This is a genomic window from Pseudooceanicola sp., assembly GCF_041987405.1.
GTDB lineage: Bacteria > Pseudomonadota > Alphaproteobacteria > Rhodobacterales > Rhodobacteraceae > Pseudooceanicola.
Genome location: NZ_JBHIWR010000001.1, coordinates 279678 through 505054, shown reverse-complemented (window position 1 = coordinate 505054; position 225377 = coordinate 279678). Strand labels below are relative to the sequence as shown.

Genomic DNA, 225377 nt, shown 5'->3' with positions numbered 1-225377 from the left:
TCTGCAACGGGTGCTGTGGGGCTATGCCACCCATCCCAACACCGGGGCCGCGATCTTTGTCGGGCTGGGCTGCGAGGTCATGCAGATCGCGCAGATGAAGGCCCGTTTCGGCGCGGGCGGCACACATCAGTTCCACGGGCTGACCATTCAGGACACCGGCGGCACCACGGCCACGGTCGAGGCGATCCTCGACAAGCTGGCGACCCTGCTGCCGCAAGTCAACGACGTGCAGCGCGAGCCCTGCCGGACCTCGGAGCTGATCATCGCCCTGCAATGCGGCGGCTCGGACGGCCTGTCGGGTGTCACCGCCAACCCCGCGCTTGGCCTGGCCATGGATCGGTTGGTGGCCGAGGGGGGCACCGCCGTGCTGTCCGAAACGCCCGAGATCTATGGCGCCGAAAGCCTGCTGCTGTCCCGCGCCGTGACGCAGGAGGTGGGGGAGAAGCTGCTCTCCCGCATCGCCTGGTGGGAGAAGTACACCGCACTGAACGGCGCGACGATGGACAACAACCCCTCGCCGGGGAACAAGGCCGGGGGGCTGACCACGATCCTGGAGAAATCCCTGGGTGCGGTGGCCAAGGCGGGCAGTGCGCCGCTGAGCGATGTGCTGGCCTATGGGGAGGCCGTCACGACCCGGGGCCTGATCTTCATGGACACGCCGGGGTTCGATCCGGTCTCCGCCACCGGTCAGATCGCGGGCGGTGCGCATATGGTCCTCTTCACCACCGGGCGCGGATCGGCCTTCGGCTCCAAACCCGCGCCGACGCTGAAGCTGGCCACGAACGACCGCCTTTTCCGCGCCATGCCGGACGACATGGACATCAACTGCGGCGATATCCTGAGCGGCGGCAGCACCTTGCAAGGGAAGGGCGAGGAGATCTATCGCGCCATTCTCGACACCGCCTCTGGCCAGGCGACCAAAAGCGAGGGCCTCGGGCTGGGCGATCATGAATGCGTGCCCTGGCAGATCGGCGCGGTGATGTGAGTCGCGCCTCTCAGGGTTCCCAGGACTCGCGGTAACGCTCCCAGATCTTCTCGCCGATGAAGCAGTCGGTGGAGGGGTCCGCCTGCACCTGGTCAACACGCGCGCTGCCGGGCATGTCCCAGTGTTCCGCCTGCCGCCTGTCGGGCATTTCGCCCGCGATCTCCAGCACCAGCTTCTTGCGCACTGCCGCGGCGAATTCCGACCAGTCGAGCACCGGCACCACGAAGGCGCCGACCCCGCCCACCACGCAGTCGCGGTAGTAGAGGTCCAGCCGGTCGATGGTCCACATGCCGCCCATCCCCTCGCGCGTCATCAGTGGGAGGCCGTTGATCGTGATCCCCTGGGCCACGACCGCATCCCGCGCGCGCAACACCGGCATCCCGTCATTGTTCGGCCCGTCGCCCGATATGTCGATGACGCGCCGCAGCCCGGTGAATTTGTTGGCGCGGAAATACTCCGCCCCGAGGGTCAGGGCCGAGGAGATCGAGGTGCGCCGCATCCCCGCCGTGTGATGCAGGGCGATGGCATCGGCAAAGGCCTGGGCATCCTCGCGGGTGCGTACGATGGCCCAGTCCTGCACGATCCTCTGGGAATAGCTGCCCGCCCATTCGACATAGGCGATGGCGACGCTGCCCAGCATGCCGCCGTTGATCGCGGTCAGCACCTCGGGCGAGACCAGCGCCTCGGCGTAGCCGCGCCGCTGGATCTCCAACTCGTTGATGGTCATGGAGCGCGAGACATCGACCAGGAGCAGCAACTCCACATCCACCTCGATGGCGTCGGGATCGTAGGGTTCGCCCTGCGCGACTGCAGGCGGGGTGAGGGCCATCGCGGCCAGAAGGGCAAGCGGGCGAAGCATGGGGAAGTGTCGCGCCATGCGCCGCGTTCTGTCCAGACAAACTGCCGCCTGCACGAAAAGGTGAAGCGGAATGCCGCCTTGCTCAGCGCAGATCGAATTCCGCGAACTTGGCCTGTCTGGGGGGTGGACTGAGGGTCCAGTGAAAGGTCAGGAAGGTGGCGCTTTCGAGGTAGCCCCTTAAATCGCAGAGATCGCCATCACCGAGAGGTGACCTCCATTGATGCGGTCGTCGAACACATCCTCCGCGATACGTTCCAGAAGGTGGAGAGTATCGGGGGTGATGCGTTCGACTGTCGCCATCAGTACCCGTCTTCGCCCTGTTGCCAAGGTTTCACGAGGTTGCCGAACTTGGTGAAGCGCCCTTCGAAGCTCAACTCCACGGTGCCGATCGGCCCGTGACGCTGTTTGCCGATGACGACCTCTGCCTTGCCGTGCAGCTTTTCCATCCGTTCCTGCCAGGCGGCCATTTCATCGAGCTTGTCATCCGAAGGTTTCTCGCGTTCCACGTAGTATTCCTCGCGGAAGACGAACATCACAACGTCGGCGTCCTGCTCGATGGAGCCTGATTCCCGAAGATCGGAAAGTTGGGGCCGCTTGTCTTCGCGGCTTTCCACTTGCCGTGACAGCTGCGACAGCGCGATCACGGGTACGTTCAGTTCCTTGGCGATGGCCTTGAGACCCATGGAGATCTCGGCGATCTCGTTCACACGGTTCTCGGCCGTCCCGCGCACCAGCTGAAGGTAGTCGACGATCAGCAGGTCCAGGCCATGCGTCCGCTTCAGCCGCCGCGCCCGCGCGGCCAGCTGCGCGATCGGCAGGGCGGGGGTGTCGTCGATGAAGAGCGGGCAGGCCTCCAGATCCTTGGCCGCCTGGACAAAACGACGGAACTCGCCCTCGGTCATGTCGCCGCGTCGGATGTTTTCGGACGGGATCTCAGCCGCTTCGGACAGAACCCGCGCGGCCAGCTGTTCGGCGCTCATCTCCAGCGAGTAGAAGCCCACGACGCCGCCCTCGACAGCCCCTTCGGTGCCGTCGGGCAGCATGCCGCGCTTGTAGGATTTGGCGACGTTGAAGGCGATGTTGGTCGCCAGAGAGGTCTTCCCCATGGAGGGACGGCCGGCAAGGATCAGAAGGTCGGACTTGTGCAGCCCGCCCAGCTTCTTGTCCATGTCGATCAGCCCGGTGGAGACGCCCGCCAGCCCGCCTTCGCGCTGATAGGCGGCGTTGGCCACGTTCACGGCAGAGGTCACGGCAGACAGGAACGACTGGAACCCGCTTTCGGCGGAGCCCTGTTCCGACAGCTTGTAGAGTTTCTGTTCCGCCTTGACGATCTGTTCCTTGGGCTCGTTCGCGACGTCGATCCGCATCGCCTCGGCGGCGATATCCTGGCCGAGGTTGATCAGCTCGCGCCGGATGGCGAGGTCATAGATGATCTGCGCGTAATCCCGCACGGCGTAGGCCGCGATGGCCGCGCCGGCAAGGCGGGCCAGGTATCCCGGCCCGCCCAGTTCTTTCAGTCCCTCGTCATCCTCCAGAAAGGCCTTGAGCGTCACCGGGGTCGCCAGCGCGTTCTTTGCAATGCGCGCTGCTGCAACCTCGAAGATGCGGCCGTGGACCGGTTCATAGAAATGTTCAGCCCCGATCAGCTGAGCGATTCTGTCATAGACGTCATTGTTGGTGAGAAGCGCACCAAGCAGCTGCTGCTCCGCTTCGATAGAATGCGGAACGGTGTCTGCCTGAGCCACTTCGGGTGCCGGGGCGCCCGATGCATTGAAGACCGCAACATCGTTCATGAACTGCTCTTCCTCACGCCTGTTGACACGACCACACCCCCGGCGTCACATGCCGAAGTCGCGTCTTCCCCGATTTTCTGCTCGTACTGGTCAAATGTGTTTCCGCGCCCCCAAGTCGTTAACCGCGCGGTAACCATCCTATGGAAGATGGAGATAGCGGACTGTCCCCGAAAGTAGCAATCTGGATATCCTGTGGATAACCGGGTATTTCCTGACCCTACCATATATGGTCAGCCATTGCGAAATTTTCTCCGCATATGGTGGGTGCGTCAACCGAGCGTTGCTGAAATCCTGCACAGGGCCGAAAATCCCGCGACGCGCGCAAACTGTACTTTCGCATAGGAGCGATTGGATATTCCCGGACCTGCCGCAATGCGGCACAGGCGCCGGGCCCGTCCGCGATTCGTCAGCCCTTCTGCCGGGCCTCCTGCCAGGCGCGCGGCGCCTTGAGGAAGGCCTCGACCTCGTTCAGCGTCTCGGCGTCGAAACTGTCGCGCCGCCGCGCCTCCGCCAGCACGTCCCACCACGTGCAGAGGTAATGCAGCGCCACCCCGTGATCGCCAAGCGTCTTCTCCGTCTCCGGGAAGATGCCGTAGTAGAAGATGACCGCGGTGTGCCCACAGGTGGCGCCTGTGTCGCGGATCGCGTCGACGAAGGAGATCTTGGAGCCGCCGTCGGTCGTCAGGTCCTCCACCAGCAGCACCCGCTGCGCTTCGCTCATCGCGCCTTCGATGCGGGCGTTGCGGCCGTACCCCTTGGGCTTCTTGCGCACATAGGTCATCGGCAGCGCCATGCGTTCGGCCACCAGCGCGGCAAAGGGGATACCGGCCGTCTCGCCACCGGCGATGTTGTCAAAGCTCTCCAGCCCCGCGTTGCGCATCACCGTGCAGGTCAGGAAATCCATCAGCGTCGCGCGGATGCGCGGGAAGGAGATCAGCTTGCGGCAGTCGATATAGGTGGGCGAGGGCAGGCCGGAGGCCAGGGTGAAGGGCTCGGTCGAGTTGAAATGCACCGCCTCGATGTCCAGCAGCATCCCGGCGGTCAGGCGGGCGATGTCTTCCTGGGCGGGGTAGGAGCTGGGGATCATGGTCGGGCCTTTCTGCGAATGGAGAGGGCGGATGCCTCCGGCGGGAGTATTTCCGGAAAGATGAAGATCAGGACCAGTAGACCGGAAATCCGGGGTCGAAGACGGTGACGGGGCCGACCTCGCAATCGATCTTCGCGGGGAAGGTCGTGGGCTGGTCGGATTTGGTGAGGGTGAGTGTCTCCTCGTTCGCGGGCAGGCCATAGAAGGCCGGGCCGTGAAGCGAGGCGAACCCTTCGAGCCGGTCGAGCGCGCCTTCGGCTTCGAATACATGGGCGAGGAGCGGCATGGTGTTGGTGGCGGTGAAACAGCCCGCGCAGCCGCAGGGATGTTCCTTGAGGTGATCGGGATGCGGGGCAGAATCGGTGCCCAGGAAGAACCGCGCATCGCCCGAGGTCGCGGCGGCAACCAGCGCCCTGCGGTGTTCCTCGCGCTTGGCGACGGGCAGGCAGTAGTAATGCGGTTTGATCCCGCCCACGAGGATGTGGTTGCGGTTGATGATCAGGTGGTGCGTCGTGATCGTCGCGCCGAGGCCCCTGTCGTTCGCGCGGACGTAATCGGCGGCGTGGGAGGTGGTGATATGTTCCATCACCACGCGCAGGCCGGGCGTCGCGCGGCGGATCGGGTCGAGCACGGTGTCGATGAAGACGGCCTCACGGTCGAAAATGTCGACCTCTGGCGAGGTCACCTCGCCATGCGTGCAAAGCGGCATGCCGATCTCGGCCATCTTTTCCAGCACCGCGCGCACCTTGTCGAAGTCGCGCACGCCGGAGGCGGAATTGGTGGTGGCGCCGGCCGGGTATAGCTTGACCGCCGTCGCGATCCCCTCCGCATGGGCGCGGGCCACATCCGCAGGATCGGTGTCCTCGGTCAGGTAGAGGGTCATCAGCGGCTGAAAGCTCATCCCCTCGGGCAGGGCGGCGCGGATGCGGTCGCGATAGGCGGCGGCATCGGCCCCGGTCACCACGGGCGGGACGAGGTTGGGCATGATGATGGCCCGGGCAAAGGTGCGGGCGGTTTCCGGCAAAACGGCTTCCATCATCGCGCCATCGCGCAGATGCAGGTGCCAGTCATCGGGGCGGCGGATCGTGAGGCTTTCGGTCATGCGAGGCGATTACCCCGTTCAGCCGGTCTTGGAAAGGGTGGGCGTCACTCTTCGCTCTGGCGCAGTGCCCGCAGGCGGCGTGCGAAACGCGGCGCCGTGTAGCGGGCGGTCACATGGCGGCAGAGCACCTCGATCAACCCGCTGCGGTCATGCGCTTCCAGCCGGGTCAGCAGACGCCGCAGATAGGGCAAGTGGTTACGGCGCGCCCGGAAGAGACCGGCGAAAAAGCGATCCGTCAGCCGGTCTTCGGCGGCCGCCTGGATCAGCGGAAACAGCCGTTTCATGAACAGCAGGTGCGATTGCAGCGCCTCGCCCATGTAGGGCATCCGGAATTTCGTGACATTGGGCCGGGTGAAAAGCGCCGCATGCATCGCGTCCAGCGGTTCTGCCGGGTCGTAGATCACGAAGGCCCGCGCCGCGCCGTCGATCATGTCGGGGGCAAAGCCGAAGCGGTCGGTGAAATCGGTCCGGCGCATATGGGTGAAGCGGTCGTCCCATTCGGTGACGCGGGGGTCCAGTGTCGCCTGCGGTTGGATCGCCACCACGGTGCTGCCCGGCGCCGCCACCGAAAAGGCCGCCGCCGCATAGCCGCAGGGGCCCGCGCCGTAAAAGACCACGTTGTCGAATTCGTCGAAGAAGCCCTCGTCGATCAGTTGGTCGAAATAGCCGTAGACCTCCGGCGCGCGGAACCAGGTGTCGCCGTCACAGGCCAGCAGCAGATGCGACCAGCCCTGGCGCTGCGCCAGGTTCCAGCCAAGGGGCTGGGCGGACTCGGTCAGCCCGCGCATCCCCTGCACGGTTTCGAAGGTCACCAGAAGGGTGCTGCCCGATTTGAGGAACGCCGCGAAATGCGACCGGCCCAGCCTGTCCGCCGCGCCCTCCATTTCGGCCCGGGCCATGACACGCCGCGTCCATTCCGGTTTGTCCAGGCCCGAAAGATCGGTGCGGGGAGGGGTGCCGTCCATCAAATGTCCTTGTGCGAATCGGATGTGGTATTAGGAAACCTTAACAAGTCTTGCCATCGGTTTCTGCTGCCGAAAAGGAGGGGGGTCGTGTCAGGCGCAAATCGGTGCCTGATCAAGCCGGGGTCCGGGCGCGGTAGCTATGTCTCCGGCGTCTCAAGCCGCGCCAGATTGGCGTAGTTGACCAGGAACCGCGCCTCCCGCAGGGGCAGGGCGCGGGTTGGTGGTGTCATCAGCAACCGGCCAAAGAGTGCGCGGAAGGGTTCCTGTTTCATCAGCTCTTCGAACTGGTTGTGACGCCAGGCCACCGATCGGTCATGAAGCCCGGCCAGCACCGGGTCCGCTTTCAGCGCCTCCAGCTCCGCCTGCATCCGGGGGGCCAGGGCCTGAATCGACAGGTCCTCCTCCTGGTTGAAGTTCCGCTCCACCCAGTAATCGACACCCAGCATGTGATCGGAATGCACCGCGCGGCCCCGGGCAGCTTTGAGCACATAACTCTCCATCGCGCCGAGCGGGTAATGGTTCAACTGGACATATCTGTAATTCGATCGCCCGTAGTTGGAGAAGATCCGCGTGGTGTGAAACTTCTCATCCAACTCGCGCCCCTCGCCATCGGCCCATCTGACTTGTGCCAGCCTGCCCTTGTCGGGCGCCCGGGGACGATGCACGCCGAGTTTCCCGTAGGTGCCGTCATTGCGGTAGAGCGTCTTGAACATGGCCGAGCGCCAGGGCCAGTACATCACCACCGGCGCGGCCTTGGTGAAAGTCTGGGTCACCGGCCGGTCGTGATAGCGAGCCTGCCCGCTGCAGCCGAACAGCCGCCAGGTCAGGGTGATCGCCGACGCCCAGTCCAGCGTCTCGATCAGTGCGCCTATGCTGCGGTCGCCGACATGGATGTTGACGAATTCATCAATATCCAGCGTGGCGATCCAGTCGGCCTGGCGTACGATCTCCATCCGGTCGGCGATCTTGTAGGCGGTGAACTGGATGCCGCCCTGATCATAGGGGCCGTCGTTGCGGACATGGGTCAGCAGGCCCATCTCCTCCAGCCGGTCCAGCATCTTGTCGCTGCCGTCCTGGCAATCGTTGGAAAAGACAAGGAAATCGGTGAAGCCACAGGCGCGGTGATGGGCCAGCCATTCCAGCAGGAAGGCGCCTTCGTTGCGCAGGGTCAGGACGGCAAGGACACGCATCAGCCGGGCCTCGAAAAGGTGACGACCTTGCCGTTGGAGCGGCGCGGATTGTAGGTGAGCCCGCCCTGGCGCATCGCGTCAAAGACCCGCTGTACGCCCTGCAACCCGATGTATTGCGGGTGCAGCTCGACAATCGCCGCGCGCAGGGTCGTCAGATCGAGCAGCGGCAGAACCATCTCCTCCGCCCCTTCGATGTCGCAAATCAGCACATCGGGCCGAAGCGCCGCGATGGTGTCGCGGGCGGGGCGGACGGGCACCTCATGGGTGCTGATTACATCCTCCACCGGGTCGGGCAGCATGGAGGAGGCGACAAACTCTCGCCGCACATAGAAGGTCGCCACGCCCTCTTCTCGCCCCAGAAGCGCGTGGTGCACGGTTGCGTTGGTGATGCCGTTTTCCGAATGAACCCGGCGGATACAGGGGATCAGTGCGGGGTTGGCCTCGAAGGCGTGAACTTCCGCCGGGGCGCAGTTCCTGGCCACGACCGAGGACATGTAGCCCATGCCGGCCCCCAGTTCGACCACCCGGTCGCCCTTTTGTACGACGCGCAGTGCGGCGGCGGTTTCCTTGTCCTCATAGCCGTTCTGGTCCAGCAGCCGCCGGGTCTTGTGCAGCATCGGCGGCAGGTCGGTCGGAAAGATCACGCCATGGCTGGTGATATGCGCGAGTTTGCCGTTGCTGGCCAGCCTCTCCCGCATCGCGGGGTCGGAGGAGCCGGGGAAGCGGTCGGAATGATCGACGGGGTCCATCAGCTCTCCAGATCCTGGGCAAGGGCATAGGCCACCCGCTCCGCCTCGTTCAGCCGGATTTTCAGCGCCTGCTCGTATAGCTCCTGAAACTCCGGTTTGTCATGCAGTTCCGCCGCCTTGGCCTGGTGCCAGGCAAAGCCCGTGTCATGCAGGCGACGCAGTTCCGGATCGGCCAGCAAGCGGTCCATCTCTGCCCGCAGGCGGGGCAGGTTTCGCTGGATCGTCACGTCGGTATAGTCGCACCAGTCCATCCGGATCCAGTAATTCAGCCCGATGGAGCGGTCGACATGCAGCGCCCGCCCGCGCTGCCGTTTGATCAGATAACTGTCGGCGGAGCGCAGGGCGTAATGGTTCAGTTGCAGCAGGTCATAGCCGATGGAGCTTTTGGAGCTGCGCCAGCCGTTCTTGAGCATCTCTTTCGTGGTGACGCTGCCATTGCCGTTCACCCACATGACCTTGCCCGCCATCTCTTCGTTCAGCTTGTTGGGCCGATGGCAGGACATTTTGGAATAGGCACCGATATTGCGGAAGAGCGTCTTGAAGCCCCAGACCGTATGCGGTTTGGGGCAGAATTTCGGGGCGCAGGCGGTGAACTGTTCGATCACCGGGCGATCGGCCAAGTCGGTCACCCCGCCATGCCCGAAGAGCCGCCAGGTCATCGCGACATTCGTCGCCTCCGGCACGGCGGCAAGGAAATCGTCCAGCGTGCCGTTGCCGCAGCGCACGTTGACGAATTCATCCACGTCGATATGGGCGATCCACTCGGCCTGCTGCAGCACCGGCTCCTCCAGCGCGGCATCCAGGGCGCACTGTTGCGGCGACTGGCCGGACCAATTGTCGTTATTGCGGTGCTGCACGATCCCCATCTGGTCGAGCCGCTGGAGGATTGTATCGGTCCCGTCGGTGCAGTCGTTGGTGTAGATCAGGAAATTGTCGAACCCGATGGCGCGGTGATAGGCGACCCATTCGACGATATAGGGCGCCTCGTTCTTCATGCAGCCGACGATCACCCGCCCGGTCGAGCCGGGGGGCAGGGCGCGCGGCGCGGCGGGCGCATAGGGGGCGGCGCGGTCCTCCTCGTTCACCCGGCCAAGGCGGTTGTGCGGCTTGAAGGAGGAGCGTTGGAGCGAGGCGTATTTCTCGACGGCCAGGGGCGACATGATCGCCCGGGCCTCTTTCGACAGGCCTGCCACGGCGTCCTCTGCCGCGCTCTCGGCCTCGCTGGCGTGATGATCGGCCTTCGCGGCCTCGGTCGTCGCGCGCTCCACCCGCCAGAGCCAGGCCAGCAGGTATTGCGAGGCGCGGAACCCCCGGTGAGGTGCGGGCTCGCCCCAGCCATGACGGCCCGGCGGGACCTCCGGCACCGGCAGGTCCAGATCCGGATGCCGGTCGTTCAGCGCCTGGATCCCCGCGCTGAACCGACCCGCGACGAAAGCCAGGCTCGCCGGGTCGATCGGCGCACCGCCGACACGGATTTCCTCCAGAAACTTCCGCCAGAGGGGGCGGGGCAACACATGATCGCCAAGCGCGAGTAATCGGATCAGCAGGTCGTTCATCTCGCGCGAGCGGGCCAGCCATTCGGCGGAGGGGGGCTGTGGCGGCGTCCAGGGCTCGGCCTTGCCGATCTGGTCACGGATATCAAAGGCGGCGCGAAGCTCCTCCGTCACCTCCGGCGCGGACCAGCGGGCTGGGTCATAGCGGCGGAAGCGAACGGCGCCTGCGCCGAAGGTCCCCTCCCAGAACGCCTCAAGCGCCTGATAGTCCAGCCAGAAGGCCGGGCCCTGCACCTGCGAAAACACACCCCTGTCGGGATCGGAGCGTGGCGTCGCCGCCATGCAGGCCTGCCACCAATCCCGCTCCTTCATGAGCCCGATTTCCAGGTCCAGCCCTCGCGCGCGCCCCTCGAAAACCTGCGCCGCGTAATTCCAGGCCAGCAGCCGCGCCGGATCGTCCAGATGGGCCGTCACCGTGATGTCGTCCGAAAGCGGCGTCAGCATGTCCCGCAGCCGCTCCAGCTCCGCCCGCGCGGTCAGGCCAACCCCAAGCTGCGCGGCCGAGAGGATAAGCACATCCGGCTTCGCCCGCGCCACATCCCGGGCCAGCCCCTCGGCGATCTGGCTGCGCAACTCTTCCTGACGGTCCGGGTCGCCGAACCCCCGCGCCATGCGCAGCGGCTCCGGCCGGTCCGGATCGGTCACTGCCATGAACAGCCGGGTATGGTTCTTGGGGCCCGGGCCGCGCGGAAACAGCACGCCCTTGCCCTCCAGTTGCGCGCGCTTGTCGGCCAGCACCTCCTGCAGGCGCAGCACGCCGCAGCCCTCCAGCCCGATATGCAGATGGATCTTCACGCCCCGCCCGACGCCGTACCGGACGCCCCGGGCGCATCCTTGGCCTTCGTGTTCGCATTCGCCGTGCCCCACCACGAAATCGGATGACCGATATGGCCGCCCAGCAATTCCGCCGCCTCCGGATCGGCCACGTTGAGCCGCAGGTAGATATCATCCCCGCCAAAGAACCGGTCGAGAAAGGCGTAATGCCCCTCGATCCAGGCCAGCCGCTCATGCTCCTTACCGCCATAGCCCACGGGCAACCCGGGCAGGCTGTTCCGCTCCAGCCGCTTCACCAGGTTGTTCCATTTCACCATGGAGGCGCTCAGCGCCGCTGGATCCCGCCATGAGGCGACAAAGCGGACCCCGGGATGATGCCGCGCGATGGCCTCGATCACCTTGGCATCCATCTGCGGATAGGCCGGGTTGCCGTCGTGCAGGGCAGAGATTTCGCCGAAACCGTCGAACTCCTCCAGCCGTGCCAGCGGATCGCCGCAGCGGAAGAAATCCTCATACATAACATGGGCCGTGAACAGCCCCTTCAACTCCGGCTTGGCGGTCAGCTTGCCATGCAACCGGTGATCCACGGTATGCAACCCACTTTCGCTCAGCGCCTTGCCAAGGGTGGTGGTGCCCGATTTCGGCAGGCCCAGGTTGACGACGCGCAGCCTCTCCATCAGCGGGCCTCCGACAGGGGCGCAAAGGGCGAGGGCGGCGGCGTCAGGCCGAGTGAGACCAGCAGCGCCTCCTCCGCCGGACAGAGCGTGCCCGCCTGTTTCAACTGATCCCGCATCGCCCGATACTCCGGCTGCGCCAGCAGCGCATTGCGTTTGGCGCGGTGCAGGTCGCAGGCCTCCTCATGGAGCGCGCTCACCCCCGGCAGGGCCTTCAGCGCCGCGATTTCCCGTTCCAATGCAGGCAGATAGCGCAGGATCGACCGATCCTCGTAGGCCACATCATTGCGCTCGCGCCAATAGCTGTCGTCAAAGGCCCGGTTCTCGCGGTTCACGTCCCCGCGGTCGTTCTTGACCAGGTAACTGTCCAGCGACCGCAGCGCATAGTGATTGAGCGTCGCCAGACGTCGTGCCCCTGCCGCCGGGAACTTGCGGATGCGGCGCGCATTGGCGGCGACCAGAAACCGCGGCGGTACGGGGCGGCCCGACCCATCGGTCCAGGTCGGCTTGGCCCGCACCTTCTTGACCGGAAAGAACGGCCGATGTGCCCCGTAATACTGCAAGGGAAAATCTCGTCGAACCAGTGTCTTGACCTCGATCGCGAACTCGCCGCACCAGATGTCGGGGTTATGGCTGCGGTGGAACTGCGCGATCACCGGGCGATCCTCGAACGCCTCGACCCCGCCATTGGCCATCATCTGGAAATGCACCGAGATCGCTTGCGGGTTGCCGCAGGCCTCGATCAGCGCCGGGATCGTGTAATCGCTCACATGAATGTTCAGAAACTCGTCCACATCGGCGATCCAGACCCAGTCCGCCTCCGCCACCAGCGCCTGTTCGCGCGCGTCCTTCAGCGCCTCCATCTGGTAATTGCGACCTTCCGCCGGATTGGGCAGATGCGTCACCACGCCGGCATCAGCCAGAGCATCCAGCATCCGATCCGTCGCGTCGGTGCAATCGTTTGAATAGAATAGGAAATCCGTCACGCCGATCAGGCGGTTGAAGGCGATCCATTCGATCAGGAACGGACCCTCGTTTTTCACGCATGTCACGGCGGTAACGCGCATGACCCCACCCTTGCCCGTTCGGGCCCCACATCATCATCTGTCCCGGAACCTGCTCTCGGGCCCTAGGTGTGCCCCGTGACCCAGGCCCGGAACATCCTTGTTTGCTTGCGCGGAGTTTCGCACTTGCCCGTCGCTGCGTCAACGTTTCGTCGGCCCGCAACCCGCCCCCGCTACATCTCGTAGACTTGACCCCGCCGCGCCCGCATGCAGTTCTTTCCCGAACCGGAGGACACCATGACCGCGCCAAGTTCCATCGACGACGTCCAGACCATGCTTGCCGGGCAGGATTACGTGGCGGGCCGCGCCCTTGCGACCGTTGTCTATCTCGCCCTGCGCCTGGGAAAACCCCTCTTCCTCGAAGGCGAGCCCGGCACCGGCAAGACCGAGATCGCCAAGGCCATCGCCACCGGCCTCGGTCGTCGCCTGATCCGCCTGCAATGCTACGAAGGGCTGGATGCGGCCTCCGCCGTCTATGAATGGAACTTTCCGGCGCAGATGGTCGCCATCCGCACGGCCGAGGCCGCGGGCAGCGCTGACCGCGACCTCCTCCAGACGGAGCTCTTCTCCGCCGACTATCTGACCGAACGCCCCCTCCTGCAGGCCATGCGCTCGCAGCCCGAGGGGCCGCCCGTCCTGCTAATCGACGAGTTGGACCGCACCGACGAACCCTTCGAGGCCTTCCTGCTGGAGGCGCTGTCGGATTTTCAGGTCACGATCCCGGAACTCGGCACCATCAAGGCGCCAGAGCCGCCCATTGTCATCGTCACCTCCAACCGCACGCGCGAGGTGCATGATGCCCTCAAGCGCCGCTGTCTCTACCACTGGGTCGACTACCCCGACTTCGCCCGTGAGATGGAAATCCTCACCGCCCGCGCGCCCGAGGCCTCCGAGACCCTTTCGCGCGAGATTGTCGCCTTCGTCCAGCGCCTGCGCACCGAGGATATCTTCAAGAAACCGGGCGTCGCCGAAACCATCGACTGGGCGAAATGCCTGCTCGCCCTTGATGTGATCGAACTGTCGCCCCAGACCATCGCCGACACCCTCGGCGCGATCCTCAAGTATCAGGACGACATCGCAAAACTCGAAGGGTCGGAGGCCAAGCGCCTGCTGGACGAGGCCCGCGCCACGCTCGCCCCGGCATGACGGGCCTGCTTTCTTTTTGCCGAAAATATCCCGGGGTCGGGGGCAGCGCCCCCGTCGACGGTAACCGCCATGCCTGAGATTCCCGATCTCGCCCTCCCCGATCACCCGCGACTGGCCGAAAACATCACCCATTTCGCCCGCGCCCTGCGCAAGGCGGGTCTGCCGATTGGACCAGGCCGCACCCTCGACGCCATCCGCGCGGTCGAGGCGGCAGGCTTTACCGACAAGCGCGACTTCTACTGGACGCTCCACGCCTGCTTCGTCTCGCACCCCCAGCATCGCCAGACCTTTGCCCAGCTCTTCCGCCTCTACTGGCGCGACCCGCAGTACATGGAACATATGATGTCCATGATGCTGCCCGCCATCCGTGGTGTGCAGGAGGAGCGCGTCGCCGAAGCGGCGGAGAAACGCGCCGCCGAGGCGTTGCTGGACGGGGCCGACCAACCCGCGCCGGAGCGGGAGGAGGAGCAGGGCGAGGAGACCAAGATCGAGGTCGACGCCTCGCTCACTATGTCCGAAGAGGAACGCCTCCGCTCGCTCGATTTCGAGCAGATGTCGACGGAGGAGATCGCCCGCGCCAAGCGGATGCTGGCCAAGCTGACCCTGCCGGTGAAACCCATGCCAACCCGCCGCCGTCAGGCTTCGCCCCGCGGCGCGCGCATCGACGCCGCCCGCACCCTGCGCGCGGCCATGCGCAACGGCGGGGAAATCCGCGACCTCGCACGGCATGTCCCGCGCACGCGCTGGCCTGCTCTGGTCGCGCTCTGCGACATCTCCGGGTCGATGTCGCAATACAGCCGTATGGTGCTGCACTTCCTGCACGCGGTGGCCAATGAAAAGGGCGCGGGCTGGGCAAAAGTCCACGCCTTCACCTTTGGCACCCGGCTGACCAATATTTCCCGCCACCTCGCCAACCGCGACGTCGATCAGGCGCTGGCCGCCGCCGGGGCAGAGGCCCGGGACTGGGAAGGCGGCACGCGGATCGGCGATTGCCTGCACGACTTCAACCGCGACTGGTCCAGGCGGGTCATGGGGCAGGGGGCGGTGGTCCTGCTGATCACCGACGGGCTGGACCGGGGCGATCCGGCGGCTCTGGAACATGAGGTGCAGCGCCTGCACCTCTCCGCCCGCCGCCTGATCTGGCTGAACCCGCTGCTCAGATGGCAGGGCTTTGCGCCCAGGGCGCGCGGCATCGCCGCGATGCTGCCCCATGTCGACAGCTTCCGCGCCGGCCATTCCATCGCCACGATCGAGGATCTCGCCCAGGCGCTCTCCCGGCCCGAGGATCAGGGTGAGAAATCACGGTTAATGGCCATGCTAAATGCCTGAAAACACGGTTGCTATTGGATAACAGTGAACCAATTCGGGTGATCCGGCGTTTTTTTCACAGGTCCGCGATGTGCGGAGAAGGAAAGGAACACGACCATGACCTCCACGTTTCTGAAATCCACCACGGCGATCGTGCTGAGCCTCAGCCTTGCCGTCCCGACAATTCCCATGGCCCAGACCGCCGCCGAACTCGAAGCCGCGCTTGGCGTCGATACGACCGGCATGACGGAGGCGGAGCTCGAGGCTCTGCGCCAGCAACTCGCCGAAGAGCAGGCGCAGGCAGAGGCCGAAGCCGCAGCAGAGGCAGAGGCCAACGCCGCAAATGACACCGCTGCAGCCAGCGATGAGGCCACCGAACAGGCTCAGACGGCTGAGGAAGAGGAGTCGCTGATCGACCGCGCCGTCGGGGCCGTCACCGAAGGCGTCGAGGCGTTGACCGGCGACGATGAAGCCGAAGCGACTGCCGAGGCGGAAGCCGAAGCCGCGCCCGAAGCGCAGGCGGCAACAGAAGAACCCGCCGCAACCGAAGACCCGGCCGCAGACGCCGCCTCTGAAACCACGGCCGAGGCCGCGGCAGACACAAACACCGAAGCCGAGGCAGACGCCACCGCGGATGCAGATGCCACAGCGAACGCCGAAGGTGAGGCCGACACGACGGCGCAGGCCGCGGACGAACCCGCGGCAACGGATACGCCCGAAACGGCCCCTGAAACGACGGCTGACGCAACCACCGATAGCGAGGCCACGGCGACCGCGGAGGCCGGGGGTAGCGCCAATGCGACCACCGATGCGGAGGCCAGCACCGACGCGACTGCGGATGCGCAGACCGACGAGACCCCGACCGAACCCACGGAAGAGCAAAACCCGGTGGCCGAAGCGGTCGATGAGGGCCAGCAGCAACTGCAGGCCGAGGTCGACGAGCTGAAAACCCAGCTCGACGCGTTGACCAACGAAAGCGCCGAAGAACAGGCCACGCGCCAGGCCGCGACCGAAGCCGAAGCAGCCCAGGAACAGGCGACGTCTATGGCTGCCACCGCTGATGCGGATGCCGAGGCTGCCGAGGTCATCGAACAGACCGTGACCGAGGAAACGGCGCGCTCCTCCTCCGAGGAGTTCGAAACCAGCGCCACCGCCGCCGCCCCGGCAGCCGAGGCGGAGGACAACAGAAGCGGGCTCGACACCATTGGCAAGATCGCCCTCTTCGGACTGGGCGCGCTGGCCGTCGGCCAGATCCTGAACAACGGGTCCGAGGTAGTCTCGAACTCCGGCGACCGCGTGGTCGTGCAGCAGCCGGATGGCAGCTACAGGGTCTACAAGAACGATGACGTTCTGATGTTCCAGCCGGGCACCGACGTGAAGACCTACGCCTATGACGACGGCTCCACCCGTACGGTGGCCACGCGCGAGGACGGCACGCAGATCGAAACCGTTCGCGCCGCTGACGGCACGGTTCTGCGCCGCACCCGTATCCTGGCCAATGGCAACCGTGTCGTCCTGTTCGACGACACCCAGGTGGCGCAGCAGGTCGAGGTGAACCAACTGCCGCAGACCGACCGCGCCGACCGATCGATCAATTTCCAGCAGGCGCAGGAAGAGGAACTTCGCGCCGCGCTGCAGGCCCGCCTGCCGCAGGAAATCGACCGTCGCTTCTCGCTCAGCCAGGTGCGCAACATCACCGCGGTGCGTGATCTGGTGCCCGAAATCGACGTCGACAATATCAACTTCGAAACCGGCTCCGCAACCATCCGGCCCGACGAGGCGGAGGAACTGGCCCAACTCGGCACCCTGATGCGCCAGACGATTGAGGAGAACCCGGGCGAGGTCTTCCTGATCGAAGGTCACACGGACGCCGTTGGCGCAGCCAGCTACAACCTCGCTCTGTCAGACCGCCGGGCGGAAAGCGTGGCGCTGGCGCTGACCGAGTTCTTCGACGTCCCGCCGGAAAACATGGTGGTGCAAGGCTATGGTGAGTCGGACCTCAAGATCCGCACCGCCGGAGCCGAACGCGAAAACCGCCGCGCCTCCGTCCGCCGGATCACGCCGCTTCTGACCGGCAGCTGATAAAGGGCGGAAAGACTAAGGAAAGAAGGCCGGGCAGGGTATCCTGTCCGGCCTCTTTCGGCCCAATCTGGGGATAGGGTGCCTCGAACGAAGTGAAGCCTGGGCCGATGCCCGCATCATTACAGTTTTCGGTGAAGGATTCCTTGATCCCAATCATGTGAGCGCCGATATTGGCCATCTGTTGCCGATGCCTTCGGGTACGCGGGCAGGCGCATGCCGATGGAGGAGGCCGCGATGGACAGGACACCGGAACAGGCGCTGGACTGGCACCGCGCAGGCAAGGGTGCCGCGCTGGCCACGGTGGTCGAGACCTGGGGCAGCGCCCCGCGTCGCGTCGGCGCCATGCTGGCGGTCTCGGGCGAGGGGGATCTGGCGGGCTCCGTCTCGGGCGGCTGCGTCGAGGGGGCGGTGGTGACCGAAGCCTTCGAGGCGCTGGAAACCGGCAAGAGCGTGGTGCTGACCTATGGCGTCTCCGATGACGATGCCTTTGCCGTGGGCCTGGCCTGCGGCGGCACGATCCGCATCCTGCTGCAACCCGTCGGCTTTGACGGCGGTCTGCCCGTAGCGACGCTGGAGGCGCTCTGCCAGGCGCGGGAGCGGCGCGGGCCCGTCGCCCATGTCATCGACACCGAGAACTGGACGAGCAAGATTGCCGGTGCAGAGGACTATCCCGACCGGTTCCGCGCCGACCGCTCCGGGTTCGAGGAGGACGCGAAAACCTTCGTCGCCATCCACAACCCGCCCCTGCGCATGACCATCGTCGGGGCCGTCCATATCGCCCAGGCGCTGGTCCCCATGGCCCGCATCGCCGGATATGATCCGCTGATCATTGACCCGCGCCCCGCCTTCGCCGCCGAAAGCCGCTTTCCCGGCGAGACGATCATCGACGACTATCCCGACGAGGCGCTGAAACAACGTCCGCTGGATACCCGCACGGCCCTCGTCCTGCTGACCCATGACCCCAAGATCGACGATCCAGCGCTGGAGCTTGGCCTGCGCTCCGGTGCGTTCTACATCGGGGCGCTCGGCTCCACCCGGACCCATGCGAAACGGGTCGAACGTCTGACGGCCAAAGGATTTACCGAAGCGGAGATCGCCCGGATCCACGCCCCCGTCGGCCTCGACATTGGCGCGGCGGGACCGGAGGAGATTGCCGTGTCGGTCATCGCCGAGGTCACGCGCGTCTTGAGGAAGGGCGCCTGAGGTGAAATTCGGCCCCGTTCCCCTGGATGAGGCGGAGGGCGCGATCCTTGCCCATTCCGTCGGCACCGCCTCCGGCCGTCTCCGCAAGGGTCAACGGCTGACCGCCACGCAGCTGGACCAGATGCGGGCGGAGGGACTGGCGGAGGTGATCTGCGCCCGCCTCGACCCCGGCGATGTGGGAGAGGACGAGGCCGCCGCCCGTCTGGCCAGGGCGCTGGTCCCCGATCCCGCGGCCGCGCATCTGCGACTGACCGATCCCTTCACCGGCCGCGTCAACCTGATTGCTGACGTTGCCGGCGTGGTCGACCTGGACGTGGCGGCGATCACCGCGCTCAACCGGATCGACCCGATGCTGACCGTCGCCACCGTGCCGCAGATGCAGCAGATGACGTCGGGCGGCATGGTCGCCACGATCAAGGTGATTTCCTACGCCGTCCCTGGCGCGGCGGTGGCGGAGGCCGAGGCCCTGCTGCGGGATCGTACCGCCCTGCGCCTGCGCCCCGTCTGTCTGCAAAGCGCGCGCCTGATCGTGACGACCATCCCCGGCGGGGCGGGTGAGAAGGGCGTGAAGGCCATCGCCGCACGGCTGGAGGCGCTTGGCATGACGCTGACCGATACCGTGACCGTGCCGCATCGGGAGGATGACCTTTCCGCCGCCCTGACCGCCGCATCCGACGCGGACATGACGCTAATCCTCACCGGCTCGGCCACCTCCGATGCGCAGGATGTTGCCCCGGCCGCGCTACGCCATGCGGGAGGGCAGGTGGAACGCTTCGGCATGCCGGTCGATCCGGGCAATCTGCTGTTCGTTGGTGATCTGGCGGGGCAGCCGGTGATCGGCTTGCCCGGCTGTGCCCGGTCGCCCGCGCTGAACGGGGCGGACTGGGTGCTGTCGCGTATCGCCTGCGGCGTGCCGGTGACGGATTCGGACATCGCGGGGATGGGGGTCGGCGGGCTGCTCAAGGAAATCCCGACGCGTCCGCAACCGAGGGCGGGCCGTAAGTCGGGGTGACCGGGCCTGCAGGACTGCTGACCGACAGGACCGAACAAAAGAAAAGCGGCCCCGCAGGGCCGCCCGTTCGTACCGTCATGCGGCGAAGCTTACTTCACCGGACCGATCATCATGACCATCTGGCGGCCTTCCATCTTCGGCATGTTCTCGACCTTGCCGATTTCCTGGACATCTTCCGCCACGCGCTCCAGCAGTTCCCGCCCGAGGTTCTGGTGCGCCATCTCGCGTCCGCGGAACCGGAGCGTGACCTTCACCTTGTCGCCTTTTTCGAGGAATTTCACCACGTTGCGCATCTTGACGTCATAGTCATGCGTGTCGGTGTTGGGGCGGAATTTCACCTCCTTCACCTCGATGACCTTCTGGTTCTTCCGAGCTTCGGCCTCGCGTTTCTGCGTCTCGTATTTGAACTTGCCGAAGTCCATGATCTTGCAGACCGGCGGATTGGCGTTCGGAGAGATTTCGACAAGGTCCAGATCGGCCTGCTCGGCCAGCTCAAGGCCCCGTTCGGGCGTCACCACGCCGAGGTTTTCACCTTCTGCGCCGATGAGGCGGATTTCGGGGCAACGGATGCGATCGTTCACGCGGGGGCCGGTATCACGGGTCGGCGGCGCGTTGTGAGGTCTGCGAGCTATTTTTCTGGTCCTTTTGTGGCCGGTGTTCGTGAGCGCGTAAACTAGTGTCGCAAGGGTGGCCTTTCAAGCGACAAATGGACGAAACCGCCGCCCCGGCCCAATTCGGGGCTGCCCGAACGCGCCTGGCGTCGGGCGGTCCGACGTCGCGCGGCGCAGCCTAGAGGGGCAGGGCAGTCGTGGATTTGATCTGTTCCATCGAGAGCAGGGCGGTCACGTTGTGGATCTTCACCTCTGTGATCAGCGCCTGATAAAACACGTCATAGGCCTTTGCGTTCGGGACCCGGACCTTCAGGATATAGTCGATGTCCCCGGCCAGCCGGTGCGCCTCCTGCACTTCGGCACGTTCGCGCAGCGCCTTGAGAAAGGCCGCCTGCCAGGCCGCATCATGCTCCGAGGTGCGGATCAGCACGAAAAAACAGGCCTCAAACCCCAGGGCATCGGCATCCAGGATCGCCACCTCCCGGGTGATGATTCCCCGCTCGCGCATCTTGCGGATGCGGTTCCAGACAGGGGTCTTCGACGACCCGACGGTCCGGGCGATATCTTCGATCGACGGGGTGGTGTCCTGCTGCAATTGCAAAAGGATTTTCCTGTCGAGTTCGTCTAACTGGTCCGCCATTCCGATATTCCTCTCGTTCGCGGGATTCCTGTCTTCGACCTGCTTTGGCAGGGAAAATCGTTCTTATTTGGGCCGCGCACTGGTGTGACACAGGGAATATTTCCTATTCTAGAGGGGTGTCAATCCAGACCGAAAGGCCGAGCCAATGCAGCACTTCCCGATCTTCCTCGCCATGGCGGACGCCCGTGTCCTGCTGTCGGGCGGCGGGGCGGCGGCGCTGGCCAAGCTGCGTCTGCTGATGAAGACACCGGCGCGGATCGAGGTCTACGCCGCCAATCCCGCGCCCGAGATCACCACCTGGGCCCGCCAGCACCGTCTTCGCCTGTACCAGCGCGACCTGCAGCGCGGGGATCTGAACGGCGCGACCCTTGTTTATGCCGCAGATGAAGATGATGCCATGGATGCCCGGACGGAATCCTTCGCCCGCGCCGACGGTGTGCTGGTCAATGTGGTCGATAACCTGGGCGCCTCCGACTTCATCACCCCCGCCATGGTCGACCGCGCACCGGTCACCGTCGCTATCGGCACCGAAGGCACCGCGCCGGTCCTGGCCCGCAAGATCAAGGCCGCGCTCGAAGCGGACCTGCCGGTCGCCACTGGCCCCCTGGCCCGGGCCGCAGCGGAGTTCCGCACCCGGGCGGAGGCGCTGCCCCATGGCGAGGCCCGCCGCCTGTTCTGGTCGGACTGGTTCGATCATGCAGGCCCCGCCGCCCATGCCGATGCGGCCGACCTCGACGCGGCGCTGACCGCGCTGCTCGACCAACATCTGTCAGGTCATGGCACAGCCCCGCGCGTCACCCTGGCTTGGACCGGATCCGACGATCCCGACCTGCTGGTGATGAAGACCCGCCGCGCCCTCGATAGTGTCGATGTGGTCATTTATGATGCAGATATCGCTCCCGAAATCCTGGAATTGGCCCGGCGCGAGGCGGATTTCTTGACGCTGCATTATGCCCCGTCTATCCCGCCCCTGCCGCAACTGCTCGCGCAGCACGCCAAGGGGGGACGTCATGTCCTCTACCTCTCGTGTCGTCCGATCGGCGAGGCCCTGGCAGCCGCGACCCGCGCGGCCGGTGCTGATGTCACAATGATCCCCGGCCTTGCCGCCGAAACCGTTACTCAGAGACAGGAGCAGGCCTGATGCCCCGCGCCTTTACGCCCAAAGTGATCACCGCCAACGCCCTTCTCGAAGGTGATGTCGTCTACCTGACCGAGGATGACCGCTGGAGCCGCGACCTCTCCGAAGCGGAACTGCTGACGGACGAAGCCGTGGCCGAAGCCCGGTTGATCGACGCCTCGCGCCGTCAGTCGGAAATCGTCGGTGCCTACCTGGCCGACATGGTGGGCGGCGATGGCGGTCCTGAACCTACGCATTTCCGCGAGGACTTCCGCCGCACCGGCCCCTCCAACTACCACCACGGCAAGCAGGCGGAGGACCTGTCCCGGACCTGATCCGGGACCCCGCCACACGCCATTCCCCCGAACGACCCACCCAACCCCGAAGAGGCCCCGGCATCGAAAGGGGCACGGAAGGACCCGCACCATGTATCGCTACAACGACTTCGACACCGCCTTTCTGGCAGAGCGGAACGCCCAGTTCCGCCAGCAGGTCGAACGCCGCATCGACGGATCGCTGACGGAGGATGAATTCCGCCCACTGCGCCTGATGAACGGCCTCTACCTGCAACTGCACGCCTACATGCTGCGTGTCGCCATCCCCTATGGCACCCTGCGGTCGGCCCAGATGCGGCAGCTGGCGATGATCGCGGACAAGTGGGACAAGGGCTATGGGCACTTCACCACCCGTCAGAACATTCAGTACAATTGGCCCAAACTGCCGGATGTGCCCGATATCCTCGATGCCTTGGCCGAGGTGCAGCTGCACGCGATCCAGACCTCCGGCAACACGATCCGCAACGTCACCGCCGACCATTTCGCCGGCGCCGCCGCGGACGAGATCGCCGATCCGCGTCCTGTGGCCGAACTGCTGCGCCAATGGTCCACCGATCACCCGGAATTCCAGTTCCTGCCGCGCAAGTTCAAGTTCGCCGTCACCGGCTCGCCGAACGACCGTGCCGTGACCAAGGCGCATGACATCGGCGTGCGGATGATCCGCAATGACAAGGGCGAGCCGGGCTATGAGGTTCTTGTCGGTGGTGGCCTGGGTCGGACCCCGATGATTGGCAAGGTCATCCGCGACTTCCTGCCGCCTGAAGACCTGCTGCCCTATATGGAGGCGATCGTCAGCGTCTATAACCTGATCGGTCGCCGCGACAACAAGTACAAGGCGCGGATCAAGATCACCGTGCATGAAACCGGTCTGGACACCTTCCGCGAGAAGGTCGAGACCCGCTTTGCCGAGATCAGGCCTGCCTTCAGCGGCGTCGATCAGGAGATGCTGCGCGAGATCGAAGGGCATTTCGCCCCGCCGGCCTTCCGCAACGCCCCGACCGATGCCTATGAGGCCGCGCGCGACGCCAACCCCGCCTTCCGCGCCTGGGCCGATACCAACCTCGCCGCGCACCGGGCCGAGGGCTATGCCATCGTGACCGTCTCGCTCAAGAAGCACGGCGCGACGCCGGGGGATGCCTCGTCTGATCAGATGCGCGTGCTGGCCGACCTGGCCGAGCAATTCGGCCATGACGAGTTGCGCATCAGCCACGAACAGAACGTGATCCTGCCGCATGTCCACAAATCCGACCTGCCGGCCCTCTATGCCGGCCTGCGCGAGGCGGACCTCGCGACGGCCAACATCGGCCTGATCTCCGATATCATCGCCTGCCCGGGCATGGACTATTGCGCCCTGGCGACCGCCCGGTCGATCCCGGTGGCCCAGGAAATCGCCGAACGCTTCGAAGAGCTGAAGCTGGAACATGACGTTGGCCCGCTGAAGCTGAAGATCTCCGGCTGCATCAACGCCTGCGGGCATCACCATGTCGGGCATATCGGCATCCTCGGCCTCGACCGGGCAGGGGTGGAGAATTACCAGATCACCCTGGGCGGCGACGGCACCGAAGAGGCCGCCATTGGCCAGCGCACCGGCCCCGGTTTCGCCTATGACGAGATCACCGACGCAATCGAGCGGATCGTGCGGGCCTATCTTGAGCATCGCGAAGGCCCGGACGAGACCTTCCTGATGGCCTACCGCCGACTCGGGCTCGACCCGTTCAAGGCCGCGCTCTACGACGACGCGAAGGCCAAAGCTCATGCCGCCTGAAGCCGCGATAGATTTCAGCGCCCCCGTCCTGCCCGAACAGGCGGAACGGGTGGCCGCGCTCAACGACCGATACCGCCACCACGGCGCGACATCGGTGCTGGAGGGCGCGCTGAACGATCCGGAGGCCGGGCGCATCTCGCTCGTTTCCTCCTTCGGGGCGGAATCGGTGGTCCTGCTGCACCTCGTGGCCATGGTCGACCCTGCGACGCCGGTTCTGTTCATCGACACCCAGATGCTGTTTCCGGAAACGCTGGACTATCAGGCCGAACTGGCCGAACGCCTGCATCTCCAGGATATCCGCGTCATCCGCGCCAACCCGCTGGAGCTGACCCGCGAAGATCCGGACAGCGACCTGCATCAGTTCAACACCGATGCCTGCTGCGACCTGCGCAAAACCCGGCCACTGCAGAAGGCCCTGGGCGATTTCGACGGCTGGATCACCGGGCGCAAGCGGTTCCAGGGTGCCACGCGTGCCGCGTTGGAGTTTTTCGAGGCCGACGGTCCACACCGGATCAAGGTCAACCCGCTGGCCCATTGGGAACCGGACGATGTCCGCGCTTACATGGAGGAAAACCGCCTGCCGCGTCACCCGCTGGTGGCCCGGGGCTATCCCTCCATCGGCTGCGCGCCCTGCACCTCGCCGGTGGCCCCGGGCGAAGACCCCCGCGCCGGACGCTGGCGCGGCGAAGACAAGACGGAATGCGGCATCCATTTCGTGGATGGCAAGATGGTGAGAGGAGGCGGCGCATGAGCGTGCTGGTCACTGACAAGGGATTCTCCCGCGATGCGGATGCCCTGACGATATCCGGAACGGTGCTGGACCTCGCGTCCGACACGGACCCCGAAACGGTCGATTTCGACGGCGCGGATGCGATCCGCGTGGACTTCCCCAGCTTTGCGGACGGGCGCGGATTCACCATCGCCTCCGTCCTGCGTCGTCGGGGCTTCTCCGGCCGCCTGCGGGCTGCCGGGCATGTCATCGCCGATCAATACACCATGGCCCGCCGGTCGGGGTTCGACGAGGTGGAAATCTCCGACGATCTCGCCGCCCGCCAGCCGGAAGAGCAATGGGCCTTCCGCGCCAGCTGGCAGGCCCATGACTATCAGTCGCGGCTGCGCGCGGGCTGACACACTTTCACTTTCTCGCATGAGACGATAGAGGGAGCGGCATGAGCCGAGACCATATGACCGAGACACTTGTGACCGAAACTGCGACCCCCCGGGTTCCGACCCTTCCCGACGCCCAGACCGTGACCTTCGTTAAGCACTGGACAGATCGGCTCTTTTCCTTCCGCTGCACGCGCCCAGCCTCGCTGCGGTTCCGCTCCGGCGAATTCGTGATGATCGGGCTCATGGGCGAGAACGGCCGCCCGCTGCTGCGCGCCTATTCCATCGCCTCGCCCTCCTGGGACGAGGAGCTGGAGTTCTATTCGATCAAGGTCCAGGACGGCCCGCTGACCTCCCGACTGCAACACCTTCAGGTCGGCGACGAGATCATCCTGCGGCCCAAACCCGTCGGCACGCTGGTCCACGACGCGCTGCTGCCCGGCAAACGCATCTGGTTCTTTGCCACCGGCACCGGGTTTGCCCCCTTCGCCTCGCTCCTGCGAGATCCGCAGACCTATGAGGATTATGACGAGGTCATCATTACCCACACCTGCCGCGAAGTGGGCGAACTGCAGTATGGCGCCGAGCTGATCGAGAGCATTCGCAACGACGAAATGCTGCAGGAACTGATCGGCGAGGAAAACCTGGCCAAGCTGCGCTACTACCCCACCACCACCCGCGAAGAGAGCCCCAAGATGGGCCGCATCACCGACCTGATGCGCTCGGGCGAGGTTTTTGCCGATCTCGGCATCGACCCGATCGCCCCGGAGACCGACCGGGCAATGGTCTGCGGCAACCTGGCCTTCAACCTCGAGATCAAGGAACTACTCGAAGGCTACGGGCTGCGCGAGGGCGCCAACTCCGATCCCAAGGAATACGTGGTCGAAAAGGCCTTCGTCGACTGAGGCCTGGCGTCGGCAACGCCCCGGGGCCTGTCCGGGTCCACATCGGCCTTCCTAACCCTGTCGTCCTCGGGTCAATCCCGAGGACGACGCCCCGCATCTGACGGTCCGACGCCCGCCGCCCCGCGGATCCCATCCCCTCTCCCCTCGGGGGAGAGGGTTAGGGAGAGGGGGCGTGAGAATGGAAGAGCGAGTGCACAGCGACCAAACGCCACCCAGCATCTCAATCCTCATAATCCCGTCCCGACCACCCATCCGCCGCGCCAAACATTTCGGCCACCATCTGACGGTCGACCCGTCGCCATTCGGCAGTCCCGCGCGCCATTGGCGGAAAGGCGCTCAAATCAGTCCGCTGGACACAGGGCGGCGGACCGCGAAGCCGACGGGGCTATCATTCCCCGGCCAGCGATGAGTCGCGGAGCAGGTTGAAATGTGGGGCAAATCCGACATCCGACCGTCGACGACGACTCATCCCCATTTTCCGGTAACAAGGAACAAGGTCATGATGCGCAATCTTCCAGCAATGGTCTGTGCCGCTGTCCTCGGCGTCACCGCAGCCCATGCCTCCAGCAATCCGAACCAGCCCGCGATCGACGCCTGCATCGACGCCCTGATGTCCTCCGGCAAGGCCAGCGCACCCGGGGGCACCGTGCTTGGTTCGTCCTTTTCCGAGGCCGGAACGCAGGTGATCCTGCAGGACGGCGGCGGCGCGACCTGGAACTGCATCGCCTACAAGGACGGGGCGGTCGGTGTTCTGGAACCGGCGACGCAGGATATGGTCGATGCGGCCCAATCCGCGCCCTCGCCATCGGATTATCAGGAACAGGTGCACTTCGCCTCTGGCACCTCCAGCGCCACGCTGACCCGGACCATGGAGCCGGGCGGCGCCTTCCAGTTCGTGCTGGGCGCCCGGAACGAGCAGTTTCTGAAGGTGATGGTCAGCCCCCATTCGGGCGAGATATACTACACCATCCGCAACCCCGATGGCTCGATGCTGTTGGATGGGACCGATACGGACACCCCCTACGAAGGTCAGCTCTGGCAAAGCGGCGATCACATCGTCGAGGTGGTCAGCAAATCTTCCGATCCGATCACTTACGACATCACATTCGAGATCAACTGATCACCGGTGTCGGTCCGCCGTGTGGCGGGCCGGCGCTCGTTTTTGACATGTATCTGGCAATCCGGTTCAGGTGCCGTAGGCCTTGATGTTCCCCATGACATCCTCCGCCGCCGCGACCAGCGCATCGGCCACCACCGCGCATTGCGCCTGTGTCAGGCGGGCGGGCAGGCGGGTGTCGCAGGCCCGCATCAGCATGGCGCGCGTCTTGGGCAACTCCGGCAGATCGCCCAGGAACTGCCAGTTCCAGAAGGCCCGCGCATTGTCCGTCGACATGCCGAAGACCTGAACCTTTACGCCCCGCGCCGCCGCCGCATCCTGAAAGGCGCGGGTTTCGTCATCCGTGAGGCCCACGAGGTTGAACTGCAGCGAATCCGGTGCGCGCAGCTCTGCCTCCAGCTTTTCTGGCACGGTGATCCAGGGCGAGCCCTCGATGATCGCTGCCACTTGATCATGGTTGCGCCGCCCGTCGCGCACCCGGCGGGACAGTTCCGGCAGTTGCGACCGGGCAATCGCCGCGCTCATGTTCGACAGGCGCAGGTTGTAGAGCGGCAGCTTGTTCTGCCAGCGTTCCAGCGCCTCGACCAGGTCGTTGGAGTTCTCGCCATGCCGCGCCTTGTGCTTCTTCCACATATGTTCATAGGCGCCCGACATGATGATCGCCCGGGCCACCGCATCGGCGTCATTGGCGATCAGGATGCCGCCCTCGCCGGAATTGACCATCTTGTAGGACTGGAAGGAAAAACAGCCGATCTGCCCGATCGTGCCGATCTTGCGCCCGTTCCACAGCGTGCCAAGCGAATGCGCCGCATCTTCGATCACCGGGATACCGGCGGCGTCGCAGGCCTCCATGATCGCATCCATATCCGAGGTATGGCCGCGCATGTGGCTGATGAGGACCGCCTGAACGGTCGGCAGCTTCGTCAGGAAATCTTCAAGGTCGATGCGGTAGTTCTCGCCGCATTCACAGAGCACCGGTTCGCAATCCGCATGCACGATCGACGAGGGGACAGCGGCAAAGGTAAAGGCCGGAATCATCACCCGCGCGCCGCGCGGCAGGCCAAGCGCCTTGAGAGACAGGAAAAGCGCCGCCGAACAGGACGAAACGGCCAGCGCGTACTTCGTACCCATCATCTCGGCAAAGTCGGTTTCCAGCAGGGTGACCGGGGCATTCTCCGGCGCCGTGTAGCGGAACAGATCCCCGGAGCTCAGCAGGCGCTCGATCTCAACGCGCGCGGTTTCAGGGATGGGCTCTGCATCGTACACATTCGGCGGGAGAGTCATCTTTTCGGCTTTCCTGAAGTCTCTTTTCGGGAAATCTAAACGAAGAGCCGGACACAGTCGAATGAAAACTGCATGACGGGTGCACGGGGCCGGTCCTTCTTTTTGCCGGAAATATCCCAGGGGTGAGCGGCGCAGCCGCGAGGGGGCAGCGCCCCCTTGTTCAACGGACAGTGAAAAGACCGACCCCGGCTCAGACGCCCAACCGGTCCCGCAGGGCGAACCAGCTCATCGCGGCATAAAGGAAGGGCACCCGCAGCGCCGGGCCGCCGGGGAAGGGCACATTGGGCAGCTGCGCCATGGCGTCGAACCCTTCGGCCAGCCCGCCGACGGCCCGTGCCATGAGGTATCCCGCATGGGTCGCCGTGCCCAACCCATGGCCGGAATAGCCCGAGGCCGACAGCACATTCGGCGCCAGCCGGGCGAAATAGGGCAGGCGTTTCATGGTGATGGCCAGGGTGCCGCCCCAGGCGTAGTCGATCTTCACGTCGCGCAGATGCGGATAGATCTCCGTCATCGGCCGCCGCACCTTGGCGGCAATATCGGACGGGAAGCGATAGCCATAGCTCTCCCCCCCGCCGAACAGCAGCCGCCCGTCGGACGACAGCCGGTAGTAGTTCACGACGAACTTGTCGTCCGCCACGGCGATATCCTGACCCAGTACCCGGGCGGCCTCCGGGCCGAGCGGCTCGGTCGCGGCAATGAAATTGTTGATCGGCATGACCCGCGCCGCCACCTTGCGATCCAGAGTGCCGAGGTAGCCGTTGCAGGCGATCACGACGTGATCGGCCTCCACATGGCCCGCGCCGGTTCGGACCACGGCCGGACTGCCCTGGTCCAGGTGATGCACTTCGGAGCGCTCAAAAATCCGCACCCCCGCCGCCTCGGCCGCCCGCGCCAGGCCAAGCGCGTATTTCAGCGGATGCAGATGCGCCGCGCCGCGGTCGATGATCCCGCCCTTGTAGGCAGGCGAGGGGATGATCCGGGCAAACTCCGCATCATCCGGGACCTCGATCTTGGGATAGTCATAGCGCGCATTCAGATGGGCGGCATAGTCGTGCAGGTGATGCACCCCCGCGCGGGTGGAGGCCGTCCAGGCCACGCCGGGCTTGATCTCCGTCTCGATAGCGTGCCGCGCGATCAGGGCCTTGGTGAACTCCTTGGCCTCCTCACCCAGGGCCCAGTAGCGCCGGGCGTCCTCCAGCCCCACCATCTTTTCCAGCACCATCTGATCCTGCCGCTGGCCAGAGCCAAGCTGCCCGCCATTGCGTCCCGAGGCCCCGAACCCGACGCGCTGCGCTTCCAGCAGGATCACCGACAGCCCCGCCTCCGCCGCATGCAGCGCGGTCGAGAGCCCGGTATACCCCGCTCCGATCACGCAGAGATCCGCCCGCGCCGCCCCCTTAAGCACTGGGAAGGGGGGCAGCGGCGTCGCGGTGGCGGCATAGTAGCTGGGTGGGTACTGACCGGGGCGGTCGTTGGAATGCAGCAGGTTCATGGCAAGGGGGTCGCCCTGCGGGCGATGCCGTCGGCGAGAGTATTTTCGGAAAGATGAAGCATCGCGTCAGACGTTCAGCAGCAGGTGCTCCCGCTCCCAGGGGCTGATGACGCCCAGGAACTCCTCGTATTCCGTGCGTTTCACAATGGAATAGACGCGGCAGAACTCCTCTCCCAGGACCTCCGCGATCCCCGCGGCCTCGTCCATTGCGTCCAGCGCCTCGCCAAGGGTGCGGGGGAAGTCGCCGTCGCCGTCGTATGCATCGCCGCGGAACTGTTTCTCCGCCCGTTCTTCGCGCATGAGGCCCAGATAGCCCGCCGCCAGCGAAGCGGCAATCCCGAGGTAGGGGTTGCAATCCATGCCTGCCACCCGGTTTTCCACCCGCCGCGCTTCGGGCGAGGAGATCGGCACGCGGATGCCTGTGGTCCGGTTGTCGCGCGCCCATTCCAGGTTGATCGGCGCGGCGTGGTCCTTCACGTAGCGGCGGTAGCTGTTCACGTAAGGCGCCAGAAGCGGGATCACCTGCGGCAGGTGGTGCTGCAGCCCGCCTATGAAGCTGTAGAAGGCATCCGTTTCGCCCCCCTGCGGTCCGGTGAAGATATTCTTGCCGGTCTCCATGTCGAGGATCGAATGGTGCACATGCATTGCACTGCCGGGCGCATCGCCGATCGGCTTGGCCATGAAGGTGGCGAAACAGTCGTGGCGCAGCGCGGCCTCGCGGATCAGCCGTTTGAAGTAGAAGACCTCATCCGCCAGCTTCACCGGGTTGCCGTGGCGCAGGTTGATTTCCAGCTGCCCGGCGCCGCCTTCCTGGGTGATGCCGTCGATCTCGAACCCCTGTGCCTCGGCGAAATCGTAGATGTCGTCGATCACCGGGCCGAACTCGTCCACCGCGGTCATGGAATAGGCCTGACGCGCCGCGGCCGGGCGGCCGGAGCGGCCCATCATCGGCTCGATCGGTTTGGCCGGGTCGAGGTTGCGGGCGACGAGGTAGAACTCCATCTCCGGCGCGACCACCGGCTTCCAGCCCTGGTCCTCGTAGAGCTTCACCACCCGTTTCAACACGTTGCGCGGCGAATAGGGGATCGGATTGCCCTTGCGGTCAAAGGCGTCATGGATCACCTGAAGCGTCCAGTCCCCGGTCCAGGGCGCCGCCGTCGCGGTGGAGAAATCCGGCCGCAGCGTCATGTCAGGCTCGATGAAGCCTTCCTCGCCTGCCGCTTCGCCCCAGTCGCCGGTGATGGTCTGAAAGAAGATCGAATTGGGCAGGTGGAAGAACTGCTGCCGGGCGAATTTCGTCGCCGGAACCGCCTTGCCCCGGGCAATGCCCGGAAGGTCGGAGATAATGCACTCCACCTCGTCCAGGCGTCGCCCTTCCAGATAGGCGCGTGCGGGCTCGGGCAGTTTCTCGGTCCAGTCCTCGCTCATGCCATCGCCCCCTCGAACAGCGCGGCGATCCGATTGGCCTCGCTCCGGTTGTCGACGGGCAGATCCAGCGCCGCCTGCGCCGCCTCGCGGGTCGGGGTATCCAGCAGATCCCCGCGCACCCGCAGCAGGCCTGCGACCTCGCGCCGGTCGAACTCCGGATGGGGCTGGATCGTGTAGATCCGGTCGCCATAGGCCAGCGCCGCATAGGCGCAGCGATCGGAGGCGGCCAGCACCCGCGCCCCCTCGGGCAGGGCGGTGATCTGGTCCTGGTGCCAGGCGTTCAGCGCGCGCTCGCCGTCGGCGAAGCGATAGATCGTGCGCCCGACGGACCAGCCGCCATCGAATTTCTCCACCCGCCCGCCAAGGGCCTGGGCGATGATCTGATGACCGAAGCAGATGCCGACCAGTGGGCGGCCCGCGTCGCGGATCTCGCGGATCAGCGTCTCCAGCGGCGGGATCCAGTCGTGATCCTCGTAAGCCCCGTGCTTGGAGCCGGAGATCAGCCAGCCGTCGCAGGTCGTCGCCCCGGCGGGAAAGACGCCGTCGCAGACGGGGAAGACCTTGAACTCAAAGCCGTAGCCGGAGAGGAAATTTTCATAAAGCGCGCCATAATCGCCGGTTTCCCCCTGAAGCTCGTCGGGGAAATGGCCGCATTGCAGGATGCCGATCAGCATAAGTCACCAGTTGGTTGGGTCGCCCCGAAAGTAGTGGAGCCGTCAGAGGGCGGCAAGGGGGGCGCCGTCCATTCCGGGACAAAGACTGTGGCACGCGTGCGAAGCCATGGTAACATCGCCCCGCGCCATGTCGGCGCCGGAGGGCCGGGCATGGAGCGCGATCACGTCAGCACGAACCGTCAGATCTGGGACGAGGATGCCGTCAACTGGATCGAGGCGGGCGAACGGCTCTGGGCGCTGGAGACACCGGAATGGGGCAACTGGGGCGTGCCGGAGGCCAACGTGCCGCTGTTGCCTGCGGACATGACCGGCCAGCAGGCGATCGAACTGGGCTGCGGCACGGGCTATGTCTCGGGCTGGATGGCGCGGCGCGGGGCGCAGGTGACGGCCATCGACGTCTCGCCCCGTCAGTTGGAGACCGCCCGCCGCCTGGCGGCCCACCACGGCGCCGAGATCACCTTTATCGAAGGAAATGCCGAAGACACGGGTCTGCCGGACGGCGCCTTCGACTTTGCCATTTCCGAATATGGCGCCGCGATCTGGTGCCCGCCCGAGACATGGCTGCGCGAGGCCTGGCGCGTGCTGCGTCCCGGCGGGCAGCTGGTGTTTCTTGGCAATCACCCGATCTCGCTGATCTGTTCGCCCCTGAACGGCGCGCCCTGCGACAGGGCCCTGCACCGCCCCTACCGGGACATGTGGGGGGCAGATTGGACCCAGGTCGAGATCGAGCCGAGCGGGATCTGCTTCAACCTCACGACCTCCGACTGGATGCGCCTGTTCGCCGAGATCGGTTTTGCCGTCACCGGATATCAGGAGGTCTATGCGCCGGACTGGGCGCAGGGCACCCGCGCGGCGGTGCCTGCGGACTGGGCGCGCGATTTTCCGGTGGAACAGGTCTGGCATCTGGCCAAGTCCGGGTAAGCCGGACAGCGGGGCGTCAGACGGTTTCCAGGTAGGTCTTCCAGTGCTGTTCGGCGGGCATGCCTGCCAGGCGCGCCATCTCCTGCCGTTTTGTCAGCACATAGTTCTTGATCAGCGTCTCCGGGAAAATCCGCGCTATCAGCTCGTCGTCCTCGAATGTGTCGATGGCCGTGGCCCAATCGGCCTTGAGGCGCGGCAGGTCCAGCTCATAGGCGTTTCCGGCAATCGGGGGCGGGGCGATCAGGTTGTCCTCTATCCCCGACAGCGCCGCCCCGAGGATCGCCGCCAGCGCCAGATAGGGGTTGTTGTCCCCCCCGGCCACACGATGTTCGATCCGCCGCGCGGCGGGATGGCCGCCGGGGATACGCAGGGCCGCGGTCCGGTTGTCATAGGCCCAACAGGCCCCGGTCGGCGCATGGCTGTCCTCGACAAAGCGGTCGTAGGAGGGGCCGTGCGGCGCAAACACCAGGGTCGAGGCGGGCAGGGCGGCAAGGCAGCCCGCCACGGCATTGTGCAAAAAGGCCGTCCCCTCCGGCCCGCCATTGTCGAAGATGTTCTTCCCCTGGCGGTCCAGGACCGAGAAATGCACATGCATGCCCGATCCGGCCTCATCCAGCAGCGGTTTCGCCATGAAGGTCCCGGCCATGTCGAACTTGCGTGCCATCCCCTTGATCAGCGCCTTGAACAGCCAGGCGTCATCCGCGGCGCGCAGGGCCTCGCGGTGGTCCAGGTCGATCTCGAACTGGCCCAGCCCCGCTTCGGAAATCGTGGATTGCGCCGGGATATCCATATCCTCGCAGGCGTCATAGACCGCCGAGAGGAACCCGTCGAAGGCATCCAGCTGCCGCAGCGACAGGATCGCATTGCCCTGCAGCGGGCGGCCCGATTGCGGGTTTTCCGGCGGATGCAACGCCGCGCCGCTGTCATCGACCAGATAGAACTCCATCTCGATCCCGGCCTGCACGGTCCAGCCCATTTCGGCATAGCGTTCCAGCACCGCGCGCAGCGCATGGCGCGGATCGCCCAGGTAGGGGAAGCCGGTGTCGTGATACATCTCCATCGGCACCAGGGCGGAGGGCGTGTCGAGCCAGGGCATCGGCACCGGGCCGCGCGCCGTGGGCATCATCACCCCGTCCGCATCGCCGGTGTCGAAGACCAGCGGGCTGTCCTTGATGTCCGCCCCCCAGATGTCGACGTTCAGCACCGACAGCGGCATCCGGACGGAGCCCTCGCTCAGCTTGTCATAGGCCGACCGGGGCAGGCGCTTGCCGCGCATCTGGCCGTTCAGATCGGCGGCGGCGACACGGAAGGTGCGGATATTTCCAAGGGGCATGTGTCAACGAACCATCTGGGGCCGCGCGCGCAGGCGGGGCCGTTTGTCCTGTGGCAGGTGCCGGTTGAGATGCCGGTAGACCCGCCCGTAGGCAAGAATGATCCCGAGGCTCAGCAGGATGAAATAGAAGGCCAGGATCGGATAGGGGATGAACGGGTTGAAGGTCTTGTCCGCGAGGTAATTCGCATAGTACAGCGCGTCGCCCTTCTGCTGCCACGCCGGGAAGGACGAGAAAAAGACCAGTGTGGTCGCATGGGTCAGGAAGATGGATTCATTCGTATAGGCGGGCCAGCCAAGGCGCAGCATCGTCGGAAAGGTGATCCGCCGGAATTTGGTCCAGCCGGAGAAGCCATAGGCCTCCGCCGCCTCCAGATCACCCTTGGGCACGGACCGCAGCGCGCCGTAGAAGATCTCTCCGGTATAGGCGGAGGTATTCAGGAACAGCACGATCAGCGCCCCCGCCGCCGCGCGGGTCAGCCAGCGGGTCTCGGCGGTCAGGATCGTGAAGCCGAGGTTCAGCTCGATCCCGTTCTTGGGCAGCAGGGTGAAGGCCTCGTAGAAGAGGAAGAACTGGATGAAGAGCGGCGAGCCGCGGAAGACGAAGATGAACCAAGCTGCCGGTTTGCTGATCCAGACGATGGCGGAATTGCGCGCCAGCGCCAGCCCGACCGCCAGGCCGAAGCCCAGAAGCAGGGCGAAGAGGGCGAAGTAGATGTTCCAGATCAGCCCCGACCCAATCAGGGTGAACTGCTGGCACAGGGTGAAATCGGTCTTCGGCAGCAGCCGCTCGCCGATCCCGACGGAGCGCAGCCCGTAGTCCGCGATGGTCTGGAGACAGCTCATGCCCGCGCCTCCTCCATCCCCGCCGCGGTGGCCTGCCCGCGCGACAGCCGACGGGTGAGCCGGGCAAAGCCGACCTCCGACACCTTGGTCAACAGCAGGTAGAAGACCAGCAGCGCCAGGAAATACCACAGCCGCCAGTCCGGATGCGGATAGTCATAGGCAGAGGTCTTGCGCCCGCCCAGCTCCCGCGCCCAGAAGACGACATCCTCGATCCCCAGAAGGAACAGGAGCGGCGTCGCCTTGATCAGGATGAGCCAGAGGTTCGACAGGCCGGGCAGGGCATAGATCCACATCTGCGGGATCAAGACGCGCCAGGTGGCCTGGCGCCGGGTCATGCCATAGGCCTCGGCGGTTTCCATCTGCGCCCGGGGCACCGCATCCATTGCACCGCGCAGCACAAAGGCCGCGAAAGCCCCGAAGACAAAGGCAAAGGCCGCCATGCCAAGCGCCACACCATAATATTCATGCACCCACTGCGGCGATGAGGAGAGCGGCAGTTTCGCCTGCGCACAGACGACAAAATCGCTGCCCTGCCGGATCGGATCGCTCCAGTCCGGACATTTTACCTTGTGGCGCAGCCATTCCAGCCCCTGATCCAGCGCCAGCGGCATGAAGAGGAAAAACGCGATGTCCGGCACCCCGCGCACGAGGGAGGTATAGCCAACCCCGATCCAGCGCACCGGCGCCACATGCGACCGCGCGGCCAAGGCGCCCGCAAAACCGACCGCCAGCGCGATCGGCGCGGTGATCAGCATCAGCGCGATGACGAAAAAGAAGCTCTCATAGAAAAGGAGATGCTTGCCCGTGGTCAGGTAGCAGGAGAGCCATTGCAGCCCTTCGAGCGTTTTCGGATCGGTGCAGTAACTGAACATCGGCGGGCATGCAGATCGGGCGGCACCAGTGGCGCCGCCCGAAAGGACTTAGTAGGTCAGGGCGTCTTCGCCGAACCACTTCACGATCATCGGGTTCAGCGTGCCGTCGTCCTTCATCGACTGGATCGCCGCGTCGAACTTGTCACGCAGTTCCGTGTCGCTTTCCCGCAGGCCCATGCCGACACCGCCGCCAAGCGGGACGAAATCGCCGACAAAGACGAAATCGCCGCCGGATTCCTCGACGAAGGGCTTGAGATAGTCGTGATCCGCCATGACCGCATCGGCCTCGCCGTTCTGGACGGCGGCGATGGTTTCATCCGGCGTGGCGAATTCCACCAGCGTCGCGCCGGTCTCGGCCACATGAGCGGCCTGGATCGTGCCGGTCTGCGCGGCAACGACACCGCCCATGATGTCCACATCATCGCTCAGCGCCATATAGGCGGAGTTCGAGGGCGGCGTGTAGTTCTGGGTGAAGTCGATGACCTCGTCACGCTCGTCGGTGATGGACATGCCTGCGATGATCACATCGTAGTTGCCCGACACCAGGTTCGGAATGATCGAGTCCCAGTCGTTGGTGACCCATTCGCAGGTCAGTTCGGCGCGCTTGCACAGCTCGTCACCCAGTTCGCGTTCGAACCCGTCAACCTCGCCCGCATCGTTGATGAAGTTGAACGGCGCATAGGCGCCTTCAGTCCCCAGGCGGATCGTCTTGCCATGGCTCTCGGCCATCACCATCCCGGCGGACAGGGCAAGGGCTGCAGTCAGCATCAATGTCTTCATACTATTGGCTCCCTATTGGGCGGCATCCTACGTGCCGCTTCTGGTCAGACAGCCTTGGCAACAATTGCTGCCAAGACAAGAGGCTTTCGCCCGAAAATTGCGCATCCGCCCCGCTGACGAAGCGTCAGGATGCATGGCTAGGCAGCCGTCGTCAGGCCGAAGCCGTCGCGGAAAGGAACTGTCGCAGCCGTTCCGATTTGGGCGCGCCAAACACCTCCTGCGGGGTTCCGGCCTCCTCGATCCGGCCCTGATGCAGAAAGACGACCCGGTCCGAGACATCCGCCGCCAGGCGCATGTCGTGCGTCACCATCAGCATCGTTCGCCCCTCTTGGGCGAGGTCCTTGATGACCTTGACCACCTCCTGCTCAAGCTCCGGATCAAGCGCCGAGGTCGGCTCGTCAAACAGCAGCGCCTCCGGCTCCATGCAGAGCGCGCGGGCGATGGCGGCCCGCTGCTGCTGCCCGCCGGACAGCTGCGCGGGCCAGGCATCGGCCTTGTCCCCGATGCCGACCTTGGCCAGATATTCCCGCGCCTTGCCCTCCACCTCCGCCCGGTCACGGCCCAGGACTGTCACCGGCGCCTCCATCACGTTCTGCAGGATCGTCATATGGGCCCACAGGTTGAACTGCTGGAACACCATCGACAGGTTCGTCCGGATGCGCAGAACCTGCTTGGGGTCGGCGGGACGGCGGGCCAGGCCATGTCCCTTCCAGGTCACGGCCTCCCCCTTGAACAGGATTTCCCCCTGCTGGCTGTCTTCCAGCAGGTTGGCGCAGCGCAGCAGGGTCGACTTGCCCGATCCCGATGACCCGATGAGCGAGACCACGTCGCCCCGGTTGGCCGTGATGGCCACCCCTTTCAGCACTTCCAACGCGCCAAAGCTCTTGTGAAGGTCGTGGATTTCGATCACGGGGGGCTGCTGCAATGTCGGGCCTTTCCTTTTGAGTGGCCCGAGTAGGACGCAAACCGGACCCGAATGCAACAATCGCGGTGCTTGCCCTGTCGGAAACTGCCCGATTTTCGGGCGCTTGTCGCTGTTCAGACCTGTTCAGACCCGGGGCGTCGGCACGGCGAGGTAGAGCGCCTCGTCCACATCCACCACATCGCGCAGGTGAAGCTGCGCGCGATCCTGCGCTGACACCTCCGCCACGGCCTGACGCAACGCGTGCCGCAGCACCCTGACCGTTTCGGCATCGCGATGCCCCGCGGTGATAAAGGGTGTGGCCGGTGTCGGCTCCGTCTGGCCGATCACCTGCAGATCCCCGGCCCAGGGATCATGGGCCTGAACCAGACGCCAGCTTTGCGCGTCGATTGCCGTGATGTCGGCCTCGCCCTGCGCCACCATCCGGGCGGACTGGCGATGCGACCCCGATGCCACCTCGGATTTGAACCCGACCCCCAATTGCGCCGCGTGGTTGAGGATGGAGGCCCATCCCGATTGCGAGCGTCGTTCATTATAGGCAAGCCGTTTGCCATGCCATTCGGTCGGCGCGGTGGCGCGGTCCCGCGCGCGGACAACGATCTTAGACGCATAGAACCCCGGGGGGCACCCCTCCAGCCCGTAGTCCGGTGACCCCAGGATCCGGACCTTGCCAACCAGCCTCGCGCGATAGGGCAGGCCGCAGGTTTGTGACAGGATCAGATCCGGCGCTTCCCACTGCGCCCACAGGTCCCCGTCCCGTGTCAGCCTCTCGGGCAGGCGCAACCCGGCCGCCCGGGCATGGTCCGCGATCGACGCCCAGAAGCGATCATTGGCAGGCCGGACCTCCGGCCAGTCGTACATCGGAAGGCTGGCGATCACCCGTTCGTCACGCGCAGCCGCGCGGCGTTGCTGTCGCGATCCGCGACGCCCAGAAGCGACGCGGTGAGGCGCAGGAGGGCGTCCTCCTCGGGATCCCGTTCACCATCGGCCAGCACCACGGACCAGAGCGCCTCGACAACGCCAAGGCGATCTTCATAGGCCACCGCATCCTTGATCGCGCGGGTAAAACGCACGGTATCCGGGGCGCGTGCCTCGATCTCTTCGGCCTCGCGGACCAACTCTTCCGCCGCTTCATGGCCAATGCAAAACCGGGTTTGCGCAATCTCAAGAATGGTTTTCTTTTCACGCCGATCATAGTCGCCATCGCTGCGCGCAATGCGTACAAGCAGCGAAACGAGCGCCAGTCGCGCGTCATTTTCGGTCAATGGATCGGGCTCGGGGCGGACCAGCCGCGTTAACAAATCGGCAAACATACTTGGGATATAGTGGTTCCAAACCGGTCCGCCAATCCAATTGCGGGCGTCGCGTCACCAGAATGGTGGGGTGGAATTGAATATCTGTCTGGGGATGGCGAAATTTCGCTTCAATTTTCGACATACCGCATTGCGGAATTCTCCCTTTGGTTGCATGGCCAAAGTTTTGCCCCAATTAGATGCAACGGTCAGACCAACGACAAAACGTCGTCGGCACAAACGAACTACAACCCCCCGAAGAGGGAAGGCGGACAAATGCTGGCCATCGTGCAGAAAGATTGGACTACTCTGGCTCCGGAGCGCCAGATTGCCATGCTTAAGAAACTCAAACCGGACATGCTGTGTAGCTTTGTCCGGCGTCTGGACCCGACCGAACTGGATCTCTCGGTTCTACGCTGGGTCGCGGCGCGGCAGGAACTGGATCTCGGCACGGCGCTGACCCTGTTCTTCGCCTTCAACCCACGGCGCTACAACCTGCTCCCGCGTGAGGCGATGGATGATGATGTCCGGGCCCGTTGCTCGGTGATCGACGTGCTGTGCCAGCGGATCAACTGCGGCTTCTACGTGCCGATCGCCTCCCGCCGGATGGACAACCCCGCGCTGGTCGCGGAATGGATCAAACGGCAAAGCGAGAATATCGAGGCCGGGCGCCGCAGCCGTTGGGTCTTCGATGCCTCGATCCTGTCGCCGATGCTGGTGGACAAACCCAAGGCGGGGCAACGTGCGGGTCGCGGATCGGCCCGGCCGGGCCTGATCCAGGGGCTTTTCACACCGCTTTTCGTGTCGAACAAATCCTGACGCTTAGTATTTCGACGGAACATACAGCTCGGGCGGCAGCACATGCCGCTCGTAATCGCTGTTGTAGACCCTATCCGGCAGGGTGATCTCCTCGCCCGGCACTTCCTCATAGGGAAAGAGCGAGAGCAGGTGGTCGATGCAGTTCAACCGCGCCCGCTTCTTGTCATTGCCCGGCACGATGTACCACGGTGCTTCGGGGATGTTGGTGCGTTCGAACATCTCCTCCTTGGCGCGGGTGTAGTCCTCCCATCTGATGCGTGACTGCAGATCCATGGGCGACAGCTTCCACTGTTTCAGCGGATCGTGAATGCGGATCAGGAAGCGCAGCTGCTGCTCCTCATCCGTGACCGAGAACCAGTATTTCACCAGTCGGATCCCCGACCGCACCAGCATCCGCTCGAACTCCGGAACGTCCTGAAAGAACTGTTCCACCTGGTCCTCATCGGCAAAGCCCATGACACGTTCCACTCCAGCCCGGTTGTACCAGGACCGGTCGAACAGCACGATTTCCCCGCCCGCAGGCAGATGCGGCACATAGCGCTGGAAGTACCACTGCGATTTTTCGCGCTCGGTCGGGGCGGGCAGGGCCACGGTGCGCACCACACGCGGGTTGAGCCGCTGCGTGATCCGCTTGATCACGCCGCCCTTGCCCGCACTGTCGCGCCCCTCAAAGATCACGACGACCTTCTCGTTGTTCGCGACGACCCAGTCCTGCAGATTGATCAGCTCTGACTGAAGCCGCAGCAGATCGCGGAAATACTGCGGCCGCGGGATCGAGGGGCCGTGAGCCTTCTGATAGATCTCGCGGATCTTGAGCGAGAGGACGGCATCCTCCATCTCAAGCTCGACCTCCTCATCCAGCGAGTCCCGCAATTCGGATTCGAGCCAATCTTCGGCATTCTTGAAATTATCCGCAGACATCGGGGCTCCTTCTCGCAGGCTGACAGGCCCGGCGCGTCCACCGCACCGGGGTTCCCGCGCATTTAACCAATCTTGTGTGACAGTCACATAGCAGCTTTTCGCGCGGGCCGGTTTGTTTCCTCCACACCCAGAACGGAGAAGGAGCCATCGCTCTCCAGAATGATCGCGGCCGCCTCTTCGGGGTGCGCGCTATGTCCATTTGCGCGCAGCACGGTCATCAACTCGTCCTCGGTCACGCGTGCGCGGCGCATGGCATCGTGGCACAAAATACCATCGCGCAGCAGCAGGGTGGGTTCGGACCGCATCATCCCCGCGAACCGCTCCGATCGCACGGACAGAAAGGTGACAACAAACTGCAGCACGACCAGCAGCGTAAGCGCGGTAAGTCCCTCGGCCAGCGCCACCGTGTTGGACAGCAGGATGGTCGCGAGGGTGGAGCCGAGCGCCACCGTCACCACCAGGTCAAAGGCGTTCAGCTTGGACAGGGTGCGTTTACCGGAAACGCGGACGAGCAGGATCAGGTATACGTAGGCGAGGACCCCGACGATCAGCACCCGCGCCACGCCGGACCATCCCTGGAAAAAGACATCTTGCATCATGCGGGACCAATGGTCCGGGACGCCCGCAGGTTCCAAGGGTGTCGCTTAGCCCGCGGATCACACCAGCCGCGACACCTCTTTCGCGGCGCGCACGAAATCGGCGAACAGCGGGTGCGGATCGAAGGGTTTCGACTTCAGCTCCGGATGGAACTGGACGCCGATGAACCAGGGGTGATCCTTGACCTCGACGATCTCGGGCAGACGCCCGTCGGGAGACATGCCCGAGAACCACAGCCCGCAGTCCTCCAGCTTGTCGCGGTACTTCACGTCCACCTCATAACGGTGGCGGTGACGTTCCTCGATCGTGGTGTCGCCATAGACCTCCGCCACCTTCGATCCCTCGGCCAGGGCGGCCGTGTAGGACCCCAGGCGCATGGTCCCGCCCTTGTCGTCATCCACCTTGCGCTTCACGTTCTGGTTGCCCTGCACCCATTCCTTGAGGTGATAGACAACCGGCTCGAACCGCTTGCCGCCAGCCTCATGGTCGAACTCCTCCGACCCGGCCTTGGTCAGCCCGGCCAGGTTGCGTGCGGCCTCGATGACGGCCATCTGCATCCCCAGACATATCCCCAGGTAGGGGATTTTCCGTTCCCGTGCGAACTGGGCCGCCTTGATCTTGCCTTCGGTGCCGCGCTCGCCAAAGCCGCCGGGCACCAGGATCGCGTGATAGCCTTCGAGATAGGGGGCGGCGTCCTTCTTGTCGAAGACCTCCGCATCGACCCATTCGACATTCACCTTGATCCGGTTGGCCATCCCGCCGTGGATCAGTGCCTCCTTGATCGACTTGTAGGCGTCTTCCAGCTGCGTGTATTTGCCCACAACGGCCACGGTGACCTCGCCATCGGTATTGTGGATGCGGTCATAGACATCCTGCCAGACCCGCAGATCGGGCTTGGGCGCGGGGGCGATCTGGAAGGCGTCCAGAACCGCCTGATCCAGCCCCTCGCGGTGATAGGCCAGCGGCGCCTCGTAGATCGACTTGAGGTCATAGGCGGCGATCACGCTCTCGGGCCGGACATTGCAGAAGAGCGCCAGCTTGCCGCGCTCCTTTTCCGGGATCGGCTGTTCGGAACGGCAGACCAGGATATCCGGCTGCAACCCGATCGACCGCAACTCCTTGACCGAGTGCTGCGTCGGCTTGGTCTTCAGCTCGCCCGACGCCGCCAGCCAGGGCAGCAGCGTCAGATGCATGAAGATGCACTGGCCGCGTGGTTTGTCCTGGGCGAACTGGCGGATCGCCTCGAAGAAGGGCAGGCCTTCGATATCGCCGACGGTGCCGCCGATTTCGCAGAGCATGAAGTCCACCTCATCATCACCGATGCTGATGAAGTCCTTGATTTCATTGGTCACATGCGGGATCACCTGGATCGTTTTGCCCAGGTAGTCGCCCCGCCGCTCGTTCTCCAGCACGTTGGAATAGATCCGGCCGGAGGACACGGAGTCGGTCATCCGCGCCGCCACCCCGGTGAACCGTTCATAATGGCCCAGGTCGAGATCGGTTTCCGCGCCATCGTCGGTCACGAAGACCTCGCCATGTTCGAACGGCGACATCGTGCCCGGATCGACGTTGAGGTAGGGATCGAGCTTGCGCAGACGGACCGAATATCCGCGGGCCTGCAGGAGAGCGCCAAGAGCCGCGGATGCCAGACCTTTCCCAAGGGACGACACAACGCCGCCCGTGATGAATATGTACCGCGCCATGGTCGAAGGCTCCCGTGAAAGTCTTGTGCGGAAGATCGCAAATCTTAACGAAACGGGTCCTTTCGGACCCTGTCTCACGGGATTTGAGATCTAACAGATTCGCGGAGGACTGTCCATCCATGCCGCAAGATGATGTTGGGGCAGGAGGCCCGCCCGCAAGGGATGGTGGATCAGTCGGCCGAGGGCGTCAGCGATCCGCCACCGGTCGGGGACGGCGGCAGAAGCGATCCGCCCCCCGGTGCCTCGGGGGTTTCCGGCGTCTCTTCCTGAACAGCCGCGGGGCTGAGCCGGTCGAGAACCGATGCGCCTGCGGATTTCTCCGCCGCGATGATCGTGAGGGCGATGGAAGTGCCGATGAAGGCCGCCGCCAGGATCCAGGTCACCTTGGACAGCGCCGTCGCAGCCGCCCGGCCCGACATCGCGCCGCCACCGCCGCCACCCATGCCCAGCCCGCCGCCTTCGGAGCGCTGAAGCAGCACGACGCCGATCAGCGAAAGCGCGAGAAGCAGGTGGATGATGAGGACAACGTTTTCCATGTAGTCGGGCCTGTCGGTCAAAGCGTCATTGCGCCCCGGCGATCACCGCGGCGCGTTTCGCGGCTAGATAGGATGTTCGGGGCAGGGCTGCAAGGGCTTTGGCCCTGATCGCCCGTCAATCCTCCACATCGTCCACATCCGCCTGTCCCGAGACCCGGCGCCGCACGATCGACCAGCTCAGCCCGATGCCCAGAACCAGCGACAGCGCGACGATCCCGATCCAGGTGTTGATCCCGGGATTATCCAGCCGCACCAGCCCGAAATCGACCAGCACCCAGATCAGCGCTGCGACGATGGCGACCACCAGCGCCATCCCGAACGGCCCGATGGAGCGTAGGGTCGCCCGCAGGTAGATGATATAACCGACCAGCAGGACCAGCCCGGACAGCACGATGATCGGCATCTGCTCCGGCCAGCTGCGCCCGACCCAGGCGGAAAAGTTCCACGGCGTCGGGTTATAGGTCAGCGCGATCAATACGAAGGCGATCAGCCAGCGGATGATGAATCCCATGTCTACCTCGTCTCGGTTTTCCCAAGGCTTGGCCAATCTTTGGCCGCCTGTCCAGTCTCACGGTCCCGAGGTGCAGGGGTAGGCCGATGATCCTCGCCCGCGGTTCCACACTCAAAATCCCGCAGAAATCCCCGTCACGGCTTGCCACCGAAATTCCGGTTTCCGTTCCCCTTGGCTTTAGCTACAAGGGCGCCGTTTGGACCGAGCCGGAGGAATGCGCCATGGCCAATGTTGTCGTCGTCGGGGCCCAGTGGGGTGACGAGGGAAAAGGCAAGATCGTTGACTGGCTGTCGGAACGCGCCGATGTCGTCGTCCGGTTCCAGGGTGGGCACAACGCGGGCCATACGCTGGTGATCGACGGCAAGGTCTACAAGCTGCACGCTCTGCCCTCCGGCGTGGTTCGGGGCGGCAAGCTGTCGGTGATCGGCAATGGCGTGGTCCTCGACCCCTGGCATTTGGTGTCGGAAATCGCCACCGTTCGCGAACAAGGCGTCGAGATCAGCCCCGAGACACTGATGATCGCGGAAAACACGCCGCTGATCCTGCCGATCCACGGCGAACTGGACCGTGGCCGCGAAAACCAGAACTCCGTCGCCAAGATCGGCACGACCGGCCGTGGTATTGGCCCGGCCTATGAGGACAAGGTCGGCCGCCGCGCCATCCGCGTCGCCGACCTGGCCGATGATGCAACGCTCGTGGCGAGGGTGGACCGCCTTTTGGTGCATCACAACGCCCTGCGCTCCGGCCTGGGTCTGCCGCCGGTCGACACGGATGCACTTTTGGAACAACTGCGCGCCATCGCGCCGCAGATCCTGCCCTATGCCGCCCCGGTCTGGAAAGTGCTGAGCGAAAAGCGCAAAGCGGGCAAGCGCATCCTGTTCGAGGGCGCTCAGGGCGCGCTTCTGGATATTGATTTCGGAACCTATCCCTTCGTGACCTCCTCCAACGTGATTGCCGGGCAGGCGGCCACCGGAACCGGGATCGGCCCGGGCGCCGTCAACTTCGTCCTCGGCATCGTGAAGGCCTATACGACCCGCGTGGGCGAGGGGCCCTTTCCGACAGAACTGCTGGACGAGGACGGCCAGCGTCTGGGCGAACGCGGCCATGAATTCGGCACCACCACGGGCCGCAAGCGCCGCTGCGGCTGGTTCGATGCCGCCCTGCTGCGCCAGACCTGCGCGACCTCCGGCATGAACGGCATCGCGCTGACCAAGTTGGACGTGCTGGACGGGTTCGAGACACTGCGCATTTGCGTCGGCTACGACCTGGACGGCGAACGGCTGGACTATCTGCCGACCGCTGCCGATCAACAGGCCCGCTGCAAACCGATCTACGAGGACATGCCCGGCTGGTCCGAATCCACCGAGGGCGCGCGCAGCTGGGCCGACCTGCCCGCCAATGCGATCAAATACGTCCGCCGGGTCGAGGAGCTGATCGACTGCCCCGTCGCGCTGCTTTCCACCAGCCCCGAGCGGGACGATACCATCCTCGTGACAGACCCTTTCTCGGACTGAGGTGGGGGCAGTCAGACAGAATATTCGGTCCGCAATCCTTGCGGGCCGAGCCAATGTATCGACCGCGCCGCCGTTATCACACTGACTTGACAGGACAAGTTGCCAGATCATTCGGTCTGCGTCGGCGCTGCGCCCCAACCCGACCGCCCCTTGCCGGTCTCCGATCGGCAGGCTAAATCCCCCCGATACCGGAAGGAGAGCCCATGGCCCTGAGTTACAAAGCCCGCCGTCGCTGGTCGCTGATCATCCTCGTCATCGGCCTGCCGCTCTACATCGTGCTGGCGGTGAACCTCGTGGCGCTCTTCGACCGGCCCGGCATCCTGGCCGAACTGGCGATTTACATCGTCCTCGGCGTCATCTGGGCCATCCCGTTCAAGTTCGTCTTCAAGGGCGTCGGCAAGGAAGACCCCGACGCGCCGCGCGACGACTGATCCACTGCCGCGCCACGCGGCATCCCACCCTGAAAGCCCCCTGCAGCCCCGGTTTTTCACCGAAGGCCAATTGCCATTCCCCGGCAAAATGGGTCAGATACGCGCATCATTTTGGAAACGTTTCCTATGCGCCCGGCCAAGACGCCACCCCACCTCTGGACCCTGATCCTGCTGACCGCAAATTCGGTCCTGACCCTCAACATGTTCCTGCCCTCCCTGCCAAATATGGCAGAGGATTTCGCGGTCACCTATGGCGTGATGAGCCTCGCCGTCGGGGCCTATCTGTTGATGACCGCCGTGACGCAGTTATTGATCGGGGCCCTCTCGGATCGCTATGGGCGTCGCCCTGTCATTCTGATCGGCATGGCGATTTTTGTCGCTGCATCAGCGGTCTGCGCCCTGACGGAAAGCTTCACCATCTTCCTGATCGCCCGACTGTGCCAAAGCGCCTCGGCCACGGGGATGGCCCTGTCGCGCGCGATCATCCGTGATCTCTTCGATGAACGGGAATCCGCGTCGAAGATGGCGACTGTCGCAATGATCATGGCCATCGCCCCGATGCTCGGCCCGACCCTGGGCGGTGTGATGGACAGCCTGTTCGGCTGGCGTGCGAATTTCGTCTTCTACACGGGCACCGGCGCGGCCCTCTTCATCCTGGCCTGGTTCGATTTGGGCGAAACGCATCGGCACAAATCCGAAACCTTTGGCGCCCAGTTCCGCGAATATCCCGAACTGGTGCGGTCCCGGCGTTTCTGGGGCTATGTGATCTGCGCGTCCTTCTCCGTCGCGACCTTCCACATCTTCGTCTCCGGCGCACCGTTGGTCGTCTCTGCCGCCTTTGGCATGGGCACGGCGCAACTGGGCGCCTACATGGGGACGATCACCCTTGGCTTCATCCTCGGCTCGGCCATCTCCAGCCGCATCTCCGCGCGCTACCAGCTTTCCACGATGATGATCGCGGGCCGTCTGGTTGCGGCCATCGGCCTTGGCTTGGCAGCATTGCTGATCCTGGGGGGCTACCTGTCGATCCCGCTCTTCTTCGGGGCTATGGTCCTCTCCGGCGCCGGCAACGGCATGACCACGCCGAACGCCAATGCGGGGGCCATGTCCGTCCGCCCCCATATCGCGGGGAGCGCCTCCGGCCTGTCGGCGGCGATGATCGTCTTTGTCGGGGCGATTGCCACCACCGTCACCGGCGCGCTGGTCACCGAAGCGAACGGGGCAGTGCTCCTCCCGGCGCTGATGTGCTGCGCCAGCGTGATCGGCCTCGTGGCCGCGCTCTATGTGCGCAGCATCGACCTGGCCGAGGCGCGGGGCCTGCGGGCCTGAGCGCCGGGCCTCAGACCGCGACCGCGCCCTCTCCGTCGCCCTGCCGGGCCTTTGTCGCCCCGCGTTTGATCGCCTGGACGACCAGCCCCTCGATCGCAGTGCCCCGGTCCATCCGCAGTCGGTCGCGGGTCATCCAGACAACGAACCCCGCCGTCTCCAGCAGCTCCGCCAACGCTTGCTCCGAATGCGCGTAGCGGCGGCTTTCGCGCAGGACATAGGCCTCCGGCCCGTCGTGGCGCTCCACCGTAAAGGCAAAGCGGCCGCCCGGCGCCAGCGCACCGGCAACCCAGCCCGTGATCCGTTCGAGCGCGCCGAGATAGGCAAAGACATCCGCCGCGGCGATCAGGTCCCAGCCTGCCGGAGCAGGGGCCAGGGCCGAAAGGTCGCGTTTCTCCAGCCGGTCGTAGAGCCCCTTCGCCGCCGCCTCCCGCAGCATCTCGCCAGAGATGTCCCAGCCTTCGAGGTAGCCCGCCGTCCCGCGCAGCTCCGCCCCCATGAGGCCGGTCCCGCAGCCAAGGTCGAGAACCCGGTCGAACCGGCCCGACAGCCCCGCACGCAGCAGCTGCGGGGCCCGGTAGTCGAGGCGATCCATTAGCGCCGCGTCAAAGCCCGCCGCATACTGGTCGAAGAGCGTCTCCACAAAGGCCGGAGGCATGCTGTCGGCCAGCGACCGCGCCCGCAGGGTGTCGACCATGAGCGCGGCGCCGAGCCTGTCTTCGGGGTCGAGCGACACCGCCATGGCAAAGGCCTCCGCTGCGGCCTCCGCATCAGCGCCGGTCAGGATCTCGCCCAGTCGGAACCACCCGGCGACCCAGTACGGCGCGAGGTCGAGCGCCTGCCGGAAGAGGTCCGCGGCAGCCCGGGGGTCATCGGGTAATAGCGCCTCGGCATAGGCGGCGCGGCGGTCGGCGATCAGGTCGCCGGAGGTCATCTGGAGCGGAATCATGGGAACCACGAAAAAGGCCGGGCATGATCGCCCGGCCCGCGCCATTTACGCCTGCCGCCGGATTAGTCAAGCGGCGTTGCAGCGCACCATGCCCCGGCGCGAGGCTGGAGGCGTCCCGGCAGCCGGGTTCGCAAGGCGGTGCAGTAGAACACTATGCCCCGGCCCCGCGCCGGGGCCTCGCCAGAAACCGCCACGCGGCCCTGGTCACTGATCAAACGCAGGCGACTGCATCCGCGAGGCCCCGGCGCAGGGCCGGGGCACGACGTGGGATCACCCCAGTTCCGCCATCCGGTCCAGCGCTGCCTGCAGCTTGGCCTGTTCGTCCTGCCGGGCGGCCAGATTGGCGCGCGCTTCCGCGACGACCTCCTCGGGGGCGCTGTCGACAAAGGCCGGGTTGTTCAACCTGCCCTCAAGCCCGCCGATCTCCTTGCCGAGCTTGGCCAGCGACTTCTCCAGCCGCGCGGTCTCTGCCGAGACGTCGATCACATCCGCCAGCGGCAGGCCAAAGGTCGCGCCCTCCGCGGCGATGGTGACGGTGCCCTTGGGGAACGCCTCAACCCAGGTCAGGCTGTCGACGCGGGCCAGCCGCTTGATCAGCGGCTCGTTCCGTGCCCAGGCGCCCTGCTGCGGCTCGCCCCAGTCCGACACGACCAGCGGCACATGCAGACCGGCGGGCACATGCATCTGCGCGCGGACCGACCGGATGTCTTCGATCAGCCCGACGACCCAGTTCATCTCGCGATCCGCCTCGGCGTCGATCAGATCGGCGCCATAGGTCGGCCAGTCCGCATGGACCAGCATCTTCGGTCGCGACCCGGTAGCGGACCACAGTTCCTCGGTGATGAAAGGCATGATCGGATGCAGCAGGATCATGCATTGATCCAGAACCCAGCCCATGACCTTCTGCGTCTCCATCCGCTCCGGCGCATCTTCGGCCAGCAGGGGCTTGGCAAATTCGACATACCAGTCGCAAACCTTGCCCCAGACAAACCGATAAAGCGCGGTTGCCGCGTCGTCGAACCGATAGGCCGCCAGCGCCGCATCCACGGTTTCACGCACCCGGGCGGTTTCGCCAATGATCCACTTGTTCACCGTCGCCACGGCCTCCGGCACATCCACAGCAGGCGCGCCGTGGTCGTAGACGCCGTTCATCTCCGCGAACCGCGTGGCATTCCACAGCTTGGTGCCGAAATTCCGATACCCAGCGATCCGCTGCGTATCGAGCTTCAGCACACCGCCGAGCGAGGCCATCGCCGCATTGGCAAAGCGCAGAGCATCGGCGCCGTATTCGTCGATGATCTCCAGCGGGTCGATGACGTTGCCGACCGTCTTGGACATCTTCTTGCCCTTCGCGTCGCGCACCAGACCATGCAGGTAGACGTCCGAGAACGGTTTCTCGCCCACCACGGCCAGCTGCATCATCATCATCCGCGCGACCCAGAAGAACAGGATGTCCTGCCCGGTGACCAGCACGGAGGTCGGGAAGTATTTCGCCAGCTCCGGCGTCTCCTCCGGCCAGCCGAGCGTACCGATCGGCCAGAGCCCGGAGGAGAACCATGTGTCCAGCACATCGCTGTCCCGCCAGACGGGGTAGAGCAGATGCGTCGGGTCCTGGCTGGCCGTGTAATCGGCCAGGGACTGCGCCAGCGTCTCCCGCGCGGTGGCGCGATCCGCCACTTCGACCACCCTGGCATGCGACAGGGGCGTGGGCAGCCGGTCGAGCACGTCATGGAATTGCGCTTTCACCGCGTCGAAATCATGGGCGCAATGCAAATGCTCCTCGCCGCGCAGCAGGTGCTGATCCGAGAGCAGGCGGGTGATCTCCACCATGTCCAGCGCGCCGTCGGCCTCGTCGTCCGTGAACCCCTCGCGGGCCAGATCGAAGCCATACCAGACCGGGATCTGATGGCCCCACCACAGCTGGCGCGAGATGCACCAGGGCTCGATATTCTCCAGCCAGTGGTAATAGGTCTTCTCGCCCGACTCCGGCATGATCCGCACGTCGCCGTTGCGCACGGCGTCCAGCGCCGGGCCGACGATTTTCTCGGCGTCCACGAACCACTGGTCCGTCAGCATCGGCTCGATGACGACCTTGGAGCGGTCGCCGAAGGGCTGCATGATCGACTTCGCCTCGACCAGCGGCACCATATCCTGGCCCTGCGCCGGGACCTCGCCACTCTCGCCACCGTCAGGCCCCGGCTCGGGGGCCGGGGCACGTGCCGCCTTGCCCAGACGCGGATCGTCGGCCACCGTCATCACCGCCAGCCCCTCGGCGGTGATCTCCTCCACCACCTTGGCGCGCGCCTCGAAACGGTCCAGCCCGCGCAGGTGATCGGGGACGAGGTTCAGCGTATCGACCTCCGCGCCGGAGAACTCCGCGCCATTGGCGATCTCCTGCGCCCGGGTGGCACAGGTGGCATAATCCTCGCCGTCGTCGCGCATCTGCGCGCGGCTGTCCATCAACCGGTACATCGGGATGCCGCCGCGCTGCGCCACAGCGTAGTCGTTGAAATCATGCGCGCCGGTGATCTTCACCGCGCCGGAGCCGAAGTTCTTGTCCGGGTATTCGTCAGTGATGATCGGGATCAGGCGGCGATGCTCCTTCGGCCCCACGGGGATCTCGCAAAGCTTGCCGACGATCGGCGCATAGCGTTCGTCCGAGGGATGCACGGCCACGGCGCCGTCGCCCAGCATCGTCTCGGGCCGGGTCGTGGCGATGGAGATGTAGTCGCGGGTCTCGCGCAGCACGACGTTCCCGTCTTCATCTTTCTCCAAATACTCATAGGTCTCGCCACCCGCCAACGGGTACTTGAAGTGCCACATGTGCCCCGCGACATCGAGGTTCTCGACCTCCAGATCGGAGATCGCCGTCTCGAAATGCGGGTCCCAGTTAACCAGCCGTTTGCCGCGATAGATCAGCCCCTTGTCGAACATGTCGACAAAGACCTTGATCACCGCGTCATGGAAATTCGCCACCACGGTCTCGCGGTCCGGGTCGCCCTCGGCCCCACCCATGGTAAACGCCTCGCGCGACCAGTCGCAGGAGGCGCCAAGTCGCTTGAGCTGCCCGATGATCGTGCCGCGCGTCTTGACCTTCTGCTGCCAGACCCGCTCGATAAACGCCTCACGCCCCATCTCGGTCCGCGAGGGCTCCTGGTTGGCGGCCATCTCGCGTTCGGTCACCAGCTGCGTGGCGATGCCCGCATGGTCCGTGCCCGGCTGCCACAGCGTGTCAAAGCCCTGCATTCGCTTCCACCGGATCAGGATGTCCTGCAGCGTGTTGTTGAAGGCATGGCCCACATGCAGCGATCCCGTCACGTTCGGCGGCGGGATCATGATGGAGAAGGCGTCACTGCGCGAGGCATTCGCCCCGGCCTTGAAAGCCCCGCTCTCTTCCCAGGCCTTGTAGATACGGTCTTCGGCTTCGCTGGCGTTGAAGGTCTTTTCCATCGTCATGACGGCACATTCCCTGATCTTTTCGCAACGGGGCATACCCAATCGCTCTCCGAAGGGAAAGAGCGGATACCGTATGGCGCGGCCTCTGGACACGGGCGGTTCCTGCGTTAGGGTCGCCCCAAACGAATGAGGAACCGCAGTATGGAAAAATTCGGCAAGAGTCAGTCCGTGACCCGGGTGGAAGATATCCGCTTCCTGACAGGTGATGGCCGCTACGTTGATGATATCACGCCGGAAAACGCGCTTCATCTTTATGTCTTCAGGTCCTCCGTGGCCCATGCGCGGATCACCACCCTGGACCTGACCGCCGCGCGCGAGGCCGATGGCGTCTATCTTGTCGCCGCGTCCGAGGATCTGCATGAATTCGGCATTACCGGCGGGCTGGGCTCGGTCACGGTGAAGAACCGCGACGGATCGCCCGCGGCCAAGCCCAAGCACCCTATCCTGGCGGAGGACCGCGTGCTCTGGGTCGGTCAGCCGATCGCGCTTGTGGTGGCCGAAACCCCCGAGGCGGCCAAGGACGCGGCCGAACTGATCGAGTTCGATTACGAGGAGCTGCCCGCCCAGATGGCCCTGGCCCACGGCGACACCGATCTGCACGCGGAGGCCCCGGGCAACCTGGCCATCGACTATCTGCTGGGCCGCGAGGCGGAAACCAAGGCCGCTTTTGCCGAGGCCGAACATGTCGTGCGGGCGGATGTGGTGGACAACCGCGTCATGGTCGCCTCGCTCGAACCTCGGGGGTGTTACGCCGAATGGGCCGACAACCGCATTCACCTGTCCTTCAACGGCCAGGGGGTCTGGGGACCGAAGAGCGAACTGGCCAAGCTCATGGGACTGGAGCAAGACCAGGTCCGCGTCACCACGCCCGATGTCGGCGGCGGGTTCGGCATGAAGGCCAAGCTATATCCCGAATATGTCATGGCCGCCTATGCCGCCCGTTTCCTCGACCGCCCCGTGCGCTGGATGTCCGACCGGACCGAGGCGATGCTGTCGGACAACGGTGCCCGCGACCTGAGGCATGAGGTCGCCCTGGCCTTGGACGCCGACCACAAGCTGACCGGCTATCATGTGAAGACCAAATCCAACCTCGGCGCCTTCAACTCCAACTTCGGCCAGCTGATCCAGACCTACCTTTTCGGCCGAGTCCTCATGGGGGTCTACGACTGTCAGAACGCCCTGTTGGAGGTCGAGAGCTACTACACCAACACCACCCCCACGGATGCCTATCGCGGCGCCGGGCGGCCCGAGGCGATCTATCTGCTGGAACGCGCGATGGATTATGCCGCGCGCGAATTGGGCGTCGATGGATGGGAGTTGCGGCGCAAGAATTTCATCAAACCGAAGGACTTTCCCTATAAGTCCGTCACCGACGAGCTCTACGATGTGGGGGATTTCGAACGCCTGCTTGACCGCGCGTCGGAACTGGCGGACCGCCCGGGCTTTGCCGCCCGCCAGGCGGAGGCGGCCGAACGGGGTCGCCTGCGCGGTCTGGGGCTGTGCTACTATATCGAAAGCATCCTCGGCGATCCCTCCGAGGGGGCGAAGGTCGAATTCCTCGAGGACGGCACGGTGAACATCTACGTCGGCACACAATCGAACGGGCAGGGGCATGAAACCGTCTATGCCAAGTTCCTGTCCGATCAGTCCGGCATCCCGATGGAGGATATCCGCGTCATCCAGGGCGACAGCGACCTGATCGCCCAGGGCGGCGGGACCGGTGGCTCGCGCTCCGTCACGACGCAGTCCAACGCGACCCTCGCTGTCGTCGGCTCCATGGTCGAGAAATTCACCGGCTTCCTGTCGGACAAGATGAATGTCGACGCCGCGGATGTCAGCTTTGATGACGAAAGCTTCCGCATCAAAGGATCGAACGCCGCGCCCACCATGCAGGATGTCGCCGAAATGGCGCGCGAGGCCGGGCGCGACGATCTGCTGGTGCATGAGGAACGCGCGCAGCTTCCGGGCCGTTCCTACCCGAACGGTGCCCATGTGGCCGAGGTCGAGGTTGACCCAGACACCGGCAATGTCGAAGTCATCGCCTATACGGTCGTCGACGATTTCGGCAATCTCATCAATCCGATGCTGGCCCAGGGCCAGGTGCACGGCGGGGTGGCCCAGGGCCTGGGCCAAGCGCTGATCGAAAACGTCACCTACGACGAGGACGGCCAGCTTCTGACCGCCAGCTTCATGGACTATGCCATGCCCCGGGCCCGGTCGATGCCTTTCGTCGGCTTTGCCACCGAACCCGTGCCCTCCACCGCCAACCCCATGGGCATGAAGGGCTGCGGCGAGGCGGGGACGGTCGGCTCCATGGCGGCGGTGTCGAATGCGGTGATGGATGCGCTGGCCCAGGCCGGTGTGACCCGGGGCGACATGCCCTTCACGCCGCACCGTGTGTGGGAGATGCTGGGTGAAGCTCAACCGGCTGAGTGACGGACTTCTCAGGGTCATCCGCCCGCGCTGGTTGTTCCGCGCGCGGCGGAATGTTCCCGCTGTCCGGCGCGGGCCGGTTTCGCATGTCATCATCCTCGACGGCACCATGTCCTCCATCCAGCCGGGGGAGGAGACGAACGCCGGCCTGATCTACAAGCTGCTGTCGGAGCTGAGCGGGCCGGAAATCTCCGTCTATTACGAGGGCGGCGTGCAATGGACCAGCTGGAAGAACACCCATGAGGTGTTGATGGGGCGCGGCATCAATCGCCAGATCCGCCGCGCCTATGGATACCTCGCCTCGCGCTACCGCCCCGGCGACCGGATCTACCTCTTCGGCTATTCCCGCGGCGCCTACGCCGTCCGCTCGCTCGCCGGTGTTCTGGACCGCGTCGGCCTGCTGCGAACCGACGCCGCGACGGAACGCAACGTGCAACTGGCCTACCGCCACTACCAGGCCGAGAACGAAAGCGAGGCCTCCCGCGCCTTTGCGGCGGCCAATTGCCACCCCGGTGTGCAGATCGAGATGATCGGCGCCTTCGACACGGTCAAATCCCTTGGCCTGCGCCTGCCAATGCTGTGGAAATTATCGGAACCCAACCACTCCTTCCACAACCACGCCCTGTCGCATTGCGTGAAGGCGGGCTTCCATGCCCTGGCGCTGGAGGAAACCCGCGCCGTCTATGCCCCGGTCATGTGGAGCAGCGATCCCGACTGGTCCGGTCGGCTGGAACAGGTCTGGTTCGCCGGGGCCCATGGCGATGTCGGCGGCCAGCTCGGCGGGTTCGAGGAGGCGCGGGGCCTGTCGAACCTGCCGCTGGTCTGGATGCTGCTGCAATCGGAACTGCGCGGGTTGCCGCTGCCAGACGGCTGGCGCCGCCGCTTTCCGACCGATCCGGACGCGCCCTCGGTCGGCATGTGGCGGAGCTGGGGCAAGCTTTTCCTGATCCGCGAGAAACGCGTGATGGGGCAGGACCCCTCCGAACGCATCCACGAAAGCGCTATCGCCCGCGGGCTGCAATTCCCCGTGTCCGGTCAACGGCAGCGCAACGCCTGAAGGCGGCCCCGTACTTCCCTAGGGCAGCTTCATCACGATACAGGTGGTCGAGCCGGTGGCGTAAAGCTTGCCATCTTCCACACCCCGGATCTCGCCATTCGCGATCCCGGTTGAGCGGCCGACATGCTGGGCCCAGCCGGTGGCATGGACCTCCATCCCCGGCGGGATCGGGCGGATGATATTCACCTTGTATTCCAGCGTGGTATAGGCCGATCCCTCCGGCACTCGAGTGGCGACCGCGCAGGCCATGCAGCTGTCCAGCAACACCCCGTACCAGCCACCATGCACGCCGCCCATGGGGTTGGTGTAGGCCTCGGTCGGTGTGCCGGTAAAGGTCACCCGACCATCCTCCGCCTCCGTCAGACGATAGTTCATCACATCGGCAATCGGCGGGCCGCGGCGGACCCCGGTCAGCATGCCCCGGATGGCCTCAAGCCCGGATTGATTTCGGCTGGCGGTCTTGGTCATGGCGGTTCCTCCCGCCGGGCAGGCTATTGCCGCCCTGCGGAAGGTTCAACCGCATTGCAAAGAATGCCGCTCAGGCGACGTTTTCCAGACGCACCGAAGGAGTCACGCCCAGGGCATGGCAGACATCGCGCGTCAGCTCCGGCCGGTTCAGCGTGTAGAAGTGCAGCTTGTCCACGCCTTCAGCGATCAGATCCGTGCACATCTCGGTGCAGAGCGCCGTGGCGAAGAGATCCTGCCGGTCATCACGTTCCGCCTTGTCAAAGGCCTCGTCCAGCCAGGCCGGGACCGAGGTGCCGGTGTTCAGCGCGAACCGGCGGATGCCCTTCCAGTTCTCGATCGGCATGATCCCCGGCACGATCGGCTTGTCGATCCCCGCCTTGGCGCAGGCGTCGCGGAAGCGCAGGAAATGCTCCGTATCGAAAAAGAACTGGGTGATCGCCTCATCCGCGCCCGCGTCGAACTTGCGCTTCAGGTACGCCACATCTGCGGCTTCCGACGCTGCCTCGGGATGTTTCTCGGGATAGGCGCCGACACGGATGGTGAATTTCCCCGTCTCCTTCAGCGCGGCGATCAACTCAACCGAGCTGGCGAAGCCGCCGGGGTGTACGGTGAACTTGCCGTCCTCCTGCGGCGGATCCCCGCGCAGCGCGACGATCTCGGTCACGCCCGCCTCGGCAAAGGCATTGGCGATCTCCAGCGTCTCTTCCCTGGTGGCCTTCACGCAGGTCAAATGCGCGGCGACGTTCAGCCCTGAATTCTTGTGCAGCGTCGCCACCGCGTCCCGCGTCAGGTCACGGGTCGTGCCACCGGCCCCGTAGGTCACGGACACGAAACGCGGATTCAGCGGCGCCAGAACCTGCACAGTATCCCACAGACGGAACGAGGCTTCGAGGTTTTTGGGCGGAAAGAATTCGAACGAAACGGCAGGCGTGGTCATAACGGTCCCCTTGGATTTGAGCCCTTGTCGCAAAATCGGCTTTGTGAGACAAGCTCATAACTTTCACGAACATCATGAACGCGGCTCACATATGCATATCGAGTTCCGGCACCTCCGCACGATCAAGGCGATCCATGACACCGGGGGCCTGCAGCGTGCCGCCGATGTTCTTCATATCACCCAGTCTGCCTTGTCTCATCAGATCAAGGGCTTGGAGGAGCAGGCCGGGGTGGAGCTTTTCGTTCGCCGCTCCAAACCGCTGAAACTCTCCGCCGCCGGGCAGCGCATGCTCCGACTGGCCGAACGGATCCTGCCACAGATCGACGCGCTGGAGGCGGAGTTCGAAGCGCTGGAGGAGGGCAGCGCCGGGCGGCTGCATATCGCGCTGGAATGCCACGCCTGCTACGACTGGCTCTTCCCGGTTCTGGAGCAGTTCCGCCGCGCCTGGCCCGATGTGGACATCGACATCCGCGCGGGCCGCGCCTTCGACGCCCTGGCCGCCCTGCGCCGCGAAGAGGTGGATGTCGTGATCTCTTCGGACCCGGACGAAGAGGGCGAGGCCGAATATGCGCCGCTCTTCGACTATTCCCCGGTCTTCATCGGCGCGGCAAACCATCCGCTGGCGGCGAAACCCTATATCGAGGCCTCGGATCTGGAGCCCGAAACCCTGCTCTGTTACCCGGTCGAGAAATCCCGCCTCGATGTCTACAAGATGCTGCTCCATCCGGCGGGGGTGGAGCCCGCAGGGCTGCGCCCAGTGGAACTGACCCAGATGATCCTGATGCTCGTCGCGTCCGGACGCGGCGTGGCGGTTCTGCCCGACTGGGTGATGAACAGCCAGCGCAACCGGTCCGATTTCGCCGTCCGCCCACTGACCGACGGCGGGTTGACCCGCCGCATGTACGCCGCCTCCCGCCGGGAGGATATCGGCAAGCCTTACATGGCCCATTTCGTCCGCCTGGCCCGGACCGAGGCGGTGAAGCTGCAGCGCGGCTGACTGCACGACCCCGCCTTGAAAGGCCCCGCGACGCGGCCCCCTTCGGCTTCATCTTGCCCCAAATACTCCCGCTGGAGGCATCCACTGGCAGGCGCCATCCGCGCCCCCCTTGGCAACTCCGCGCCCCCGGTCTATACGCGCGACCTGTCTGACAGGAGTCCGCCATGACGCTCAGCGCCAATATCAACATCATGAAGAAAGCCGCCCGCAAGGCCGGCCGATCCCTCGTCAAGGATTTCCGCGAGGTCGAGAACCTTCAGGTGTCGATGAAAGGCGCGGGCGATTTCGTCTCCCGCGCGGACATCGCCGCAGAGGAGATCATCAAGGCCGAACTGATGGAGGCACGTCCCTCCTACGGCTGGGTCGGCGAAGAGGGCGGCGAGGAGCAAGGACAGGACCCGACGCGCCGCTGGATTGTCGATCCGCTGGACGGCACAACGAACTTCCTGCACGGCCTGCCGCATTGGGCCGTCTCCATCGCGCTGGAGCACAAGGGCCAGATCATCGCCGGGGTCGTCTATGACGCCGCCAAGGACGAACTATTCTTTGCCGAGAAGGGCGAGGGCGCCTGGATGAACGAAAGCCGCATCCGTGTCTCCGGCCGCTCGCGGATGATCGAGTCGATCTTTGCCACCGGCGTGCCCTTCGGAGGCCGTTCCGACCTGCCCAAGACGCTGCAGGACCTGGCGCGGCTGATGCCCGCCTGTGCCGGTGTGCGTCGTTGGGGCTCTGCCGCGCTGGACCTCGCCTATGTGGCGGCGGGCCGCTACGATGGTTTCTGGGAGCGTCGGTTGAATGCCTGGGACATGGCGGCCGGTCTGATCATCCTGCGCGAGGCCGGCGGGCTGGTCGATGCGATCGTGCCGGGGGAGGACATCCTCTCCAGCGGCGAGATCATCGGCGCCAACGAGGCCATCTTCGAGCAATTCGCCAAGGTCATCCGCGACGCCTGAGTGCCGCGCTCGGGGCTGTCGGAGGACGCCTCCGGCGGGATTATTTGTGGAAAGATGAAGCGGATGGGCCCGGCACGGGACGTTCCGCCCGTCAGCGCCGCCGACGCACCACGGGCACGTTGGACCGGCTGAACCTGTACTGCGCCGCGGGATGGTCCGGGTGGCCATGCGTCCGGTTCCAGAACGCGATTCCACCCAGGCGACGGAAGGTCGGCAGGGCCAGCAGGAGCCCGGCGATGAACCCGCCCGCATGGGCCCAGTAGGCCACGCCCCCGGCGTTCAGATCGGCCCCAATCCCGTTGAAGAACTGCAGGCCGAACCAGATCCCCAGCATGACCCAGGCGGGCACCGGGAAGATCCGGAAGAAGACGATGAAGATGAACAGGATGTCGACCCGCGCCTTGGGAAAGAGCAGCAGATAGCCCCCCATCACCCCGGCAATCGCGCCGGAGGCCCCGACCATCGGCACCATCGACCCCGGTGCCGCGGCGAATTGCGCCAGCGCCGCGCCGATCCCCGACAGAAGGTAGAAGAGCAGGAAGCCGCCATGGCCCATCTCGTCTTCCATATTGTCCCCGAAGATCCACAGGAACAGCATGTTGCCGCCCAGATGCATGATCCCGCCATGCAGGAACATCGACGTCAGCACGGTCAGGTAACCATCGCCCGCGGACAGTCGCGCCGGGATCAGGGCGTAGCGCGCGAAAAAGCTGTTGAGCGCCGCCGGATCGGTGAAAAGTTGCGAATAGGACAGGAAGACCGCCACATTGACCGCGATCAGCGCCCAGGTGACATAGGGTGTTCGCCCTGACGGGTTGTGGTCGCGCAACGGAAACATGCGCGCAGGCTGGCGGCGGCACGGCGAAAGGTCAAGCCGAACAATAGCCAAGCGCTTTGCCATCGGGCCTTTTCCCGGCCCGCCCCTGCCGTTAAGGTCGCGCGGATCACGTCAGCCCGCGTGGTGGAATGGTAGACACAGGGGACTTAAAATCCCTAGGCCGAGAGGCCGTGCCGGTTCGAGTCCGGCCGCGGGTACCATCGAACGATCCCTCCCAGTGGTGGCGCGTCTTGAGGTGCCCTTCGCCCGGCGACGCCCCGTTTTTCTGGCGTTTGCGCCGAAGGCGGAAAATTTCCGGCGGACGTTAAGCGGACCGAAAGCGTTCCTTGTCATGGTGCCGCCGGAAACCGTTTTGGAGGATACCATGAAACCACTCTGTCTCGCGGCCATGCTGGCCGCGACGGCGACGATGTCTCAGGCCGACCAGTATGCGGAGGTGATGACGGAATACGCCCGCGATCACATCCTGACCTGGCTGCAGGACCCGACGCTGATCTCCGCCATCCGCCTGCAGAACCTGCGTACCGGGCATCTCGCCCAGTCCGAGATCGAGGATCTGGACCGACGCTGGCAGCAGGAGGTCGGGCAACCCGTACGCCCGACCGTCGATCCGGTCGTCGGCAACGCCGCCGCCGATTTCCTGCGCGCCCGCATCGCCGGATCCAGTGGCACGATGACGGAAATTTTCATCATGGACGGCCGCGGGCTGAACGTCGCCGCCTCCGATCCGACTTCCGACTACTGGCAGGGGGACGAGGCGAAGTTCACCGAAACCTACGGCCAGGGCCCCCAGGCGATGCATATCGGCGATATCGAGTATGACGAGTCGACGCAGACGTATCAGGGCCAGGTTTCCGTTGCCATTGCCGACCCGGATACCGGCGCGGTGATCGGGGCCGTGACCGTCGGTCTGGATGCCGAGCAGCTCTTTTGAACCACGGGTGCCGGGCCGGACACGGCCCCGCCGAAATCCAGCAGAAAGCCCTCATGATGACTGACCGGTCCCTGGTGAACTCCGTGATGAAAACCTTCAGATCGACTTTCGCTGTCGGGACGCTGATGGTTGCGATCTGCGTTCTCATTGTCGTCTCGACAACCGAAACCATTTCGCAGCGCCGTCTGTCCGATCAGATTGGTCAGAACATCGCCGACCTGGCCGAGACGAGCGCTCAGTTCCTGTCCGAACAGCTTGGCGGAATGGTCAAATTCGGCAAGGTCGAGCAGATCGAACAGACTTTCGGTACCCTCGTCAGCAAATCCGGCGGATCGGTCATCGGCGGGGCTGCGGTCAATCTCGAAGGTCGCGTCCTTTTTCGGTCCGAAGGGCAGGCTCCGGAGGCGGAGGAGGCCCTGGACCAGGCGCGCGACCTTGCCATTCAGGCCACCAATCAGGATCGCCTGATCACCAGTGCCGACGGCTTCACCGTGGCCGTGCCGGTGCGTTTCGGCAAGGACCGGACGATCGTGGGCGGGCTGGCCGTAAGCCTGACGCCGGCCCGCCAGCTTCAGGATCTGGCCGAAAAGCGGGTTCAGACGATCATCGTGGCCGGCATCGTCTTTGTCACGGCCTTGCTGGGCGCGGGGGTGTTTCAATGGGTCTGGCTGTCCCGCCCGCTACGCGCAACGGAAAGTGCCATGCGACGCATCGCCGATGGCGATCTGGCGGCAGAGATTTCCACGACCGGAAGAGCCGACGAAATCAGCAGCATCGCCCGGTCGCTGTCCAGTTTCCGCGACAAGCTCGAGACCGCCCGCGCGGCGGAGGAGGAAAACGCCTTCCGCAGCGCAGCCGTGGCCTCCGCGGGCTCCGCGCTCATGTTACTGGGGCCTGATCTCAAGGTGCGCTACGTCAACGCGGCCTGGTCCACGCTCCTTTCGGAGTTTGCCAAGGGCGCGGGCGGCGATTGGGCAGGTTTCGACGCGGCGCGCGTGACCGCCGGGTCCGCCAGCGACATCCCTGGGCTGAGCGATATAGAAGCCGCGATCCGGGGGGCGGATCTGCCGCTCGATCTGTCCCGCAGATGGGACCGGCACCGCCTCAAGGTCCGGGTGCAGGGGGTCACTTCCAGCGAGGGCAGAACGATCGGCTATGTCATGGAATTCGCTGACGTATCTGATGCGACACTGAATGCCGCGGTGTTGGGCGCGATCGAGGAGCACCAGCTGCGGATCGACATCGCCGAGGATCGTCGCATCGCCACCGTCAACGAGGCCGTCCTGAACCTGACGGGGCTGGACGCTGAGCGCGTTAAAAAGATGACCGGCAACGACGTGCTGACCCCGATCGACATGAGTGAGGACGACAAGGCGCAGGCAACACAGAATATCCAGGCGGGCGTGGTCATCAGCGGCCGGTTCGCCCTGCCGGGATCGACGGATCGCAAGCCCGTGGCCGAGGGGACGCTGACACCCGTCCTCGGCCCTGACGGGACGGTGGAACGCGTCGTCTTCATCGGCTCCGACATCACCGACAGCCACTACGCCATGCAGACCGCGGAACAGGATCGCCGCCAGCGCGCCGAAGAACAGGCGACGGTGGTCAATGCGCTCAAGACCGGGTTGGGTAAGCTCGCCGGTGGCGACCTGACGGTCAGCATCGCCGACACCTTCAGCGCCGATTACGATCAGTTGCGACTGAACTTCAATCAGGCCGTGCGCGCGTTGCACGAAGCGATGGATGCCGTGGTCAACAATGCCGGATCCATCCGGACCGAAGCCGGGGAGATCACCAATGCCGCCGATGATTTGGCGCGGCGAACCGAACGCCAGGCCGCCACGCTGGAGGAAACCGCCACCGCTCTGGACGAACTGACGGCCTCCGTCGGATCAGCGGCCGAGGGGGCGGACCATGCAGCGACCATCGCCAGCACCGCCCTCGGCCAGGCCCAGACCGGTGGCGACGTGGCGCGCCGCGCTGTCGAGGCGATGGATGGGATCAAAGCCTCCAGCAAGGAAATCTCCAAGATTACCAGCGTGATCGACGATATCGCCTTCCAGACAAACTTGCTGGCCCTCAACGCCGGCGTGGAAGCCGCCCGCGCCGGCGAGGCCGGGCGTGGTTTCGCTGTCGTCGCGACCGAAGTGCGGGCCCTCGCGCAGCGTTCCTCCGACGCCGCGCGCGAGATCAATGATCTCATCTCCGCCTCGGGTCAGCAGGTCGGGTCAGGGGTCGAACTGGTCAACGAAACCGGCGCGGCCCTGGCCAAGATCGTCGACGCGGTGTCCGATATCTCCACGCGAGTCGCCGCCATCGCCACCTCCGCCCGGCAGCAGTCCTCGGGCCTGACCGAGATCAACCTGGCGATCACCGACCTCGACCAGGTGACGCAGCAGAACGCCGCCATGTTCGAGGAAACCAATGCCGCCAGCCATGCCCTGACGAGCGAGGCTGCGGCCCTGGTTTCGGCCTCCGAAAGGTTCCACCTGGGCGAGCGGCCGTTGGCCGCACGGCACGGACAGCTGGCGTTCGGGACGGCGCCCAAACCGAAAGCCGTGAAATCTGCCGCAGAACCGCGCCAACGCGTCAATGCGGCAGCGGAGCCTGCGTCCGCTGGCCTCGACAAGGGATGGGAGGAATTCTGATCCGACAGTCCACGCAGCACGGGTTGATCGCCAAGCCAGGCACGAGGGCCGTTGCGCTCCTCAGACACATGGCCAGGCGATGGACGCCCCGGAAGGCAGGCTCAGCTGCGCACTCCCGCGTAGCGTGCCTTCCAGTTGTCCACGTCCTCATCCGTCAGCTTGCGGAACAAGTTGTCCGGCACCTGCATCGCGGCCCCTCCTGTCGGCGCGGACAGGGCGGTTGCCACATCCTCCGGCCAGCCAACCGGCGCATCGGGCAGGGCGGCCGCCATGGCTTCCGCCGCATCAGGGATGAAGGGCGAGGACAGCGCCGCGTAGAAGGGGATCAGGTTGAGCGAGAATCGCACGATGGCCGCCGCGCGCTCCGGGTCTTCCTTGAAGGCAGCCCAAGGCGCGGAGGCCTGCAGGTATTCGTTCCCCGCAACCCAGATCGCCCGCAGCTCCTGCGCTGCCTTGCGTACCTCGATCGCTTCCATCTGCGCCTCGTAGGTCCGCAACCGCTCTGCCAGTTCCGCGATCAGCGCCTCTTCCTGAGGGCCATAGCTGCCCCCCTCCGGCACGATCTCACCGAACTTCGAGCGGCAGAACTTGGTCACCCGGCTGACGAAATTGCCCAGAACATCCGCCAGGTCCTTGTTCACCGAGGCCTGGAAATTCTCCCAGGTGAATTCGGAATCCGAGGATTCCGGGGCATGGCTCAGCAACCACCAGCGCCAGTAATCCGCCGGCAGGATCTCCAGCGCCTGATCCATAAAGACCCCGCGCCCGCGGGAGGTGGAGAATTGCCCCCCCTCATAGTTCAGGTAGTTGAACGATTTGATGAAATCGACCAGCTTCCAGGGCTCGCCCGAGCCCAGGATCGTCGCCGGAAAGCCGAGCGTGTGGAAGGGCACGTTATCCTTGCCCATGAACTGCGTATAGGTCACGTCGTCCGCGCCCTTGTCGGTCCGCCACCAGCGTTCCCAATCCGGCCCCTTGCCCGCATCGACCCATTCCTGCGCGCAGGCGATATATTCGATCGGGGCGTCGAACCAGACATAGAAGACCTTGCCCTCCATCCCCGGCCAATCCGCATCGCCCCGCTTGACCGGGATCCCCCAGTCGAGGTCGCGGGTGATCCCCCGATCCTGCAGCCCGTCGCCATCCGTCAGCCATTTCTTCGCGATGGAGGTGGTCAGCACCGGCCAGCCGACGCGCGTGTCGATCCACTCCTCCAGCTGATCCTTCATCTTGCTCTGGCAGAGGTAGAGATGCTTGGTCTCGCGCATCTCCAGATCGGTGGAGCCGGAGATGGTCGAATGCGGGTTGATCAGGTCGACCGGGTCCAGCTGCTTGGTGCAGTTGTCGCACTGATCGCCCCGCGCGCTGTCAAAGCCGCAGTTCGGGCAGGTGCCCTCGATATAACGGTCGGGCAGGAAGCGGCCGTCGGCCTTGGAATACATCTGCGTTTCGGAGACTTCGCGGATCAGCCCCGCCTCTGCCAGGCGCCCGGCGAAATGCTGTGTCAGGGCGTGGTTCTGCGGCGAGGAGGAGCGGCCGAAGTGATCGAAGGAGAGGCGGAACCCCTCGGCGATCCGCGACTGCACCTGATGCATTTCGGCACAATACTCCGCCACCGGTTGGCCGGCCTTGGCCGCCGCCAGTTCCGCCGGGGTGCCATGTTCATCCGTCGCGCAGAGGAACAGAACTTCGTTGCCGCGCGCCCGCTGGTAGCGTGCGAACAGATCGGCCGGAAGCTGGGACCCGACGAGGTTCCCCAGGTGCTTGATCCCGTTGATATAGGGGATCGCCGAAGTGATCAGATGCCGTGCCATGTCGCGCCTCTTGTCCCGTGGTTCGCCCCGTTTATCGCGGGACGTGCCGCAGGGCCAGAGGCTCTTGTCGCTGGCAGGCTCGTTACCCGGCCATCTCCTCCATCGGGGTTCGTTCGAGGGCCAGGGCGGCGTCCACCCGCCAGCTTTGCGGCGGGTCCATCCGGGCGCGCAGCCGGGTCAGGCGCCAGGCGGTGCGCCCCGGCCCGTGGTCACTGTCCATCCGCCAGCGGCTCTCCACCCCCTGTGCCCCGCCGGACCCCGGTGTCAGGATCAGGCCAAGCGGGGCCTGCCCACCGGTTTCGGCCCCGGTTTCCGCCGCCAGATGCAGCCGCCGCACTGCCGTCAGCCCGGGCAGTCCGGGGATATCCGCCACCGCCAGCGCCGCCGTCCCGCTGCGCAGGATTTCCTCCAGGGTCCAGAGCACATCCTCCGCCCGTTTCGGCCGCACGAAGATCAGCCGCTCCGGCGCGAAGATCGGGGCCACCCCCTCGGCATGCAGCTGATCGGCCTCCCAGGCGGGGGATATCCACCAAAGCGGCCCCCGTTCGCCCGCCGCCGCCAGCCGCGCGGCAATCATCAGGGCAAAGCTGCGCCGCGCCGCGCCGCAGCCCTCGTGTAGCCGCGCCCGGGGCAGCCGTGCACCGGCGCCAAGCTCCAGCATGGGGCCGGTCCGGTGCGGGCGGCGGGACAGCAGGGGGGTGGGGGCAGACATGGGATTCTCCTGTACCTCCGATCCTGACATGTTCCCCAAATGTTCTCAACCGGGCCGAGGCCCCTCCGGGTCAGACATTCGGTAACTTCTCTGCGCTATGACGAGGCCGACATCGAGGGGACCCCATGAAGACAACGCGCCTGGGCCACACCGAACTGCAAGTGACGACCTTCTGTCTCGGCACGATGACCTGGGGGTCGCAGACCGGCACGCGCCGCGCCCATGCGCAGCTGGATGCGGCGCGGGATCGCGGCATCAACTTCCTCGATACAGCGGAAATCTACCCGTTGGACCCGGTGAGACCCGAAACCATCGGCCGGACCGAACGGATCATCGGCCTCTGGCTGGATGGCGCGGCGGCGCGGCGGGCCGACATGATCATCGCCACCAAACATGCGGGGCAGGGGATGCGGATGATCCGTGGCGGCGCCCCGATCTCCGCCGCCACCATTCCCGAGGCGGTCGAGGGCTCGCTCAGGCGGATGAAGACCGACTACATCGACCTTTATCAGCTCCACTGGCCCAATCGCGGCTCCTACCATTTCCGCCGCAACTGGGATCGGCAGGCGGCGACCCTCGATCCGCATCGCGTGACCGACAACATGATCGACTGCCTCGATGCGCTGGAAAAGGAACGGCGACGGGGCACGATCCGCGCCTTCGGCCTGTGCAACGAAACCGCCTGGGGGCTGGCCAGATGGGGCACCCTGGCCACCGCACGTCAGGCCCCGTTTCCCGCCACCATCCAGAACGACTATTCGCTGCTGCACCGCATGTTCGACACGGACCTGGCGGAGGTCAGCCTGCATGACGGGATCGGCCTGCTGGCCAGTGCGCCCCTGGCCGCGGGTCTGCTGACCGGGAAATACCAGGGCGGCGCCGTGCCCAAGGGGTCGCGGATGGAGCGGATCCCCGACCTCAACAACCGCGCCACCCCCCGCAGTTTTGCCGCGGTGGAGGACTACATGGACCTTGCCTTCAAACACGATCTCGACCCGGTGCACATGGCGCTCGCCTGGGTGGCAAGCCGCCCCTTTGTAACCTCCACGGTCTTCGGGGCGCGCACCGCGGCGCAACTGACCCGCATCCTCGACGGCCTCGATCTGGAGTTGAGCGAGGAGGTGCTGAAGGACATCGACCTCGTTCACCGGGACCATCCGCAGCCGTATTGAACCCCGCCTGCCAGGCGGCAAAAGGTGACATGGCTACAACACTTCGCCGGGTCTGCCGCGCGGCTCGCCGCTTGTCGCTTGCACCCCGGGGCCTTCCCCGCCTTCCTGAAGGCGGAGGGATGTCATGCCGCTGTCGATGCCGTCAGAGGTCTTTGTCACCTGTGCCGTGACCGGATCGGGTCAGACACAGGACCGCTCCCCCCATGTTCCGCGCAGCCCCGAAGAAATCGCCAATAGCGCGATAGAGGCCGCCCGCGCCGGGGCAGCGGCCGTGCATCTGCATGTGCGGGATCCCGAAACGGGCGCGCCGTCGCGCGACCCCGCTCTCTATCGGGAATGCGTCGATCGGATCCGGCAGTCGGACACCGATGTGGTGATCAATCTGACGGCCGGAATGGGCGGCGATCTGGTCCTCGGCGGGACCGAGGCCCCGCTGCCCCCCGCCGCCGGAACCGACATGATCGGCGCGGAAGCGCGGCTGACCCATATCGCCGACTGCCTGCCGGAGATCTGTACCCTGGATTGCGGCACGATGAACTTCGCCGAAAACGACTATGTCATGACCAACACCCCCGGCATGCTGCGCGAGATGGGGGGGCGGATCACCGCCCTCGGCGTCCGGCCGGAGATCGAATGCTTCGACAGCGGCCACCTGTGGTTTGCCCGCCAACTGGTCGAGGAGGGCGTGCTGGAGGCCCCGGCGCTGGTGCAGCTTTGTATGGGGGTGCCCTGGGGCGCCCCGGACGATTTGCAAACCTTCCACGCCATGGTTGCAAATGTGCCAAGGGGCTGGACCTTCTCGGCTTTTGCCCTGGGGCGGCATCAGATGCCCTATGTCGCGGCCTCGGTTCTGGCGGGCGGCCATGTGCGCGTCGGGCTGGAGGACAACCTCTGGCTGGCTCGGGGTGAGCCTGCCACCAATGCCCAGCTTGTCGCCCGCGCGGTGGCCATCCTGGAAAACCTGGGCGTCGGGGTGATGACCCCCGCCGCAATGCGCAGCGCCCTGGGCCTGCGAAAGGGGGCCGCATGAGCAGAACCGCCGCGATCATCGGCGCCGGGGTGATCGGCGCAGGCTGGGCCGCGCGCTTCCTGCTCAACGGTTGGAACGTGCGCGTTTTTGACCCCGATCCCGAGACGGAGGCCCGGGTTCTTTCAGTCCTGACCGCCGCGCGTCTGGCCCTGCCGGGGCTGGGCGACGTGGCCCTACCGCCGGAGGGGGAGCTGAGCTTCCCTGGCCTGATCTCCGAAACCGTGCGCGGCGCGGATTGGGTGCAGGAGAGCGTGCCGGAACGGATCGAACTGAAGCAGAAAATATACCAAGCCCTTCAGGCCAGTATGGAGGAAAAGGCGATCCTAGCCTCCTCCACCTCCGGCTTCACGCCTTCCGAGTTGCAGGCCGGATCGCCGCGCGCGGGCCAGATCCTCGTCGCCCATCCCTTCAACCCCGTCTACCTGCTGCCATTGGTCGAAGTCGTGGCCAGCGACCGCACCACCGCTGAGGATGTGACCCGCGCGACGGAGATCCTGACCGCCATCGGCATGTCCCCGCTGAAGGTCCGCGCCGAGGTGCCCGCCCATATCGCCGACCGCCTGCTGGAGGCCGTCTGGCGCGAGGCGTTGTGGCTGGTGAAAGACGGCGTGGCGACCACCGGAGAGATCGACGATGCGATCCGCATGGGCTTTGGGCTGAGGTGGGCGCAGATGGGGCTGTTCGAAACCTACCGCATCGTCGGCGGCGAGGGCGGCATGGCCTATTTCCTGCATCAGTTCGGCCCGGCGCTGCAGTGGCCCTGGTCCAAGCTGACCGATGTGCCCGAGATGGACGACGATCTGGTCAACCGGATCGCGGAACAATCCGACGCCCAGACCGGCGCGCAAAGCATCGCCGAGATGGAGGCGCAGCGCGATCGCAACCTCGTCGGCATCCTGCGTGCCCTGGGGTATACGGGCAATGGGGCGGGCGCGGTGCAACTGGCCGCCGATGCCCGTAATCTTGCCACCTCCGGCGTGCCCGCGCGGTTCGAGGAGATCGACCCCGCCGCCCCGGTCCGCACCATCCACCGCGCCGTGCCGCTCGACTGGATCGACTACAACGGTCATATGACCGAGGCGCGCTATCTGCATGTCTTTGGCGATGCGACCGACCGGATGATGATCCTGGTCGGCTGCGACCGCGACTATGTGGCGGAGGGTCAGAGCTTTTTCACCGTCGAAACCCACATCCGCCATATCGACGAGGTCCGCGCCGGCGCGCGCCTGACGGTCGAGACCCGGGTGCTGGAAGGGCAGGGCAAGAAGATGCACCTCTGGCACGAGCTCTACTCTGGCGACCGGCTGCTGGCGACGGCGGAACATATGCTGCTGCATGTCGATCTGGAAAGCCGCCGCTCTTCGCCGCTGACCCCGCTTCTGGCCGAACGGCTGGCCATTCTGGCGAAGGGGCATGCGGCCCTGCCCAGGCCCGTGGGGCTGGCCCGCGCCGTGGGGGACCGTCCCTGACCAAAGTCTGACCCGGTCTGGTGACCCGGCCGGGATTGGGTCATAGAGAATACATGATAGAATCATGGGTTCTCTTCGCCCTCGCGGCCACGGCCTTTCAGACAGTGCGTTTCATGCTCCAGAAGGTCCTGGCGACAAAGGATCTTTCAGCGGGCGGTGCCACCTTTTCCCGGTTCGTCTTTTCCGCGCCCGTGGTCTGGATCGCCGCCGTGCTGATCCTGCCCGCCTGGCCGGTTCTGGGGTCGAAGTTCTGGGCCTTTGCAGTGGCGGGCGGGGTGACACAGATCCTCGCCACCGTCTGCACCGTGATGCTCTTTCAGTCGCGCAACTTCGCCGTGGGCATCACCCTGAAGAAGACCGAGGTGCTGCTGACCGTGCTGGTCGGCATCGTCATCCTGGGCGAGGGCGTCACTTGGCCGGGCTTTGCCGCCATGGTTCTGGGCGTCGTCGGCGTGCTGTTGCTGTCAGATCCGCCCAAGGTCGAGGGCAGGGGGCTGCGCGGCCTCCTGATGAACCGCGCCGTGGTGCTGGGTCTGACTTCGGGTGTCTTCTTTGGCGTCTCCGCCGTGACCTATCGCGGCGCGACGCTTGAGGTCTCGGACGAGCCTATGATGCGGGCGCTGGTGGCCCTGGCCTTTGTCCTGGCGATCCAGGTCGCGGCCCTCGGCTTCTGGCTCCTGATCCGCGAACCCGGAGAAATCACCCGCGTCGCCCGCGCCTGGCCCCGCGCGATGTGGATCGGTCTGACCTCGCTCGGCGGGTCGCTTTGCTGGTTCACGGCCTTTACTTTGGAGAACGCGGGATACGTCTTTGCCGTTGGCCAGCTGGAGGTCATCTTTTCCCTGCTCGCCTCGGTCTATTTCTTCCACGAAACGGTGACCCGGCGCGAAGGGATCGGCATCGGCCTGATCTTTCTGTCGGTGGTGGTGCTGATCGTGGTGACCTGAGCGGGCGGCGTAGCGCGTAGGCGGCGCGGACCGCGCCACCACACCGGACACGTCAGTCCGCCCGCCCCTTCAACTCCACCAGCCCGCGCAGCCGCTTGAATTCGCGGTTCTCGGCGTTGTTGGCAAAGAAGGGCACGCTGGCAGGCGGGCCCGGATCGGCGGCGCGCTGTTGGACCTCGGCCAGAACGACCTCGGTGATGAAAGGCAGATCGAAACTCCGCGCCTCCTCCAGCGGGATCCACTGCAGCAGGGAGAGTTCGTCACAGGCGGCGGAGAAATCGTCGAGGTCGGTCATCACCGCCTCGTCCGCATCCACAACGAAAAAGCGCGCATCGAACCGGCGCGGACGTCCCGGGGGGGTGATGGCGCGGAAGACGAAGGTCAGGGCGGAGGCATCCGGGATATGGCCTGTCGCGGCAAAGCCTGCCCAGTCGGCCGGCGGGTTGTCCCACTGGCCCGGCTGGCCAAGGATCAACCCCGTTTCCTCCCACAGCTCGCGCACAGCGGCGGCCGCGATGGCGTTGACCAGATCGCCCCCCGCATCCTCCAGCAGGCGAGACCGGCACGGGTCCGCAATCGGTCTGGCCAGCGGGATATCCGCATCCTCCAGATCCACGGCGCCGCCGGGAAAGACGAACTTGTTCGGCATGAAGACGGCCTTGGCCCCGCGCTGGCCCATCAGGACTTTCGGCTCCGTCGCGCGGTCGCGCAGGGCGATCACGGTGGCCGCGTTCCTGATCTGGCTCTTGTCGATGCTCGGCTTGGTCGTCTGTGTTGTCATCCTGCTCGTCCTCCCATGGCGCACCGCGCGCCGCAGGGGCGGATCAGCGGGATGCCCCGAAGCCGTGCATGTGCCGTGCCCATTGAAACCCGACCAACGCCCCTTTCAATCGGGGCAGAAGGTAGAGGGACAATGCGACGGTGCCAATAGAGAAACCGGTGAAGAGGACCAGAGGTTCGGGCTGATAGGCGTGAAAGACGGCGCCCAGGGCCGGGGCCATCAAGTGCCCGACAATCAGGATCGTCAGATAGGCAGGCCCGTCATCGGCGCGGTGATGATGCAATTCCTCGCGGCAGACGGGACAATGATCGCGCACTTTCAGATAGCCCTTCAGCATCGGGCCGGAACCACAGTTCGGGCATTTCCGGCGAAACCCGCGCCAGAGCGAACGCTTGATCGGGCGTTCGCCACTCTCTTCGGTCATCTCGACAGTCTGGCTCTCGATGGTCTGGGTCGTGTCTCGCATGGCATCCCTCGGGGGTCGGGCAACAGGCGCTAAGGTGGCGATGCCGAGGCCGCAAAGGAAGGGGGCGCAATGTCCTTGCGTCGTGATGTCGCGTATCGCCCTTCCGGAATGTCCCCTGAAAAACTTTGCCGCTCCGCGACGGAACCGCCGGATGGCCCCGTAATACACTTCAGAAGGCGCCACAAACCGCCTTCGCCAAGATCGTCAGACAGACGAAACCACAACGGAGACTTACCCGATGAAACGCACACCCGCCCTGACAGGTGCCCTGATCCTCGCGCTGACCGCAACCGCCATACCCGCCTTCGCGCAGGAGCGCGGCGACGGCCCCCGTGGCCCGCGCGGCCCGATGCTGCCCTTCGAGGAGATCGACGCCAACGGCGACGGCCAGATCACGCAGGAGGAAATCGCCGCCCATGCCGCCGCCAGGTTCGCCCAGGCCGACACCGATGGCGACGGCACCCTGTCGAGCGAAGAACTGGTCGCCCGCATGGAAGCGCAGCGCGCAGAACGCATGCAGCGCAGGGCGGAACGCATGATCGAACGGCGCGATGCCAACAAGGATGGCAGGCTGACCGCCGACGAAATGGGCCCGCGCGGCGGCGACCGCCTGTTCGCCCGCCTCGATGCGAACGAGGATGGGGTCATCACCAAGGAAGAACTGGACCAGGCGCGCGAGGCCTTCCGCGAGCGTCACGAAGGCAAGCACAAGCACTTTGGCGAACATCGCAAGGGGCAACGCGGTGGCCCGGTCGTGGCGCCCGGCACCTCCGAATAAGATCGTGACGCGGTCCCGGGGGGGCTCCCCCCGGGACATCGGGCCCCGGCGCAGTGGACGCGTCGCCCGCAACAGGATACGCCCGCCGGACATGACGGACATGCCCTTTGACGATCTGACTCAGCTGGAGGATGACGCGCTCCTGGTGCTCTACGCCGGCGGCGATCCGGCTGCCGCGCGGGTGTTGACCGCCCGTCTGGCGCCGATCGTCCATGCCCATGCCTGGCGTCTGCTGGGCGATGCGGCGGAGGCCGAGGACGTGACGCAGGAGGCGCTGCTCCGCCTGTGGAAGATCGCCCCGGACTGGCGGCAGGGCGAGGCAAAGGTCACCACCTGGCTCTACCGGGTGACGGCCAATCTGGCGACGGATCGGATGCGCCGCCGTCGCGGCGGCAATCTGACGCTGGACGCGATCCCGGAGCCGGAGGACGACCGGCCCGGCGCCGAGGCGCAGATGCAGGAGGCCGCCCGCGCCGCCGCCCTGCGGGAGGCGCTGGCCACCCTGCCGGATCGGCAGCGGCAGGCCGTTGTCCTGCGCCATATCGATGGCTTGGCCAATCCGGACATCGCTGAGATCATGTCCATCGGGGTCGAGGCGGTCGAAAGCCTGGTGGCACGTGGCAAACGCGGATTGGCGGCCATGCTGACGGGGAAACGGGAAGAACTGGGGTATCAGGACGATGAATGAGAAACGCAAGGACATGGACGGGCTGGACGCCTTCTTCGACGCCGCACGTCGCGACACGCCGCAACTGTCGCCGGAGGCCCTGTCGCGAATGACCACACAGGCGCTGGAGGTGCAGGCCGGGTTCGCCACCCCGCCGGTCGCGGCCAGACCCCGGCCCGGATTGATCGCGCAGATCATGGCGGCCATCGGTGGCTGGCCCGCCATGGCCAGCCTCGCCACCGCCGGTGTGGCGGGCCTCTGGATCGGGGCGGTTCCCCCGGCCGGTCTGGTCAATCTCGCGGTGGACATCGGTGCCCTTGCCGGCGCGGCGGAGGAGGACACCTATCTGGTCGATCCCCTGCCGGGCTACACCCTCACACTCGATCTGTCGGAGGCGCAATGACCGGTACGACCCCCACTCCCCCCTCCACGCGCATGTCGCTCTGGCTGCGGATCCTGCTGCTTGTCTCGCTTGGTCTGAACCTTCTCGTGGCGGGGGCCATCATCGGGCACGCGCTGCGCGACGATCGGCACGGCCGGGTGCCGCGCGTCGACCGGATGGAAGCGCCGATGACCTATGCCCTGTCCCCCGAGGACCGGCGTGAGATCGGCAAGGCCCTGCGCCGGGAGTACCGCAAGAACCGCCCCTCCCGGCAGGAAATCATGGCGCAATACCAAGGGGTTGTCGCTGCCCTGCGCGCCGATCCCTTTGATCCGGCGCGGGTCGAGGCGGCCTTCGCCAATCAGCGTGCGGCGGCGCAAAGCCGGATGCAACTGGGGCAGACCCTGCTGTTGCAACGCCTGACGGAGATGTCGGCGGCGGACCGTCAGGCCTTTGCCGACCGGCTGGAGGAGGGGTTGAAACGGGGTCCGCATTTCCGCGATGGCAAACCGGGGGGCAAGCCCGGGGGTGAACCGCCGCGTGGCGGATACCGCGACGCACCGCGCCACGACTGAGGGGGCGCGGGCCGGGGGGGCAACCGATGCGCTCTGCGTGTCGCGGGGTCGGCCCGACGGGCCAGGGTCGTCGTGACGGGCCGTGTCAGGACTGGATGCTGACGGATCAGGGCCCGCTGGATCAGCCCCAGGCCCGGCTCCTCGATAGCCCAGATTGCCGGAGAGGCCGGACCACGCGGCCCGGCAACTGCGCCTGATGCCCCGAGCTGCCCCGCTATCCGCCCATGCCGGACACCATCCGCGGCGGCACTTCGGGCGCGAGGTTCAAGTGTCCTAAATCGCTGACCACCCTGTTTCGCCCCGCCTGTTTCGCGCGGTAGAGCGCCCGGTCGGCCCGGGCCATCAGGGCTGCGGTTTCCTCCGACGGGCTGCGCTGCGGCGAAAGCTGCGAGGCATCGGTCAACGCCACCCCGACGGAGGTCGTCACCCGCACCTCTTCGGGCGCCCCGGGGAAAGCCACGCGGGTCGCCGCCACGGCCGCGCCGATCCGCCGGGCCACTGTCAGGGCATCATCCGCCGTGCAACGGGGCAGGGCGACGAGGAACTCCTCCCCGCCCATCCTCGCCGCAAATCCCGGGGGCATGACGGCGCGTTTCAGGCTGCGCGCGACGGCAGCCAGCACCGCATCGCCGGCCGGGTGCCCGTAGGTGTCGTTGATCCACTTGAAGTGATCCAGATCCGCCATGATCACCGCCGCCGCCCGTTGATCCCCCGAAAGGTCACGCATCACCTCATCCAGCCGGGGCAGCACGTAGCGGCGGTTGTAAAGCCCGGTCAGCGGGTCGGTCACGGCAGAGCGCAGCCCGCTGCGCAAGCGGGCGTGCAAGCTGGTGAATTCGGCCTTCCGGCGCAGCAGAAGGGTGATCCGCGCCACCGCCTCCGCCGGATGCAGGGGCAGGGTCATCACGCTGTCGGCCCCGAGGTCCAGAGCCCGGACGCCCAGGGCGGCGTCTTCCTCCGGAATGGCGACAAGGATCTGGCCCCGCGCCGGATCGCTGCGCCGCGCCATCCGCGCCACGACCCGTAGTGTGCCATCCGTGCCCAGGGTCCGGCTGTCGACGATCACCACATCCCCGCCAGCCGAGGCCGTCGTTTCAGGAGGCAGGCAGGTCAGGCGCAGCTGCAGGCCCGGATCGGCGGCGCCCCTTATCTGCGACGCCCACTGCTCCGCCGTCTCTGCCGCCGCGATCAGGGCGATCTGCGCCATGCGCCCGAATTCCGCCGCCGGTTCGCGCAGGCCCGGCTGCGTTCCCTGCGGGCCGTCCCGCAGGTTCAGCGCCGAAAGCCGTGCTCGGTGATCCACCAGCTTGCGAACACGCGCCAGCACCTCGTCGTCACGACAGCTGCGCGCGATCACCTCCTCCGCCCCGGCGTGGATCAGCATGGCAGTACGGGCGGGATCGGGCAGATCGGTCATGACGATCCGCGCAGTCTCTGCCGTGGCGGGGTCATGGCGCAGGGCCTCGCACAGCCCCGCCGCGCCGCGGCCCGGCAGCCTGTCGGAGATCACGATCAGCCCGGGCCGGTCCCGTCGCGCCACCTCCAGCGCGCCATCGGCCGTTTCCACCTGCAGCACGTCGTAATAGGCCCCGCTGAACAGGGCGGACAGCATCAGGCGACTCGCGAATCTGTCATCTGCGATCAGAACACGTCCGTGCATCGGTATGGTGGCCTCCTGCCTCTTGTCTGCGGCAGAGTTTTGGCCAAAGTGGTTAACAAACCGTTGCGGTCGGACTATCCGGTCCACAAAGGGGCAGAAGACCGCCGACCGGCAAAGCAGGAGCCAGCCATGATGAATGCCAGCGAGGCCGAGGCAACGGCCTTGAAATGCCTGACTTGGCTGATCGCGCATGAGGATCTGCGAGATGTCTTCATGGGGGCGACGGGCCTGGGCGAAGACGACCTGCGCGCCCGCTATGGCGAGCCGGAGTTCCTGGGCGCCGTCCTGGATTTCCTGTTGATGGATGACAATTGGGTCATGCAGTGCTGCGATGCGCAAGGGTTGCCCTATGAGGCCATTGCCAGCGCCCGCGCCGGTCTGCCCGGCGGGCAGGAGGTCAGCTGGACCTGAGCCCCGTGCCGCGACTAGAGCGCGGGCAGGGCAGCGGGCGTGCCGTCGATCAGCACCCGCAGCATTCGTTTCAACTCTTCGACCTCGCCATCCTCCAGCAGCGCCACCAGAAGGCGTCCGTTTTCCCGCGCAAAAGGGCTCGCCTTGATCACTGCCTGCCGTCCCTTTTCGGTCAGGACGATCCGCCGCGTGCGTTTGTCCTCCTTGCCGGACTGCCGCGCCAGAAGGCCCGCCGCCTCCATGCCGCGCAGCGCACGGGAGGTCGCGGTGCGGTCGATCCCCACAAATCCCGCGATATCCGACGGTTGCACCAGCCCTTCATTGGCGACCGCCAGAAGGATGCACCATGTGGTGCGGTTCAGCCCGACCGTCCGCAACATTTCGTCCAGCCGCCGCTCCTGCAGTCGCGCCGCAAGCGAGAGGTGGTAGCCTAGCGATTCATGCAGGCGATAGGGGGTGTCGGGCTGGGTCTTCTGGTCTGTCATGCAATGAGAGGGCCGCAGGCGTTAACGCTTGTCAAGCGGACTTCGCTTCGTCCAAGGTCCCGGCGACATTGGTGGCGGAGGCGGGATGCAACTCGACGGGATCATATTCGACAAGGACGGCACGCTGTTCGATTTCGGCGCGACCTGGAACTCCTGGGCGCTGGACCTGATTGCCGAACTGTCCGAGGGAGACGCGGAGACCGCGCGGCGCATCGCGGAAACCACGGATTTCGACCTCTCCACCGCGGCCTTCCGCCCGACGAGCCCGATCATCGCGGGCACCGGGCGCGAGGCGGCGGAATGCGTCGCCCGGGCCCTGCCGGGGCGGTCGGTGAACGATCTGGAGCAACTGATGAACCTGCGTGCGGCCCAGGCCCCGCAACGGCCGCCGACCGATCTGGCACCCCTGCTGGACACCCTGCTGGCCCGGTCCCTGCGCCTGGGTCTGATGACCAACGACAGCGAAAGCACCGCCCGCGCCCATCTGGCGGCGGCGGATATCCTGGACCGGTTCCACTGGATTGCCGGATTTGACAGCGGCCACGGGGCCAAGCCCGCGCCGACCCCGCTGCTGGCCTTTTCGCATCACGAGGGGCTGGATCCCGCCCGCGTCGCCATGGTCGGGGACAGCACCCATGATCTGATCGCGGGGCGCGCGGCCGGCATGGTCACGATCGCCGTGCTGACCGGCCTTGCCGGGCAGGCGGATCTGGCCCCCCATGCCGACGCTGTCCTGCCCCATGTCGGCCATCTGCCTGACTGGCTGGGGGCGGAGCCGGTCCCGGCCCAGTGATCCGCGCGGCCTGAAAGCGACACGATCTGTCGCCAACCGACCAGAACCCGGCCGAACTCCGCCCTTTGCTTAGGCAAACGGAGGGCGCGATGACCAGCGAGACCAGCAAACGCAAGCGCAGTGGCGGACGGGCCGGTCACGCGGCCCGGCGCGGCCCCGCCGCCATTCACCAAGCCCCCTGGACGGTGCCCGTCAATCCCGACCGTCCGACCGAACCCCTGCCGCCCGAAGGGGTCGCCGCCATCCACGACACCGCCATGCGCGTGCTGGAGGAGATCGGCGTCGCCTTCCTCAACCCCGAGGCCAGGGAGATCCTGAAACAGGCGGGCTGCAGGCTGGACGGCGACATCGTCTTCATGGACCGCGACTTCGTGATGGAGATGATCGGCCACGCCCCCGCACAATGGACGATCACCCCGCGCAACCCGGATCGACAGATCACCATTGGCGGCCAGCATATCCTCTTCGGCAACGTCTCCTCGCCGCCGAACTACTGGGATCTGGAACTGGGTCGCAAACTGCCCGGCACTAGGGAATTTCATTCCCGCTTCGTCAAATTGTCCCAGTATTACAACTGCATCCACTTCATCGGCGGCTATGCGGTGGAGCCGGTGGACCTGCACCCCTCGACCCGCCACCTCGATACGATCTTCGACAAGCTGACCCTGTCGGACAAGGCGCCCCACGCCTATGCCCTGGGCAAGGAGCGGATCGAAGACGGGATGGAGATGGTGCGCATCGCCGCCGGGTTGAGCCATGAGGATTTCGAGGCCAGCCCCCGCATGTTCACCAACATCAACTCCACCTCGCCCCTCAAGCATGACTATCCGATGCTGGACGGCTGGATGCGGATGGCGCGTAGGGGGCAGGGGCTGATCGTCTCGCCCTTCACTTTGGCCGGGGCCATGGCGCCGGTGACCATGGTCGGCGCGGTGGCGCAATCCCTGGCGGAGGGGCTCTCGGCCATCGCGCTGGCGCAATACATCAGGCCGGGTGCGCCCTGCGCCTTCGGCACCTTCACCTCCAACGTCGACATGAAATCCGGCGCCCCGGCCTTCGGCACGCCGGAATACATGCGCGCCACCCAGATCACCGGCCAGATGTGCCGCTTCTACGGGTTGCCGATGCGCTCCTCCGGGGCCTGCGCCGCGAATGTGCCGGACGGGCAGGCGATGTGGGAAACCTCCAACTCCCTCTGGGCCGCGGTGCAGTCCGGCAGTCATATCGTCTATCACGCGGCCGGCTGGCTGGAGGGCGGGCTGATCGCCAGCCCCGAGAAATTCGTCATGGATTGCGAGGTGCTGGGCCAGATCCTGCGCTATTTCGATCCGGTGATCTGGCGGACCGATCCGGGCGATCTGGCCTATGAGGCCATGGCGGAGGTCCGGCACGAGGGCCATTTCTTCGGCATCGACCACACGCAGGAGCGCTATGCCGAAGCCTTCTGGCAGCCCAACCTGTCGGACTGGCGCAACTTCGAGGGCTGGCAGGCGCAGGGAGGCGTCTGGACCGCCGAACGGGCGCATCTGCTCTACAAGCGGATCCTGGAGGATTATACTGAGCCGCCGATGGACGCGGCGATCCGGGAGGAACTGGCCGATTTTGTCACGCGTCGCAAGGCGGAGGGCGGGGCCCCGACGGACTTCTGACCGATTTCCCGCCTATTTCCTTCCGGGAAACTGCCGACAATTGCGATTGTTGTCACCTTGTTAAGCCCTGCGGCAGATACTGCCCGCCACGCGGCAAGACGGGACAGCCATGCACGGCCTGATGATGAGAGCGATCCAGAGTTTCGCGCGCGACACCTATGGCGCGCCGCTCTGGTCGGCCGTGACCCGTCGCGCCGGTCTGGATGTCGCGGAATTCGAGGCGATGCTCAGCTATCCCGATCAGACGGGGGAGGCCGTGCTGCAGGCCCTGTCGGCCGAACTGGACCGCCCCCGGTCCGTGGTGTTGGAGGACATCGGCACCTACCTCGTCTCCGATCCCAATGTCGAACGACTGCGCCGCCTGCTGCGTTTCGCCGGGGTCAGCTACGAAGATTTCCTGCATTCCCTCTCTGACCTGCCCGGGCGCGCCAGTCTTGCGGTGTCGGATCTGGTTCTGCCACGGCTCGATCTGCGCTCCTTGCCGGGTAGCCGCTACATCCTGACGGTAGAGGGGGATCTGCCTGGCTTCGGCCACGTGATGACCGGCATCCTGCGCGCCATGGCGGACGATTACGGGGCGCTGGTGATGCTCGATCACCGTGGTGTTCGTGAGGGGCGGGAGGAGATCGAGATCACCCTGGTCGAATCCGCCTTTGCCGAGGGGCGGCAATTCGACCTCGGGGCCAGGGCACGATGACCGAGGGGGATCAGCCGGATATCCTCGCGGCGCTCGACACCCTCTGCCCTATGCATTGCCTGCTGGATGCAGAGGGGCGGGTCAGCCATGCGGGTCCGACGCTCGCCAAACTGCGCCCGGCCCTGGTCCTGCCCGGCCGCCCGTTTCTGGAGGTCTTCGAACTGCTCCAGCCGCGCGGCATCCGCGACATGGCAGGCCTGCGCGCCACCGCCGGGCAAAGCGTCCGCCTGCGGCTGCGCTTTCGCGACAGCCCCCGCACGGTGCTGTCGGCGGTGCTGGTGCCCTATGGACGCGACCGCGCCATCGTCAATCTGGCCTTCGGCATTTCCATCCTCAAGGCCGTGGGGGACTATGCCCTGACCAACACCGATTTCGCCGCGACCGACCCCACGGTCGAGATGCTGTTTCTGGTGGAGGCGAAATCTGCCGCGATGGAGGCCTCTCGCAAGCTGACCCGCCAGCTTCATGTCGCCAAGGTCGCGGCGGAGGAACAGGCCTTTACCGACACCCTGACCGGGTTGAAGAACCGCCGCGCGCTGGACCACGTGCTGAACAGGATGATCGCGGCGGGGCAGGACTTCGCGCTGACGCATCTCGACCTCGATTTCTTCAAGGCGGTCAATGACACGCTCGGCCATGCCGCAGGCGACCACGTGCTGGAACAGGTCGCCCGCATCATGGTGGAGGAAACCCGCGACGACGACGTGGTTGCCCGGGTCGGCGGGGATGAATTTGTCCTGCTTTTCCGCAACCTCTGCGACCGCCCCCGGATCGAGGAGGTCGCCCGCCGCCTGATCGCCCGTCTGGAGGAACCGATCGCATGGCAGGACCGCGCCTGCCGCATCTCCGCCTCGCTCGGCACCACGCTCTCCACCGAGTATCGGAACCCGGAGGTGCAGCGCATGCTGGCCGATGCGGACGCCGCCCTCTACGCGGCGAAACGGGCAGGACGAGGGCAGCATGTCTTTCATGGGGTGCCCCGGGGCGCTCTGGTCAAGGAGGCGGACGTGAAGGGCGACCAGCCTCTACATCCCGAAGTGCAGTCTGGACCGCAACAGACAGGGCAAACGCCGATGCCCCGCCAAAGCACACCGCCGTAAAGCGGGCCCCGCACCTGCGAAGGGTCAGACAGGCCCGGACCATCCCGCGGGGCGTACCCTCACGACGGTCCGAACAGGCACCGCGTCGTGATGACCGAACTGTCCACCATCATCTCGCGGCGGCGACGGAACTTCTCCATCCAATCCGCATCGCGCTGATCCTCGCCCCGGTTGAAGAACCGCGATTTGTCCCAGGCATCCAGGCTGTCATAGCGCGCGATCAGCAGGTAGATGACCACCCCATCCTTGGGCGCACAGGACCAAAGACCCACAACCTCCGCCCCCGTCCGGGCCTCGAAATCGTCCCAGGCGGTCAGCGTGTCGGCCTCGAACTCCGCCACGCCGCTCTCGCGGACATGAAACCAGCGGTTGGTATAAACGCCGCCCTCCGGCCGCAGGGCCGCAAGCGCGCGTTCCGACACGGCGCGCATCGGCCAGGAGGTCACCCCGGTGACGCCCGGAAGACTGGCCAACGCCACCGCGCCCGCCTCCAGCACGGCCCGATCCGGGCTGCGCATCAAGACCGGCACCGTATTGATGCTCAGCCCGATCTGTATGGCAAAGGCCGCCGTGATCTCCGCCTGCAGGTCACCGCTGTCCCGCAGCGCCGCGACGGCCTGTCCCACCTCGGCCCAGGCATTGGGGCGGGTGGTGAGCTGACAATAAAGACATTCCATGACTGACACTTGCGCGATCTGACCGCCCGGTCAACGCCCCCGCGCCGCCAGATCGCGGAACCAGTGGCCCAGCTCCTCCGTCGCCACATAGGCCTCCGGGATCAGGCCGATCATCGACAGGAAGCCATGGAACTGCCCCGGCCAGGGCCGCTCCACCACCGACACGCCCGCGTCGCGCAGCCGCACGGCATAGGCAAGGCCCTCGTCCGACAGGGAATCGAACCCTGCCGTCAGCACAAAGGCCGGGGGCAGTCCGACATGATCATCAGCATGCAGGGGGGAGGCGCGCCAGTCCCGCCAGCTCTCCGACCGCGGCACATAGTGATCGCGGAACCAGCGCATCACCGCATGGGTCAGCACGATGTCCGTCTTTGCCGCCCTGTGGGACGGATGCTCCAGCGTCATGTCGACCGCCGGATAGATCAGCCCCTGCGCCCGGAGTGTCACCGACCCGCCGCGCAGCGCCAATGCCGCGACTGCCGATAGATTACCGCCCGCGCTGTCCCCCGCCACCCCGATCCAGCCGGGGTCGAAACCCAACTCCGCCGCCTCCCGCGCGACCCATTCCGTGGCGGCCACGGCATCCTCTGCCGCCGTGGGAAAGGGGGCGTCCGGCGCCAGCCGATAGTCCACCGCCACCACCCCCATGCCCGATGCGGCGCAGAGCAGCCGACAAAGCGTATCATGCGTGTCCAGATCGCCGACAACCCAGCCTCCGCCATGGAAATAGACGATCACCGGATGCGGGCCAGGCCCGAGCGGTCGGTAGATCCGGATCGCCAGATCCCGCCCGTCCAGGGCCATCAACCGGTCCTCCACACCTGCAATCTCCGGCAACTCCGGTCGCCGCCGCCCCCGCCGTTCGCGAAACGCCTGCCGCGCATCCTTGGCGGACATCCCCTCCAGCGGTGGCAGATCCGCCTCCTGCATCGCCTCCAGCACGGCCTGGGCCGAAGGGTCGAGCCTGTCTGTCATGTCGGCCTCCGTCATCGCATGTCCTGGCAAGGTGACCGATCCGCCCGGCCAAGAGAAGCTCAAAGCGACTTTGTCACCGACCTGAGCCGAGGGCGGGACCCACTTGGGCGCCAAGCCCGCCGGCGGATCATGAGGGATTGGCGATTGCAGACAGATCCAGCGCTGCGGTCTCCCGTGACCACCGGGGCGACGCACCGCGAACCATGGCCAGACGCCGGGAACGGAGGTTAAACAATCTGACTGGGGAAGGTCGCCATGGCAGCCCGTAGGTCTGTCACAGTAGCGTTCCCATTTGTCTCAGGTGATCCCGTTTGGCCTTGTTTGCTTGCCTATTGGCGATGCTTCTTGTATCAGATCGTTTCATGAAGTTCCACTCAATCCCACCATTCGGGGTGGGAAAAGTGGTGGGGAAGGGCGAACATGGGAAAGCTGACGGCCAGGTCTGTGGCCACGATCACGAAGCCGGGGATGCATGGCGATGGTGCGGGACTCTATTTGTCTGTGTCGGCCTCGGGTTCAAAGTCCTGGATACTTCGAACCCGCGTGAAGGGAGATAAGGCGCGTCGCGAGATCGGCTTGGGTGGTGTCGCTACGCTTAGCCTGAGCGACGCCCGGAAAGAGGCGCAGCGCCTACGATCTGAAGCAAAGGCCGGACGCGATCCGAAAGCTTTGCGCGATGCTCGTTCCATGACATTTCGCGAAGCTGCGGAAGCCTACCACGGCACGATCAAGAAGACCTTTCGCAGCGAAAAACATGGTATAATTTGGATCAACTCGCTAGAAAATCACGTATTCCCCAAAATTGGCGAAATGGATCTGAACGCGGTCGAACGATCACAAATCTTGGAGGTTTTGGCGCCGATCTGGGTCGAAAAGCATGATACCGCTCGGCGGGTGAAGCAACGGATCGGAGCCGTTCTAGATTGGGCTATCGGCAACGGCCATTTCGCGAACGCCAACCCAGTCGATGGGGCGCTAATTAAGGCTCTTCCGAAAGTCAAAAGAAGAACCGAGCATCACGCCGCGTTGCCATGGCGCGAAGTCCCCCAATTTGTGAGAGAATTGCGCGCACGGCAAGCGATAGCTGCCCGGTGCCTAGAATTCGCCATCCTGACCGGTGTTCGATCAAATGAGGTAAGGGGCGCCAATTGGAATGAAATTGATTTTGGCGAAAAGACATGGTTGATCCCAGCTCTGCGCATGAAGACAGGCGAGGAGCATCGTGTTCCGCTTTCGGAAGAAGCGATCCAAGTCCTGCAGGGTGTGCAGGGATTGGATCTTGGCTTCATCTTTCCGTCTCCAAAGCGGCACAATGACGCCTCCGGCCGCCAACTGTCCGTGAACTGTTTCAGGCCGTTGTTCGATCGGATGGACAGAACCGGACTCACAGCGCACGGATTCCGTTCGACTTTCCGTGACTGGGCGGCCGAGTCCGCTCACGCTGACCGCCAAGTCGCCGAAGCCTGTCTTGCTCATGTCGTGCGCGGTGTTGAGGGTGCCTACCTGCGATCGGACTTCTTTGAACGCCGCCGTGCTCTGATGGATGCATGGGGCCGGCATGTAGCCGGTTCAGTGGGTACGGTCATCCAGATGGTGCGAGCGTGAAAGACGAATACTGCGAGATTTTCCGCCGACTTTTTCGACTGAGCGACCTCAAAAACCAAGACGACGCGATAGGCAGTTTTCGCGACTTGGCGAAATTGGCCGCCTGGGTTGAGCTCCAGAAGGAAGATCCAAGCCCAAGTCATGACGCACTTTTCAGCGACATGGCGGACAGCATAACTCTGTGGCAGTCGCTGCCATTTTATCTTGCAACTATCGACCGGACCTTTTTTCTTCGCGCCAGGCGGATGGCGGCTAACACATTGCTAAGAAATGGAAATTTACCGCCATACTACCGGAGAGTAATTGCCCTGCTTCTGGTGTTGGAGCCGCCCAAAAGCAAAAGGCCGAAAGCAACATTTGACGCCATTTTCGTTATGGGAGTTGTGGTGGCCGAAGAACTGTTCCCGCACCCTACAGAGGGAGTGGAGAGCAAGACAAACCCAGGATCCAGTGCGGCTATGCACTTCATGGCAGAGGTCAGGAAGTACAGTCCGCACAGCGAGCGGACAATTCACACGCAGCAAAAAATATGGAAACAACGGAAAGAAAAGCTGAAGGCCGTCGGCTTCAGTGAAGAGGAAGCATCGGACTTTCTTTCTCCTGCTTTTCCGACGAATGATCTGAACCGTTGAGAGACAGTTCTGGCACCTGATGAGAAATCAAGGATGACCAGATGACGAAAAAACCGATTTCGCCGGCCTTCATGAGCGTCCAGGATGTCGCCGCATACTTTAATTGTGGTGTTTCGACGGTGTGGCGGTGGTCTAAAGTTGGAGACCTGCCAAAACCGATCAAGATTGGCGGATCGACCCGCTGGCGCCGCGCCGACATTGAGGCGATCTATTCCAACGACGTTGCCTAACAAGAAACCCCGCCGGATTACCGACGGGGCTCAATTCTTGCGGGGCCAACGCGAGAATAGCACTGTCTATCCGGCCTGAAAAGAGCCAGGATTAATGTCAGAATATCAGCGCCTTGAGCGAGAAAAAACCTTCAACGTCGAAGCGATGATCGGCGATGATTTCGTGCCGTTCACGATAACTCAGAGCGAAGCGGACCTAATCGATCGGATCTGCCGAACCGGTTGGCACGGATGGACCGTCACTCCGGAGGAGCTTCAAACCGTCCGATCCCTGCAAGCCCGCGGCGCGCCCTTGTCAGCATCCAAGCCAGATTCTCGTGGGCGGGTCGTTGTCGTTCTGACAGCGCCAGTCGCGAGGGCTTGGGAGTGAGTATGGGCCCCGGAGGTCACCCGTAATGGCCAAGCATCGTTTCGAGCCCGAGATAGCCAAGAAAGTGGGTGTGAACGCGGCGGTGATCTACGAAAACTTCAAATTCTGGTGCTCCAAGAATGCGAAGCAAGGGAGAAACATTCGAGATGGCCGCGCGTGGTATTTCGCCAGCAGAACGGATCTTTGCGAGTTATTTCCATACTTCTCCGACAGCCAGGTGCGGACTGCTATCGAGAAATTGGTGGCATCCGAACTTGTGATGCGTGGCGAATACAATCGCGCGAACTACGACAAGACGAGTTGGTACTCGGTCCCTGAAAGCGCTGACTGGGTACGCGACGCCATTGGCGAAAAATCTCCAATGGATCGGTCAGAAATCGCCAATCGATTGGTCGAAAATCGCCGACCTATACCAGATGAAAACAACGATAATAACCATTCCCCCATACCCCCAGAGGGGGATGGTCTCTCAGCAGACTCAGAAGATCAGATTCAAGAGGAAACGTTGGTTCAGATCGAAGAGGGATTCCGGGAGTTCTGGGAAGCATATCCACGAAAGGTCGGTCCAGAACCGGCGAAGAGGAATTACAAGCGTGCGCTCAAGATCGCAGATGCAGCAACGATCTTGGCAGGCGCAAAGCGATACGCTGAGAAAGTCAGGCGAGATCGGACTGAAACAAGGTGGATTCCGCATCCGAAAACTTGGTTGGACGACAAAGGCTGGAAAGATTTCGACCAGGTCGAACGCGAGCCTGACCGTCCGATGACCTATGCCCAGAGGGTGCTGGCCGCCCAGGGAACGGGGAGGGTGGTCTGATGGCAGAGGGCTGGAAGGGCGGAAGTCGTTGGGCATCAGTGCATGGCCCCAATCCTACGATCGTTCCAAGCTTGGGCTGACCACAGGATCAGGAGAAAAGCTATGCCCTTCATCGACGATTACGAAATCTATGCGCCGCTTGGTCTTCCGGAAGGTCTGGACCTGACACCGCAGAACAAGGAAGTGACGATTTCCCAAGTGCTCGGTGCCGCGTTCCGGCTGGAGAATCCGGTGGTGTCGCTGCTGTCGAACAAGGCCTTCGAGGACGCCTCGAAACCCTTCGATCCTGACTATCGCCCTTGGGATGACATCCAGGGGACCGAATACGAACCTTACGCTGAACGGTTTACCGGGGCCCGTGATGCGATCGACGTTGCAACAATGAAATTGCAGCTCGATCGGGAGCTCGAAGATCGAAAGACCGTCGCGTCCGCCGGGACTATGGGGTTTCTTTCCGAAATGGCGGCGGGCCTTCTTTCGCCAACCTCCCTTCTGCCCGGCGGGGCCCTTGTGAAAGGCGCGAAGGGCGTTTCAATCGCTCGCACCGGGCTGTCGGTTGGAACCGCCGCCGCTTCGGCTGCCCTAATCGATGAGATGGGGCTTCAGGCCACGCAACAGGTCCGGCCCGTTGAGGAGAGCGCATTCGCGGTTGGTGGGTCGTTTGTCCTGGGCGGCGTGCTGGGGGTTGCGGCCGGCAAGATGGCGAACCGCGAATTCGCGAAAACAGCGGCCCAGATCGAGCGCGTACTGCCCGCTACTCATGACCTCGACCGCGGACTTCGGTCCCTGAGCGCCGCAGAAAGTGGCACGGATCTGAAGCTCCGGCGTGAAGGCGTTTTGCGTGCTGTCCAGTCGGTTCCAGGCATCGGACGGGCGTTACTCGGCTCCGATCCGCTTGTCCGGACGATGATGTCGGATTTTCGCACCGTCAGGGAGACGGTTTCCAGCCTCGCTGAGCCCGTCCTTGAGCTTGAGGCAGGGGAGGCAGGCAAAACGGCACTTCGTGGCTTTGTGCCTGTAGAAACCCGCGTAAAAGCCCGACGCCAGACCGAGCTCGCCGGAAGCCTGGCCAATCTGAGCCGGTTCTATGGTGAATATGACCGTGACGGGCCGGTCGGCATGATCGGAACCTTCACGGCCCCGGTCACTGGCAAATGGGGGCATCTGGTCGGCCGGGACCAGAAACTCAACATTGGTGAATTCTCCGAGGAAGTGGCCAAGGCGATGCGCCGCGGAGACAAGCACCCGATCCCGCAAGTTCAGAACGCTGCAGAGGCGATCCGGCGCGACCTGTTCGAGAAAGTGCGGCGGGATGCGGAGGAGTTGGGACTCTTCAAGACCTCGCTGACCGAAACGGACGCGGGCTCCTACCTGACGCGCATCTATCGCGTCGAGAAGATCAACGCTCACTTCGGCGATGGAACAGAAAATGACCTCGTGAAAACTTTGCTGGAGCACTTTGCTCGAAAGCACCCGGATCGTCCTTCGAACGAGCTCGAAACAGACGTGCGCGAGACAGTCGCCGCAATCAAGGGTCTGCGCCCTGGCGAGTCTGCATGGCAAGTGACGACTGCGAAACCGACCAGAGCACGCGTATTAGACGTTCCGGACGAATTGTTGGAGCCTTGGCTTGAGCCCGATATTCGGGTGGTGGCGAGCCGATACTTCGAAACAATGGTGCCAGACATCGAGATTATCCGGGCCTTCGGGGATCTGGACATGACCGAGGCTTTTCGCCGGATCGACGCCGAGGAAGCCGAACAACTCGCCAAAGCGACCTCCGACAAGAAGCGGCAGGCCATCGCGCGAGAAGCGAAGAGCGGCCGCCGTGATCTGAAGGCCATGAAAGATCGTATCCGCGGCGTCTACCGCTTGCCGGACAATCCTCGTGATGTGTGGGTTGTCGGAAGCCGTGTCGCTCGAACTTTGACCTATGCATCGTCCCTGGGCGGCTTCATGCTTTCCGCTCTGCCCGATCTGGGGACACTGGTGGGGCGCTCCGGCCTTGAGGCCGCCTTCGGGGCTCATTCGATAGTGACTGACCCTAAACGTTTCGGGATCGCGCTGAAGGACGCCGCTGACCTTGGCGCGGCCGCCGAATGGTATCTGAACACCCGAGCCATGGAGATCGCGAACCTCTCCGATCCATTCTCATCGATGACACGGACCGAGCGCATGGTTGGCGAGATCGGTCGCAGCTTCTCGATCGTGTCAGGTGTCATCCCCTGGAATGCCGGTTGGAAGACGGTAGGCGGCGCCTTCGTCTCGTCGCGCATGGCCAAAGCCGCTGAGGCAGTCGCCAACGGCAAGGCGACCAAGAGCCAGATCCGGCGCCTGGCCGCCAACGGCATCGAACCGTGGATGGCTGAGAGGATCGCCAAACAAGTTACCAAACACGGCGACCAAGATAAGAACCTCTGGCTACCGCGCGCGGGGCTCTGGGATGATCAGGAAGCCTTCACCGCGTTTCACCATGCAATGACCCGCGAATTCGACCTGATGGTGATCACCCCCGGCCAAGACAAACCGCTCACGTTCTCAAGCGAGGCGGGCAAGTTCTTTTTCCAGTTCAAGTCTTTTGCCTGGTCCGCTCATCACAGGATCGTTTTGGCAGGCCTTCAGGGTCCAGACGCGGACAAGCTGGCCTCGATCGTCACCATGCTGACCCTCGGCGTCCTGGTGTCAAACATTCAGGCAGATTTCCGCGGCCGGGAGCGAAAGAAGGGTGTGGCCCTATGGGAAGACGCGCTGGATCGATCCGGCATATCAGGCTGGCTTTTGGAACTTCACGCCCCGATCAACGCCGCAACTGGGGGCACCCTGTCACCCTCGGGCGAGGTCGTGTCCCGCTATGGCGCCAAATACGCGGCGGAAGGACTGCTGGGCCCGTCTGTCGGGATCACGATGGGGGTCTTCGAAGCTATCAACTCTGCGTCCCGTCAGGCGTCTGGCACCGGCAAGATGACCCGGCGAGACATTGACCGCCTCTCGCGTGCGGTCCCGGGCAATAACCTGTGGTGGCTCCTCGGCACCACGCACAAGATCGAAGAGGCGATGGCCGCAGAACTCGGCATCGACAAATGAAAACCGCCGCTTGGTCCTCGCAACCAAGCGGCGGCACATTTCACGTCAGCCGCATCAGGAGTGGCGGCTTAGTGAAAACCCTTGGTTCCTGCGCGTCTTTTCGTCCGTCAGACGCTTTCGGGTTCGGGCGCGGTCAACCTCGTTGCGGTGGCGCTCTTGCGCGGTGGCCTGATCGGCGAAACGCTCTTGCATCGCCGCCATCGCATCGGCCTGCCCTTTGCCGTATTCCTCGATAAGAAAATCGAACCGCAAAAAGGCATCCGTTTCGTTTTGGCCTTCGAGATAGGCGATATCCTGCCAGCCTCGCGCAATCGTGCCCGCGGCCGCCATGCCGCTGACCCGGTGCCACGACCCCAGGGTCGCTTCGGCCAGGGCCAAAAGGTCAGCCTCTTCAGGGTCTAGGTCATTCAGAGCTCTGTAGAGCATATCGCGAATGTGCTCCGCTCCCTGTTCGGGATCGGCCGCGTTCTCTTCAGCGCTTCGCAGGATATCGCCCGCAACATTGGTCGGAAGGTGCCGCCAAACCCGCAGGGCGGCGCGCGCAAGCTGCAGTTTGGCCTCGACGAGGGTCTCTTGGGTAAAATAGGTCACTTCGGTTCTCCTGATTGATGCGATCAGGCTCAATCAGGGGGCCGTCCCCCGCAATGCACCGTTTTTGACCGATCGAGAGGGTGAACTCATGCAAAACGGTATTTTCCTTCCCCTTCGGTTTCCCCATTTCAGGTGATCAATCCCCAAATTCGGCAGACTATGTAAGGTGCTGACAATGCGAGGAAAAACGAAACGGTTTGAGGCGATCCCTTCTCTTGGGCTCGGTCATGACGAAACGGCTGTGTCTATCGTTTCGGCCGTGAGTGGGAATTCGCCCAAATGGCGGCCACAAAAAGGCTTAAGTCACTGTCTTTTGGGGCTTAGCCTTCGCTCTTCCGGCGCAATATTTCGCGTGTCGCTTCCGGCAACTCGGTTGGCTCCAGGACAATTCCCAATCCCAGAGTTTCCGCCCAGATCCAAACCAAGTCCGGCCGGGGGATGCGGTGCATGGCTTCCAGCTTGCCCACATATCCGTCGGCCACCCCCATGGCGTTTGCGACGTCACCTTGATCTAGCCCGAGCTGACGGCGGCGGCGGCGGAACTCTCCTACCAGCGTTTCATATTGCGCCCAGACGTGCGGTGCGGCCCCGGCGATGTGCTCCAGATCGCAGGGGGAAGGGACAGGGCCCAGGTTATCCACTGGCAGGCGCTTGCGGCCAGGGCAGCCGGGACAGGAGCAGCTGAGCACCACCTCCCCGCCTGATGTGGTGTCAACAAGCCATCCGGCCTTTGTGGCGGCTTTGATCAAATCGCCGATGCTCATTTCGGTGGCGTCGTCTCGGTTCTGCGTCGTTCACTGATCAGGTTCTCGCACAGCCTGCAGGTATCCCGATAGCGAGAAGCGGCTTTTTCCCGCCACTGCAAATAGCCTGCGCCTGCTCCAGCTGCTGTGACGATCAATCCCGGCAGGCCCGGTTCCTTGATTCCTGACAGCGCCGCAAAGAACACTACCGGGCAGAAGGCAATAGCTGCGCCAATCATCGCATAATGGAAGACCTCCGGCTCTGGACCGCGCTCTTGTCTCAAATGTTCATGCGCCTCCATCCACTCTTTGGTGCGCTCCAAATCTTCCCGTCTCGTCATTCCGACACCTCCGATACAGAGACTCTATTTTGAATGAGCAAAATCCTCCCCCAAAAAAATAGAACCCTTTCGGTCAAGCGAGAGAGGCGGTGCATGGACCCCTACAGACGCGGCCGGTTTTTTGGGGGCGGGGGTGTTCGGTTCGCCCAGGTCGAGGGGGTGGGGGTGTCGCCGCTTCCCGCGGGCCGCGACAGGTGAAGAGCGCCAGAAAATATCCGGCGCCCTTTGTGATGCGTCAGGACACCGATTTTAAAGCGTGATCCTCTTGCCTGCTGATCGTCTCGGACAGTGCGTCCAGCTTCTCGCAGAGCATACGGCATGAGGTTAGGGCCGCGTCATAGCTGTTCAGGTCGATCGTATCGCCAGCGTTGAACCCGTCGACCAAGAGCTCCACGGCCCCTGCCAGTCCCCTGCATTGGAGCGCCTGATCATAGGCATCAGAAAGTGTGGCTGGGCGCTGAGCCCGTGCATTTGAAGAGCTCACGCGTTCAGCCTCCCTTTGGAACCGTCGTGAAGGATCCGATCAACCCCAGATGTGAGCAGGGCTTTTCGGTCATCCGGATCCTCGGGCAGGCTTCGAATGAGCGCGAATATCGCGCCTCGTTCGGCATCGGTAAGTTCCGCCAGGACGGCGATCAGGCTGGCGGTGCTGGAAGGGCGCTCGCCCGCATTGTTTTGGGTGAGGGAGCGCGCGCGCCGGTTCCCTATCGAATTTGTCGCAATCATTTCTCAAGTCCTTTTTCGGTTGTCGGCCAAGGGAATTGAGACAAATGCACGTGGTGGGAAAAGTGGTGGGTACATACCCGGGCTGTGCCGGTTTCCGCTTTTCTGTCAGTGCTTTAAGGATTTGCCGTGGCAGCCCGTAGGGGAATCGAACCCCTCTTTCCAGGTTGAAAACCTGGCGTCCTAACCGATAGACGAACGGGCCGCGCTTGGCGTGAGGCGGCTTCTAAGCAAAGCGCCGATCCTCTGCAAGGGGTATTTTCGACCTTTCCGACAGAATTTGCAGCCAGCACTCCGCGGGCTGGTTTGGACCCGGGCGTACAGGCGCGCGCCGCTCAGCGCGCGTCGGCCCTGGCGGCGTCTTCCAGCCGCATCTGCACGCTTTGACGCCCGCCCCAGGTGTTGATCTCCAGCCGTCCGGCAAGGTGGAACCGCGCCCCCGACCGGTCCGACAGGGCAGGGCCAAGCGGACCGTCGAAGGCCCCGAAGGAGATCGCATCCAGCGACGCGCCCAAGCCATCGCCGAAGCGTAGCTTCAGATGGCTCTCGCCCACGCGTTTGGCAAAGCTCACCGCCACATCGGGAAAGACGAAGCGCGGGGCAGGGGCGCCGGCGCCGAAGGGCCCCGCCGCCTCGATCCGCTGCACCATGTCGACGCTGGCTGCGCCGGGCATCAACAGCCCGTCCAGCCGCAGGTCCGCCGCGCCGCCAAGGCCCGCGCCCTGCTTGGCCAGCAGCTCCGTCAGCCGCGCCATCGCCGCTTCCAACTGGTCCCGCTCCACGGTCAGCCCCGCTGCCATCTTGTGCCCGCCACCCTTGATCAGCAGCCCCTCCGCCGCCAGGCGCTGGATCGAGGCGCCAAGGTCCACACCGGCGATCGACCGGCCCGATCCCTTGCCCTCGTCGCCCTCCAGCCCGATCACCACGGCCGGGCGGTTGGTCGCCTCCTTCAGGCGGGAAGCCACGATGCCGACCACCCCGGGGTGCCAGCCTTCGCCCGCCGCCCAGATTAGTGGCGCCTCCAGCCCGCGGTCTTCCGCCTGGGCCAGCGCGACGGCGGTGACCGAGGCCTCGATCTCGCGCCGCTCGGCGTTCAGATCGTTCAGCCGGTCTGCCATGGCCTGCGCCTCATGCGGGTCGATGCAACACAGAAGCCGCGCGCCCAGATCTGCCTTGCCGATCCGCCCGCCTGCATTGATCCTCGGCCCCAGAAGGTAGCCCAGATGATAGGCCGCGGGGGCCGTATCCATCCGCGCTATATCCGCCAGCGCTGCCAGGCCGGGCCGTGCCCGTCGTCCCATGACGACCAGCCCCTGCCGAACGAAGGCCCGGTTCACCCCGATCAGCGGCGCCACATCCGCCACCGTGGCCAAAGCCACGAGGTCCAGCATCGCCATCAGATCGGGCAACCCCTTGGCCCCGTCCTCCCGCGCCTGCCGGTTCGCCTCCACCAGCATCAGGAAGACCACGGCCGCCGCACAAAGATGCGCCAGCGCCCCGTCCTCGTCCTGCCGGTTCGGGTTCACGCAGGCGACGCAGTCGGGCAGGGTCTCTCCGCCCAGGTGGTGGTCCAAAATCACCACATCGCAGCCCGCCGCCGCCACCGGCTCATGGCTCAACGTGCCGCAGTCGACGCAGACGATCAGATCGTGTTTGGCGCCCAACTCCTGCATGGCGGGCACATTGGGACCATACCCCTCGTCGATCCGGTCGGGAATATAGAGCGTCGCCTCCCGTCCCATCTGCCGCAGCCAGTCGATCAGCAACGCGGCGGAGGTCCCGCCGTCCACATCGTAATCGGCAAAGATCGCGATGCGCTCGCGCCCCGTCACGGCCTTGAGGAACCGGGCCGCCGCCGCCTCCATGTCCCGCAGGGATCGGGGGTCGGGCAGCAGGTCGCGCAGCGAAGGCGCCAGGAAGGCCTCCGCCTCCGCCGCCTCCACGCCGCGCCGCGCCAGAACCTGGGCCAGCGCGCGCTCCAGCCCGGTCGCCTGGCTCAGCGCCTCCGCGGCCCGGTCGATCTCGACCGAGGGGCCGACCCATCTGCGCCCGGTGAGCGAGGAGGAGACGTTCAGAAAATCCATCAGGTGCGGCGTCCCCCCGGCTTCATCTTGCCATAAATACTCCCGCCGGAGGCCCCCGCAGTAGCCCAGTGGCGCGGCCTCAAACCTCTTCGATCCGGATCGCCACGGGCGAGCCGTCCACGACACCCGTCCGGTCCATCGCGCCAAGCGCCCGGTCCAGCGCATCGCGCGAGGTCCGGTGCGTCACGATCAGTACCGGCGCGCCGTCGCCCGAATGATCGTACTGCCGCATCCTGTAGATGGAGATCCCGGCCTCGCCCAGTACGGTGGCCACCTTGGCCAGCGCCCCGGGTTTGTCGTCGAGCATCATGCGCAGGTAATAGGCTGCGGGAGAGGTGGATTTCGCGCCCGTTGCGGGGGCCAGCGTCTCTGCCGGCTGTCCAAAGACCGGCAGCCGCACGCCGCGCGCGATGTCGCAGATATCGGCCATCACGGCCGAGGCCGTCGGCCCTTCGCCCGCACCGGGGCCACGCAACACGATCTGCTCGACCGCATCGCCCTCCAGCACCACCATGTTCGTCCCGCCTTCCAGCTGGCCAAGCGGTGATGCGGCGGGTACGAGGCAGGGCGACATCCGCTGTTCCAGCCCGCGCCCGGTCATCTGCGCCACGCCAAGCAGCTTGATCCGATAGCCCATGTCGGCGGCGGCGCGGATGTCCTCGATCGTCAGCCGCCCGATGCCTTCCAGCTCCATCGCGCCGAAATTCACTTGGGTGCCAAAGGCCGAGGCGGCCAGAATGGCCAGTTTGTGCCCGGCGTCGATCCCGCCGACGTCCAGTTCCGGGTCGGCCTCCAGATAGCCCAGCTGGTTGGCCTCCTCGAAGACCGTCTCATAGGGCAGACCGGCGCTTTCCATCCGGGTGAGGATATAGTTGCAGGTTCCGTTCATCACGCCCATCACACGTGTGATCTGATTGCCCGCCAGCCCTTCGACCAGCGATTTCACCACCGGGATGCCCCCGGCCACCGCGGCCTCGTAACGGATCACCTGTCCATGAGATTCGGCGAGGACGGCCAAGTCCTGCCCATGCACCGCCAGCATCGCCTTGTTGGCGGTCACCACATCCTTGCCGGCCTTCAGCGCGGCCTCGGTCGCGGCCTTGGCCGGGCCGTCCGATCCGCCCATCAATTCGACAAAGACATCGACATCCTCACGGGTAGCCAGGGCGACGGGATCGTCTTCCCAGTCATAGCCCTTGAGCGACACGCCGCGATCCTTGTCGCGGGTGCGGGCCGAGACGGCGCTGATGGTGATCTCCTGACCTGTCCGCGCGCGCAGCATCGCGGCCTCGCGCCGGATGATCTTGACCACACCTACGCCGACCGTGCCCAGTCCTGCGATCCCAAGCCGCACTGTCTTGCTCATGCTCGTCTCCGCCATGCTGCCTTTCAGGCGCTCTAGCGGTTTCGCAGGGGGCGCGCAACGCGGCAATCGCCTGCGGCTGGCGGGATCAGTACTGCCGCAGCCGCGCCGCCCGCGCCTTCAGCGCCGCCCGCCGTGCTTCCAGTCGGGCGGGGTCGTCGTCTTCGATCCGGGGATCTTCGGTCTGCGCCAGCAATCCGTCGATCGGCACCAGCGCGGGATAGGGGCCGCTGACCTCACTCTGCGGGATGGCACGGTCGAGGTCGGGAAACTCGGCACAGCCTGACACAGCCCAGAGAATGGCCAACGCTGCACTGGTCCTGATGAACATCTGCCCTCCGGCCCCTCGCCGTTTCGATCGGCTGCGACCCTGCCGCATCGCGCGTGCCGGGGCAAGCGGCCTTGATCTGAACGGATGTTCAGTTACAACGGGGCCATGGCTCGTACCGCAGGCTCCCATTCCGCGTTGACCGCACCGCGCATCCGCGAGGTGGCCCAGTCGCTGTTCGCGCGGCACGGCTTTGCCGCCGTCTCCATGCGCCAGATCGCGGCGGAGGTGGGCGTGCAGGTCGGGGCGCTCTACAATTACACCGCCGACAAGCAGAGCCTGCTGTTCGATCTGATGACGGCGCACCTGGAAGAACTGCTGGCCGCTCTGGACGCCGAACCGATGCCCGACGATCCGCTTGCCGCGCTAGAGGCCTTCACCCGCTTCCACATCCGGTTTCATGCCGAACGGCCCGACGCGGTCTTCATCGCCTATATGGAACTGCGCAACCTCACGCCGGAGAATTTCGCCGCCGTCGAGGCGCTGCGTCACCGTTACGAGGACCGGCTCTCTGCCATCCTGGCGGCGGGGCAGGGGAGCGGCGCCTTCCGCGTCGAGGACCCGCGCATCGCCACCATGGCGATCATCGCGATGTTGACAGGTGTCAACACCTGGTTCCGTCAGACCGGACGGCTGAGCCTTGGGGATGTCGAGGCGATCTATTGGGACATGACCCGCCGGATGGTCGCGGCGCAGGGTTGAAGTTAGTCCACCCGTTCCCTGACGCTTCCCCGGGAGGGAGGGGACTGTCGCGCTGAAATTCCGTAACACCAACCGCCTCACAGCGCCCCGCGACTCCCTCTCCCCCGCCGGGGGAGAGGGTTGGGGTGAGGGGTCCTCAATGCGCCGGACGAATGAACGTCCCGTTGCGCAGCTCGGAGAACGCCTGCTGCAACTCTTCCGCCGTGTTCATCACGATCGGTCCGTGCCAGGCCACCGGCTCCTGGATCGGCGCGCCGGAAATGAGCAGGAAGCGCACCCCTTCTTCGCCCGCCTGCACCGTGATCTCGTCCCCGGTGCCGAAACGGATCAGCGTGCGGTTGCCGGACATGTCGCGGATGTTGACCTCCTGCCCGCGCACTTCCTTCTCCAGCAGCACGCCCGTCGGGTCGGAGGCATCGGCAAAGGCGGCCGACCCTTCGAAGACATAGGCAAAGGCGCGGCGGTAGGTGTCCACCGGCAGGGTCTTCTTCACCCCGGGCGGCACATAGATGTCCAGGTACTGCGGGTCCGCCGCGATCCCGTCTACCGGGCCGCGTTTGCCCCAGAATTCGCCCACCACAACGCGCACGGTGGTGCCGTCGTCGTCGATGACCTCCGGGATCTCCTTGGACTCCACGTCCTGATAACGCGGCGTGGTCATCTTCAGATCCCTTGGCAGGTTGGCCCAGAGCTGAAACCCATGCATCTGCCCGCTGGCATTTCCCGCAGGCATTTCCTGATGCAGGATGCCCGACCCGGCGGTCATCCACTGGACATCCCCCGCGCCAAGACGGCCTGCATTGCCCAGGCTGTCGGCATGTTCGACCGTGCCGGACAGCACATATGTGATCGTCTCGATCCCGCGGTGCGGGTGCCAGGGGAAGCCGGCCTTGTAATCCCGCGGCTGTTCGTTGCGAAAATCGTCGAACAGCAAAAACGGGTCCAGTTCGCTCGGGTCCTGGAAGCCGAAGGCGCGGTGCAGTTTTACCCCGGCCCCTTCCAGCGTCGGCTGGGCAAGGCGGGTTTCTAGGGTTGGACGGATGGACATGGGCCTTTCCTTTCCTGAACGGCTCCTGTTCGGAGGTTGCACAATAGGTAGGGTAGCCTCCACGCGCCGCCAAGATGGCGCAGCGTTCGCCCCGGCACGGGTGCTGTGCAAGGTCACACAGTCAGTCATTGCAGGCTTGCAAAGTCACCGCCGCTCGCATAGCGGAACGCCATGACATCGCAACAGATCCCCCCCGATACTGAGGCCGACCTGCAGGCCCTCCCTCAGGCCGGTGAAACCCTGGCCACCCTGTCGGTGTCCCCGGGTCGTCGCGTGTTCGGCATCGGGGTGCTGGTCGGTCTGACCCTGTTGATGCTGCGCATGGCGCTGGCCGGGGCGGTCAGCTCCTGGCTGGACCTGCTGGTGCTGGTCATGGGCGGCGCCGCGGCCTTCGGGGCCTGGCGCATGTATCGCGCAACACGGCTCAGCGTGGTCCTGCGGCGGGACGGGCTCTTCGACAGCGAGGGCACTTGCCTGGCAGCGATGAGCACGATCCGCTCGGTCGATCGCGGCACCTTCGCCTTCAAACCCTCCAACGGCTTCCTTCTGCGCCTGTCTGAAGGCGGGTCGCGGCTCTGGCAGCCGGGGCTTTACTGGCGCTTCGGGCGGCGCATCGGCATCGGCGGCATCACCCGTGCGGCGGAAGCCAAGCAGATGGCGGATGTCCTGTCGGTGATGCTCGCGGAACGCGAGGCGGAACGGAACGCCGGTTAGGTCGGCGAACCGTCATCCCATTTCAGCTGATCGGCAAAGCGCGGATTGATGAAGACCAGCGACTTCAATTCGAAATCTTCCATGCCGATTTTGAACGGAATGACATAGTCGTTCCAGGTCTCGACCAGAACGAATTCGTCCCCCGAGGCCACCACCGGCAGCTGCGTGCGCATCTGGTTGACCGTATTGTCGGTCAGCACCGGATCGGCCCCGACGCCACGGTTCTCCGACCAGCGCACCTCGTATTTGTCGGTGTCCCCATCGTAGCTCAGCACCGACACGCGCATCGCCGGGCTGTTGGACCGTGTCAGCGCCTGGAACAGGGCGAAGGTGCTGTCGACATAGGTGTCGTCGATCTTGTTGGTTTCGCGCGAATAGGCGTCGGCCACGGTAAAGGCGGCCTTCTGGTTCACACTTTTCATCCGCAGCATGTCGAAGAAGCTGAACATCGCCACGTAGGTCCAGATGACCAGCGGCAGCAGGATTATCGCTTCGACGGCGACAAGGCCGCGGGTGTCGCGTGCGAAATCGGTCAGCGCGGTTGTCATGCGGGCCCGGATCAGGGCGAGGGGAGAGGGGCGATGCTGGGTCATGGCGTCACGCGGGCTCGTTCACGAAAGCGGTGATGGAAAACAGCGACATGTCGCCATTGCCATCCTTGGCAACCTGTTCCCCCAGGCCGTAGGTCGGGAAGACCGGGGCGATCTTGATGCAGGCCCGAAGGACCATCAGCTGGTTCGCTCCGCCGGAAATGAAAGTCCGGACCGGGTTCATCTCTTCGGATTTGTCGACGCAGTCTGCTGACTCGGGCAGGGTCGTGTAGTTGCGCAGGTCCACCGGCATCATCTCCAGTCGCAGGCTGTTGCTGCAATCGGGCAGAAAGCCGGCGTAGGTGCAGATGTCGTCCTTGACGCTGGCATGGGTCGGATCGTCGATGAAACCCAGGCGTAGGTCTCGCACGGCCATGTCCAGCCCGCGCTCCAGCATGGTCTGCCGGAAGGTCATCAGCCCCATTTCGACGGAGGAGAGCAGGAACATCAGGAAGACCGGAAGCATGATCGCGAAGTCGGCCACAACCGCGCCGGTCTCGTCGCCGAGCCAGGACTTCAGGAAACGTTTCGGAGAGTGCAGTTTGACCATCACAGTGTCAGCCTCAGCTGCTTCAATTGGCGGGCGATGGAGGAGAAGGCGTCGGAGATCTGAATGCCCTCGACCCGGTAGAAGTGGGACGGAGAGGAGGCGCAGTCCTCCAGTTCCTCGGCGGAGTCGTCGTTCACCTCGAACCCGATGGTGTAGATCAGGATGCCCGCGTTCTTGGCCGCGGTGCAGATGTTCTGCATCAGCGTGTCGGCGAGCGCGGGGGAATAGTATGTCGTGAAGAGGCTTGCCTCGAGGCTGCTTTCCACGTCGTCCTCGAAATCGTCTATCGCCATCCGCGCCCAATGCGCACGCATGTCCGGCGTATCGTAGGCGAATTCCTTGATCCGCTTGGTTTCCGTGTTCTCACCGTCTGTCATGACGACCATGACCTTCATCGTGTTCGACGAGAAGGAGGCCGGGCGCCCGCGGAAGGCCTCGTCCACGATGCCGTCGTCGACCAGTTCTTCGACCAGCGGGGCGAAGGTCTCGTCCAGCAGGGCCGCACCCCATTTCAGACCGATATGGATCGAGGTTCGTTCACGACCTGTCATCTTGCCGATCTGGGTCTTCAGGGCGGATCTGTTCTGGCTCAGCGGTGTGATCGTCTCGTAATCCTGCGTCGGGCAGGGGATATTGTTGAAATACTCGTCCGTATGGCTGAAGTGCTGCCCCTGGATGTAGAAATCATCCGGATCGAGCGCTGTGGTCGAGAAATCGAGCGGCGTGAACTGGACGCAGTAGGAATAGCTGTGCAACTGACGCACGTTCATTCGGTTGAAGATCTCCCAGCCCGCGTTCACATCGCCCGTATAAGGAACGAGGCTGAGGGACACGCGGTCGGTGGTTCCATCCGGCAGAACGGTGTCGACGAATTCCTTCGCCGCCGAGTGCAGGCGCGTCATCCGGTTGTTGTTGTCCATCGAACCGGAGATATCCAGCACCAGCGAGACCTCGGAATTGCCCATGGCCTGTTCCGCCCGTCCCGCCACGGGGATCGAGAAACTGTCGTTGCCGACCTGACCCAGGAACGGCGTTCGCACATTGGCCGTCAGACGCACCTCGACCGAAGTCGCAAGGCTGGAATCGCCGACGGTGATGTCGTCCCGCCCGATATAGGAGGTCAGATTGGCCTTGGCGAAGTAGTCCATGACCACGTCTTTGGGGTCGAGTTCGTTGTCGTGGTGCGCGGCGGCAAGGGTCGAGGTGTCGATCACCTGCTGGATCCGCGTCCGCTCCATCTCGGTCCGCATCACCTCCACGCCAAAACCTGCGACCATCATCATGATCAGCAGGATGCTCACCACGAGGGCCAGCATGACGCCGTCTTCGGCCTGGGCAAAATGGCGGATATGATTGCGGACCCGCAGGCGCGCGGTCGCGGTCATTTGGGTAATCTTGCTCATGTGAACCATGCCAGAATCTCTATGTCCCATGCCCCTCGTGACCATTGCGCCCCGGCAAAGGCCTCCCTTTCCGGAAAAGTGTTAACGGCGAATTCAGGCCGAATTTGGGCCATATTGCGGTAGGGGATGGGAATACGCCTGCATTGAAGACGGTTCTGGCCCTGGCCGTTTGATTGTCCGCATTAATGATTTTGCAGCCAACGGGGGATCATCCTCGACAGGGCCGATCAATCGCGGGAAGGTGGACCCAGTTCCGCGCAATGACGTCAAGGAGGAGCCGTCACATGACCACCACACCCCAGACCGAACCGAGTTTCCGCCAGAGCGTCGACCTGATGTACAACCACGCGGTGTCCCTGATGGGCCTGCCGCCGGGGCTGGAAGAGAAGATCCGGGTCTGCAACGCCACCTATACCGTGCGCTTCGGCGTCCGCCTGCGCGGCCAGCTTCAGACCTTCACCGGATACCGGTCTGTTCATTCGGAACACATGGAGCCGGTCAAGGGCGGGATCCGCTACGCCACCTCCGTCAATCAGGACGAGGTCGAGGCGCTCGCTGCCCTGATGACCTACAAATGCGCGCTGGTGGAGGCCCCGTTCGGCGGATCCAAGGGCGGGCTCTGCATCGACCCGCGCGATTGGGAAGAGCACGAGTTGGAACAGATCACCCGACGCTTCGCTTACGAGCTGATCAAGCGCGACATGATCAACCCCGCCCAGAACGTGCCCGCCCCCGACATGGGCACGGGCGAGCGTGAAATGGCCTGGATCGCCGACCAGTACAAACGGATGAACACGACCGACATCAACGGCAACGCCTGTGTCACCGGCAAGCCCGCCAATGCCGGCGGGATCAAGGGCCGGACCGAGGCGACGGGCCGCGGCGTCCAGTATGCCCTGCGCGAGTTCTTCCGCGACCCGCGCGACGTGGCCATGGCCAAGATGGAGGGCACGCTGGAGGGCAAGGTCGTCATCGTGCAGGGGTTGGGCAACGTGGGCTACCATGCGGCCAAGTTCCTGCAATCCGAGGACGGCTGCATCGTCAAGGCAATCATCGAACACGACGGCGCGCTGCTGCATCACAAGGGCCTCGATATCGACCACGTCCGTGACTGGATCGCCCGCCACGGCGGCGTCACCGGGTACCCGGACGCCCGCCATTTCGAAGATGGTGCAATGCTGCTGGAGGAGGAATGCGATATTCTCATCCCCGCTGCGCTCGAGGGGGTGATCAACCTCTCCAACGCCGCCAACGTTCAGGCAAAGCTGATCATCGAGGCCGCGAACGGGCCGGTGACCGCCGGGGCGGACCAGATCCTGAAGGAAAAGGGCGTCGTGATCATTCCGGACCTCTACGCCAATGCGGGCGGGGTCACGGTCTCCTATTTCGAATGGGTCAAGAACCTGTCTCACATCCGCTTCGGCCGCATGCAGAGGCGGCAGGAGGAATCACGCCACGACCTGATCGTGAAGGAGTTGGAGCGGCTCGACCGCTACCTCGGCAATGCATGGTCGCTCACCCCCGATTTCAAGGCGAAGTATCTGCGCGGCGCAGATGAGCTGGAACTGGTCCGTTCCGGCCTCGACGACACCATGCGCGAGGCGTTTCAATCCATGCGCGCGGTGCTGCACGGGCGTGAAGACGTCCACGACTACCGGACGGCCGCCTATATTGTCGCAATTGACCGGGTCGCGGCAAGCTACCGCGCCAAGGGGCTATAACCCCCGCGCGGACTGTCAGCAGGCCAGGGCCCGGGCGGGCGCCGGCGACAGGGTGTCGCAAAACGCGGCCACGGCCGGGTCGGCCCGGCCGTCGGCCAGCATTGCCTCGGACACATGCAGCTCCGCCACCGGCACCTTGCCGGTCAGACCGGCCAATTCGAGAAAGACATCATCCGGCCTGCGCGGATCGCCGGATGTCACGAAGAAGGCCACCCGAGGCGGCAGGGCCGGGCCACGCTCCAGCCAACTGCGCACGGGCGTCGCGACTCGTCCCACCCAGACCGGCGTGCCGATGATCAGCAGGTCGCTCTCCTGCCAGGCCACATCCGGAACGGTGATCCGGGCGCTGCGATGGAAGAGGGCCGACGAGGCGAGCCTGAGTATCGACCAGAGCCCGGGCTTGCGCGGACCCGGCGCCTGGATCTCAAGCAGTTCCGCACCCAGGCGTTTGGCAACCTGCGTGGCAATGCCCCGGGTATTCCCGGTCAGCGAATAGCACAGTAGTCGGGTGGACATCTCATCCCCTTCCGGATCGGTTCCGATGACATCACTCTGCCATGTCCCGCCGGGGCGCACTTTGAGCTTGGTCAAAAAAGCGGCAGGTCGCGATCTGACCGTCCGGTGTCGTCACCCGGCGTTGCATTCCCCGGCGGCGCCTGCTTACCTCCGATCCAGGAGGGCCAGATGCGCTTCAATGCACTACGTATCCTGTCCGAGGGGCTGACCGGCAACAAAGGCTGGGGGCCGCATTGGCGCGATCCCGAACCGAAACCGGCCTATGACATCGTCATCATCGGCGGCGGCGGGCATGGGTTGGCAACCGCCTTCTACCTGGCGCAGCAGCACGGGATCACCAATGTCGCGGTGCTGGAGAAAGGCTACCTCGGCGGCGGCAACGTCGGCCGCAACACCACCATTGTGCGGGCCAATTACTTTCTGCCGGGTAATTCGGAGTTCTATTCCCATTCGCTCAAGCTGTGGGAGCGAATGGAGCAGGACCTCAACTACAACGTGATGCATTCGCAGCGCGGGCTGATCAATCTCTTCCACTCCGACGGCCAGCGCGACGCCGCCGTCCGGCGTGGCAACGCGATGATCAACCAGGGGGACGACGCGATCCTCCTGGGGCGGGAGGAGCTGCGCAAGATGCTGCCCTATCTCGACCACGAGAACGGGCGGTTTCCGATCCACGGCGGCCTCTACCACCCGCGCGGCGGCACCGCCCGGCACGACGCGGTCGCCTGGGGGTTCGCCCGGGGTGCGTCGGACAGGGGTGTCGATCTGATCCAGAACTGCGAGGTTACGGGGATCGACACGGAGGGCGGCAAGGTCACCGGCGTCCAGACCACACGCGGCGCAATCCGGGCGCGCAAAGTCGCCATCGTCACGGCGGGCCGCTCCGGCCAGGTGGCCGCGCTCGCGGGCCTGCGTCTGCCGATCGAGAGCCACATCCTGCAGGCCTTCGTGACCGAGGGGCTGAAGCCCGTGATCGACAATGTCGTCACCTTCGGAATGGGCCACTTCTACATCAGCCAGTCCGACAAGGGTGGCCTGGTCTTTGGCGGCGATCTGGATTTCTACCCGAGTTACGCGCAGCGCGGGAACCTGCCGACGGTCGAACATGTGATGGAGGCCGGCATGACGCTGATGCCGATGATCGCCCGCGCCAAGGTGCTGCGAAGTTGGGGCGGGATCATGGATATGACGCCCGATGGCTCGCCCATCATCGACAAGGCCCCGATCGATGGTCTCTACCTCGATTGCGGCTGGTGCTACGGCGGGTTCAAGGCGGTTCCGGGATCGGGCTTCGCCCTGGCGCATTTGCTGGCGACGGACCGGTATCATGAAAGCGCCACGGGCTTCCGGCTGGACCGGTTCACGACCGGGCGCGGGATCATGGACGAGGAAGGCAAGGGGGCGCAGCACAACCTGCATTAGCGGGTGTGGCGGGGGCGGAATGCCTCCGGCGGGAGTATTTTGGGAAAGATGAAGATCATCGGATGAGACTGACCTGTCCCCATTGCGGCGCGCGCGACCTGCGCGAATTCACCAATGGCGGCGCGGCGCTGGACCGGCCCGAGGGGGACTGGAGCGCCGAGTGGGATGCCTATCTGCACCTGCGCGACAACCCGGCGGGGCGGTCGCGGGAGTGGTGGATGCATTCGGCGGGCTGCACCGCCTGGCTGCTGGTGGAGAGGGATACGGTGACCCATGACATCCTCTCGGTCCGGGAGGCACGGTCATGAGGCTGGCGAAGGGCGGGCTGATCGACCGGGGACGGAGCCTGGGTTTCCGCTTCGACGGGCATGCCTATCAGGGCTACGCCGGGGATACCCTGGCTTCCGCGCTATTGGCCAATGGGCTGCGGACCGTCGGGCGGTCGTTCAAATACCACCGCCCGCGTGGCATCCTGAGCGCGGGGAGCGAGGAACCGAACGCGCTGGTCACCCTGGGGCAGGGGGTGGGGCAGGAGCCGAACGCCCGCGCGACCACCATCGACCTCTACCAGGGGCTGGAGGCGCGCAGTCAAAATGCCTGGCCCTCTGTCGGGTTCGACCTGATGGAGGTCAACGACCTGCTGTCGCCCTTCCTGACGGCAGGGTTTTATTACAAGACCTTCATGGGCCCCGCCCGCATCTGGGAGAGGCTTTTTGAGCCCGCGATCCGACGCGCCGCCGGTCTAGGGCGGCTGTCGACGGAGGCGGCGGAACTGCGCTTTGAAAAGGCCTTTGCCTTCTGCGACCTGCTGGTGATCGGGGCGGGGCCTGCGGGTCTCATGGCGGCGCTGACGGCGGCGGAGGCCGGGGCGGATGTGATCCTGGCCGATGACGATGCGCTGCCCGGCGGGCGGCTGAATGCCGAAGCGATGGAGCTGGGCGGCACGGGCGCGGCCATCTGGGCGGCGGAGGTCACCGCGCGACTGGAGACCATGCCGAATGTCCGGGTCATGCGCCGCACGGCCGTAACCGGCGTCTATGATCAAGGGACCTTTGGCGCCTTGCAGCGCCACGCCCCCGGGCCGCGCCGCCCGCTGGAAACCTTCTGGCGCATCGTCGCGCGGCGGTCAGTCCTGGCCGCCGGGGGGATCGAGCGCCCCGTGGCCCTGGCCAATAACGACCGCCCCGGGGTGATGCTGGCAGGCGCGGTGCGCGGCTATCTCAACCGCTACGCCGTGGCGCCGGGGCAGAGCGCCGTCGTTTTCGGCGCGTCGGAGGAGGCGCATCGCACCGCCGCCGATCTGCGCCGCGCGGGAGTGCACGTGGCTGCCCTTGTTGATGCGCGGTCGGTCGGCTGTGATCTGGATGTGCCCTACTACGGCGGCGCGCAGGTCGAGCGGGTCCTGGGGCGCGAGGTCGAGGGGGTGGTGATCCGCCGCGCCGATGGCAGCGAGGAGAGGGTGCAGGCGGATCTGCTGGCGCTCTCCGGCGGCTGGAACCCGAATGTGCACCTATCATGTCACCTCAACGGGCGGCCCGTGTGGCGTGATGACATCGCCGGGTTTGTACCGGCCCCCGGGGCCGTGCCCGGGATGACCCCGGCGGGCAGCTGCAACGGCACGGCAACCACCGCCGCCTGTCTGGCGGAGGGACAGCAGGCCGCGCTCTCCGCGCTGGCCGATCTGGGGCTGCGCGGGCCGGTGCCTGAGATGCCGGAGGCGGAGGATCGCGACCCGCAGGCGCAACCGCTTTGGGTCGTGCCGGGCAAGGGCCGCAAATGGGTGGATTTCCAGAACGACGTGACCACCAAGGATGTGGAGCAGGCCGCGCGGGAAAACTTTCGATCCGTGGAGCACATGAAGCGTTACACGACGCAGGGCATGGCCACCGATCAGGGCAAGACCGGCGGGGTTACCGCGCTCTCGGTGCTGGCAGATGCGACGGGGCGCAGCATTCCGGGCACGGGCACCACCACCTATCGCCCGCCCTATGCGCCGATCCATATCGGGGCCCTTGGCGCGGGCGGGCAGGGGCGGGGCTTTGCGCCCGAACGGTTTACTGCGGCCCATCCCGTGCATCTGGCGATGAATGCGCCGATGGTCGAGGCGGGGCTATGGTTCCGCCCCTCCTTCTACCCGCGCGAGGGTGAAAAGACCTGGCGCCAATCCTGCGACCGCGAGGCGCTGATGGTGCGCGAGACGGTCGGCATCTGCGATGTCACGACCCTGGGCAAAATCGACGTGCAGGGGCCGGACGCGGCGGAGTTCCTCGATTTCGTCTACACCGGCACCATGTCGGGGCTGAAGCCGGGCCGGGTCCGCTATGGGCTTATGCTGCGCGAGGACGGCCATGTCATGGACGACGGCACCTGCGCGAGGCTGTCCGAGACGCATTTCCTGGTGACCACGACAACCGTCGCCGCCGGACAGGTCATGCAGCATATGGAGTTCGCCGCCCAGGTGCTGCGCCCCGATCTGGATGTCCGCCTGATCTCCGTCACCGAAGAGTGGTTCCAGGCCGCCGTGGCCGGGCCGAAATCGCGCGACCTGCTGAACGCGGTGCTGGACGCGCCGCTCGACCCCGAGGCCTGGCCGTTCATGTCCTGCGGCGACGTCACCGTCGGCGGGGTGCCCGCGCGGCTCTTCCGGATCAGTTTCTCGGGCGAGCATGCCTATGAACTGGCCGTACCTGCGCGCTATGGCGAGAGCCTGTTTCGTCAGCTGGTCACCCGGGCCGAGGCCATGGGCGGCGGCGCCTACGGGATGGAGGCGCTGAACGTCCTGCGGATCGAAAAGGGCCTGCTGACCCATGCGGAGCTGGACGGGCGGACCACGGCCTTTGATCTGAACCTTTCGGGAATGATGAAGAAAAAAAGGGACTTCATAGGCCGCGCCGCCGCCGGTCGCGAGGGGCTGCTGGACGAGGACCGCCCCCGCCTTGTCGGCATTAGGCCCGTCGGCGCGGTGAAGCAGCTGACCGCCGGCGCCTTCCTCTTCAACGAGGAGGCTGAGCCGGTCCGCGTCAACGCTCAGGGCACCGTCAGCTCCGTCGCCTTCTCCCCGACCCTGGGGCATTTTGTCGGCCTGGCGCTGCTGAAGGCAGGGCCGGACCGGCATGGCGAAACTGTTCGGATGGTCGATCACCTGCGCGGGATCACGACGCTTTGCGAGGTCTGCGATCCTGTCTTCTTTGATCCAGAAGGAGGGCGCCTGCGTGGCTGACATCACCCTGACCCCCGTTGCCCCCGCCACCGGCGCGCTGCCCGTCACCCGGGGCGCAATGACGCTGTCTTTGGCGGAGCCCGGCCCGCTCACCTCCATCGCGCCCTTCCGGGGGCAGGTGGAGGCCACCTCCGCCGCTCTGAAGGCTACGACCGGCCTGTCACTTGGCCCGGGTTATGCGGCGGCGAAGGGCCGCGCGGTCCAGTGGATCGGGCGCGACCTCTGGCTCCTCTCCGGCACCACCGCGCCGGACCTCCCGGGCGCGGCGCTGACCGACCAGACGGATGCCTGGGTGACGCTGGAACTGACCGGACCGGACATCGCCGGGGTCATGGCCCGCCTCGTCCCGCTCGACCTGCGCGACACCGCCTTCCCGGAGGGACGGGCGGTGCGGACCGAGATGCACGGCATGATGGTCGCCCTGGCCCGGACCGGACCGGAGAACCTGCGGATCATGGCCTTTAGGTCGATGGCGGGGACGCTGGCCGCGACGATTGGTGAGGCGATGGAGAGTGTGGCGGCCCTATAGCTCGCCGTGTCCCGGCCCTGCGCCGGGACCCCGCCAAGTAAATTGCCACGCCTGGAGCAGGGCGATTGAGAGGCCCCGGCGCGAGGCCGGGGCACAGTCGGCATCTGGCCCGACCCATGTCCCGGCCCTGCGCCGGGACCTCGTAAAGGAGCCGGGGCCCGAGGATCACAACGCGCCGCGCGCGCCCGGCCTTATTCCCGGGAACGGCCCGGCGCGCGGCCAAGCGGGTGATATGATCACCGGCTGACAGGCTATGCGCGTGTCGGGGCACCACGCGTCGCCAGGTGGCAGGCGGTCCCGGCGCGGGGGCCGGGACGTGACGTGCGGCCGAGCGATCAACTCTTCTCATCCCCGCTGGACACCTCCGCCCCCCTCCCGGATAATCGGCGCATGAGTCTGCCCCCCGGTTTCCTTGATGAACTGCGCACCCGCGTGAGCCTGTCCCAGATCGTGGGCAAGAAGGTCATGTGGGATATGCGCAAATCCAACCAGGGCAAGGGCGACTGGTGGGCGCCGTGCCCCTTCCATCAGGAAAAATCCGCCTCCTTCCACGTCGATGACCGCAAGGGATTCTATTACTGCTTCGGCTGTCAGGCGAAGGGGGATCTCTTCTCCTTCCTGCAGGAGAGCGAGAACATGGGCTTCATGGAGGCGGTGGAGGCCGTCGCGCAGGAGGCCGGGATGCAAATGCCCGCCCGCGATCCCGCCGCCGCCAAGAAGGCCGAGAAACGCGCAGGCCTGGCCGATGTCATGGAGATGGCGGTCAGGCACTATCGCATGATGCTGGGCTCCGGCGCGGCGACGGGGGCGAGGGCCTATCTGGAAAAGCGCGGGTTGAGCCGGGAGACGCAGGAGCGGTTCGAGATCGGCTTTGCGCCGGAGGGCTGGCAGGGCCTCTGGGACCACCTGCGGGGCAAGGATGTGCCGGAACAGATGATCCTGGCCGCCGGTCTGGCGAAGGCCTCCGACCGGGGCAACAAACCCTATGACGTCTTCCGCAACCGGATCATGTTCCCGATCCGCGATGCCCGCGGCCGTTGCATCGCATTCGGTGCCCGGGCGATGGACCCGAACGATAAGGCCAAGTACCTGAATTCGCCGGAGACGGAGCTTTTCGACAAGGGCCGGTCCCTCTACAATCACGGGCCCGCGCGCGAGGCCGTAGGCAAGGGTAATCCGCTGATCGTGGCCGAGGGCTACATGGATGTGATCGCCCTGGCCGCCGCCGGGTTCGGTGGTGCGGTGGCCCCCCTGGGAACCGCCATCACCGAAAATCAGCTCGCCATGCTCTGGGCGGTCAGCCCGGAACCGATCGTGGCCCTGGACGGCGACAAGGCGGGCCTGCGCGCGGCGCAGCGCTTGATGCATCTCGCCCTGCCATTGATGGAGGCGGGGAAATCCCTGCGCTTCGCCCTGCTGCCCGAGGGGCAGGACCCCGACGACCTGATCAAGGCCAAGGGGGCGGGCGCGATGCAGGAGGTGATCGACCGCGCCTTCCCGCTGGTCGACCTGCTCTGGCGCGAGGCGACCGAAGGCAAGAGCTTTGATAGCCCCGAACGCCGCGCCGCGCTGGACGCGGAATTGCGCAATGCGATCAAGAAGATCCCCGATCAGTCCCTGCGCCGTCACTATGGCGACGCGATCCGCGAGATGCGCTATCAGCTGTTCCGCCCGCAGCGCGGCAACAGCTGGTCCCCCCGAAAGAAGACTGAGCCGATCCGCGCCACCACCCGCGCCTCCGCCCTGACCGCAGGCGGGCCGATGGCAGAGGTCGCGCTGCGCGAGGCGGTGATCCTGGCGACCATCATTTCGACGCCCGAGGCCGTGCCGACCTTCGAGGGCCAGCTGGAGTTGCTGGAGTGTCACGACCCCGACAACGCCCGCATGCGCGATCTGATTTTGCGCCATTACCAGGAGGGCCGCGATGCGATCCGCCAGGCGATTTCCGAAACTCTCGGGCCGGAGCCCCTTGACCGGCTGATGTCCCATCCCCATGTGGCCATCTGTCCGACGGTTCGCAAAGCCGGCGACGCCGATCTTGCCCGCATGACCCTAGCCGAGGAACTGGCCAAGCATAAGGCCCGCAGGGGCCTGCAGGACGAGATCGCAGAGGCCGAAGAGGAACTGACGGGCGCGGCGGACGAAGCCGTGACGCACCGCCTCTCTGCTGCGCGGGAGGCGGTGGAACGCGCCATCCGACCGCAGAGCCGCGACAAGGGGGATTTCGAGCTCGGTCAGAACGGCGCGCGAATCAGTCGGGAAGAGAAGGGGGCTTTCGAGGCCATTCTCGGATCGATTCGCTTCGAAAAGGGTCGAAAGTGATCAGTTTGGGTAACAAATCCCTAAAGAATTAACGGTAAACGGGTGTGCGCCGCTGCGAATCAGGCTATTGATTCGGTCCAAGCGAATCACGCCCGCGTCGCCCGGGTCATCCCCGCGGCGAGAGAGAGGAGCAGAGCATGGCCCCCAAGGACACGGAAGAAGAGCAGCGCAGCGAAGGCGAGGAGCAGGACGTCTCCCTCGACCTCAGCCAGACGCAGATCAAGAAGATGATCGCCGAGGCACGTGAGCGCGGCTTCATCACCTATGATCAGCTCAACCAGGTCCTGCCGCCGGATCAGGTCTCCTCCGAACAGATCGAGGACGTGATGTCGATGCTGTCGGAAATGGGCATCAACATCATCGAGGACGAAGAGGCCGAGGAGGAGGAGGGCAAATCCACCGCCGTCGTCCAGACCGCCTCCAACCGCGAAATCACCATCGGCTCCGGCAATCAGGAAAAGCTGGACCGGACGGACGACCCGGTGCGTATGTACCTGCGCGAAATGGGGTCGGTCGAACTGCTGTCGCGCGAGGGCGAGATCGCCATCGCGAAACGGATCGAGGCCGGGCGCAACACGATGATCGCGGGCCTCTGCGAAAGCCCGCTGACCTTCCAGGCGATCACCATCTGGCGCGACGAACTTCTGTCCGAGGACATTCTGCTGCGCGATGTCATCGACCTGGAAACCACCTTCGGCGACCAGATGGAGGAAGAGGACACCACCCCCGTTGTCGCCCCCGGCAACACCAATGCCGCCCCCTCCGCCAAGCCCAAGGAAGACGAGACCGAATACGACGCCGACGGCAACCCGATCGCCACGGATGAGGACGAGGACGAGGACGAACAGGCCAACATGTCCCTCGCGGCCATGGAAGCGGCGCTGAAACCCCGGGTCCTCGAAACGCTCGACCAGATCGCCCAGGATTTCGCCGTCCTGTCGGAAATCCAGGACAGCCGTATCTCCGCCACCCTGAACGAGGACGACAGCTTCTCCTCCAACGACGAGGCGCAGTATCAAAAGCTGCGGGCGGAAATCGTCGAACTGGTCAACGGGCTGCACCTGCACAACAACCGGATCGAGGCGCTGATCGACCAGCTCTACGGCATCAACCGCCGGATCATGCAGATCGACAGCTCCATGGTGAAGCTGGCCGACCAGGCCCGCATCAACCGTCGCGAATTCATCGACGAATACCGCGGGCACGAGCTGGACCCCAACTGGATGGACCGCATGGCCGAGAAATCGGGCCGCGGCTGGCAGATGTTCATCGAACGCTCCGCCGACAAGGTCGAGGAGCTGCGCGCCGACATGGCCCAGGTCGGTCAGTACGTCGGCCTCGACATCAGCGAATTCCGCCGCATCGTCCAGCAGGTCCAGAAGGGCGAGAAAGAGGCGCGGCAGGCCAAGAAGGAAATGGTCGAGGCCAACCTGCGCCTCGTGATCTCGATCGCCAAAAAGTACACCAACCGCGGGTTGCAATTCCTTGACCTCATTCAGGAAGGCAACATCGGCCTGATGAAGGCGGTGGACAAATTCGAATACCGCCGCGGCTACAAGTTCTCCACCTACGCCACTTGGTGGATCCGTCAGGCGATCACCCGCTCCATCGCCGATCAGGCCCGCACGATCCGCATCCCGGTCCACATGATCGAGACGATCAACAAGCTGGTGCGCACCGGCCGCCAGATGCTGCACGAGATCGGCCGCGAACCCACGCCGGAGGAACTGGCCGAAAAGCTGCAGATGCCTCTCGAAAAGGTCCGCAAGGTCATGAAGATCGCGAAGGAGCCGATCTCCCTCGAAACGCCCATTGGCGACGAGGAAGACAGCCAGCTTGGCGATTTCATCGAGGACAAGAACGCCATCCTGCCGCTGGATTCCGCCATTCAGGAAAACCTGAAGGAAACGACGACCCGTGTTCTCGCCTCGCTTACGCCACGCGAGGAACGTGTGCTGCGCATGCGCTTCGGCATCGGCATGAACACCGACCACACGCTCGAGGAGGTGGGCCAGCAGTTCAGCGTGACCCGCGAACGGATCCGCCAGATCGAGGCGAAGGCGCTGCGCAAGCTGAAACACCCGTCGCGGTCGCGCAAACTGCGGTCTTTCCTGGATCAGTGACCCGGGCGCAGACAGGCGCAGCAATGCATGCAAAGGCGCGGCCCCGGGCTGCGCCTTTTTGCTGTGGGGGGTGAGTCGCACACCTCTTGCCCGGCCGACCTCGGTTGCAGCGTTCTGCGGCCTCGGCAACGGCGAAAACCCGGCTTTTCCGGGCGGCTTGCCGCCTCAATTTCCCGTTATCCGCGAAATTCCGCTGCATAATCACCCGGTTTTATGAAACCACTTGGCCTTTTCGTGCGTTTATCCGATGACACCGCGTATCGAGGAGACCCCGGCAATGTTCCGCAAGACCACAGCTTGCTTGCTTCTGATGGGACTTTCCCCTGTCGGCGGTGCGCTGGCCGACTCCTTCCCCAATCCCCCGCGCGAGGCCCTCGATGTGATCCCGACGGACGCGATCCGGGTCGAAGTGACGGACTCCAGCCAGATTGACTGTGCGGAGCTGGTCATCTGGGCCTTCAACCTCCCCGAAGGCAGTCTCCTCTACCATCCCCGTTGCGAGGTTATGGACGGTCCGGCCGCCCTGGCCGCCGTCCGGGGCGATTGACACGGTTGCCACGCGCCTCGCTGACGGGCTAGCTGCCCCCATGGCGATCACCACCTTTTCTCTATCGACCCAGGGCCCGGGGCTCTACGAATTCACCCGAGATGTCCGTGATTGGACCTCGGGGCAGGGCGACGGGCTGCTGACCCTCTTCGTGCGCCACACCTCCGCCAGCCTGCTGGTGATGGAAAACGCCGATCCGGAGGTCCGTACGGACCTGACCGCCTTTTTCCACCGCCTTGTCCCGCCGACCACCGATCCCGCCATGTCCTATCTGACCCACACCTATGAGGGGCCCGATGACATGCCCGCCCATATCAAGGCCGCGCTGATGCCGGTCAGCCTGTCCATCCCGGTGCAGAAAGGGCAGCCGATGTTGGGCACCTGGCAGGGAATTTACCTTGTGGAGCACAGAAACAGCCCGCACCGGCGCGAAATCGCGGCACATTTCGGCGGCTGAATTCGGGCCTACCCAATCTCTTGCGGCTGTCCTATAGTGGCTGTGGACATATGGGGTTACGCCCCATGAGGCGGCAGAGATCAGGGGACTGAAAGACGATGCGTTGCCCGTTTTGCGGAAATATCGACACCCAAGTGAAGGATTCGCGGCCCGCCGAGGATCATGTTTCGATCCGGCGTCGGCGCTTTTGCCCGGCCTGTGGCGGGCGCTTCACCACCTATGAACGGGTGCAGTTGCGCGACCTCGTTGTCATCAAGTCCAACGGCCGTCGCGAGGATTTCGACCGTGACAAGCTGGAACGCTCGATCCGCATCTCGATGCAGAAACGCCCCATTGAGCCCGAGCGGATCGACCAAATGATCTCCGGCATCGTGCGGCGTCTGGAAAGCATGGGTGAGACGGACATTTCCTCCAAGGCGATCGGCGAGATCGTGATGGAGGCCCTGGCCCGGATCGACACCGTCGCCTACGTGCGCTTTGCCAGCGTTTACAAGAACTTCCAGGCTGCCGACGATTTCGACAAGTTCGTCAGCGAGTTGCGTCCCGACGGCCAGCCCGAAGAATGATCCGATGAATGCGGCCACGGACCGCCGCTTCCTCTCCCTGGCCCTGTCGCTTGGTCGGCGGGGGCAGGGGACGACCTGGCCCAACCCCGCTGTCGGCTGTGTGATCGTTCAGCACTCCCGCATTGTCGGGCGCGGTTGGACCGCGCCGGGCGGTCGCCCCCATGCCGAACCCCAGGCCCTGGCCCAGGCCGGGCAGGCCGCGCGGGGCGCCACCGCCTATGTCTCGCTCGAACCCTGTTCCCACCACGGCCAGACGCCGCCCTGCACCGACGCGCTGATCGCCGCCGGTGTGGCCCGTGTCGTCGCGCCGCTGGAGGATATGGACCCCCGCGTCTCCGGCGAGGGCTTCGCCCGCCTGCGTGCGGCGGGGATCGAGGTGACGACCGGGCTATTGTCGGACGAGGCCGGGCGCGATCACGCCGGGTTCTTCCTGCGCACAGAACAGGGCCGCCCCTTCGTCACGTTGAAACTTGCCTCCAGCTTTGACGGCCGCATCGCCACCGCCACCGGCGACAGCCAGTGGATCACCGGGCCGGAGGCGCGCCGCCATGTCCATGCGATGCGGGCCAGGCATGACGCGGTGATGGTCGGCGCGGGCACCGCCCGGGCGGACGATCCGGGACTGACCGTGCGCGGCCTTGGCATCGCACATCAGCCGGTGCGCGTCGTCGTCTCCCGCCGCATTGATTTGCCGCTCATGGGGCAGTTGGCCCGGACGGCGAAGGAGACCCCGGTCTGGATTTGCCACGGCACCGACGCAGACCCGACGCTGCGCGACACCTGGACCGGGCTGGGTGCGCGGCTGATCCCCTGCGAGGTCATGGGCGGTCAGCTGGACCCGCTCTCCGTGCTTAAGGGGCTGGGAGAGGCCGGGCTGACCCGTGTCTTCTGCGAAGGCGGCGGGGCGCTGGCGGCCTCGCTGCTGCAGGCGGATCTGGTCGATGAGCTTTTGGGCATGACCGCCGGCGTCGCCATCGGCGCGGAAGGCCTGCCATCGCTCGGCGCGCTCGGCCTCTCGCGCCTAGCCGAAGCCCCGCGGTTTCGCCTGCGCGAAAGCCGTATGCTGGGCGGTGACGTGCTGCATCACTGGGAAAGGGCGGGGGGTTAGGCGATACCCCTGCGCCTCGCAGGGGTCATCCTCGGACTTGATCCGGGGATCTCTGGATCACACGCGCGCGGAGTGACTGGAGACCCCCGGGTCGAGCCCGGGGATGACGGCACACCACCCGAGACGTTCCCACCCCAGTCCCGGCCCCCGTGCCGGGACCCCACAGATCGGCCCACCTCCCGGAGGTCCCGGCGCAAGGCCGGGACAGGACGGACCCGGGTCAAACCCGGGGGTGACGGCGCACCACCCGAGACGTTCCCGCCCTAGTCCCGGCCTCCGCGCCGGGACCCCGCAGATCGACCCACCTCCTGGAGGTCCCGGCGCAAGGCCGGGACAGGACGGACCCGGGTCAAACCCGGTTATGACGGCACACCACCCGAGAAGTTCCCGCCCCAGTCCCGGCCCTCGTGCCGGGACCCCGCAGATCGGCCCACCTCGAGGAGGTCCCGGCGCAAGGCCGGGACAGGACGAACGCGGGTCGAGCCCGGGGGTGACGCTTTCAAGAGGGAGACGGGAAAAACCGCGCCCCCTACCGCCAGACCCAGCTCATCCCGGCCATCATGCCCTGCGCCTTTGACAGCAGTCGTAAAACCGGCCCGCCGCGGTCGACCTCCGCCTCCGCCAGGCGTCGCACGGCGGTTTCCACCGAACAGGCCTGCCGCGTGACCGGATCGAAATAGCGCGGGTAGTCGATCAGCGCCGCATGGGCCAAACCCAACATGGTCGGGCGGGCCTGTCGCCGTGCAGGCACTCGGCCCAGGTCACGCGTCAGTCCCCAGCCTGCGTAGAAGGGCGTGCCGGTGACCGTCACCGCCTTGCCGCGCAGCAGGGCCTCGAACCCCATGAGGGAGGTCATGGTATAGACCTCCTCCACCTCCGCCAGCAGGGCCGCCGCATCCGCCCCGGGCAGGATCATGTCGGCCCAGGTTTCCGCCCCCTCGATCGCGCCGGGCCGCAGCCCCGCCTCCACATCCGGATGCGGCTTGTAGAGGATCACGGCGTCGGGGTTGGCCTCCCGTGCCGCCTGCAACAGCGTCAGGTTGCTGCAAATCTCCCCCGCGCCCAGACGGATGGAGGCATCGTCCTCCACCTGGCCCGGAACCAGGATGCGCCGCCCCTCGGGCAGGTCCGGCAGAGTGCCGGGCAGGGTGTATTTGGTCAGGCCCTGCTGGATCAGGCTGTTGACCAGATCCTCCGCCCGGGCCGCCTGATCGGGGCGCAGCCGCTCGCGCAGCGCGATCATCCGCTCCAGCCGGCTTTCCCGCGTCGGGTCGTAGTAGATGCCCAGATCGTCGCAGGCCAGCGACAGCGGCGGCACCAGCGCCGCGCCCAGCCCGCGCGAGCGCAGGAACCCGTCCTCGACCCGCACCACATCCGCCCCGGCCTCGGCCAGATCGTCCGCCTGACCGGCCCAGACCATCTGGCGACGCGGCGGTTCGGGGGGGGTATCGTCAAAGGTCACCCGTTGCTCCGCGCCGAAGACCTGCTGGATCACGCCGCGTTTCCACAGCCGCATCCCCCCGGCCTGCCAGCCATGGCGATCCTCGCGCCAGGCCCGCACCCGCGCCTCCAGCCAGTCGAGCGCGTCTTCAAAGCTGCAGAGCCTGTCCTCGCAGGGGTGATACCACGTCGGATAAAGCAGCATGGCACAGGCAAAAAGCTGCGCCGGGGTCAGTTTCCGCCCCCGCCGCCCGCCGGGATAGCCCAGGGGGTGGCGGTCATCACTCAGACCCCAGCCCGCGTAGAAAGGCTGGCCAAAGACGACAGGGCGATGGCCCATCAGCGTGGCCTCGAAGCCAAGCTGGGAAGAGACGCAATAGACCGCCACCGCACCCTCCAGCAGGGTCCAGGGATCGACCGGGTCGCTCAGCAGGCTGATCCGGCCCGTCGCATCCTCCGGCCCGAAATAGCCCTCGCGATGGCCCGCAGCGGTTTCGGGATGGGTGCGGATGACGATCCGGGCAGCGGGGTTGTCCTCCTGCGCCCAGTAGAGCATTTCCTTGAAGGTATTCGCATCCGCCCGCCCCTGGGTGACGGAGGCATCGCCGCGCGTCTGGTCAATCACCAGCACATAGCCCGGGGCAGGGGCCTCCGCGCCGGCATCGAAGGCATTGTATTTCGACAGCCGCGCCTCGCGCAGCCGGGCGATCCCGCCACGCGCCCGGTTCAGCAGCGCGGTGTCGTCCAGCGGATGATCGCGCAATAGCCGTTCCAGCGCCGACGGGTGTTCGGAGGCGAAATGCATCCCCACGGGGTCGATCACCAGACCAAGCGGCGGCTCGCCCCCCTCGCGCCCGGGATGGATCGACCGCAGAAAGGCATCCTCGACCCGGACCAGCGGCGCGCCGGTGGTTTCCGCCACGGACTCGCCCCGCCCGGCATAGGGGGAATGGCCCCAGACGGCCACGCCGTCGCCCTCAGTCGGTGCGCCCAGGCTCAACTCATGCCCCGCCAGTTCCATGATCCGCCGGACGCGGCGCTGTTTCAGGAAGCCCGCATTGAAATAACGAAGCCGCCGAGGCGGCGGGGCCCCGGCGGCGTCTTCGAATTCCTTCAAGTGGTCCAAGCCTATTGGCCCAGGGAACTCGTCAGCCTGTCAGCCGATGTCAGTGTCCCGGTCAGCGCGGCAATTACCTTGTTCCACTGGGTGAAGGGCGCTTCGGTCACATAGAGCGTATCGCCATCCCGCACGGCAAAGTCCCGCGCGTTGAACATACCGTTCGGTTTGGTCAGATCCAGAACATAGACCATCCGCTGCGCCCCGATCAGATCGGACCGGCCCAACACCTGGTTGGCGATTTCCGCCGGTTCGTTGCGCAACACGAAAACACCGGTCGGATCGGCCGCCGTGGCCAGAAGACCGCCGACCTGGGCGATGGCCTCCAGCCCGGAAAGGGTCTGCGTCTCGAAGGGCACCAGCGATTGTGTCCCGGTGGCGCCGAGGGCGGTGAACTTGCGGGTGTCGGCCTCGACCAGGATCTTGTCCCCGGCGCGCAGCGCGATGTCGAGTTCCGGGTTCTTGTAGAGATCCTGGAACCAGATCGTGCCGCGATGGTTGCCACGGATGACAGAGACGCGGGCGATCTCGGGGTTGATGGTCACGCCACCGGCGCGCGCGATCATGGTCGCCAGCGTGCGGGTCGGACGTTCGATGGCAAAGACCCCCTGGCCGCCTAGCGCGCCAACCAGCGATACGGTCGATCCATCCCCGGCCAGGCGACGCACCTGGACCTGCGGGTCGGGCGTCTGTTCTTCCAGCTTGTTGGTGATGATCCGGCGCACTGCCTCGGGCGTGTTGCCCGCCGCGCGGATGCGACCCGCATAGGGCACGAAGATGAAGCCCGCGCCATCGACCTGGACCTCGTCCAGCAGGGTGGCATTCGCGCCCTCGGCGGCCAGCAGCCCGTCATCGACGTTTTCCCAGATCGTCAGGCCAAGCGTATCGCCCGGCCGGATCGTGTCGGACCCGAGGGTCGAGGCATTGATGAAGCTTTGCGAAAAGCCAAGGGCAGGCGCGACGGAGGTCGCCCGCGTCACCCGGTCATTGACCGAAACGATGAAGGCATCGCCCTGCTGCTGGACGGAGCCCGCAAAGATCTCGCGTTTGGAGGGGCCGGTGCGCGGCAATAGGGTACAGGCGGACACCATGGAAAATGCCGCCACAACGGCAACGGGCCGCGCCCATCTGGACATGGGGGAAGTCACTGCTCGGTCTCCTCGACCTGTTTTTCTGCCTCGGTCTTTTTTGCCAAGGTAACGGAATCCTGTGGATAAAGCCAGCCCGCGGTCCGCGCGGGCCTAGTGAACCACGCGCAACTGTTGCCGCGGGGTCGCGGTCCCCGATGACAGCGCGTCGTAGGGATCTTCTGGCGCCAGCATCATGTCCACCACGGTGCGCAGCAGCTGTCGCCGCCCGCGCGAGGAATAGAAGCCCCCTGCCACCTGCGAGGTTTCCAGCAGGTAACGGCGGTAATCCTGATAGGCCTTGCGATCCGGCCGCCCCGGCGTCGCGAAGAAGTCGGGCAGGGGCTGGGTGGAGACGAATTCCGGCTTGGCATAGACCGCGCTGCCGAATGTTTTCAACGGGATACCCCGGAACAGCACCTGCTGCGCCGCGGTGGAATTCACGGTCACGGCGGTCCGCGCATCGGCCAGCAGCTGCGCCAGCTTGCCGCCCCGCACGAAATGGACCCGCGCGCTGACCCCGGCCTCGCGGGCGAGGCGGCGGATTTCGCGGCGCACGGCGACCCGGCCGTCTTCCAGCGGATGCGCCTTGAAGACCAGATGATGGTGCTTCGGCGCGCCCTCGGCAAAGCCCCGGATCACGACATCCAGAAAGTCGGTCATGGTGGAGAAGGGGCTGTGCGCCTGAAATGACGCGTCATGTTCCAGCTGCAGCAGCGCCAGGTGATAGGGAAACCCGCCGCGCCGGATGCGTGTCGTGGCCAGCCAGCGTTCGGCCCCGTGCAGCGGCATCAGCAACAGGCGTTTGAGGTAGAGCTGAAACTCCTTCGCCACGCTCATCGCCCGATGTGGGGTGAAATTGCGGTACTGCCCGTTCAGGAACATCACGAACCAGTGGTAGAGCGCACCGTAGAAGACATGCTGCCGCGTATCGCCCCATTTCGCCGGAGGCAGGGCGGTGTCCAGATCGGATTGCTCCAGCACCTTGCGCATCTCGTCCACTGACATGGACATCAGCCGCGAATGCCCGTTCGAGCCGCCGCGCTCATAGGTCACCCAGTAGGGGCGGATGTAGCCCTCTTCGAAGACATGCACCTCCAGCCCCAGATCACGCGCCCGGGCGATCGCTTCGGCATGGATGGGGCGGATGTCACCGTAGAGCACGATGTCCGTGACGCCCTTCTCCGCCACCAGCTGCGCGAAGGTGTCGGGCCAGCCCTCGGGCGTGCCCTGATAGGGGATGTAGTTTTTGCCTTGGAACCAGAAGGCCCGGTCCCCGGCGTTGAAGCCGACACGCCAGACCTGCGCCCCGGCCAGACGCAACATCCGGCCAAGTCGGTGAAAGAACGGTCCGTGCGGTCCCTGCAGGAACAGGAAGACACGGTTCTCTCCGATATCTGCGGGCATCTTTCGTGCCTCTGAGGTTATTACTGCTGCTCGGCCCTTGTTTATCTATCCTTGGCGGCAAAAATATGGCGCGGTCAAGGGATTGCATGCGGCGACGCGCGGGGATAGCCCTGTATCAAGGAGATCTGGCACATGTTCACTGGCATCATCACCGACATCGGAGAGGTCCGCAGCACCGAGAAACGCGGCGACCTGCGCGCCCGCATCGGCACGTCCTACGACACCGAAACCATCGACCTCGGGGCCTCCATCGCCTGCGACGGCGTCTGCCTGACGGTGATCGAGACGGGGCCGGACTGGTTCGACGTGGAAATCAGCGCCGAGACCGTGTCCAAGACCAACCTCTCGCACAACACCTGGGCCCCGGGGCGGCGGATCAACCTGGAACGTGCGCTCAAGGTCGGGGACGAATTGGGCGGGCATATCGTGTCGGGCCATGTCGACGGCCTGGCCGATCTGATCGACCTGACGGACGAGGGCGACAGCACCCGCGCGACCTTCCGCGCGCCCGAGGCGCTGGCGAAATTCATCGCGCCCAAGGGGTCCGTCACGCTCAACGGCACCTCGCTGACAGTGAACGAGGTCAACGGGACGGAGTTTGGCATCAACATGATCCCGCACACCAAATCCGTGACCACCTGGGGCGATGCCCGGGTCGGCGACAAAATCAATCTGGAGATCGACACGCTCGCCCGCTATGTCGCCCGCCTGCAGGAGTGGCAGTGATGAGCGCCGGGATCGGCCATAACAACGGCCCCGCGATGGATGCCGGTCGGACCTGGCGGGTCCATGCCTGGCGCCGGGCCAAGGCCAACATGTCCTCCGCCCGGCTCAGCCCCACGACGGTGAAACGCCATGTCGCGCGGGCGAAGGAACTGGGCCTCAGCTATCGCGACTACGCGATGATCCAGTCCTCCGCCGGGCGCGATGTCTGCGGATTTCTCTTTTCTTCCAACGCGCTGGACCTGGCTTTCGGCCGACACCGCGTGTCCCAGCCCAAGGAAGCGAAGCTCGAAGCCATCCGCCATGCCATGCGCATCGCCCTGGTCCACGCCCCGCTCTCCGTGGAGGCCGTGGCCGAGGCCAACGCGGCCCTCGACGCCGTCCACCGTGCGCCGCGTTTCCTGACCTCTTTCCCGGAGATCCGAGAGGCGCTGAGCCAGGCGCAGGGCAAGCTCCCGGCCAATGGGCTGGTGGTTGTCGGCACGGGGATGGAGGCCGAATGGGTCTCCGCCGCACGCCTGGGTGCGTTCCTGACGACGGAGCAGTATTTCGGCACGTAATCTCACCCGGTCGGGCCGAGGACGTGCAAACCGACGTGCAGTTCGGACCTGCGACCAGGCCCCTGAAAACGAACAGGCCGCGCCATGATCAGCGCGGCCCTGAACCGGGTCTTTGGTCCGATCAGTCGATCCTGCTGTCGACGATTGTCGGGTAGACCAGGTTCTTGAACGTCAGCCGCACCGGCGTCCGGTTTTTCGGCGACTGGATCATCAGCAGGGCGATGAAATCCTCCTGCGGGTCGGCGACATAATACGTGCCCGCAGCCCCGCCCCAGTAGTATTCACCGACGCTGCCGAAGGACGGGGCACCCTCTTCGGCGCGCACGCCGTAGCCCAGGCCGAACCCGTATCCCTGTCCGGGCAGATAGTATTTGCCCGGCGCAATTCCGTTCATGTGATTGGCCGTCATCAACTGCACCGTCTTGGGCGCCAGCAGCCGCGTGCCATTCAACTCGCCCCCGTTCATCATCATCTGCGCGAACAGCGCATAGTCATGCACGGTGGAGACAAGGCCACCGCCGCCGGACTGCGATGGCATCCGCTCACGCGGGTCGAACATGTCGAAGGGACCGATCTTTGCGTGATCGGTGAAGGCCTCGGCAATGCGACCGTGCTGGGCGGCATCGTCGACATAGAAATCCGTATCCGACATGCCGAGCGGGTCAAAGATCCGCGCCTTGAGGAAATCACCAAGCGGCGCGCCCGTGACGGCTTCGATCACCCCGCCCAGCACATCCGTTGAGCGGGAATATTCCCAGGTCGTGCCCGGCTCATGCTCCAGCGGTAGGGTGGCGAGCAGTTTGGCCTGTTCCAGCCCGGTCAGGTTGGGGTCTGCGACATTGGCCTCGTTGTAGGCCTCCCGCGCGGGGCCCGCGCCGAAGAAGCCATAGGTCAGCCCGGAGGTATGGCGCAGAAGGTCGCGGACCGTCATGGCGCGCTGCGCGGGGCGCGTGACGGGTTTGCCGTCATCCCCGACCTCCCCCGTGGCCACGGTCATTTCCGCGAACTCGGGGATATAGGTGGCCACCGGGGCATCCAGCACCAGGCGCCCATCTTCGACCAGCATCATGGCAGCCGCGCTGACAATCGGCTTGGTCATGGAGTAGATGCGGAAGATGGCGTCTTCCGTCATCTCTGGCCCGTCCGGTGCCTGTTTGCCCAGGCTGGACAGATGCGCGATCTGGCCATCGCGGATCAGCATGATGACCGCCCCGGGCATCATGCCCTTGTCGATCAATGCCTGCATCGTCCCGTCCAACCGGGCAATCCGCCCCGAATCGAGACCGAGCGCGGCAGCATCGCCGCGCGGCAGCTCCTCCGCCAGGGCCGGCATGCCAAGCGTGGTGACAACAGATACAATCCCGGCCAACATGCCGGTTCTCAGGTTAATCATCATGGTCCTCCCTTTGCCGCCGAACACACAGCGGTAGGGCAAGGGTAGGGGCCGCGGCCACATCATGACAACCTGTTCCCCTGCGAGAGCAGGATTGCACGCCCTCTCTGCGCTGCCGCAGAGCCGGGAACGCCGCGACACACTGGTCTTTCCGGTCACCACGTCTTATCTGGCGGTAAGGGGATACAGGAGAGCGCCATGGACAGCACCACCTACGAACAGCCCGGACCGGTCGAAGCCGAATGGTCGGATGCCATCAGCTCCATCGAGGAAATTATCGAAGACGCCCGCAACGGCCGAATGTTCATTCTCGTCGATCATGAGGACCGCGAGAACGAAGGCGATCTGGTGATCCCCGCGCAGATGGCCACGCCCGAGGCGATCAACTTCATGGCCACCCATGGTCGCGGGTTGATCTGCCTGTCGATGACCGGCGAGCGTGTGGACCAGCTGGGCCTGCCGCTGATGTCTTCGCAGAACTCCTCCCGCCACGAGACGAACTTCACGGTTTCCATCGAGGCACGTGAAGGGGTTTCCACCGGCATCTCCGCCCATGATCGCGCGCGCACCGTGGCCGTCGCCATCGACGCCAGCAAGGGACCGCAGGACATTGCCACCCCGGGCCACGTCTTCCCGCTGCGCGCCCGCACCGGCGGCGTTCTGGTTCGCGCGGGTCATACCGAGGCGGCGGTGGATGTCTCCCGCTTGGCGGGCCTCAACCCCTCCGGCGTGATCTGCGAGATCATGAACGAGGACGGCACCATGTCCCGCCTGCCGGAGCTGATTGCCTTCGCGCAGAAGCACAACCTCAAGATCGGCACGATCTCCGACCTGATCTCCTACCGCCGCCGCCACGACAACCTCGTCCGGGTGCGGACCGAGGAAACCGTCACCACCGAGTTCGGCGGTGACTGGACCATGCGGATCTACACCGATGAAACCCATGGGGCCGAACACATCGTCCTGATCAAGGGCGAGGTCGAGGGCGACGATCCGGTGTTGGTCCGCATGCATGCGATGGACCCGATGAAGGACGTGGTCGGTATCGGCGGCGAGGCGCGCGCCGATCTCTTCCGCGACGCCATGCGCGCCGTGGCCGAGGAGGGCAGGGGCGTTGTCGTCCTGCTGCGCGACCTGACGATGAAGATCGCCGCCGATGCCGAGGTCTCCCCCCAGAAGTTGCGGCAATACGGGTTGGGCGCGCAGATCCTGTCGTCCCTGGGTATTCACAAGCTGCTGCTGCTGACCAACTCGCCGCGCCCCAATGTGGTGGGGCTGGATGCCTACGGGCTGGAAATCGTCGGCACCCGCAAGATCAAGGGAGAGTGACCCATGGCCACCGCTGAACAGCATTACGTCATGCCGCGCGGCACCGTCGACAAGCCGACCAAGGTGCTGATCGTCGTGGCCCCCTATTACCGCGACATCGCCGACAACCTGATCGCCGGCGCGCAGGCAGAGATCGAAGCCTGGGGCGCCACCCACGAACTGATCGAGGTGCCCGGCGCGCTGGAGGTGCCCACGGCCATCGCCATGGCCGCCCGCATGTCCAACTACGACGCCTTTGTCGCGCTTGGCTGCGTCATCCGGGGCGAGACGACGCATTACGAAACTGTCTGCAATGACAGCTCGCGCGGGATCACCCTGCTGGGCCTTCAGGGGCTTTGCATCGGCAATGGCATCCTGACGGTCGAAAACCGGAAACAGGCCGAGGTGCGCGCGGATACCGCCGATCAGAACAAGGGCGGGGGAGCCGCCGCTGCGGCCTTGCATCTGCTGGCGCTTTCGCGCAAATGGGGCGCTCCGAAGGGCGAGGTGGGGTTCAAACCCGCGTCCGAGGAATTCAAGCTCGCCTGAAACCCCCCGAGGCCCCGATGACCGACGACATGCCCACACCACAGGCCCCGCAGCCCATTTCGGGCAACCAGCGGCGCAAGATGAAAAGCGCCTCGCGGCTCTACGCCGTCCAGGCGCTGTTTCAGATGGAGCATTCGGGCCAGACCGTCGAACGGGTGATCGCGGAGTTCGAGGACCATCGCTTTGGCGCGACCTACGAGGGCGACGAAATGGCGGAGGGCGACATCGACCTCTTTCGTCACACCATGCAGGACGCGGTGAACTATCAGGCGAAGATCGACCAAATGACCGACCGCGCCCTTGTGGCGAAATGGCCGATCGCCCGGATCGACCCCACCCTGCGCGCCCTGTTCCGCGCCGCCGGGGCCGAACTTGTCAACTCCGACACGCCGCCCAAGGTCGCCATCAAGGAATATGTCGACGTCGCCGCGGCCTTCTTTCCCGAGGGCAAGGAAGCCAGGTTCGTCAATGCCGTGCTGGACCATATGGCCCGCGAGGCAAAGCCCGAAGCCTTCTGATCGACACCCGCGGCGCAGGGAGGATCGACCGCCATGGCCCGCAAAGTCCTGATCGTCGATGATGACGCCGCCGTGCGCGAGGCGCTGTCCCAGACCCTCGACCTCGCCGATCTGGAACCGGTCACGGCAGGCAGTTTCATCGAGGCCAAGGATCACATAGCACCCGACTTTCCCGGCGTGATCCTGTCGGACATCCGGATGCCGGGGCGCGACGGGTTCTTTCTGCTCGACCACGCGCAGGCGCTGGACCCGGACCTGCCGGTGATCCTGCTGACGGGCGAAGGGGACATCCCCATGGCCGTCTCCGCCATGGATCGCGGCGCCTTCGGCTTCCTGGAAAAACCCTGCGCCTCCGAGGACATGCTGGCGGTGCTGGAACGGGCCCTGCACACCCGGCAGTTGATCCTGGAAAACCGTCAGCTCAAGGCGCAGCTGGAAGCCGGCGACCCGGCGGCGCGGCTGATCTTCGGCTCCTCCACGGCGAGCGACGGGCTGCGCGACCGCGTCCGCCAGGTCGCCCGCACCCGCGCGGAGGTGCTGGTCACCGGCGCCCCCGGCACCGGCATCCCCAAGGTGGCGGAGGTCATTCACCTCTCCTCCCCTCTGTCGCGCATGGCCTTTGTCAAACGTCCTGCCGCCGGGCTCACCCCCGAGGGGCTGCAGGCCGCGGCGGACGAGGCGCAGAGCGGCACGCTTTTTATCGACGAGGTCTCCGCCCTGTCGCGGGAAAGCCAGTTTGCCCTTGCCGATGTCCTGGAACGCGGCACCGGGCCAAGGCTGATCGCGGGCACCACCGAGGATCTGCAACAGGCGGCGGAGGGCGGGGCTTTTCACCCCGATCTCTATTATCGCCTCGATGTCATGCGGGTGCGCATCCCCACCATAGCGGAACGGCCCGAGGATATCGCCGTCATGTTCCGCCAGTACGTTGCCCAGGCGGCAGATCAATCGGGTCTGACCCCGCCCGAGATCACGCCGGATGTCATCGCCGGGCTGATGGCGCGCGACTGGCCGGGCAATGCCCGCGCCCTGATGTCCGAGGCCATGCGCTTTGTCCTCGGCATGGGTGCCTCGGAGAAGGAAGGCACCGGCGACCTCGGCCTGGCCGAGCAGATGGCCCAGGTGGAACGCTCGCTCCTTGCCGCGGCGCTGCGGCGGCACGGGGGGCAGGCGACGGCGGCGGCGGCTTCGCTGAAACTGCCGCGCAAGACCTTCTACGACAAGCTGGCGAAATTCGGTCTGCGGGCGGAGGACTTCCGGTAACCCGTCTGTGCGGAAATCCGCACAAGCCCCGGGAAGGCCTGTGTGGGATTTCGCACATTGCTGCTATGCGGCATGTGCATTTCCAGGTTGTTGAATTTGCAACTCTATAATTTTATGTAATTTTTTGGCGCCAGATCACATTCGAACACTACCGCTTGAGCGGTTTCCCTGAGGGCATCACATATATCCGCAGAGGCAAGACCTCACGATTCGAATGCCCAAACGGGAGGAGACCCAAATGAAATTCCTGACCACTGCCGCCACGGCTCTGGCCCTGTCCGTCACCGCGACCGCCGGTTTCGCGGCCTGCGACGACGGCGAGATCGTCATCAAGTTCGCGCACGTCACCAACACCGACAAGCACCCCAAGGGGATCGCGGCCTCGCTGCTGGAATCCCGTGTGAACGAAGAGATGAACGGCAAGGCCTGCATGGAGGTCTATCCGAACTCCACGCTCTACAACGATGACCAGGTGCTTGAGGCGATGCTGCAGGGCGATGTCCAACTGGCCGCGCCCTCGCTGTCCAAGTTCGAGACCTTCACCAAGAAATACCGCATCTTCGACCTTCCCTTCATGTTCAAGGACGTGAACGCGGTCGACGCCTTCCAGAACTCCGACGCCGGTCAGGCGATGCTGGACAGCATGCAGAAGCGCGGCCTTCAGGGCCTGGCCTTCTGGCACAACGGCATGAAGCAGATGTCGGCCAACAAGCCGCTGCTCTCGCCCTCCGACGCGAACGGCCTGAAATTCCGCGTGCAACCCTCCGAAGTGCTGGTCGCCCAGATGGAAGCTATCGGCGGCAGCCCGCAGAAGATGGCCTTCTCCGAAGTCTATGGCGCGCTGCAGCAGGGCGTTGTGGATGGTCAGGAGAACACCTGGTCCAACATCTACGGCCAGAAGTTCTTTGAGGTTCAGGACGGGATCACCGAAACCAACCACGGCATCATCGACTACCTCGTCGTAACCTCCGTGGATTGGCTGGACAGCCTCGATGCAGACGTGCGTGACCAGTTCACCACCATCCTCACCGAAGTGACCACCGCCCGGAACGCCGAATCCACCAAGGTGAACAACGAGGCCAAGCAGGCGATCATCGACGCCGGTGGCACCGTACGCACCCTGGATGCCGCACAGCGTCAGGAGTGGGTCGACGTGATGAAGCCCGTCTGGGACAAGTTCGTCGGTGACGTCGGTCAGGAGAACATCGACGCCGCGCAGGAAATCAACTCCAGCATGTGATAGGCTGATATCGGTATGAGGGGGGCGCGGGTTGGTCCGCGCCCCTTTTGACACCTGCCTTCGAGGGCAGGCGGGGGAAGGGGACAAACCATGCAAACCCAGTCGACCAGCTTTGTCGACAGGCTGGAAGAGACAGCCATCGCCGTGATCCTCGGTCTGATGACCATGATCACCTTTGCCAATGTCGTCGCGCGCTACGTGTTCAATTCGAACATCCTCTGGGCGCTGGAGATGACCGTGTTCCTGTTTGCCTGGCTCGCGCTCCTTGGCGCCTGCTACGCGGTCAAGAAGGGCGCGCACCTGGGCGTGGATGCCCTGATCGACATCCTGCCCGCACCGACCCGCCGCATCTTCGGTCTGATCTCTGTTACCGTCTGCATCGCCTTCGCCTTCCTGCTGCTCAAGGGCGCCTGGGACTACTGGGCCAACTTCGCCAACCTGCCGCAGACTGAGGGCCGCTGGTTCCCGTTAGGCTTCGAGGAATCGTTCCGCCCCAAGGCCTGGTATGAGGTCAACGACATCCCAATGCCCGACTTTCTGCGCTGGATCGAACCGCTGATGAACGACGGCGACAGCTATGAAAAGGTGCCGCGCTTCATCCCCTATGCCATCCTGCCCTTCACCATGGCCCTGCTGCTCTTCCGCTTCATCATGGCCGGCGTGGACATCTGGACAGGCAAGACCGACCGCATCGTCGCCAGCCACGAGGTTGAGGACGAGTTGGAAGAAGTCCGCCATCAGCGCGGTGAGGTGTAAATCATGGACGTCGTTATTCTTTTCGTGATGGTCATTGGCCTGATGCTGATCGGTGTGCCGATCGCCGTCTCGCTCGGCACCTCTTCCATCCTCTTCCTGCTGTGGTATTCAGACACCTCGCTTGCGTCGATTGCCCAGACCCTGATGCAGGCCTTCGTCGGCCACTTCACCCTGCTGGCGATCCCCTTCTTCATCCTCGCGTCGTCCTTCATGTCGACGGGCGGGGTGGCGAAACGGATCATCCGCTTCTCCATCGCCTGCGTCGGCCACCTGCGCGGCGGCCTGGCCATCGCGGGCGTCTTCGCCTGCATGATCTTCGCGGCGCTGTCGGGCTCGTCCCCGGCCACCGTGGTCGCCATCGGCTCCATCGTCATCGGGGCGATGACCCAGGCGGGCTATTCCAAGGACTTCGCCGCGGGCGTCATCTGTAACGCCGGCACGCTCGGCATCCTGATCCCGCCCTCCATCGTAATGGTGGTCTATGCCACCGCCACCGACGTCTCGGTCGGCCGGATGTTCCTGGCAGGCGTGATCCCGGGCCTCATGGCGGGCGGCATGCTGATGGCCACGATCTATGTCATGGCGCGGATCAAGGGCATGCCCGCGGGCGAATGGAAGGGCTTCGGCGAGATCTGGCTGTCCTTCAAGGACGCCTTCTGGGGCCTCATGCTGATCGTCATCATCATGGTCGGCATCTACGGCATCCCCGGCGTCACCGGCGCGATCTTCACCCCGACCGAAGCGGCCGCCGTCGCCTCCGTCTATGCCTTCATCGCCGCGGTGTTCATCTATCGCGACATGGGCCCGCTGCATACCGAAGGCGAGGGGCCGAACCTGCCGCTCTATAAACGGCCTATCGCGCTGGTCACCGCCTGGTTCCACCGCGACACGCAGAAGACGCTCTTCGAGGCGGGCAAACTGACGGTCACGCTGATGTTCATCATCGCCAACGCGCTAATCCTCAAGCATGTTCTGACCGACGAACAGGTGCCGCAGACGGTCGCCGAGGCGATGCTGAACGCGGGCTTCGGGCCTGTGATGTTCCTGATCGTCGTCAACGTGATCCTGCTGATCGGCGGCCAGTTCATGGAGCCCTCGGGCCTTTTGGTCATCGTCGCGCCGCTGGTTTTCCCGATCGCGATCGAACTGGGGATCGACCCGATCCACCTGGGCATCATCATGGTCGTGAACATGGAGATCGGCATGATTACCCCGCCGGTCGGTCTGAACCTCTTTGTCACCTCCGGGGTGGCGGGGATGCCGATGATCCGTGTGGTGAAGGCCGCGCTGCCCTTCCTGGCCGTGCTCTTCGTCTTCCTTATCCTTGTGACCTATGTGCCCTGGATTTCCACATGGCTGCCGACCAGCGTCATGGGACCGGAGATCATTACAAACTAGGCGGGCCAAGCCTATGGAGCAGGAAACGGCGCCCTTCGGGGCGTCGTTTTTGCTTGCGGGGGCGATGCGCGGCGGGGTTGATGCCCCTTGATCCCGCGCGGGGCGCGACGTCGGCTCAGGCGTTTTCCAGCGCCCGGATGATCGGAGCGAAATCCGCCGCCTTCAGCGAGGCCCCGCCGACCAGCGCCCCGTCGACGTTGGAAACCGCAAAGATCTCCGCTGCGTTCTCCGGCTTCACCGATCCGCCGTAAAGCAGCCGCACCGACCGCCCGACACCGGCGCCGAACCGACGCTCCAGCCGCGTGCGCATGAAGTCATGCACCTCCCCGATCTGGTCCGGTGTCGGCGTCTGCCCCGACCCGATGGCCCAGATCGGCTCATAGGCCACGACGAGGTTCTCGCCGGTGGACGTGTCCGGCACCGAGAGCGACAACTGCGCCCCGATGATATCCAGCGTATTGGTCGCCTCGCGCTGGATCAGGCTTTCGCCCAGGCAGATCACCGTCATCAGCCCCGCCGCATGGGCCGTCCGCGCCTTGGCCCGCACGTCCTCGGATGTCTCGTGATACCCCGCGCGGCGTTCCGAATGGCCCAGGATCACCGCCCGGGCGCCCACGTCGCGCAGCATCTCGGCCGAGATATCGCCGGTATGGGCGCCGTCTGTCTTTTCATGGCAATCCTGTCCGCCGATCATCAGCGGCCCGTTATGGGCCTCCTGCACGGCAGCAGACAGCAGCGTGGCGGGCGGGCAGATCAGCAGATCGACCGCCGGATCGGGATGGGCCTCCTGCAGGGCCGCCAACTCGCCAAGCGCGGCGGAGGTGCCGTTCATCTTCCAGTTTCCGGCCGCCAGTTTCCGCCGCATGCCATTCTCCCTCTGCAAAACCGGGGCCATCATCGGGCTTTGGCCCGGCGCGTCAAGCTGTGCCTTGCCGCAGACGGTCTTTGCAGGCAGAAGGGCGCGGCACGAACAGGACGACGCGATGATCCCGAAACTAGACATGAGCCGCCTGCTGGCCGGTGACCCCCAGGAAATCGCACAGTTGCGGCAGGGCGCGCAGCAGACGGGCTTCCTCGTCCTGCGCAACACCGCGCTCAGCGCCGATGACGTGGCCGAAGCCATCGCCGCCTACCGCCAGTTCTTCCACCTGCCCGAGGAGGAGAAGCGCCGCGTCGACATGGCACTGACCGGATCGAACCGGGGCTGGGGCGCGCCGCGTTCCGAACAGGTCGATCCTGCCGCCAACCCCGACTACAAAGAGGTCTTCGACTGCGGCTTCCAGCTGCCCGAAGGCGATCCCCTGGCCAACCTGCCGGTCTATGCCCCCAACCTCTGGCCCGATCTGCCGGGGTTCCGCACCACCGTTCAGGGCTATTACCGCGCCGCCTGCGGTGTCGCCATGGACCTGCTGCGCGTCATCGCCGGGGCCATTGGCGAGAACCAGAGCTATTTCGACGACAAGTTCGACCGCCCCATGGCCCTGCTGCGCGGCAACTACTACCCCGCCCGACCGGCCTGGGCCGGGGCGAAGGATTTCGGCATCGCCGCCCATACGGACTACGGCTGCCTGACCCTGCTGGCCAGCGACGGCGTGCCCGGGCTGGAGGTGCAGGGGCGCGACGGCACCTGGCTGCCCGTGGTGGCGGAACCCGGCGAGTTCGTCATCAATTTCGGCGAGATGCTGGAGATGTGGACCGGCGGCCGCGTCAAGGCGACGCTGCACCGGGTGAAGGGCACGACGGCGGAGCGGATTTCCATTCCGCTCTTCTTCAATCCCAATCACGACACCAATGTCGCGCCCGAGGGTCAGGCGGAGATATTGGCCGGGGATCACCTGTCGAAACGGTTCAACGAGACCTACCTGCATCTCGCAGGCGCCTGAGTGTGGAGAGGGGCGCTGCCCCTCCGCCGCTGACGCGGCTACCCCGAGGTATTTTGACCAGAAGAAGCTTGGAACGCGCCGCGCCTCAGCCCGCTTTCGCCTTCCGTGCCGCCTTGCGCGCCTTCTCTGCCCGCTTCTTCTCCGCCGCCGCCCGCGCGGGGCCAAGCGACAGGCGCGCCCATTCGGTGGCCTCATCCGGATCGTCGGCGGCGCTGTCGGGCAGGGACATCAGCGAGGTGACCTGCCGTGTGCCCGTGGCGCGGGTGTAGGTGAAGGGCACCGATCCGGCCTCTGCATAGCGCGCACCGGTCTCCTCATCGGATTTCATGTAGATCGTGCCCGACGACGCGATCATGGCGAACATCACGTCCTCTTCGACATAAAGCGCCACGCCAGAAAACATCCGCCCCCTGCGGATCGGTCCGAGCCCGGCGAAGAGATCGAGCGCATGCGCGAGCACCTCGTCGGAGACCGCCATCAGCTTTCCGCGAACTTGATCGATTCTCCGCAGCCGCAGGCATCCACCACATTCGGGTTGTTGAACTTGAACCCGGATTCCAGCAGCGACGTCTCGTAGTCGATCTCGGTCCCGAACAGGAACATCTGCGCCATCGGGGCGATCATCACCCGCGCGCCATCCTGTTCCACGACCTCGTCATTGCCGTCGACCTCGTCCACATAATCCATCGTGTATTCCATGCCCGCACAGCCGCCTTTCTTGACGCCGATGCGCAGCCCCTGATGCCCCTCGCGGGTCATCAGCTTGACGATCTGCGCCGCGGCGCGGGGGGTGATGGACACGGCCTGTTTGCCGGGAATGCCGAACATGCGGGGGCTCCTTTACCTGTACCTGAACCTAAGGTTTCCGGAGCGGCAGAACAAGGGGCCGCCCGCAGCATGGCGGACGGCCCCGGGGGATCACAGACCCATGCAGTTGGCGTAGTAGGTCACCGTCGCAGGCCAGTCGGAGAAGACGCCGATCACGCCAACATCCTGCGCCAGCACGTCCAGGATCTCGAAATAGTCACCGTCGCGGTCGATCGTGTCCGCAACCGACTGGAAATACCAGCCGCCGCCATTGTGCAGCGGGCCGGAGCGTTCCAGCGTCCAGGCGATCATCCCGACATCCGTCTCTTTGGCCTTCAAGGCCAGGGTGGAGGGCACCATCTTGCCCGCATCGTCCAGCGTCACCAGCATCCAGAGCGGCGGCGCGATGTAGTTCACACCCATCTCCTTCAGCTCGGTCATGGTGTTCGGCCAGGTGGCCTCGTCCATGGGCGAAAAGCCCTCGTGGGTCTCATATTCGTCCATCAGGTAGACGGCCTGTTTGCCGAACTCCGGCTCCGCCTCGATCCAGTATGTCACGATGTCGAGATCGAAGGACTGCGCCCAGACGCGGGAAGGGTCGATCCCGGCGGCCTTGTATTCGTCGATCATCTTCTGCGCGTAATCTTCGTAGGAGAATCCGTCAAAGGGCATCTCGACCGACGGCGCCTTCAGCTCCGGCGTGAAATCCGCGCCAAGCGCGTCGAAGAGGGCGATGGACTCCGCATGGGTCATCAGCGTCGCGCCGTTGGCATAGAGGTCGGTGCGCCAGTTGGCCGTGCCGTTCACATAGGCCTCGGCGCTGGTGGCCGCGCCGTTGGCCGCGTCCATCTTGGGCGACAGCGTGCGGAATTCGGCCAGCGTCAGATCGGAGGTGCGGCATTCAGCCCGCGCCTTGTCGTCGCCAGTGGCCGGGGCGAAGGGCAGGGTGCATTTGTCGCCCAGATCGCTGACCACGATATTGGTCGTGGTGTGCAGATCGTTCTGCGCGTGGCGGCAGACCAGTTCCTTGTCGGCTGTGAAGGTCACGTCGCATTCCAGGATACCCGCACCCATGGCGGCGGCGGCCCGGTTCGATTCCACCGTATGTTCCGGGAACATCAGCGGCGCACCACGGTGCCCGATGGAAAACTTGGTCGGCGTGGCAGCCTGGCCCATGCAGGCGCCCAGCTTGTCCTTGAGCGGGCCGTCATTCATCCGGCTGATCAGGTAGGCAGGTCGGATGCCGTAGCTGTAGCCTTCCGCCGCGCCGGACATTTCGGCTTGGGCGGCTAGGGGCGCAGTGGCCAGCGCGAGAAGAAGGGGCAGAAATCTGGTCGTCATGGGGGAACCCTCTTGTTGAACGGGTTCCCTATCGCGACAAGTGGTGACAGGAATTTGAAGGACGCATGACGTCTGCGTAAAGACGCACACGCCGCAGGGACTTACATGAACCCCAGTTCCAGCCGCGCCTCGTCCGACATCATGTCCATGCCCCAGGGCGGCTCCCATGTCAGCGCGACATCCACCTGTTTGACGCCTTCCAGCGGTTCCACCGCATCGGCGACCCAGCCCGGCATGTCCCCGGCGACCGGACACCCCGGAGCGGTCAGGGTCATGACGATCTTCACCTCGTTTTCCGGGGTGATATCAATCGTGTAGATCAGTCCCAGATCATAGATGTTCACCGGGATTTCAGGGTCATAGACCGAGCGGCAGGCATCGGTCACCGCATCGTAAAGCGGATGGTCAGTGGTCGAGGGCGCGATCAGCGGCGCCCCTTCCATCGGTTCCTGGGTATCGGTCATGTCGTCCTGCCTTGTTCCTGACCGAATATATAGGTTTTGTGGTCGCCCGGGTCCAGAGGGGTCCGGCGCCCGGATCGTCGCAGGGCGCTGGAAACCTGTCACGAATGGCCAACCAGCGTCATCGCACCGAAGTTACGGGCACAGGTCCCGCCCTTCACAAGCCCGAAGGTTTGCGCCAAAAGACCCTCCTGAGCACGAGGACCCCATGACCACCCGTTTTGCATTCGAAAAGCTGGGCCAGGACGGCAAGGCCCGACTGGGCCGCATCTCCACCCCGCGGGGCGAGATCCGGACCCCCGCCTTCATGCCCGTCGGCACCGCCGCCACGGTCAAGGCGATGATGCCGGAAAGCGTGGCCGACACCGGCGCGGATATCCTGCTGGGCAATACTTACCACCTGATGCTGCGCCCGACGGCCGAACGGATCGACCGCCTGGGCGGGCTGCACAAGTTCATGAACTGGTCGAAACCGATCCTGACCGACTCGGGCGGGTTCCAGGTCATGTCGCTCGCTTCGCTGCGCAAGCTGACCGAGGACGGGGTGACCTTCAAATCCCATATCGACGGCTCCAAGCACATGCTCTCGCCCGAACGCTCGATGGAGATCCAGCGCCTCCTCGGCTCCGACATCGTGATGTGTTTCGACGAATGCCCCGCACTGCCCGCCGACCGCAAGCGGATCGAGGAGTCGATGCGCCTGTCGATGAGATGGGCCGCCCGCTCGCGCGAAGCCTTTGGCGACCGGCCCGGTTACGCGCTCTTCGGCATCCAGCAGGGCGGGCTGGAGGAGGACCTGCGCGGCGAAAGCGCCAGGGCCCTGCGCGACATCGGGTTTGAGGGGTATGCCATTGGCGGCCTTGCCGTGGGCGAGGGGCAGGAGGCCATGTTCGCCTGCCTCGACTACGCGCCCGACCAGCTGCCTGAAGATCGCCCGCGCTATCTGATGGGCGTGGGCAAGCCCGATGATATCGTCGGCGCGGTCAAGCGCGGGGTGGATATGATGGACTGCGTCCTGCCATCGCGTTCAGGGCGCACCGGGCAGGCCTTCACCCGCCACGGCGTGGTCAACATCAAGAACGCCCGCCACGCCGACGACCCCCGCCCGCTGGACGAAAACTGCAGCTGCCCAGCCTGCCGCAACTATTCCCGCGCCTATCTGCACCACGTCTTCCGCGCGCAGGAGATGATCTCCGGCATGCTGCTGACCTGGCACAACCTGCACTATTACCAAGAGATCATGCAGGGTATGCGCGACGCCATCGCCAGCGGCACCTTCGCCGATTGGGAGGCGCGCTTCCACGCCGACCGGGCCGAGGGCGACATCCCCCCGCTCTGACAGGCCTGCGGCCCGGGCCCCCACTGCGGCCCGTACAAGGGGCTCAGCCCCTCCGCCGACCCCTGCGGGTCCGGCTACCCCGGGATATTGTCGGCAAAAAGAAAACGCGAGACGCGCACACCCTTCATCTTTCCCGAAATACTCCCGCCGGAGGCATCCGCCCACTGGCCCCGGGCCGCGCGCCGGGCCATGGTGCGGCCATGACCCGCCTGATCGACACGACCGAAGACATCGCCGAAGGCGCGGCGGCGCTCGCCCGCCTCGACCCGGCCTTCGCCCGCCTGACCGCGCTGACCCCGCCGCTGCGCCGTCGCCCGGCGGGGTTTGCCACGCTCTTTCAGGCCATTGTCGGCCAGCAGGTCTCCACCGCCTCCGCCGCCGCGATCTGGCGCCGGGTGGAGGAGGGCGGGCTGACCACGCCCGCGGCGGTGCTGGTGGCGGGGGAGGAGGGGCTGCGCGCCGCCGGGCTGTCGCGCCCCAAGGTCCGCTATGCGCTGGCGCTTGCCGGGGCCGCGCCCGCCTATGACGCCCACACCGCCCTGCCGGAGGAGGAGGTCATCGCAGATCTCACCCGCATCCCCGGCATCGGACGCTGGACGGCGGAAATCTACGCCCTTTCCGCCCTTGGCCGCGCCGATGTCTTCCCCGCGGGAGATCTGGCCTTGCAGGAGGCCGCGCGTATCCTCTACGACCTTGAGGCACGGCCCGACGAGCGGACCCTGCGCACCATGGCGGCGCGCTGGTCCCCTTGGCGGGCCGTGGCGGCGCGGCTTCTGTGGGAGCTCTACCGCATGGAAAAGCAGAGGGAGGGAACACTGTGACACGGGTATTGAATGCGGGCCGGAAGGAACCGGTCTCGGGCGAAAAACGCTCGGTCGTGGTCTTCCTGCATGGCTATGGCGCCAATGGCGCGGATCTTCTGGGGCTGGCCGATGTGCTGGGCGAACATCTGCCCGACACGCTCTTCGTGGCCCCCGACGCGCCGGAGTCGGTTCCCGGCGCCCCCTTCGGCTACCAGTGGTTCCCGATCCCCTGGCTCGACGGCTCCTCCGAAGAAGAGGCCGAACGCGGCATGACCCAGGCGGTCGAGGACCTGAACGCTTTCCTCGATGCGCTGATGGTGGATGAGGACGTGCTGCCCGAACAGGTCGTCCTCTTCGGCTTTTCCCAGGGCACGATGATGGCCCTGCATGTCGCCCCCCGGCGCGAGGACGAGGTAGCGGGGATTGTCGCCTTCTCCGGTCGGCTGCTGGAGCCCGAACTGCTGGCCGATGAAGCGGTCAGCCGCCCGCCGGTTCTGCTGGTCCACGGCGATCAGGACGACGTCGTTCCGCCCCAAAGCCTGCCCGCCGCCGCCGAAGCGCTGCAGGAGGCCGGCTGGAAAGAGGTCTATGCCCATGTGATGAAGGGCACTGCCCATGGTATTGCCCCGGACGGCCTGTCGGTTGCGCTGGCCTTCATGCGGGACAAATGCGGGCTTTGAGGCTGCAGTAAATCTCTTTACCGCGCGGTCAGTTCGTGAAATTGTGCCGCGACGGACAAGGGAGAGAGGCATGATCATCATCACTGGCACCATGGAAGTGGCCCCCGGCAACGAGGAACAGGCGGCCGCGAATTTCCGCCTCGCTGCGGAGAAGTGCAAGGAGGAGCGCGGCTGCATCGACTACCGCTTCTGGCAAAGCGTCGATCAGCCGAACCTCTTCCGCGTCTACGAGGAATGGGAAGACAAGGACTGCCTGCGCGAGCATTCCGCCCATCCCAACTTTGCCGCCCATGCCGAACGGATGAAGCCCCTCGGTGTCAGCAACCGCAAGCTCAAGATGATCGAGCCGGACCGGATCAAGGACCTCTCGATCTGAGCTGACAGGGGCCGGGTCGCCTTACGCCTCGAACCAGAGGCGCGGCTCGGCCATCTCCAGCGAATTGCCCGCCGGATCGCGAAAGTAGATCGACCGCGCCCCGTTCGGCCAGTGGAAATCCGCCTCGATCGCGTGACCATCCGCCTCCAGCGCCTCCGCCCAGGCGGCGATCTGTGGCGCACTGGCGCGGAAACACAGGTGCCCCTGTCCCTGCGCCCCGTGCGGCGGCACCGGCATCTGCGTGCTGCTGGAGCCGGTGACGGTGCGCAGCGGATTGAAGATCAGCAGGACCATATCGCCGACCCGGTAGAAGACATGGCGGTCCTCCACCCGGGTGATCTTCTCCAGCCCGAGAACCCCGGCATAAAAGGCCTCCGCCGCATCCAGATCCTCCGCATAGAGCGCGGCTTCGAGAAGTCCGTCGAGAACCAGCTTGTCACTCATGGTCACTCTCCCAGGTCACGTCACAAGATCGCCCCGGCCCACACGGCTCGGACGTCGCAGGTCACAGATAGGACGACACAGCCCGCGCTCAACGTAATGGCCCAATGTCACGGCACTGTCACCGAATCCGGCTAGCCCTGTGGATAAGCTGTATGTCGGGGGCTTGCCTTAGGTCATCCGCGATATATAGTCGAACCAACGGCAGGGGCGGGACTCCCGCCCTGGGCCAATCTCGGGCAGGCAGGGCGAAGGCGGTTGCGATGATGGACGGAGACTTCAGGACGGAATTCGTGCGGGAGCCGGCGGCGCTGAAACAGCATCCCGCCCTGGTGCTGAACGCGGATTACCGGCCGCTATCCTACTATCCCCTCAGTCTCTGGCCCTGGCAGGAGGCTGTGAAGGCGGCCTTCCTCGACCGGGTGGACATCGTGGCGGAATACGACACCTTTGTCCGAAGCCCCAGTACCGAGATCAGGATACCCTCGGTCGTCGTCCTCAAAGATTACGTCAAACCCCAAAAGCGCGTGGCCTTCACGCGCTTTAATTTATTTCTGCGGGACCAGTTCCAGTGCCAGTACTGCGGCGCCAAGGGCGACCTGACCTTCGACCACGTCGTGCCCCGCGCCAGCGGTGGCATCACCTCGTGGGAAAACGTCGTTGCCGCTTGTTCGCCCTGCAACCTGCGCAAGGGGTCCAAATCCCTGCGCCGCGCCAACATGTCCCTGCGCAAACCGCCCCGCGCCCCCGGCGCGGAGGAGCTGCGGAACATGGGCCGCAAGTTCCCGCCCGGCCACCTGCACGAAAGCTGGATTGATTACCTTTACTGGGATGCGGAACTGGAGGCCTGACCGGGCTCTACACTCCCAAGCCCCGGCCCCCGCGCCGGGGCCTCTCCCTCAATCCGCCCGGTGTGACCAGATAACCCCGCGAGCCCCCGGCGCAAAGGCCGGGGCAGGTCAGACCTTAGCCACCCCACACGCCCCGGCCCCCGCGCCGGGGCCGCACGCTCAATCCGCCCGGCGTGACCGGCTATCACCTCGGGACCCCGGCACAAAGGCCGGGGCAGGTCAGACCTGAGCCACCCCACACGCCCCGGCCCCCGCGCCGGGGCCTCGCGTTCAAGGAACCTTGCGTGACCGGATAGCCCCTCGGGACCCCGGCACCGAGGCGCGGCAGCCCGAACGGAAAAGGCCCCGACGCTCAGCGTGGGGCCCTCGCAATTGACTGTACCGAAGATCAGCCCTCGGTCGGGGCCGTCGGTTTGGCTGCGGTCGCCGCCGCCGAGGGTGCGGATGACGGAGCGGACGCCGCAGGAGCAGCGGCAGGCTTGGCGCCCCCCTTGTTGCCCGACAGCGGATCGTCCTGGCGCTGCACGGAGCCTTCGAAATGCGCGCCGCTCTCGATCGCGATGGTCTTGTGGATGATGTCGCCTTCGACGCGGGCGGTGGAGGTCAGACGGACCTTCAGGCCCCGCACGCGGCCCACGATGCGGCCGTTGATCACCACGTCATCGGCGATCACCTCGCCGCGGATGGTGGCGGTTTCGCCCACGGTCAGCAGATGCGCGCGGATGTCGCCATCCACCGTGCCCTCGACATTGATGTCGCCGGAGGTCTTCAGGTTGCCCGTCACGTGCAGATCGGAGGACAGGACCGAAGCGGCCGGTTTCGCCTTGGGGGCGGAGGGTTTGAAATCGGGTGCGCCGGAGGACTTGGCAGCGCCGCTGTCGGACGCACCGGAGGCCGGAGAGGACGACGTGTCGCCGGTTTTCGGGCCGGGTTCGTTGATTTTGCTCTTAGAAAACATTTTTAGCAGCCTTGATATAAGTCATCGGGTTTACGGCGCGCCCGCCAACGCGGACCTCGTAGTGGATATGCGGCCCGGTCACCCGTCCGGATGCCCCCATATCACCGATCCGCTCCCCGCGCGAGACTCTTTGTCCGACCTTCACGCCAATGCGAGACATATGGGCGTAGCGGGTTTCGATGCCGAAGTCGTGCTGGATCTTCACCAGACGGCCATAGCCGGATTGCCAGCCCGCATGTTTCACCACACCATCCGCCGTCGCATAGAGCGGGGTGCCGACGGGCCCGGCGAAATCGACGCCGGAATGCATCCGCCGCCCGCCGGTCTTGGGGTCGCGGCGATAGCCGAAGCCGGAAGTGAACTTGTAGCTGGCTTTCACGGGGATCGCGAAGGGGGCCTTTTCGGCGGCCACGCGGTAGAGGTTCAGGCGGTCAAGCTGATTCAGGATCTGGTTGGCCCGTCCCGCATCCAGCGAAGGTTCCTCGCCCATGGTCGACAGAGAGATCGGCGTCAGCGGGCCGCCCTGGCCGGAATAGCCCCGGCGCACCTGGTCGATGATGCGGTCCGTGCTCATCCCGGCGGCGCGGAACATCTTGTCCAGCGGCTTGATCGAGACATTCATCGCCTGTTCCAGCTGACGGAAGATCTGGTCGTTGTGGTCATGCATCAGCGCGATCTGCAGCGACATTTCCTCGGCCTGGGTCAGTGCGTCCTGAGCATTGGCCGTGACCTCGTCCCGCTCCGCCGCGGTCTGTTCCAGCGCGGCGGACATGAAATCCAGCGCGGCCTGATTGGCGGCGGCCGACACGGTGCCGGGCAGCGGGCCATCGGCCTCGCCCAGCTTGGCCGACAGCGCCTGGGCCTCCTCGCGGGCGGTGTCGCGGTCCTGCATGGTGCGGCGCAGGGTGGCCTGCACAACTCCCAGCCCGGTTTCCGCCTCGCGCAGACGGGTTTCCGCCGCCAGCAGTTGCGACTGCATGACAGAAATCTGTTCCAGAGCGGAGTTGAACCGGTCCTGTGCCGCCAGCGCTTCCTCGGCCCGCTGGTCGCGCTCCGAGGCCAGGTCATTGAGCCGTGCCTGATACAGGCGCTGGTCCCGCTTGGCCTGTTCGCGGAAATTGCCCGACCCGATGGAATCCATCAGCAGGATCGCCGTGGCGATGATCGTCCAGGCGATCACGGCGGCGGTGCCGGAAAAGGCGATAAGCTGTGTGGCCGGCTTGAGGCGGATGAACCGCGTATCAGTGTCAGATTTCAGGAACAGCCGACGTTCCGGAAAATGTCGCTCCAGCAGAGCATGTGCTCGGATAGCTAAACGTGTTCTCACGCGCGGCGTCCCCTGTCCCGTTCCCCAAACCACGCCCCCCGTTGTCCCCCTGGAAGCGTTTGCAAAGGTGTTATCGTCCCAACCGGCCCACGACAAGTTTTCTTGACCCGCCTTGGCGCCAAACCGGAAAAAATCCGCCCGATTGGCGAAAAACCGCCCAAACTGAGCCGCTTGCACCTCACTTTTGACCTATCCTTTAGGAGGGGTCTGATCTGCCAGCGGCCAGTAGAAATCCGGCGGCAACCCCGCCTCGGCGCGCTTTTCCTCGTTGAATGGCGGCTTCAGCGCGCCGTGGAAATAGCGCCGGACAAGGTCATGGAACACCGGTTTCGGGTCCAGCCCGTCGCGCCCGCAGATCCAGTGGAACCACTTGGACCCGTAGGCAACATGGTGCACCTCTTCGGCATAGATCACCTTCAGCGCCTCGACCGCCTGTGTGATCCCGGCCTTTTCATAGATCTCGATCATCCCCGGCGTCACATCCAGACCGCGCGCCTCCAGCACCATGGGGACCACGGCCAGACGGCCGAAGATATCCTCCACCGTATCCTCCGCCGCGCGCCACATCCCCGCATGGGCCGGCAGCGCGCCGTAGTGGGAGTCGAGCGCTTCAAGACAGTCGCAGACAAGGTTGAAATGCTTGGCTTCTTCATCCGCCGCCTGCACCCAGTCGTCGTAGAACCCCATGGGAAACCCGGCCTCGGTGAACCGCGCGATGATGTCCCAGTGCAGGTCAACCGCGTTCAACTCGATATGTGCCACCGCATGCAGGATGGCGATCTGTCCCTTGCGGCTGCCGGGACGTCGCCGGGGCACGTCGCGCGGATCCAGCAGTTCGGGCTTCTCGGGCCGGGCAGGGCGCAGCGGCGGGTCCGCCCGGCCGATCGCGATCTCCTCGGCTTCCCCCGCCCGCGCGGCGCGCCAGGCCGCCGCATGTCTATGCGCCAGCGCGGTCTTGGCCCGGCCATCGGCAGTGGTCAGGACCTCGACGGCCATCTCGGCCAGGGACATCTGCTGTGATTGGGGCTGTGTCATGGGCGAACCTCGGCGTTTTCCGCGACTTAGCACGCGGACGCCAGGAATGCCCAGAGAGAGCCCCGGAGCGAGTTACACTGAGCGACCCGACCGGGGCAGAGAGGTCAGGGCCCGGACAGATCAGTGCCGGGTCCCGGGTTCCCTTGGTTCAGCGCAGCAGGGCGGAGCTGTCGACGTTCACGACCAGCCCTTCGCGGGTCAGCGTCGGCATCGTGGCGTACTGCACGCAGACATTTCGCGTGCAGATCAACCTGCTGTCGGCCCGCGCGATCCGGCCCATGTTGACCCCGTCCCGCGTGATCAGCGGCGAGCCGATGATGCTCACACCGCCGCCCTGGGGGTTCGACGTCGAGGTCGTGCCATTCGTGCCGGATGTGGTGGTGGTCCCGGTGCCGCCCGAGCTCCCCGTTCCGGTGCCCGGCTGGCCGCCCATTGTCGTCCCGAGGCTGACCGAAGCGACGGACCCGCCGCCCACGGTGGCGCCGACGTTCGCATCGGCAACCGATCCGCCGCCGATGGTGGCGCCGACATCGGCCGATGCGACGGACCCTCCGCCGGCCGTGGCCCCGACATTCGCATCCGCGACGGAGCCGCCGCCGACAGTGGCCCCGACATCCGCATCCGCGACAGACCCGCCGCCGACAGTGGCCCCGATACTCGCATCAGCCACGGAGCCGCCACCGACGGACACACCGACATCTGCGTCCGCGACGGAATCTCCGCCGATCGAAACACCTAGGCCGATCCCGATATCTGCAAGCGCAGCCGGGGCGGCACAGCTGAGACAGCCGATTGCGATAGTACTGAGTTTATTGCGTAACATCTGGGTTCTCCTCGTTAAGAGCCCCCACCCAGGATGCATGGCACTAGTAGGTACGAGGATAGTACCCCAAAAGTTGCATTCAAGATACGCGTTTCTAGTCAGCTGCACCTCAGGCGCCCGACAGCCGACCCCAGAAATCACGCCGCAGGGGCTGAAAATCCTCCGCCTCCGCACCCAGCCCGAACCGCTCCATCAGGTCGAGGTACAGCCGCCGGGCCTTCTGGTCATACTGTGCGACGCTTTCCAGCCGCTCCGCCCCGATCTGGCCGTAGCGCTGGACATAGTCGATCGGCCCGGACCAGGCCTCGCAGGCCAGAAAGACCCAGTCCGCCCCCGCGATGCCCAGCTCCTCCAGATAGGGTTCCAGCATCTCGCGCCGGGGCTGCCATTGCGGCATGCGGATCGCGCTGCCGACCTGCGGCGCCTCCAGCGGGCGCACCACATGGCCGGGTTTCAGCGCCGTATGGCGCACCCCCTCCGGCGGGCAGCGCGTTAGCAGCCCGGTAAAACGGAACGCCACCGGATCACAGTGCCCTGACCGCTGCCAGCACCTCTTCGGCGTGCCCCGCGACCTTCACCTTGGGCCAGACCCGGGCGACCTTGCCGTCCCCGTCGATCAGAAAGGTCGCCCGGGTGATCCCCATGAAGGTCTTGCCGTACATCTTCTTCTCGCCCCAGACACCATAGTCCTCGCAGGTGGACCCCTCCGCATCCGAGACCAGCATCACGGTCAGATCGTGCTTGCTGCGGAACTTGGCGTGTTTCTCCACCGTGTCCTTGGACACGCCAATCACCCTGGCCCCCGCTGCGGCGAACTCCGCCTCCAGGGCGGTGAAATCCTTGTTCTCCGTGGTGCAGCCCGGCGTGTCGTCCTTGGGGTAGAAGAACAGGACCACCGGGGCGGGACGCAGGGCCGAAAGGGTGACGGGCTCTCCGCCATCTTGCGGCAGGGTGAAATCAGGGGCGGTCTGGCCTGGTTCGGGCAGGGGTTGAGACATCGTGACTGGCTTTCCTTTCGCACTCATGAGATGCCAATGATAAACCACGGGGGCGCAAGGAAAAGGGCGGTCATTGCTCAGGTGACGGACAAAACGGACAAAGGCGTCGAAACAGACCCCGAGGCGGGGCGGGCAAAGCGGCCGCACCGGGCCCGGCGTGTCCTGCTCTGGCTTGCCGGGGGGCTGTTGGTCCCGGTCCTGCTGCTGGCGCTCTCCGGGCTGGGCTTGCTCTGGTACGCCAAGGGGCAGACCTTCGTCGCCCCCGCCTGGATCAAGGACCGGGTGGAGACGCGGATCGCGGGCGCCATCTCCAACGTGACGATCCGGTTTGGCGACATCACCCTCACCGTGTCCGACCAATGGCAGCCCAGCCTGCACCTCACCGATGTGCAGATCACCCCGCTTGGCCGCGGCGACCCGATCGCCCTGTCGGATGTCACCGGCTCGCTCGATCCGGCGGGCCTGCTGGACGGTCAACTGCGCCCCCGCGTGATTTCGGTCACCGGCACACGGCTGGATTTCCGCCGGGACGAGGCGGGCGCCTATGGTGTCGCCTTCGGCACGCCCTCCGATCTCTCCGGCACGGCGCAGGTGGCCGGGCAGGAGGCGGGGCAACTGATCAACGCGCTTTCCGAACTGCTCGACCATCCCTCCTTCTCTTCCCTGCGCCGGGTCGAAGGGGCCGCGCTGACCGTGCGGTATGAGGACCGCCGCAGCGGCCGCGCCTGGACGATGGACGGCGGGCGGCTGGAACTGACCCGAAATGGCGACGATCTGCGGCTGCGCGGGGATTTCGCCGTGCTGGGCGGCCATGCCTATGCCACCACGGGTGAGCTGAGCATCGCGGGCAAGATGTACAGCCGCGCCACCAGCCTCGCTCTGCGGGTGGAGGACGCCGCCGCCCGCGACATCGCCACGCAAAGCGCAGGCCTCGCCTGGCTGGGGGTGCTGGACGCGCCCATCTCCGGCGCGCTGCGCGTCTCCACCAACGAGGACGGAGAGATCGGCCCCCTGCACGGCACGCTGCAGATCGGCGCGGGCAACCTCGCCCCGGGCGAGACGAGCGATCCCGTCCCCTTCCGCTCTGCCCGGACCTATTTCCGATACGACCCCGCCAGCCTGACCCTGCGCTTCGACGAACTGACCGTGCAAAGCGTCTGGGTCGAGGCCACGGCGGAGGGGCGGATCGTCCTCGACGGCGTTTCCAACGGCATTCCCGCCGCCATGACCGGCCAGTTGCGCATCACCGAACTGACGGCCAACCCCGCCGGCATTTTCCAGGTGCCGCTCTACCTCGAAAGGGCGGAGGCGGAGATGCGGCTCAACCTCGATCCCTTCCGGCTGGAGGTCGGCCGCCTCGACCTGCGCGACCGCGGCCAGACCCTGGCGATACAGGGCTGGTTCGAGGCCGAGCCCGAAGGCTGGGACGTCAGCATGACCGCCCGCACGCAAAGCCTGACCGCAGACGACGTGCTGGAGCTCTGGCCCGCCACGGCCCTGCCCAAGACCCGCGAATGGATCGCGCGCAACGTGCTGGAAGGCACCCTGCGCAACCTGCAACTGGGCGTGCGCTCCTTCCCGACGACCCGGCCCGACGTCACCCTCGGCTTCGATTTCGAGGATCTCATCACCACCTTCCTGCCCACCATGCCCCCGGTAGAGGCCGCCAGCGGCCACGCCGAACTGCGCGGCGACCGGTTTGTGGTGACGGCGGATGACGGCTGGCTTTACGCGCCGGGGGGCGAGGGGCTGCAGATCGCGGGGACTTCCTTCATCTACGAAAACACCCGGATGAAGGACGGTCCGGCGCAGGTCCTGCTGCGCGCGGCGGGGGCGCTTGGCGATGTGCTGACCCTGATTGATCTGGAGCCGCTGAACCTGCTGTCCAAGGCCGGGCGCACGCCGGATATGGCGCAGGGCAGGGTCGATCTCTCCGCCGACCTGGCCTTCGATCTGGTCAAGAACCTGCCGGTGGACAAGATCGCCATCGCCTACCGCGCCGATCTGAGCGACCTCACCAGCGATGCCATCGTTCCCGGCCAGACCCTGCAGGCTGAAAGCCTGAACATCACCGGCACCGCGCAGCAGATCACCGCCCGTGGCGACGCACAGCTGGGCACGATCCCCGTCGGCGGCAAATGGCAGGCCGATCTCACCCCCGAGGGGCAGGGCCGCAGCCGGTTCGAGGGCTGGCTGACCGTCGGTGCAGACCTCGGCGCGCAGCTCAACCTGGGCCTGCCGCCGGACAGCATCGGCGGCACAGGCCGCGCCAATGTCGAGATCGACTTCGCCCGTGGCACCGCGCCCGAATTCGCCGCCACCTCTAATCTTTCAGGTATCTCTGTGCGCGTGCCAGCCCTGAACTGGACCCTTTCAGAACGCGAAACCGGCCGCTTCGACATCTCCGGCCAGCTGGGCACCCCGCCCCAGATCGACCGGCTGAGCCTCAGCGCACCCGGGGTCGAGGTCGCGGGCACCATCCGTCTGCATCCCGAGGGGGGCGGCCTGGACACCGCGCGCTTCTCCCGGGTCAGGATGGGCACCTGGCTGGACGCACCCGTGACACTGACCGGCCGCGGCAAATCCGTCGCCCCCAGGGTCGCCATTTCCGGCGGCCGGGTCGATCTGCGCCGGATGAACCTGGGAGAGCCGAACGGCAAGGGCGGCCCGGTCAGCCTCGCGCTGGACCGGCTGCAGGTCTCCGAAGGCATCGCGCTGCACAACATGCGCGGCGAGTTCGAAACCCGCAACGGCCTGAACGGCTCCTTCACCGCCCTGCTCAACGGCGCGGCGCAGATCCGGGGCACGGTCATCCCGCGCAACGGCGGCTCGGCCCTGCGGGCGACCTCCGAGGATGCCGGCCGGACCCTGGCTGCCACCGGACTGCTGAACCGGGGCAGGGGCGGCACGCTGGACCTGACGCTGACCCCGGTCGGCCCCAAGGGCACCTATGACGGCAATCTGGAGGTCCGCGACATCTGGATCCAGGACGCCCCGGCCATGGCGTCCCTGCTCTCGGCGCTCTCCATCGTCGGCCTGCTGGAACAGATGTCGGGCAACGGCATCCTCTTCACCGAGGCGAACGCGGATTTCCGCCTGACCCCCTCGCAGTTGATCCTGCGCGGCGCCAGCGCTGTCGGCGCCTCCATGGGCGTTTCGATGGACGGCATCTATGACTTTGATGGCAAACGGATGGACATGCAGGGCGTGGTCTCGCCGCTCTATGTCATCAACGGGATCGGGCGCCTGTTCAGCCGTAACGACGGCGAGGGGCTGATCGGCTTCAACTACCGGCTGATCGGCGCGGTCGCCAACCCCCGCGTGCAGGTCAATCCGCTTTCCCTCTTTACACCCGGCATGTTCAGAGAGATTTTCCGCCGCCCGCCCCCACGCACCAATTGAGCGACGACAGACGAACGGCCCATGCACCTCAGCGACTTCGATTTCGACCTGCCAGAGCGGCTGATCGCCACCCGCCCCGCGCGGCCGCGCAGCTCTGCCCGCCTGCTGGTGTCCGACGGCGACACGATCCACGACGCCGTGGTCCGTGACCTGACCGACTGGCTGCGCCCCGGCGACCGGCTGGTCCTGAACGACACCCGCGTGATCCCCGCGCGCCTCAGCGGCACACGCGCCCGCGACACCGCCCAAGGCCCGACGGAGGCCCGGATCGAGGCCACCCTGCTAGAGCCGCGCCCGGGCGGTCACTGGGCCGCGCTGCTCAAGCCGTTGAAGAAGGTGAAAGAGGGCGAGGTCATCCGCTTCTCCGACGACCTCTCCGCCACGCTCCTGGCAAGAGAGGAAGGGCAGGGCGTCCTGGAGTTCAACCTGACGGGCGAGGATTTCGACCGCGCCCTGGCCGAGGCCGGCGCCATGCCCCTGCCGCCCTATATCGCCGCCCTGCGCGCCCCCGATGACGAGGACAAGACAGATTACCAGACCGTCTGGGCCGAGAAATCCGGCGCCGTGGCCGCCCCCACGGCCTCGCTGCATTTCGATCAGGACCTGCTGGACCGCATCGCCGCCATGGGGGTGGAGACGACCCATGTCACCCTGCATGTCGGCGCGGGCACCTTCCTGCCGGTCAAGGTCGAGGACGTGACCACCCACAAGATGCACGCCGAATGGGGCGAGGTTACTGCCGACGCCGCGCGCGACATCGCGGCGACCAAGGCCAAAGGTGGCCGCGTCATCCCCGTGGGCACCACCGCCCTGCGCCTGATCGAAAGCGCCGCACGCTCCGGCACGATCGAACCCTGGCGCGGCGAGACGGATATCTTCATCTATCCCGGCTTCACCTTCCATGTGACCGACGCGCTGATGACGAATTTTCACCTGCCGAAATCGACGCTGCTGATGCTCGTCTCCGCCCTGGTCGGACAGGATCGCATCCGCAAGATCTACGCCCACGCGGTGGCCGAAGACTACCGGTTCTTCTCCTACGGTGACGCGTCGCTGTTGATCCCCTGAGGGACGCACTACAGTCAGACCGTCGACCGGTGCACGGCTACCCATGCTTAAACCGTAGCCGGTTAGGCTGGCCATGCCGTCTCGAATCGGGCAGGCGAAAGAAAACCGGAGGTCGCGCGACATGTTTCAGGTTCTGTCATCTTCCTGGGCCCTGCTGCTGGGTCTTTCCCTGCTGATGGTCGGCAACGGCCTTCAGGGCACGCTGCTTGGCGTGCGGGGCCAGATCGAGGGGTTCTCGACCTTCGAGATGTCGATCGTCATGTCCGCCTACTTCCTCGGCTTCCTCGGCGGCTCGCGCGCCGCGCCGGAGATGATCCGCCGGGTCGGTCACGTCCGGGTCTTTGCCGCCCTCGGCTCATTCATCTCCGCCATCCTGATCCTCTACCCGGCCTTCGCCCATCCGATCACCTGGACCCTGGGCCGCGTGCTGATCGGCTTCTGCTTCTCCGGCGTCTATGTCACCGCCGAAAGCTGGCTGAACCACGCCGCCACGAACGAAACGCGGGGCAAGACGCTGTCGGTCTACATGATGGTGCAGATGATCGGCATCGTCGCGGCGCAGGGGCTTCTGCTGGTCGGGGACCCCTCGGGCTTCATCCTCTTCATCATCCCTTCGGTGCTGGTTTCGATCTCCTTCGCACCGATTCTCCTGTCGATCTCGCCGACCCCGGCCTTCGAACGCACCGCCCCGATGAGCCTGCGCCGCCTGTTCCAGGTCTCGCCGCTCTCCTGCGTCGGCGTCTTTTTGCTGGGCGGGGCCTTCTCCGCCCAGTTCGGCATGGCCGCGGTCTATGGGGCGGAGGCCGGGCTGAGCCTCAAGCAGATCTCGCTCTTCATCGCGACCTTCTACATCGGCGCGACCCTCTCGCAGTATCCCCTGGGCTGGCTGTCGGACCGGATGGACCGCCGCCGCCTGATCATGATGGTCGCCCTCGTCGGCGGCATCGGGGCGGTGATCGGCGTGGCGATCAACAACCAGATCGGTCTGATGCTCGCCGCCTTCATGGTGGGGGGCATGTCCAACCCGCTCTATTCACTGCTGATTTCCTATGCCAACGACTTTCTGGAGGTCGATGACATGGCCGCGGCCTCGGGCGGGATGATCTTCATCAACGGGCTTGGCGCGATCTCCGGCCCGCTGGTCACCGGCTGGATCATGACGGTGATCGGGCCGCAGGGCTTCTGGGTTTTCATCGGGGCACTGCTCTTTGCCCTGGCACTCTATGCGCTCTACCGGATGACGCAACGCCCGGCCCCCTCGGTCGCGGACACCAGTTCCTACGCTCCGGTGATGATGTCGGCGACCTCTGTCGCGCTCGAAGCGGCGCAGGAATGGGCGGCCGAGAACGCCGAGGATGACGAAAAAGACACGCCCGCAGCCTGATAGCGGTAAAGGTACGGAATTTGTGAATTGCAAAGCGTAACAGTTTTGCGAAGCTGTGGATAAGTGGCGGCGCAACCCGGGAGGATAGCATGGTGAGCCCCGAAGAAATCCTGGCATTCTGGCTGGACGAAACCGGCCCCGAGGGCTGGTACAACGCGACAGAAGAGCTGGACGAGACGATCCGAAAACGCTTCGGCACCGCCTGGAAGGCCGCTGTGGAAGGGTCCTACGGCCTCTGGCTGACCTATCCCACGGGCACGCTGGCCTATATCATCCTGACCGACCAGTTCCCCCGCAACATGTTCCGCGACGACGGCCGCGCCTTTTCCAGCGACCATATCGCCCGCGCGGCGGCCAAGATGGCCATCGACCGCAACTGGGACATGCAGATCGACGAACCGGCGCGGCAGTTTTTCTACCTGCCCCTGATGCACTCGGAAAACCTCTGCGATCAGGAACGCTGCGTGCGCCTGATGAAGGAACGGATGCCGATTGCGGGCGCGTCGAACCTGCTGCACGCCAAGGCACACCGCGAGGTCATCCGCCAGTTCGGCCGCTTCCCCTACCGCAACGCAGCCCTGTCGCGGCGCGTCACGCAGGGCGAAAGCAGCTATCTGGACGAGGGCGGATACGGCAAGACCGTGCGCGAACTGCAAGCCGCCGAATAGAGCAAGTGGTTGAAATCACGATGTGTTTCCAAAGGCCCCGCGGCGAAATGCTCCGGGGCCTTCTTCGTCTATTGAGGCGGTCTCGAAAATAGTTTAACGTCAAACTATCTTGCTGGATGGAGGAATCGACCATGGCCGCAACCTATGATTTTCTGGTGATCGGGGCCGGTCCAGGCGGCTATGTCGCGGCGATCCGGGCCGCCCAGCTTGGTCTGAAGGCCTGCGTTGTCGAACGTGAGCATCTGGGCGGCATCTGCCTCAACTGGGGCTGCATTCCCACCAAGGCGCTGCTGCGCTCCTCCGAAGTCTTCCACCTCATGCACCGCGCGAAGGAGTTCGGCCTCTCCGCCGACAAGATCGACTATGACCTCGATGCCGTGATCAAACGCTCCCGCGGGGTGGCCAAGCAGATGGAGGGCGGGGTCAAGCACCTGCTCAAGAAGAACAAGGTTGATGTCGTGATGGGCGAGGCCAAGCTGGCTGGCAAGGGCAAGATCTCCGTCAAGACCGACAAGGGGGCGGAGGAGATCTCCGCCAAGCACATCGTCCTCGCCACCGGCGCCCGCGCCCGCGAACTGCCGGGGCTGGAGGCCGACGGCGATCTGGTCTGGACTTACAAACACGCCCTCAACCCGCCCCGCATGCCGAAAAAGCTGCTCGTCATCGGCTCCGGCGCCATCGGCATCGAATTCGCCAGCTTCTACAACACGCTCGGCGCCGACACGACCGTGGTCGAGGTCTTGGACCGCGTGCTGCCCGTAGAGGATGCGGAGATCAGCGCCTTCGCCAAAAAGGCCTTCCAGAAGCAGGGCATGACCATCATGGAGAAGTCCATGGTCAAGCAACTCGACCGCTCCAAAGGCAAGGTGACCGCCCATATCGAAACCGGCGGCAAGGTTGAGAAACTGGAATTCGACACCGTGATCTCCGCGGTCGGCATCGTCGGAAATGTTGAGAATCTGGGATTGGAAGAGGCGGGCATCAAACTCGACCGGACCCATGTCGTGACCGACGAATACTGCCGCACCGGGGTCGACGGCGTCTATGCCATCGGCGATGTGGCCGGGGCCCCCTGGCTCGCCCACAAGGCCAGCCACGAGGGCGTCATGGTCGCCGAACTGGCCGCGGGCGGGCATCCCCATGCCGTGGATCCCGCCGCCATCGCGGGCTGCACCTACTGCCATCCCCAGGTGGCCAGCGTCGGCATGACCGAGGCCAAGGCGAAAGAGGCGGGCTACAAGGTCAAGGTCGGCAAATTCCCCTTCATCGGCAACGGCAAGGCCGTCGCCCTGGGCGAACCCGAGGGCCTGATCAAGACGGTCTTCGACGAAAAGACCGGCGAGCTTCTGGGCGCCCATATGGTCGGGGCCGAGGTGACCGAGCTGATCCAGGGCTATGTCGTGGGTCGCGCGCTGGAGACCACCGAAGAAGATCTGATGAACACCGTCTTCCCGCATCCCACCCTGTCGGAGATGATGCACGAGGCCGTTCTGGCGGCCTACGGGCGCGAAATCCATATGTAGGCTGCCACATTGATCACTTCTGCCCTTGATTGACTCCCGCTCTGCAACACCTAGGTTGGAGAAAGTCTATCGTATTTGGGCAAATTGGATGCGACGAAGGAGTGATTTCATGACCAAGTTTACAATTCTGGCGGCCGCCTTTGCCGTTGTCGCCGGATCTGCCAGCGCAGCGACTGTCGTCAACGGCAGCTTCGAAGACCCCACGGGTTCAGGCGCTTTTCAGACCTATGACCCCGGATCTGGATCCTTGACTGGATGGACGATTTCGGGAGCCAACATCGACCATATTTCCGGATACTGGGAGCATTCCGACGGCGTGCGCAGCATCGATATGAACGGCAACGGCGGCGGGGCCTCGATCTCGCAGATGGTGACAAATCTTGTCATTGGCCGTAGCTACACGCTCCTCTTCGATATGGCAGGCAACCCCGATGACTCTCCGGTAAGGAAAGATCTGTTTGCCGCAATTGCCGGATTTTCCGACCAATTCTCATTTTATACGACGGGTAGGACGCGGACAGATATGGGTTGGACCACGATGTCTCTGGATTTCGTGGCCAACGATACGTCCCACTTACTGCAATTCGATTCGATTACCGATGGTGCCGCCTACGGCCCAGCACTAGACAACGTCCGCATCGTCGATGCGACCCCGGTTCCGGTCCCCGCTGCAGGGCTCCTGTTGCTCACGGCTCTCGGAGGCATCGGCCTGGCGAAACGGCGCAAGTCCTGATCACACTCCCTTCGACGATATGGCCGCTCAATGGGCGGCCAATTTCGGCACGCCGATATCTTCAACCGAGCAGTCGTTGCGCGGTCGGCAGTGGGGCAGGGCGGAGCATCTCTCAAATTCGCTGTCGGCCCGCCCCCAAAGCGCCAAGCGGCCGTTATTTTGCACATCGGAATATCTTAGCCCTCCTTACGGGAACGCCGTTTCCGGCCGGTCGAATTAATAGCCATCTGGCATGCGGTAATATGAATGTGAGGCCTTGCCGCAAGTTCTCGTTATGTTCTTCATTTTTGCTTGGAAGACGGACGGCCTTAAACTATTTCTTAGGCATTCATCGCCGGGGGACTCATGGCCGAGCTGAAGAACATCGAGGTGCGCGGCGCGCGCGAACATAACCTCAAGAATATCGACGTCGATATTCCGCGTAACGAACTGGTTGTTATCACGGGGCTTTCCGGATCCGGGAAGTCCTCTCTGGCCTTCGACACGATCTATGCCGAGGGCCAGCGCCGCTATGTGGAATCGTTGTCCGCCTATGCGCGGCAGTTCCTCGACATGATGGAAAAACCGGACGTGGATCACATCTCCGGCCTCTCCCCGGCGATTTCCATTGAACAGAAGACCACCTCCAAGAACCCGCGCTCCACCGTCGGCACGGTGACGGAGATCTACGATTACCTCCGCCTGCTCTTCGCCCGCGTCGGCACGCCCTATTCCCCCGCCACCGGCCAGCCGATCGAGGCGCAGCAGGTGCAGGACATGGTCGACCGGGTCATGGGGATGGAGGAGGGCACCCGCGGCTATCTCCTCGCCCCGATCATCCGGGACCGGAAGGGCGAATATAAGAAGGAATTTCAGGAGCTTCGCAAACAGGGGTTCCAGCGGGTGAAGGTCGACGGACAGTTCTACGACCTCGACGACGCCCCCACGCTCGACAAGAAATTCCGCCATGACATCGACGTGGTCGTCGACCGCATTGTCGTGCGCGAGGGGATGGAGACGCGGCTGGCCGACAGTTTCCGCACCGCGCTCGATCTCGCCGACGGCATCGCCATCCTCGAAACCGCTCCCCGCGCAGACAATGACGGGGTGGAACCGGAACCCGAACGGTTCACCTTCTCGGAAAAATTCGCCTGTCCCGTCAGTGGCTTCACCATTCCGGAGATCGAGCCGCGCCTCTTTTCCTTCAACGCCCCCTTTGGCGCCTGCCCGGATTGCGGCGGCCTGGGGGTCGAGCTCTTCTTCGACGAACGCCTCGTCGTCCCCGATGCCACTCTCAAGATCGCCGACGGGGCGCTCGCCCCCTGGCGCAAGGGCAAGAGTCCCTATTTCCTCCAGACCATCGAAGCCATCGCAAAGCATTATGATTTCGACAAGAAATCGCGTTGGAAGGATCTGCCGCCGCATGTCCAGCAGGTCTTCCTCTACGGTTCCGGAGACGAAGAAATCGCCTTCCGCTACGACGAGGGCGGCCGCGTCTACCAGGTCTCCCGCACCTTCGAGGGCGTCATTCCCAACATGGAACGCCGTTACCGCGAGACCGACAGCAACTGGATCCGCGAAGAATTCGAGCAATATCAGAACAATCGCCACTGCGGCACCTGCGACGGTTACCGCCTGAAGGAGGAGGCGCTGGCGGTCAAAATCGGCCCGGCCAAGGAGAAGGAACAGCTCCTCCACATCGGGCAGGTGGTCCAGATGTCGATCCGCGAGGCCTACGATTGGTGCCAGACCGTCCCCGACAACCTGACCGCGCAGCGCAACGAAATCGCCCGCGCCATCCTCAAGGAAATCCGCGAACGCCTTGGATTCCTGAACAATGTCGGGCTGGAATACCTTACGCTTTCGCGCAATTCCGGCACCCTCTCGGGCGGTGAAAGCCAGCGGATTCGGCTCGCCTCCCAGATCGGCTCCGGCCTCACCGGCGTGCTTTACGTGCTGGACGAACCCTCCATCGGGCTGCATCAGCGCGACAATGGCCGTCTGCTGACCACGCTGAAAAACCTGCGGGATCAGGGCAATACGGTGATCGTCGTCGAACATGACGAGGAAGCGATCCGCGAGGCCGACTACGTCTTCGACATTGGCCCGGGGGCAGGGGTGCATGGCGGCTCTGTCGTCTCCCACGGCACACCCGCGCATATCGCCGCGGACCCGGCCAGCCTGACCGGCCAATACCTTGCGGGCACACGGGAAATTCCCGTCCCCGCCGAACGGCGCAAGGGCAACAAGAAGACCGTTTCCGTCGTCAAGGCGACCGGCAACAACCTGAAAAACGTCACCGCCGACTTCCCCTTGGGCAAGTTTGTCTGCGTCACCGGTGTTTCCGGCGGCGGCAAGTCGACCCTGACCATCGAGACCCTGTTCAAGACCGCCTCCATGCGCCTGAACGGCGCGCGGCAGACGCCCGCGCCCTGCGAAACGATCAAGGGGCTGGAACATCTGGACAAGGTAATCGACATCGACCAGCGACCCATTGGCCGGACTCCGCGTTCAAATCCAGCGACTTACACCGGGGCCTTCACCCCGATCCGCGACTGGTTCGCAGGCCTGCCCGAGGCCAAGGCACGCGGCTACAAGCCCGGCCGCTTCTCCTTCAACGTCAAGGGCGGTCGGTGTGAGGCCTGCCAGGGCGACGGCGTCATCAAGATCGAGATGCACTTCCTGCCGGACGTCTATGTCACCTGCGAAACCTGCCAGGGCGCGCGCTACAACCGCGAAACGCTGGAGATCAAGTTCAAGGGCAAGAGCATAGCCGACGTTCTTGATATGACGGTCGAAGACGCGCAGGAGTTTTTTAACGCTGTTCCCAGCATCCGCGAGAAGATGGATGCGCTGGTCCGCGTCGGCCTTGGCTATATCAAGGTCGGTCAACAGGCGACGACGCTGTCAGGTGGCGAGGCACAGCGGGTCAAGCTGTCGAAGGAACTGTCGAAACGTTCCACCGGCCGCACCCTCTACATCCTCGACGAACCGACCACCGGTCTGCACTTCGAGGACGTGCGCAAGCTGTTGGAAGTACTGCATGAATTGGTCGGCCAGGGCAACTCCGTCGTGGTGATCGAACACAACCTCGACGTCATCAAAACCGCCGACTGGATCGTCGATATCGGTCCCGAGGGCGGTGATGGCGGCGGAGAAATCGTCGCAACCGGCACGCCGGAAGAGGTCGCCAAGGTCGACCGCAGCCACACCGGCCGTTACCTCGCCCCCATGCTCAAGGCCGGGCGCGTCGCGGCGGAGTGATCAGTAGCGGTTGATATGGGGATTGATGTAGTTCAGCACGCGCCGGGAGCGGATCTCGGCGCGATAGATATCCTCGCCCACCTTGAAATAGGTCCAGCCGTTTTCCGGTCGGGGCAGGCCATAACGTAAGGGATTCATGAGGATAAGTCCGTGCTCGGGCAGGGTATCCCCATAGCTCAGGATATGATGCGCGGCCACGCCCGCGACGATCGGTGGAACGATGAAACGGCCCGGGCGATCCTCTGGCTTGCTCCGGGGGCCCGTGGAAACGATACGACGCGCTCTGGTCTGGTGGCGCTTCACCCCCTCCTGACCCGACACGTTCGGCCCGACATTGAGGCATCGCACCCCAAGCCCTGCAGTGGCACAATCCGCCACCACAGGTCCCGAGATCGCCGAAAGTAATAGCCCGAGGGCCAGAGAGCGCATCATGACACATCCCTCGAAAGGTGAGGACAAGTGTGCCATGGATGCCGTACCGATCCAAGTGATCTGCGATTTCAGCACTGGAAACAGTCAGTTGAGAATGGCTGACACGGCGCCGATCAGATCCAGCACTTCGCGGGTTTCCCGGTCCACGCGGTAGACGTATCCGTCACCCCGATAATAGGTGCCATAGGGGTCAAGGCCGTAGCGCGCCGGGTCGCGGATCACGATATAACGCTCATCGACCAGACGATCACCTATCTGCAATCCGCCCTTCTTGGCCAGTCCGGGCGGGACGCAGGCGGGTGATTTCTTGGCCAGCCCCGGCGGGCAGCCCTGGGTCTGTCCGGGCGCGCCGCGCGCTTTCCAGGCCCCTTTGTCATTGGGCGGTTTGGCCTCCGCCAGCAATGGGATGGTCATTAAAGCGGCGCTCATCAGCAGGGTGAGCCGTGTCATGCGAAATCTCCTTTGTTCCAAAGGGATAACGCACACCTCGCAAACACTGTTCCCGCTGGCGACCGGACGGGCGGAAACCCGCCTGCACCCCGCTTGTCAGCCGCGCCCGCGCTTTTCGAACCGGGGCAGCATGGCCGAAAAATCGCGCCCCGCGCCGTCCTCCTCCTCGACAAACCGCGCATAAAGGTCCGCCGCCGCGCGCCCCATGGGCGTATCCGCATCCGCGCCCTCCGCCGCCTGTTGCGACAGGCGCAGGTCCTTCAGCATCAGATCGGCGGCAAACCCCGGCTGATAGCCGTTGTCCGCCGGCGATTTCGGCCCGACCCCGGGGGCGGGGCAATAGGCGTTCATCGACCAGGAATAGCCCGAGGAGGTCGAGACGACGTCGAACATCGCCTGCCGGTCCAGGCCCAGCTTGTCGGCCAGGGCAAAGGCCTCGCAGGTGGCGATCATGGTGACGCCGAGGATCATGTTGTTGCAGATCTTGGCCGCCTGTCCGTTACCCGACGGGCCGCAATGCACCGCCTTTTGGCCCATGATCTCGAAAAGGGGTTGAGCTTTCATGAACGCGGCCTCGTTGCCGCCCACCATGAAGGTCAGCGTGCCGCCCTGCGCCCCGCCGACACCGCCCGAAACAGGCGCATCCAGCGGCAGAATGTCAGCCTTGTCAGCCTCTTCCGCCACGGACCTCGCGCTGTCCACATCCACTGTCGAACAGTCGAGGAAGACCGCCCCCGGCCGCATCGCCGGGATGATCTCTGCCGTGACGGCGCGCAGGATGGCGCCATTCGGCAGCATGGTGATGACGATGTCCTGATCCGTGGCCGCCTCCGCCGCCGATCCGACCGCCTGCACCCCCTCGACCGCGACCTCTGCGGTGTCGAAACCGGTGACCACATGCCCCGCCTTGGCCAGGTTGGCCGCCATGGGCCCGCCCATGTTGCCCAGGCCGATAAACCCGATATTCATGACAGTTCCTCCTCGAATGTCAGTTCTTCCGCGCCCAGTGGGGCGAGCATCTCTGCCACCGCCGCCTCCGTGACGTCCGCGATCCCGTGCCGCCAGGTCGGATTGCGGTCACGGTCGATGATCTGCGCGCGGATTCCTTCAAGGAAATCTGCATGTTCCATCGACCGCGCCGTGAACCGGTATTCCAGCTGCAGCGCGACGCGAATATCCGTTTCCTCCCGCAGCCGCGCCAGCATGTCCAGTGTCACGGCCATGGCGAGCGGAGAGTTGCGGCGCACCGCCTTCAGCGCCGCTTCGGCAAACTCGCCCTCGGCGGCGGCCAGCTTCCCCTCGATCTCCGCCAGCGATCCGGAGAAGAGGTGATCCACCTCCGCGCGATGCGCCATCAACCCGGCATCGGCAGGATGAGCTTCGCTGGTCAAGATGCTGATATCGCTGCCATCGCAGAGCATCTGGATTAGCCCCGGCCACCGCGCCTCCGGCACAAACAGATCCGCAAACCCCATCTCGATCGCATCGCCTGCGGACATCCGCGCCGCCGTCAGACCCAGGTAGGCGCCCATCTGACCGGGCGCCCGCGCCAGCAGCAGCGACCCGCCAACATCCGGCACCAGCCCGATGCCGCATTCCGGCATGGCGATCTGCGTGCTCTCGCCCACCACACGCACACCCGCATGACAGCCGATACCGACACCGCCGCCCATGACGAACCCCTGCATGAAGCTGACGATCGGTTTGGGATAGCGCGCGAGCCGGGCGTTCAGCCGGTATTCGTCGCGCCAGAACCGCTGGCCATAGGCAAAATCCCCGGCGCGCCCGCTCTCGTACAGCTGTTGAATATCGCCGCCCGCGCAGAAGGCCTTTTCGCCCTCCGCATCCAGGATCACCAAATGCACCGACTCGTCCGAGAGCCAGTCTTTCAGCGCCGCGTCAATCGCCATGGCCATGTCATAACTCAAGGCATTCAAGGCCTTGGGACGGGTGAGGGTGATACGGCCGGCGCTGCCTTCGCGGCGGATGTGGATATCGTCGCTCATGCCGCGATCATCCCGCGCGACACGATCACCCGCATGATTTCATTGGTTCCTTCCAGGATTTCATGCACCCGCAGGTCGCGTACGATCTTTTCCACCCCGTAATCCGCGAGGTAGCCGTAGCCGCCGTGCAGCTGCAGGCATTGATTGGCCACCCGCGACCCGGTTTCGGTGACAAAGGCCTTGGCCATGGCGCAGAACTTCGTCGCATCCGGCGCGCCCTGATCCAGCTTCCACGCCGCCTGCCGCAGAAAGGTCCGCGCCGCCTGCAATTCGATCTCCATATCCGCCAGCCGGAACTGCAGCGCCTGGAACTGGTTGATCGGCTGTCCAAAGGCCTGCCGCTCGCCCATATAGGCCACCGTCCGGTCCAGCGCGGCCTGCGCCGCACCAAGCGAACAGGCCGAAATGTTCAGCCGCCCTCCGTCCAGCCCTTTCATCGCATATGTGAATCCCTGGCCCTCTTCGCCCACGAGATTCCGATCGGAAACGTCGCAATTGTCGAACTGGACCTGCCGCGTCGGCTGCGACTTCCAGCCCATTTTCTCCTCCAGCCCGCCGAAAGAGAGGCCCGCCGTGCCGTCCTCGACATAGATCGTCGACACGCCCTTGGGCCCCGGTCCGCCGGTCCGCGCCATAACCACATATCCGTCGGAATACCCCCCGCCGGAGATAAAGGCCTTGGTCCCGTTCAGCCGGTATCCCTCGTTCGTCCGCTCCGCCCGCGTCTTCAGCGCGGCGGCGTCGGACCCCGATCCCGGCTCGGTGAGGCAATAGCTCAGCACCCTCTCCATCGACACCACCCCGGGCAACACCCGGTCGCGCAACTCCGGCGCGGCAAAGGCGTCGATCATCCGGGCGCACATGTTGTGGATCGACAGAAAGGCCGCGACGGAAGGGCAGGCCATCGACAGCGCCTCGAACACCAGCGTCGCATCCAGCCGTCCCAGCCCCGCGCCGCCGTTCTCCTCGCTCACATAAAGCCCGCCGAAGCCGAGCGCCCCGATCTCGGGCCAGAGATCCTTGGGAATGCTGCCCGCGCGCTCCCACTCCTGGGCAAATGGCGCGATCCGGTCCTGCCCGAAGGCATGGGCCATGTCGAAAATAGCCTGCTGTTCCTCGGTCAAAGCGAAATCCATTGTCTCCCCCGTCTCCTCGGCCCGTCTCCTGCGCGCCACTCTATCTGCGGAAATTCACGGACAACAGGGGAAACCCTGCGGGGTGGTTTTGCAATATTGCCGGGGCTGGGACGGGGGGCGATCAAAACTCAATCCCGCCTTTTCGGACATGCAGCAGGACGCGCGAATCTCCTTTTCGTCTCCATTCGCGACTGCTATTGGAGCGATGGCCCAGGGAGAAGCCGGGGTCTATATATCTGGTAATATTAGAATTTGTGGAGACGATTATGACGATGAAGACCCTGCTCGCGGCTGCATCAGTTGCTGTTGCAACCAGTGCAACGGGCGCACTGGCCGTACCGGTTACGATTGATTTCGGTGGTGCCGACGGTGAATTTTCCGAACTGTCCTACGAGGGCGGCCTGCTGACCGTGTCGACCCTTCTGGGTGCGCTCGGCTCAGAATTCTCCAAGGTGACCCGGCAGGCCGAAGGCCTCGGCGTTACGCACGACTTCGATTCCTCGGATGAACTGGACAACTGGGAAACCCTTTTCTTCAGCTTCAATAGCAACGTGAAGCTGATCAAGATGGAGTTCGCTGCCTTCAACCCCGGGCTTTGGGATTTCGACAACTACGTCGTGACCGTGCTGCAACCCGGTCCCTCCTTCGTGCTGGACATCGACAACGCCGATCCGCTGATGTTCGGTGAGATTGAAGCCAACGCTTTCTCGATTGGCGCCGGCGTGCTCGACTATTTCTACATCGAGTCCCTGACCTTCGACGACATGTCCGCTGTCCCGCTGCCCGCCGGTGGCGCGCTGCTGCTTGGCGGCCTGGGTGGCCTCGCCGCGCTGCGTCGCAAGCGCAAAGCGGCCTGATCCAGTCCAACACAAACGAAAAGGCGGGGCATCGACCCCGCCTTTTATTCTTTCCGATCAACGTCGTATCGCACGCACCGCACCGGCCGTGCGGCCTGTCGCGACCAATCAGGCGATCAGCAGCTGGTCTTCCAAGACAGTCTGATAGCCCATGTCCTGCAGCGCCGCGATGGTCAGCGCGCTGACGTCATTGCTCATGTTGAGCGTGCCGGTCATGATCTCGTTCTTGAAGACGCTCTCGTCCCAATGCTTGCCGGCCGTGCCGCTGCCGCCCTCCATCTCGACCGGAACGCCATAGAACGACAGCTCGTCGGCGCTCGCGATGCTGGCGAAACGGTCGTTGTAGATGGCGATGGCATTCTCGCCGGTGAACCGCAGGCTGCCGTCGATCACTTCGGTCAGACCCATGGCGCCCCAGGCGGTCCCGAAGCCGAGCGAATGCATCAGCTCGTGCAGGATCAGGTCATCCATGAGGCCGTAGTTCAGCATCCTGGACACATCCGCCTCGTCGATCTTGATATAGCCCTGGGAGGGCAGGTAGGAGTCCGATCTGACCGCCGTGTAGCCGCCCCAGCCGACATAACCACCGCTGCCATCGACGGCCGTCAGAGAGGCCGTGATATGCAGATCGTCGATCATGCCGTTCGCGCTGAGATAATCGGGCAGGTCACCGATGACGATATCGCTGATCGCCTCCGCAGCATCGATCAGATACTGCATCATCTCTGTCGACCAGTTCCCGTTGAACGTGATCGAGATATTGTAGCCATCGGGCGTGTCCAGACCGCTGATATAGTCGGCCTGAATGCTCGGCGTCGGTGTCGGATCGGTCGGTTCCTCGGGGGCAGGATCACCGCCCGTGTCCGTCCCGGTATCCGTGCCGGTATCCGTCCCCGGATCCGTCGTGTCCTTGTTCTTGCCCTTGCCGCCGCCTTTTTCACCGCCGCCTTTCGAGCCGCCGTCTCCACCGCCGCCACCGGCGTGGGCGGGTTTCGCACCGGCCGCCCCGTCGAGCGGGCTGTCCTCCCCCGAGGGCGCCTCATCGTCGGCGTCCTGCGGCAATTCCATCGCTGGAGTGTCGTCGACACGGGCCGCGCGATGATCGGCGCTGTGCGGCAGGCTGCCGAACCAATCGGCGCGACCGTCTTTCAGGCCGCCTGCGTTGTTGACCCAGGATGTGGATGGCAGGGATTTGGTCAGATCATAGGCTGGGTTGCCCGGCGCCTGGCTATCGTCCGGACCATCGGCGAAAGGCCCGTTTCGGCCACTCAGTTGTTCGTCCGTCTTGTTCAGGATGATCTTGAAGAGGGCAGACCTGTCCTCAGACGCCTGCTGATTACGCGCCCCGAAGGTCGCCGCAACCCGATCCATGTTCCGCATAGTGCCGCCTTATACTGCTGTTGCCCCGTTTTTTCGGTTTACTAGCAGATTCGGACGGGATTAGGGCACCCCTATGGAGTGCCCTATCTGTTTTCTACTACATTTAGGCGAAAGTTGGCCGAAACTCAGGCCGCCTTGCGCGCTTTCCTGCGGATCAGGCCAAGCCCGGCCACACCTGCGAGCAGCAGGGGCAGGGAGGCGGGAAGCGGAACTTCCGTGCCGACGCCGCCGCCATTGTCATCTAGTTGGTAGTACAGCGACAGGTGCGAAAGACCTTGCGTGGTCGCTCCCGGGCCGCTGACAGTCCAAAGGCCGGACGCGGTTGCCAGTTCGCTCAGCGAGCCAAAAGTGAAGGTAGCGTAGCTGCTTGATTGCTTCAGTACGATTGCGAAGCTCAGAAGCGCGACATCAGTCGTGAGTGACCATGTGTTATCTGAACCATAAGGCTCGAACGGATCACCGAATGTGAACAAGCTCGAAATGGTGTCGGACGTTACCGTCCCGGCGGGCGGTTTTCCTACGCCACCGTCACTGAATTCGATCTTGCCGCCGTAAGTGAAAACGCCGTAGTCGGCAGCGGGATCGTTGCCAGCCGCACAGACGGCGCTGGTCGGTTCATAGGATGTCGGCGAACCATCGCCAACCATCGTATAGGTAACTGACGGCCCCGAAGGCGACGAGCAGGTGGCAGCATATGCTGCACCCGAAATGACCATCGCTGCACTTGCTGACAAAGCGAAAGTTGTGATCTTCTTCAAAATCTTCATTCGCAAATCCTCCTTAAAAAGGTGTTGTCGCGGCGGACCCAAATATTGGCACCTGCGACTCTACGGCTTGCGAAGCACGTATACGGGCATCTTTTTGCCACATTTCGACAGTCAATGAAATCGGAATGTCTGCACAACTGTGTGAAAAGTTCAAAAGGTTAACCCGCGATCCGCGTTTTTCCGCCCGTACGGGACGTGTTTCTGACATCCAGCTACGGTTAAGGTTGGGTTAACGTTTCGCCCGACAACCCAGGCGTGCGCCCCTGCCTTTCGTCCGCCCCCAAACCGTTGCCCAACAAGGCATCGATTCGCCCGCGTCCCGGCCTCACGCCCTGTTCATCAACTCGTCGATGCACCGCTGTTCCAGCCCCAGCATCTCCAGCGCCTCGGCCTCGTCCTGTACGACTCGGACGACCATCGCTTCCAGCCCGTCCCAGGACTTCAGCGCCGAATGGGCCATCGACCGGCTAATCCGGGTCGGCGCCAGATAGATCATGAAACTGGGCCGACCGGAGGCCATCAGCGTATCGACCTGCAGTGCCTGAAATTTCATCAGATCCACGTAGGACCGGTCGTATTCCACGATATCCTTGAGGTCGATCAGATGTTTCAGCTCCGGGCGAGAGTCCGGATCACGCGAGAATCGGGTAAAGGCCTCCACGGTTTCCTGCACCGTGGCCACGCCGGAATAGCGGACGTAAACCAGCCCTATATCGCTGAGAATTCTGTAGTGCACAGCCATCTATCGGAACCACCCAGGTCGCAGAAAGCCGGACCCAAAAGGGCCCGGCCAGATCAGCATACAGGTTTGACCAAGTGGTTCAATTCTCAACACCCTGCAAATCGGCGCAGGGTAAACGAGGTCAATCCATCGCCTTGAAGTGGAACTCGCCGCCCTCTTTCAACCCCGAGGGCCAGCGCGCGGTCACGGTCTTGGTCCGGGTGTAGAACTTGAAGGCATCCGGCCCGTGCTGGTTCAGGTCGCCAAAGGCGGATTTCTTCCAGCCGCCGAAGGTGTGATAGGCCAGCGGCACCGGGATCGGCACATTGATCCCGACCATCCCGATATTGATCCGGTTGGCAAAATCTCGCGCCGTGTCGCCGTCGCGGGTGAAGATCGCGGTGCCGTTGCCGTATTCATGATCCATTGCCAAGCCAATCGCCTCTTCATAGGTCTTGGCGCGGACGGTCGACAGCACGGGGCCAAAGATCTCCTGCTTGTAGATGTCCATGTCGGGGGTCACGCGGTCGAACAGATGCGCGCCGACAAAGAACCCGTCCTCATAGCCCTGCAGGCTGAAGTCGCGGCCGTCCACGACCAGCTCCGCCCCCTGATCGACGCCGGATTGCACCAGCCGCAGGATGTTCTCCTTCGCTGCCGCGGTGACGACGGGGCCATAGTCCACATCCTTGCCCGCGGTATAGGGTCCGACCTTCAGCTTCTCGATCCGCGGCACCAGCTTCTCGATCAGCCGGTCCGCCGTCTCCTCGCCCACGGGCACGGCAACCGAGATCGCCATGCAGCGTTCGCCCGCAGCGCCGTACCCGGCCCCGACCAGCGCATCCGCCGCCTGATCCATATCCGCATCCGGCATGACGATCATGTGGTTCTTGGCCCCGCCAAAGCACTGCACGCGCTTCCCGGCCGCACAGCCACGGGAATAGATGTATTCCGCAATCGGGGTCGATCCGACAAAGCCGATCGACTGGATCACCTCATTGTCGAGGATCGCATCCACCGCGCCCTTGTCGCCGTTCACCACCTGGATGATGCCCTTGGGCAGCCCGGCCTCTTCCAGCAGTTCCGCCAGCATCAGCGGGACTGAAGGGTCACGTTCCGACGGCTTGAGGATAAACGCGTTGCCGCAGGCGATGGCGGGCGCGAACATCCACATCGGGATCATGGCGGGGAAGTTGAAGGGCGTGATGCCCGCGGTGACGCCAAGCGCCTGACGCATCGAGTAAATGTCGATCCCCGGACCGGCGCTGTCGGTATATTCGCCCTTCAGCATCTGCGGCGCGCCGATGCAGTATTCCACCACCTCAAGGCCCCGCTGCACGTCGCCCGCCGCATCCGGCAGGGTCTTGCCATGCTCGCGGCTCAGCGCCTCGGCCAGCTTGTCCATGTCGCGGTTCAGCAGATCCACGAACTTCATCAGCACCCGCGCGCGGCGCTGCGGGTTCACCGCGGCCCAGGCGGGTTGTGCGGCCGCGGCGACCTCGACCGCGCGGTTCAGCTCCTCGGTCGAGGCCAGCGGCACCTTCGCCTGCACCTCGCCGGTCGCCGGGTTCATGACATCCGCAAAGCGGCCGGACGTGCCTTTGACATGGGCGCCGTCGATGTAATGGGTCAGTTCCTGCATGGGGTCCTCCATCCGTTTGGGCGCAGGATAGTGTTGCGATTTTCCCGGACAAAGGGGAAATAGGGCAAAGATGTTTTGCGTAAATGCAAAGGCGGGGGCGACATGCACTGGGACGATCTGCGAATTTTTCTGGCCGTGGCGCGGGATGAAAGCCTGTCGGCCGCGGGCCGTCGCCTGCGGATCGACCCCGCCACCGTGGGCCGCCGCGTCTCCCGGCTGGAGGAACAGATCGGCGCGGCGCTCTTTGCGAAATCGCCCCAGGGCTATGCGCTGACCGACGCGGGCCAGCGGCTGCTGGACCATGCCATGCGCGCCGAACAGGCCGTTCTCGCGGCGGGCGAGGAACTGGCGGGGCAGGCGGGGGGCCTCTCGGGTCAGATCCGCATCGGCGCGCCTGACGGGGTGGCGAACTTCCTGCTGCCGCAGGTCTGCGCCCGCATCCACGACGCCAACCCCGATCTGGAGATCCAGATCGTCGCCCTGCCACGGCTCTTCAACCTGTCGCGGCGCGAGGCCGACATGGCGGTCACCGTCAGCGCCCCGACCGCCGGCCGCCTGCTGGTGCAGAAGATCGCCGACTATCACCTGCACCTCGCCGCCACGCGCGACTACCTTTCCACCCATCCCCCGATCCGGGACATGCGCGACCTGCGGGATCACCGGATGGTCGGCTATATCCCCGACATGATCTTCGACAAGGAACTCGACTACCTCGGCGACATCGGGGCAGGGCGCGTACCGCTCGCCTCCAATTCCGTCGTGGTCCAGCTCAACTGGCTGCGGCTCGGCGCCGGGGTCGGTATCGTGCATGATTTCGCGCTGCCCTTCGCCCCCGATCTGACCCGCATCCTGCGCGACCGTTTCTCCCTCACCCGCAGCTTCCACCTTGTCCGGCACGAGGACGACGCCCGCCTGGAACGGATGAACCGTTTTGCCGCATTGCTGAGCGAGGGTCTCCGGCGGGAAGTCACTCACCTTGAAGGAGAACTTGACAAAATGCCGCAGCCGACGGACGCTTAGACCAAGACATCGAGCGTACCGGGACACGGGGATTTCCCCGTCTTTCACCCTTCGCGTTCGAAGCCCGCCGAAAGGCAGCGAAGGGTGAGGCCGACTGTCCCGCGATGCTTTAGCCAACGGGAGGAATGGCAATGATCGTACAGCAGATCCTGAAGTCCAAGGGTGGGGGTCACGTCGTGACGGTGAAACCGACGATGACCGTGGCCGAGGTCACGAAAATCCTGGCGGAGAAAAGGATCGGCGGTGTGATCGTGACAGCCGGGGGCGACACGGCGGAGGGCATCCTCTCCGAGCGCGACATCGTGCGCGCCCTGTCGCATCGCGGCTCCGGTATTCTGACCGACACAGCCGAGACGCTGATGACCCGCAACCCGGTCTGCTGCGAACGCTCGGACACCGCCGACGAGGTCCTGCGCCGCATGACCGACGGCCGCTTCCGCCACATGCCCGTGGTCGAGGACGGCAAGCTGATCGGCATCGTCACCATCGGCGACGTGGTCAAGGCGCGGCTCAGCGAACTGTCCATGGAACGCGACGCGCTGGAAGGCATGATCGCGGGGCATTGACGCGCCGCTACGGCACGGGTGTCGCACCGATGCGATACCGACGTGATACCGACGTAATACCGACACGGCGTTCGGTGGATTAACGCCCCATGCGGATAGTTTGTGACAGGCCCTTGCATTCCCCCGCGCAATAATGTTGCGTGCGCAGAAATCGCGATGACGAGAGGACGCCATGCGCATTGGTCTATATCCCGGCACCTTCGACCCTATCACCCTGGGACATGTGGACGTTATCCGGCGCGCGGCCTCTCTGGTCGACCGTCTGGTGATCGGCGTCGCCATCAACCGTGACAAGGGCCCGCTCTTCGATCTCGAAGAACGCGTCGCCATGATCGAGGAGGAATGCGCCAAGCTTTCGTCCGAGACGGGAACCGAAATCATCGCCCATCCCTTTGAGAACCTGCTGATCCACTGCGCACATGATGTCGGCGCCACGGTCATCGTGCGCGGCCTGCGTGCTGTGGCGGATTTCGAGTATGAATATCAGATGGTTGGCATGAACCGGTCGCTAGACAACACGGTCGAGACGGTCTTCCTCATGGCCGATGCCAAGCATCAGGCCATCGCGTCCAAACTGGTCAAGGAAATCTGCCGCCTCGATGGCGACGTGTCCAAGTTCGTGACCCCGGCGGTCAACGATAAACTTCGGGCGAAGCTCTCGAAATAAACTTCCGGTCCTTCATCGCCTCATAGGCTTTGCGGATGAAGGCCGCGCTGTCCGCCACCCGTGTGAGCGGCAGCATATGCCCGCCCTCGATCAGCTTCAGCCCGATCTGCGGATACCGCCGCACCAGCAGCTCTCCGTGGTGGGAGGGGTCGAGGATGCGGTCTTCCTTGCCAAAGAGCACCCGCACCGGCACCGCCAGTTTGCTGTAATCACGCGACATTCCGACCAGGTCCTCCTCCGAGGCCTGGAAATCCCGACTGGCGTTGTAAAAGGCATCGGGCCGCAGCGACAGCAACCCGCCGCCCCGCACCGGAAACTCCGGCGGGATGCCATCGGGGCCGAAGATCTCCGTCTCCACCGGGCCGGGATGGCGGATCATATGCGGCACTGCGGTCGTCCAGCTCAGGATGCGGCGATAGACATCCGATCCGATCCGGTAAGCGTCAAAAACCCCCGCCGCCTCCTTGATGGGCAGCGACAGCGGCGCCAGCAGCGCCAGCCCGCGCACCAGCTGCGGCTTCTCCAGCGCCAGCGCCAGGGAAATCGCCCCGCCAAGCGAATGCCCGACCACCAGCGGATTGTCGATCTCCAGCTTCTCGATCACCTCCGCCACCTGCCGCGCCTGCGACCGGATATTGGCCGCCGCATCCGCCGGGCGTTCCGAATAGCCCGACCCGGGCCGGTCGATCGCCACCACCCTGAAATCCTTGGCCAGATCGTCGATCAGCCCGCAGTCGAAATGCGCCAGGTTCCCGCCCAGCCCATGCACCAGCAGGATCGCGGGACCGGAGCCGCAGTCGACATAGTGCAGCCGCCCGGTGGAGATGCTGGTAAAGGCCCCGCGCGGCGGCACCATCCGTTCGGCCTTCTGCTTCCACCACCAGGAAAAGGCGACGTAGCCAAGCGTCATCAGCACATAAAGGCCGATCAGGATCAGGATTATGTTGGGCAGGAAATCAATCATGTGCACAGTCAATCAACATTCCGAACCCTTAGCGCCAAAAGGCCACCCACTCCAGCAATTCGGCGAATTTTCGGGCAAGAAACAGACTGTTGGCGCCGTCAAACCACTGCCAGTCAACCAGCAGGAGCGCGACAATGATCATTGCCAACGCGATGGCTATCCTGTTCGTCATGTCACCCTCAAGCGCCCGACCCCGCCATGGCTATGCCCGAGCGGTGGCAACGGATCAAGTCCCGTGGTGGGCGAGGGGGGCAGGGGGGACGGCATTCGGCCCTGTTGAACATGGAGTTGGCCCGCGTCCAGCAGGCCCTTGGGCGGGGCGTAGGATCAACTCCCGAAACATGCCACAGATGTTCGCACCACTGACATACTCGCCAGCAGCCAGCCCCCAGGTCTTACCCGATCAGCCGCCCCATCACCGCCGCCACATCCGCCATCCGGTTGGAGAAGCCCCATTCGTTGTCATACCAGGCCAGAACGCGCACCATCCGGCCTTCCATCACCCGCGTCTGATCCAGCGCCACCGTGGCCGAAACCGGCGCGTGGTTGAGGTCGATGGAGACCAGCGGCGCCTCCGTCACCTCGAGAATGCCGGAAAGCGGACCCTGCGCCGCCGCGACAAAAGCCGCGTTGATCTCCTCCACACTCGTTTCGCGCCCCGCGTCGAAGGTCAGGTCCACGCAGGAGACATTGGGCGTCGGCACCCGGATCGCCACCCCGTCCAGCTTCCCCGCCAGTTCGGGCAGGACATCGCCAACCGCGCGCGCCGCGCCGGTCGAGGTCGGGATCATCGACATCGCCGCCGCCCGCGCCCGGTAAAGGTCCTTGTGCCCAGTATCCAACGTCGGCTGGTCGCCCGTGTAGGCGTGCACCGTGGTCATGAACCCGCGCGTGATGCCGACCGTATCGTTCAGCACCTTCGCCACCGGGGCCAGGCAGTTCGTTGTGCAGGAGGCGTTGGAGACCACCTGATGCTCCCCCGTCAGCACGTGGTCATTCACCCCCATCACCACCGTCGCATCCGCGCCCTGGCCGGGGGCGGAGATCAGCACCCGCGCCGATCCGTTCGCCAGATGCGCCGCCGCCTTGTCCCGCGCGGTGAAGATGCCGGTGCATTCCAGCGCCACATCCACCCCGTCCCAGGGCAGGGCGGAGGGATCGCGTTCCGCCGTCACGCGGATCTTGCCGCGGCCGAGGTCGATCCAGTCCTCGCCCTCGCGCACCTCCGTGGCAAACCGCCCGTGCACGCTGTCATACCGCAGCAGATGCGCATTGGTCGCAACGGGATAGAGGTCGTTGATCGCAACCACCTCCAGATCCGTGCGCCCACTTTCCTCGATGGCGCGCAGGACATTGCGTCCGATGCGCCCGAACCCGTTGATGGCCAGTTTGATGGTCATGGTCGCGCGCCCCCCTGATGTCGCGATGCCAGGTGATTCCGTTATCGCTAACATATCTTATTTTACGGCTCCGACCACCCGGGGCGCGGGGTTTCTGCCAAGCATGCGGAAAACAAGGAAAAAGCGGTGCTGATTGACACGGTAGTGCGGGGGCGGGGTCTGCGGATGCAGCCTTTGGCCCCGTGCGGCCCGGCAAATTCGTGGCAAAGAGGGGAGCGCGAAGCGCCCGCCCTTGGGGCGGGTCGGGCGCTGCCCGGCGGAGCCGCCGGGCGTGTCAATCATTCAGCGTTTGGCCTGCGTCACCGTCGCACAAAGGGGCCGCGAAAATCCCGCAACGCAACTCCGACGCCTCAGCGCATCTGCCCCATGGCCGCAGCCACATCGGCCATCCGGGCCGAGAAGCCCCATTCGTTGTCATACCAGGCCAGCACACGGACCAGCCGCTTGCCGGTCACCTTGGTCTGGTCGGGCGCAAAGATCGAGGACTGCTCGGTATGGCAGAAATCCACCGAAACCTTGGGCTCCGGATCATAGGCCATGACCGCGCCCATCTGGCCCGCGACGGCCTGTGCGACCACTTCGTTCACATCGGCTTCGGTCACGTCCCGCTTGGCCACAAAGGTCAGGTCCACGGCCGACACATTGGGCGTCGGCACCCGGATCGCCGAGCCGTCCAGCACGCCCTTCAACTCTGGCAGCACCTCGCCAAGCGCCTTGGCCGCACCGGTGGAGGTCGGGATCATCGACATCGCCGCCGCCCGCGCCCGGTAGAGGTCATCGTGCCGCCGGTCCAGCGTCGGCTGGTCCCCGGTGTAGGCGTGGATCGTCGTCATGATGCCGCTCTCGATACCGATACCGTCGTTCAGCACTTTCGCCAGCGGCGCCAGGCAGTTGGTGGTGCAGGACCCGTTGGAGATCATCGTATCCTCGGCCACCAGCTGATCATGGTTCACACCGAAGACGATGGTCTTCTGCACGTTCTTCGCCGGGGCGGAAATCAGGACCTTCTTGGCACCGCGCTCTAGGTGCACCTTGGCCTTCTCGCCGTCGTTGAACTTGCCCGTGCATTCCAGCACCACGTCACAGCCGGACCAGTCCAGCTCCGACGGGTTGTAGGTCGAATACACCTCCATCGGACCACGGCCGATATCCATCGTGTTGCCCGCGACCTTCACCTCGCCGCCGAAGCGACCATGCACGCTGTCATAGCGCAGCAGATGTGCCGAGGTCTCGATCGGGCCGGTGGCGTTCAGCTTGACCACCTGCACGTCATTGCGCGCGCTTTCCGCGATATGGGCGAGGGTGCAACGGCCGATCCGGCCAAAACCATTGATGCCGACGGTGACGGTCATGAGCGCAACTCCTGTTTCTGGATTCCCCCGGCATATAGCCGGTCGTTGCGCATTCCTTAAGAGGAAAACCCAATTTCTGCCAATGTGTTAGCGATAACCGTGACGTGGTGGCGCTAACCCCGGAGACGGTTCGCGCTAACAACGCACAGTGTCGCCGGAGTGGGGACGATCCGGGGGGCGGAGGAGGGAATCATCGGGGTGTGATTGAGGGTGCGGGGAAGGGGCGCGCGGTCCGGCATGGTCTGCGAGGTCCCGGCACAAGGCCGGGACATACCCCACTACGCGTCCCGGCCCCCGCGCCGGGACCGCACGCCAAATCTCACCCACGTCCCGGCCCCTGCGCCGGGACCGCACGCAAAAATCTCACCCCGCTCCAAGTCCCGGCCCCCGCGCCGGGACCGCTCGAGCCCCAACACAGACCGCCGCGGGGGCGCCCGGTTACTGGCTCAGAGCATCGCCTTCGCTTCGGCCGCCACACGCTCCGCCGTGATGCCGAAATGCTCAAAGAGAACCTCTGCAGGGGCCGATGCGCCGAAGGAGGACATGCCGACAAAGGCCGCCTTGGCCTCGCGCCCGCGCTCGCCCAGAAGCCAGCGATCCCATCCCATGCGCACCGCAGCTTCGACGCCGACGCGGACCGGCCCGGCGGGCAGCACGCGCTTGCGATAGGCCTCGTCCTGCGCGGCAAACAGCTCCATGCAGGGCATGGAAACGACGCGCGTACCGATCCCGTCGGCCTCCAGCAGGGCCTTGGCCTCCATCGCGATAGACACTTCCGACCCGGTGGCGATCAGGATCGCCTGGCGCTTGCCCTCCGCCTCGGCCAGGACATAGGCGCCCTGTTCCGTCAGGTTGCGGGATTTGTGCTGCAGCCGCACCGCGGGCACGTTCTGACGCGTCAGCGACAGCACCGACGGGGTCGAGGACTGCGTCAGCGCGATTTCCCAGGCCTCTGCCGTCTCCACCACATCCGCCGGGCGGAACACCAGCGTGTTCGGCGTCGCGCGGCTGATCGCCAGATGTTCCACCGGCTGGTGCGTCGGACCATCCTCGCCCAGGCCGATGCTGTCATGCGTCATCACATAGACCACCGGCTGCTTCATCAGCGCCGACAGCCGCATCGCCGGCCGCGCGTAATCGGTGAAGCACATGAAGGTGCCGGAGTAGGGACGGATGCCGCCGTGCAGCGCCATGCCGTTCATCGCCGCCGCCATGCCGTGTTCGCGGATGCCGTAATGCACGAAACGCCCGTCGCGGTTATCCACGTCAAAGACGCCCAGATCGCCGGTCTTGGTATTGTTCGATCCGGTCAGATCGGCCGACCCGCCCACGGTTTCCGGCAGCACCGGGTTCACAACCTCCAGCACCATTTCGGAGGCCTTCCGCGTCGCCACCTTGGGATGCGTCTCGCAGGCCTGTTTCTTCAGCGCACGGATCACCGGGGCCAGCCGTTTGGGAGCCTCGCCCGCCATGGTGCGCTCGAACTCCGCCTTGCGCCGGTCCGAAACCTCGTTCAGCCGACCTTCCCAGGCGAAGCGGTCCTCGGTGCCGCGCCGCCCGATCTCCTCCCAGGCGGATTTGACCTCGCCGGGCACCTCGAACGGGCCGGTCGTCCAGCCATAGGCCTCCTTCGCTGCGGCCATCTGATCCTTGTCCGTCAGCGCGCCGTGGCCCTTGGAGGTATCCTGCGCCGCATGGCCCAGGGCGATATGCGTCTTGCAGGCGATCATCTGCGGCCGCTTGCCCTTCTTGGCCTTGGTGATCGCCGCGTCGATGGCTACCGGGTCGTGGCCGTCGATCTCCTGCACGTCCCAACCGCTGGCCTTGAAGCGCATGACCTGATCGGTGCGGTCGGCCAGATCGACCTCCCCGTCGATGGTGATGTTGTTGTTGTCCCAGAAGACGATCAGCTTCGACAGCTCCTGCCGTCCGGCCAGCGAAATCGCTTCCTGGCTCACCCCTTCCATCAGACAGCCGTCCCCGGCGATGACATAGGTGTGGTGATCCACCAGCTTCTTGCCGAACCGCGCCCGCAGGATTTCCTCCGCCATGGCAAAGCCCACGGCGTTCGAGATCCCCTGACCGAGCGGCCCGGTCGTCGTTTCGATCGCGTTCGACAGGAAGTTCTCCGGATGGCCTGCGGTGCGGCCGCCCAGCTGGCGGAAGTTCCTGATCTGCTCGATTGGGAAATCCTCGTAGCCCGTCAGATGCAGCAGGGAATAGAGCAGCATGGACCCATGGCCCGCCGACAGGATGAACCGGTCACGGTCCGGCCAAAGGGGGGCGGAGGCGTCGAATTTCAGGTGCTTTTCAAACAGCACCGTGGCCACATCGGCCATCCCCATGGGCATCCCGGAATGACCGGAATTCGCGGCGGCAACGGCATCCAGCGTCAGGGCGCGGATCGCGGTGGCCTTGGACCAGTGATCGGGATGGGCGGAACGAAGGGCAGCAATATCCACGGGCGGGGGCTCCTTGGCGGCAGTGGCAGCAGTGCGGGCTGAATATCAGCAGCACAGCAAGTTGCAAGCCGCAGCTGGCCCGCCCGCCCGGGGCCGGGCCGGTCCTTGCGCCCCCCGAACAGTGATTTATGTCGTGGTTACAGACAGATTTGGGCTTTCCTTCATGTTTTGGATAGACTTGGGCAATATCGGCCCGCGCGAATGATTCGCCGGGCCGCAGTGACAAGGTCCGGAACGGACAGGACAGACGGAACGAAGGGGCGGCCTCGGCCATGAGTGAAATCGACGAGCTTCAGCGGCGCATCGGCGCTGCTCTCGACCGGATCGGGCAGGGGATTGCCCCGCTCACCAGTCCCGGCGCGGGCACGGATGACGCCGCGCAACCCGTTGGTGACATTGCCAAAGACCTGGCCGACGCCCAGGAGGCCCGCAGCCGCCTGCAGGACCAGCTGGCCGAGATGGAGCGCGACATCGCCCGCCTGAAGAAATCCAACGACCAGCTGCGCGAGGTCAACGAGGCCCTGCGCACCGCCAACGAGGCCCAGGTCGGCGACTCGCAGCTGATCAACAGCGCGCTTTCGGCCGAGGTCGAGGCGCTGCGCGCCAGCCACGCCGCCAGCCAGACCGAGGTCCGCGCGATCCTCGACGCCCTGACGCCGCTGGTCGGCGACACCCCTGCGACGGAGGAGGCCTGATGCCCGAACTGGAAATCCTGATCGGTGGCCGCGCCTTCGAAGTGGCCTGCCAGGAGGGCGAGGAACACTACCTCCAGGCCGCCGCCGAGATGCTGAACATCGAGGCCCAGACCCTCGTCGCCCAGACCGGCCGCATCCCCGAGGCCCGGATGCTGCTGATGTCCGGCCTGATGCTGGCCGACCGCACCGCCGGGGTGGAGGACCGCCTGAAGATCCTCGAAGACGAGGCCGAAGGCTACCGCGCCGAGATCGACCGCCTGAAAAACGCCCTGCGCGACGCCGAGGGCAAGGCGACCGAGCCCGCGAAGGTCGAGGTCCCGGTGATCCCCGCGGGGTTGAGCGAGGGGCTGCTGGCAATGGCCGAAAAGGCCGAGAAACTGGCGGACGAGGTCGAAGCGAAAGCGTAGGGTGCGTGCTTGCACGCACCGCCTCGTACACCAGCCCGCAACACCGGCGCCCGATGGTGCGTGCAAGCACGCACCCTACACCATCCTCGCTCGCGCTTTGCCAAGAGACCTCGGGATCAAATCCGAGGATGACCCGCCCTCAGTCCGACACACACCGCGCCGACCCGTCCCGGCCCCCGCGCCGGGACCCCGCTGGAATTGCCGCACAACCGTCAGACCACACAGTCCGACCTCGGCGTGTCGCGAGGCCCCGGCGCAAGGCCGGGGCACGTCTCGCCATCGCGTCCCACGCCACCGGTCATCCTCGGGCCGACCCGAAAATCTCCTGCCATCTCGTCCTCGTTTTGCCGCGAGATCCTCGGATCAAGTCCGAGGACGACCCGGGCTAGAAACCCCGGCCACACCGCGCAGCATCCCGCGCAAGAAAAAAGGCCGGGTCGCCCCGGCCTTCCGCGTCTCAATCGTCGCGACAGGCGATCACCCGTTCGCGGCCCGGATCTTCTCCGCCGCGTCCTTGTCGTAGCCGACGCCGTTCTGGTCGAAGAGCGTGTCCAGCTCGCCAGACAGGGTCATCTCGGTGATGATGTCGCAGCCGCCGATGAATTCGCCCTTCACGTAGAGCTGCGGGATGGTCGGCCAGTCGGAGTAATCCTTGATGCCCTGACGGATCGCCTCGTCCGCCAGCACGTTCACATCGGCAAACTCCACACCCATGTAGTTCAGCACCCCCGCCACGCGGGAGGAGAAGCCGCATTGCGGCATGGTCTTGGTGCCCTTCATGAACAGGACAACGTCATTGCCTTTGACGGTTTCGTCGATCTGGGTCTTTGCGTCGGTCATATCTCGGGTCCTTCTTGCGCGCACCCTCAGGGGCGGCTCGTTCTGGTCAGTGTCACTCGGGCGCGCGGGTGGTCAGCGCCAGCGCGTGCAATTCGCCCGCAGGCCCGTCCATCTTGCCTTTCAGCGCCGCATAGACGGCGCGCTGCTGCTGCACCCGGTTCTTGCCGCGGAAACTCGGGTCCACGACGGTGGCCGCGAAATGCTGGCCGTCATCGCCCTGCACCTCGATCTGGGCATCGGGGAAACTTTCGCGGATGAGGTCTTCGATATCCTGGGCCTGAATGGGCATGATGGGCCTGCTTCTGTTTGGTCTCTCTCCGATGTAATCGCCGCCCTGCGTGGTTGCAAGCGCAGGGCTCCTGTCGGCTCAGCCGAAGGTCGCGCCGAAGGCCCCTCGGTAGAGCGCCGAAAGCTCCGCCAGGGGGGCGCTGCTGCCGCCCAGGGTGACCGTATCGCCGGTGAATTTGCCGACACTCGTGACGGGCACACCCGCCCGGCCCGCCGCCACCATCAGCGCCTCCGCCTGATCGAAGTTGCAGGCCACCAGATAGCGCCCCTGATCCTCGCCGAAGAGCTGCCCCTGATCGGTATCGTCCAGCACCACCCCCACGCCGGAGGCCTCGGCCAGTTCGAAGGCCGCCAGCGCCAGCCCGCCATCGCTCAGGTCGGTGCAGGCGGTGATCCAGTCGCGGTTGGCCAGGATGAACTCCCCCGCCGCGCGTTCCGCCGCCAGGTCGACCGGCGGGGCGTCGCCCTCGACCCGGCCAAAGACCTCGGCGAGCAGGGCGGACTGCCCCAGATGCCCCTTGGTCGCGCCGATCAGCAGGGCGACATGCCCCTCCCGGGCGAGGCTGGTGATCGCATGGTCGACATGGTCGATCAGCCCGACAGCCCCGATGGTCGGGGTCGGCAGGATCGCCTGGCCGTCGGTTTCATTGTAAAGTGACACGTTGCCCGACACGATCGGCATGTCCAGCGCGGTGCACGCGGCGCCGATCCCCTGGATCGCACCGACGAACTGGCCCATGATCTCGGGCTTCTCGGGGTTGCCGAAGTTCAGGTTGTCGGTCGACGCCAAGGGCCGCGCGCCAGAGGCCACGAGGTTCCGGTACGCTTCCGCCACCGCCTGTTTGCCACCCTCGACCGGGTTCGCCTTGACGTAGCGCGGCGTCACGTCGGAGGTGAAGGCCAGCGCCTTGTCGGTCCCATGCACCCGGATGATCCCCGCGCCAAAGCCCGGGATGCGCATCGTGTCGGCCATGACCTGGCTGTCGTATTGCTCATAGACCCACTGGCGGGAACAGTAGTTCACCGACCCGATCAGCGCCTTCAGCCCATCTATCGGATCTACGGCGGGCACATCGGCCATCTCTTCGGCGGCGGGCGTCGGCACGTGCGGCCGGTCGTATTCCGGCGCCATGGACGACAGCTTCGACAGCGGCAGATCGGCCCAGACGCGGCCCTGATGCTCGATCAGGAAGCGGTCCTCGGGGATCGTCTCTCCCACGATGGCGAAGTCGAGGTCCCATTTGTCGAACACCGCCTTGGCTTCCGCCTCCTTCGAGGGGTCCAGCACCATGAGCATCCGCTCCTGGCTCTCCGACAGCATCATCTCGTAGGCGGTCATGCCCTCTTCGCGGCAGGGCACGCGGTCCAGCTCCAGCTTGATGCCAAGCCCACCCTTGTCGCCCATCTCGACCGCCGAACAGGTCAGGCCGGCGGCCCCCATGTCCTGGATCGAGATCACGGCGCCGGTCTGCATCAACTCCATGCAGGCTTCCATCAGGCGCTTTTCGGTGAAGGGATCGCCGACCTGCACGGTCGGCCGCTTCTCCTCGATCGTCTCGTCGAACTCGGCCGAGGCCATGGTCGCCCCGCCAACCCCGTCGCGGCCCGTCTTCGCGCCCAGATAGACGACCGGCATCCCCACACCCGAGGCAGCGGAGTAGAAGATCTTGTCCGCATCGGCCAGACCGGCGGCAAAGGCGTTCACCAGACAGTTGCCGTTATAGGCCGGATCGAACCGGACCTCGCCCCCCACGGTCGGCACGCCGAAGCAGTTGCCGTATCCGCCGACACCTTCGACCACACCGTGCACCAGCTGCCGGGTCTTGGGATGCGCGACCTCGCCGAAGGACAGCGAATTCATCGCCGCCACCGGACGCGCGCCCATAGTAAAGACATCGCGCAGGATGCCGCCCACGCCGGTCGCCGCGCCCTGGTAGGGTTCGATGTAGGAGGGGTGGTTGTGGCTCTCCATCTTGAAGACCACCGCCTGGCCGTCGCCGATATCCACCACGCCCGCATTCTCGCCCGGCCCGCAGATCACCTGTGGCCCGGTGGTGGGCAGGGTCTTCAGATGCAGCTTGGAGGATTTGTAGGAACAATGCTCGTTCCACATCGCGCTGAAGATCCCCAGCTCGGTGAACGTCGGCTCCCGGTTCAGGATGCGCAGGATCTCGGCGTATTCGTCTGGCTTAATCCCGTGGCTCGCGATCAGCTCTTCGGTGATGGCCGGTTCCTGCATGATATCCCCCGTCATGATCTGCGCCCCCTTTACGACAGCTGGCCCGACGGGGGAAGGGGCGGAACCTGCGTCAATGTGGGGGTGAGCGAGCGAACTTCGGCTTCTGGCCGAATTCCGGGCAGTTTTGCGCCGCGCGCAGGGGGAGGGCATAGCGAATAAGCGCGATAAGGGCAGAGGCGGTCCGCGGGGGGACGCGAAGCGGCCGCCCGGGGGGGCGGACGGCCGCTGCCCGGCGTGCCGCCGGGCGGATGCTTTGATCAGGGCGCAGCCCTTGGACGGCCCTTGTTGTGGCAAACAATCGTGAACTCGAACGCCTATGCGTCCGCGATTCGATTGCTGCGCTGCGGCTAGCGCCGGATGCCGCAGGTGCAAGCGGAAAGAAAAAAGGCCGGACATAAAGTCCGGCCAAGTCCAACAGGGAGGTATGATGATGATGAACCCTTGGGCAGCATCATCGTCAAACGAGCACATAAGCGCCGGTTTAGAGTCGTTCAAGTTCCAAAGTGACGCAGGCCCAGCAAGGCTGTTATGCGCATGGCGCAAGGCTCAACGCCGCTCGCCCACCTCGTCGGGGCGGGTTTCGCGCAGGCGCCGCCGGTGCGTGATGATCTCTTCCTGGACGAAATCGCGGAAGGCGGCGATCCGTTTGGAGTGGCGCAGCTCCTCCGGGAAGGCAAGGAAAACGGGGACTTCCTGCGATTCGACCTCCGGCAGGACCCGTTCCAGAGACGGGAAATCATCCACCAGATAGTCCGGAAGAACCCCGATCCCCAACCCGTTGATCACCGCCTGCAACACCCCGAAATAGCTGTTCACGGTCAGCAGCGAGGCGACGTCGAAACTCAGCAGTTCCGCCACCAGCCCGGCCCCCGCCGCAACCTGCGCGGCCGAAGGGCTCTGACAGATCAGCCGGTGGTCGGTGATGTCCTCCATCTTTTCCAGCCGCCCGCGCCGGTCCAGGTAGTCCGGGCTGGCATACATCCGCATCCGCACCGACATCAACCGCTTGCGGATCAGGTCGGCCTGGCTCGGCTCCTTCATGCGGATGGCGACATCGGCCTCGCGCATCGGCAGGTCCAGCACTCGCTCTTCCAGCATCAGGTCGATCTTCAGGTCGGGGTATTTCTCGTAGAACTTCGGCAGCCGCGGCGCCAGCCAGAGCGACCCGAACCCGGTGGTCGTGGTGACCCGCAACTCGCCGAACACCTCTTCCTCGCTGTCGCGGATCCGCGCGGTCGCCGTATCCAGCCGCTTGGCCATGGCCCGGGTCGCGTCGAACAGCAATTCGCCCTGTTCGGTGAGAATCAGTCCCCGCGCATGGCGGTGAAAGAGGGTGGTGTTCAGTGACTCCTCCAGCGCGCGAATCTGCCGCGAGACGGCGGATTGCGACAGGTGCAGCGCATCTCCGGCATGGGTCAAGCTGCCGGCATCGGCAACCGCGTGAAATATTCTGAGCTTGTCCCAATCCATATCGCTAACTTTCTGATCGACCGGCCCCGTCGCCGCGAAATCATCCGTCACATAGACCGCCGGACCGCTCACGTTAAGGGGAATTCCGGGAAAAACCGAAATTGGTCATATATTGTGACCCTTTTTTGGGCTATCATTTGAGCAAGGGAGACACACATGACCAAGCCAGAAATTTCGCTCAACGATCGTTTCGATCTGGAGAAAAGCCCGGTCCTGCTCAACGGCACCCAGGCCCTCGTCCGTCTCATGCTCATCCAGAAGGCGCGCGACAGGGCGGCGGGGCTCAACACCGCCGGCTATGTCACCGGCTATCGCGGCTCGCCCCTGGGCGCGGTCGACATGCAGATGAACCGCGCGGCGAAGCAACTCGCCGCCGCCGACGTGAAGTTCCACGAGGGCCTGAACGAGGACCTCGCCGCCACCGCCCTCTGGGGTGCGCAGCAGGCGGAACTGCGGGGCGAGGGGAAATACGACGGGGTCTTCGGCCTGTGGTACGGCAAAGGCCCCGGCGTCGACCGCTCCGGCGATGCGATGAAACATGCCAATATGGCGGGCACCTCGCCCCATGGCGGCGTGCTGATGGCCATGGGCGACGACCACACCGGCGAGTCGTCCACCGTGCTGCACCAGTCCGAATGGGCGCTGGTCGATGCCTATATGCCGATCGTCAGCCCCGCCGGCGTGCAGGAGGTCCTGGATCTCGGCGTCTACGGCTATGCGCTATCCCGCTATTCCGGCCTCTGGGTCGGCCTCAAGACCATGAAGGACACGGTGGAGGCCACGGCGGTCGTCGACGGACGCCCCGACCGGATGAACCTGGTCCTGCCGACGGATTACGAGATGCCTGCAGGCGGGCTGAACATCCGCCTGATCGACACCCCGCCCGAGCAGGAGGCGCGGATGATCGACCACAAGCGCTTCGCGGCGGAGGCCTTCGCGCGGGCAAACAGGATCGACCGGCGCATGTGGGGCAAACCCGGCGCCAAGATCGGCTTTGTCGCGGCCGGGAAGAACTGGCTGGACCTGACCCATGCGCTGGCGCTTCTGGGCATCGACGAGGCGGAGGCGGAACGCCTCGGCATCACCACCTACAAGGTCGCTCAGGTCTGGCCGCTGGACATGGAAGGCTTCCACGACTGGGCCGAAGGGCTGGACCTGATCGTCGTGGTCGAGGAAAAGCGCAAGCTGATCGAAGTGCAGGTCAAGGAGGCGATCTTTGACGACCGCCGTGGCCGCCGCGTCTATGGCTGGCACAAGGGCGGCGGCGCGGGCTCCATGCACGGGCCGGAACTGTTCCAGACCAAACAGGCGCTCGACCCGATCATGATCGCACAGCGCCTCGGCCAGATCCTGATCGAGGAGGGGCGCGACACCGACCGGATCAAGGCGGGCCTGTCTGCCCTGGAAGAAGCCAAACGCAACGACAACGCCCCTGAAATCGCGGCGCGGCTGCCCTATTTCTGTTCCGGCTGCCCGCACAACACCTCCACCAAGGTGCCCGACGGCTCCCGCGCCTATGCCGGGATCGGGTGCCATTACATGGTGCAGTGGATGGACCGCTCGACCCAGGGCTTCACCCATATGGGGGCCGAGGGCGCGAACTGGATCGGCGAGGCGCCGTTTTCCAACACCGGCCATGTCTTCCAGAACCTCGGGGACGGCACCTACAACCACTCCGGCGTGCAGGCGATCCGCGCCGCGCTCGCCTCTGACGCCAACATCACTTACAAGATCCTCTTCAACGATGCCGTCGCCATGACCGGCGGCCAGAAGAACGAGGGCGGGCTGACCCCCGACCGCATCGCGCATGAACTGACCGCCATGGGGGTGCGCAAGCTCTCCGTCGTCTATGACGAGAAGGAAGAACCCCGGCGCGAGGATTTCCCCAAAGCCGTCGGCTGGCACGAACGGGCCGAGATGGAGAGCGTGCAGAAGGAGATGGCCAAGACCCAGGGCGTCACCGCCATCATCTACGTCCAGACCTGCGCCGCCGAGAAACGCCGCCGCCGCAAGCGCGGCCAGTTCCCCGATCCCGACAAGCGGGTCTTCATCAATTCCGACGTCTGCGAGGGTTGTGGCGATTGTGGTGTCCAATCCAACTGCGTCTCCATCGTCCCGAAGGAGACGGAACTGGGCCGCAAGCGCCAGATCGACCAAAGCTCCTGCAACAAGGACTTCAGCTGCCTAAAGGGCTTCTGCCCCTCCTTCGTCACCCTCGAAGGGGCCAAGCTGAAAAAGGCCACGGGGCAGGGGATCGACCTGCCCGATCTGCCCGATCCCACGCTGCCCGTCATCGACGGCACTCATAACGTTGTCATCACCGGCGTCGGCGGCACCGGCGTGGTCACCATCGGCGCCCTGCTGGCCCAGGCCGCGCAGATCGACGGCAAGGGCGCGGGCATGATGGAGATGGCCGGCCTGGCGCAAAAGGGCGGCGCAGTCCATATCCACGTCCGCCTCGCCGAGAAACCCGAGGACATCAGCGCCATCCGCGTCGCCACCGGCGAGGCCCATGCGCTGATCGGCGGCGATCTGGTGGTCAGCGCCGGGGCCAAGACGCTTGGCCTGACCAAGCAGGGCCAGACCGGGGCCGTGGTGAACTCTCACCAGACCACCACCGGCGACTTCACCCGCGACACCGAGTTCCAGATCCCTTTCGACCGGCTGGAAATGCAGCTGGAGGCGCGGCTGAAGGATCGTGTCGCGCTCTTCGATGCGTCGGAACTGGCGCGTATCGTGATGGGGGACTCGATTTTTTCCAACATGATGGTTCTGGGGGCGGCCTGGCAGAACGGGCTGATCCCGCTCACGCTTGAGGCCATCGAAGGTGCCATCACCCTCAACGGCGCGGCGATCGACAAGAACCTCCATGCCTTTGCCATCGGCAGATGGGCCGCGCTGCACCCCGAAGACGCCGCCAAGCGGGTGGAGGCCACGGTGGTCTCCAAGCCGCTGAGCCTGAACGAAAAGATCGACTTCCGCGCCGATCACCTGAAGGCGCACACCGGCCCTCGTCTGGCCAAACGCTATCGCAAGATGCTCGACGGGATCGAGGACGAGGCGCTCAAACTCGCTGTCGCCAAGGGCTACCATAAATTGCTGGCCTACAAGGATGAATACGAGGTCGCCCGCCTGCTGCTCGACACGGAGGCGAAGGCGAGGGCGGAATTCGACGGCGACTTCCGGATGACCTACCACCTCGCCGCGCCGGTCGTGGCGGGCAAGGACGACAACGGCCGCCCCGGCAAGCGCGAATTTGGGCCCCGGATGCGGCTGGGTTTCCGTCTGCTCAAGCGGCTCAAGATGCTGCGCGGCACCCCGCTCGACCCCTTCGGCCGTTCCGAGGAGCGCCAGATGGAACGCGCGCTGATCCAGCAGTACGAGGCCGACATGGCCGAGATCCTGCCCAAGGTCACCCCCGCCACCCGCGACATCGCCATCGCCCTGGCCGAGCTGCCCCTGAAAATCCGCGGCTTCGGCCCGGTCAAGGCCGCGAACGAGGCCAAGGCGGCGAAAGAGCGCGAGGCCCTGCTGGCGAGCTTCAAGGGCGGCGGCGGGATGCAGCAGGCGGCGGAGTAACCCCCTCCCTAGCCCTCCCCCTGACAGGGGGAGGGGACATGGGCGCGTGGGGCGGCAACGCACCGAATTCCCGACCGAAGCAACGCAATCCCCTCCCCCCTTGGGGGGAGGGTTAGGGAGGGGGTAACTGTCACACCCCCTTTACCAAACCATCATACAGCCTGCGGTCACCCCACAGCCCTCTGGAAACCAATCCCGGCAAAGGCTACATCTCAACCAGCCCCGCAGAGGCCCCGATGATGACCTCACCGCCCGACAAGCCCACGAACCGGCAGATCGCCCGCGACATCTCCTACGCCCATTCCGCCGCGACCAAGGGGGGCCGTGCCCTGATCCGGGTGATGGAGAACATGACCGGCCGCCCCGGGCTGATCAAACGCGCCGACGGCTACGCGCAGGAGATCGAGAGCGGCAAGGACTTCTGGTCCGTCATGGTCGACCGCTACCGACTCTCGCTGTCGGTCACCGGCGGCTCGCTCGACAACATCCCGCGCACCGGGCCCCTGATCCTGATCGCCAACCACCCCTACGGCATCCTGGACGGGCTGATGATGGGCCATGTCCTGCAACAGCAGCGTGGCGATTTCCGCATCCTCGCGCACCGCGTCTTCCGCAAGGCCGAGGACATCAACCGCATCATCCTGCCGATCTCCTTCGACGAAACGAAGGAGGCGGTTCAGCAGAATATCGAAACCCGCAAGACCGCGCTGAAATACCTCGCCGACGGCGGCGCAATAGGCGTCTTCCCCGGCGGGACCGTCTCAACCGCGCTGAAACCCTTTTCGCAGCCCATGGACCCGGGCTGGCGCGGCTTCACCGCCCGGATGATCGCGAAATCCGAGGCGACGGTGGTGCCCATGTTCTTCGCCGGGCATACCTCGCGTCTTTTCCAGCTGGCCAGCCACCTGCATTCGACCCTGCGCATGGGCCTCCTGATCAAGGAGTTCAGATCCCGCATCGGCACCCCCGTCGAGGTGGTGATCGGCGACCCGATCACCCGGGCCGACCTCGCCCCCTATCTCAGGGACACTCGGGCGCTTATGGATTTCCTGCGACACCGCACCTACGAACTTTCGCCGAAGCCCCTCAAATCCTTTGAATATGGTTTTGAATTCGAGGATAAGCACCGCACCGGCGACGACCCCCGCCGCGTGTATTGACGGCCCGCGCCGGATCCGGCGCAACGAGAGGCAGGACCATGGCAGTAGGGATATTCGACAGCGGCCTCGGCGGGCTGACCGTGCTGGACGCGGTGCAGAAGCGCCTGCCGGACGTGCCGTTCGTCTACTTCGGCGACAACGCCCACGCCCCCTATGGCGTCCGCGATGCCGACGATATCTATGAGCTGACCACCACGGCCGTCACGCGCATGTTCGACGCGGGCTGCGATCTGGTGGTCCTGGCCTGCAACACCGCCGCCGCCGCCGCGCTGCGCCGCATGCAGGAATCCTGGGTGCCCAAGGACAAGCGCGTCCTCGGCGTCTTCGTCCCCCTGATCGAGGCGCTGACCGAACGGCAGTGGGGCGACAACTCGCCCCCCCGGCAGGTCGCTGTGAACAACGTGGCCCTCTTTGCCACCCCCGCCACCGTCGCCTCCCGCGCCTTCCAGCGTGAACTGGCCTTCCGCGCCATCGGTGTGGATGTGGAGGCCCAGGCCTGCGGCGGCGTCGTCGACGCCATCGAAGAGGGCGACATGATCCTGGCCGAGGCGCTGGTGCGGTCGCATGTCGATGCGCTCAAACGCAAGATGCCCCATCCGGAGGCCGCGATCCTCGGCTGCACCCATTATCCGCTGATGGAGGCGGTCTTCCAGGACGCCCTCGGCCCCCAGGTGACGGTTTATTCCCAGGCCAATCTCGTGGCCGACAGCCTGGCCGATTACCTCTCCCGCCGCCCCGAATTCATCGGCAGCGGACGCGAGTCGCTGTTCCTGACCACGGGCACCCCCGCGAAGGTGTCCAACAGCGCGACCCAGTTCCTGCGCCGCAAGATCTCCTTCACCGCCGCCTGACGCTGCCGTGACGCGGGATTACGTTAACGTAACCTCGCGTCACTATGTCTCCCGAGCCCTTGGAAAACAGAGCGTTGCGCCATAGATGCGGCCTGCGCGCACATTCCGCGCTCAACCCTCAGGTTATTTCAACGATGCTCAAACTGCTTGCCACCACCGCCCTGGCCCTGACCGCCTCCATGGCCCAGGCCGCGACCGTTACCGAGGCCGACTACGGCGGGTTCTCCAATTCGGGCTGGTCCTGGGCGACCAACTCCTCAGCCTTCAGCGAGATCGGTCACGGTTATTCTTCCGTCTCTGGCACCGGTGAACAGAACCGCCATGATTTCCTGCACTTCACCGGCCTGCCGACTGGGGAGCAAAGCGTTACCATAAGTTTCGGTTTTGTTCCCGATGCAACTGCCAACAACCGCGACGTGAGCGTCTACTGGGGCACCGCCGCCTTCTGCGACTGGTGCGGAACGGGGCTGCCTCAGGTTTCGATGAACGCGGGGAATCCTACGACAGAATACGTTCTGAACTTCAACGCGGGCTTTGCAGGCGACCTCTACCTCCAGCTGAATTTCCTCAGCGGCACGAACTTCACCTACAACATCACCGGCACCGGCTTCGCATCCGACAGCGCCTCCGGATCGGCCCCCGCCGTGCCGCTGCCCGCGGGCATCTGGCTCGGACTTTCGGCCCTCGGCGCGCTTGGTCTCGCCGCGCGGCGTCGCAAGGCGTGACGATACGGCGCATCCCCGGCGGGGCTGCGCCACACCATATCCCCTCCAGCGGCGGATCGCATTAGACGCGCCCGTCGCTTTGCTGTATCTACGCGCCGAAACGGCGGCTCGACATAGGGCGCGTGGAACTCGAGGGCACTGAAATGACCAAGAAAATCGCGATCATTGGCGCATCCGGCTACACCGGAGCAGAGCTCATCCGCCTCATCTCCTCCCATCCGGGGATGGAGATCACGGCGCTCGCCGCCAATTCCAAGGCCGGGCTGGCCATGTCCACCGTCTTCCCCTTCCTGCGCCACCTCGATCTGCCCACGTTGGTGACCTGGGAACAGATCGACTTCTCGCAGATCGACCTCTGCTTCTGCGCCCTGCCGCACAAGACCAGCCAGGAGGTCATCCCCCATATCGCCAACCACACCAAGGTGGTGGATCTGTCGGCCGATTTCCGGCTGCGCGACCCGGCGGCCTACAAGACCTGGTATGGCAACGATCACGCGGCGGTGGAGCTTCAGAAAGAGGCCGTCTACGGCCTGACCGAGTTTTACCGCGACGCCATCGCCAAGGCCCATCTGGTGGCCGGCACCGGCTGCAACGCGGCGACAGGGCAGTTCACCCTGCGGCCGCTGATCTCCGCCGGGGTGATCGACCTCGACAATATCATCCTTGACATGAAATGCGCCGTCTCCGGGGCAGGGCGGTCGCTCAAGGAAAACCTCCTCCATGCGGAGCTGAGCGAGGGCTACAACGCCTACGCCGTCGGCGGCACGCACCGCCATCAGGGCGAGTTTGATCAGGAGTTCTCCGCCCTTGCCGGGCGGCCCGTGCAGGTGCAGTTCACCCCGCATCTGATCCCCGCCAACCGGGGCATCCTGTCCACCTGCTACGTCCGGGGCGAGTCTGGGGAGATCCTGCAGGCCTATCACGACGCCTACCGCGACGAGCCCTTCATCAAGGTTCTGCCTTTCGCCGAAATGCCCTCCACCCATGACGTGCGGGGCTCCAACTTCGTGCATATCGGGGTGAAGGACGACCGGATCGAGGGCCGCGCCACCGTGGTCGCCGTGCTGGACAACCTCTGCAAGGGCTCCTCCGGTCAGGCCCTGCAGAACGCCAACCTGATGCTGGGCCTGCCGGAAACCGAGGGGCTGATGATGGCCCCGCTCTTCCCCTGAGCACGCACTTCCCGTGAGGACATCATGAAGGGACTGAAGAAGAAACGCCGCATCCAGATCATCGTGCTGGCCTTTGTCGCGCTGGCGATTGCGACCGGGCTGGTCGGCTATGCGATGCGTGACGGGATCAACTTCTTCCGCTCGCCCACCCAGGTGGCCGAGGCCCCGCCGGATCCGGGCGAGACCTTCCGCCTCGGCGGTCTGGTCTCCGAAGGCTCCGTGCAGCGCGGACAGGGCAAAACCGTGCGCTTCTCGGTGACCGACGGCAATGCCTCCATCCCCGTCAGTTTCACCGGCATCCTGCCTGACCTCTTCGCCGAGAACCAGGGCATGATCGGCACCGGCCGCTACGTGAACGGCACCTTCGAGGCGACTGAAATCCTTGCCAAACACGACGAAAGCTACATGCCGAAAGAGGTCGTCGACGCGCTGAAGGAACAGGGCGTCTATCAGGAACCGGAGACGAACTGAGCTGCTTTTGTGACGCTCCGGCTCTTCAAGCCCCGGCCCCCGCGCCGGGGCCTCGCGCTACTCGCCCTCCTGGAGGCCCCGCACCACCCGGCGCCCTCGAGGTCCCGGGACAAGCCCGGGACACACCCCCTCCCAAGCCTCGGCCCCCGCGCCGGGGCCTCGCGCAACTCCTCCTCACAATAGCCTCACACCACTCGACGCCCTCGAGGTCCCGGGACAAGCCCGGGACACCCCCACGCCCCGGCCCCCGCGCCGGGGCCTCGCACAACTCCTCCTCTCAGAGGCCCCGCACCGCCCGGCGCCCCCGAGGTCCCGGAACACACCCCAAACCACCACCGTACGCACCGCTAACCACTCGTTAACCACCCTCCGGCATTCTCCCCACATAACCCAGGACCAACCGGGAGGCAGGAATGCAGACAGTCAGGCAAATGGCCGAGGCCATCGTCGCGCGGGAAGGTGGCTATGTGAACGATCCGGACGATCCGGGCGGGGCCACCAATTTCGGCGTCACCATCGGCACGATGCGGCAACTGGGGCTGGACCTCGACCGCGACGGAGAGATCACGCCAGATGACCTCCGCGCCCTCGACCGCGACGCGGCGGTGGAGATCTTTCTGGACCGCTACTTCCACGCGCCGGGTATTGCGGACCTCCCTGCAATCCTCTGGGAAACCGTCTTTGACATGCAGGTGAACGCGGGCAGCAACGCGATCAAGATCCTGCAACGGCTGCTCAACCGGATGGGGCAGGGCGTCACGGTCGACGGCCATATAGGCCCCCAGACCATCTCCGCCGCGCGGAGGGCGGCGACGCTCGCCCCCGACCACCTCGCCGATGCCTATGGCATTGCCCGCCGGAACTACTATTTCGCCCTGGCCGACCGCCGCCCTGCCAGCCGCAAATTCGCCCGCAGCCGGGCCGGGGGCAAGGGCGGTTGGATCACACGGGCGGAGGGCTTCATCGCCCCCCGTTATCACATGACAGAACAGGAATTCCGCGAAAGGACCGCGTCATGGGCCTGATCTCCACCCTCCTCGATACCCTCTTTGGCGGGCGCACGAACCGCCTGCGCGAAACCATCGAAGTCTTTACGGAGAATGCAGAAAAGGCCGGTGTCCGCGATCTCGACCGCCTCTCCGCCGCCCTCTCGCAGCATGCGGCGGAGTTCCGGACCACCCGCAGCCCCTTTGACGCGCTGATCGACGGGATCAACCGCTTGCCCCGTCCCATGCTGGCCTTCGGAACGATCGGTCTGTTTGTTTCCGCCATGACCAACCCGGTGTGGTTCGCCGAACGGATGCAGGGCCTCGCCCTCGTGCCGGAGGCGCTCTGGTGGCTCATGGGCGCGGTGGTCAGCTTTTACTTCGGTGCGCGTCATCAGCTGAAGGGCCAGCAGTTCCAGCGCGACATCGCCCAGACCCTGGCCCGCGTCCCCCGCGTCGTCGACAACACTCGCGCCCTGCGCCGCCTCGACACCGACCCCGTGGACCACACCGAGCCTGCGACCCCGCCCGCAGACGGCGCCCCCCGGATCCCACAATCAGACGACGGCGCCCCGAACGCGGCCCTCGACGCCTGGCGCGCCAGCCGCACCGGCTGAACGAAGGGCACCCAACCCCGCCAATTGCGCCGTCCTCCCCTGGATCGGGGGAGGGTCAGGCAGGACCTGCCGTTCTGGCTTTCGTAAAAGGTTCCTATGCAAGCTCTGTTGCAGGCGGAGATCTTGTCGGTTCAGTCTTCGAGGACTCGCGCGCTACACAGATCAAACGCACCGCCCGGCGGCACGCCGGGCTGCGCCGACCCGCCCCCCTGGGGCGGCTCTATAGCGCCACCCCGCGGGACAGCGCGGCCCTCTGTATGGGCCTGGTCCCGTCAAGAACCACACGAACCAGAACGGCGCCCCGCGACAATGTGATCCGCCGCCGCGGCGCGAAGTCGTTGGCGCTTTTTCATCGGAGGATTATAACCCCACCATGGTTACTGAACTTGGCCACTTCGCCCTGATCCTCGCGCTCGTCGTGGCGCTGGTGCAAACCCTTGTTCCGCTGATCGGCGCCCACAGGCGCTGGCCGGGCTGGATGGCCGTGGCCGAACCCGCGGCCAATGCGCAATTCCTGCTGGTCAGCTTTTCCTTCGCCGCCCTGACCTATGCCTTCGTAACGTCGGATTTCTCGCTGAAACTGGTGACCGACAACTCCCATTCGCTGAAACCCATGCTTTACAAGGTCACCGGCGTCTGGGGGAATCACGAGGGCTCGCTGCTGCTGTGGATCCTGATCCTCGCGCTCTTCGGGGCCTCGGCGTCGTGGTTCGGGGGCGCACTGCCGCCGACGCTCAAGGCGCGGGTGCTGGCGGTACAGGGGGCGATCGGGCTGGCCTTCCTGGCCTTCCTGCTCTTCACCTCCAACCCCTTCCTCCGCCTGGCCTCGCCGCCGCTGGATGGACATGACCTGAACCCGCTGCTGCAGGACCCCGGGCTCGCCTTCCATCCGCCTTTCCTCTACCTCGGCTACGTGGGCCTCTCGATGGCCTTCTCCTTCGCCGTCGCCGCCCTGATCGAAGGGCGCGTGGACGCGGCCTGGGGTAGATGGGTGCGGCCCTGGACGCTGGCCGCCTGGGTCTTCCTGACCATCGGCATCGCGCTCGGCTCCTGGTGGGCTTACTACGAGCTGGGCTGGGGCGGGTTCTGGTTCTGGGACCCGGTCGAAAACGCCTCCTTCATGCCCTGGCTCATCGCTGGCGCGCTGCTGCATTCCGCCATCGTGGTGGAGAAACGCGAGAGCCTGAAAAGCTGGACCATCCTGCTGGCCATCGTGGCCTTCGGCTTCTCGCTGATCGGGGCTTTCATCACCCGGTCGGGCATCATCACCTCCGTCCATGCCTTCGCGACGGATCCCGAGCGCGGGGTCTTCCTGCTGGCGATCACGGCGTTTTTCATGGGCGGGGCACTGACGCTCTTTGCCGCCCGGGCGGAGGTGCTCTCGTCCAAGGGGGTCTTCTCGCTCACCAGCCGCGAAAGCATGCTGGTGCTGAACAATATCCTGCTGGCCGTCGCCGCGCTGGTGGTCTTTGTCGGGACGGTCTGGCCGCTGGTCTCGGAACTGGCCTTCGACCGCAAGCTCTCGGTCGGTGCGCCCTTCTTCGACATGGCCTTCACCCCCTTCTTCGTGGCCCTCGGCCTTGCCCTGCCGGTCGGCGCGCTGATGCCCTGGAAACGGGGCAAGCTCGGCCGCGCTGTCCGCCAGTTGATCCCGGCACTGATCCTCGCCATTGCGGTGCTGGCACTGGTTTTTGCCCTGCAGACCGGCCGCAGCGCCCTGGGCCCCGTCGGCCTGATGCTGGCGACCTGGCTGGTGGCCGGGGCGGCGACCGATCTCTGGGCGCGCAAGGGCAAGTCGGATCTGTCGCGCCTGCTGCGGCTGCAACGCTCGGATTATGGCCGTGTGGTGGCCCATGCGGGCCTGGGCGTGACCATCGCCGGCGTCGCGGGCCTGATCGCCTGGCAGAGCGAGGACATCCGCGTCATGCAGGAGGGCGACACGCTGACCCTCTCGGGCTACGAGATCACGCTGGAGAGCGTCGCGCGGGTACAGGGGCCGAACTATATCTCCACCACCGGCACCGTAACACTGGCGAAGAACGGGAGGGAGATTGCGACGCTCACCCCCGAGAAACGCTTCTACCCGGTCGCCCGGATGCCCACGACCGAGGCGGCGATCGACAACGGGCTGATGCGCGATGTCTATGTCGTCATCGGCGATCCGCAGGACGGCGGGGGCTGGGCCTTCCGCTCCTACGTCAAACCCCTGGCGAACTGGATCTGGGGCGGTGCGATCCTGATGGCGCTAGGCGGTGCGCTGAGCCTCAGTGACCGGCGCTACCGTGTCGCCGCCGGTGCACGCAGGACGCCTGCGCAGGGGGTGCCTGCGGAATGATGGGGGTGTGGCACAGGGTCTGGCGGGCGGTGCGTGCAAGCACGCACCCTACGGTGTTGGCGCTTGTGCTGCTGGCAGCACCGGTTATGGCCGTGCAACCCGATGAAATTCTGGACGATCCCCGGCTGGAGGAACGCGCGCGGGAGATTTCCAAGGGCCTGCGCTGTCTGGTCTGCCGGAACGAGAATATCGACGACAGCAATGCCGAACTGGCCCGCGACCTGCGCCTGCTGGTCCGCGAACGGCTGGTGGCCGGGGACAGCGACGAAGAGGTCGTGGACTTCGTGACCGAGCGCTACGGCGAATATGTCCTGCTTAACCCCACCACGGGCGGGTCGAACTGGATCCTCTGGGGCGCGGGGCCTGCGATGCTGCTGATCGCCCTGGGCATTGGCCTGACCTACCTGCGCCGCCGGTCCCGGGGCGAGGAGACGACCCTGTCGGCCGAGGAAGAAAAGCGGCTGAAGGAAATTCTTGACCGGTGACGCCCGGTTTCGCTTGCCACCGGCGCGCGATCTGATTGGATCGGCCCCCGAACAGGAGGGCCCGCCATGAGCTATGAAACCATCACGCTCGACATTGCCGAGAACATCGCCACCGTCCGGATGAACCGTCCGGACAAGTACAACGCCCTGTCCAGCCAGATGCGCGCCGAACTGGCCGCCGCCATCCGCAAGGGGGCCGCCGAGGCGCGGGTCGTCGTGCTGACGGGCAATGGCAAGGCCTTCTGCTCGGGCCAGGATCTGAGCGATGGCGGCAGCCTCGCCAACCCGGATCTGGAGCGCACCCTGCGTGACGAATACCAGCCGCTGGTCCGCGCGATTGTCGAGGCCCCGGTGCCCGTCATCGCCGCCGTCAACGGCGCGGCCGCCGGGGCAGGGGCCAATATCGCCCTGTCCTGCGATGTCGTCATTGCGACGGAGAGCGCCTATTTCATGCAGGCCTTCAGCAAGATCGGCCTGATCCCCGATGCCGGCGGCACCTATTGGCTGCCCCGCTCCATCGGCGCGCCCAAGGCCATGGGCGCGGCGCTCTTTGGGGAAAAGATCACCGCCCGGGACGCCGACGCCTGGGGCATGATCTGGGAGGCCGTGGCGGACGACGACTTTGACGCCCATTGGAAGACCCGCGCGTCCCAACTGGCCAATGGCCCGACCGTCGCGTTTTCCAAGATAAAACAGACCGTTCGCGAGAGCTGGGGCAACGATCTGAACGCGCAGCTGGACCGCGAGGGCAAGGCGCAGGGCGTCTGTGGCGGATCGCGTGATTTCCAGGAGGGCGTCCTGGCCTTCCTCGAAAAACGCAGCCCGCGTTACGAAGGGCGCTGATCACCGGACCATCGAATTTTGCAATGCAACCCTTGCGAGAATGTGGCGAAACAATCTTGATAATTTCGCCACATTGTCCTGATTGCTGCCCGGTGCTGCCCTAGTCCGCCGTCATAGTCGCCTTGCCTGACGGGTGGATGAAGGCACGGACGCAATGGCACTGAACGTAACATTATCGGCTCTGTACCTCGGGACTTTCGCGGATCTCGATTCGGACGAGGGGACCGCCGCGATGGAGTCGCCCAACGATCTGTTGGGCACCTACGGCTCGCCCGTAAGCCCGCTTTACAAGGACCGGACCTATATCGAAACGGACAGTGCCTCGGATGGCGGCGGGTCCGATTTGGATGATTCCGTCGCTACCGACAACTTCGACAACGGTACTCCCGATACGCTGAGCTATGACATCGGCGGCGGGCCGGTTGTCAGCCAGATCGACAGCCTTGCGCTGGTGACCGGAACGATCACGTTCAACGACGGCACCACCCTGACCGACCAGTTTGCGGTCATGCAGGACGACACCGGCGCGGTTTTCCTGATGATCAGCGACGATCAGACCGCGCTGGATGACAAGGGCGTGGTCAGCTTCCAGATCACCTCAGTTGACGGGGACGGCTATTCCGGGCTGAACCAGTTCACCCGCGATGATCTGAACTTTGTCGCCTGTTTCACCAATGACGCCCGGATCCTGACCCCGACGGGGATGACCTCGATCCGCAAGCTGGCTGTTGGCGACATGGTGATGACCCGGGATCACGGACCGCAGCCAATCCGCTGGATCGGGGAGACAAAGATCCGCAAGAAGGACCTGCTGGAGAAGCCGAACCTGCAACCCTATCGGATCAAGGCCGATTGCTTTGGCCCCGGCATGCCCTTCCGCGACCTCACCCTTTCGCCGCAGCACCGCGTCTTGACAGGCGGCAAGATCGTGCGGGAAATGTTTGGCCAGGACGAGATGCTGATCGCCGTCAAGCATCTGGAAAAGGTCAAAAAAGTGCAGAAGCCCAAGGTCAAGGGCAATGTCATCTACCGGCATATCCTGTTCGACCGGCACGAGGTCATCTACGCCAACGGCCTGCCGACCGAGAGCATGCTGATCGGGCAGGAGGCACGGCGCAAACTGCCCCGCGCGCTGGTCGCGGAGATCGAGGCACTGATGCCGCAGATCGCCCTCAGCCCCGCCGCCTATCCCCCCGCCCGGGTGCTGGGGCGCGGCCATCAGGGCCGATTGCTGACCGAACGCCTGCGCCGCCGCCGGGCCCACGGACGCAGCTATGACGCCACGGTGATTGCGGCGCGGTAGGGCGCCGAGGCTGGTGATTGCGTTCCGTTCATCCCCCGGCGCAGGGCGACCAGCCCCGGGGCGCGCCCGGCCCTGAGTGTCGTTCGATCGGGATTCACCCGGCACCGTTCAGACCACCACCCAAACAAAAACCGCCGGGCATTGGGCCCGGCGGTTCCCATTTCATCCCACTGAAAAGTCAGCGGTTTTCGACATCCGTGTAGTCGCGCGCGGTCGCGCCGGTATAGAGCTGACGCGGGCGGCCGATCTTCATCGCCGGGTCCTCGATCATCTCTTTCCACTGCGAAATCCAGCCGACGGTCCGCGACAGGGCGAAGATCGGCGTGAACATCGAGGTCGGGAAGCCCATGGCCTCCAGGATGATGCCGGAATAGAAATCCACGTTCGGGAAGAGCTTCTTCTCGGCGAAATAGGGATCGGCCAGCGCCTGCTGCTCCAACTCCTTCGCGGTGGCGAGGATCGGGTTGTTTTCCACGCCGAGCAGGTCCAGCACCTCGTCCGCGGACTGTTTCATCACCGTCGCGCGCGGGTCGAAGTTCTTGTAGACGCGGTGGCCGAAACCCATCAGGCGGAACGGGTCGTTCTTGTCCTTGGCGCGGGCGATGAATTCCGGAATGCGGTCCGGGCTGCCGATTTCCTTGAGCATCTCCAGGCAGGCCTGGTTGGCGCCCCCATGCGACGGCCCCCAGAGACAGGCGATGCCCGCCGCGATACAGGCAAAGGGGTTCGCGCCCGAGGAGGACGCCAGCCGCACCGTGGAGGTCGACGCGTTCTGTTCGTGATCCGCGTGCAGGGTAAAGATCCGGTCCATCGCGCGGCTGAGGATCGGGTCGACGTGATAATCCTCGCAAGGGACGGAGAAACACATCCGCAGGAAGTTCGACGCATAGTCGAGGTCATTGCGCGGGTACACGAAGGGCTGGCCGATGGAGTATTTGTAGGCCATGGCCGCGATCGTCGGCATCTTGGCGATCAGGCGGATCGAGGCGACCTCGCGATGCCAGGGATCGGTGATGTCGGTGCTGTCGTGATAGAAGGCCGACATGGCCCCGACCACACCGGTCATGATCGCCATGGGGTGCGCGTCGCGGCGGAACCCGGTGAAGAAACGGTGCATCTGTTCATGCACCATCGTGTGGTTGGTCACCCGCTTCTCGAAATCCTCCAGCTGCGCGGCGGTCGGCAGTTCACCGTAGAGCAGCAGGTAGCAGACCTCCAGGAAGTGCGATTTGCTGGCCAGCTGGTCGATCGGATAGCCGCGGTGCAGCAGGATCCCCGCCTCGCCGTCGATATAGGTGATCGAGCTGTCGCAGGAGGCGGTGGAGGTGAAGCCCGGGTCGTAGGTAAAGACATCGGCCTGAGCGTAGAGCTTGCGGATGTCGACCACGTCGGGGCCGGCACTCGGCGACAGGACGGGGAGATCGTAGCTTTTCCCGTCCAGGGTCAGCGTTGCCGTTTTGTTCGTATCTGTCATACTCTTCCCTTCCTTCTCTTCCGCGCGTGGTCTGCGCCCGCGCCCTTTTATCCCGGGGGAGTTGCCGGAACCTTACGCTCCGTCTCCGCTCCCCGCATCAGTGAGACGGGCGATCACCTCGTCACGTCCCAGAACCATCATCATATCGAAAACACTGGGCGTCGCGGCCCGGCCGGCGAGAGCTGCGCGCATCGGACCTGCTAGTTGTCCGAACTTGAGCCCGCGCTCTTCGGCAAAGCTGTTCAACAGGCCCTCCAGTTCCAGACGCTCCCACGTAGCATTTTGCAACTGCGGCGTCAAATCCGACAGTATACCACGGGATTCCGTTGTCAGGTTCTTGGCCGCTTTCGGCTCCACCTCCAGCGGGCGGTCCGCCAGGCAGAAGTGAGCCTTTTCAAGGAGTTCCGGGAGCGTCTTGGCCCGTTCTTTCAGCACCGGCATGGCCGCCAGAAGCAGCGCATTTTTCGCCTCGGACAGCGGCTCCTGCCCGGTCGCGGCACGGAAACTGGTCACCTCATGCAGCAGTGCAGCATCGTCGGCGGCCGCGATATGCTGGCCGCAGATATTCTCCAGCTTCTTGAAGTCCAGCCGGGCCGGGGATTTGCCGATCCCCTTGAGGTCGAACCACTCCCGCGCCTGGGCATCTGTGAAAAACTCGTCGTCCCCGTGGCTCCAGCCCAGACGGGTCAGATAGTTCCGCATCCCCGCCGCCGGATAGCCCATGTCGCGGTATTCCTCGACGCCGAGCGCGCCGTGCCGTTTCGACAGCTTCTTGCCATCCGGCCCGTGGATCAGCGGGATATGCGCGTAGGTCGGGACGGGCCATCCCATGGCCTCGATGATCGCCATTTGGCGCGCGGCGTTGTTCAGGTGGTCGTCGCCCCGGATCACATGGGTCACGCCCATGTCGTGGTCGTCCACCACCACCGCCAGCATGTAGACCGGCGAGCCGTCGGAGCGCAGCAGGACCAGATCGTCCAGCTGGTCGTTGCGGATCGTCACATCGCCCTGCACCTCGTCCCGGATCACCGTCGCGCCCTCGCGCGGGGCCTTCAGCCTTACAACGTAAGGTGCATCGGGATGGGTGGCGGGATCGGCGTCGCGCCAGGGCGACTGGAAGAGGGTCGAGCGCCCCTCGGCTTTGGCGGCATCGCGGAAAGCCTGGATTTCCTCCTGCGTGGAGAAGCACTTGTAGGCCTTCCCGGCCTCCAGCAGCTCCAGCGCCACGGCGCGGTGCCGTTCAGCCCCGGCGGCCTGCGACACGGCCTCGCCATCATAGTCAAGGCCCAGCCACTCCATCCCTGCAAGGATCGCTGCCGTCGCCTCGGGCGTGGAGCGTTCGCGGTCCGTGTCCTCGATCCGCAGCAGGAACTTTCCGCCACGTCCGCGCGCATAAAGCCAATTGAACAGGGCCGTCCGCGCCCCTCCGATATGGAGGAAGCCAGTGGGGGACGGGGCAAATCGGGTAACGACCTCGGTGGACACGGGGAGAGAGTAACCTTTCGTTAACCAGGCGGGGTCAAGCTGCGCACTGTCTAACTGGCCAGAACGGGGGAGACAAGTGCCGCAACAGGGCCTTTCCGGGATGCGTCGCGTCAGCGCGAGGCTGGCGCGGGTGATCCTGGTACAGCGCGGCTATCTCTTCCCCTGGGCGCCGGTGGCGCTGGCCTTGGGGATCGGGGGATATTTCGCGCTGGACCACGAACCCACGGGGCGGTTGGTGGTGGTCCTGGGGGCTGTGGCGCTGGTTCTGGCTGCCCTTGCCTTGCGCGCGGGAGCGGCCCTGGGGCCGGTGATCTGGGCGATGGCGTTGATGGCGGCGGGGCTGGGCTGGGCCGCAGTGCGGGCACAGCAGGTGGCCGCCCCGGTGCTGGGCTGGCGCTACTACGGCGCGGTGGAGGGGCGGGTGATCGGCATCGACCGCTCCGCCTCCGACGCGGTGCGGCTGACGCTGGACCGGGTGCGGCTGGACGGGCCGACGACGGCGGAAACCCCGGCGCGTGTCCGTATTTCGCTGCACGGGCAGCAGGGGTTTGTCGAGCCGCAGCCGGGGATGACCGTGATGACCACCGGACATCTGTCCCCGCCAGGCGGTCCGGTGGAACCCGGCGGCTTCGATTTCCAGAGACACACATGGTTTCAGCGGCTTGGCGCCATCGGCTACACCCGTATGCCGGTCCTCAGCCTGGCCCCGCCGGAGCCGGGCGCCACCCGCATCTTTGCCACCCGCATGGCCCTGTCGGACCGCATCCGTGCGGTATTGCAGGGCGAAACCGGCGCGGTGGCGGCGGCGCTGATCACCGGCGACCGATCCGGGTTGAGCCGCGAGGTGACCGAGGCGCTGCGCCGCACCAACCTGGCGCATCTGCTGGCCATCTCGGGGTTGCACATGGGGCTGGTCACCGGGTTCGTCTATGCGGCGCTGCGTCTTGCAGGGGCGGCACTGCCCCGGACCGCCCTGCGCTGGCCGGTCCGGTCGCTGGCCGCCCTGGGCGCGCTGGCGGCCGGGGTGGGATACCTTGTGCTCTCCGGCGGGGCCATCGCGACGGAGCGTGCCTTTGTCATGGCCGGTGTCGCCTTTCTGGCGTTGGTGGCGGACCGGCGGGCCATCACCCTGCGCGCCCTTGCGCTGGCGGCGCTCGTGGTGCTGATCCTGCGGCCGGAGGCGCTGCTGTCGCCCGGGTTCCAGATGTCCTTTGCCGCGACCACGGCGCTGGTGGCGGTCTTTGCCGCGATCCGGGGACGGGGCGCGCGCTGGCCCCGCCCGCTGCGGGCGGTGCTGACTGTGGTGATCTCCTCCACCGTGGCGGGGCTGGCCACCGCGCCGGTCGGGGCGGCGCATTTCAACATGGTGGCGCAATACGGGCTATTGGCGAACCTCGCTGCCGTGCCGCTCATGGGCGTGCTGGTCATGCCTGCCGGGGTCATGGCGCTGGTTCTGATGCCCCTGGGGCTGGAGGCGCTGCCGCTGACCGTGATGAGCTGGGGGCTGGACTGGGTGCTGGGCGTGGCCCGCACGGTGCAGGGCTGGCCCGGCGCGACCGGCCATGTGCCCGCGCCGGGGCCATGGGTGTTGCCGCTCTATGCGGCGGGCGGGCTTTGGCTGGCGCTCTGGCAGGGGCGGGGGCGATGGTGCGGTGTGGCACCCTGGCTGGCGGCGGCGGTCCTTTGGACGGGGGCGGAGCGGCCGCAGATCCTGATAGACGGCCGGGCGGAGGTGGTCGGCGTGCTGGGGCCGGAGGGCCGCGCGCTGAGCCGCGACAAGGGGGCGGGTTTCGTCACCGGGGTATGGCTGGAGAACGACGGATCGGCCCGGGATCAGCCGCAGGCCGCCGCACTCTGGCCCGTGGCGGAGTTGCCGCTGCATCACCTGAGGGGCAAACGGGCGGCGGCGGGGGCCAACTGTGCCCAGGGCGAGATCATGGTTATGACACATCCACCGTCCGCACCGCTGCCCTGCGAGGTCTTCGATCCGAAACGGCTGCGCGCCACGGGGGCCGTGGCCCTGCGGGTGACGGAGGAGGGGCTGGACGTGCGAACGGCCCGCGAGGTGGCGGGCCGCAGGCTGTGGAACGATGCGGGGGTGCGGCGCGACCGGCTGTGGCGTGGGCCATAGGGTGGCGGGTAGGCGGCGTGGGCCTGGCCTGGGCGGTGCGTGCAAGCACGCACCCTACACGGGGCAGGGTGGTGACGTGACCGCGAGCCCCGCCGCGATACGTCGTACCGGGGCGGGGCGCCTCGGGAAGAGGGCGTCAATAGGTCCGGATCAGCCCGACCAGACGACCCTGCACCTTGACCCGGTTGTCCGGCAGGACGCGGGTTTCATAGGCTGGGTTGGCCGCGACCAGCTCGATCTGGCCCTTGCGTTTGAAGAAGCGCTTCAGCGTCGCCTCCTGATCATCGACCAGAGCCACGACGATATCGCCATTGTCGGCGGCGGCGGTTTCGCGGATCACCACCACGTCGCCGTCGTTGATCCCCGCGTCGATCATGGAGTCCCCGCGCACTTCCAGCGCATAGTGGTTGCCCTGACCCGACATCATCGAGCCGGGCACCGCCACATGATGCGACACCTGGTTGATCGCCTCGATCGGCACCCCGGCGGCGATCCGGCCCATCACCGGCAGATCAAAGGCCTGGGCGGTTTCCACCGGCATCGGCACGCCCACATCCGGGTCACGCGGGGTGGCGCCGCCCTCGATCACGCGGGGGGTGAAGCCGGAGGACTCGCCGCCCATGCTTTCGGGCAGTTTGACGATCTCGATCGCGCGGGCCCTGTGGGCAAGGCGACGGATGAAGCCGCGCTCCTCCAGCGCCGTGATCAGCCGGTGGATGCCGGACTTGGAGCGCAGGTCCAGCGCCTCCTTCATCTCGTCAAAGGACGGGGGCACGCCATCGCGCTGCACCCTTTTATGAATGAATTCCAGCAGGTCTAGCTGCTTCCTTGTCAGCACGGCACTACTCCCTCGCCTGGCGCTTGTTAACTTTTGTTCTACACGTGTTCACGTTTTGTGTCAACGCATGTGAACGCAGGCGGGTTTGGGCGCGCACGGAGGGGGCGGCAGGGCCGCTGCCCCTGCGACAAAGCAGGCTTTGTCGCTACCCCGGGATATTTTCGGCAAAAAGAAAGTCTCAGCCGCAGCTCTTGCGGATCTCACGGTCGAGCAGGCCTGTCTCGACCAGCATGCAGCGGTCGCGGGCCTCGTAATAATAGCCCCGGGCATACCAGCCGACCGCCGTCGCCTGGTCCCCATCCGACAGGAGCCAGGCCCCGCGCAGGTATTTCACCGCCCATTTCAGGTTGGTCTCCGCGTCCAGCAGGTCGCTCGGATCACCCTGGAACCCCATGCCGCGCGCGGTGGCGGGCAGGATCTGCATCAGCCCGTAGTAGGGGCCGTTGCGCGCGCCGGGGCGATAATCGCTTTCGCGCTGGATCACCCGGTGCACCAGGCTGCGCGGCACGGCGTAGTGATCGGCATAGGTGTTGACCAGGCGGCGCAGCTCCGGCGTTTCGCCGGGATGCAGCGCGGCGCTGGAGACCTCGGGCCGGGTCGAGGGGCCGCCACAGGCAGACAGGGCCAGCGCGGCGATGCAGAGAAGGGGGCGCAGGGCGATCATGAGGCTCTCCGGCAGATCAGGACCGCGCTATCCTGAGCCTTCCGACCGTCGAGGCAAGGGTGCATTTTGCGGATGCGCGGCTTTTTGCGAATGCGGCGCCCGGGGCGGTCCCGGGGCCTGGGTAGGCGGGTTAGGCGCCCCCGTCGATTGCCGGGACGAAATGGGCATTCCAGGTGCAACGCCCCTCCCTCCCCAGTCATGGGGAGGGTCGGGGAGGGGCGCTAGCCGCCCTCGAACCACGGCAGCACCTGCCCGAACCGCTCGCCCCAGACCAGCCGCAGGGGCATGTCGATCCGTAACCCCGCGCCATCGCCGGGGATGTTGGAGATCAGCCGCACCCCCTCCGCCAGTTCCACCACCGCCACGACATAGGGCACGTCATCCGCCAACCCCTCGTGATAGGCCCGGTGATAGACCACCCAGGACACCAGCCGCGCGTCACCCGAGGCCTCCTCCCACGCCAGATCCGGGGAGAGGCAGCTTGTGCACTCCTCCCGCGGGGGCAGCTGCGCCGAACCGCAGGCCCGGCAGCGCTGGAACATCAACCGCCGGTCGTCCATCGCCGCCCAATAGGCCGCCGCGGCCCCGCTGCGATCTGCCGCGATCCCGCTCATTGGCCCAGCACCAGCGTCGCATGGGTCTGCATCACGCCCCCCTGGTTCGACACCACCACGTTGCGCGCGCCGGGCACCTGGGTCACGGCCGTGCGACGCATCTGCCGCACCCCCTCGTGGATCAGCTGCATTCCCGGCATTCCCGTCTCCGACAAAAGCCCGCCGGAGGTGTTGAAGGGCAGGGCGCCGCCGAGCTCAAGCGCCCCGTCGCGGACAAATGCCGCCGCCTCCCCCTTGGGGCAAAACCCGTAATCCTCCAGCGTCATCAGCGCGGCGATGGTGAAACAGTCGTAGATCTGCGCGCAGTCCACCTGATCCGGGCGCAGCCCCGCCATCTGCAACGCCATGGGGCCGGAGAGTTTGGCCATCGTCTCTGTCAGCACCGGGCGCTGTGCCACGTCGAAAAAGGTCTGCCCGCCGCCCCAGCCCAGGATCGGCACCGGGGCGGGCACCTTCAGGCGCGACGCCATCGCCGCCGACATCACCACCACCGCGCCGCCCCCGTCGGAGACCAGGGCGCAGTCGTCGCGGCGCAGCGGCGCGACCAGGGGCGGCGCGGCGAGATAGTCGTCGAGCGACAGCGGGTTGCGCACCTGCGCCTTCGGGTTGGCCGCGCCGTGCTTGCGGGCGGCCATGGCGATGGCGGCGAAGGCTTCCGGCGGGGTGCCGTACTCCCCGATATGGCGCTGCATGATCATCGCATAGCCGGGCAGGGTGCCGAACCAGCCGTATAGCGCGTCATCCCCGCGCGGGCGCGAAAACACCGCCGCGCTGCCCGTGCGCGGATTGTCGGCATAGGAGACGACGGCAACCTCGCACTGCCCCGCCTCGATCGCCATACAGGCGATTGAAATCAGGGTGATATTCGCCGCCCCCGCCTGATCCCATCCGCCGCCGAATTTCGGCTGGATACCCAGGGCGGAGGCCAGTTTCATCACGTAATGCATCTGGAAATCGCTGGTCGGCGGCTTGACCAGAACCGCATCCACCCGGTCCTTCTCCACCCCCGCATCCGCCAGCGCGCCTCGGATCGCCTCGACATTCATCGACACCGTCGACCGGCCCGGCAACTTGCCAAACTCCGTCGCGCCGATCCCGGCGATGACATAGCGGCCGGACAGGCTCATCGCGGGCCCCTGTTTTTCTTTTTGCCCCAAATATCCCGGGGGGAGGCCGCAGGCCGGGGGGCAGCGCCCCCCTCCACACCGGCCGCCCTCATCGCCCCTTGAACTCCGGCGCGCGCTTCTGACGAAACGCCGCCGGGCCTTCCTTTGCATCCTCCGTCTCGCGCAGCGTGCGCGAAATCATCTGTTCCATCCGCTGCCCCGTCACCAGATCCACGTCCAGCGACCGCACGGCCAGCTCCTTCGACGCCTGCACCGCCAGGGGCGCATTGGCGGCGATCCGGGCGGCATAGTCCATCGCTGCCTCCATGACCTTGGCCGAGGGCACCACCTTGTTGATCAGCCCCCAGTCCAGCGCCGTCGCCGCGTCGATCCGGTCGCCGGTCAGCAGCAGCTCCATCCCCCGGCAATAGGGCAGGTTGCGCATGGTCCGCATCGTCCCACCATTGGCGGCGATGATGCCGCGCTTGACTTCCGACAGGCCGAATGTCGCATCCTCCGACGCGACCCGGATGTCGGTCGCGTAAAGCATCGTCACCCCGCCGCCCAGGCAATAGCCCCGGACCGCCGCCACCACAGGCTTCCAGACCTCCAGCCCCCGGTTCAGCAATTGGTCGCGCTGTGTCAGCCAGTTGTCGGCCCAGTCGTGCTCCGCCGTCAGCACCGACTTGATGTCCGCCCCGGCGCAAAACGCCTTGTCGCCCGCGCCGGTGACCACGGCCACGCGCACCGCCTTGTTGTCGCGCACCTCGGTCCAGACTTCCGACAGCGCCTTGTAATGCGCGGCGTCCAGCGCGTTCATCACCTCCGGCCGGTTGATCGTGACGGTGGCGATCCCCTCGGGCGAAAGATCATAGTCGATGGACATCAGCGCCTCCCGTTCAGGACGTTGCGGGCGACGACCATGCGGTGCACCTCCGACGGGCCCTCGCCGATGCGGTGGATGCGCATTTCGCGATACCAGCGTTCCAAAGGCAGTTCCTTCGACACGCCGAGCCCGCCCATGATCTGGATTGCGCGATCGACCACGCGCCCCGCGGTTTCGGTCGCCTGGACCTTGGCAATCGACGCCTCCAGCTTGAAGTCCTGCCCCAGGTCGCCGCGCCAGGCGGCGTCATAGACCAGCAGCCGGGCCATGCGGATCTCCATCTCGCTGTCAGCAATCATCCACTGGACCGCCTGTTTGTCGGCTAGCTTCGATCCAAAGGTCTCCCGCTCATTCGCCCATTTCACTGCGATGTCCAGCGCGGCCTGGGCAATCCCGATGGTCCCGGCGGAATAGGAAATACGGTTGTCCACCAGCCACTTCTCGGCAAAGGCGAAGCCTTGGCCTTCCTCGCCCAGACGGTTTTCCACCGGCACCTCGACATTGTCGAAATGCAGTTCATAGGGCGAATAGGCGCGGATGACGGGGATTTCTTTCAGCGACAGGCCCGGCGTGTCCCGGTCCACGATGAAGGAGGTGATCCCCGACCGGCCCCGCCCGCCGGTGCGCGCATAGACGATGCCCCAGTCGGCCTTGGCGGCCCCGGTGATCCACATCTTGGACCCGTTCAGCACGTATTTCCCGCCCTGTCGCTCGGCCTTCAGCTGGATCGCGCGGCCCGGGTCGGCGCCGCCGGAACTCTCTGAAATCGCGACGAAACACTTGGTGCCCTTCTCGACCCCCGGAAGCCCGTAGCGCTCGATTTGATCGGGCGAGCCCTGCCAGATCACATTCGGCGGATCGTTCCCGAAGGCCCCCATGCCGGGGTTGTAGGCCCCCATGCGGATCTGCTTGGCCTCCTCGGCAAAGACCGCCTGACCAAGCAGGTTCAGCCCCGCGCCGCCATGTTCTGCGGGCGTGCGGACACACCAGAGGCCAAGCGCTTTGGCCTTCTCCTGCAGGGGCTTGAGCCGATCCTCCGGACAATAGGTCGCGTCATGGTCCAGCGTATCTTCGACCGGCTTGATCTCGCTCTGGACAAAGCGGCGGACAGTCTGTTGCAATTCCCTGTATTCATCGGGCATGGCCCAGGCCCCGAAAGACCGGTCCGCTTCGCCCACGCCGTCCATCACAGGACCCCCTTGTCCCGCAGCGCCGCGATCTCGGCCGCCGAATAGCCCAGCCCGGCCAGTTCCGCGTCGTTGTCCGCCCCCAGATCATGCGACGGATCATAGGGCAGGGGGTCGACCCCGGCGAAGCGCATGGGCGAGCCCATCACCACCATCTCGCCATAGGCGGGGTGGTCGATGTAATGCAGCATCCCGCGCTCGTGCAGATGCGGGTCGCGCAGCACCTCGGTCAGCTTCATCACCGGGGCACAGACGGCGCCCGCCTCGGACAGCAGCTGCCGCAGCTCCGCCCGGGTGTGTTTCACCGTTTCTTTGCCCACCTCGGCATCGAAGTCATCCATATTGGCGCAACGCAGCTTGAGCGTCTCGAATTTCGGGTCGTTCAGCATCCAGTCGAGGCCAAGCGCCCCGGCGGTGGCCAGCCAGTGCTTTTCCAACACCGAAATGATCGCGACATAGCCGTCCGAGGCCGGATAGACGTTGTAGGGCGCGAGGCTGAGTCCGCCATGGCGGTTGCCCGTCCGCGCCTCGAAGCTCGGGTCATCGCGATTGGCCCAGGCCGCCGCGATGTTGGACATGAGCGAGGGGATCGCGGCATCCATCATGGCAATGTCCGGCGACAGCACCTCTCCGGTCCGGTCGCGATGCCGCAGGGCGGTGAGGATCGCGCCGTAGAGATGTGTGCCAGAGATGAAGTCGATGATCGCAGGCCCGGCCTTCACCGGGGCCTCGCCCGGAAAGCCGGTGGCGTCGATGATGCCGGAGGCCGCCTGCACGGTGAGATCCATCGCCAGGTAATCGCGGTAGAGCCCCTCCTGCCCATAGCCGGAATTGCGCGCCACGATGAGCCTGGGGTTGATCTCGGCCAGCCGCTCCGGCGTCAGGCCAAGCCGGGCGAGCACGCCGGGGCGGAAGTTCTCGACCAGCACATCGGCCCCGGCGCAGAGGCGTTCCAGCACCTCGATCCCCTCGGGCTGCTTCATGTCCAGCGTCATGGTCTTTTTGTTGGCATTGAGGAGCGCAAAGGGCAGCATCGCGCCGCCCGATCCGTCCCGCTTGCGCACCGACTCGCCTTCGACCGGTTCGACCTTGATCACCTCGGCCCCGGCCTGGGCCATCAGGAATGTGCAGTAAGGTCCTGAATAGACGCGGGTCAGGTCGATCACCCTGATCCCGTCCAGCGGTCGTACAGTCGTCAAGTCTTCCTCCCAGCCCCCGCTTTGACGCGAGGTTTAACAAAATGGTAAGACCAATGCGGGAAGACTGTCAACACGCCGGTCCGCAGGCCACATTCGTGGAGTTGATTTCGTGGGACAGTCGGGGCAAAGACATATGGCCCGTCGCGACAGACGGTGCCAAGACAGGAAAGGATCCGTGTGCAGACGCTGGACGCCCTGAAAGACAGGCTGCAGGCCCGCTTTGCCGCGGGGGCCGACGCCCCGGCGCGCCGTCGCTATGACGTTCTGGCGGATGAGCTGCGCCTGATGATCCTGGACGGTGCCCTCAAGGTCGGGGAGGCCCTCCCGGCCGAACGCGATCTGGTGAACCTGTCCGGCCTGGGCCGGGGATCGGTGCGCGAGGCGATCCGCATTCTGGAGATCGAGGGGCTGCTCTCGCCCAAGAAGCCGGGCCGCAACGGGATGAGCGTGGTGCAGAACGCCTCCGACCAGACGGTGAAACGGCAGCTGGAGCTGTTCATCGGCGGCGACACCGTGTCCAACGATCAGCTGTTGGAGGCGCGTCTGATCATCGAGCCTGCCCTGGCGCGCATCGCGGCGGAGAAGCGGACGGACGAGGATATCGAGACGCTGCAGGCGATCAACGCCACGATCACCGAAACCGGCATGTCCGACCGCAAGGCGCTGGTGGCGCTGAACCTGGACTGGCATGTCGCCCTGTTCCGCGCCAGCCACAACGACCTGATGGCGGCGATTGCCACCGGGCTGACCCAGACGCAGCACGCCGCCGGGGTCATGGGCGTCTATGGCGAGGAGGTGCATGTGAACGCGATGATCGCCATGCATGACAAGATCCTCGCCGCCCTGGTCGCGCAGGACGGCGACGCCGCCTACCGCCGCACCTGGCGGCACCTCAAGGGCTATGCCGACACCCTGGCCAAGCGGAACCCGGCGGAGTTCGATCTGACACCGCTGAATCCGCGGTGAGGGGAAGAGGGCGAATAGCTTGGCCTTCGTTGCGGGGCTGATGGCGTCCCGCGCAGATAATTGAGACGTCAGGCTTGGACAGGAGGGTGACGCGGCAAAGCCGAACCGGTGTCACCCAGCCTCCCTAAAGCGGCAGATACTCCGCCATCTCCCCGGCCTTGCCCGCAGGTGCATCCGGGGCCCGCACCAGCAGCGCGCCGGAGGCCGAGAGCACCGACAGCAGCGCCGAATCCTGCCGGTCGTCGGGCGCGATGCCGGTCTCGGTCACCCGGGCGCGCATGTAATGTTCGCGCGGCCCGTTTGCCGGGATGTCCACGGCCAGCGGCGCGCGTAGCCGGGGCGCGGGGGCGGCGCCCAGGCCCAGCATGTGGCGGATCACCGGCACCACGAAGATATGGCCGCAAACCATGGCCGAGACCGGGTTGCCCGGCAGGCCGATCATCGCCGCATCCCCCAGACGCCCCGCCATCAGCGGCTTGCCCGGGCGCATGGCGATCTTGTAAAAACTCTGCTCCATCCCGATGCCGGAGGCCGCCTTGGCCACCAGATCATGATCCCCGACCGAGGCCCCGCCGATGGTGATGACCAGATCCGCCCCGGCGGCCAGACCCATCACCGTCTCCAGCGCCTCGATCCGGTCGCGGGCGATCGGCAGCAGGCGCACCTCCGCCCCCGACGCGCTGAGCAACCCGTGCAGCCCGTAGGAATTGGAGGCGACGATCTGATCCGGCCCCGGCTCTTCGCCCGGCTGGACCAGTTCGTCCCCCGTCGGGATCAGCGCCACGACGGGCCGACGGGTCACGCTGACCTGCGGCACGTTCATCGCCGCCATCAGTGCCATGTCCGAAGGCGAGATCACGCGCGGGGCGGAGATCTGGTCGCCGATGCGGAAATCCCCGCCCGCCGCGCGGATATTCGCGCCCGGCGCGGGGGTGTCGGTGACGGTGATCCTGTCGCCCTCGCGGATGACGTCCTCCTGGATGACCACCGTGTCGGCGCCCGCGGGCAGCGGCGCGCCGGTAAAGATGCGGGCGGCCTCTCCGGCCCCGACCTCGCCGTCGAAGGCCCGGCCGGCAGCGGCCTCTCCGATCACCAACAGGGGGGGGCCGCCTGCAAGGTCCGCCGCGCGGATCGCATAGCCGTCCATGGCGGAGGCGGCGAAGGGCGGCTGGTCGCGGCGGGCGGTGACGGGGCTGGCCAGCACCCGTCCCCGGGCCTCGACCAATGTCACATTTTCAACCGAAAGCGGAGAGGTCAGGGCAAAGAGCCTCTCCAGCGCCTCGCCAACGGAAATCACTTTTCCACCTCATATCGTCCGGACTTGCCGCCGTCTTTTAACGCAACATGCAGACCGCCGATTTCCATCCCGCGATCCACCGCCTTGCACATATCGTACACAGTCAGGGCGGCGATATTGGCGGCGGTCAGCGCCTCCATCTCCACCCCGGTCTTGCCGGTGGTCTTCACCGTGGCCGCGATCCGCACCCCGGGCAGCGCCGCATCCGGGGTCAGCTCCACCGTGACCTTGGTGATCGGCAGGGGGTGGCACAGCGGGATCAGATCGGCGGTCTTCTTGGCCCCCATGATCCCCGCCAGACGCGCCACGCCCAGCACATCGCCCTTCTTGGCATCGCCCGCTTCGATCAGGGCCAGCGTCTCGGGCTGCATGCGGATATGACATTCCGCCACCGCGATGCGATCGGTGTCGGCCTTGTCGGAGACATCGACCATATGCGCCTGACCGGCCTTGTCGAAATGGGTCAGGCTCATAGCCCCGATCCCATCCCCATGCCGCCGGCCGGGTCCGACAGCAGCTCTTTCGTGGCGGTTTCGACATCCGCCTGCCGCATCAGGCTTTCCCCGATCAGGAAATTGCGCACGCCGTATTGCGCCATCTCGGCCAGATCCTCGCGGGTGGAGAGGCCGCTTTCCGAAATGACCATCCGGTCCTCCGGCGTCCGCCGGGCCAGGGTCCGGGTCGTGTCGAGCGAGGTCTCGAAGGTCCGCAGATCGCGGTTGTTGATCCCGATGAGCGAGGATTTCAACACCATGGCGCGCTCCAGCTCCGCGCGGTCGTGCACCTCGATCAGCACATCCATGCCCCACTCAAAGGCGGCCGCCTCCAGCTCCGCCGCCTGGGCATCTTCGAGGGTGGCGAGGATCAGCAGGATGCAGTCCGCCCCAAGCGCCCGGGCCTCGGCCACCTGGTAGGGGTCATACATGAAGTCCTTGCGCAGCACCGGCAATTCGCAGGCCGCGCGGGCATCAACCAGGAACTCCTTCGCGCCCTGAAACGACGGCGTGTCGGTCAGCACCGACAGGCAGGCCGCGCCGCCCGCCTCATAGGCCGCCGCAAGTGTCGCCGGGTCAAAGTCTTCGCGGATCAACCCCTTGGAAGGGCTCGCCTTCTTAATTTCCGCAATCAGGCCGTAGCCTTCGCGGGCGGCCTCATGCAGGGCCTCGCCGAAGGGGCGGATCACGGGGGCGTTGCGCGCTTCGGCTTCGACATCGGCCAGCGGTTTCGCGGCCTTGTCGGCGGCGATTTCTTCCAGCTTGTAGGCCTTGATGCGGTCGAGGACGGTGTCTGTCATGGCCGGGTCCAGTCAATCTCTGTTTCGCCCTGAGACTTAAGCCACTTGTTGACCGAAGAAAATGGGCGTGACCCGAAAAATCCGCGCCGCGCCGACAGGGGCGAAGGATGGGCGGAGGTGAGGATCAGATGCCCCGTGCCCTCAATCGCGTCGCGAAACCCCTGCGCGTGTCCGCCCCAGAGGACAAAGGCGCGCGGGCGGTCCGACAGCCGCGCCAGCACCTGCCGGGTCAGCCGCGACCAGCCCAGTTTCGAATGTGCCCCGGCCTGTCCGGCGGGCACCGAGAGCGCGGTGTTGAGCAGCAGTACCCCCTGCCGCGCCCAGCCCCGCAGGTCGCCGGTTGCGGGGGTTGCGCCGATATCCTCCTGCATTTCCTTGTAGATATTGGTCAAGGACCGGGGCAGGGGACGCACGTCCGGTTCCACCGAAAAGGCCAGGCCATGGGCATGGCCCGGGGTCGGGTAGGGATCCTGGCCCAGGATCACGACGCGGGTCGCCTCCGGCGCGGTCAGGTCCAGCGCGGCAAACCGCTGCGCGGCGGGCGGCAGGATGTCCGGCCCGGTCAGCTGCGCGGCGATGGCGGGATAATCCTCGTCAAAGAAGGGCAGCTCGGCCCAGGCGGCGGGGGGCTCTGCGCTCACGTTGCCGCAGCGGAGGTGATCCGCGCCAGCCCCTCGACCTTCGACAGGGCCGCGCCGCTGTCGATGCTCTCCGCCGCGAGGGAGACGCCGTCGCGCAGGTCCGCGACCTTGCCGGCCACGACCAGCGCGGCGGCTGCGTTCAGCAGAACCGCATCGCGATAGGCCGAGGGCTCGCCCGCCAGCAGGGCGCGGAAGGCCTGGCCGTTCTCCTCCGGCGTGCCACCCAGGATCGCCTCGAAGGGATGCACCGGCAGGCCCGCGTCCTCGGGGTGCAATTCCGCCTCGCGGATCGTGCCGTCCTCCTCCAGCGAGGAAACCCAGCTGACCCCCGTAATGGTCAGCTCATCCGTGCCGTCGGAGCCATGCACCAGCCAGGCGCGCTCCGCCCCGAGGGCCAGCAGCGTTTCCGCCATCGGCCGGATCAGATCGCGCGAAAAGGCCCCGGTCAGCTGCCGTTTGACCCCGGCGGGATTGGTCAGCGGCCCGAGGATGTTGAAGATCGTGCGCGTCGCCAGTTCCTGCCGGGCGGGCATGACATGGCGGATCGCCGGGTGGTGCATCGGTGCCATCATGAAGCCGATCCCGACCTCCTGGAGCGCCTGTTCCACCACATCGGCGCCGACCATCACCTCGATCCCCATCTGGCCCAGGGCATCCGCCGCGCCGGATTTCGACGACAGATTGCGGTTGCCATGCTTGGCCACGGGGACGCCCGCCCCGGCCACGACAAAGGCCGTCGCGGTTGAGATATTGAGCGTCCCCTTCCCGTCGCCGCCGGTGCCGACGATGTCGATCGCCCCCGCAGGCGCGGTGACCGGGTTGCATTTGCTGCGCATCACCGCGGCGGCCGCGGCATATTCATCCACCGTTTCGCCCCGGGTACGCAGCGCCATGAGCAGCCCGCCCATCTGTGCCGGCGTGGCCTCGCCCTCGAACAGGATTTCAAAGGCGGCCTCCGCCTCGGCCCGTGTCAGCGCCCGATCTGCTGCCGCAGCAATCATCGGTTTCAGCGCGTCGCTCATTTCTGCTTCCTTTCCCGCCCTTACGGCTTGCGCCCACTGGTGCGGGGCTGGTGTTGTGGTATGATCGCCCCGACCTACAGCCCGTAGCGTCCGGGATTGCTCTCCGGCCATTCAGGCCATAGATGAGCCACGCCCGGAACCGACGTCAAGGGCCGGACGGCAGAAGACCGGGACCAACCCCGGCGTTAGGAGTGAGCAGAGTGCTACGCGGTATCCTCCTCGGATCGGTATGGGGCCTCGTCCTGGGGGGTGGGTTTCTGGCCATCATGTCGCTGACCTTCCCCGCGACGGTGCAGCCGCCGCCCGAAACCTCGGCGCAGCCCGCCGACGCCCCGCGCCCGGTGGAGGAGGCGGCGGAAGAGGTCGCCCTGCTGCCCGCGCCGCTGACCGCCCCTGACCGCCACGACGTCGTGCCCGTCACCCGCCCCGATCCGATCTCGCCCGCCGCCACGCCTGGCGGCGATGTCGACCCGGGGGAGGCTCCGGTTCTGACCGCGCCTGACAGCACCCTCGCCGGGGGGCAGGCTCCTTCGGACGCAGCACCCGCCAGCCCCGCGCCCGACAGCGCCGTCCTGCCCAGCCCCCAGGCCCTGCCGCCCGCCGCCCCCGCACCGGAGGCGGAGCCGGAGATCGCCACCCAACCCGCCGAACCGCCGCGCGCCGACCCCGGCGAGGTGGTGACCGGATTTCCCCAGGGCGATCTGACGGAAACCGCAGCCGCCCCCGAACGGCCCACGGCGGAGACGCGGCCAACGGAACCTGCCCAGACCGGCGCGCTCTCGTCAGAGGGGATCGCCGCCGCTCCGGAGCGTGAGGACGCGCCGACGGACCCGGAGGGCAGCCCCCGCCTCGCCCCGCAGGCCGACGCCCCGGATCAGCCGCAAGCGGCGGACCTTGCCGACAGAACCACCGATCCGACCACCACCGCGCCGGACGTGAACGCCGCGCAATCCGACACCCCCCCGGCCAGCGCCGAGGCACCCGAGGGTCTTCCCGCCCCCTCTGGCGACGTGCCGCCTATGTCGCCGCCCGACTCGGCACCCGCCGCAGAGGCGCCGCAGGAGTCCGCAGACACGCCGCCGCCCGCCACATCAGAGGGCACCGCCTCCCCGACCGGCGAGACCGACACCGCCCGCTCAACCGTCGCTGACGCGCAGCCGGGGGCGGACCGCGCCGACCCAGGAGAGTCGACGGCGCAAGCCTCTCCGTCTCAACCCGACTCGGCCGCGCCGCAACCGACCATCGCAGAGAACCCCGCGCCCCAAAGCGACCCCCCGGGCGGCGGAACCGAGAGCGACGTTGCCGACGCCGCTCCCTCCGACGAACAACCCGTCGAAGACAGCGCCGAACCCGCACAGGCGGCCCTCCTGCCGCGAACCGGTCCTGCCTCTGATCCCGCAAAACAGCCGGATCCCGCGTCTGAACAGCCCGCCGAACCCTCCGCCCCGGCACCCGTGGCCATGCCGGGCCAGCCCGCCATTCGGTTGACCGAGAACACCGTGACCGAAGCGGAGCCGACACCGGACACGGCCACCGCCGACCCCGGCATCCCGGTGGAAGACGCTCCGCCAATCGACCGCTACGCCGCACCCTTCGACAACCCCGAGGGTCAGCCCATCCTCTCCATCGTCCTGCTGGACAGTGCGGAGGACGGCGCCACGGTGCCCATGCCCGACCGCTTCCCCTATCCCGTCTCCATCGCCGTGCCGGTCGACGCCCCGGATGCGGCGGACCGGATGCGGCGTTATCGCGATGCGGGGCTGGAGGTGCTGGCCCTGGCCGCGCTGCCCGAGGGCGCGACCCCGGCGGATGTCGCAACCCTCGCCCCCGCCTGGTTCGACGCCGTGCCGGAGGCCGTCGCGATCATGGAGCGCCCGCCGCATCGGCTGCAATCCACCCGCGACAATGGCGAACAGCTGGCCGGTATCCTGGAGGAGAGCGGGCATGGCCTGCTGCTCTTCCCCCAGGGGCTGGAGACGACGCGCAAACTGGCCGCCCGCCGCGATGTGCCTGCCGCCACCGTCTTTCGCGATCTCGACGGCAGCGGGCAGGGGCAGGCCGTGATCCGGCGTTTCCTCGACAATTCCGCCTTCAAGGCCGGGCTCGAAGGCTCTGTCATCCTGGTTGCCCGCCTGCGGCCCGAGACGATCGAGGCGCTGCTGGTCTGGGGCCTCGCCGACCGCGCCAGCCGTGTGGCGCTGGCCCCGGTCTCTGCCGCGCTGAAGGCCGCGGGCCCGTGACATCCGTTGCACTCCTGACTGCGGGGTAGTACCTCTTACTGGGCGGTCAGTAGGGGAGGATCACATGGCAGAGCAACCGAAACTGGGCTTCATCGGTCTTGGCGTGATGGGGGAACCTATCTGCCGGAACATGTTGCAGAAATCCGGCGCGCCGATGCTGATCGCCGATCTCAACCCCGATCCCGTCGCCCGCCTGACCGCCCTTGGCGCCACTGAAACCACGCCGGAGGAGATCGCCGCCCGGGCGGATATCCTCTTCCTCTCGCTGCCCGGCGGCCCGCAGGTGGAGGCGGTGGCGGGCCAGCTGATCCCGCATCTGCGCCCCGGCGCGACCCTTGTCGACATGTCCACCGCCCCCGTCGGCCTGACCCGCCGCCTGGCCGAGGACGCCGCGGCGAAGGGCGCCCGTTACGCCGACGCGCCCGTCGCCCGCACCCGCGCCGCGGCAGAGGCCGGGACGCTCGCCATCATGGTCGGCGCCGATGATGCCACATTTGCCCTGATCGAACCGATCCTGTCGCATGCGGGCGACACGATCCTGCATTGCGGGCCGGTCGGCTGTGGCCAGGTGGCCAAGATCCTCAACAACATGGTGCTGTTCCAGAACGTCGTCGCCATGTCCGAGGCGCTGGCCCTGGGGCAGGCGGCAGGCATGGACGGGGCGAAGCTCTTCGACGTGATCTCCCAGGGGTCGGGCGACAGTTTCGCCCTGCGCAATCACGGGATGAAGGCGATGATCCCGGACACCTTCCCCAAGCAGGCCTTCCCGACGGACTACGCGCTGAAGGACGTCTCCTACGCCCTCGACCTCGCCCGCGAGGCCGGGCTGAGCGCTCCGGGCGCGGAACTGGCAGAGGCACGGATGAAGATGGCCCAGGCGGCAGGCTATGCAGAGGAATATTTCCCCGTGCTGGCCCGCCTGGCCGGGACGCCGACGGAGTAGGGGGGCGCCGCCCCGCCGTCATCCTCGGGCTCGACCCGCGTTTCTCACGGCGGACAGATCCCCGGGCCAAGCCCGCGGATGACGTCGCTCTTGCGGTGACTTCGAAAACAACCGGTCCCCTTCCGTTCGATATCTGCCCCGGCACAATCCCATCCCTACCATATTTACCCCTTTCCCCCACGTCCCATCCATGTAATAGGGAAGCGCCAAGTGATCCCATCCGCAGGAGATGTCCCATGGAGATTCGCGAGGCGCTGACCTTCGATGATGTCCTACTCGTTCCCGCAGCCTCTTCGGTGCTGCCCTCAACGGCGGACACCCGCACCCGGGTCACCAAATCCATATCCCTGAACATCCCGCTGCTCAGCTCCGCCATGGACACGGTGACCGAGGCGCGGATGGCCATCTGCATGGCCCAGGCCGGCGGCATGGGGGTGATCCACCGAAACCTCGATGTTCAGCAGCAGGCCGACGAGGTCCGCCGCGTCAAACGGTTCGAAAGCGGGATCGTCTACAAGCCGATCACCCTGCGCGCCGACCAGACCCTCGCCGATGCCAACGCCCTGCGCGATCAGTACAATGTCTCGGGCTTCCCGGTCGTGGACGAGAAGGGCCGCGTCGTCGGTATCCTGACCAACCGCGATATGCGCTTTGCCAATGACGACAAGACGCCCGTCCATGCGATGATGACCGCCGACAACCTCGCCATCCTGCAGGAACCCGCGGACCGCGACGAGGCGATTTCGTTGATGAAGGCCCGCCGGATCGAAAAACTGCTGGTCACCGACAAGCAGGGCAAGCTCACCGGCCTGCTGACGCTGAAGGACAGCCAACAGGCCGTGCTGAACCCGACCGCCTGCAAGGACGACCTGGGCCGCCTGCGCGTGGCTGCGGCGACCACCGTGGGCGATGCGGGGTTCGAACGGTCCGAGGCGCTGGTCGATGCGGGCTGCGACCTGATCGTGATCGACACCGCCCATGGTCATTCCGAGGGCGTCGCCCATGCGGTCGAACGGGTCAAGCGCCTGTCGAACGAGGTTCAGGTCGTGGCCGGCAATGTCGCGACCGGAGAGGCCACCCGCGCCCTGATCGGTGCGGGCGCGGATGCGATCAAGGTGGGCATCGGCCCCGGCTCCATCTGCACCACCCGCATGGTCGCCGGCGTCGGCGTGCCGCAGCTGACCGCCATCATGGATTGCGCCGCCGCAGCCGGGGACACCCCGGTCATCGCGGATGGCGGCATCAAGTTCTCCGGCGATTTCGCCAAGGCGATTGCCGCAGGTGCCTCCGTCGCCATGGTCGGCTCGATGATCGCGGGCACGGATGAAAGCCCGGGCGAGGTGATCCTCTACCAGGGCCGCACGTTCAAATCCTACCGCGGCATGGGCAGCCTGGGCGCCATGGCGCGCGGCTCCGCCGACCGCTATTTCCAGAAGGACGCCGCCAGCGACAAGCTGGTCCCCGAGGGGATCGAAGGTCAGGTGCCCTACAAGGGCAGCGCGGGCACGGTCATCCACCAGCTGGTTGGCGGGTTGCGCGCCGCCATGGGCTACACCGGCTGCGCCACGGTCGACGCGATGCGCAGCCAGTGCACCTTCGTCAAGATCACCGGCGCGGGGCTCAAGGAAAGCCACGTGCACGACGTTCAGATCACGCGGGAAAGCCCGAACTATCGGATTGGGTAAGGCCGGATAGGGCCACCGGGGGGGCATTTCTGGCCTGGCAGGGCATATTCAGGATTGATCCGAACACACCCTGATGGATGATCCAGGCGGGCTATCTTCCGCGCCGGGAGCTGTCGGCAGAACGCGTCAAATTATTCAGGCGCGCAGCACGATCGCCACTCCAGACACCACAGAGTATCTGAGCGTCCGAGAGGTTGTTGGACGGGAAAAGGGCGCCACCTACCCAAGCATTCGGACCGCTGGCGCGTTTCGGGGGGACCCGAGGAAAGGTGTCACATCCTTGTGACGAATCTCCCCTATCAGACATGTGGAAACGTTTTCACATGGATGAATCGCGTGAGCACGAGGCAGAAGATCACCATCAAGGACGTCGCACGCGAGGCCGATTGCAGCATCGCGACGGCCAGCCGGGTGCTCAACCGCTCCGGCCCTGCCAGCGGCGAGGCGCGCGACCGCGTAGAGAAGGCCGCGCGCGACCTGGGGTTTTCCTTCAGCGCGATCGGGCGGGCCCTGCAAAGCAGCCGAAGTATGACGATCGGATGCCTTGTGCCCTCGCTCGCCAACCCTGTCTTCGCCGAGGCGGTGCAGGGGGTGCAGGAGGCGCTGAAGGGCAGCGGATATCAACTTCTGATCGCGAGCTCGAATTATGACGCCGGGGCTGACAACGACGCCATTGCAACCCTGCTGGCGAAAGAGGTGGACGGTTTGATCGTCACCATGGCGGCGCCGGACAGCAGTGCCGTGCTGAAGCGGGCGCGCCAGCGCGGCACGCCGGTGTCGCTCATGTTTCATGACCCGATCGACGGTCTACCCACGGCCCACGTAGACAATTTCGACGCCGCCCGCGAGGTCGCGCGCCGCTTTGCCGAGTTGGGCCACAGGCGCACCGCTTTCCTCGCGCTGCGGTTTGCCACCTCGGATCGGTCGCGCAACCGCTATGCCGGGTTCCACGCCGAATGCCGCGCCCGCGGCCTGCCGGATCCCGCGCTGATCGAGTTGAGCGAAGCCGAAGCCAACACGCCCGAGCTTTTGTCTGGCATCCTTGCCACGCTCCAGGGGTTGAGCGCCGTCTTCGCCTCCAACGATTTCCTGGCCATTGCGGTGCAGAAGGCCGCGCGGCTGATGGGCAAGCGCGTTCCCCGTGATCTTTCGGTGGTCGGGTTCGACGGCATCGAGATCGGACGCCTTCTCGACGTGCCGCTGGCGACGATCGAAACCGCGCCGGAGGCCATGGGGCGTCAGGCCGCGCGGACCTTGCTGGACCTGATGCAAGGGGGGCCGTGCATCCAGCAGCCACCCTTGCCCTTCGATTTCCGCGCGGGGGGCACGCTTGCTCCGCCTCGCGCGGAAAGCCGCGACGACGACCAGGGTGCCACCTGGCCGCCGTCCGTTCACTCGCTCAAGACCGATCTCAAACAAGGATGAACCAATGAAACATACCGTTCTTTCCGTAGCCCTCGCAACCGCGTTCGCCGCGCCCGCGTTTGCCGAGGATGCCATCTGCTACAACTGCCCGCCGCAATGGGCGGACTGGGCCTCGATGCTGGAGGCGATCGACGAGAAGCTCGATATCCAGATGCCGCACGACAACAAGAACTCGGGCCAGACTCTGAGCCAGCTTCTGGCCGAACGCGCGTCACCGGTGGCCGATGTGGCCTATTACGGTGTGACCACCGGCATCAAGGCGGGCACCGAAGGCGTGGTTCAGCCCTACAAGCCCGCGGGCTTCGACGACATTCCCGAGGGCCTGAAGGACCCGGAGGGCAACTGGTTCGCCATCCACTACGGCACCCTGGGCCTGTTCGTGAACGTCGACGCGCTGGCCGGGGCGCCGGTGCCGCAATGCTGGGCCGACCTGACCAAGCCGGAATACCGCGGCATGGTGGGCTATCTCGATCCGTCCTCTGCCTTCGTCGGCTATGCGGGCGCCGTGGCCGTGAACATGGCCAACGGCGGTGACCTGGGCAACTTCGATCCGGCCATCGCGTATTTCAACGCCCTGGGCAAGAACGACCCGATCGTGCCGAAGCAGACGTCCTATGCGCGCGTGGTCTCGGGTGAGATACCGATCCTGTTCGACTACGACTTCAATGCCTATCGCGGTAAATACGAGGAAGACGGTAATTTCGAATTCGTGCTGCCCTGCGAAGGCTCGGTCCGCGTGCCCTATGTCATGAGCCTCGTCGCCGACGCGCCGAACGCAGAGGTCGGCAAGCGCGTGCTGGACTTCATCCTGTCGGACGAGGGCCAGGCGATCTGGACCAACGCCTACCTTCAGCCCGCCCGCCCGGTCGAGCTGCCCGCCGAGGTGGCCGAGAAGTTCCTGCCTGCCTCCGACTACGAGCGGGCCGTCGCCGTGGACTACGCCGAGATGGAGCGCGCGCAGGCCGCCTTCGGCGAACGCTACCTCAACGAAGTCAAGTAACAGGCAACGGTGAGCCGGGCAGGGGGCCTCCCTGCCCGGTGTTCCTGCGCAACGGACCCAAGATGACACAACGACACTTCACATTGCTCTGCCTGCTGCCGCTGGCGATCTTCACGCTGGCGTTCCTGGCGATCCCGCTCGGGCGGCTGATCCTCGCGTCCCGCGAAAGCGAAGCGGGCTGGGGGATCTACCTGCAGATCCTGCAGACACCCCGCTATCTGTCGACGCTGGGGCAGACGGTCGCCGTCTCTCTCGCCGTCACCGCGGCCGCCCTGGCAATCTCGACCACCGCCGGGCTGTTCCTTGTGCGCAATCGCTTTGCCGGGCGCAACGTGCTGTTGTCCATCCTGACGCTTCCGCTGGCCTTTCCCGGCGTGGTGGTGGGATTCATGATCATTCTGCTTGGCGGTCGCCAGGGGCTTGTGAACCAGATGCTGCCCGGGCACTGGGTCTTTGCCTATTCGATTTTCGGGCTGTTTCTGGGCTATCTCTATTTCTCGATCCCGCGGGTTCTGCTGACCGTCATGGCCGCGGCGGAAAAGATCGACCCCGCGCTGGAAGAGGCCGCGCGGACCCTGGGCGCCTCGCCATGGCGGATCGTGACGGATGTGCTGCTGCCCGCGCTGGCGCCTGCGCTGATCGCCGCTGGCGCCATCGCCTTCGCCACGGCCATGGGGGCCTTTGGCACCGCCTTCACCCTGGCGACCGACATCGACGTGTTGCCGATGGTGATCTACACCGAGTTCACCCTGTCCGCGAATATCGCCATGGCCTCCGCCCTGTCGGTCCTGCTAGGGCTGGTGACATGGGCGATGTTGCTGATCGCGCGCAGCTTTTCCGGCAGCGCCGTCGCGGCAGGGGGCTAAGCCGATGACACGCCTCTCGCGCCATATTCCACTGCTTGTCACACTGCTGGCCTGCGCGTTTCTGCTGGTCCCGATCATCCAGTCTATCCTGGCAGGGCTGACCGCGAACTACTTCCGCGGCCTGTCCTCGGGTCTGACGCTGAAATGGATCGGCCGGGTCTGGGAGCTTTACGCCGACAGCATCTTCCTTTCCATCGGACTGGCGCTGGCCTGCCTGGTCGGAACGCTCGTGATCGGGGTCCCGGCGGCCTATGTCCTGGCGCGCAATCCGGGCCGGGCGACGCGCGTGTTGGAGGAATTCATCTCTCTGCCCCTGGCCGTTCCCGGCCTCGCGCTGGCGCTGGCGCTGTTGCAGCTCTACGGTTCGCTTCAGGGGTTCCGCACCAGCTGGACCTTCATCCTCGTCGGCCACATCCTCTACACGCTGCCCTTCATGGTGCGCTCGGTCCTGTCGGTGCTGGCCGCCATCGACCTGAAGACGCTGGAGGAAGGCGCGGCCTCCCTCGGGGCGAGCCCGGCGCGGCGGTTTGTCGACATCGTCGTGCCGAACGCCATGCCCGGCATCCTGGCCGGCGCGCTGACCGTGGTGACCCTGTCGATCGGCGAATTCAACCTGACCTGGATGCTGCACACCCCCTATCTCAAGACACTGCCGGTCGGGCTGGCCGACAGCTATGCCTCCATGCGGCTGGAAGTGGCCTCGGCCTATACGCTGGTCTTCTTCGTGATGATCGTCCCGCTTCTGATGGCCATGCAATGGGCCAGCGCCCGCGCACAAAGGATCATGCAATGACCCTGACCCTCGGAAATATCGCCAAGACCTTTCCCGGCGGCACGAAGGCGCTGCTGCCGACCGACCTGGAGATCGCGAAGGGCGAAATCCTGTCGCTGCTCGGGCCCTCGGGCTGCGGCAAGTCCACCCTGTTGCGCATCATCGCCGGGCTCGAAACCCCGGACCCCGGTGCCTCCATCGTCTTCGACGGCGAGGACGTGACCCACCAATCGGTCGAGCGTCGCAAGATCGGCATGGTGTTCCAGTCCTACGCCCTGTTTCCCAACATGTCGGTGCGCGGCAACATCGGGTACGGGCTGAAGATGCAGAAACTGCCGAAGCCCGAGATCGCCGCGCGGGTCGAGGAGGTCATCAGCCTGTGCCGCCTGGAACCTTACGCGGACCGCGCGATCACCGCGCTTTCCGGCGGTCAAAGACAGCGTGTCGCATTGGCGCGCGCCATGGCACCACGTCCACGCGTCCTGTTGCTGGACGAACCGCTTTCGGCCCTCGACGCCGCGCTGCGCGGACAGTTGCGCGACGAGCTCGCCCTGCTTCTGCGGCAGTTCGGGATCACCGCGATTTTCGTCACCCACGATCAGGACGAAGCCATGGCCATCGCGGATCGTGTCGCCGTGATGAGCCAGGGCGAAGTAGCTCAGATCGGCACGCCCGAAGCGCTTTACCGGAACCCCGCCACCGGATTCGTGGCGCGGTTTGTCGGTGACGCCATGCCGCTGGAAGGTCGGATCGAGGGCGAGCATCTGCAACTTCCGGGCGGCACACTGCGCCTGCCGAAGCCGACGCACGGACAACAGGTGCTGGTCCGCGCCGAAGATATCCGCATCGACCCGCAGGGCCCTCTCATGGCCCGGGTCGAAACGGTCACCTTCCTTGGCACGCATTATCGCATCGCGCTGGCCGGGGCGGTGGTCGGGCCGCTTTATGCCCTGCATTCGGGCCTCACCGCCCCGAGGCCGGGGGAGGAGGTGCGGCTCTCCATACCGCCCGAGGCACTGCTGGTCCTGCCGATGGAGAGGGCGCCCCGATGACCGGCTTCATCCAGATCACCGATACGCACATCGTGTCCCCCGGCGCGCTGGCCTATGGCCGCTCCGACACGGCCGAGGCACTGCGCCGCGCCGTCGAGACGATCAATGCCAAACGACCGCTGTGGGACGGGATCGACTGTGCCATCGTCACCGGCGACCTGACCGATCACGGCACACCCGAGGAATACGCGCATTTCCTTTCGATCATGAAGGATCTGACCCTCCCCTGGCTTGCCATTCCCGGCAACCATGACCAGCGTGGTCCAATGCGAGAGGCGCTGGCAGAGGCGTCCTGGATGCCCCGGAAGGGACCTATTCAGTGGGTCCGGGACTTCGGCCCCTTTTCGGTGATCGGGCTCGATACGCTTCTGGAGGGCGCGCACCACGGGATGCTGTGCGATGAGGGTATGGCGTTTCTCGACACCACGCTCTCCGCCTTGGGCGATCACCCCGTCATCCTGGTCACCCACCACCCCTTCATGCACGTCGGCATTCCGGCGATGGATGCGGACAACCTGCGCAACGGGGCCGCCGTGATCGCGCGGCTCGAGGCGCATCCCGGGCCGGTTCGGATGGTTTCCGGCCATGTCCACCGGGCGGTCACCGGGCAGCTGGGGCGCGTGACCTGCCAGGTTTCCCCCGCGACCTGCCATGCCGTCCTGACCGATCATCGTGCCGGTCAGCCCCCCGAACTGGTGCTGGAACCCGGTGCCGTCACGATCCATAGCTGGATCGACCAGCCCGGAGCGGGACTGGTTTCGGACGTCATCCCCACGGGCGTGTTCCCGGGGCCTTGGCTGTTCGAAGATTGACATGGGCGTCCTGCGGGAGGGTGCTCCTGATGCAGGCCTGCATCGAGATTTCGGATACTCGCGCCCTGAAGTAACCGGCGCGCGGGTTTTCACGCGCGGCGAATGCCCCTCTCCGCCGCCCGTTTTCTCGATCTTCGCCATACCCGAAAGGGTCATCGGGCCGTTTCAGGCCGCTTGGCCCCGGGTCAGCCCAGTTCCATGGTGGCGATGGCCTGCAGGGTGCCGTTGCCCTCGGGCGCGGGGCCCTTGTACATCCGGGCCGTCGTGAAGCCGACCTCGAAACCCTGCGCCGCGAGGAGGTCCGAGAACCGGCGGCCCCCGTCCGGCACGTCGATGATCACCTGCCTCTGCCCCAGGGAACCGGCGGCCTGTCGGGCCAGATCGACGGCCTCGTCGGCGTCCGGTGCGACGATCGGGCCGATCTTGCAGCCACTCTTGCACAGGCGCGCCGTCGCGAACCCCGTGATCCCCTCCGAAGGGCCCAGGACTACCGTTCTGCGCGTCGGGCCGGGCTGCACCCACGCCGCGAGAAAGGCAGGCCGGTCGAAACCGTTGGCCGCGCGATCCAGGCGCCGGATCTCCGCCTGGTCCTGCGGGGTCGCCAAACGCCAAGGCGGCACGGGACCAGTGAAGGTGCCGCCATACCTCCGGGTTTCGCCGGTGAGCGCGAAACCGGATTTCCGATAGTTCGACTGCTGCTCCGGGACGCCGTCCAGGCCGATGCTCCGGTTCCCCGCATGCGCCAGCGCGTGACGCCACAGGCCCAGACCCACGCCGCGCCCCCGGACGTCGGGGCGGCAGATGTAGAGGCCCAGAAAGGCAAAGCTGTCGGAATGGTTTACCACCGAGATCGCCGCCACCGCCGTGCCGTCCATCTCGGCCACGAAGAAGCCTGCGGGGTCTGCGGCGTGAAACGCCTCGGCGTCGTCCAGTCCGGGGTTCCATCCCTCCTGCGCGGCCCAGTCCAGCATTGTGCGGATGTCAGACAGGCTGGCGGTGCGGAAGACGGGCGCGGTCATTTGTTCAAGGCTTCGCGCAGCGACATCGGCGGCTGCGTTACATTGCGCAGGTCGAGCGAGGCGACCAGATCCAGCAAATGGCTTTTCATCAATTCCTCGGCCTGCGGGCCGTCATGGTCGGCAAAGGCATCCAGCAGCGCGTGATGGGCCTGCGTTTCGCAAAGCGCGGCGCGACGACGCCAGTAGAGCGCGATGATGAGCGACGAGCGCGAGATCAGTTCGGACACCATCGTCTGGATCGTGGTCTGATCGGCGATGCGCGCAATCTCGACATGGAACTGCCCGGACAGGAACAGGGCGCGACCGTTCTCTCCGGCATCCAGGGCGATATGTTCGTCCCGGATGTTGTCCTGCAGGATCGCCAGATCGGCCTCGGTCATGCGTTCGGCGGCGGAATGGGCGGTGCGCGGTTCCAGCAGGGAGCGCGCCTCGAAGACCTCGCGCGCTTCGCGGATCGTCGGCTGTGCGACAAAGGCGCCCCGATTGCGCTTCAGCTCGACCAGACGCCGGTGCGAAAGGGCGAGAAGGGCGGCCCGGATGATCGTGCGGCTGACGCCATAGGCCTCGCACAGCTCGTCCTCGCCCAGCTTGATGCCGGGGGGAAGCCGGTGTTCATGCACCGCCCGTTCCAGATCGGCCGCGACCGTCTCGCTGGTCCAGTGCTTTGCGTCGAACGAATTCATGACCCTCTTACCTCACGACGCCGCGTTCCCGTTCTTGTCCCGATTCGCCGCGCGAAGGACAAGTAGGACGCGGCGACGCAGTTTAGTAGACCAAATTGTATACGAAACTGTCGTAAATAATGTGCGCAAACTTGCTGCGCCTGCACAAAAAGCAGTCAGGTGGCGAATTTTGGCGGTCCGAGCGCCGAAAATGCTGCGATCCCGGAGATCGGCCTGCGCACAGTCGGATCAACAACCGACCTGGGGGACGCATGGCCAAGGGATACGAACTGGAGCTGGTCCATCTGACCAAACGCTACGGCGAAACCGTCGCGGTCCATGACCTGAACCATTCCTTTGCACCGGGCAGCTATGTCTGTCTGCTGGGGCCCTCGGGCTGCGGCAAATCTTCGACCCTGCGCATGATCGCGGGGCATGAGGATGTCAGCGACGGCTCCATCGTGCTGGACGGGCAGGACGTGTCCTGGATGACGCCCGCACAGCGCGGCACCGCGATGATGTTCCAGAGCTACGCGCTCTTCCCGCATCTGTCGGTCCGCGACAACGTGGCCTTTTCGCTGCGCATGAAGGGGGTCGATAAGGACACCCGGCACAAGCGCGCGAACGAATTGCTCGACCTCGTCGACATGACACATCTGGCCGACCGCCTGCCGACGCAACTGTCGGGCGGCCAGCAGCAGCGTGTGGCGCTGGCCCGCGCGCTGATCACCGAACCCAAGGTCCTGTTGCTGGACGAACCGCTCTCCGCCCTCGATCCCTTCCTGCGCATCCGCATGAGGGCGGAGCTGAAGAAACTGCAGCGGGAGCTTGGGATCACCTTCATTCACGTCACCCACGGCCAGGACGAGGCGCTGGCCCTGGCCGACGAGATCGTGGTGATGAACAACGCCGTGATCGAGCAGGCGGGGCCGGCCCGGGATGTCTGGGCCGCGCCCCGCACCGAATTCGTCGCCCGCTTCATCGGCGGCCACAACGTGATCGCCCTGGATGGCGGCAAGGCCACGGTGCGCGCCGATGCGGTGACACTGGCGGCAGAGGGGATGCCCGCGACGGTGACAGCCGTCGAATACCAGGGCGCCTCCGTCGCTGTGACGACAAGGACCGACGGCGGCGACGAGGTGCTGGCCCTGCTGCCCGAGGACCAGTTCTTCGCATCCCCCAAATCCCCCGGCGAGGCCGTCCGGCTGAACTGGGACGAGGGGCGGCTCCACCGCCTCCAGGCCTGACCGGGCCGTCCAACGAACCAACGACAGAAGACAACACAGACAACAGAGAGGACCAAGACAATGGCAAAACCCAAGGTCGGATATTCCCGCCGCTCCATGCTGAAGGCAGGCGGCGCGGCCATCGCCGCCACCGCATTCCCCGCGCCCATGCTCTGGGCGCAGGACACCAAGAACATCGTGCTGCGCCAGTTCGGCACCGGTGTGTCGAACCTGAACGACGTGGCCACCAAGGTGAAGGAAGACCTTGGCTTCACGCTTGAGATGACGGCGCTCGATTCCGACTCTGTGACGCAGCGCGCGGCCACCCAGCCCGACAGCTTCGACATCGCCGACATCGAATACTGGATCTGCAAGAAGGTCTGGCCGACCGGCAACCTGCAGGCGATGGATGTCAGCAAGATCAAGAACTACGACAAGATCGTCGGCATCTTCAAATCCGGCAAGCTGACCCCCGAGAGCGAGATCGCCCAGGGCACCGCGCCCCACACCGTGGGCTTCGTCCCCGAACAGGGCGCGACGACCTTCGCGGACGAGCAGACCAACTGGATGACCCTCATCCCCACGATCTACAACGCCGACACGCTCGGCATCCGGCCTGACCTGATCGGCCGCCCCATTGAGTCCTGGACCGAGCTGCTGAACCCCGAGTTCAAGGGCAAGGCCTCGATCCTCGATATCTCCTCCATCGGGATCATGGACATGGCCATGGTCTGCGAGGCCATGGGCGAGGTCCAGTACGGCGACAAGGGCAACATGACCCGCGAAGAGATCGACAAGACCATCGCGATCTTCACCGAGGCCAAGAAGAACGGTCAGTTCCGCGCCTTCTGGAAAACCTTCGACGAGAGCGTGAACCTGATGGCCTCCGGCGAGGTGGTGATCCAGTCCATGTGGTCGCCCGCCATCACCGCGGTG

At 65.3% G+C, this 225377-nt stretch carries 213 protein-coding genes and 2 tRNA genes (2 of these 215 cut by a window edge); 110 read left to right on the top strand and 105 right to left on the bottom strand.

Going from position 1 to position 225377, the window contains the following annotated elements; genetic code table 11:
• On the top strand, nucleotides 1–985 hold the 3' portion of the coding sequence (locus ACFC2Y_RS02430) for a UxaA family hydrolase (protein WP_375173463.1). 497 nt of this gene lie to the left of the window's left edge; only the last 985 of its 1482 coding nucleotides appear in the window; the start codon falls outside the window, past its left edge; it ends in the stop codon at nucleotides 983–985.
• A gap of 10 nt (nucleotides 986–995) precedes the next feature.
• On the opposite strand, the gene ACFC2Y_RS02425 is transcribed toward ACFC2Y_RS02430, so the two are convergent.
• The 11 genes from ACFC2Y_RS02425 to ACFC2Y_RS02375 all read right to left on the bottom strand — a co-directional run bounded on the left by ACFC2Y_RS02425 (nucleotide 996) and on the right by ACFC2Y_RS02375 (nucleotide 12798).
• A complete protein-coding gene (locus ACFC2Y_RS02425) occupies nucleotides 996–1844 on the bottom strand; it encodes a DUF1194 domain-containing protein (protein ID WP_375173462.1) in 849 nt (282 codons plus the stop codon).
• A gap of 177 nt (nucleotides 1845–2021) precedes the next feature.
• Nucleotides 2022–2144 (bottom strand): hypothetical protein, encoded by a 123-nt coding sequence (locus ACFC2Y_RS02420; protein ID WP_375173461.1) that lies wholly within the window; start codon nucleotides 2142–2144, stop codon nucleotides 2022–2024.
• Nucleotides 2144–3637: a replicative DNA helicase gene (locus ACFC2Y_RS02415; protein WP_375173460.1), complete on the bottom strand. Its 1494-nt coding sequence runs from the start codon at nucleotides 3635–3637 to the stop codon at nucleotides 2144–2146. Before ACFC2Y_RS02415 ends, ACFC2Y_RS02420 begins: the two co-directional genes overlap by 1 nt.
• 406 nt (nucleotides 3638–4043) lie before the next feature.
• Complete coding sequence (locus tag ACFC2Y_RS02410) at nucleotides 4044–4724, bottom strand: orotate phosphoribosyltransferase (RefSeq protein WP_375173459.1); 681 nt, start codon at nucleotides 4722–4724, stop codon at nucleotides 4044–4046.
• A 67-nt stretch (nucleotides 4725–4791) separates the two neighbouring features.
• Nucleotides 4792–5826 (bottom strand): dihydroorotase, encoded by a 1035-nt coding sequence (gene pyrC / locus ACFC2Y_RS02405; protein WP_375173458.1) that lies wholly within the window; start codon nucleotides 5824–5826, stop codon nucleotides 4792–4794.
• A gap of 44 nt (nucleotides 5827–5870) precedes the next feature.
• Nucleotides 5871–6791, bottom strand: coding sequence for a phosphoadenosine phosphosulfate reductase (locus tag ACFC2Y_RS02400; protein ID WP_375173457.1), 921 nt, complete (start codon nucleotides 6789–6791; stop codon nucleotides 5871–5873).
• A 137-nt stretch (nucleotides 6792–6928) separates the two neighbouring features.
• Nucleotides 6929–7981, bottom strand: coding sequence for a glycosyltransferase family 2 protein (locus tag ACFC2Y_RS02395; protein ID WP_375173456.1), 1053 nt, complete (start codon nucleotides 7979–7981; stop codon nucleotides 6929–6931).
• Nucleotides 7981–8730 (bottom strand): FkbM family methyltransferase, encoded by a 750-nt coding sequence (locus tag ACFC2Y_RS02390; protein WP_375173455.1) that lies wholly within the window; start codon nucleotides 8728–8730, stop codon nucleotides 7981–7983. Before ACFC2Y_RS02390 ends, ACFC2Y_RS02395 begins: the two co-directional genes overlap by 1 nt.
• On the bottom strand, nucleotides 8730–11078 hold the full coding sequence (locus ACFC2Y_RS02385; RefSeq protein WP_375173454.1) for a glycosyltransferase family 2 protein: 2349 nt from the start codon (nucleotides 11076–11078) through the stop codon (nucleotides 8730–8732). Before ACFC2Y_RS02385 ends, ACFC2Y_RS02390 begins: the two co-directional genes overlap by 1 nt.
• Entirely contained in the window at nucleotides 11075–11734 is a 660-nt protein-coding gene (locus ACFC2Y_RS02380; RefSeq protein ID WP_375173453.1) for a hypothetical protein, read from the bottom strand. The genes ACFC2Y_RS02385 and ACFC2Y_RS02380 overlap by 4 nt, the downstream gene beginning before the upstream one ends.
• A complete protein-coding gene (locus ACFC2Y_RS02375; RefSeq protein WP_375173452.1) occupies nucleotides 11734–12798 on the bottom strand; it encodes a glycosyltransferase family 2 protein in 1065 nt (354 codons plus the stop codon). Before ACFC2Y_RS02375 ends, ACFC2Y_RS02380 begins: the two co-directional genes overlap by 1 nt.
• Nucleotides 12799–13032: 234 nt before the next feature.
• Here ACFC2Y_RS02375 and ACFC2Y_RS02370 point away from each other — a divergent pair, with 234 nt between their 5' ends.
• The 3 genes from ACFC2Y_RS02370 (at nucleotide 13033) to ACFC2Y_RS02360 (ending at nucleotide 17331) form a co-directional block, all read left to right on the top strand.
• Nucleotides 13033–13941, top strand: a complete 909-nt coding sequence (locus tag ACFC2Y_RS02370) for an AAA family ATPase (protein ID WP_375173451.1) — start codon at nucleotides 13033–13035, stop codon at nucleotides 13939–13941.
• Between the two features lie 69 nt (nucleotides 13942–14010).
• Nucleotides 14011–15270 carry a VWA domain-containing protein gene (locus ACFC2Y_RS02365; protein WP_375173450.1) on the top strand — a complete coding sequence of 420 codons (1260 nt, stop codon included), beginning with the start codon at nucleotides 14011–14013 and terminating at the stop codon, nucleotides 15268–15270.
• 96 nt (nucleotides 15271–15366) lie between these two features.
• Nucleotides 15367–17331, top strand: a complete 1965-nt coding sequence (locus tag ACFC2Y_RS02360) for an OmpA family protein (RefSeq protein ID WP_375173449.1) — start codon at nucleotides 15367–15369, stop codon at nucleotides 17329–17331.
• On the opposite strand, the gene ACFC2Y_RS02355 is transcribed toward ACFC2Y_RS02360, so the two are convergent.
• Entirely contained in the window at nucleotides 17306–17509 is a 204-nt protein-coding gene (locus ACFC2Y_RS02355) for a hypothetical protein (protein WP_375173448.1), read from the bottom strand. The two genes, ACFC2Y_RS02360 and ACFC2Y_RS02355, sit on opposite strands and share 26 nt — an antisense overlap.
• Nucleotides 17510–17565: 56 nt before the next feature.
• Between ACFC2Y_RS02355 and ACFC2Y_RS02350 the strand changes: the two genes are divergently transcribed.
• Both ACFC2Y_RS02350 and ACFC2Y_RS02345 read left to right on the top strand, forming a co-directional pair.
• On the top strand, nucleotides 17566–18534 hold the full coding sequence (locus ACFC2Y_RS02350; RefSeq protein WP_375173447.1) for an XdhC family protein: 969 nt from the start codon (nucleotides 17566–17568) through the stop codon (nucleotides 18532–18534).
• Between the two features lies 1 nt (nucleotide 18535).
• Entirely contained in the window at nucleotides 18536–19546 is a 1011-nt protein-coding gene (locus ACFC2Y_RS02345; protein WP_375173446.1) for a molybdopterin-binding protein, read from the top strand.
• A gap of 89 nt (nucleotides 19547–19635) precedes the next feature.
• Here the strand turns inward: ACFC2Y_RS02345 and infC are convergent, their stop codons facing one another.
• Together infC and ACFC2Y_RS02335 are read right to left on the bottom strand one after the other, a co-directional pair.
• Nucleotides 19636–20178 carry a translation initiation factor IF-3 gene (gene infC, locus ACFC2Y_RS02340; RefSeq protein WP_375173741.1) on the bottom strand — a complete coding sequence of 181 codons (543 nt, stop codon included), beginning with the start codon at nucleotides 20176–20178 and terminating at the stop codon, nucleotides 19636–19638.
• A 157-nt stretch (nucleotides 20179–20335) separates the two neighbouring features.
• Entirely contained in the window at nucleotides 20336–20797 is a 462-nt protein-coding gene (locus ACFC2Y_RS02335; protein WP_375173445.1) for an Lrp/AsnC family transcriptional regulator, read from the bottom strand.
• Nucleotides 20798–20942: 145 nt separating this feature from the next.
• Between ACFC2Y_RS02335 and ACFC2Y_RS02330 the strand changes: the two genes are divergently transcribed.
• The 7 genes from ACFC2Y_RS02330 to ACFC2Y_RS02300 all read left to right on the top strand — a co-directional run bounded on the left by ACFC2Y_RS02330 (nucleotide 20943) and on the right by ACFC2Y_RS02300 (nucleotide 27146).
• Nucleotides 20943–21938 carry an NAD(P)-dependent oxidoreductase gene (locus ACFC2Y_RS02330; protein ID WP_375173444.1) on the top strand — a complete coding sequence of 332 codons (996 nt, stop codon included), beginning with the start codon at nucleotides 20943–20945 and terminating at the stop codon, nucleotides 21936–21938.
• The gene (locus tag ACFC2Y_RS02325; RefSeq protein WP_375173443.1) at nucleotides 21938–22249 is read left to right on the top strand and encodes a DUF2849 domain-containing protein; all 312 of its coding nucleotides are present in this window, start codon (nucleotides 21938–21940) and stop codon (nucleotides 22247–22249) included. The genes ACFC2Y_RS02330 and ACFC2Y_RS02325 overlap by 1 nt, the downstream gene beginning before the upstream one ends.
• Before the next feature lie 91 nt (nucleotides 22250–22340).
• Complete coding sequence (locus ACFC2Y_RS02320; RefSeq protein ID WP_375173442.1) at nucleotides 22341–24014, top strand: nitrite/sulfite reductase; 1674 nt, start codon at nucleotides 22341–22343, stop codon at nucleotides 24012–24014.
• Nucleotides 24004–24765, top strand: coding sequence for a phosphoadenylyl-sulfate reductase (locus ACFC2Y_RS02315; RefSeq protein WP_375173441.1), 762 nt, complete (start codon nucleotides 24004–24006; stop codon nucleotides 24763–24765). The genes ACFC2Y_RS02320 and ACFC2Y_RS02315 overlap by 11 nt, the downstream gene beginning before the upstream one ends.
• The gene (locus ACFC2Y_RS02310) at nucleotides 24762–25142 is read left to right on the top strand and encodes a DUF934 domain-containing protein (protein ID WP_375173440.1); all 381 of its coding nucleotides are present in this window, start codon (nucleotides 24762–24764) and stop codon (nucleotides 25140–25142) included. The genes ACFC2Y_RS02315 and ACFC2Y_RS02310 overlap by 4 nt, the downstream gene beginning before the upstream one ends.
• Before the next feature lie 56 nt (nucleotides 25143–25198).
• Nucleotides 25199–26026 (top strand): ferredoxin--NADP reductase, encoded by an 828-nt coding sequence (locus ACFC2Y_RS02305; RefSeq protein WP_375173439.1) that lies wholly within the window; start codon nucleotides 25199–25201, stop codon nucleotides 26024–26026.
• 499 nt (nucleotides 26027–26525) lie between these two features.
• On the top strand, nucleotides 26526–27146 hold the full coding sequence (locus tag ACFC2Y_RS02300) for a hypothetical protein (RefSeq protein WP_375173438.1): 621 nt from the start codon (nucleotides 26526–26528) through the stop codon (nucleotides 27144–27146).
• Nucleotides 27147–27212: 66 nt separating this feature from the next.
• Here the strand turns inward: ACFC2Y_RS02300 and ACFC2Y_RS02295 are convergent, their stop codons facing one another.
• The 4 genes from ACFC2Y_RS02295 to ACFC2Y_RS02280 all read right to left on the bottom strand — a co-directional run bounded on the left by ACFC2Y_RS02295 (nucleotide 27213) and on the right by ACFC2Y_RS02280 (nucleotide 32024).
• A complete protein-coding gene (locus ACFC2Y_RS02295) occupies nucleotides 27213–28427 on the bottom strand; it encodes a DegT/DnrJ/EryC1/StrS family aminotransferase (RefSeq protein ID WP_375173437.1) in 1215 nt (404 codons plus the stop codon).
• Between the two features lie 190 nt (nucleotides 28428–28617).
• The gene (locus tag ACFC2Y_RS02290) at nucleotides 28618–29922 is read right to left on the bottom strand and encodes an NAD(P)/FAD-dependent oxidoreductase (RefSeq protein WP_375173436.1); all 1305 of its coding nucleotides are present in this window, start codon (nucleotides 29920–29922) and stop codon (nucleotides 28618–28620) included.
• A gap of 66 nt (nucleotides 29923–29988) precedes the next feature.
• Complete coding sequence (locus tag ACFC2Y_RS02285; RefSeq protein WP_375173435.1) at nucleotides 29989–31350, bottom strand: glutamine synthetase family protein; 1362 nt, start codon at nucleotides 31348–31350, stop codon at nucleotides 29989–29991.
• Nucleotides 31347–32024, bottom strand: a complete 678-nt coding sequence (locus ACFC2Y_RS02280) for a type 1 glutamine amidotransferase (protein ID WP_375173434.1) — start codon at nucleotides 32022–32024, stop codon at nucleotides 31347–31349. The genes ACFC2Y_RS02285 and ACFC2Y_RS02280 overlap by 4 nt, the downstream gene beginning before the upstream one ends.
• Before the next feature lie 87 nt (nucleotides 32025–32111).
• On the opposite strand from ACFC2Y_RS02280, the gene ACFC2Y_RS02275 reads away from it, so the two are divergent.
• A complete protein-coding gene (locus tag ACFC2Y_RS02275; protein ID WP_375186393.1) occupies nucleotides 32112–32945 on the top strand; it encodes a class I SAM-dependent methyltransferase in 834 nt (277 codons plus the stop codon).
• 16 nt (nucleotides 32946–32961) lie between these two features.
• Here the strand turns inward: ACFC2Y_RS02275 and ACFC2Y_RS02270 are convergent, their stop codons facing one another.
• From ACFC2Y_RS02270 to ACFC2Y_RS02240, 7 genes are all read right to left on the bottom strand, one after another.
• Nucleotides 32962–34278, bottom strand: a complete 1317-nt coding sequence (locus tag ACFC2Y_RS02270; RefSeq protein ID WP_375173432.1) for a glutamine synthetase family protein — start codon at nucleotides 34276–34278, stop codon at nucleotides 32962–32964.
• Between the two features lie 3 nt (nucleotides 34279–34281).
• A complete protein-coding gene (locus ACFC2Y_RS02265) occupies nucleotides 34282–35121 on the bottom strand; it encodes an ABC transporter permease subunit (RefSeq protein WP_375173431.1) in 840 nt (279 codons plus the stop codon).
• Nucleotides 35118–35993 (bottom strand): ABC transporter permease, encoded by an 876-nt coding sequence (locus tag ACFC2Y_RS02260; RefSeq protein WP_375173430.1) that lies wholly within the window; start codon nucleotides 35991–35993, stop codon nucleotides 35118–35120. The genes ACFC2Y_RS02265 and ACFC2Y_RS02260 overlap by 4 nt, the downstream gene beginning before the upstream one ends.
• 48 nt (nucleotides 35994–36041) lie before the next feature.
• Nucleotides 36042–36773 (bottom strand): transporter substrate-binding domain-containing protein, encoded by a 732-nt coding sequence (locus tag ACFC2Y_RS02255; RefSeq protein WP_375173429.1) that lies wholly within the window; start codon nucleotides 36771–36773, stop codon nucleotides 36042–36044.
• A gap of 151 nt (nucleotides 36774–36924) precedes the next feature.
• Nucleotides 36925–37698 carry an ABC transporter ATP-binding protein gene (locus tag ACFC2Y_RS02250; protein WP_375173428.1) on the bottom strand — a complete coding sequence of 258 codons (774 nt, stop codon included), beginning with the start codon at nucleotides 37696–37698 and terminating at the stop codon, nucleotides 36925–36927.
• A 123-nt stretch (nucleotides 37699–37821) separates the two neighbouring features.
• Nucleotides 37822–38574 carry a phosphate/phosphite/phosphonate ABC transporter substrate-binding protein gene (locus ACFC2Y_RS02245; RefSeq protein ID WP_375173427.1) on the bottom strand — a complete coding sequence of 251 codons (753 nt, stop codon included), beginning with the start codon at nucleotides 38572–38574 and terminating at the stop codon, nucleotides 37822–37824.
• On the bottom strand, nucleotides 38571–39008 hold the full coding sequence (locus ACFC2Y_RS02240; RefSeq protein ID WP_375173426.1) for a TerB family tellurite resistance protein: 438 nt from the start codon (nucleotides 39006–39008) through the stop codon (nucleotides 38571–38573). Before ACFC2Y_RS02240 ends, ACFC2Y_RS02245 begins: the two co-directional genes overlap by 4 nt.
• A 312-nt stretch (nucleotides 39009–39320) precedes the next feature.
• On the opposite strand from ACFC2Y_RS02240, the gene ACFC2Y_RS02235 reads away from it, so the two are divergent.
• Nucleotides 39321–39806, top strand: a complete 486-nt coding sequence (locus tag ACFC2Y_RS02235; RefSeq protein ID WP_375173425.1) for a hypothetical protein — start codon at nucleotides 39321–39323, stop codon at nucleotides 39804–39806.
• A gap of 3 nt (nucleotides 39807–39809) precedes the next feature.
• Here ACFC2Y_RS02235 and ppk2 read toward each other — a convergent pair whose 3' ends face one another.
• The 5 genes from ppk2 to ACFC2Y_RS02210 form a co-directional block, all read right to left on the bottom strand.
• The gene (ppk2, locus tag ACFC2Y_RS02230) at nucleotides 39810–40727 is read right to left on the bottom strand and encodes a polyphosphate kinase 2 (protein WP_375173424.1); all 918 of its coding nucleotides are present in this window, start codon (nucleotides 40725–40727) and stop codon (nucleotides 39810–39812) included.
• Nucleotides 40728–40810: 83 nt separating this feature from the next.
• Nucleotides 40811–41326: a DUF421 domain-containing protein gene (locus tag ACFC2Y_RS02225; protein ID WP_375173423.1), complete on the bottom strand. Its 516-nt coding sequence runs from the start codon at nucleotides 41324–41326 to the stop codon at nucleotides 40811–40813.
• Nucleotides 41327–41383: 57 nt separating this feature from the next.
• Nucleotides 41384–43027, bottom strand: a complete 1644-nt coding sequence (locus ACFC2Y_RS02220) for a CTP synthase (RefSeq protein ID WP_375173422.1) — start codon at nucleotides 43025–43027, stop codon at nucleotides 41384–41386.
• A gap of 170 nt (nucleotides 43028–43197) precedes the next feature.
• Nucleotides 43198–43563 (bottom strand): preprotein translocase subunit SecG, encoded by a 366-nt coding sequence (gene secG, locus ACFC2Y_RS02215; RefSeq protein WP_375173421.1) that lies wholly within the window; start codon nucleotides 43561–43563, stop codon nucleotides 43198–43200.
• Nucleotides 43564–43678: 115 nt separating this feature from the next.
• Nucleotides 43679–44074: a DUF6524 family protein gene (locus tag ACFC2Y_RS02210; protein WP_375173420.1), complete on the bottom strand. Its 396-nt coding sequence runs from the start codon at nucleotides 44072–44074 to the stop codon at nucleotides 43679–43681.
• Between the two features lie 221 nt (nucleotides 44075–44295).
• Between ACFC2Y_RS02210 and ACFC2Y_RS02205 the strand changes: the two genes are divergently transcribed.
• From ACFC2Y_RS02205 to ACFC2Y_RS02195, 3 genes are all read left to right on the top strand, one after another.
• Nucleotides 44296–45588: an adenylosuccinate synthase gene (locus ACFC2Y_RS02205; protein WP_375173419.1), complete on the top strand. Its 1293-nt coding sequence runs from the start codon at nucleotides 44296–44298 to the stop codon at nucleotides 45586–45588.
• A 203-nt stretch (nucleotides 45589–45791) separates the two neighbouring features.
• Nucleotides 45792–46019: a DUF2842 domain-containing protein gene (locus ACFC2Y_RS02200; protein ID WP_375173418.1), complete on the top strand. Its 228-nt coding sequence runs from the start codon at nucleotides 45792–45794 to the stop codon at nucleotides 46017–46019.
• Nucleotides 46020–46145: 126 nt separating this feature from the next.
• Nucleotides 46146–47348 (top strand): multidrug effflux MFS transporter, encoded by a 1203-nt coding sequence (locus ACFC2Y_RS02195; RefSeq protein WP_375173417.1) that lies wholly within the window; start codon nucleotides 46146–46148, stop codon nucleotides 47346–47348.
• Nucleotides 47349–47358: 10 nt separating this feature from the next.
• Here the strand turns inward: ACFC2Y_RS02195 and ACFC2Y_RS02190 are convergent, their stop codons facing one another.
• Both ACFC2Y_RS02190 and ACFC2Y_RS02185 read right to left on the bottom strand, forming a co-directional pair.
• On the bottom strand, nucleotides 47359–48294 hold the full coding sequence (locus ACFC2Y_RS02190) for a class I SAM-dependent DNA methyltransferase (RefSeq protein WP_375173416.1): 936 nt from the start codon (nucleotides 48292–48294) through the stop codon (nucleotides 47359–47361).
• Nucleotides 48295–48564: 270 nt separating this feature from the next.
• On the bottom strand, nucleotides 48565–51750 hold the full coding sequence (locus ACFC2Y_RS02185; protein ID WP_375173415.1) for a valine--tRNA ligase: 3186 nt from the start codon (nucleotides 51748–51750) through the stop codon (nucleotides 48565–48567).
• Between the two features lie 141 nt (nucleotides 51751–51891).
• On the opposite strand from ACFC2Y_RS02185, the gene ACFC2Y_RS02180 reads away from it, so the two are divergent.
• A complete protein-coding gene (locus ACFC2Y_RS02180) occupies nucleotides 51892–54186 on the top strand; it encodes a xanthine dehydrogenase family protein molybdopterin-binding subunit (protein WP_375173414.1) in 2295 nt (764 codons plus the stop codon).
• A complete protein-coding gene (locus ACFC2Y_RS02175; protein WP_375173413.1) occupies nucleotides 54164–55240 on the top strand; it encodes a DUF2235 domain-containing protein in 1077 nt (358 codons plus the stop codon). Before ACFC2Y_RS02180 ends, ACFC2Y_RS02175 begins: the two co-directional genes overlap by 23 nt.
• An 18-nt stretch (nucleotides 55241–55258) precedes the next feature.
• On the opposite strand, the gene ACFC2Y_RS02170 is transcribed toward ACFC2Y_RS02175, so the two are convergent.
• Both ACFC2Y_RS02170 and metF read right to left on the bottom strand, forming a co-directional pair.
• The gene (locus ACFC2Y_RS02170) at nucleotides 55259–55708 is read right to left on the bottom strand and encodes a PaaI family thioesterase (RefSeq protein WP_375173412.1); all 450 of its coding nucleotides are present in this window, start codon (nucleotides 55706–55708) and stop codon (nucleotides 55259–55261) included.
• Nucleotides 55709–55778: 70 nt separating this feature from the next.
• Complete coding sequence (gene metF / locus ACFC2Y_RS02165) at nucleotides 55779–56645, bottom strand: methylenetetrahydrofolate reductase [NAD(P)H] (RefSeq protein ID WP_375173411.1); 867 nt, start codon at nucleotides 56643–56645, stop codon at nucleotides 55779–55781.
• A 91-nt stretch (nucleotides 56646–56736) separates the two neighbouring features.
• Here metF and ACFC2Y_RS02160 point away from each other — a divergent pair, with 91 nt between their 5' ends.
• Nucleotides 56737–57642: a LysR substrate-binding domain-containing protein gene (locus ACFC2Y_RS02160; protein WP_375173410.1), complete on the top strand. Its 906-nt coding sequence runs from the start codon at nucleotides 56737–56739 to the stop codon at nucleotides 57640–57642.
• A 164-nt stretch (nucleotides 57643–57806) separates the two neighbouring features.
• Nucleotides 57807–58595: an inositol monophosphatase family protein gene (locus ACFC2Y_RS02155; protein ID WP_375173409.1), complete on the top strand. Its 789-nt coding sequence runs from the start codon at nucleotides 57807–57809 to the stop codon at nucleotides 58593–58595.
• A 91-nt stretch (nucleotides 58596–58686) separates the two neighbouring features.
• Here ACFC2Y_RS02155 and ACFC2Y_RS02150 read toward each other — a convergent pair whose 3' ends face one another.
• Entirely contained in the window at nucleotides 58687–59433 is a 747-nt protein-coding gene (locus ACFC2Y_RS02150; RefSeq protein ID WP_375173408.1) for a rhomboid family intramembrane serine protease, read from the bottom strand.
• Between the two features lie 114 nt (nucleotides 59434–59547).
• Between ACFC2Y_RS02150 and ACFC2Y_RS02145 the strand changes: the two genes are divergently transcribed.
• From ACFC2Y_RS02145 to ACFC2Y_RS02135, 3 genes are all read left to right on the top strand, one after another.
• A tRNA-Leu gene (locus tag ACFC2Y_RS02145) sits at nucleotides 59548–59633 on the top strand.
• Nucleotides 59634–59797: 164 nt separating this feature from the next.
• Complete coding sequence (locus ACFC2Y_RS02140) at nucleotides 59798–60367, top strand: hypothetical protein (RefSeq protein ID WP_375173407.1); 570 nt, start codon at nucleotides 59798–59800, stop codon at nucleotides 60365–60367.
• 56 nt (nucleotides 60368–60423) lie between these two features.
• Nucleotides 60424–63015, top strand: a complete 2592-nt coding sequence (locus tag ACFC2Y_RS02135) for a methyl-accepting chemotaxis protein (protein WP_375173406.1) — start codon at nucleotides 60424–60426, stop codon at nucleotides 63013–63015.
• A gap of 101 nt (nucleotides 63016–63116) precedes the next feature.
• Here the strand turns inward: ACFC2Y_RS02135 and metG are convergent, their stop codons facing one another.
• Nucleotides 63117–64829, bottom strand: coding sequence for a methionine--tRNA ligase (gene metG / locus ACFC2Y_RS02130; RefSeq protein ID WP_375173405.1), 1713 nt, complete (start codon nucleotides 64827–64829; stop codon nucleotides 63117–63119).
• Nucleotides 64830–64911: 82 nt separating this feature from the next.
• On the bottom strand, nucleotides 64912–65541 hold the full coding sequence (locus ACFC2Y_RS02125; protein ID WP_375173404.1) for an ImuA family protein: 630 nt from the start codon (nucleotides 65539–65541) through the stop codon (nucleotides 64912–64914).
• Between the two features lie 125 nt (nucleotides 65542–65666).
• Here ACFC2Y_RS02125 and ACFC2Y_RS02120 point away from each other — a divergent pair, with 125 nt between their 5' ends.
• The 4 genes from ACFC2Y_RS02120 to ACFC2Y_RS02105 all read left to right on the top strand — a co-directional run bounded on the left by ACFC2Y_RS02120 (nucleotide 65667) and on the right by ACFC2Y_RS02105 (nucleotide 70159).
• On the top strand, nucleotides 65667–66713 hold the full coding sequence (locus ACFC2Y_RS02120) for an aldo/keto reductase (protein ID WP_375173403.1): 1047 nt from the start codon (nucleotides 65667–65669) through the stop codon (nucleotides 66711–66713).
• Between the two features lie 124 nt (nucleotides 66714–66837).
• On the top strand, nucleotides 66838–67743 hold the full coding sequence (locus ACFC2Y_RS02115; RefSeq protein ID WP_375173402.1) for a 3-keto-5-aminohexanoate cleavage protein: 906 nt from the start codon (nucleotides 66838–66840) through the stop codon (nucleotides 67741–67743).
• Complete coding sequence (locus ACFC2Y_RS02110) at nucleotides 67740–69212, top strand: carnitine 3-dehydrogenase (RefSeq protein ID WP_375173401.1); 1473 nt, start codon at nucleotides 67740–67742, stop codon at nucleotides 69210–69212. The genes ACFC2Y_RS02115 and ACFC2Y_RS02110 overlap by 4 nt, the downstream gene beginning before the upstream one ends.
• A gap of 56 nt (nucleotides 69213–69268) precedes the next feature.
• Nucleotides 69269–70159, top strand: a complete 891-nt coding sequence (locus ACFC2Y_RS02105) for an EamA family transporter (protein ID WP_375173740.1) — start codon at nucleotides 69269–69271, stop codon at nucleotides 70157–70159.
• Nucleotides 70160–70211: 52 nt separating this feature from the next.
• Here ACFC2Y_RS02105 and ACFC2Y_RS02100 read toward each other — a convergent pair whose 3' ends face one another.
• Together ACFC2Y_RS02100 and ACFC2Y_RS02095 are read right to left on the bottom strand one after the other, a co-directional pair.
• A complete protein-coding gene (locus ACFC2Y_RS02100; protein ID WP_375173400.1) occupies nucleotides 70212–70940 on the bottom strand; it encodes a DNA mismatch repair protein MutT in 729 nt (242 codons plus the stop codon).
• A gap of 43 nt (nucleotides 70941–70983) precedes the next feature.
• A complete protein-coding gene (locus ACFC2Y_RS02095; RefSeq protein ID WP_375173739.1) occupies nucleotides 70984–71364 on the bottom strand; it encodes a DUF983 domain-containing protein in 381 nt (126 codons plus the stop codon).
• A gap of 280 nt (nucleotides 71365–71644) precedes the next feature.
• On the opposite strand from ACFC2Y_RS02095, the gene ACFC2Y_RS02090 reads away from it, so the two are divergent.
• The 4 genes from ACFC2Y_RS02090 to ACFC2Y_RS02075 all read left to right on the top strand — a co-directional run bounded on the left by ACFC2Y_RS02090 (nucleotide 71645) and on the right by ACFC2Y_RS02075 (nucleotide 73808).
• On the top strand, nucleotides 71645–72184 hold the full coding sequence (locus ACFC2Y_RS02090) for an EF-hand domain-containing protein (RefSeq protein ID WP_375173399.1): 540 nt from the start codon (nucleotides 71645–71647) through the stop codon (nucleotides 72182–72184).
• A gap of 91 nt (nucleotides 72185–72275) precedes the next feature.
• Nucleotides 72276–72872 (top strand): RNA polymerase sigma factor, encoded by a 597-nt coding sequence (locus ACFC2Y_RS02085; RefSeq protein WP_375173398.1) that lies wholly within the window; start codon nucleotides 72276–72278, stop codon nucleotides 72870–72872.
• Nucleotides 72865–73254 carry a hypothetical protein gene (locus tag ACFC2Y_RS02080; RefSeq protein ID WP_375173397.1) on the top strand — a complete coding sequence of 130 codons (390 nt, stop codon included), beginning with the start codon at nucleotides 72865–72867 and terminating at the stop codon, nucleotides 73252–73254. The genes ACFC2Y_RS02085 and ACFC2Y_RS02080 overlap by 8 nt, the downstream gene beginning before the upstream one ends.
• Nucleotides 73251–73808, top strand: a complete 558-nt coding sequence (locus tag ACFC2Y_RS02075; RefSeq protein WP_375173396.1) for a periplasmic heavy metal sensor — start codon at nucleotides 73251–73253, stop codon at nucleotides 73806–73808. The genes ACFC2Y_RS02080 and ACFC2Y_RS02075 overlap by 4 nt, the downstream gene beginning before the upstream one ends.
• Nucleotides 73809–74022: 214 nt before the next feature.
• Here the strand turns inward: ACFC2Y_RS02075 and ACFC2Y_RS02070 are convergent, their stop codons facing one another.
• Complete coding sequence (locus tag ACFC2Y_RS02070) at nucleotides 74023–75468, bottom strand: diguanylate cyclase (protein ID WP_375173395.1); 1446 nt, start codon at nucleotides 75466–75468, stop codon at nucleotides 74023–74025.
• 132 nt (nucleotides 75469–75600) lie between these two features.
• Between ACFC2Y_RS02070 and ACFC2Y_RS02065 the strand changes: the two genes are divergently transcribed.
• Nucleotides 75601–75879 (top strand): DUF3572 domain-containing protein, encoded by a 279-nt coding sequence (locus tag ACFC2Y_RS02065; RefSeq protein WP_375173738.1) that lies wholly within the window; start codon nucleotides 75601–75603, stop codon nucleotides 75877–75879.
• Between the two features lie 14 nt (nucleotides 75880–75893).
• Here ACFC2Y_RS02065 and ACFC2Y_RS02060 read toward each other — a convergent pair whose 3' ends face one another.
• A complete protein-coding gene (locus ACFC2Y_RS02060) occupies nucleotides 75894–76364 on the bottom strand; it encodes a MarR family winged helix-turn-helix transcriptional regulator (protein ID WP_375173394.1) in 471 nt (156 codons plus the stop codon).
• 85 nt (nucleotides 76365–76449) lie between these two features.
• On the opposite strand from ACFC2Y_RS02060, the gene ACFC2Y_RS02055 reads away from it, so the two are divergent.
• The 4 genes from ACFC2Y_RS02055 to ACFC2Y_RS02040 all read left to right on the top strand — a co-directional run bounded on the left by ACFC2Y_RS02055 (nucleotide 76450) and on the right by ACFC2Y_RS02040 (nucleotide 80603).
• Nucleotides 76450–77157 (top strand): HAD family hydrolase, encoded by a 708-nt coding sequence (locus ACFC2Y_RS02055; protein WP_375173393.1) that lies wholly within the window; start codon nucleotides 76450–76452, stop codon nucleotides 77155–77157.
• 89 nt (nucleotides 77158–77246) lie between these two features.
• Nucleotides 77247–78806, top strand: a complete 1560-nt coding sequence (locus ACFC2Y_RS02050; RefSeq protein ID WP_375173392.1) for a trimethylamine methyltransferase family protein — start codon at nucleotides 77247–77249, stop codon at nucleotides 78804–78806.
• A gap of 121 nt (nucleotides 78807–78927) precedes the next feature.
• Entirely contained in the window at nucleotides 78928–79503 is a 576-nt protein-coding gene (locus tag ACFC2Y_RS02045; protein WP_375173391.1) for a heme NO-binding domain-containing protein, read from the top strand.
• Nucleotides 79500–80603 carry a GGDEF domain-containing protein gene (locus ACFC2Y_RS02040; RefSeq protein ID WP_375173390.1) on the top strand — a complete coding sequence of 368 codons (1104 nt, stop codon included), beginning with the start codon at nucleotides 79500–79502 and terminating at the stop codon, nucleotides 80601–80603. Before ACFC2Y_RS02045 ends, ACFC2Y_RS02040 begins: the two co-directional genes overlap by 4 nt.
• A 59-nt stretch (nucleotides 80604–80662) precedes the next feature.
• On the opposite strand, the gene ACFC2Y_RS02035 is transcribed toward ACFC2Y_RS02040, so the two are convergent.
• Both ACFC2Y_RS02035 and ACFC2Y_RS02030 read right to left on the bottom strand, forming a co-directional pair.
• On the bottom strand, nucleotides 80663–81280 hold the full coding sequence (locus ACFC2Y_RS02035; RefSeq protein WP_375173389.1) for a hypothetical protein: 618 nt from the start codon (nucleotides 81278–81280) through the stop codon (nucleotides 80663–80665).
• Between the two features lie 30 nt (nucleotides 81281–81310).
• A complete protein-coding gene (locus ACFC2Y_RS02030; protein ID WP_375173388.1) occupies nucleotides 81311–82255 on the bottom strand; it encodes an alpha/beta hydrolase in 945 nt (314 codons plus the stop codon).
• A gap of 420 nt (nucleotides 82256–82675) precedes the next feature.
• On the opposite strand from ACFC2Y_RS02030, the gene ACFC2Y_RS02025 reads away from it, so the two are divergent.
• From ACFC2Y_RS02025 to ACFC2Y_RS02005, 5 genes are all read left to right on the top strand, one after another.
• Nucleotides 82676–83860 carry a tyrosine-type recombinase/integrase gene (locus tag ACFC2Y_RS02025; protein WP_375173387.1) on the top strand — a complete coding sequence of 395 codons (1185 nt, stop codon included), beginning with the start codon at nucleotides 82676–82678 and terminating at the stop codon, nucleotides 83858–83860.
• The gene (locus tag ACFC2Y_RS02020) at nucleotides 83857–84492 is read left to right on the top strand and encodes a hypothetical protein (protein WP_375173386.1); all 636 of its coding nucleotides are present in this window, start codon (nucleotides 83857–83859) and stop codon (nucleotides 84490–84492) included. The genes ACFC2Y_RS02025 and ACFC2Y_RS02020 overlap by 4 nt, the downstream gene beginning before the upstream one ends.
• 41 nt (nucleotides 84493–84533) lie before the next feature.
• Entirely contained in the window at nucleotides 84534–84722 is a 189-nt protein-coding gene (locus ACFC2Y_RS02015; protein ID WP_375173385.1) for a helix-turn-helix transcriptional regulator, read from the top strand.
• A gap of 395 nt (nucleotides 84723–85117) precedes the next feature.
• The gene (locus ACFC2Y_RS02010) at nucleotides 85118–85909 is read left to right on the top strand and encodes a hypothetical protein (RefSeq protein ID WP_375173384.1); all 792 of its coding nucleotides are present in this window, start codon (nucleotides 85118–85120) and stop codon (nucleotides 85907–85909) included.
• A gap of 102 nt (nucleotides 85910–86011) precedes the next feature.
• Nucleotides 86012–88993 carry a hypothetical protein gene (locus tag ACFC2Y_RS02005; RefSeq protein WP_375173383.1) on the top strand — a complete coding sequence of 994 codons (2982 nt, stop codon included), beginning with the start codon at nucleotides 86012–86014 and terminating at the stop codon, nucleotides 88991–88993.
• A gap of 54 nt (nucleotides 88994–89047) precedes the next feature.
• On the opposite strand, the gene ACFC2Y_RS02000 is transcribed toward ACFC2Y_RS02005, so the two are convergent.
• From ACFC2Y_RS02000 to ACFC2Y_RS01990, 3 genes are all read right to left on the bottom strand, one after another.
• Entirely contained in the window at nucleotides 89048–89584 is a 537-nt protein-coding gene (locus ACFC2Y_RS02000) for a hypothetical protein (RefSeq protein WP_375173382.1), read from the bottom strand.
• 320 nt (nucleotides 89585–89904) lie between these two features.
• Complete coding sequence (locus ACFC2Y_RS01995) at nucleotides 89905–90348, bottom strand: helix-turn-helix domain-containing protein (protein WP_375173381.1); 444 nt, start codon at nucleotides 90346–90348, stop codon at nucleotides 89905–89907.
• Entirely contained in the window at nucleotides 90345–90668 is a 324-nt protein-coding gene (locus ACFC2Y_RS01990) for a hypothetical protein (protein ID WP_375173380.1), read from the bottom strand. Before ACFC2Y_RS01990 ends, ACFC2Y_RS01995 begins: the two co-directional genes overlap by 4 nt.
• Before the next feature lie 510 nt (nucleotides 90669–91178).
• Between ACFC2Y_RS01990 and ACFC2Y_RS01985 the strand changes: the two genes are divergently transcribed.
• Nucleotides 91179–91433, top strand: a complete 255-nt coding sequence (locus ACFC2Y_RS01985; protein WP_375173379.1) for a hypothetical protein — start codon at nucleotides 91179–91181, stop codon at nucleotides 91431–91433.
• Nucleotides 91434–91521: 88 nt separating this feature from the next.
• On the opposite strand, the gene ACFC2Y_RS01980 is transcribed toward ACFC2Y_RS01985, so the two are convergent.
• The 4 genes from ACFC2Y_RS01980 to ACFC2Y_RS01965 form a co-directional block, all read right to left on the bottom strand.
• Nucleotides 91522–91596, bottom strand: a tRNA-Glu gene (locus ACFC2Y_RS01980).
• A gap of 130 nt (nucleotides 91597–91726) precedes the next feature.
• Nucleotides 91727–93475, bottom strand: coding sequence for a single-stranded-DNA-specific exonuclease RecJ (gene recJ / locus ACFC2Y_RS01975; RefSeq protein WP_375173378.1), 1749 nt, complete (start codon nucleotides 93473–93475; stop codon nucleotides 91727–91729).
• Between the two features lie 79 nt (nucleotides 93476–93554).
• The gene (locus ACFC2Y_RS01970; RefSeq protein ID WP_375173377.1) at nucleotides 93555–94841 is read right to left on the bottom strand and encodes a homoserine dehydrogenase; all 1287 of its coding nucleotides are present in this window, start codon (nucleotides 94839–94841) and stop codon (nucleotides 93555–93557) included.
• Between the two features lie 85 nt (nucleotides 94842–94926).
• A complete protein-coding gene (locus ACFC2Y_RS01965; RefSeq protein ID WP_375173376.1) occupies nucleotides 94927–95169 on the bottom strand; it encodes a hypothetical protein in 243 nt (80 codons plus the stop codon).
• Between the two features lie 105 nt (nucleotides 95170–95274).
• Here ACFC2Y_RS01965 and ACFC2Y_RS01960 point away from each other — a divergent pair, with 105 nt between their 5' ends.
• Entirely contained in the window at nucleotides 95275–95868 is a 594-nt protein-coding gene (locus ACFC2Y_RS01960) for a TetR/AcrR family transcriptional regulator (RefSeq protein ID WP_375173375.1), read from the top strand.
• Nucleotides 95869–96004: 136 nt separating this feature from the next.
• Here ACFC2Y_RS01960 and ACFC2Y_RS01955 read toward each other — a convergent pair whose 3' ends face one another.
• Nucleotides 96005–96916 carry a pirin family protein gene (locus ACFC2Y_RS01955; protein ID WP_375173374.1) on the bottom strand — a complete coding sequence of 304 codons (912 nt, stop codon included), beginning with the start codon at nucleotides 96914–96916 and terminating at the stop codon, nucleotides 96005–96007.
• A 171-nt stretch (nucleotides 96917–97087) separates the two neighbouring features.
• Between ACFC2Y_RS01955 and ACFC2Y_RS01950 the strand changes: the two genes are divergently transcribed.
• Complete coding sequence (locus ACFC2Y_RS01950) at nucleotides 97088–97630, top strand: hypothetical protein (protein ID WP_375173373.1); 543 nt, start codon at nucleotides 97088–97090, stop codon at nucleotides 97628–97630.
• Here ACFC2Y_RS01950 and ACFC2Y_RS01945 read toward each other — a convergent pair.
• Genes ACFC2Y_RS01945 through ACFC2Y_RS01935 form a run of 3 tightly spaced genes read right to left on the bottom strand, consistent with a single transcriptional unit; the run spans nucleotide 97627 to nucleotide 100173 of the window.
• Nucleotides 97627–98223 (bottom strand): TadE/TadG family type IV pilus assembly protein, encoded by a 597-nt coding sequence (locus ACFC2Y_RS01945; protein ID WP_375173372.1) that lies wholly within the window; start codon nucleotides 98221–98223, stop codon nucleotides 97627–97629. The two genes, ACFC2Y_RS01950 and ACFC2Y_RS01945, sit on opposite strands and share 4 nt — an antisense overlap.
• A gap of 4 nt (nucleotides 98224–98227) precedes the next feature.
• On the bottom strand, nucleotides 98228–98770 hold the full coding sequence (locus ACFC2Y_RS01940; RefSeq protein WP_375173371.1) for a TadE/TadG family type IV pilus assembly protein: 543 nt from the start codon (nucleotides 98768–98770) through the stop codon (nucleotides 98228–98230).
• Nucleotides 98770–100173 (bottom strand): pilus assembly protein TadG-related protein, encoded by a 1404-nt coding sequence (locus tag ACFC2Y_RS01935; protein WP_375186392.1) that lies wholly within the window; start codon nucleotides 100171–100173, stop codon nucleotides 98770–98772. The genes ACFC2Y_RS01940 and ACFC2Y_RS01935 overlap by 1 nt, the downstream gene beginning before the upstream one ends.
• 284 nt (nucleotides 100174–100457) lie before the next feature.
• Between ACFC2Y_RS01935 and ACFC2Y_RS01930 the strand changes: the two genes are divergently transcribed.
• Nucleotides 100458–101894: a Glu/Leu/Phe/Val dehydrogenase gene (locus ACFC2Y_RS01930; protein ID WP_375173369.1), complete on the top strand. Its 1437-nt coding sequence runs from the start codon at nucleotides 100458–100460 to the stop codon at nucleotides 101892–101894.
• A gap of 15 nt (nucleotides 101895–101909) precedes the next feature.
• Here ACFC2Y_RS01930 and ACFC2Y_RS01925 read toward each other — a convergent pair whose 3' ends face one another.
• Entirely contained in the window at nucleotides 101910–102410 is a 501-nt protein-coding gene (locus tag ACFC2Y_RS01925; protein ID WP_375173368.1) for a flavodoxin family protein, read from the bottom strand.
• A gap of 168 nt (nucleotides 102411–102578) precedes the next feature.
• Here ACFC2Y_RS01925 and ACFC2Y_RS01920 point away from each other — a divergent pair, with 168 nt between their 5' ends.
• The 10 genes from ACFC2Y_RS01920 to ribD all read left to right on the top strand — a co-directional run bounded on the left by ACFC2Y_RS01920 (nucleotide 102579) and on the right by ribD (nucleotide 114704).
• Nucleotides 102579–103832: a sarcosine oxidase subunit beta family protein gene (locus ACFC2Y_RS01920; protein WP_375173367.1), complete on the top strand. Its 1254-nt coding sequence runs from the start codon at nucleotides 102579–102581 to the stop codon at nucleotides 103830–103832.
• Nucleotides 103833–103894: 62 nt separating this feature from the next.
• Complete coding sequence (locus ACFC2Y_RS01915; protein WP_375173366.1) at nucleotides 103895–104140, top strand: sarcosine oxidase subunit delta; 246 nt, start codon at nucleotides 103895–103897, stop codon at nucleotides 104138–104140.
• Nucleotides 104137–107052 (top strand): sarcosine oxidase subunit alpha family protein, encoded by a 2916-nt coding sequence (locus ACFC2Y_RS01910; RefSeq protein ID WP_375173365.1) that lies wholly within the window; start codon nucleotides 104137–104139, stop codon nucleotides 107050–107052. The genes ACFC2Y_RS01915 and ACFC2Y_RS01910 overlap by 4 nt, the downstream gene beginning before the upstream one ends.
• Nucleotides 107045–107581 carry a sarcosine oxidase subunit gamma gene (locus ACFC2Y_RS01905; protein WP_375173364.1) on the top strand — a complete coding sequence of 179 codons (537 nt, stop codon included), beginning with the start codon at nucleotides 107045–107047 and terminating at the stop codon, nucleotides 107579–107581. The genes ACFC2Y_RS01910 and ACFC2Y_RS01905 overlap by 8 nt, the downstream gene beginning before the upstream one ends.
• A gap of 390 nt (nucleotides 107582–107971) precedes the next feature.
• A complete protein-coding gene (gene dnaG / locus ACFC2Y_RS01900) occupies nucleotides 107972–109903 on the top strand; it encodes a DNA primase (RefSeq protein WP_375173363.1) in 1932 nt (643 codons plus the stop codon).
• Between the two features lie 137 nt (nucleotides 109904–110040).
• Nucleotides 110041–112026, top strand: coding sequence for an RNA polymerase sigma factor RpoD (rpoD, locus tag ACFC2Y_RS01895; RefSeq protein ID WP_375173362.1), 1986 nt, complete (start codon nucleotides 110041–110043; stop codon nucleotides 112024–112026).
• A gap of 277 nt (nucleotides 112027–112303) precedes the next feature.
• Nucleotides 112304–112573 (top strand): hypothetical protein, encoded by a 270-nt coding sequence (locus ACFC2Y_RS01890; protein ID WP_375186391.1) that lies wholly within the window; start codon nucleotides 112304–112306, stop codon nucleotides 112571–112573.
• A 40-nt stretch (nucleotides 112574–112613) separates the two neighbouring features.
• Nucleotides 112614–113030, top strand: a complete 417-nt coding sequence (locus tag ACFC2Y_RS01885; protein ID WP_375173360.1) for a secondary thiamine-phosphate synthase enzyme YjbQ — start codon at nucleotides 112614–112616, stop codon at nucleotides 113028–113030.
• A 98-nt stretch (nucleotides 113031–113128) separates the two neighbouring features.
• Complete coding sequence (nrdR, locus tag ACFC2Y_RS01880; protein ID WP_375173359.1) at nucleotides 113129–113596, top strand: transcriptional regulator NrdR; 468 nt, start codon at nucleotides 113129–113131, stop codon at nucleotides 113594–113596.
• Nucleotides 113597–113600: 4 nt separating this feature from the next.
• Nucleotides 113601–114704: a bifunctional diaminohydroxyphosphoribosylaminopyrimidine deaminase/5-amino-6-(5-phosphoribosylamino)uracil reductase RibD gene (gene ribD, locus ACFC2Y_RS01875; RefSeq protein WP_375173358.1), complete on the top strand. Its 1104-nt coding sequence runs from the start codon at nucleotides 113601–113603 to the stop codon at nucleotides 114702–114704.
• 529 nt (nucleotides 114705–115233) lie between these two features.
• On the opposite strand, the gene ACFC2Y_RS01870 is transcribed toward ribD, so the two are convergent.
• The 3 genes from ACFC2Y_RS01870 to ACFC2Y_RS01860 all read right to left on the bottom strand — a co-directional run bounded on the left by ACFC2Y_RS01870 (nucleotide 115234) and on the right by ACFC2Y_RS01860 (nucleotide 119795).
• Entirely contained in the window at nucleotides 115234–117165 is a 1932-nt protein-coding gene (locus ACFC2Y_RS01870) for a capsular polysaccharide biosynthesis protein (RefSeq protein ID WP_375173737.1), read from the bottom strand.
• A gap of 107 nt (nucleotides 117166–117272) precedes the next feature.
• On the bottom strand, nucleotides 117273–118397 hold the full coding sequence (locus ACFC2Y_RS01865; protein WP_375173736.1) for a polysaccharide biosynthesis/export family protein: 1125 nt from the start codon (nucleotides 118395–118397) through the stop codon (nucleotides 117273–117275).
• A gap of 105 nt (nucleotides 118398–118502) precedes the next feature.
• Entirely contained in the window at nucleotides 118503–119795 is a 1293-nt protein-coding gene (locus ACFC2Y_RS01860) for a capsule biosynthesis protein (RefSeq protein ID WP_375173357.1), read from the bottom strand.
• Nucleotides 119796–119927: 132 nt separating this feature from the next.
• Here ACFC2Y_RS01860 and ACFC2Y_RS01855 point away from each other — a divergent pair, with 132 nt between their 5' ends.
• Together ACFC2Y_RS01855 and ACFC2Y_RS01850 are read left to right on the top strand one after the other, a co-directional pair.
• Nucleotides 119928–120521, top strand: coding sequence for a riboflavin synthase (locus tag ACFC2Y_RS01855; RefSeq protein WP_375173356.1), 594 nt, complete (start codon nucleotides 119928–119930; stop codon nucleotides 120519–120521).
• The gene (locus ACFC2Y_RS01850) at nucleotides 120521–121078 is read left to right on the top strand and encodes a hypothetical protein (protein WP_375173355.1); all 558 of its coding nucleotides are present in this window, start codon (nucleotides 120521–120523) and stop codon (nucleotides 121076–121078) included. Before ACFC2Y_RS01855 ends, ACFC2Y_RS01850 begins: the two co-directional genes overlap by 1 nt.
• 121 nt (nucleotides 121079–121199) lie before the next feature.
• On the opposite strand, the gene ACFC2Y_RS01845 is transcribed toward ACFC2Y_RS01850, so the two are convergent.
• Entirely contained in the window at nucleotides 121200–122471 is a 1272-nt protein-coding gene (locus ACFC2Y_RS01845) for a serine hydrolase domain-containing protein (protein WP_375173354.1), read from the bottom strand.
• A gap of 198 nt (nucleotides 122472–122669) precedes the next feature.
• On the opposite strand from ACFC2Y_RS01845, the gene ribB reads away from it, so the two are divergent.
• The 7 genes from ribB to ACFC2Y_RS01810 all read left to right on the top strand — a co-directional run bounded on the left by ribB (nucleotide 122670) and on the right by ACFC2Y_RS01810 (nucleotide 129503).
• A complete protein-coding gene (gene ribB / locus ACFC2Y_RS01840; protein WP_375173353.1) occupies nucleotides 122670–123800 on the top strand; it encodes a 3,4-dihydroxy-2-butanone-4-phosphate synthase in 1131 nt (376 codons plus the stop codon).
• 3 nt (nucleotides 123801–123803) lie between these two features.
• Nucleotides 123804–124328, top strand: a complete 525-nt coding sequence (locus ACFC2Y_RS01835) for a 6,7-dimethyl-8-ribityllumazine synthase (protein ID WP_375173352.1) — start codon at nucleotides 123804–123806, stop codon at nucleotides 124326–124328.
• Between the two features lie 17 nt (nucleotides 124329–124345).
• Entirely contained in the window at nucleotides 124346–124846 is a 501-nt protein-coding gene (gene nusB, locus ACFC2Y_RS01830) for a transcription antitermination factor NusB (RefSeq protein ID WP_375173351.1), read from the top strand.
• Between the two features lie 33 nt (nucleotides 124847–124879).
• Entirely contained in the window at nucleotides 124880–126109 is a 1230-nt protein-coding gene (locus ACFC2Y_RS01825) for a sigma-54-dependent transcriptional regulator (protein WP_375173350.1), read from the top strand.
• 238 nt (nucleotides 126110–126347) lie between these two features.
• A complete protein-coding gene (locus tag ACFC2Y_RS01820) occupies nucleotides 126348–127349 on the top strand; it encodes a DctP family TRAP transporter solute-binding subunit (protein WP_375173349.1) in 1002 nt (333 codons plus the stop codon).
• A 90-nt stretch (nucleotides 127350–127439) separates the two neighbouring features.
• Nucleotides 127440–128105 carry a TRAP transporter small permease gene (locus ACFC2Y_RS01815; protein WP_375173348.1) on the top strand — a complete coding sequence of 222 codons (666 nt, stop codon included), beginning with the start codon at nucleotides 127440–127442 and terminating at the stop codon, nucleotides 128103–128105.
• 3 nt (nucleotides 128106–128108) lie between these two features.
• Nucleotides 128109–129503, top strand: coding sequence for a TRAP transporter large permease (locus ACFC2Y_RS01810; RefSeq protein WP_375173347.1), 1395 nt, complete (start codon nucleotides 128109–128111; stop codon nucleotides 129501–129503).
• Nucleotides 129504–129618: 115 nt separating this feature from the next.
• Here ACFC2Y_RS01810 and tpiA read toward each other — a convergent pair whose 3' ends face one another.
• Complete coding sequence (tpiA, locus tag ACFC2Y_RS01805; RefSeq protein ID WP_375173346.1) at nucleotides 129619–130368, bottom strand: triose-phosphate isomerase; 750 nt, start codon at nucleotides 130366–130368, stop codon at nucleotides 129619–129621.
• Nucleotides 130369–130486: 118 nt separating this feature from the next.
• Here tpiA and ACFC2Y_RS01800 point away from each other — a divergent pair, with 118 nt between their 5' ends.
• Complete coding sequence (locus ACFC2Y_RS01800) at nucleotides 130487–131386, top strand: isopenicillin N synthase family dioxygenase (RefSeq protein WP_375173345.1); 900 nt, start codon at nucleotides 130487–130489, stop codon at nucleotides 131384–131386.
• Between the two features lie 85 nt (nucleotides 131387–131471).
• Here the strand turns inward: ACFC2Y_RS01800 and ACFC2Y_RS01795 are convergent, their stop codons facing one another.
• The 4 genes from ACFC2Y_RS01795 to ACFC2Y_RS01780 all read right to left on the bottom strand — a co-directional run bounded on the left by ACFC2Y_RS01795 (nucleotide 131472) and on the right by ACFC2Y_RS01780 (nucleotide 133998).
• The gene (locus ACFC2Y_RS01795) at nucleotides 131472–131864 is read right to left on the bottom strand and encodes a TfoX/Sxy family protein (protein ID WP_375173344.1); all 393 of its coding nucleotides are present in this window, start codon (nucleotides 131862–131864) and stop codon (nucleotides 131472–131474) included.
• Complete coding sequence (locus ACFC2Y_RS01790) at nucleotides 131864–132214, bottom strand: HesB/IscA family protein (RefSeq protein WP_375173343.1); 351 nt, start codon at nucleotides 132212–132214, stop codon at nucleotides 131864–131866. Before ACFC2Y_RS01790 ends, ACFC2Y_RS01795 begins: the two co-directional genes overlap by 1 nt.
• A gap of 90 nt (nucleotides 132215–132304) precedes the next feature.
• Nucleotides 132305–133534, bottom strand: coding sequence for a glycerophosphodiester phosphodiesterase family protein (locus tag ACFC2Y_RS01785; RefSeq protein WP_375173342.1), 1230 nt, complete (start codon nucleotides 133532–133534; stop codon nucleotides 132305–132307).
• Between the two features lie 101 nt (nucleotides 133535–133635).
• Nucleotides 133636–133998, bottom strand: a complete 363-nt coding sequence (locus ACFC2Y_RS01780; RefSeq protein ID WP_375173341.1) for an SUF system Fe-S cluster assembly protein — start codon at nucleotides 133996–133998, stop codon at nucleotides 133636–133638.
• A 205-nt stretch (nucleotides 133999–134203) separates the two neighbouring features.
• Between ACFC2Y_RS01780 and tgt the strand changes: the two genes are divergently transcribed.
• The 4 genes from tgt (at nucleotide 134204) to ACFC2Y_RS01760 (ending at nucleotide 137193) form a co-directional block, all read left to right on the top strand.
• The gene (tgt, locus tag ACFC2Y_RS01775) at nucleotides 134204–135334 is read left to right on the top strand and encodes a tRNA guanosine(34) transglycosylase Tgt (protein ID WP_375173340.1); all 1131 of its coding nucleotides are present in this window, start codon (nucleotides 134204–134206) and stop codon (nucleotides 135332–135334) included.
• A 200-nt stretch (nucleotides 135335–135534) separates the two neighbouring features.
• Nucleotides 135535–136155 (top strand): DNA-3-methyladenine glycosylase family protein, encoded by a 621-nt coding sequence (locus tag ACFC2Y_RS01770; protein WP_375173339.1) that lies wholly within the window; start codon nucleotides 135535–135537, stop codon nucleotides 136153–136155.
• Nucleotides 136152–136817 carry an alpha/beta hydrolase gene (locus ACFC2Y_RS01765; RefSeq protein WP_375173338.1) on the top strand — a complete coding sequence of 222 codons (666 nt, stop codon included), beginning with the start codon at nucleotides 136152–136154 and terminating at the stop codon, nucleotides 136815–136817. The genes ACFC2Y_RS01770 and ACFC2Y_RS01765 overlap by 4 nt, the downstream gene beginning before the upstream one ends.
• Before the next feature lie 70 nt (nucleotides 136818–136887).
• Nucleotides 136888–137193: a putative quinol monooxygenase gene (locus ACFC2Y_RS01760; protein ID WP_375173337.1), complete on the top strand. Its 306-nt coding sequence runs from the start codon at nucleotides 136888–136890 to the stop codon at nucleotides 137191–137193.
• A gap of 21 nt (nucleotides 137194–137214) precedes the next feature.
• Here ACFC2Y_RS01760 and ACFC2Y_RS01755 read toward each other — a convergent pair whose 3' ends face one another.
• Nucleotides 137215–137637 (bottom strand): VOC family protein, encoded by a 423-nt coding sequence (locus ACFC2Y_RS01755; RefSeq protein WP_375173336.1) that lies wholly within the window; start codon nucleotides 137635–137637, stop codon nucleotides 137215–137217.
• A 263-nt stretch (nucleotides 137638–137900) separates the two neighbouring features.
• Between ACFC2Y_RS01755 and ACFC2Y_RS01750 the strand changes: the two genes are divergently transcribed.
• Nucleotides 137901–138485: an HNH endonuclease gene (locus tag ACFC2Y_RS01750; protein WP_375173735.1), complete on the top strand. Its 585-nt coding sequence runs from the start codon at nucleotides 137901–137903 to the stop codon at nucleotides 138483–138485.
• Nucleotides 138486–138873: 388 nt separating this feature from the next.
• Here the strand turns inward: ACFC2Y_RS01750 and ACFC2Y_RS01745 are convergent, their stop codons facing one another.
• The 6 genes from ACFC2Y_RS01745 to bcp form a co-directional block, all read right to left on the bottom strand.
• The gene (locus ACFC2Y_RS01745) at nucleotides 138874–139443 is read right to left on the bottom strand and encodes a polymer-forming cytoskeletal protein (RefSeq protein ID WP_375173335.1); all 570 of its coding nucleotides are present in this window, start codon (nucleotides 139441–139443) and stop codon (nucleotides 138874–138876) included.
• Nucleotides 139433–140770: a DUF5930 domain-containing protein gene (locus tag ACFC2Y_RS01740; protein WP_375173334.1), complete on the bottom strand. Its 1338-nt coding sequence runs from the start codon at nucleotides 140768–140770 to the stop codon at nucleotides 139433–139435. The genes ACFC2Y_RS01745 and ACFC2Y_RS01740 overlap by 11 nt, the downstream gene beginning before the upstream one ends.
• A 189-nt stretch (nucleotides 140771–140959) precedes the next feature.
• Nucleotides 140960–141805, bottom strand: a complete 846-nt coding sequence (locus ACFC2Y_RS01735; RefSeq protein ID WP_375173333.1) for a ferritin-like domain-containing protein — start codon at nucleotides 141803–141805, stop codon at nucleotides 140960–140962.
• 148 nt (nucleotides 141806–141953) lie between these two features.
• On the bottom strand, nucleotides 141954–142628 hold the full coding sequence (locus ACFC2Y_RS01730; RefSeq protein WP_375173332.1) for a hypothetical protein: 675 nt from the start codon (nucleotides 142626–142628) through the stop codon (nucleotides 141954–141956).
• 109 nt (nucleotides 142629–142737) lie between these two features.
• Nucleotides 142738–143148 carry a hypothetical protein gene (locus ACFC2Y_RS01725; protein WP_375173331.1) on the bottom strand — a complete coding sequence of 137 codons (411 nt, stop codon included), beginning with the start codon at nucleotides 143146–143148 and terminating at the stop codon, nucleotides 142738–142740.
• A 4-nt stretch (nucleotides 143149–143152) separates the two neighbouring features.
• Nucleotides 143153–143626, bottom strand: a complete 474-nt coding sequence (gene bcp, locus ACFC2Y_RS01720; protein ID WP_375173330.1) for a thioredoxin-dependent thiol peroxidase — start codon at nucleotides 143624–143626, stop codon at nucleotides 143153–143155.
• A gap of 81 nt (nucleotides 143627–143707) precedes the next feature.
• Here bcp and ACFC2Y_RS01715 point away from each other — a divergent pair, with 81 nt between their 5' ends.
• The 7 genes from ACFC2Y_RS01715 to uvrA all read left to right on the top strand — a co-directional run bounded on the left by ACFC2Y_RS01715 (nucleotide 143708) and on the right by uvrA (nucleotide 155647).
• Nucleotides 143708–147028 carry a hypothetical protein gene (locus ACFC2Y_RS01715; RefSeq protein ID WP_375173329.1) on the top strand — a complete coding sequence of 1107 codons (3321 nt, stop codon included), beginning with the start codon at nucleotides 143708–143710 and terminating at the stop codon, nucleotides 147026–147028.
• A 21-nt stretch (nucleotides 147029–147049) separates the two neighbouring features.
• Nucleotides 147050–148096, top strand: a complete 1047-nt coding sequence (gene queA / locus ACFC2Y_RS01710; RefSeq protein WP_375173328.1) for a tRNA preQ1(34) S-adenosylmethionine ribosyltransferase-isomerase QueA — start codon at nucleotides 147050–147052, stop codon at nucleotides 148094–148096.
• Between the two features lie 121 nt (nucleotides 148097–148217).
• Nucleotides 148218–149480, top strand: a complete 1263-nt coding sequence (locus tag ACFC2Y_RS01705; RefSeq protein WP_375173327.1) for an MFS transporter — start codon at nucleotides 148218–148220, stop codon at nucleotides 149478–149480.
• Between the two features lie 89 nt (nucleotides 149481–149569).
• Entirely contained in the window at nucleotides 149570–150148 is a 579-nt protein-coding gene (locus tag ACFC2Y_RS01700; protein ID WP_375173326.1) for a DUF924 family protein, read from the top strand.
• Nucleotides 150149–150279: 131 nt separating this feature from the next.
• A complete protein-coding gene (lpdA, locus tag ACFC2Y_RS01695) occupies nucleotides 150280–151671 on the top strand; it encodes a dihydrolipoyl dehydrogenase (protein WP_375173325.1) in 1392 nt (463 codons plus the stop codon).
• Between the two features lie 109 nt (nucleotides 151672–151780).
• Entirely contained in the window at nucleotides 151781–152404 is a 624-nt protein-coding gene (locus ACFC2Y_RS01690; RefSeq protein ID WP_375173324.1) for a choice-of-anchor C family protein, read from the top strand.
• Nucleotides 152405–152749: 345 nt separating this feature from the next.
• Nucleotides 152750–155647: an excinuclease ABC subunit UvrA gene (gene uvrA, locus ACFC2Y_RS01685; protein WP_375173323.1), complete on the top strand. Its 2898-nt coding sequence runs from the start codon at nucleotides 152750–152752 to the stop codon at nucleotides 155645–155647.
• On the opposite strand, the gene ACFC2Y_RS01680 is transcribed toward uvrA, so the two are convergent.
• The 5 genes from ACFC2Y_RS01680 to ACFC2Y_RS01660 all read right to left on the bottom strand — a co-directional run bounded on the left by ACFC2Y_RS01680 (nucleotide 155648) and on the right by ACFC2Y_RS01660 (nucleotide 159671).
• Nucleotides 155648–156079, bottom strand: coding sequence for a hypothetical protein (locus tag ACFC2Y_RS01680; RefSeq protein WP_375173322.1), 432 nt, complete (start codon nucleotides 156077–156079; stop codon nucleotides 155648–155650). It lies immediately after the preceding gene.
• 84 nt (nucleotides 156080–156163) lie between these two features.
• Nucleotides 156164–156529: an excinuclease ABC subunit A gene (locus ACFC2Y_RS01675; RefSeq protein ID WP_375173321.1), complete on the bottom strand. Its 366-nt coding sequence runs from the start codon at nucleotides 156527–156529 to the stop codon at nucleotides 156164–156166.
• Nucleotides 156530–156625: 96 nt separating this feature from the next.
• The gene (gene mmsB / locus ACFC2Y_RS01670) at nucleotides 156626–157498 is read right to left on the bottom strand and encodes a 3-hydroxyisobutyrate dehydrogenase (protein WP_375173320.1); all 873 of its coding nucleotides are present in this window, start codon (nucleotides 157496–157498) and stop codon (nucleotides 156626–156628) included.
• Nucleotides 157495–158535 (bottom strand): enoyl-CoA hydratase/isomerase family protein, encoded by a 1041-nt coding sequence (locus ACFC2Y_RS01665; RefSeq protein ID WP_375173319.1) that lies wholly within the window; start codon nucleotides 158533–158535, stop codon nucleotides 157495–157497. Before ACFC2Y_RS01665 ends, mmsB begins: the two co-directional genes overlap by 4 nt.
• The gene (locus tag ACFC2Y_RS01660) at nucleotides 158532–159671 is read right to left on the bottom strand and encodes an acyl-CoA dehydrogenase family protein (RefSeq protein ID WP_375173318.1); all 1140 of its coding nucleotides are present in this window, start codon (nucleotides 159669–159671) and stop codon (nucleotides 158532–158534) included. The genes ACFC2Y_RS01665 and ACFC2Y_RS01660 overlap by 4 nt, the downstream gene beginning before the upstream one ends.
• A 266-nt stretch (nucleotides 159672–159937) precedes the next feature.
• On the opposite strand from ACFC2Y_RS01660, the gene ACFC2Y_RS01655 reads away from it, so the two are divergent.
• On the top strand, nucleotides 159938–160528 hold the full coding sequence (locus tag ACFC2Y_RS01655) for a VPLPA-CTERM sorting domain-containing protein (RefSeq protein ID WP_375173317.1): 591 nt from the start codon (nucleotides 159938–159940) through the stop codon (nucleotides 160526–160528).
• Between the two features lie 108 nt (nucleotides 160529–160636).
• Here ACFC2Y_RS01655 and ACFC2Y_RS01650 read toward each other — a convergent pair whose 3' ends face one another.
• From ACFC2Y_RS01650 to ACFC2Y_RS01635, 4 genes are all read right to left on the bottom strand, one after another.
• On the bottom strand, nucleotides 160637–161908 hold the full coding sequence (locus tag ACFC2Y_RS01650) for a leishmanolysin-related zinc metalloendopeptidase (RefSeq protein WP_375173316.1): 1272 nt from the start codon (nucleotides 161906–161908) through the stop codon (nucleotides 160637–160639).
• A gap of 125 nt (nucleotides 161909–162033) precedes the next feature.
• Nucleotides 162034–162675 carry a VPLPA-CTERM sorting domain-containing protein gene (locus tag ACFC2Y_RS01645; RefSeq protein ID WP_375173315.1) on the bottom strand — a complete coding sequence of 214 codons (642 nt, stop codon included), beginning with the start codon at nucleotides 162673–162675 and terminating at the stop codon, nucleotides 162034–162036.
• Between the two features lie 325 nt (nucleotides 162676–163000).
• Nucleotides 163001–163417 carry a hypothetical protein gene (locus tag ACFC2Y_RS01640; RefSeq protein ID WP_375173314.1) on the bottom strand — a complete coding sequence of 139 codons (417 nt, stop codon included), beginning with the start codon at nucleotides 163415–163417 and terminating at the stop codon, nucleotides 163001–163003.
• A gap of 121 nt (nucleotides 163418–163538) precedes the next feature.
• Nucleotides 163539–165038, bottom strand: coding sequence for a CoA-acylating methylmalonate-semialdehyde dehydrogenase (locus ACFC2Y_RS01635; RefSeq protein ID WP_375173313.1), 1500 nt, complete (start codon nucleotides 165036–165038; stop codon nucleotides 163539–163541).
• Between the two features lie 102 nt (nucleotides 165039–165140).
• On the opposite strand from ACFC2Y_RS01635, the gene ACFC2Y_RS01630 reads away from it, so the two are divergent.
• The 3 genes from ACFC2Y_RS01630 (at nucleotide 165141) to coaD (ending at nucleotide 167291) form a co-directional block, all read left to right on the top strand.
• On the top strand, nucleotides 165141–166058 hold the full coding sequence (locus ACFC2Y_RS01630; protein ID WP_375173312.1) for a LysR family transcriptional regulator: 918 nt from the start codon (nucleotides 165141–165143) through the stop codon (nucleotides 166056–166058).
• Between the two features lie 131 nt (nucleotides 166059–166189).
• Complete coding sequence (locus tag ACFC2Y_RS01625; RefSeq protein ID WP_375173311.1) at nucleotides 166190–166624, top strand: CBS domain-containing protein; 435 nt, start codon at nucleotides 166190–166192, stop codon at nucleotides 166622–166624.
• Between the two features lie 172 nt (nucleotides 166625–166796).
• Nucleotides 166797–167291: a pantetheine-phosphate adenylyltransferase gene (gene coaD, locus ACFC2Y_RS01620; RefSeq protein WP_375173310.1), complete on the top strand. Its 495-nt coding sequence runs from the start codon at nucleotides 166797–166799 to the stop codon at nucleotides 167289–167291.
• Here coaD and ACFC2Y_RS01615 read toward each other — a convergent pair.
• From ACFC2Y_RS01615 to tkt, 5 genes are all read right to left on the bottom strand, one after another.
• Nucleotides 167257–168261 carry an alpha/beta fold hydrolase gene (locus ACFC2Y_RS01615; RefSeq protein ID WP_375186409.1) on the bottom strand — a complete coding sequence of 335 codons (1005 nt, stop codon included), beginning with the start codon at nucleotides 168259–168261 and terminating at the stop codon, nucleotides 167257–167259. The genes coaD and ACFC2Y_RS01615 overlap by 35 nt on opposite strands.
• A 22-nt stretch (nucleotides 168262–168283) precedes the next feature.
• The gene (locus tag ACFC2Y_RS01610) at nucleotides 168284–168427 is read right to left on the bottom strand and encodes a hypothetical protein (protein WP_375173308.1); all 144 of its coding nucleotides are present in this window, start codon (nucleotides 168425–168427) and stop codon (nucleotides 168284–168286) included.
• Nucleotides 168428–168650: 223 nt separating this feature from the next.
• Nucleotides 168651–169655: a type I glyceraldehyde-3-phosphate dehydrogenase gene (gene gap, locus ACFC2Y_RS01605; RefSeq protein WP_375173307.1), complete on the bottom strand. Its 1005-nt coding sequence runs from the start codon at nucleotides 169653–169655 to the stop codon at nucleotides 168651–168653.
• 350 nt (nucleotides 169656–170005) lie between these two features.
• A complete protein-coding gene (gene gap / locus ACFC2Y_RS01600) occupies nucleotides 170006–171007 on the bottom strand; it encodes a type I glyceraldehyde-3-phosphate dehydrogenase (protein ID WP_375173306.1) in 1002 nt (333 codons plus the stop codon).
• Nucleotides 171008–171453: 446 nt separating this feature from the next.
• Complete coding sequence (gene tkt / locus ACFC2Y_RS01595) at nucleotides 171454–173469, bottom strand: transketolase (RefSeq protein ID WP_375173305.1); 2016 nt, start codon at nucleotides 173467–173469, stop codon at nucleotides 171454–171456.
• Nucleotides 173470–173741: 272 nt separating this feature from the next.
• Between tkt and ACFC2Y_RS01590 the strand changes: the two genes are divergently transcribed.
• Together ACFC2Y_RS01590 and ACFC2Y_RS01585 are read left to right on the top strand one after the other, a co-directional pair.
• On the top strand, nucleotides 173742–174164 hold the full coding sequence (locus ACFC2Y_RS01590; RefSeq protein WP_375173304.1) for a hypothetical protein: 423 nt from the start codon (nucleotides 173742–173744) through the stop codon (nucleotides 174162–174164).
• On the top strand, nucleotides 174164–174571 hold the full coding sequence (locus ACFC2Y_RS01585; protein ID WP_375173303.1) for a cell division protein ZapA: 408 nt from the start codon (nucleotides 174164–174166) through the stop codon (nucleotides 174569–174571). The genes ACFC2Y_RS01590 and ACFC2Y_RS01585 overlap by 1 nt, the downstream gene beginning before the upstream one ends.
• A 477-nt stretch (nucleotides 174572–175048) precedes the next feature.
• Here the strand turns inward: ACFC2Y_RS01585 and grxD are convergent, their stop codons facing one another.
• The 4 genes from grxD to ACFC2Y_RS01565 all read right to left on the bottom strand — a co-directional run bounded on the left by grxD (nucleotide 175049) and on the right by ACFC2Y_RS01565 (nucleotide 179408).
• A complete protein-coding gene (gene grxD, locus ACFC2Y_RS01580) occupies nucleotides 175049–175411 on the bottom strand; it encodes a Grx4 family monothiol glutaredoxin (RefSeq protein WP_375173302.1) in 363 nt (120 codons plus the stop codon).
• Nucleotides 175412–175463: 52 nt separating this feature from the next.
• Nucleotides 175464–175700, bottom strand: coding sequence for a BolA family protein (locus ACFC2Y_RS01575; RefSeq protein WP_375173301.1), 237 nt, complete (start codon nucleotides 175698–175700; stop codon nucleotides 175464–175466).
• Nucleotides 175701–175778: 78 nt separating this feature from the next.
• Nucleotides 175779–177938: a phosphoribosylformylglycinamidine synthase subunit PurL gene (purL, locus tag ACFC2Y_RS01570; RefSeq protein ID WP_375173734.1), complete on the bottom strand. Its 2160-nt coding sequence runs from the start codon at nucleotides 177936–177938 to the stop codon at nucleotides 175779–175781.
• Between the two features lie 546 nt (nucleotides 177939–178484).
• Entirely contained in the window at nucleotides 178485–179408 is a 924-nt protein-coding gene (locus ACFC2Y_RS01565; protein WP_375173733.1) for a LysR family transcriptional regulator, read from the bottom strand.
• Between the two features lie 156 nt (nucleotides 179409–179564).
• On the opposite strand from ACFC2Y_RS01565, the gene ACFC2Y_RS01560 reads away from it, so the two are divergent.
• The 12 genes from ACFC2Y_RS01560 (at nucleotide 179565) to ACFC2Y_RS01505 (ending at nucleotide 193935) form a co-directional block, all read left to right on the top strand.
• Nucleotides 179565–182987: an indolepyruvate ferredoxin oxidoreductase family protein gene (locus ACFC2Y_RS01560; protein WP_375173300.1), complete on the top strand. Its 3423-nt coding sequence runs from the start codon at nucleotides 179565–179567 to the stop codon at nucleotides 182985–182987.
• Between the two features lie 236 nt (nucleotides 182988–183223).
• Nucleotides 183224–184147, top strand: a complete 924-nt coding sequence (locus tag ACFC2Y_RS01555) for a lysophospholipid acyltransferase family protein (RefSeq protein ID WP_375173299.1) — start codon at nucleotides 183224–183226, stop codon at nucleotides 184145–184147.
• A 38-nt stretch (nucleotides 184148–184185) separates the two neighbouring features.
• Nucleotides 184186–184998 carry a glutamate racemase gene (locus tag ACFC2Y_RS01550; RefSeq protein WP_375173298.1) on the top strand — a complete coding sequence of 271 codons (813 nt, stop codon included), beginning with the start codon at nucleotides 184186–184188 and terminating at the stop codon, nucleotides 184996–184998.
• A gap of 134 nt (nucleotides 184999–185132) precedes the next feature.
• On the top strand, nucleotides 185133–185723 hold the full coding sequence (locus ACFC2Y_RS01545; protein ID WP_375173297.1) for a VPLPA-CTERM sorting domain-containing protein: 591 nt from the start codon (nucleotides 185133–185135) through the stop codon (nucleotides 185721–185723).
• 143 nt (nucleotides 185724–185866) lie between these two features.
• Nucleotides 185867–186895 carry an N-acetyl-gamma-glutamyl-phosphate reductase gene (gene argC / locus ACFC2Y_RS01540; protein ID WP_375173296.1) on the top strand — a complete coding sequence of 343 codons (1029 nt, stop codon included), beginning with the start codon at nucleotides 185867–185869 and terminating at the stop codon, nucleotides 186893–186895.
• Between the two features lie 24 nt (nucleotides 186896–186919).
• On the top strand, nucleotides 186920–187366 hold the full coding sequence (gene ccmE / locus ACFC2Y_RS01535) for a cytochrome c maturation protein CcmE (protein WP_375173295.1): 447 nt from the start codon (nucleotides 186920–186922) through the stop codon (nucleotides 187364–187366).
• Between the two features lie 413 nt (nucleotides 187367–187779).
• Entirely contained in the window at nucleotides 187780–188391 is a 612-nt protein-coding gene (locus ACFC2Y_RS01530) for a holin-associated N-acetylmuramidase (protein ID WP_375173294.1), read from the top strand.
• Nucleotides 188382–188969, top strand: a complete 588-nt coding sequence (locus ACFC2Y_RS01525) for a holin family protein (protein WP_375173293.1) — start codon at nucleotides 188382–188384, stop codon at nucleotides 188967–188969. The genes ACFC2Y_RS01530 and ACFC2Y_RS01525 overlap by 10 nt, the downstream gene beginning before the upstream one ends.
• Nucleotides 188970–189342: 373 nt before the next feature.
• The gene (locus ACFC2Y_RS01520; RefSeq protein WP_375173292.1) at nucleotides 189343–191304 is read left to right on the top strand and encodes a heme lyase CcmF/NrfE family subunit; all 1962 of its coding nucleotides are present in this window, start codon (nucleotides 189343–189345) and stop codon (nucleotides 191302–191304) included.
• Nucleotides 191304–191789 carry a cytochrome c-type biogenesis protein CcmH gene (locus tag ACFC2Y_RS01515; protein WP_375173732.1) on the top strand — a complete coding sequence of 162 codons (486 nt, stop codon included), beginning with the start codon at nucleotides 191304–191306 and terminating at the stop codon, nucleotides 191787–191789. The genes ACFC2Y_RS01520 and ACFC2Y_RS01515 overlap by 1 nt, the downstream gene beginning before the upstream one ends.
• A 66-nt stretch (nucleotides 191790–191855) precedes the next feature.
• Nucleotides 191856–192632, top strand: a complete 777-nt coding sequence (locus tag ACFC2Y_RS01510; RefSeq protein ID WP_375173291.1) for an enoyl-CoA hydratase-related protein — start codon at nucleotides 191856–191858, stop codon at nucleotides 192630–192632.
• Nucleotides 192633–192786: 154 nt separating this feature from the next.
• The gene (locus tag ACFC2Y_RS01505) at nucleotides 192787–193935 is read left to right on the top strand and encodes a Hint domain-containing protein (RefSeq protein WP_375173290.1); all 1149 of its coding nucleotides are present in this window, start codon (nucleotides 192787–192789) and stop codon (nucleotides 193933–193935) included.
• A gap of 178 nt (nucleotides 193936–194113) precedes the next feature.
• Here the strand turns inward: ACFC2Y_RS01505 and gltA are convergent, their stop codons facing one another.
• Together gltA and gltX are read right to left on the bottom strand one after the other, a co-directional pair.
• On the bottom strand, nucleotides 194114–195409 hold the full coding sequence (gltA, locus tag ACFC2Y_RS01500; RefSeq protein WP_375173289.1) for a citrate synthase: 1296 nt from the start codon (nucleotides 195407–195409) through the stop codon (nucleotides 194114–194116).
• A gap of 72 nt (nucleotides 195410–195481) precedes the next feature.
• Nucleotides 195482–196894 carry a glutamate--tRNA ligase gene (gene gltX, locus ACFC2Y_RS01495; protein ID WP_375173288.1) on the bottom strand — a complete coding sequence of 471 codons (1413 nt, stop codon included), beginning with the start codon at nucleotides 196892–196894 and terminating at the stop codon, nucleotides 195482–195484.
• Between the two features lie 100 nt (nucleotides 196895–196994).
• Between gltX and ACFC2Y_RS01490 the strand changes: the two genes are divergently transcribed.
• Nucleotides 196995–199025, top strand: coding sequence for a ComEC/Rec2 family competence protein (locus tag ACFC2Y_RS01490; RefSeq protein WP_375173287.1), 2031 nt, complete (start codon nucleotides 196995–196997; stop codon nucleotides 199023–199025).
• A 136-nt stretch (nucleotides 199026–199161) separates the two neighbouring features.
• Here the strand turns inward: ACFC2Y_RS01490 and lexA are convergent, their stop codons facing one another.
• From lexA to ACFC2Y_RS01455, 7 genes are all read right to left on the bottom strand, one after another.
• Nucleotides 199162–199863 (bottom strand): transcriptional repressor LexA, encoded by a 702-nt coding sequence (gene lexA / locus ACFC2Y_RS01485; protein ID WP_375173286.1) that lies wholly within the window; start codon nucleotides 199861–199863, stop codon nucleotides 199162–199164.
• Nucleotides 199864–200041: 178 nt separating this feature from the next.
• Nucleotides 200042–200527, bottom strand: a complete 486-nt coding sequence (locus ACFC2Y_RS01480; RefSeq protein WP_375173285.1) for a transglycosylase SLT domain-containing protein — start codon at nucleotides 200525–200527, stop codon at nucleotides 200042–200044.
• A gap of 221 nt (nucleotides 200528–200748) precedes the next feature.
• Nucleotides 200749–201141, bottom strand: a complete 393-nt coding sequence (locus ACFC2Y_RS01475) for a Zn-ribbon domain-containing OB-fold protein (RefSeq protein ID WP_375173284.1) — start codon at nucleotides 201139–201141, stop codon at nucleotides 200749–200751.
• Nucleotides 201138–202268, bottom strand: coding sequence for a thiolase family protein (locus ACFC2Y_RS01470; RefSeq protein ID WP_375173283.1), 1131 nt, complete (start codon nucleotides 202266–202268; stop codon nucleotides 201138–201140). The genes ACFC2Y_RS01475 and ACFC2Y_RS01470 overlap by 4 nt, the downstream gene beginning before the upstream one ends.
• 88 nt (nucleotides 202269–202356) lie before the next feature.
• Nucleotides 202357–203133 (bottom strand): enoyl-CoA hydratase/isomerase family protein, encoded by a 777-nt coding sequence (locus tag ACFC2Y_RS01465; RefSeq protein WP_375173282.1) that lies wholly within the window; start codon nucleotides 203131–203133, stop codon nucleotides 202357–202359.
• A complete protein-coding gene (locus ACFC2Y_RS01460) occupies nucleotides 203133–204320 on the bottom strand; it encodes an acyl-CoA dehydrogenase family protein (RefSeq protein ID WP_375173281.1) in 1188 nt (395 codons plus the stop codon). Before ACFC2Y_RS01460 ends, ACFC2Y_RS01465 begins: the two co-directional genes overlap by 1 nt.
• Complete coding sequence (locus ACFC2Y_RS01455; protein WP_375173280.1) at nucleotides 204320–205519, bottom strand: CaiB/BaiF CoA transferase family protein; 1200 nt, start codon at nucleotides 205517–205519, stop codon at nucleotides 204320–204322. The genes ACFC2Y_RS01460 and ACFC2Y_RS01455 overlap by 1 nt, the downstream gene beginning before the upstream one ends.
• A 177-nt stretch (nucleotides 205520–205696) precedes the next feature.
• Here ACFC2Y_RS01455 and ACFC2Y_RS01450 point away from each other — a divergent pair, with 177 nt between their 5' ends.
• Complete coding sequence (locus tag ACFC2Y_RS01450) at nucleotides 205697–206485, top strand: FadR/GntR family transcriptional regulator (protein ID WP_375173279.1); 789 nt, start codon at nucleotides 205697–205699, stop codon at nucleotides 206483–206485.
• 124 nt (nucleotides 206486–206609) lie between these two features.
• Here the strand turns inward: ACFC2Y_RS01450 and glp are convergent, their stop codons facing one another.
• Genes glp through trpD form a run of 5 tightly spaced genes read right to left on the bottom strand, consistent with a single transcriptional unit; the run spans nucleotide 206610 to nucleotide 210739 of the window.
• Nucleotides 206610–207782, bottom strand: a complete 1173-nt coding sequence (glp, locus tag ACFC2Y_RS01445; protein WP_375173278.1) for a gephyrin-like molybdotransferase Glp — start codon at nucleotides 207780–207782, stop codon at nucleotides 206610–206612.
• Entirely contained in the window at nucleotides 207779–208255 is a 477-nt protein-coding gene (gene moaC / locus ACFC2Y_RS01440; RefSeq protein WP_375173277.1) for a cyclic pyranopterin monophosphate synthase MoaC, read from the bottom strand. Before moaC ends, glp begins: the two co-directional genes overlap by 4 nt.
• The gene (trpC, locus tag ACFC2Y_RS01435) at nucleotides 208252–209076 is read right to left on the bottom strand and encodes an indole-3-glycerol phosphate synthase TrpC (RefSeq protein WP_375173276.1); all 825 of its coding nucleotides are present in this window, start codon (nucleotides 209074–209076) and stop codon (nucleotides 208252–208254) included. Before trpC ends, moaC begins: the two co-directional genes overlap by 4 nt.
• Complete coding sequence (locus tag ACFC2Y_RS01430; RefSeq protein ID WP_375173275.1) at nucleotides 209073–209717, bottom strand: uracil-DNA glycosylase; 645 nt, start codon at nucleotides 209715–209717, stop codon at nucleotides 209073–209075. The genes trpC and ACFC2Y_RS01430 overlap by 4 nt, the downstream gene beginning before the upstream one ends.
• Nucleotides 209714–210739 (bottom strand): anthranilate phosphoribosyltransferase, encoded by a 1026-nt coding sequence (gene trpD / locus ACFC2Y_RS01425; protein ID WP_375173274.1) that lies wholly within the window; start codon nucleotides 210737–210739, stop codon nucleotides 209714–209716. Before trpD ends, ACFC2Y_RS01430 begins: the two co-directional genes overlap by 4 nt.
• Before the next feature lie 200 nt (nucleotides 210740–210939).
• Between trpD and ACFC2Y_RS01420 the strand changes: the two genes are divergently transcribed.
• The 9 genes from ACFC2Y_RS01420 (at nucleotide 210940) to ACFC2Y_RS01380 (ending at nucleotide 221534) form a co-directional block, all read left to right on the top strand.
• Nucleotides 210940–212979, top strand: a complete 2040-nt coding sequence (locus ACFC2Y_RS01420; RefSeq protein ID WP_375173273.1) for a divergent polysaccharide deacetylase family protein — start codon at nucleotides 210940–210942, stop codon at nucleotides 212977–212979.
• A gap of 64 nt (nucleotides 212980–213043) precedes the next feature.
• Nucleotides 213044–213922, top strand: coding sequence for an NAD(P)-dependent oxidoreductase (locus ACFC2Y_RS01415; protein WP_375173272.1), 879 nt, complete (start codon nucleotides 213044–213046; stop codon nucleotides 213920–213922).
• Nucleotides 213923–214158: 236 nt separating this feature from the next.
• Nucleotides 214159–215607 (top strand): IMP dehydrogenase, encoded by a 1449-nt coding sequence (guaB, locus tag ACFC2Y_RS01410; RefSeq protein ID WP_375173271.1) that lies wholly within the window; start codon nucleotides 214159–214161, stop codon nucleotides 215605–215607.
• Nucleotides 215608–215943: 336 nt separating this feature from the next.
• Nucleotides 215944–217032, top strand: a complete 1089-nt coding sequence (locus tag ACFC2Y_RS01405; RefSeq protein ID WP_375186390.1) for a LacI family DNA-binding transcriptional regulator — start codon at nucleotides 215944–215946, stop codon at nucleotides 217030–217032.
• A gap of 4 nt (nucleotides 217033–217036) precedes the next feature.
• Entirely contained in the window at nucleotides 217037–218032 is a 996-nt protein-coding gene (locus ACFC2Y_RS01400) for an ABC transporter substrate-binding protein (RefSeq protein WP_375173269.1), read from the top strand.
• Nucleotides 218033–218094: 62 nt separating this feature from the next.
• The gene (locus ACFC2Y_RS01395) at nucleotides 218095–218898 is read left to right on the top strand and encodes an ABC transporter permease (protein WP_375173268.1); all 804 of its coding nucleotides are present in this window, start codon (nucleotides 218095–218097) and stop codon (nucleotides 218896–218898) included.
• Between the two features lie 4 nt (nucleotides 218899–218902).
• Entirely contained in the window at nucleotides 218903–219691 is a 789-nt protein-coding gene (locus ACFC2Y_RS01390; RefSeq protein WP_375173267.1) for an ABC transporter permease, read from the top strand.
• On the top strand, nucleotides 219688–220722 hold the full coding sequence (locus ACFC2Y_RS01385; protein WP_375173266.1) for an ABC transporter ATP-binding protein: 1035 nt from the start codon (nucleotides 219688–219690) through the stop codon (nucleotides 220720–220722). Before ACFC2Y_RS01390 ends, ACFC2Y_RS01385 begins: the two co-directional genes overlap by 4 nt.
• Complete coding sequence (locus tag ACFC2Y_RS01380; RefSeq protein WP_375173265.1) at nucleotides 220719–221534, top strand: phosphodiesterase; 816 nt, start codon at nucleotides 220719–220721, stop codon at nucleotides 221532–221534. Before ACFC2Y_RS01385 ends, ACFC2Y_RS01380 begins: the two co-directional genes overlap by 4 nt.
• A gap of 185 nt (nucleotides 221535–221719) precedes the next feature.
• On the opposite strand, the gene ACFC2Y_RS01375 is transcribed toward ACFC2Y_RS01380, so the two are convergent.
• On the bottom strand, nucleotides 221720–222553 hold the full coding sequence (locus ACFC2Y_RS01375) for a GNAT family N-acetyltransferase (RefSeq protein ID WP_375173264.1): 834 nt from the start codon (nucleotides 222551–222553) through the stop codon (nucleotides 221720–221722).
• A complete protein-coding gene (locus ACFC2Y_RS01370; protein ID WP_375173263.1) occupies nucleotides 222550–223236 on the bottom strand; it encodes a GntR family transcriptional regulator in 687 nt (228 codons plus the stop codon). The genes ACFC2Y_RS01375 and ACFC2Y_RS01370 overlap by 4 nt, the downstream gene beginning before the upstream one ends.
• Nucleotides 223237–223487: 251 nt before the next feature.
• Here ACFC2Y_RS01370 and ACFC2Y_RS01365 point away from each other — a divergent pair, with 251 nt between their 5' ends.
• Together ACFC2Y_RS01365 and ACFC2Y_RS01360 are read left to right on the top strand one after the other, a co-directional pair.
• Entirely contained in the window at nucleotides 223488–224462 is a 975-nt protein-coding gene (locus ACFC2Y_RS01365; protein WP_375173262.1) for an ABC transporter ATP-binding protein, read from the top strand.
• Nucleotides 224463–224522: 60 nt separating this feature from the next.
• A protein-coding gene (locus tag ACFC2Y_RS01360) for a PotD/PotF family extracellular solute-binding protein (protein WP_375173261.1) crosses the window boundary here: on the top strand, nucleotides 224523–225377 show its 5' portion. Its footprint extends 417 nt past the window's final position; the window shows 855 of its 1272 coding nt (coding positions 1–855); its start codon is at nucleotides 224523–224525; the stop codon falls past the right edge of the window.

Coding starts and splice junctions, on each gene's coding strand:
- ACFC2Y_RS02400 (WP_375173457.1), bottom strand. CDS start 6,791: ATGGACGGCACCCCTCCCCGCACCGATCTTTCGGGCCTGGACAAACCG.
- ACFC2Y_RS01630 (WP_375173312.1), top strand. CDS start 165,141: ATGCACTGGGACGATCTGCGAATTTTTCTGGCCGTGGCGCGGGATGAA.
- ACFC2Y_RS02200 (WP_375173418.1), top strand. CDS start 45,792: ATGGCCCTGAGTTACAAAGCCCGCCGTCGCTGGTCGCTGATCATCCTC.
- ACFC2Y_RS01940 (WP_375173371.1), bottom strand. CDS start 98,770: ATGGTCAAACTGCACTCTCCGAAACGTTTCCTGAAGTCCTGGCTCGGC.
- tgt (WP_375173340.1), top strand. CDS start 134,204: ATGACCACCCGTTTTGCATTCGAAAAGCTGGGCCAGGACGGCAAGGCC.
- ACFC2Y_RS01470 (WP_375173283.1), bottom strand. CDS start 202,268: ATGAGCCTGTCCGGCCGCTATGTCATCGCCGGGATCGGCGCGACGGAG.
- ACFC2Y_RS02335 (WP_375173445.1), bottom strand. CDS start 20,797: ATGGCGGACCAGTTAGACGAACTCGACAGGAAAATCCTTTTGCAATTG.
- ACFC2Y_RS01795 (WP_375173344.1), bottom strand. CDS start 131,864: ATGGCGGTCTCCGACGAGGTGCTCGCGCATGCGCTCGATCTCTTCGCC.
- ACFC2Y_RS02025 (WP_375173387.1), top strand. CDS start 82,676: ATGGGAAAGCTGACGGCCAGGTCTGTGGCCACGATCACGAAGCCGGGG.
- ACFC2Y_RS01820 (WP_375173349.1), top strand. CDS start 126,348: ATGAAATTCCTGACCACTGCCGCCACGGCTCTGGCCCTGTCCGTCACC.
- ACFC2Y_RS01730 (WP_375173332.1), bottom strand. CDS start 142,628: ATGTTACGCAATAAACTCAGTACTATCGCAATCGGCTGTCTCAGCTGT.
- queA (WP_375173328.1), top strand. CDS start 147,050: ATGCACCTCAGCGACTTCGATTTCGACCTGCCAGAGCGGCTGATCGCC.
- metG (WP_375173405.1), bottom strand. CDS start 64,829: ATGGCACGGCATCTGATCACTTCGGCGATCCCCTATATCAACGGGATC.
- ACFC2Y_RS02080 (WP_375173397.1), top strand. CDS start 72,865: ATGAATGAGAAACGCAAGGACATGGACGGGCTGGACGCCTTCTTCGAC.
- ACFC2Y_RS01855 (WP_375173356.1), top strand. CDS start 119,928: ATGTTCACTGGCATCATCACCGACATCGGAGAGGTCCGCAGCACCGAG.
- ACFC2Y_RS01565 (WP_375173733.1), bottom strand. CDS start 179,408: ATGGATTGGGACAAGCTCAGAATATTTCACGCGGTTGCCGATGCCGGC.
- ACFC2Y_RS02370 (WP_375173451.1), top strand. CDS start 13,033: ATGACCGCGCCAAGTTCCATCGACGACGTCCAGACCATGCTTGCCGGG.
- secG (WP_375173421.1), bottom strand. CDS start 43,563: ATGGAAAACGTTGTCCTCATCATCCACCTGCTTCTCGCGCTTTCGCTG.
- ACFC2Y_RS02075 (WP_375173396.1), top strand. CDS start 73,251: ATGACCGGTACGACCCCCACTCCCCCCTCCACGCGCATGTCGCTCTGG.
- ACFC2Y_RS02045 (WP_375173391.1), top strand. CDS start 78,928: ATGATGAGAGCGATCCAGAGTTTCGCGCGCGACACCTATGGCGCGCCG.
- ACFC2Y_RS02395 (WP_375173456.1), bottom strand. CDS start 7,981: ATGCGTGTCCTTGCCGTCCTGACCCTGCGCAACGAAGGCGCCTTCCTG.
- ACFC2Y_RS01990 (WP_375173380.1), bottom strand. CDS start 90,668: ATGACGAGACGGGAAGATTTGGAGCGCACCAAAGAGTGGATGGAGGCG.
- ACFC2Y_RS02240 (WP_375173426.1), bottom strand. CDS start 39,008: ATGTTTGCCGATTTGTTAACGCGGCTGGTCCGCCCCGAGCCCGATCCA.
- ACFC2Y_RS01555 (WP_375173299.1), top strand. CDS start 183,224: ATGATGACCTCACCGCCCGACAAGCCCACGAACCGGCAGATCGCCCGC.
- ACFC2Y_RS02055 (WP_375173393.1), top strand. CDS start 76,450: ATGCAACTCGACGGGATCATATTCGACAAGGACGGCACGCTGTTCGAT.
- ACFC2Y_RS02060 (WP_375173394.1), bottom strand. CDS start 76,364: ATGACAGACCAGAAGACCCAGCCCGACACCCCCTATCGCCTGCATGAA.
- ACFC2Y_RS02375 (WP_375173452.1), bottom strand. CDS start 12,798: ATGCGCGTTACCGCCGTGACATGCGTGAAAAACGAGGGTCCGTTCCTG.
- ACFC2Y_RS02255 (WP_375173429.1), bottom strand. CDS start 36,773: ATGAAGACATTGATGCTGACTGCAGCCCTTGCCCTGTCCGCCGGGATG.
- ACFC2Y_RS02270 (WP_375173432.1), bottom strand. CDS start 34,278: ATGCCCCTTGGAAATATCCGCACCTTCCGTGTCGCCGCCGCCGATCTG.
- gltA (WP_375173289.1), bottom strand. CDS start 195,409: ATGACAGATACGAACAAAACGGCAACGCTGACCCTGGACGGGAAAAGC.
- ACFC2Y_RS01675 (WP_375173321.1), bottom strand. CDS start 156,529: ATGACACGGCTCACCCTGCTGATGAGCGCCGCTTTAATGACCATCCCA.
- ACFC2Y_RS01515 (WP_375173732.1), top strand. CDS start 191,304: ATGGGGGTGTGGCACAGGGTCTGGCGGGCGGTGCGTGCAAGCACGCAC.
- ACFC2Y_RS02410 (WP_375173459.1), bottom strand. CDS start 4,724: ATGATCCCCAGCTCCTACCCCGCCCAGGAAGACATCGCCCGCCTGACC.
- ACFC2Y_RS02195 (WP_375173417.1), top strand. CDS start 46,146: ATGCGCCCGGCCAAGACGCCACCCCACCTCTGGACCCTGATCCTGCTG.
- ACFC2Y_RS02180 (WP_375173414.1), top strand. CDS start 51,892: ATGGAAAAATTCGGCAAGAGTCAGTCCGTGACCCGGGTGGAAGATATC.
- ACFC2Y_RS01550 (WP_375173298.1), top strand. CDS start 184,186: ATGGCAGTAGGGATATTCGACAGCGGCCTCGGCGGGCTGACCGTGCTG.
- ACFC2Y_RS01575 (WP_375173301.1), bottom strand. CDS start 175,700: ATGCCCATTCAGGCCCAGGATATCGAAGACCTCATCCGCGAAAGTTTC.
- ACFC2Y_RS02095 (WP_375173739.1), bottom strand. CDS start 71,364: ATGACCGAAGAGAGTGGCGAACGCCCGATCAAGCGTTCGCTCTGGCGC.
- gap (WP_375173307.1), bottom strand. CDS start 169,655: ATGACCATCAAACTGGCCATCAACGGGTTCGGGCGCATCGGACGCAAT.
- ACFC2Y_RS01460 (WP_375173281.1), bottom strand. CDS start 204,320: ATGGACGGCGTGGGCGAAGCGGACCGGTCTTTCGGGGCCTGGGCCATG.
- ACFC2Y_RS01505 (WP_375173290.1), top strand. CDS start 192,787: ATGGCACTGAACGTAACATTATCGGCTCTGTACCTCGGGACTTTCGCG.
- ACFC2Y_RS02010 (WP_375173384.1), top strand. CDS start 85,118: ATGGCCAAGCATCGTTTCGAGCCCGAGATAGCCAAGAAAGTGGGTGTG.
- nusB (WP_375173351.1), top strand. CDS start 124,346: ATGACCGACGACATGCCCACACCACAGGCCCCGCAGCCCATTTCGGGC.
- nrdR (WP_375173359.1), top strand. CDS start 113,129: ATGCGTTGCCCGTTTTGCGGAAATATCGACACCCAAGTGAAGGATTCG.
- ACFC2Y_RS01970 (WP_375173377.1), bottom strand. CDS start 94,841: ATGAGCAAGACAGTGCGGCTTGGGATCGCAGGACTGGGCACGGTCGGC.
- ACFC2Y_RS01860 (WP_375173357.1), bottom strand. CDS start 119,795: ATGCCCGCAGATATCGGAGAGAACCGTGTCTTCCTGTTCCTGCAGGGA.
- ACFC2Y_RS01640 (WP_375173314.1), bottom strand. CDS start 163,417: ATGGCTGTGCACTACAGAATTCTCAGCGATATAGGGCTGGTTTACGTC.
- ACFC2Y_RS02320 (WP_375173442.1), top strand. CDS start 22,341: ATGTATCGCTACAACGACTTCGACACCGCCTTTCTGGCAGAGCGGAAC.
- ACFC2Y_RS01480 (WP_375173285.1), bottom strand. CDS start 200,527: ATGATCGCCCTGCGCCCCCTTCTCTGCATCGCCGCGCTGGCCCTGTCT.
- ACFC2Y_RS01835 (WP_375173352.1), top strand. CDS start 123,804: ATGGCCACCGCTGAACAGCATTACGTCATGCCGCGCGGCACCGTCGAC.
- ACFC2Y_RS01610 (WP_375173308.1), bottom strand. CDS start 168,427: ATGACGAACAGGATAGCCATCGCGTTGGCAATGATCATTGTCGCGCTC.
- ACFC2Y_RS01845 (WP_375173354.1), bottom strand. CDS start 122,471: ATGATTAACCTGAGAACCGGCATGTTGGCCGGGATTGTATCTGTTGTC.
- ACFC2Y_RS01705 (WP_375173327.1), top strand. CDS start 148,218: ATGTTTCAGGTTCTGTCATCTTCCTGGGCCCTGCTGCTGGGTCTTTCC.
- ACFC2Y_RS01790 (WP_375173343.1), bottom strand. CDS start 132,214: ATGTTCGGCATTCCCGGCAAACAGGCCGTGTCCATCACCCCCCGCGCC.
- argC (WP_375173296.1), top strand. CDS start 185,867: ATGACCAAGAAAATCGCGATCATTGGCGCATCCGGCTACACCGGAGCA.
- uvrA (WP_375173323.1), top strand. CDS start 152,750: ATGGCCGAGCTGAAGAACATCGAGGTGCGCGGCGCGCGCGAACATAAC.
- ACFC2Y_RS01995 (WP_375173381.1), bottom strand. CDS start 90,348: ATGAGCATCGGCGATTTGATCAAAGCCGCCACAAAGGCCGGATGGCTT.
- pyrC (WP_375173458.1), bottom strand. CDS start 5,826: ATGACCGAAAGCCTCACGATCCGCCGCCCCGATGACTGGCACCTGCAT.
- ACFC2Y_RS02210 (WP_375173420.1), bottom strand. CDS start 44,074: ATGGGATTCATCATCCGCTGGCTGATCGCCTTCGTATTGATCGCGCTG.
- ACFC2Y_RS01650 (WP_375173316.1), bottom strand. CDS start 161,908: ATGCGGAACATGGATCGGGTTGCGGCGACCTTCGGGGCGCGTAATCAG.
- ACFC2Y_RS01530 (WP_375173294.1), top strand. CDS start 187,780: ATGCAGACAGTCAGGCAAATGGCCGAGGCCATCGTCGCGCGGGAAGGT.
- ACFC2Y_RS02135 (WP_375173406.1), top strand. CDS start 60,424: ATGACTGACCGGTCCCTGGTGAACTCCGTGATGAAAACCTTCAGATCG.
- ACFC2Y_RS01870 (WP_375173737.1), bottom strand. CDS start 117,165: ATGGAACTGGCGGGGCATGAGTTGAGCCTGGGCGCACCGACTGAGGGC.
- rpoD (WP_375173362.1), top strand. CDS start 110,041: ATGGCCCCCAAGGACACGGAAGAAGAGCAGCGCAGCGAAGGCGAGGAG.
- ACFC2Y_RS02170 (WP_375173412.1), bottom strand. CDS start 55,708: ATGACCAAGACCGCCAGCCGAAATCAATCCGGGCTTGAGGCCATCCGG.
- ACFC2Y_RS01380 (WP_375173265.1), top strand. CDS start 220,719: ATGACCGGCTTCATCCAGATCACCGATACGCACATCGTGTCCCCCGGC.
- ACFC2Y_RS01400 (WP_375173269.1), top strand. CDS start 217,037: ATGAAACATACCGTTCTTTCCGTAGCCCTCGCAACCGCGTTCGCCGCG.
- coaD (WP_375173310.1), top strand. CDS start 166,797: ATGCGCATTGGTCTATATCCCGGCACCTTCGACCCTATCACCCTGGGA.
- ACFC2Y_RS01385 (WP_375173266.1), top strand. CDS start 219,688: ATGACCCTGACCCTCGGAAATATCGCCAAGACCTTTCCCGGCGGCACG.
- ribB (WP_375173353.1), top strand. CDS start 122,670: ATGGACAGCACCACCTACGAACAGCCCGGACCGGTCGAAGCCGAATGG.
- gap (WP_375173306.1), bottom strand. CDS start 171,007: ATGACCGTCACCGTCGGCATCAATGGTTTTGGCCGGATCGGCCGTTGC.
- ACFC2Y_RS01645 (WP_375173315.1), bottom strand. CDS start 162,675: ATGAAGATTTTGAAGAAGATCACAACTTTCGCTTTGTCAGCAAGTGCA.
- ACFC2Y_RS01390 (WP_375173267.1), top strand. CDS start 218,903: ATGACACGCCTCTCGCGCCATATTCCACTGCTTGTCACACTGCTGGCC.
- ACFC2Y_RS02160 (WP_375173410.1), top strand. CDS start 56,737: ATGCATATCGAGTTCCGGCACCTCCGCACGATCAAGGCGATCCATGAC.
- ACFC2Y_RS02190 (WP_375173416.1), bottom strand. CDS start 48,294: ATGATTCCGCTCCAGATGACCTCCGGCGACCTGATCGCCGACCGCCGC.
- ACFC2Y_RS01680 (WP_375173322.1), bottom strand. CDS start 156,079: ATGATGCGCTCTCTGGCCCTCGGGCTATTACTTTCGGCGATCTCGGGA.
- ACFC2Y_RS02070 (WP_375173395.1), bottom strand. CDS start 75,468: ATGCACGGACGTGTTCTGATCGCAGATGACAGATTCGCGAGTCGCCTG.
- ACFC2Y_RS01945 (WP_375173372.1), bottom strand. CDS start 98,223: ATGACCCAGCATCGCCCCTCTCCCCTCGCCCTGATCCGGGCCCGCATG.
- ACFC2Y_RS01520 (WP_375173292.1), top strand. CDS start 189,343: ATGGTTACTGAACTTGGCCACTTCGCCCTGATCCTCGCGCTCGTCGTG.
- ACFC2Y_RS01735 (WP_375173333.1), bottom strand. CDS start 141,805: ATGACACAGCCCCAATCACAGCAGATGTCCCTGGCCGAGATGGCCGTC.
- ACFC2Y_RS02155 (WP_375173409.1), top strand. CDS start 57,807: ATGACGCTCAGCGCCAATATCAACATCATGAAGAAAGCCGCCCGCAAG.
- ACFC2Y_RS02415 (WP_375173460.1), bottom strand. CDS start 3,637: ATGAACGATGTTGCGGTCTTCAATGCATCGGGCGCCCCGGCACCCGAA.
- ACFC2Y_RS01375 (WP_375173264.1), bottom strand. CDS start 222,553: ATGACCGCGCCCGTCTTCCGCACCGCCAGCCTGTCTGACATCCGCACA.
- ACFC2Y_RS02330 (WP_375173444.1), top strand. CDS start 20,943: ATGCAGCACTTCCCGATCTTCCTCGCCATGGCGGACGCCCGTGTCCTG.
- ccmE (WP_375173295.1), top strand. CDS start 186,920: ATGAAGGGACTGAAGAAGAAACGCCGCATCCAGATCATCGTGCTGGCC.
- ACFC2Y_RS01700 (WP_375173326.1), top strand. CDS start 149,570: ATGGTGAGCCCCGAAGAAATCCTGGCATTCTGGCTGGACGAAACCGGC.
- ACFC2Y_RS02305 (WP_375173439.1), top strand. CDS start 25,199: ATGACCGAGACACTTGTGACCGAAACTGCGACCCCCCGGGTTCCGACC.
- ACFC2Y_RS02235 (WP_375173425.1), top strand. CDS start 39,321: ATGCTTAAGAAACTCAAACCGGACATGCTGTGTAGCTTTGTCCGGCGT.
- ACFC2Y_RS01825 (WP_375173350.1), top strand. CDS start 124,880: ATGGCCCGCAAAGTCCTGATCGTCGATGATGACGCCGCCGTGCGCGAG.
- ACFC2Y_RS01810 (WP_375173347.1), top strand. CDS start 128,109: ATGGACGTCGTTATTCTTTTCGTGATGGTCATTGGCCTGATGCTGATC.
- ACFC2Y_RS02110 (WP_375173401.1), top strand. CDS start 67,740: ATGAGCAGAACCGCCGCGATCATCGGCGCCGGGGTGATCGGCGCAGGC.
- ACFC2Y_RS02425 (WP_375173462.1), bottom strand. CDS start 1,844: ATGCTTCGCCCGCTTGCCCTTCTGGCCGCGATGGCCCTCACCCCGCCT.
- ACFC2Y_RS02360 (WP_375173449.1), top strand. CDS start 15,367: ATGACCTCCACGTTTCTGAAATCCACCACGGCGATCGTGCTGAGCCTC.
- mmsB (WP_375173320.1), bottom strand. CDS start 157,498: ATGAATATCGGGTTTATCGGCCTGGGCAACATGGGCGGGCCCATGGCG.
- ACFC2Y_RS01920 (WP_375173367.1), top strand. CDS start 102,579: ATGCGCTTCAATGCACTACGTATCCTGTCCGAGGGGCTGACCGGCAAC.
- ACFC2Y_RS01785 (WP_375173342.1), bottom strand. CDS start 133,534: ATGACGACCAGATTTCTGCCCCTTCTTCTCGCGCTGGCCACTGCGCCC.
- ACFC2Y_RS02185 (WP_375173415.1), bottom strand. CDS start 51,750: ATGACGATGGAAAAGACCTTCAACGCCAGCGAAGCCGAAGACCGTATC.
- ACFC2Y_RS02260 (WP_375173430.1), bottom strand. CDS start 35,993: ATGTTCAGTTACTGCACCGATCCGAAAACGCTCGAAGGGCTGCAATGG.
- ACFC2Y_RS01745 (WP_375173335.1), bottom strand. CDS start 139,443: ATGTTTTCTAAGAGCAAAATCAACGAACCCGGCCCGAAAACCGGCGAC.
- ACFC2Y_RS02315 (WP_375173441.1), top strand. CDS start 24,004: ATGCCGCCTGAAGCCGCGATAGATTTCAGCGCCCCCGTCCTGCCCGAA.
- ACFC2Y_RS02365 (WP_375173450.1), top strand. CDS start 14,011: ATGCCTGAGATTCCCGATCTCGCCCTCCCCGATCACCCGCGACTGGCC.
- purL (WP_375173734.1), bottom strand. CDS start 177,938: ATGCAGGAACCGGCCATCACCGAAGAGCTGATCGCGAGCCACGGGATT.
- ACFC2Y_RS01925 (WP_375173368.1), bottom strand. CDS start 102,410: ATGTCCACCCGACTACTGTGCTATTCGCTGACCGGGAATACCCGGGGC.
- ACFC2Y_RS02310 (WP_375173440.1), top strand. CDS start 24,762: ATGAGCGTGCTGGTCACTGACAAGGGATTCTCCCGCGATGCGGATGCC.
- ACFC2Y_RS02125 (WP_375173404.1), bottom strand. CDS start 65,541: ATGTCTGCCCCCACCCCCCTGCTGTCCCGCCGCCCGCACCGGACCGGC.
- ACFC2Y_RS02050 (WP_375173392.1), top strand. CDS start 77,247: ATGACCAGCGAGACCAGCAAACGCAAGCGCAGTGGCGGACGGGCCGGT.
- ACFC2Y_RS02390 (WP_375173455.1), bottom strand. CDS start 8,730: ATGGACCCCGTCGATCATTCCGACCGCTTCCCCGGCTCCTCCGACCCC.
- moaC (WP_375173277.1), bottom strand. CDS start 208,255: ATGAGCCTGACCCATTTCGACAAGGCCGGTCAGGCGCATATGGTCGAT.
- ACFC2Y_RS01465 (WP_375173282.1), bottom strand. CDS start 203,133: ATGTCCATCGACTATGATCTTTCGCCCGAGGGGATCGCCACCGTCACG.
- ACFC2Y_RS01760 (WP_375173337.1), top strand. CDS start 136,888: ATGATCATCATCACTGGCACCATGGAAGTGGCCCCCGGCAACGAGGAA.
- ACFC2Y_RS01930 (WP_375173369.1), top strand. CDS start 100,458: ATGACCACCACACCCCAGACCGAACCGAGTTTCCGCCAGAGCGTCGAC.
- ACFC2Y_RS01800 (WP_375173345.1), top strand. CDS start 130,487: ATGATCCCGAAACTAGACATGAGCCGCCTGCTGGCCGGTGACCCCCAG.
- guaB (WP_375173271.1), top strand. CDS start 214,159: ATGGAGATTCGCGAGGCGCTGACCTTCGATGATGTCCTACTCGTTCCC.
- ACFC2Y_RS02300 (WP_375173438.1), top strand. CDS start 26,526: ATGATGCGCAATCTTCCAGCAATGGTCTGTGCCGCTGTCCTCGGCGTC.
- ACFC2Y_RS02015 (WP_375173385.1), top strand. CDS start 84,534: ATGACGAAAAAACCGATTTCGCCGGCCTTCATGAGCGTCCAGGATGTC.
- ACFC2Y_RS02120 (WP_375173403.1), top strand. CDS start 65,667: ATGAAGACAACGCGCCTGGGCCACACCGAACTGCAAGTGACGACCTTC.
- ACFC2Y_RS01955 (WP_375173374.1), bottom strand. CDS start 96,916: ATGTCCATCCGTCCAACCCTAGAAACCCGCCTTGCCCAGCCGACGCTG.
- ACFC2Y_RS01560 (WP_375173300.1), top strand. CDS start 179,565: ATGACCAAGCCAGAAATTTCGCTCAACGATCGTTTCGATCTGGAGAAA.
- ACFC2Y_RS02350 (WP_375173447.1), top strand. CDS start 17,566: ATGGACAGGACACCGGAACAGGCGCTGGACTGGCACCGCGCAGGCAAG.
- ACFC2Y_RS01590 (WP_375173304.1), top strand. CDS start 173,742: ATGAGTGAAATCGACGAGCTTCAGCGGCGCATCGGCGCTGCTCTCGAC.
- ACFC2Y_RS02085 (WP_375173398.1), top strand. CDS start 72,276: ATGACGGACATGCCCTTTGACGATCTGACTCAGCTGGAGGATGACGCG.
- ACFC2Y_RS01365 (WP_375173262.1), top strand. CDS start 223,488: ATGGCCAAGGGATACGAACTGGAGCTGGTCCATCTGACCAAACGCTAC.
- ACFC2Y_RS01950 (WP_375173373.1), top strand. CDS start 97,088: ATGACATCGCAACAGATCCCCCCCGATACTGAGGCCGACCTGCAGGCC.
- metF (WP_375173411.1), bottom strand. CDS start 56,645: ATGACCACGCCTGCCGTTTCGTTCGAATTCTTTCCGCCCAAAAACCTC.
- dnaG (WP_375173363.1), top strand. CDS start 107,972: ATGAGTCTGCCCCCCGGTTTCCTTGATGAACTGCGCACCCGCGTGAGC.
- ACFC2Y_RS01690 (WP_375173324.1), top strand. CDS start 151,781: ATGACCAAGTTTACAATTCTGGCGGCCGCCTTTGCCGTTGTCGCCGGA.
- ACFC2Y_RS02280 (WP_375173434.1), bottom strand. CDS start 32,024: ATGCTGATCGGCATCCTGCAATGCGGCCATTTCCCCGACGAGCTTCAG.
- ACFC2Y_RS01490 (WP_375173287.1), top strand. CDS start 196,995: ATGCGTCGCGTCAGCGCGAGGCTGGCGCGGGTGATCCTGGTACAGCGC.
- ACFC2Y_RS02035 (WP_375173389.1), bottom strand. CDS start 81,280: ATGGAATGTCTTTATTGTCAGCTCACCACCCGCCCCAATGCCTGGGCC.
- ppk2 (WP_375173424.1), bottom strand. CDS start 40,727: ATGTCTGCGGATAATTTCAAGAATGCCGAAGATTGGCTCGAATCCGAA.
- ACFC2Y_RS01545 (WP_375173297.1), top strand. CDS start 185,133: ATGCTCAAACTGCTTGCCACCACCGCCCTGGCCCTGACCGCCTCCATG.
- ACFC2Y_RS02325 (WP_375173443.1), top strand. CDS start 21,938: ATGCCCCGCGCCTTTACGCCCAAAGTGATCACCGCCAACGCCCTTCTC.
- ACFC2Y_RS02295 (WP_375173437.1), bottom strand. CDS start 28,427: ATGACTCTCCCGCCGAATGTGTACGATGCAGAGCCCATCCCTGAAACC.
- ACFC2Y_RS02225 (WP_375173423.1), bottom strand. CDS start 41,326: ATGATGCAAGATGTCTTTTTCCAGGGATGGTCCGGCGTGGCGCGGGTG.
- ACFC2Y_RS02115 (WP_375173402.1), top strand. CDS start 66,838: ATGCCGCTGTCGATGCCGTCAGAGGTCTTTGTCACCTGTGCCGTGACC.
- ACFC2Y_RS01910 (WP_375173365.1), top strand. CDS start 104,137: ATGAGGCTGGCGAAGGGCGGGCTGATCGACCGGGGACGGAGCCTGGGT.
- lpdA (WP_375173325.1), top strand. CDS start 150,280: ATGGCCGCAACCTATGATTTTCTGGTGATCGGGGCCGGTCCAGGCGGC.
- ACFC2Y_RS01865 (WP_375173736.1), bottom strand. CDS start 118,397: ATGTCCAGATGGGCGCGGCCCGTTGCCGTTGTGGCGGCATTTTCCATG.
- ACFC2Y_RS01780 (WP_375173341.1), bottom strand. CDS start 133,998: ATGACCGATACCCAGGAACCGATGGAAGGGGCGCCGCTGATCGCGCCC.
- ACFC2Y_RS01370 (WP_375173263.1), bottom strand. CDS start 223,236: ATGAATTCGTTCGACGCAAAGCACTGGACCAGCGAGACGGTCGCGGCC.
- ACFC2Y_RS02040 (WP_375173390.1), top strand. CDS start 79,500: ATGACCGAGGGGGATCAGCCGGATATCCTCGCGGCGCTCGACACCCTC.
- ACFC2Y_RS02005 (WP_375173383.1), top strand. CDS start 86,012: ATGCCCTTCATCGACGATTACGAAATCTATGCGCCGCTTGGTCTTCCG.
- ACFC2Y_RS01415 (WP_375173272.1), top strand. CDS start 213,044: ATGGCAGAGCAACCGAAACTGGGCTTCATCGGTCTTGGCGTGATGGGG.
- ACFC2Y_RS01755 (WP_375173336.1), bottom strand. CDS start 137,637: ATGAGTGACAAGCTGGTTCTCGACGGACTTCTCGAAGCCGCGCTCTAT.
- trpD (WP_375173274.1), bottom strand. CDS start 210,739: ATGAGCGACGCGCTGAAACCGATGATTGCTGCGGCAGCAGATCGGGCG.
- ACFC2Y_RS01915 (WP_375173366.1), top strand. CDS start 103,895: ATGAGACTGACCTGTCCCCATTGCGGCGCGCGCGACCTGCGCGAATTC.
- recJ (WP_375173378.1), bottom strand. CDS start 93,475: ATGGATTTTCTGAACGTCTCCTCCTCGCTCACCGGGCGCAGATGGGTC.
- ACFC2Y_RS02150 (WP_375173408.1), bottom strand. CDS start 59,433: ATGTTTCCGTTGCGCGACCACAACCCGTCAGGGCGAACACCCTATGTC.
- ACFC2Y_RS02030 (WP_375173388.1), bottom strand. CDS start 82,255: ATGACAGACAGGCTCGACCCTTCGGCCCAGGCCGTGCTGGAGGCGATG.
- ACFC2Y_RS01770 (WP_375173339.1), top strand. CDS start 135,535: ATGACCCGCCTGATCGACACGACCGAAGACATCGCCGAAGGCGCGGCG.
- ACFC2Y_RS02285 (WP_375173435.1), bottom strand. CDS start 31,350: ATGAGCGAGGACTGGACCGAGAAACTGCCCGAGCCCGCACGCGCCTAT.
- ACFC2Y_RS02290 (WP_375173436.1), bottom strand. CDS start 29,922: ATGAACCTGCTGCATTCCAACGACCGCCCCGGTCAGTACCCACCCAGC.
- ACFC2Y_RS01935 (WP_375186392.1), bottom strand. CDS start 100,173: ATGAGCAAGATTACCCAAATGACCGCGACCGCGCGCCTGCGGGTCCGC.
- ACFC2Y_RS01815 (WP_375173348.1), top strand. CDS start 127,440: ATGCAAACCCAGTCGACCAGCTTTGTCGACAGGCTGGAAGAGACAGCC.
- tpiA (WP_375173346.1), bottom strand. CDS start 130,368: ATGCGGCGGAAACTGGCGGCCGGAAACTGGAAGATGAACGGCACCTCC.
- ACFC2Y_RS01655 (WP_375173317.1), top strand. CDS start 159,938: ATGACGATGAAGACCCTGCTCGCGGCTGCATCAGTTGCTGTTGCAACC.
- ACFC2Y_RS02205 (WP_375173419.1), top strand. CDS start 44,296: ATGGCCAATGTTGTCGTCGTCGGGGCCCAGTGGGGTGACGAGGGAAAA.
- ACFC2Y_RS02220 (WP_375173422.1), bottom strand. CDS start 43,027: ATGGCGCGGTACATATTCATCACGGGCGGCGTTGTGTCGTCCCTTGGG.
- ACFC2Y_RS01510 (WP_375173291.1), top strand. CDS start 191,856: ATGAGCTATGAAACCATCACGCTCGACATTGCCGAGAACATCGCCACC.
- ACFC2Y_RS01625 (WP_375173311.1), top strand. CDS start 166,190: ATGATCGTACAGCAGATCCTGAAGTCCAAGGGTGGGGGTCACGTCGTG.
- ACFC2Y_RS01965 (WP_375173376.1), bottom strand. CDS start 95,169: ATGTTCATCAGGACCAGTGCAGCGTTGGCCATTCTCTGGGCTGTGTCA.
- ACFC2Y_RS02100 (WP_375173400.1), bottom strand. CDS start 70,940: ATGACAACACAGACGACCAAGCCGAGCATCGACAAGAGCCAGATCAGG.
- ACFC2Y_RS01890 (WP_375186391.1), top strand. CDS start 112,304: ATGTTCCGCAAGACCACAGCTTGCTTGCTTCTGATGGGACTTTCCCCT.
- ACFC2Y_RS01395 (WP_375173268.1), top strand. CDS start 218,095: ATGACACAACGACACTTCACATTGCTCTGCCTGCTGCCGCTGGCGATC.
- ACFC2Y_RS01850 (WP_375173355.1), top strand. CDS start 120,521: ATGAGCGCCGGGATCGGCCATAACAACGGCCCCGCGATGGATGCCGGT.
- trpC (WP_375173276.1), bottom strand. CDS start 209,076: ATGACAGACACCGTCCTCGACCGCATCAAGGCCTACAAGCTGGAAGAA.
- ACFC2Y_RS02355 (WP_375173448.1), bottom strand. CDS start 17,509: ATGGCCAATATCGGCGCTCACATGATTGGGATCAAGGAATCCTTCACC.
- ACFC2Y_RS01665 (WP_375173319.1), bottom strand. CDS start 158,535: ATGAGCGACGATATCCACATCCGCCGCGAAGGCAGCGCCGGCCGTATC.
- ACFC2Y_RS02420 (WP_375173461.1), bottom strand. CDS start 2,144: ATGGCGACAGTCGAACGCATCACCCCCGATACTCTCCACCTTCTGGAA.
- ACFC2Y_RS02065 (WP_375173738.1), top strand. CDS start 75,601: ATGAATGCCAGCGAGGCCGAGGCAACGGCCTTGAAATGCCTGACTTGG.
- ACFC2Y_RS02090 (WP_375173399.1), top strand. CDS start 71,645: ATGAAACGCACACCCGCCCTGACAGGTGCCCTGATCCTCGCGCTGACC.
- grxD (WP_375173302.1), bottom strand. CDS start 175,411: ATGACCGACGCAAAGACCCAGATCGACGAAACCGTCAAAGGCAATGAC.
- bcp (WP_375173330.1), bottom strand. CDS start 143,626: ATGTCTCAACCCCTGCCCGAACCAGGCCAGACCGCCCCTGATTTCACC.
- ACFC2Y_RS01660 (WP_375173318.1), bottom strand. CDS start 159,671: ATGGATTTCGCTTTGACCGAGGAACAGCAGGCTATTTTCGACATGGCC.
- ACFC2Y_RS01585 (WP_375173303.1), top strand. CDS start 174,164: ATGCCCGAACTGGAAATCCTGATCGGTGGCCGCGCCTTCGAAGTGGCC.
- ACFC2Y_RS02140 (WP_375173407.1), top strand. CDS start 59,798: ATGAAACCACTCTGTCTCGCGGCCATGCTGGCCGCGACGGCGACGATG.
- ACFC2Y_RS01960 (WP_375173375.1), top strand. CDS start 95,275: ATGGCTCGTACCGCAGGCTCCCATTCCGCGTTGACCGCACCGCGCATC.
- ACFC2Y_RS02265 (WP_375173431.1), bottom strand. CDS start 35,121: ATGAGCTGTCTCCAGACCATCGCGGACTACGGGCTGCGCTCCGTCGGG.
- ribD (WP_375173358.1), top strand. CDS start 113,601: ATGAATGCGGCCACGGACCGCCGCTTCCTCTCCCTGGCCCTGTCGCTT.
- ACFC2Y_RS01525 (WP_375173293.1), top strand. CDS start 188,382: ATGGGCCTGATCTCCACCCTCCTCGATACCCTCTTTGGCGGGCGCACG.
- ACFC2Y_RS01885 (WP_375173360.1), top strand. CDS start 112,614: ATGGCGATCACCACCTTTTCTCTATCGACCCAGGGCCCGGGGCTCTAC.
- ACFC2Y_RS01475 (WP_375173284.1), bottom strand. CDS start 201,141: ATGAGCGGGATCGCGGCAGATCGCAGCGGGGCCGCGGCGGCCTATTGG.
- ACFC2Y_RS02380 (WP_375173453.1), bottom strand. CDS start 11,734: ATGGAGAGGCTGCGCGTCGTCAACCTGGGCCTGCCGAAATCGGGCACC.
- ACFC2Y_RS01635 (WP_375173313.1), bottom strand. CDS start 165,038: ATGCAGGAACTGACCCATTACATCGACGGCGCCCATGTCAAAGGCACG.
- ACFC2Y_RS01750 (WP_375173735.1), top strand. CDS start 137,901: ATGGACGGAGACTTCAGGACGGAATTCGTGCGGGAGCCGGCGGCGCTG.